The sequence below is a fragment of the Flavobacterium sp. NRK F10 genome (assembly GCF_024054235.1).
GTDB lineage: Bacteria > Bacteroidota > Bacteroidia > Flavobacteriales > Flavobacteriaceae > Flavobacterium > Flavobacterium sediminis.
In genome coordinates this window covers 779,683-948,340 of sequence record NZ_JAMXLC010000001.1, presented here as the reverse complement: position 1 = coordinate 948,340, position 168,658 = coordinate 779,683, and the positions used below count along the sequence as shown (strand labels likewise).

Below are 168,658 nucleotides of genomic sequence, written 5' to 3'. Positions count from 1 at the left end.
AAAAAAAAACAACTCTGAAAACAACAGTTTTAGGTAAAAAAATAGTTTTGAATGATAGAAAGAAATTAAATTTATCGTTAGATAAAGAAATCTCGGTTACTAAGTTGGATAAATCCATTATGTATTTTGGTATTTCACTAAATGAAATTGTTTATATGATAAATCACGAGCAAGACAGCTATTTTTTTATTGATAACCAAGATAATATAAAGCGCTATGATTTAGAACTCAATTTTGAAACTAAAGAAAGTCTTTTAAAAAGTCTGGAAGAAAATGGGTTTGATGTTAAGGATGAGGTTGTTAAGGTTGATTTTTTTAAATTTGAAAAAAGTAAAATATGAAAAATCTTCAATTGCATAAAGATGGGGAGCAGGATTATAAAGAGGCTCTACAAAAGGAATTTATTGCTAAACAAGTTGCTATAGAAAAGGATGAAAACCTTTCTTTAGAAGAAAAAGAAGAGCAAATACAATTGTTAAAAGAGGAATTTGATAAAAAAAGGAGCCAGATAAAAAGATCCCTTTTTTAGGTACAATAATTGGTAAACTCTCTGTCATTTGCTTTTCAAATAATTCAATATTATCAAGCATACTGAAAACAATCAAATGACTACAATCTTCAACCTTCTCTTTGTTGTGAAAAGAAGAAGGAACCAGCGCTACTTTTATTTTTTGATCAGAAACAATGGTAAATTTCCAAGGTTGACTGTTAAGGGAAGGAGGACTTAAATGTAAAATTTCTTCAATTTCATGTATTTTTTCAGTGTCAAGTTTTACCCCTGAATCATACTCTTTAGTCGTATAACGCAATTTCATACATTCTAGAAAATTCATAATCTTTACAATTTTTAAGGGAATAGAAATTTTAATAAAGGTGCAAAAGAAAAATATAGAAACTGTTTTATAACTAAACTCCTTTGTTAAAGAATTGGAGTAGTGTAAAATGCCTTTTATTATGATAAGTTTTTTATTTTTTTGATGTAATTCACTAATATGTTGCTAGGTTAAAACTGGTTTTTAAATTGTCGAATATGTGCTTTTTGCGTATATTCGGTGCGTTTATTTTTAGACTGGAGATAGTTGAGTGCTTATTTTTTTAAATTTTAGTTAAAATTAATAGAAAGACTAAGCCTATTTTTTCCGGTTTGGAGCGTTAAAGTTATGTTGAAAGAGTGAATTGCGTAAGATAAAATGATTGTCAATAAAAAGTGTGTTAAGGTCTTCTTTTGTTATATTGTACTATTCTTTTTTAGTGCAAGTCTTTTTTCGCAACAATCGGATGCAAGAAAAGAGTTAGAGCAAAAAGTCATTGCCAACGGAGCGCTTTTTAAACAAAACTTAGATGAAGCCAATAAGGAAATTGATGATCTGCTTCAGCAATCCATTAAACTTAAAGATTCAGTTTTAGAATTAAGAATATTGGATCGTAAGTGTCGGTACTTCTATGCTAAAAGAGATGTTGAAAAATTAGGAGTAACAGCTGAACAATTAAAAAAAAGATCAGAAGAATATAATAATATACAAATGCAAGGAATGGCTCATATTTATCTTGCAGAGACCTATTCAATTAACCAGCTTTACGATCAATCAATTACTGAATTAGAAACAGCATTAAAAGTTCTTGAAAAAGGAGATGATAAAGATATTCGGGTTTTCTTTACGAAAGTGAATGCTTTAAATGGCTTTGCCAATGTTTATAATTATACAGGACAACCGGAAAAAGCGGTAGAGAAATTACTTGAAGTTGTAGAAAGTTATGACAAGCTCCCAGATCCGGAAGACGTTAAAAGATACCAATACATAAATTATTCAAACTTAGCGAATACGTATATTTTGTTTGATCCGGAAAAGGCAAAATATTATGCTTTAAAATCAAATGCCTTAAAGCCCAAAGGCGCTCCTGATGATAACATTATGATGACCAATTATTTTGTTTTGGGATTAGTCTGTAAAGAAGAAAAAAAGACGGAAGAGGCACTGGATTTTTTTTTAAAGTCCTATGAATTGAGTAAGGTTAATGGGGAAGTTCTGAATTTGGAAGAACTGTATCTTAATTTAACTGAGGTTTATAAAAAAATGGGAGATTCTTCTCAAACTGCTTTTTTTGAGGGGAAATTAAAAGAAATTCGTTTGTCAACTTTAGAAAGTAAATACAATTCACTTCAAAAAATTTTAGATAAAGATAAAGAAACTGAAAATATAAAAGAGAAAAAAATCCCTTTATGGCTCTTTTACAGCGTAGGAGCTTTAATCCTTTTAGTTTTTGGAGCATGGATTTATTTGTTCAGAAAAAAGCAAAAAACAAAAGAGATCTTTGTGACAGATTATGAAGAACTCATTGAAATGATCCGAAAAGACGATCCGGGTTTCATGTTTGCTTTTGAGAAACTGTATCCTAACTTTTCAGAAAAACTTTTGCAGATAGATCCGAGCCTGACTAAATCAGAAATAGAGTTCTGTGCTTTACTTAAACTGAATCTTTCTACAAAGAAAATTGCAGAACTGAAATTTATTGAAATACGAACTGTTCAAAACAAAAAATACCGTATCCGGAAAAAACTAAACATTCCTCAGACAACAGATCTTTATAATTGGTTTTCTTTTGTTTAATTTTTGAAAAAACAAGCCTTTTCAGTTAAAAAAAACATCAAAAAGAGGTAAAGAGTAGCAAATGAGTAGCATTTTTTTGTTATAAAAGCACCTTTTGAGTATTGCAAAATAAAAAAATGTTAAATTTTTAACATTAGTTTGCGTTGAATATCTTATGGAATAACAACGCTAAACTGTAATACTTATGAGAAAACTTTACCAATTAATCAAAAAATTAACATTAGTCTGTCTTTTATTTGCCATAAATTCCAATGGAATGGTTTATAAAAAGACAGCGCTTTTTCACATCAGTAACAATTCAAAAGAAATTAACTTTACGGGTTTAAAAAGCAATAGACCGGTTAAACCTATTAAGAAAAAAGAAACAGCTAATCAGACCAGTACAGCTGTGTGTACTTTTACCGCTTTAACATTATCCGGATTTAATGCAGATGTCATTGCTGAAGGCACAGGGGGGGATACATTCGATAAAACAACTCATACAGTTGATGCATTCTACACTTTTTATTCACAAGATTTTGTACCCTTGAACCCTCATTCTTCAGGAGCAAGTGCAACGGCTTATGGCGGTGGTTTCCCTACAAACGGGATACTGTCCAATACTGCTATATCAGGGCTTTCTTTCCAATTAGCAGATTTTAGTTCAAATAATGCATTGGTTTTGAGAAACAATGTAACTAATCAGGGAAATCTAACATTAGCTTCGCCTAAAAAAGCGGAAAAGATTTATATAGCAGCAGTCAGAGGAGAGGGAAGCTCTTCATCTGCTGATAACCATAATGTAACAGCAACTGTGAATTTTTCTGACGGTTCAAGTCAGGTTTTCGTATTTCAGGCTACGGCTTGGTGGTATGATAGTAACCCGCCGGCTAATACTGTAATGTTGGGAACAGGAGAAGTATCCCGAAACACAGCTACTACAGGTTGGGCTCCGAAAAATGAATTCAGAGGACTTACTCAGGCTAACCTTTTTTACAATGAATTAACACTGGATCAAACGAATTACAATAAGAATATAGTTTCTATAGCTTTCGATAAAGAAGTAACGGCTAATGATGCTCATACAACAGCCATATTAGGTGTTAGTATCTGTGAAACAGCTTCACAAGTAACAGGCTTCAATTATGATATTATTGCTAATGGTATCGGGGATGCCTCCTCTTCTGCAGATATCGGATTGGATGAAGTAAATACCAGAGCTTTAGTGTCTATGGATTTTCAGGCTACAGCAGGTAGCAGCTTTCCTACTTACGGTTTACCTTCGGATGGGATAATAAGCAGCGCCAATACATCAGGAGTAAGCTTTCAATTAGCAGATTATTCAGGACCGAATGCTTTGTTTTTGACTCCTTCTTATGTTACGGGTTCTGCAAATAGTCAAAATTCAGGAACCTTATCATTTACAGCCTCAAATGTGGGAAATGTGTATATTTTATCAGCAGCAGCTGGTGGAGGATCATCTAATTTGCCATATACAGCAGTTGTTAGTTTTTCTGACGGAACTTCACAAACTGCAAATTTACAGGCAAAAGATTGGTACGACGGTACGGCTTATGCCATTCAGGGAATTGGGAGAGTGAATATGGCAAACAATGCATTGGAGGGAAGCAGTACAAATCCAAGATTGTATGAAGATGTAATTGCATTAGATGTAGTTAATCAAACTAAAACAATAACAGGAGTAACCTTTACTTTTGATGGGGATTCTACAGCGCCTTGGGCAAATGAGATACGATTATCCGTTTTAGCAGTGACAACTACAGAATCAACTTTAAGTACTTCTGATTTTGGTAGTTTGGATTCTACGATAAAAATATATCCGAATCCTTCATCGGGAATAATCACAATAGATGCAGTTTCGGAATTGGAATCTGTTGAGATATTTAATGCAATAGGACAAGCTGTTTTGAATTCAAAAAATAAAAATCAAATAAATATTTCTGATTTAGAGGAAGGAATTTATATGATTAGGCTTAAAACAAAAGAAGGAAAAACTTCAGTGCAGAAAATAATTAAAAAATAATTCAAAGGATTACGTCTGGATCTTTTTGCCCCAAAAACCATAAAACCTAAAAAATAGAATTAATGAAAATCAAATATAAATATATACTATTCATTGTATTAGTCAATATCTCTTTTAACAGTTTAAGGTCTCAAAATTTTTCGTATACTGTTTTTAATGAAATCTTATTTTATGACGGATATGCAACCGTTGTTAGTGATCCGGTTCCCCAAGGTGTGATAAGACATAGAAATGATCTGTATGCCAGAAAATTACCGGAAACAGTCTTGGCCTCTTTCGGAGACCAAATAACAATGAATATAACAATTAAAGCAGCGTGTGACAATTACGACAGGATCGGAAATGTAAATTTAGCTTTTGTGCCTAAGGGTCAATCCACGTATGACCCTGATAGTGTGCAACGAATAGAAGTAGGTCGCTATATTACTCCATTTATGGATAAGAATGTAAGCCCTACTGAAGTGCCATATACTTATACGGTCGATAACCTTGATAAGATATTTAAAGATAGCGCGATCAATGCAATGTATGATATTTGGGTTGAATTGGAGCTATTTGGTGTTCCTTATGCTGCAAATACTCAAATAACAGGTTGTGCCGGAAGAAATGATGTGTTTTTCGGGACTTTAGAGTTTGTTTCTACAGGAGTTTTTACTCAAAACCCTCCTCAATCTTTTCTTTTGCCGTTGTCAATGAAAGCAAACTTCAATAATTATCAGGCAGGTGCAACAGATCAGATAGGCACAACAACTAAAACAATCACTTTTAATTTGATTGACAATATAGAGAATGCAAAATTATATCTGATTACTTCAAATCACGGAGCAAATTCAGGTGGAGAAGAATATGTACGAAGATGGCATTACGTGTCTTTCGACGGAAATCAGGTTTTATCATATCAGCCTGGGGGTATTTCTTGTGAGCCTTACAGAGTATATAACACACAGGCTAACGGAATTTACGGTTCATCTCCCCAGTCTTTTTTCTGGTGGGTATCTTGGAATAACTGGTGTCCGGGGAATTCAATTCCGATCCGGGAAATAAATTTAGGAGATCTGACAGCCGGAACACATACTTTCGTAATATCTGTACCGGATGCTCAATTTGCATCCCAACAAGGAAATTTTCCGTTGTCTTTGTACCTACAAGGAAATTACCTGAATACAGCAGGATTGGAAGATGTTAACGGAACAGCATTTAAAATATACCCGAATCCGGTCAGTGACTTTGTTCTAATAGATTCCTCAGAGAACATTAAAAATGTAAGTGTATTTAATGTTTTAGGGGAAAGAGAAGATTGTAAGATAACTTCAAATAGAGTAGATATGTCCGGATTAGAATCAGGCGTTTACTTTCTTAAGTTAGAGTTTGTAAACGGAACAAAAGTCAATCGTAAGATAATAAAACAATAAGTTTAGTATAAGGTTAAAATATTCTTGATCTGATTAAGTTAATCCCCAAAATACTCTAAATCATAATGAGAAAAAAAATAATATTTCATTGTCTGTTTCTGCTTTTACTTTTGATTATTCAATCAAAAGTAGTTGCTCAACAATACCAACCATTGTCTGTTTCATCCGGGTTTAATGCAGATGTAGTGGCTAATGGTGTAGGGACACCACTAAGCTCAAGTACTGCGGGTATAGATGCTTCTAATTGGGCATTGCTTTCAAATGATTATCAACAAACGGCAGGAGGGACTACTTACCCTAATGCTATTTCTTCCAATGGATTGATTACAAGTATGAATGATGCAAATTTAACTTTTCAGTTAAATTCACTTTCAGCCAACAATTCATTGCGTTTAGGGACACAAAATCAAAGTGGTACATTAGTATTCTCTAATCCGGAGGCAGCTTTGAGTGTCGCTGTTCTGGTGACGTCAGGAGATGGCTCTTCGACTGTTTCAGGTGTAATTACATTTACAGATAATACCACTCAGATATTTACCGGGCTTTCTATCCCGGATTGGTATAATTCAACAGCTTTGCCTACTGTACTGTGGAACATGGGACGTATTAACAGAAATACTGCTGCAGTACAAAATCCGGCAAATAATCCCAGACTTTACCAACTTGATATTGCGATTGACGGAAGTAATTACGGAAAATCAATCCAGTCTCTCGAATTCACTAAGACTTCTTCAGGCGGAGTGGCTAACATTTTGGCTGTAACAGCAAGCCTTTTAGGAAACTGTCCTCCTCCCATATCATTAAGTGCTATAAACGGAACCCCTACATCAGCTGATTTTGTCTGGAGTTCTCTAGGAAGTGAAACGCAATGGGAAATCATAATTCAGGCAGAAGGTGCTCCGGCACCGGGAAGCGGAGTGTCTGGAGTAAGTGTAAATCAGATGAGTTATTACGCTAATTTCCTCCTTCCTAATACAGGATATGATGTTTATGTAAGAGCCGTATGCTCAGGAACAGAATATAGCATTTGGTCAGGTCCGTTTAATTATTATACTCCTGTAGCCAACGATACTTGTTCTTCGCCAACAACTATTCCGGTTAATTCCGGTTCTGATTGTGCACAAGTGGCACCGGGAGCTTTTTTAGGTGCAACGGTATCACCTGAACCTAATTATTGTGGTGCTATCAATACAGGAGATATTTGGTTTGATTTTACGGCAACTGCTAATACACATATAATTTCATTGTCAAATTTTGCTGGGGCTCCTTTACCGATTGTATTAACGGTTTATGAAGGGAACGATTGTAATTCTTTAACACAGGTTTTTTGTAGTTCAGTGAATTACATAACAGCTACAGGGCTTACTATAGGAGAAACTTATTATATAAGAGCTTCAATTAATGATACCAATACAACTCATACAACTACTTTTGATATTTGTGTCAGTACACCTGATATTTCAGGAAGTAATAATAGTTTAGAATGTTTAATTGATACGATCAATAGTGATTTTGAAACCCCTTCATTTCCCTCAGGAGGAACGGGCTGGTATAATCATAATCAAATACAAGGATGGCGAACCACAGCTTCTGATGAAGTAATCGAAATGTGGAATAATTTTCAAGGGGTAACAGCCTATTCGGGAGATCAATTCATAGAATTGAATGCAAATGAAGCTTCAGGAGTGTATCAGGATTTTGATACCCCTGTTTCTACAGTATTTAATTTCGGTTTTGCTCATAGAGGACGTTTGGGGACGGATAGTTGCGGCTTATATGCCGGACCTCCGGGTGGTCCTTATACTTTAATTTTTACAGCGACTACCGGAAATAGTGATTGGCAATATTATACAGGAACTTATACTGTTCCTAACGGACAAACCCAAACACGTTTTATCTTTGAGGCAATAAGTGCAGCAGGGGGAATTACTGTAGGGAATTTTTTAGATGCTGTTACTTTTACAGCTAATAATGGAATCTTGTCAGATAATCCGATGACATTAGATTGTGATCAGGATTCAGCTTCGTTGATTCTTGCTGCCGGAGTTGGTACTTGGGTGGCTCATTCTGATAATCCGTCTTCGACGACTATTGATGATGTAAATTCGAATACTCCGTTGATTACTGGTTTTGCTGCACCGGGAATTTATCGATACGATTGGACAACGTTGTATTGTTCCAGTACATTGGAAATAAATTTCTCAGGGAATACTGTTCCGGCTCCGGAAGCCGAAGATGTTACATATTGCCTTGGACAAACAGCAGTTCCGCTGCAAGCAACAGCTTTAGCAGGATATGTTTTAAATTGGTATGATGTTTCAGATGGTGGAACAGCTTTAAATAGCGCTCCGATACCGGATACTTCTTTACCGGGGGTGACAACTTATTATGTAAGCCAATCATCGGGAGCTTCTACTTGTGAAGGGCCAAGAACACCAATAGTTGTTACGGTAAATGAACCTGCAACCTATACGATTACAGGAGGGTGTGAAGGAGTTAGCTATTGGCTTCTTGTAGAGGGAGATTTTACAGATCAAGCTTTGTACTCATGGACGGATAGTGATAATATAACAGTATCTGAGCAAAATAGTTTTAATGTAACTGATTACTTAGCTCAAAATCCCGGATATTCAATACCTGAAGGAGGAATTACATTTTTTATCGATATAAATGATAACGGATGCCAGTACCAGGATCAGTTTTTGGTTAACTCTGTTTTTTGTAGTATTCCCAGAGGTGTTTCTCCGAATAATGACGGTTTAAACGATTCATTTGATTTAACAGGCTTGAACGTAGAAAAGCTTTCTATTTTTAACAGATACGGGAAGGTTGTATATGAATTTAACGGACAGTATACAGATCAATGGAAAGGACAATCTGATAAAGGAGAATATTTGCCCGATGCTACATATTATTATTACATAATGACAAGTGACGGAAATAAATTTACGGGTTGGGTTTATGTTAATAAAGCATACTAATCTTTTGACAAAAGGATCAATGAAGAAAATATTTTTATTTGTCTTTTTTATGGCGTCATATTGTATGACTGCACAGTATGCATCAGTGCATTACATCGCTCCGTCACCTTGGCAATATTGGAGCAATGCAAATGAAATTGTTGTATCGACAAAAGAGGCAGGGACAGTTAGTGTGGAATTAAGAAAAAGCGACGGAACTTTCATTACAACATTTAATGTAACAGCTAATAATCCTGTGTCTTATAGGTTTTTGGGTTCAGCCAATTCGCTTTCGAGGAATAACACAGGAACTAATTATTCTGATAGAGGTTTAATAGTTTCGGCTTCGGCTCCGGTTTTGGTAAATATGAGAAATATTGCATCCGACACGTCAGGAACCAGTAACCTGAATATAAAAGGAAATGCGTCTTTAGTGAGTTTCGGAGATGAGGGACGCGGATTAGAATTCAGGTTGGGATATTATAGAAGTAATTATACCGGATTAGCAACAGGAAATCCTATTTATTCTGTAATGGCAATAAATGATAATACAACAGTAACTTTAAACGGAGTAGTAATGACATCACTAAATGCCGGACAGAGTAGATTGTTTACTGCGGCAATGGGAGCTTTATTAACAGCAGATAAAGCAGTTGTGGTCAATGTGGGTAGTTACGGAGATACTCCTCAAACATGCGGAGGAAATGGTGAAGACGGAACAGTAGATCAAATCGCACCGGTTAATGTACTTGGTCAGCAGTATATAGTTGTGAGAGGTAGCGGAACATCAGGTGCAGGAGCAAATGATCCGGAACAGACAACTATTGTAGCCACTCAACCCGGAACCAGTGTTCAAATCACAAATTTTAATGCTTCCGGACAACAGATAAGTACACCGCTTACATACAATCTGGCCAATGCCGGAAGCTATCAGACAGTACATCATGGTGACAGTAATAATCAATATTCAAGTTCGTTCATAGTGTCAAATAATCCTATTATTGTCTATTCGGGAACGGCTGTGGATTGTGAAACAGATATTTCTACGGTAATGCCAATAGGTGGTTGTTCAGGAACAACTAATGTAATTACCAGAAAGTTTATAGATTATGCAAATGGTGATCTGCCTTATTTCGGATATATACTCATAGAAAGTTTGACAGAACCTGTTTATATGAACAGTCAGGATATAGAAACTTTGACAGGAGTCCCTAGAGTAGCTTTAGGAAGTACCGGATTTTATATGATACGTTTTAATAATAATAACATCGGAAACCCATTGAGTATTCATATTGAATCTCTGGCAAGACTTACCACAAGTATCGTACAGCAAGGAACCGGTTTTTCTATGTCAGGGTTCTTTTCAGCCTTTAGCGACAGTCCGAGTCCTCCGGCAGAACTATCCGTAGATCAATGTTCAACAACTTTGACCACAACTTCAGGGATGGATCCGTATCAATGGTTTTTAGACGGACAATTGATCGCAGGGGCAACGTCAGATACTTATGTGGCTACTGAAACAGGAAATTATTCAGTAAGAGGGGAGAGAGCCTGTGGAGTTACTCAGTTATCGGCTCCCGTGTATGTGGAGATCAATCCTTGTAGTGATTTAGAAGTAAATAAAACAGTTGCCTCAGCTCAAGGAGACCAGGCAGTATTCCAAATAGTAGCTTCAAATTTAGGGTTGAGTAACGATACTAATGTTGAGGTAACTGATCTGCTTCCCGATGGATATCAGTATGTGTCTTATACTGCCAGTGCGGGAAGTTATGACCCTGTTGCAGGAATATGGACCGTCGGAGATTTAGATTTCGGAGCAACAGAAACACTTTTAGTTACTGTTACAATCAACCCTACAGGAAACCATACAAATATTGCCCAGATTTCAGGGACAAATACAGATACAGACCAGTCAAATAATAGTTCTCAGGCAATAGCTGATTATCCGACACCGGATCTGCAATTTTCGAAAGAATCCCAGTTTTCAGTTTATTACAATATCGGAGATGTAATTGAATATGAACTGGTATTGGAAAATACAGGACAGATAGCAATTAATAACATTCAGGTTACGGATAATAATGCTGATCTTGGTAGTATAAGCCCTAGTGCAATTTCAGTTTTGAACCCGGGTGAAAGTGTAACGGTAACGGCGCAGCATACGGTTACTTTGGCTGATATTCAGGCAGGGGAAGTGGTAAATCAGGCTATAGCTACTGCAGATGCTCCGCAAGGAGGAACAATGGCTATTGTATCAGATGATCCAAGTACTGCAGCAGATGAAGATGCAACAGTGGTTGCTATTCAGTATCTTTCAGATTTAGAAGTTGTAAAAACAAATAATCAAACCATGTACTATTCAGGGACAACGACTACTTATACCATTACGGTTACTAATAACGGTCCGAGTGATGCAACTCAGGTTGTGGTTTCCGATCCGGTTCCGACAGGAATAACGGATATGAGTTGGCAAGGGAACGGACAGATCGGTATAGGTGATTTGAATGATAGTATAGTCGTTTTATCAGTAGGTGAATCTGTTAGTTATGAAGTTACCATTGATATCCCTGTTCAGTTTACCGGTAATTTAACAAATATTGTTGCCGTAAGTTCAGATGTACCCGATCCGAATCCGGATTGTCCCGGATGTACGGATGTGGATGTTGAGTGTACAACATTAGGACCTACTTCACTAACAGCAGATGTAATTGCAGGACAATTTTCAGACCAAGCCGTAGTATCTGCACAGGCTTCAGGATCAGGTAATTTTGTTTATTGGATGGATAATGGATTGTTACAATACGATGGTTACTTTACCAATGTGCCCGGTGGCGAACATACAATTTATGTAGAGAGTGTTGACGGATGTGGAGAGGTAATTAGTGTTAAGGTAATTGTTTTGAATTACCCGAGATTTTTCACGCCTAACGGTGACGGATATAATGATAATTGGCAACTTATTGGGTTAGAAGGTCAACCTGATGCAACTGCTTATATTTTTGATCGTTACGGGAAATTACTGAAACAAATCAGTACCATGTCATTGGGTTGGGACGGAATCTATAACGGCCATCAGTTACCCTCAACGGATTATTGGTTTAAATTGATTTACAGAGATCCGGCAAATAATGAGATGAAAGAGTTCAGAAGCCATTTTAGTTTAAAAAGGTAATTCTCCGGATTTAAAAATAATTTTTATAGTTCTTAAGTAGTAGTTCAATTCCGGTTGACACAATATCGCCCATGGTATTACATTGTTTAAAGTGTATATCATGGGTGTATTTTTGAAGTGCTTTTTTTAACATTTCAACATGTTCTTTCGGAGCAATTTCTTCTTTTCTCATGATTGCTAATAATTCTTCCAAGCGGTTTTCCAGTCCCAAAATACGTTTTACAGTAGCTGATCGAACTTCTTTCCGATACTGCTCAACCGAATTAGGCTTTAGTTTATCCATAACTAATTTGACCATCTGAAAGTTTTCTTTATAAAACTGAGGAAAATAAATTTTTAAATTACCCTCGTACGATTGTTGGTCAAAATCAATGGGACGTATTCTATAGACTACATGGTCAAAATCGTGAATGGGAATAACCACATAATTGTACGAACGCATATCTCCTAATAACCCTAAGAAACAACGCTCATTGAATTTCACGAATTCTTTGGCAATTTGAGCTTTTTCCAGTTCCGTGCAGTTGGGCAGCATTTTTTGTATGAAGACATCTCCGGGAACACCTATAATATGCTCTTCTATTAAAGTATCTTTATGGATCAAAAAATTGATTCGGTTAGGTGAAAGTATTTCTTCCAGTTCCAATCCGTAAATACGGGAAGCATCGGCTTTTTTGATGTAAAAATTGGTGAAATTGTCATTCAGGATATTACGAACTTTAATCCGAAATGGTTTAGAGTTTCCGAAAGTACAATAATCAATAGAATCGACAGTAAGAAATGGCAGTGTTTCCTCATCGCCATCGGAATGTAAAAGAGTATAAATTTTATTTAAGCTGGCTTCGATCTCGGCTCTTTCAAATTCCGGATAATAGACGCGTAACCACAAAGTATCATTGCCTTGCTCGTCTTCTAAACTGATATAGCCGGAAAAGCGTAATAGATCATCATACAACACGCGGGTTTGTGTAGTTCGTCCATACTTTTCCAAATAACGAAAAAGTTCATCTGAAACTTCATAATTCGGTTTGCGAAAATTTATTTTAACGTCGTCCGGTTTCATGTTCTTTATGATCGTTGGCGAATAGCTTCATATAAAAAGGCACCACAGGCAACAGATACATTTAAAGATGAGATAGTGCCAAACATAGGTAATTTAGCTTTTTCATCTACAACCTTAAGAACAGAAGGATTCACACCCTTGTCTTCACTTCCCATAATAATAGCAACGGGCTCTTTAAGATCAACCTCGTACAGATCAGTATGGGTTTTTTCAGTTGCAGCTACCGTTTTGATTCCGGAAGCTTGTAGGTGGAATACAGCATCTTTAATATGATCTACTTTACAGATAGGGACATTAAAAACGGCGCCGGCACTTGTTTTTACAGTGTCTCCGTTTACAGGGGCACTACCTTGTTTGGATATGATGATTCCGTGAACTCCGGTACATTCAGCCGTTCGGATAATTGCTCCGAAATTTCGGGCGTCGGAAACCCCATCTAAAACCAAAAAAAGAGGTGTTTTTCCAGCTTCTGAAAGGGACATGATCAATTCATCCAGGTCCTGAAAGGAAATAGGGGAAACAGTAGCAATGGCTCCTTGATGGTTTCGGTTGCCTAACCTGTTCAATTTTTCAACAGGAACCTGAGCATAATTGATATTGTGTTCTTTGAGTACCTTCAACAATTCACGCATTAATTCGCCGTGAGAATCTTTTTGAATAAAAACTTTATCAATTTCAGTTCCTGATTGAATGGCTTCAATTATAGCACGAATACCAAATATTTGTTGTCCTTTTTCCATGGGGACAAAGGTAGTTATTTTTAGTATTTCTTTCTATTTTTAATATCTGTAAGTAGAGGATTAATCGAGGAGTGGGATTGGTGCGGAAAAAAGAATAAGATGAAATAAAACTTTTGGTATTTTTTTAGACTAAAAATTAGTTTTAAAACTAATATGAACAATAGAGTTAGAGAGTTTTATAGTCTGTTCTTTTGTAGAACCGTTTGCATAGACTAAACTGAATAAGCCATTCGGGCTAGCCAGTCCGAAACCAAAGCCCAAGCCTAATAAATTTTCCTGAATATCAGCTGTTTTATCCTGCATATATCCATAATCTATAATAGAATTAACGAATAAATTGGAAGCTAAAATATATCGGTATTCTGTGAAGATTCCGGAAAACAAGCTGGCTTGTAATGTGTTTTCCCTAAAACCTCGGATGGAATTAATTCCTCCGAACCGGAATAATTCGTTGACAACATAGTTGTTACTATCTAAATAAAACGTTTGGTTCTTTACATTGATGCTGTTTTTTTCATTGATGTAGAGATTATGACTGATTTCCATTTGTCCCAATATCTGATGAGTTGTCTCAGCAGTTAAGGTTCTGTTACCGATTCCGGTTTTCAGAAAGAAATTGGTTTTTTCGGGAAATAAAACAGAATTTTTATCTCGTTTGATATATTCAAAACTTAAGGTGTAAAATTTACTGTTGAAATCTTGCAAAGATGCGGAATTACTATTTTGAATGTCAACGGAATTCGTACTCTGATAGCCCAAAAAAGCTTTTTTGTTATAGGAAAAATAATAACCTACATTTAAATCCAGATTGGTATTTTGAAAGGTGCTGTCTTGTTTAAAGATCTTTAAATTTCCTTTTAGTCCGAAAGCAGTTTTAAAGGCGTAAGGAAGTTCTGTACCTAAATTAAAAGAAGTCTGTTGATTCCCGTCATTTCGCCAATAGATGTTAAACTTTTCACCCGAATTGAAAATATTTTGCAAGGCAAGATCGAGATATCCGTTAAAAACGATTTTACTTTTTTCAGCATCATTAGCAAAGCCTATAAAACCGTCAAACTTATTTGGTCGGCTCTTTTCAACATAAGCATACACTTTGGTACTGTCTTGGGTCAATAAGATTTCCGGATATTTAATTTGGTTTACAAAAGGGAATTCAGAAAAATCATTATAAATTTCTTCAACCAGTTCTTGGTTGAAATCTCTTTTTTTTAGCTTTTTATTCCAATTGCGTTTAATGTTTTCAGGAAACTTATCATAGCCTATAATGACTAATTCATTAAAAGTCCTTTTGCTTCCGGCACTGAAAAATAAAGTAGCTTGTAAAATATTTTTTCGGGAAAGAACGTTTTGCAATTGCAGTTTGGCTAAAGCGTATCCGTTTTTTTCTAAGAGTGCCAGTTTGCCATTCATCCAGTTTTCAATTTCGGAAGTGGGAATTGTTATAGTATCGCTTGTTTCATGAATAAGTTCCTTTTCGTTATCCGAAAGTGTATTGAAATTAATATTGATCTCGGTAATTGCTTTACCAAGTTGGTAAACCAAAAGAAAAGAACTGTCATTTACTTTTTGTTGTTCGAGAAGCTCTTTTTGATAAAAGCCCAGAAGCGTTAGTTTGTTTTCAAAGGATTTTTTGTACTCAACAATTTCACTGACTTTTTCAAAGGTATTAACATAACCTATACTGTCAATAGTTTTTGTTTCTGTATTATTTTGTCCTTTGATCTTTAAATGAAAATTTTGGGCAAAAGTATTTTGCAGTAATAAAAAGGTAAAATACAGAAAAATTTTTTTCATACTGTAAAGAAACGAAATTGTTGTCTATTTCGTATAAAAAAAGAAGCACCCGAAGGTGCCTCAAACTTATAAAACTAACCCAAATTTAGTTTTTAATCAGTTTTTTAGTAATGGATTTATTTTCTTTGGTGATCTTAATCAGATAAACACCGGATTTTAAATTAGTGACAGCAATTGCTTGGTTTGCCTCTATATTAGACTGTTTCAGAATGCTTTGTCCGGTAATTGAAAAGATTTCAATTGAATCGGCTGATGAAGAAACTGAAAAACTCTCTTTTGCCGGATTTGGGTAAAGAGCGAACTCATTTTCTAGATCAAAAGTTTCAGCAGTTAAAGTCGCCGGTTGATTTCCATATATTTTAAACTGTCCGGATGGAATTAAAATTTGAGCAGATGTACTACTAACCGTTATTGGGGTATTATCCATTAAGTCATACCAGATTCCGGTATAAGGGAAGTCTGGAGTGACATTTTGGTCAGCAACTGAAAAGTTTGCTAAAACCACTACATTTTTCAAACTGCTAGCCGGTAAGCTATTATCATAGATGTAAATACGAGGTTTAATAGCATTAGCATCCGGACTGATGGCGTAATCGCCGTTAAAAACAGGCTCAGTGGTTTTTAATTGAATTAATTTAGAGTATTTTGTATAGATAGCGCCTCTTATCGCATCATTTAACCAATCTTCCACCCATTGTGGTTGTGGTTTAGTAGATAGTTTACAATCTCCGGTTGTAGTATCGGTCTCACTGTTTACAGTTCCGTTTGTGCAAGTGTAAATAGAATCGTCCATTCCTAACTCCTGAAAGTGCCAGATCATTTTAGGCCCCGGGATTAATAAACTGACCGCTCCCAAGGAAGCCATTCTGTTTAAAGCATTTGTCAGGTTGCCTTGAACAGGGTAAGATCCTGCACCATTTCCATAAGTAACCGCTTCATACATTAAACGATCTTTATCGTGACTTTCCGGGTATCCCATCAAACGTTTACCGGAGAATCCACGGCTTACATGTCCCATTCGGGTAATATCAGCATTAGTAGCGTATCCCTTAGCCAGTTGATTGTAGTTGTAGAACATTTCACCCCACATCATAATGCCTTTTCCTTCACTTAAACGGTAGTTAGCCCATTGTTGTTCTTCAGCATCCGTTCCTAAATGTTCAAAGATCACATAATGATCCGGATCAATACTCCATGAAAAGTCAGCATAATCTTTAAGGATATCTACACGATCTTGTTGGTAAGCATTGGTACAAGTTTCATCACTGGCTGTACAAGCTTGTGTAAAACCTTTCGTTAAGTCCCAACGAAAACCGTCAATTTTAAATTCTTCAATCCAATACTGAACCGTTCTTTTTACATATTCTTTAGTGTCTGCAGAAGTATGATTGAAATCTTCTCCTACACTATAGGAATGTTTGGCAACGGTATTAAAATAAGGATTGTCGGTATTCGGACCACCCCAACCGTCACCGTCAGGATCGTTCATCCACATGCGAACCATAGGATTTCTACCGAAAGCATGGTTAAAAGCGATATCTAGAATAACGGCAATTCCGTTTTGATGGCAGAGATCAACAAATTCTTTTAGTTTATCAGATGTGCCATAATATTTGTCTAAAGCCATGTGAAAGGAAGTATTATATCCCCAACTTTCATTGCCTTCAAATTCCATAACAGGCATTAATTCAATAGCATTGACTCCTAAATTTTTGAAATAGTTTACCTTGTCAATCAGATCCTGATAGTTTCTGTCTGCATCAAAATCACGTACCAAAACTTCATAAACCACTAAGTTGTCTTTAGAAGGTTTTGTGAAGTTTGTTACTTGCCAGTTATAAGGTGTTTGTCCGGTTTGAAGAACTGTAACTTCCCTTTCTTGTCCGGCAGGATAAGCATAAGTTGTTGCCAGATCAGGAAATGAACCGGATGGAATATAAGGATCATCATAAGGCGATAAAACTAAAGTAGAGCAAGGATCAGCCGTTTTGACTAATATTTGTGAATTAGTTGTAGGAGTTGTGTCGAATACCCAATATTGGTAAGTGTATACTTGTCCGGGAGTTAAACCGACTAATTCGATCCAGAATTTATCCGAAGATGGGTCTTTTTTCATGGCATAAGCCGAAGAAGGTTGCCAATTGTTAAAACTTCCGGCTACATAAATAAATTCTTTTCCGGGAGCATTCAGTACTAAAGTTGCTTTAGTAGTATCACTGTTGTCATAATTGATACCGATCACAGTATTTGCAGGAAGGTTCTCAGAGAGCACTCCGGGATTGATAACAACAGAAAAGTATTTTGATTGTGTAATACCACCTTGAGTAATTTGTAACTCATAGTTTTTATTGGTTGTGATATTAGTGTCAGTATAATTATAAGTACTTCCGGTAAAAGTATTAAGACTAACTCCGTTAGCCAATAGCGTGTAATCAGCATTTCCGTTAGTGTTCGAAGCACTGATGCTTAGATTATCACCAGAGTTTAAAATGGTTGTACTGTTTTCTGAAGGAGAGATTAATGTAGATTGAAAAGAGCCTACATTTATTTCTAAATCCGCAGTTTGCTGTGTTCCGTCTGCACTTCTCAGAACAATATTGATTTTAGATATGGTTCCTGAACTTACAGAATAAAAATTCTCAATGGTAGACGTTAAGTCCAATTTATAGATATTTCCTGAGACTAAAGTTAATGAGGGTTGTGCAGTATTATCTCCCCAGTTCCCGATTACATTTTGCCAGGCGCTTCCGTTTAATGTTACTCCTGTATGGGCATATATAGTTCCTGAATATGAAGATAAACCGGTTCCGGTTTTATCAAATAGTAGGGTTGCAGATTGATTCTGGTCAGGATTAGTCCCTCCCTGCCATGAGAGTTGCGCAAATGAAATGGCTGTGATACAAAAGAAAAAATAGGTAAAGATTTTTTTCATTTCTTATAGTTTAAAAAGGGCTAACTTTTGGTTAGCCCTTGAAAATTTTTATTGTGCGGTTAAAGTATAAGTATACTCTCTCGGATTGCTTAAATCTAATTCAATTAAATAAGATCCCGTTGTCGCAATAGCGATATTTGCTCCTCCTTCATTTAATGATCCGTCAGCACCATCATCACCATAATTCAATGTCCAAGCATTATTTGCTCTGAATTTTAATTCCTGACCTCCTGTAAGAGTTGTGATAACTTCCCATTTTTTTGTTACTGTATTATAAGTTAAATCTACATCCTGACCATCAGTACCATCAGGACCGGCAGGCCAGCCTAAAGTAGTAGCAGAACCGGTTACAGCCCATTGAGTCGCTGTAGTTGTGTATGTCATTGTTGTAGTGTTCGCATTTATTTTATAATAACTTCCCGCAGATAGTTGAACGTTAACTTCACCATCTTGAAGTAAAGTACCTGTAAAAGTTCCGTCATCACCGTAATCGCCATCAAAACTACTGTTAGTTGGTAATAATTTGAATTCAGGACTTGTTACATTCATATATACATATCCTTCAAAATCAGTTAAGCCATAACCAGAAGAAGCTAAAGCAGGTAAACTGGCATCCGGCGTCCAATCAGCACCATATCCGCTGCTACTTAGAAAATTACCGATTACATAAAGTTTAGGACTTTCGGTTGTGTAAGGAGTAATAACTATAGTTACAATATTAGAAACCATTGGCGAATAAGCAGTACTGTTACTTCCTACCGAAGAAACTACTCTTACATCAAAACTACTAGCTTCATAAGGATTTGCACCTAGAGCTGTGCAAGCATTGTTTAACGTTTCTACTGTAACCGGAGCCTGAAGATCACCTGAAGTTCCTCCCAATACTTGAGCATTTGAGAAATCCCCACCGGTAAGATCCATTTCAACGGAGTAGTTTATAGCTACATTACCATTATAATTAGCCGCTGTCCAAACGAAACGTTCTGCTAAGGCATCCATATTTTCAGGAAGTAATGTGTAAGTATTTCCGTCTTCAGGAGCAGTTAAAACAGGTGCGTCAACACCTTGTATAACAGGTCTGTCTTGTACATCGTCAGTACTACATGAGATAGCAAAGACACTTAATAAAACAAATAATGATTTAACTATATTTTTCATATATCTTTAATATTAAATTAATAACCAGGGTTTTGAATTAAATTCGGATTTACAATAATTGCATCTTGTGGTATTGGGAATAATTTTCTGTAAGAAGGGATTGGTGCGCCATTGGCCACATTTCCTTTCCAAGGCCATAAATAAGAACTACCGCTAAATTTTCCGAAACGGATCAAATCAGATCTTCTGTGGCCTTCCCAATGTAATTCTCTTGCACGTTCGTCTAAGATAAAATCTAAGTCCAAGTCAGAAGCTGTAATATCTCCGGAAGTGTTTCCGTAAGCTCGTTCTCTTAGCTCATTGATATAGCCCACAGCTGTTGTAGCATCACCGCCACCTCCTCTTAAGAAACATTCTGCATACATTAGGTAAGCATCAGCCAATCTGAACATAGGGTAGTCTGTGTCAACAAAATCTCCCGAAGCATCTGACCCTTGATTACCCATACTGTCTACATTTTTCCATTTGGCAATTGCATAGCCATCGGTAAAACTTCCCACATCGTTAATCTCTAATGTTTGACCTGAAGTGTAGAATTGTTTTCTGGTATCATTATCCATTCCGTCAAATTTTTCAACAAATGCAGAAGTAGTTCGCAATCCTGCCCAACCACCGTTAATACCGAATTCAGAAGCATCCATACTACCTCCAACCGGAGCATGTGTCAGGTAAGTTGTACCTCCGTATGTTTTAGTATGTAAACCATCAAATGCTACAGCAAAGATGAACTCATTTTGAGCACCGTTAGTATCATTATCAGCTAAAAATAGTTGAGAATAATTACTGTGTATAGAATAACTGGTTTCATTGATTACTTTATTTACATAAGTATAAGCGTCTTGAGTTCTGTCTGTTCCTACATAAACCTGAGCATTTAAGAACAGTTTCGCTTTTAACATCCAAGCAGCCGCTTTATCAACTCTGAATTGTTCATTGCTGTTAGGTTCTTTCAAATCCGCTTCCATTCCGGTTAATTCACTTTCAACAAAATCAAATAGTTGTTGTCTGTTAGCATAGTCCGGTAAATAATATTGAGTAGGAGAATCTTCAGTAGTTAAAGAAGCACCTCCGAATAGGTCGATGATGTGCCAGTAGCTCAAAGCTCTTAAAAAACGAGCTTCTGCTCTGAAAGTTTTGATGTCATCTCTTAAGCTACCTGTTACACCTCTACCATCTAATTTTTCATCTGTAGTCTGTCTTAAAAATTCATTACAGTTTGTAATTTGGTAGGATAATCTGTAAAAAGTTGCTTTTACAAAACCATCAGAAACGGTCCAAGTGTGCCAATGGAAGTCTTTTATAGTAGCATCGTTCCATGCTATGATTGCTTCGTCTGTTGTCAATTCTTGAAAATTCCAAAGGTTTCTGACATATGAGCTAAATCCTTCATCAATACCAGCAACATCTCCCTGTCCTGCAGGCCCTTGCTGACCAGTCGTTGCAAGACCGGCATAAAGTTTAGCTAAAAAGCTTTTATATGAGCTAGGATCTGCAAATAATTCATCTGCTGTTTGTTCAGTTCCTTCAGGTTTTGTGTCTAATTCATCAGTACAAGAAACAGTAAGGAATAAGAATAACAAAGAAGATAAGCTTAATAGTTTTAATTTTAAATTCTTCATAGTGATTTTTTTTAAAAGTTTACATTTAAACCGAATGTGTACATTCTAGGTCTTGGGTAAATTGTATTGTCAATTCCTCCGTTTACCTCAGGGTCAATTCCTTTATAATCTGTGATTAAGATCAGATTTTGTCCTGCTAATGATAATCTTGCATTCGCCTTTGAGCCTAAGAAATTTTTGAAATTATAAGCAATAGTCAGGTTATCCATTCTTATGAATGAAGCATCTCTTATGTAATAATCTGATAAGTAACGTTCTGATCCTGAGTAGCTAAAATTAGTATCCAGTACTTCTGTCGTAGCATTTCCTAAGTCGGTATCTCTAATAAGAATTTGATTGCTCCATCCTAAGTTTGAATCAACATTGTAATAGTTATAATTACCCCAACTTCCTCTCCAAGACATAGCTAAATCCCAGTTTTTGTAGCTTAAATTAGTATAGAAACCATAATATACATCAGCTTGTGGTTTTTTATAGAAATAACGGTCATCAGTAGTTATTTGTCCGTCTCCGTTTCGGTCTATAAATACGCCGTCAATTGGTTGACCATTTGAATCATAAGCTTGCTCATATACATAATAAGCATTTGGAGCATAGTCAACCTGTATTCTTTGTACTTGATTGTCAATACCTCCTGTAATACCTCCGGTTGAGATTCCAAAGTCAGGAGCTCCGTCAATTAAACCGGTTACTTTAGAGTTTTGTAGCGTCATGTTACCTCCTACAGTAAAGTTCCAATCATCTGTACTAACAACTACAGCTTCTAAAGCCATTTCAATACCTTGATTCTTTGTTTTACCAATATTATAATAATCATAGTTAGAAAAACCATAGAATGCAGGGTTAGGAACATATGCAATTAAGTCTTTCGTTCTTTTCTCATATAGGTCTATGCTACCCGTAATTCTGTTTTTTATTAGCCCGAAATCAAGACCTATATTTCTGGTTTCGGTTTGTTCCCATTTTAAATTAGAATTGTAGGCTTGTGGTCTTACTGTTGTATAAAAAGTGTCCCCTATTTGATACTGAGCTTGGTTATCAGAGCTAAGGTAGGTAGGTAATGAAGGGTACAGCTTTCCTATGTCTTGCTGTCCGGTAATACCCCAACCTATACGAAGTTTCAGTGAAGAGATAGAAGAAACATTTTCTAAGAACTTTTCTTTATCGATTTTCCAGGCTAAAGCTGCTGAAGGGAAATTACTCCATCTGTATTCAGGAGCAAATCTTGAAGTTCCGTCTCTGCGGATAGTTGCTGTTAATACATATTTATCATAAAAGTTGAAGATCCCTCTGGCAAAATAAGACTGTAGGTTATAACCGGTTTTTGTAGCCGGTGTTACAGATTCTACTCCGGCAATATTTACAGAATAGCCACCATTGTTGATATAATCAAAATTTTGATAGTTATATCCGGCAGTTAATTCTACCGAACCTTTAATGGCATCAATATCTTTATGATAGTTTAAGTACAAATCCATTAATCTGTTTTTACTATCATTTGTGTAGTCATATTCAGCAGAAGCATTTGTATAATAATAATTGCTGTCATATCCATACCCTCCATAGCTTCTCCCTGTTGTATAGTCATAGCCAAAGTTAGCAACAGCTTTTAAGTCTGGGAAGAAATGTAATTTATATTCTGCTTGAATATTTCCTAAGCTTCTGAAAGCAGTTCCGTAATTATGGGATTGATTAATTAAAGCTACTGGGTTTCTGCTGGCCAATTGTTGGTTCCATTCAAAATAAGAACCATCAGAATTATAGATGTTTTGTGTTGGATCGAAAGCTAATGAAGATCCGATTGCACTCCTTTCACTGTAGTTATTACGCATGGAGGAAGTCTTGTTATTAGCTTCAATTTTTAAATGTTCATTAAAAAAGTTGCCTACTACTGAAGCACTGGTTGTAGCTCTTGTGAAATTGTCTTCTTTTAAGATACCATCCATATCAGTAAAACCGGCTGAAGCTCTGTACGTGATATTGTCACTACCTCCTGATAAAGAGATGTTGTGATCAGTACCAATTGCATCGCGATAGATTTCTTCTTGCCAATTCGTATTGGCTGTACCTAAAAGTGCCTGTTGGTTGGTGTTTCCATAAGTATTAACATAACTTCTTAATTGGTCACCACTTAAAACATCTACTTTTTTTGCTATACTACTGTAAGAAACATTTCCACTGTAATTAATTTTCATTTCCCCGCTTTTCCCTTTTTTGGTGGTAATAATGATTACCCCGTTTGAGGCTCTGGAACCATAGATAGCAGTAGCAGATGCGTCTTTTAAAACGGTAACACTTTCAATATCGTTCTGGTTAATAGAAGCCAAAGGATTTCGTCCTCCTGTGTTGTCTGCTGCAACAGGAACACCATCAATTACAAATAAAGGGTCGTTATTTCCACTCAGAGAAGACCCCTGACGAATTCTGATTGTCGCTCCTTCACCGGGTGCTCCACCACCATTGGTGATCTGTACTCCGGCAACTTTTCCTTGAATCATCTGATCCGCAGCAACTACCGGTCCTTTAACAAAGTTTTTCTCAGTAACTGTGCTTACAGAACCCGTTGCGTCTTCTTTCTTAACAGTACCATAACCTATAACAACTATATCCTGAAGTTGTTGAAGGTCTTCTGTCATGGTAATTGTAACATTGTCTTGACCTGTGTAAGTATAAGTTACTTCTTTAAAGCCAATGTACTTCAAAATTAAAATGTCATTCTTTTTAAGATTGTTTAGGGTAAAGTTTCCGTCAAAATCAGTTGTAGTACCATTTGACGTGCCTTTTACTAAAATGTTTACACCCGGCAGCGGTTGTTGCGAACCACTATCTAAAACAACTCCTTTTAAGGTGTTTTGTGCAAACATACTTATGGGTAAGATAAGTAATAAAAGTAATAACTTTTTTTGCAGTGTTTTCATACAAAAATATTAGGTTAAACGATTGTTTTTATTCGCTTATATTCACTTCTAATGTTAAAATTATGTAAAAAAAACGTTTTCCAAAATGAAATTCGATTAACAACCTTGCGAAAACGTTTTCGTGTTGAAAACTTTAATGAAAAGCTCGATTTTTGCGTGTAAAATTGTGATAGTGAAAAATATAGATTACATTTATTCAAAAATTATTATTTGTTAAAAATACCATGAGACGAAAAGTTACCTTAAAACAAATAGCTAAAGAATTAGATGTTTCAGTATCAACAGTTTCAAAATCGTTAAGAAATAGCCCCGAAATAAGTGAAGATACTCGCCTGAAAGTTCAGGCTTTTGCAAAATTGTATAATTATAAGCCTAATAATATTGCGTTAAGCTTAAAAAATAAAAAAACGAAAACAATTGGGGTCGTGATCCCTGAAATAGTTCACCATTTTTTTGCAACTGTAATTACAGGGATTGAACAGGTTGCTAATGAACAAGGCTACAATGTTATCATCTGTATGTCAAATGAATCTTTTGATAAAGAAGTGATTAACTTAGAGATGTTGGCAAATGGCAGTACTGATGGTTTTATTATGTCTCTTTCTAAAGAAACCCAACAAAAGTCGGATTATCATCATATAATGGAAGTAATGAATCAGGGAATGCCGGTAGTGATGTTCGATAGGGTAACGAATGAAATTTTTACAGACAAAGTGATCATCGATGACTTTTCGGCTGCTTTTGATGCTGTTTCTTTTTTAATTGAAGGTGGTGCTAAAAAAATAGCATTAATTACAACTGTAGATTATGTAAGTGTCGGTAAATTGAGAACGGACGGTTATATTAAAGCCTTGGAGACTCACGGTATTGAAGTGGAAGATAAGTATATTATTAAGATTGAAGATATAGATAGTTGCAATACAAAAATACATTACTTGTTAAATAATGAGGAAGTAGATGCGATTTTTGCAGTGAATGAATTATTTGCCGTGGTAGCTATTAAGATAGCTAAAAGTTTAGATATTAATGTTCCGGAGGACTTAGAAGTTATCGCATTTACGGATGGTATTATTTCTAAGTATTCAACACCAACAATTACAACGGTCAGTCAGAATGGTATTAAGATGGGGAGAAAAGCAGCTCAGATGTTGATTGAAAGGTTGGAAAATGAAGAAGAATATGATTATGAAGAAGAAATTATAGAGCAATACAAAACGGAAGTTATTGAGACTAATTTGATTTTACGTGATTCTACGAAAACGAAATAGTTTTTGTAATTATCAGTTTTTCAATATATTATGTTGTTTTCTGTTTTGTGTAGCCGAAATTTTTCTCTTGAAAATAGTTTAGCAATAGGCTAAAAAAATAAATTTGTGATATCAAAGCTTATATTTCACTTCTACATTTTTAAGTTTTGATAAGCATTTAATGCGCTTATCGTATTGAACCGATAAATTATTTACGATAATGGAAAAGCGTAAGTTAAGTTTCTGGGAAATTTGGAACATGAGTTTCGGTTTCTTAGGAATTCAGATGGGGTTTGCTTTACAAAATGCAAATGCTAGCAGAATACTTCAGATTTTTGGTGCCGATGTCCATGAGTTATCATGGTTTTGGATCATTGCTCCTTTGATGGGGTTAATTGTTCAGCCTGTGATTGGTCACTATAGTGACAATACTTGGTCGAAGTTCGGACGAAGAAAACCTTATTTTTTGACAGGAGCGTTGTTAGCTTCAATAGGACTTGTGTTAATGCCGCAAGCTGAAATTTTTATTGCATTTATGCCAGCCTTATGGGTAGGAGCAGGAATGTTGATGATAATGGATGCTTCATTCAATATTGCCATGGAACCTTTTAGGGCATTAGTTGGCGATAATCTTAGATCGGACCAGCACACCTTAGGGTTTAGTGTACAAACAGCATTGATTGGAATAGGTGCCGTAATAGGTTCTTGGTTGCCTTATGTTTTGCACAATTGGTTTGATGTTAGCAATCAATCGACAGAATCATCAGCAGTGCCTTTAAACTTGATTTACTCTTTTATTATCGGTGCGGTGGTTTTAGTTGGAACGATTTTAATAACAATCCTTACAACTAAGGAGTATTCACCGGAAGAATTGATGCAATTTCAAGATGAAAAAGAACATCAAAATGCACTGGATGAAGATGTGAAAGAAGCTAAACTTTCTGATATTTTTTCTGATTTTGCTAAAATGCCGGAGACAATGCGCCAACTAAGTTGGGTGCAATTCTTTTCTTGGTTCGGGCTATTCGGAATGTGGGTCTTTTCCACACCGGCTATTGCCCAACACATTTATGGATTAGCACCTGAAGATACAAAAAGTGCTGATTTTCAAAATGCAGGAGACTGGGTAGGAATTATATTCGGTGTTTATAATGCAGTTTCAGCAGTTATTGCTTTTGCACTTCCGCTTATAGCTAAAGCAATAGGTAGAAAAAAGACTCATGCAGTATCACTTGCTTTAGGAGGTATAGGGTTGATATCTATGTATTTTATGCCTAATAAAGAATCACTTGTTTTTTCAATGATTTTAGTAGGAATAGCTTGGGCTAGTATCCTGGCTATGCCTTATGCAATTTTAGCAGGATCGATTAAACCTAAAAAAATGGGGGTTTACATGGGGATTTTTAATTTTTTCATTGTTATTCCCCAAATTATTAATGCTTTGATCGGAGGGCCGTTAGTTAAATATGTTTACCACGATCATGCAATTTTTGCTATTGTTATGAGTGGTGTGAGTTTTTTGATAGCAGCAGTTTTAGTGTTGAAAGTTAAAGATATTAAAGGCGTTTAAAATGAAACAGAAAACATTCATATTTGATCTGGACGGAGTTATAGTTGATACTGCTAAATACCATTTTATAGCTTGGCAAAACTTAGCCCAAAGTATTGGAATTCAGTTTACACATGAAGATAACGAGCAACTAAAAGGAGTTAGTAGAGTGCGTTCACTGGAATTGATACTGGAATGGGGAAATGTTCAGGCAAATCAGGAACAGAAAGAACTTTGGCTGGTACAAAAAAATGAAGAGTATTTAGCATTCATTGAAAAAATGAATGAAACAGAAGTACTGAAAGGAGTGGTTAACGTATTGGAATTTTTAAAACAAAATCATCAAAATATTGTATTAGGATCGGCAAGTAAAAATGCTAAACCCATTTTAGAAAAGACCAATTTGCTGCACTATTTTGATGCTATTGTAGACGGAAATGATGTAACCAATGCTAAGCCGGATCCGGAAGTGTTTTTACAAGGAGCTAAAAAAGTTAATGCGGTTGCAACAGATTGCATTGTGTTTGAAGATTCGGTTGCCGGAATTCAAGCCGCTAATGTTGCACAAATGACCAGCATAGGAATTGGAGAAGTAAACGTTTTGAACGAAGCACAATTTTGCTTTCAGAACTTTACACAAATAAGTGAAGATTTTTTAAAAGAACTAATTAAAAAATAATGCTTTTGTTCTAAAAGCATACTAATAATATGAATCAAGATTATATAGTACCGGATAATTGGTCGGTTATAGAAGAAGGATTTGAGCCGGCTCATGTACGTTCCTCAGAAAGTTTATTCAGTTTAGGAAACGGAGCCATGGGACAACGTGCTAATTTTGAAGAAGATTATTCAGGAAGTACTTTTCAAGGAAGTTATATTGCCGGAGTATATTATCCTGATAAAACTAAAGTGGGTTGGTGGAAGAACGGTTATCCCGAATATTTTGCCAAAGTCCTAAACGCACCCAATTGGATTGGAATTCAAATAGAAATTGACGGAGAAAATTTGGATTTGAAAACTTGTAAATCAGTTGCCAACTTCCGTCGCGAATTGAATATGAAAGAAGGTTGGTACAAACGTTCTTTTCAGGCAGTTTTACCAAACGACGTAGAAATTCAGGTTAATGTTTTGCGTTTCTTGTCTTTAGAAGTAAACGAAGTCGGAGCTATTCGTTACCAAATTACGCCATTGAACAAGTCGGTTAATGTAACTTGGAAACCGTATGTAGATTCAGGAATTGAAAATAAAGATACCAACTGGGAAGAAAAATTCTGGAAAGTTGATGCTATAAAGCAATATAAAAATGCAGGGTTTATCCAGTCACATACTTTAAAAACTAATTTTGAAGTAGTTACTTTTATGGATAATCAGGTTTTTCTTGATGGTGAAAATCTAAATTTGCAACCTGCTGCAGTTACTCAGGAAGAGTCAAAAGTACAGTTGAGTTACAGTGTTTCTGTAGGGCAAGACCAAACGGTAGTTTTGCAGAAGTTCGGAGGCTATGTAACCTCAATGAATCACGCAGTTGAAAATTTATTCGAAGCAGCTCAAAATGCTATTGATAGAGCGAATCAATTAGGTTTTGAAACACTTTTATCAAATCAAATTGAAGATTGGGATAGGATTTGGCAAATGAGCGATATCACCATAGAAGGAGATGTGAAAGCCCAGCAGGGAATTCGTTTCAATATTTTTCATTTGAACCAGACCTATTCAGGGAAAGATTCGCGTTTGAATATTGGTCCCAAAGGATTTACCGGTGAAAAATATGGCGGTTCAACTTATTGGGATACAGAAGCCTATTGTATTCCGTTTTACATGGCAACCAAAGATCAGAACGTAGCTAGAAATTTATTAGCCTATCGATACAATCAGTTGGAAAAAGCCATTGAAAATGCCGAAAAATTAGGATTTTCTAATGGAGCGGCTTTGTATCCTATGGTAACGATGAATGGTGAAGAATGTCATAACGAATGGGAAATTACATTCGAAGAAATTCATAGGAACGGAGCCATAGCTTTTGCCATCTTCAATTACACACGCTATACGGAAGATGAGTCGTATATTCCGGAGAAAGGTTTGGAAGTGTTAATCGGAATTGCGCGTTTTTGGCATCAAAGAGCCACATTTTCAACGCATAAAAATAAGTATGTAATTTTGGGTGTAACCGGTCCGAATGAATACGAAAATAACGTGAATAATAACTGGTATACTAATTATATTGCCAAATGGTGTATTGATTATACAGTACAGCAGATTGAAAATGTAGCTCAAAAATTCGGTTCTGATTATACCCGAATTATGAATAAAGCTAAACTGTCACAAGCGGAAATTTCTGAATGGAAAAAAGTTGCCGACAATATGTATTTCCCTTATTCGGAAGAACATGGTGTGTTTTTACAACAAGATGGTTTCTTAGATAAAGAATTGGTGTCTGTAGCTAATTTAGACAAAGCGCAACGACCAATTAATCAAAAATGGTCTTGGGACAGGATTTTGCGTTCGCCTTACATCAAACAAGCGGACACATTGCAAGGGTTCTATTTCTTTGAAGATCATTTTACCAAAGAGGAATTGAAAAAGCACTTTGATTTTTACGAGCCGTTTACAGTACATGAAAGTTCACTTTCGCCTTGTGTACACTCTATTCAGGCAGCGGTTTTGGATAGAATGGAACAAGCCTATACATTTTATCTGAGAACCTCTCGTTTAGATTTAGATGATTACAATAAAGAAGTTCATGAAGGATTGCATATTACGTCTATGGCAGGAACCTGGATGAGTATCGTTGAAGGTTTCGGTGGAATGCGTGTGAAGAATGGAACACTTTCTTTTGATCCTAAGATCCCAGCGGAATGGCAATCGTATTCTTTTAAAGTTAATTTTAGAAATCGTATCTTTAAAGTTCAGGTAAGCCAGTCTGGAACTGAAATTTTTGTGGACGGAGACCAAAATATCGCTATTCAACTGAATGGAGAATCCTTTGAAGCTAAATCCCTATTAAATATATAAAAAATGAAAAAAATAATTGTTCTATTATTCCTTTCTGTGGTTTCATTTGCTGTTAATGCACAAGAGTTAAAGTCGCCAAACGGAAAGCAAGTAATGACTTTTTCGCTTCTGAAAGACGGTACGCCGACGTATCAGCTAAGTTATAACGGAAAAGAAGTAGTAAAACCAAGTAAGCTGGGTTTTGAATTGAAAAATGATAAACAATCCTTGTTAGATGGTTTTGTAATAGAGAAGATAGAAACGAATACATTCAATGAAACGTGGAAACCGGTTTGGGGCGAAGTAAAAGAAATTGTAAATCATTACAATGAATTGGCAGTAACTTTACTTCAAAAAGTAACGAATCGTAAAATGGTTGTTCGCTTTCGTTTGTATAACGAAGGTTTAGGTTTTCGTTACGAATTTCCGGAACAAAAAGATTTAGTGTATTTCGTTATCAAAGAGGAAAGAACACAGTTTGCAATGACGGGAGACCATACCGCTTTTTGGATTCCGGGAGATTATGACACACAAGAATACGATTATACTGAATCAAAATTATCTGAGATACGATCGTTGTTTAAAAATGCAGTGACTTCCAATGCTTCGCAAGAGCAATTTTCAGAAACGGGAGTACAAACGGCGTTGATGATGAAAACCGCTGATGGTTTATACATCAATTTACACGAAGCAGCTTTAATCGATTATTCGTTGATGAGTTTGAACTTAGACGATAAAAAATTTGTATTCCAATCTTGGTTAACACCTGATTCAAAAGGAAACAAAGGAAACCTACAAGCACCTTGTCATTCGCCGTGGAGAACTGTTATTGTGAGTAATGATGCGCGCGAAATTTTAGCGTCAAAATTGACCTTGAACTTAAATGATCCTTGTAAAATTGAAGATACCTCATGGATTAAACCGGTAAAATATGTTGGTGTTTGGTGGGAAATGATTACCGGAAAAAGCTCATGGGCTTATACTGATGATTTACCTTCTGTACAATTAGGGGTGACGGATTACTCTAAAACAAAACCTAATGGGAAACACGGAGCGACAACTAAACACGTAAAAGAATTGATCGATTTTGCAGCTTTACATGGTTTTGATGCAGTTTTAGTAGAAGGTTGGAACGAAGGTTGGGAAGATTGGTTTGGTCACGAAAAAGATTATGTATTCGATTTTGTAACACCATATCCGGATTTTGATGTAAAAGGAATCCATCAATATGCGGCTTCAAAAGGTATAAAAATGATTATGCACCATGAAACCTCAGGTTCGGTTCGCAACTACGAGCGTCACATGGATACGGCGTACCGATTCATGAAAGACAACGGATATGATGCCGTGAAAAGTGGATATGTGGGGAATATTTTACCAATTGGCGAACATCATTATAGTCAATGGATCAACAATCATTATTTATATGCTGTTAAAAAGGCAGCTGATTATAAGATCATGGTAAATGCGCATGAAGCGGTTCGTCCGACAGGTATTTGTAGAACCTATCCGAATTTAATCGGAAACGAATCGGCTCGTGGAACCGAATTCCAAGCGTTTGGAGGTTCAAAACCAAATCACGTGACGATTTTGCCTTTTACACGATTGATTGGTGGACCAATGGATTACACACCGGGAATTTTTGAAATGGATATCGATAAGTTAAATCCGGATAATCATTCGCATGTAAATTCAACATTGGCAAACCAATTGGCTTTATATGTAACGATGTACAGCCCGTTGCAAATGGCAGCCGATTTACCGGAAAACTACAATCGTTTCTTAGATGCTTTCCAATTTATCAAAGATGTAGCAGTAGATTGGGATGATTCTAAATATTTAGAAGCTGAGCCGGGAAAATATATTACCGTGGCTCGTAAAGCAAAAGGAACTCAAAATTGGTTCATAGGAAATGTTAATGGTATAACCAAGAGAACTTCAAGAATCAAATTAGATTTCTTAGAAAAAGGTAAAAAGTACAAAGCAACTATTTACGCAGATGCTAAAGACGCACATTATAAAACCAATCCGCAGGCTTATATTATTTCTGAAAAAACAGTAAGTAACAAATCAGAGTTAACGTTAACTTCTGCCCCGGGTGGCGGATATGCGATCAGTATCATTGAAGTGAAATAATTAGAATTCCTCCTTATTGTCATTCCGACCTAAGGAGGAATCTCATAAAGAAGATTATTTATTGACTTATGAAAAAACTACTATACTTAATATTAGTGTTGTTCACTATTTCCATTTCAGCTCAGATCGAAAAAATGGAGCCACCGTTTTGGTACGAAGGAATGAATTACAATCAGGTTCAAATTCTTTTCTACGGGAAAAATATAGCGCAAAACCAAGTATCGGTTTCTGATAATGTGGTGATTACAAATGTAGTTAAAACAGAAAATCCGAACTATGTATTCGTAACTATCGATACTAAAGATGTTTCAAGTCGCATCTTACATTTTACATTCAGGAACGGAAGAAAATCGTTTGTTAAGGATTTCGAAATTAAAAAGAGAAGACCTAATTCTGCTTTGCGCAAAAGTTTTGATTCGTCTGATGTGATTTATTTGTTAATGCCGGATAGATTTGCAAATGGAAATCCGGATAACGATTCTGTAAAAAAGTTACAGGAAAAAGGAAACAGAAGGTTGCCGGGTGGAAGACATGGTGGCGATATTCAGGGAATTATCGATCATCTGGATTATGTGCAAGAATTAGGAGCAACAGCAATTTGGTCAACACCGCTTTGCGAAGACAACGATAAGGGCTATTCATATCATACTTACGGGCAATCGGATGTGTATCAGATTGATGCGCGTTACGGGACCAATGAAGATTACAAACGTTTAGCGGCTGAAATGCACAAGCGCGACATGAAATTAATCATGGATTATGTAACGAATCACTGGGGGGCGGAACACTGGATGTTTAAAGATATGCCAACATACGATTGGTTTCATCAGTTTCCGGGTTATGCCCAAAGTAATTATCGCATGACTACGCAATTTGATTCCAATGCTTCTCAGCGTGATGCTAAATATTGCATGGATGGATGGTTTGTGCCAAGTATGCCTGATTTGAACCAATCCAATCCTTTAGTGCTGAATTATTTGATTCAAAATGCTATTTGGTGGATAGAATATGCTGATTTAGACGGATTCCGTGTCGATACATATTCATACAATGATAAGGAAGGAATTGCTAAATGGACAAAAGCTATCACTGATGAATATCCGTATTTTAATATCGTGGGAGAAGTGTGGATGCACGACCAGGCACAAATGTCGTATTGGCAAAAAGACAGTCCCATTGCTAAGATCCAAAGCTATAATTCGTATTTGCCAAGTGTAATGGATTTTACATTGCACGATGCTTTTGGGAACGTTTTTAATGAAAATAACGCAGGTTGGAATGATGGAATGATTAAATTCTACGATAATTTTACCAATGACTTTTTATATGCCAATCCGAATAATTTATTGATCTTTTTGGAAAACCACGATACAGGTCGTTTCAATCAAAATTACCAAAAGGATTTTAAAAAGTATCAGTTAGGAATGACAGTATTAGCAACTATGCGTGGGATTCCGCAATTATACTATGGAACCGAAATAGCAATGGCTGGCGATAAAGGAAAAGGCGATGCTGATATTCGTCAGGATTTTCCGGGCGGCTGGGAAAGCGATTCCAATAATGCATTTACCAATTCGGGAAGAACGGCAGAGCAGAAGCAATTTTTTGATTTTACCAAAAAAGTGTTGAACTGGCGTAAAACATCAAAGGCTATTCACAACGGGAAGTTAATGCATTACATTCCGGAAAATAATGTGTATGTGTATTTCCGTTATACGGATGATGAAACCGTAATGGTGATCTTGAATAACAATTTAGAAAATCAAACGCTGTCATTGTCTCGATTTGAAGAGCGATTAAAGGATTTTACTTCGGCGGATGAAGTGATCTCAGGAAGTAAGATTTCGCTGGAAAAAGAACTTTCTATTTCAGGGAAAACAGCCATGATTTTAGAATTAAAATAAATGATACCTTGTCATTTCGAGCGTTAGCGAGAAACGTAAGTTCAGCGTAGCTAAATCTCATAAAGTATATTTTACAATAATCAAAGCACATGAAGAAAATAATTCTATCCGTTTTTGCAATTCTGATTTTAATGAGTTGTAAAAAAGAAAAATCAGCAGAAATCCAACCTGAAGAACCGAAATTAGAAGCTATAAACGAAACAACAGCAGATAATGCGGTGATTTATGAAGCTAATATTCGTCAATATTCACCGGAAGGAACGTTTAACGAGTTTACCAAAGATATTCCGAAAGTAAAAGAATTAGGCGTAAAAATTCTATGGCTGATGCCAATCCATGAGATCGGAGTAAAGAACCGCAAGGCAAAAGGTGAGTTGTCAGTTGAAGATATTACGGATACTGTTGAACGAAAAAAATATTTAGGGAGTTACTATTCTATTAAGGACTACAGAAGTATCAATAAAGAGTTTGGTTCGGCTGGCGATTTGCATCAATTGGTAGAAACAGCACATCAAAATGGAATATATGTTATCTTGGATTGGGTGGCCAATCATACCGCTTGGGATCATCCTTGGGTAACGGAGCACAACGATTTTTATACACATGATGAAAAAGGAAATATGATTGCCCCTTTTGATTGGACTGATGTTGCCGAATTAAACTATGATAATCCGGAATTGCGGAAAGCTATGATTGCAGATATGAAATATTGGATTACCAATTTTGATATCGATGGTTTTCGATGTGATGTAGCAGGAGAAGTACCAACTGATTTCTGGAATGAAGCTACAGCTCAACTTCGCAAAGAAAAACCAGTTTTTATGTTGGCCGAAGCCGAAAAACCGGAATTAATGAAACAGGCTTTCAATATGCAATACGGTTGGGATGTGCACCATATTTTTAATGATATTGCACAAGGTAAAAAGACAGTTAAAGATTTTGATGCTTACATGACAAAGATCGACACATTGTTAGATAAAGACGATATTTACATGAATTTTACGTCGAATCACGATGAGAATTCCTGGAATGGAACTGAATTTGAACGAATGGGTGATGCGGTTGAAGCTTTTGCTGCTTTGAGCTATGTTATGCCGGGCATGCCTTTAATCTATAACGGACAGGAATACGATTTAAAGAAACGTTTGAAATTTTTCGAAAAAGATACCATTCCTCATGTTGAAGGAAAAATGATGAAGGTTTATGAAAAGCTGGGGAAATTGAAAGCAGAAAATCCGGCTTTAAGCGGAGGAGAACATAAAGCCTCTTATAAAAGAATACCAACGTCAAACGATAATTCGATTCTGGTTTTTGAAAGAGAAAAAGAAGGAAAGAAAGTGGTTTTTATAGCGAATTTGTCAGCAGAAGAGCAAAATGTTACTTTTGAATTGGATCAGAAATATAAAGATTACAACGCAGGAAAACCTTTTGAATTCAAAAAAGAAGAAGGGTTGAAATTAGAACCTTGGCAATATTACATCTTAGTAAATTAAAGGTTAATTGTAATGAATAATAAAGGCGACCTGAGAAAGGTTGCCTTTATGTTTTTGTAAGCATATTGAAAATTAAAGATTTAAGATTTGGTTTATAAAAAATAATTTCTACCTTTGCATCCCCTAAAATAGGGTAGTTAAAACAAGTATTAATTTATTAGTAATTATGCCAACAATTCAACAATTAGTAAGAACTGGAAGAGCCAAAATAACTAAGAAGAGTAAATCGGCTGCTTTAGATTCTTGTCCTCAAAGAAGAGGGGTTTGTACGCGTGTTTACACTACAACGCCAAAAAAACCAAACTCGGCAATGCGTAAAGTTGCCCGTGTTCGTTTAACAAATGGTAATGAGGTAAATGCATACATCCCGGGAGAAGGACACAATCTACAAGAGCACTCGATAGTATTAGTTAGAGGTGGAAGGGTAAAAGATTTACCAGGAGTTAGATACCACATCGTACGTGGTGCTTTGGATACAGCCGGAGTTAACGGTCGTTTACAAAGAAGATCTAAATATGGTGCTAAACGCCCTAAAGACAAAAAGTAATTTTAAAAACTTTTAAAGAAAAGACATGAGAAAAAGACAGGCCAAAAAAAGACCTCTTTTACCGGATCCGAAGTTTAACGATCAATTGGTGACTCGTTTTGTAAATAACTTAATGTGGGATGGTAAGAAATCAGTTGCTTTTAAAGTATTTTATGATGCATTAGACATCGTTGAGTCTAAAAAGCAAGACGCAGAGAAAACGTCATTAGAGATTTGGAAAGACGCTTTAACAAATGTTATGCCTCACGTAGAAGTTCGTTCTCGTCGTGTAGGTGGTGCTTCATTCCAAATTCCGATGCAAATTCGTCCGGATAGAAAAATTTCTATGGCGATGAAATGGTTAATTCTTTATGCAAGAAAAAGAAATGAGAAATCTATGGCTGGTAAATTAGCTTCTGAAATTTTAGCTGCTGCTAAAGAAGAAGGTGCTGCAGTTAAGAAAAGAATGGACACTCACAAAATGGCTGAGGCAAACAAAGCATTCTCTCACTTTAGATTTTAATTCATAAAGAAATAACAATACAATGGCAAGAGATTTAAAATATACAAGAAATATCGGTATTGCGGCTCACATTGATGCTGGTAAAACAACAACGACTGAGCGTATTTTATTCTATACCGGTAAATCGCATAAGATTGGTGAAGTTCACGAAGGTGCTGCAACCATGGACTGGATGGAGCAAGAAGCGGAAAGAGGTATTACAATTACTTCTGCTGCTACAACTTGTGAGTGGAACTTCCCGACTGAGCAAGGTAAACCTGTTGCAGATACTCACGGATACCACTTTAATATTATCGATACTCCGGGTCACGTTGACTTTACAGTAGAGGTAAACCGTTCATTACGTGTATTAGACGGATTGGTGTTCTTGTTTTCTGCTGTTGACGGTGTTGAGCCTCAGTCAGAAACTAACTGGAGATTAGCTGATAACTATAAAGTTCCTCGTATGGGGTTTGTTAACAAGATGGACCGTCAAGGGTCTAATTTCTTAGCAGTTTGTCAGCAAGTAAAAGATATGTTGAAATCTAACGCTGTGCCTTTAGTTTTACCTATTGGTGATGAGGCTGATTTCAAAGGAGTGGTTGATTTGATCAAGAATCAGGCTATTGTATGGCATGATGAAACTCAAGGAGCTACTTTTGATATTATTCCGGTACCGGAAGATATGGTTGCTGATGTGAAAAAATACAGACAGCAATTGATTGAGGAAGTTGCAGCGTATGATGAAAACTTGTTAGAAAAATTCATGGAAGATGAAGATTCTATCACAGAAGAAGAGATCAATAATGCGTTAAGAAGAGCTACTATTGATATGGCTATTATTCCAATGTTGTGTGGATCTTCATTCAAGAATAAAGGAGTTCAGTTCATGTTGGATGCGGTTTGTAAATTCTTACCTTCTCCGTTAGATAAAGAAGCTATCGAAGGAACGGATCCTGATACTGAAGAGCCTATTTCAAGAAAACCGTCTGTATCTGAGCCTTTCTCAGCTTTGGCGTTTAAGATCGCTACTGACCCTTATGTAGGTCGTTTGGCTTTCTTCCGTGCTTATTCAGGAAGATTAGATGCAGGATCTTATGTTTTTAATTCTCGTTCAGGGAATAAAGAGCGTATCTCTCGTATCTATCAAATGCACGCTAACAAACAAAACCCGATCGAATATATCGAGGCTGGAGATATTGGAGCAGCTGTAGGATTTAAAGATATTAAGACCGGTGATACTTTATGTGATGAGAAACACCCTATCGTATTAGAATCTATGGTGTTCCCTGATCCGGTAATTGGTATCGCAGTTGAGCCTAAAACAAAAGCTGACGTTGATAAAATGGGTATGGCTTTAGCGAAATTAGCTGAAGAGGATCCTACTTTTACTGTACGTACAGACCATGCTTCAGGTCAAACTATTATTTCAGGTATGGGTGAGCTTCACTTAGATATTATTGTTGACCGTTTAAGACGTGAGTTTAAAGTTGAGGTTAATCAAGGTGAGCCACAAGTTGAGTACAAAGAAGCTTTCACTAGACAAGCAGAGCATAGAGAGGTTTATAAAAAACAATCTGGTGGTCGTGGTAAATTTGGTGATATTGTATTCAAAATCGGACCAGCTGACGAAGTTGATGGAAAAGTTCCTATGGGATTACAATTCATTAATGAAGTTAAAGGTGGTAACGTACCGAAAGAGTATATTCCTGCTGTAGAAAAAGGTTTCAAAGAAGCTATGAAAGAAGGTCCTTTAGCGGGATACGAAGTTGATAGCTTAAAAGTAACTTTATTAGACGGTTCATTTCACCCTGTTGACTCGGATGCACTTTCGTTCGAATTGGCTGCTAAATTAGGTTATAAAGAGTCTGCAAAAGCTGCGGGTGCTGTTATCCTTGAGCCGATCATGAAGTTAGAGGTGTTAACTCCGGAAGAAAACATGGGGGATATTGTAGGTGACTTAAATAGAAGAAGAGGTCAGGTAAATAACATGGATGATAGGGCAGGTTCAAAAGTAATTAAAGCTTCTGTTCCGTTGTCAGAAATGTTTGGTTATGTAACTACTTTGAGAACATTGTCTTCAGGTAGAGCTACATCAACAATGGAGTTCTCTCACTACGCTGAAACACCTTCTAATATTTCAGAAGAAGTTATTAAGAAAGCTAAAGGTAACGCTTAATTTTTAAGAAAATGAGTCAAAAAATCAGAATAAAATTAAAATCATACGATCATAGTTTAGTAGACAAGTCTGCTGAAAAAATCGTAAAAACTGTAAAAAGTACAGGTGCGGTAGTAACGGGTCCTATTCCGTTGCCTACTAATAAAAAGATTTTTACTGTATTGCGTTCACCGCACGTAAACAAAAAATCAAGAGAGCAGTTCGAATTAAGTTCTTATAAGAGATTGTTGGATATCTATTCATCATCATCTAAGACTATCGATGCTTTAATGAAATTGGAATTGCCAAGTGGTGTTGAAGTAGAAATCAAAGTTTGATAATTGCTTAAACTTACATAAAGAAACCGTCTGGGCTCTGCTCAGCGGTTTTTTTTATATTTTAATTCAAGGCTTGTTAGTAGGTTTTTTCGTTCTGAAAAACACTTAACTAATTAAATTTGCGTGAATTAAAATAAAATTATATATTTGCACCCTCAAAAAGGAGGAGTGTGCCTTTTTGTGAGTAATTTTTAAAGAATTATAAATTAATAAATTGTTAAATATGTCTGGGTTAATCGGAAGAAAAATTGGCATGACTAGCATTTTTGATGAAAATGGGAAAAATATCCCATGTACAGTAATCGAAGCTGGTCCATGCGTAGTTACCCAAGTCAGAACCAACGAGGTTGACGGGTATGAAGCTCTTCAACTTGGTTTCGATGACAAGACTGAGAAACATGCTGTAAAAGCTGAGGTAGGTCACTTCAAAAAAGCAGGTACTGCTGCTAAGAAGAAAGTTGTTGAATTCAAGTATTTTGAAGAAAAACACAATCTAGGAGATGTGTTGACTGTTGATTTATTCAACGAAGGAGAATTTGTAGATGTACAAGGTGTGTCTAAAGGTAAAGGTTTCCAAGGTGTTGTTAAACGTCATGGGTTCGGTGGTGTTGGTCAGTCAACTCACGGTCAGCATAACCGTTTAAGAGCGCCGGGTTCTGTGGGTGCATCGTCTTACCCTTCAAGAGTGTTCAAAGGAATGCGTATGGCGGGTAGAACAGGAGGAGAAAATGTAACAGTTCAAAACCTTAGAGTTTTAAAAGTTGTAGCTGAGAAAAATCTTTTAGTAATAAAAGGTTGTGTTCCTGGTCACAAAAACTCTTACGTAATCATTCAGAAGTAATGGAAGTAAAAGTATTAGATATCAACGGAAAAGATACAGGACGTAAAGTACAGCTTTCTGATTCTGTATTCGCAATTGAGCCTAATAATCATGCTGTTTACCTTGATGTTAAGCAATATTTAGCAAATCAAAGACAAGGTACTCATAAGTCTAAAGAGAGAGGTGAGATTGCTGGAAGTACTCGTAAAATTAAAAAACAAAAGGGTACAGGTACTGCGCGTGCAGGTAGTGTTAAATCTCCTGTATTTGTAGGTGGTGGTAGAATCTTTGGACCAAAACCAAGAAACTATTCATTCAAATTGAATAAAAACTTGAAAAAATTAGCTCGTAAATCAGCTTTGTCTTTAAAAGCTCAGGAGTCTAATTTGGTAGTAGTAGAAGATTTTGTATTTGAAGCGCCAAACACTAAAAATTTCATTAACGTATTGAAAGCTTTAGGGTTAGATAACAAAAAATCATTATTCGTGTTGGGTGATGCAAATAAAAATGTATATTTGTCGTCACGTAATTTACAATCAACTTCTGTTGTAACTACTTCAGAATTAAATACTTATGCTGTTTTAAATGCTAAGAGTTTAGTTCTTACTGAAGGTTCGGTTAGCGGAATTGAAGCTAATTTAAGTAAATAATTAAGGTTATGAGTATCATTATTAAACCAATTATAACTGAAAAAATAACCAAAGAAGGTGAAGTTTTTAACCGTTTTGGTTTTGTGGTTGATAAGGCTGCTAACAAAATTCAGATCAAAAATGCAGTTGAAGCTGCCTATGGTGTGAATGTGGTTGCTGTTAATACTATGAACTATAGAGCTGATAGAAGTGTTAAATATACCAAAAATGGTTTGATCAGTGGAAAAACAAATGCTTATAAAAAAGCGGTTGTTCAAGTTCAGGAAGGTGAAACAATAGATTTTTATAATAATATCTAATAGAAAATGTCAGTTAGAAAATTAAAACCTATTACCCCGGGTCAGCGTTTTAGAGTTGTAAATAGCTTTGACACTATTACAACTGATAAGCCGGAAAAGTCATTGTTGGCTCCGAAAAAAAACTCTGGAGGTAGAAATAGTCAAGGAAAAATGACCATGCGTTATACGGGTGGTGGTCATAAACAAAAGTATCGTTTGGTAGATTTTAAAAGAACAAAAGCCGGAATTCCTGCTACTGTTAAAACTATCGAATACGATCCGAACCGTTCAGCTTTTATTTCTTTAATCGCTTATGCAGATGGTGCTAAAACATATATCATTGCGCAAAACGGTTTAGAAGTTGGACAAACTGTAGTGTCTGGTGAAGATGCGGCTCCGGAAATCGGAAATGCAATGCCTTTAAGTAAAATTCCTCTAGGTACAGTTATTTCATGTATCGAGTTAAGACCAGGTCAAGGTGCTGTTATTGCACGTTCTGCAGGGACTTTTGCTCAATTGATGGCGAGAGATGGTAAATATGCAACAATTAAAATGCCTTCTGGTGAAACAAGATTGATCTTGTTGACTTGTATGGCTACAATTGGAGCTGTTTCTAACTCAGATCATCAATTAGTAGTATCAGGTAAAGCTGGTAGATCTAGATGGTTAGGTAGAAGACCTAGAACTAGACCGGTAGCGATGAACCCAGTTGATCACCCAATGGGTGGTGGTGAAGGACGTTCTTCAGGAGGTCACCCACGTTCAAGAAAAGGTTTACCTGCTAAAGGTTATAGAACTCGTTCTAAGGTTAACCCGAGTAATAAGTATATTGTAGAACGTAGAAAGAAATAATTAGATAGACATGGCACGTTCATTAAAAAAAGGACCTTACGTACACTATAAATTAGAGAAGAAAGTTTTAGAAAACGTTGAGAAAGGTAATAAAGCAGTGATCAAAACTTGGTCAAGAGCTTCTATGATTACGCCTGACTTCGTTGGACAAACTATCGCAGTGCATAACGGTCGTCAATTTGTTCCGGTTTATGTAACTGAGAACATGGTAGGTCATAAATTAGGAGAATTTTCGCCAACAAGATCATTCCGTGGTCATGCTGGTGCAAAAAATAAAGGTAAAAAATAATAAGAAGCTATGGGAGTTCGTAAAAAAGAAAGAGCAGAGCAGATTAAAGAAGCTAAAGCGCAAGTTGCTTTTGCTAAATTAAATAACTGCCCTACTTCGCCAAGAAAAATGCGTTTAGTAGCTGATTTGGTAAGAGGTAAGAAAGTAGAATTGGCTCTTAATATATTGAGATTTAGTCAAAAAGAAGCTTCTAGAAAATTAGAAAAACTATTGTTATCAGCTATTGCTAACTGGCAGGCTAAAAATGCTGAAGCAAGTTTAGAAGAAGCAGGCTTATTTGTTAAAGAGATCCGCGTAGATGGTGGTATGATGTTGAAAAGACTTCGTCCGGCTCCGCAAGGTCGCGCGCACAGAATCAGAAAACGTTCTAACCACGTAACAATCGTGTTAGGAGAAAATAATAACACACAAAGTAATTAATAAACAGTATGGGACAAAAGACAAATCCAATCGGAAATAGACTTGGTATCATCAGAGGATGGGACTCAAACTGGTACGGTGGAAATGATTACGGTGATAAAATCGCTGAAGATTACAAAATCCGTAAATACATCCATGCTCGTTTATCTAAAGCTAGTGTTTCTAAGATAATTATCGAGAGAACTTTAAAGCTTGTAACCGTTACTATCACTACGGCTCGTCCAGGTATCATTATTGGTAAAGGAGGTCAAGAGGTAGACAAGTTAAAAGAAGAACTTAAGAAAATTACTGACAAAGAAGTTCAAATTAACATCTTTGAAATCAAAAGACCCGAGTTAGATGCTTATTTAGTGGCTAACAGTATTGCTCGTCAAATTGAAAGCAGAATTTCTTACAGAAGAGCTATTAAAATGGCTATTGCGGCTGCAATGAGAATGAATGCTGAAGGGATCAAAGTTATGATTTCCGGTCGTTTGAATGGTGCTGAAATGGCACGTTCAGAGCATTTCAAAGAAGGAAGAATTCCATTGTCAACTTTCAGAGCTGATATTGACTATGCTTTAGCTGAAGCTCATACTACTTACGGTAGAATGGGAATTAAAGTATGGATCATGAAAGGTGAGGTTTACGGAAAAAGAGATCTTTCTCCGTTAGTAGGTATGGATAAAAAACAATCCAAATCTTCTGGAGGAAAAGGTAAACCAAACACACGCAAAAGAAAGTAATTATTTTAAATTAAAGAAAAATGTTACAGCCTAAAAGAACAAAATACCGTAAGGTACAGAAAGGTAAAATGAAAGGTGTTTCTCAAAGAGGACATGTACTTTCAAATGGTATGTTTGGGATAAAATCTTTAGATTCAGCTTTCATTACTTCTCGTCAAATTGAGGCGGCTCGTATCGCAGCAACACGTTTCATGAAAAGAGAAGGACAGTTGTGGATTAAAATTTTCCCGGATAAGCCAATCACAAAGAAACCTCTTGAAGTACGTATGGGTAAAGGTAAAGGTGCAGTTGAATATTGGGCTGCAGTTGTAAAACCGGGAAGAATCATGTTTGAAGTAGGAGGTGTGCCGCTTTCTGTAGCAAAAGAAGCATTACGTCTTGCTGCACAAAAACTTCCTGTAAAAACTAAGTTTGTTGTCGCTAGAGATTTCGAAGCATAATTAAAAGAGCATTATGAAACAATCAGAAATAAAAGATCTATCTGCAGCTGAGTTACAAGAGAAACTTAGTCAGTTAAAGAAAACTTATACCGACCTAAAAACAGCTCATACAATTTCTCCGATTGATAATCCATTACAATTAAGAAATGTAAGAAGAGCGGTTGCGAGAATTGAAACTGAGTTAACTAAAAGAGAGTTACAATAATTTGTATTCTGCTGAAAGATGGAAAAAAGAAATTTAAGAAAAGAGAGAGTAGGTGTTGTTACTAGCAACAAAATGGAGAAATCTATTGTTGTTTCTGAAACAAGAAAAGTAAAACACCCTTTATATGGTAAGTTCGTGTTGAAAACTAAAAAATACGTTGCACACGACGAAACAAACGATTGTAACATTGGAGATACTGTAAGAATTATGGAGACTCGTCCATTAAGTAAATCTAAATGTTGGAGACTAGTTGAAATCATTGAAAGAGCTAAGTAATTATGGTACAACAAGAATCAAGATTAAAAGTAGCAGATAACACGGGAGCTAAGGAAGTTTTAACTATCCGTGTTTTAGGAGGAACGAAACGTCGTTATGCCTCTGTAGGTGATAAAATTGTAGTTTCTATTAAAGATGCTACTCCTAACGGAAACGTGAAAAAAGGAGCTGTATCTACTGCAGTTGTTGTACGTACTAAAAAAGAAGTGAGAAGAGCTGATGGATCTTACATCCGTTTTGACGATAACGCATGTGTATTGTTAAACGCTGCAGGTGAAATGAGAGGTACTCGTGTTTTTGGTCCGGTAGCTAGAGAACTTCGTGAAAAACAATTCATGAAAATTGTATCATTGGCACCAGAGGTGCTTTAATTCTTAAAATGATGGCAAAGCTAAAAATTAAATCAGGAGACGTAGTAAAAGTAATCGCCGGAGATCATAAAGGGTCTGAAGGAACAGTTTTGCGCGTACTTCGTGAAGCAAATAAAGCGGTAGTTGAAGGGATTAACATGGTTTCAAAACATACAAAACCAAGTGCTAAAAACCCTCAAGGTGGTATCGTTAAGAAGGAAGCTCCTATTCATATTTCAAACCTGTCTTTAATTGACCCGAAATCAAAGTCAGTTACTAAAGTAGGTTTCAAAGTTGAAGGAGACAAGAAAGTGAGATTTTCAAAAAAATCTAATCAAGTATTATAGTTATGTCTTATATACCTAGATTAAAAGAAGAATATAAGAGTAGAGTTATTGCTGCTCTTAGAGAAGAATTCGGTTACAAAAACATTATGCAAGTTCCTAAACTTGAAAAGATTGTTGTAAGCCGTGGAGTTGGTGCAGCTGTATCTGATAAAAAATTAGTAGATTACGCTGTTGAAGAAATTACTAAAATTACCGGTCAAAAGGCTGTGTCTACTATTTCTAAGAAAGACGTTGCTTCTTTCAAATTGAGAAAAGGTATGCCGATCGGTGCTAAAGTAACATTACGTGGAGAAAGAATGTATGAGTTCTTAGACAGATTGATTACTTCGTCTTTACCGCGTGTTAGAGATTTCAACGGGATCAAATCAACTGGTTTTGACGGTAGAGGTAACTATAACTTAGGGGTTCTAGAGCAAATTATCTTCCCTGAGATTGATATCGATAAAGTAAACAAAATTGCTGGTTTTGATATTACTTTTGTAACTTCTGCAAAAACAGATAAAGAAGCAAAATCATTATTAGGAGAACTAGGATTACCTTTTAAAAAGAATTAAGACATGGCTAAAGAATCTATGAAAGCCCGTGAGGCGAAAAGAGAAGCATTAGTAGCTAAATATGCTGAAAAAAGAAAAGCTTTGAAAGAAGCCGGAGATTATGAGGCATTGCAAAAATTACCAAAAAATGCATCTCCTGTGCGTTTACACAATCGTTGTAAATTGACAGGTAGACCAAGAGGCTACATGCGTCAATTCGGAATTTCACGTGTAACATTCCGTGAAATGGCTAACCAAGGATTAATTCCGGGGGTAAAAAAATCCAGTTGGTAATATAAATTTGTTAAAAACAATAAAAAAGTGTACATTTGTGCGCTTTTTTATTGAAAATAAGATTTTTATAAGTCGCAATAGTGCTAAAAACTGGTGCTATCGCGGCTTATAGGAGTTAATTAGAATTTTGAATTTAATTGGTTTTAGGTTCAAGGAGTGGGTTGCCTCTTGAAAACCGGAACCGCAATTTTATATATATGTATACAGATCCAATTGCAGATTTTCTTACAAGAGTTAGAAATGCTGTGAGAGCTAACCACAAAGTGGTTGAGATTCCGGCTTCTAATTTGAAAAAAGAGATCACAAAAATTTTATTTGACCAAGGGTATATCTTGAGCTACAAATTTGAAAATAATACCGTTCAAGGTAGTATTAAAATCGCTCTTAAGTACGACAAAGAAACTAAAGAGCCTGTAATCAGAGATATCCAAAGAATTAGTAAACCAGGTTTACGTAAGTATGCTAGCTCTACTGATTTACCAAGAATCTTAAACGGACTAGGTGTGGCTATTGTTTCTACATCTAAAGGTGTTATGACTGGTAAACAAGCCAAACAGCTTAATGTTGGTGGAGAAGTAATTTGTTACGTATATTAATTAAAAGACGAAAGCATGTCAAGAATAGGTAAAAATCCAATTGCAATTCCAGCAGGAGTAACTGTAGAAGTGAAAGATGCTGTAGTTATAGTAAAAGGAAAATTAGGCGAGCTTTCTCAAGAGTTTTCTGATGTGACGGTAAAAGTTGAGGACAACAATGTTGTTGTTGAGCGTTCATCAGATAACAAAAGTGAGAGAGCGAAACATGGATTATATCGTGCTCTTATCAATAATATGGTTGTAGGAGTTTCAGAAGGTTTTACTAAGGAGTTAGAATTAGTGGGTGTTGGTTACCGTGCTTCAAATCAAGGGCAAAAACTTGATTTGGCATTAGGATACTCTCATAATATTGTTTTAGATATTGCTCCGGAAGTAAAAGTTGAAACAGTTTCTGAAAAAGGTAAAAATCCAATAGTGAAATTATCATCATTTGACAAACAATTATTAGGTCAGGTATCTGCTAAAATCAGATCTTTCCGTAAACCTGAGCCTTACAAAGGAAAAGGTGTTAAGTTTGTAGGTGAAGTATTAAGAAGAAAAGCAGGTAAATCAGCTTAAAAATTAAGGCTATGTCATTAACAAAAACTGAAAGAAGACAAAGAATTAAATTCAGAATTAGAAAGATTGTTAGCGGTACTGCTGCACAACCTAGACTTTCTGTATTTAGATCTAATAAAGAGATCTATGCGCAAGTCATAGATGACGTAAACGGTGTTACATTAGCTTATGCATCTTCTCGTGATAAAGAAGTTGCAAAAGGTACAAAAACTGAAATTGCTAACGCAGTAGGTAAATTAGTAGCTGAAAGAGCTCTTAAATCAGGTATTAGTGAAATCTCTTTTGATAGAGGTGGATATTTGTACCATGGACGTGTTAAATCATTAGCAGAAGGAGCTAGAGAAGCTGGACTAAAATTCTAAAGTTATGTATCAAAAATATAAAAATGTAGAGCTAGTAAAACCAAGTGGTCTTGAATTAAAAGATCGTTTGGTTAGTGTAAATCGTGTTACTAAAGTTACTAAAGGTGGTAGAGCATTCGGTTTCTCTGCTATCGTAGTAGTAGGTGATGAGAGTGGAGTTGTAGGACACGGATTAGGAAAATCTAAAGATGTTTCTGAAGCTATTGCTAAAGCAGTAGAAGACGCAAAGAAAAATTTAGTTAGAGTTCCTTTGAATGGTGTTACTGTACCTCATGAGCAAAAAGGTAAGTATGGTGGGGCTAGAGTTTATTTAATGCCAGCATCTCATGGTACCGGAGTTATTGCCGGTGGTGCAGTGCGTGCGGTATTAGAGTCAGTAGGTATTCACGATGTATTGTCTAAATCTCAAGGTTCATCTAATCCTCATAACGTTGTTAAAGCTACTTTTGATGCTTTGTTACAAATGAGAAGTGCTGCAACTGTTGCTAAACAAAGAGGCGTGTCTCTTGATAAAGTATTTAAAGGATAAAAAATTCAAGGAAAATGGCAAAAATTTTAGTAAAACAAGTAAAAAGTAGAATTAACTGTCCGGAGACTCAAAAAAGAACATTAGATTCTTTAGGGTTAAGAAAAATCGGGCAAGTTGTTGAGCATGACGCAAGTCCTGCTGTCCTTGGAATGGTAAATAAAGTTAAACACTTAGTTTCTGTTGAAGAAACTAAATAATAGTTTTCGTTATGAATTTAAGTAACTTACAGCCAGCTGAAGGTTCAGTTCACAACCAAAATAAAAGAGTAGGTAGAGGACAAGGTTCCGGTAAAGGTGGTACTTCGACAAGAGGTCACAAAGGAGCAAAGTCACGTTCTGGTTATTCTAAGAAAATTGGTTTCGAAGGTGGTCAAATGCCACTTCAAAGACGTGTACCTAAGTTTGGATTTAAAAATATTAACAGAGTTGAGTATCAAGGTGTGAACTTAGATACAATTCAATATTTAGTAGATAATGGTATTATTACTGATACTGTTGATTTCGACGTATTAGTAGAAAATCGTTTAGCTACAAAAAATAGCTTAGTAAAGATTTTAGGTAGAGGTGAGCTAAAAGCTAAACTTAAAGTTAGTGCTCACAAATTTACTGCCTCTGCAAAAGCTGCAATAGAAGCTGCTGGTGGAGAAGCTGTAACTTTATAATCCTTTTAGTAATATGAAGAAATTTATAGATTCTTTTATCAATGTCTGGAAAATTGAAGAGTTAAAAAACAGAATTTTGTTAACTCTAGGTTTGTTATTAGTGTATCGTTTCGGTGCTCAGGTAACACTTCCGGGTATTGATGCTACTAAATTGGGAAATCTTACTAACCAAACAAACGAAGGTATTGGTTGGTTAATCAATGTATTTACAGGAGGCGCGTTTTCGCAAGCCTCTGTATTTGCATTAGGTATCATGCCTTATATCTCTGCTTCTATCGTAGTTCAGTTGATGGGGATCGCTATTCCTTATCTGCAAAAATTACAGAGTGATGGAGAAAGCGGTAGAAAAAAGATTAACCAAATCACGAGATGGCTAACAATTATAATCACTTTGGTTCAAGGTCCGGGTTATATCTATAACTTATACAGAACCTTGCCTTCTGATGCGTTTTTGTTAGGTGTAAGCTCATTCTCATTCTTGTTCTCATCTGTTTTAATTATGGTGACAGGAACAATATTTGCTATGTGGTTAGGTGAAAAAATCACTGATAAAGGAATCGGAAACGGTATCTCTTTATTAATTATGGTGGGAATTATCGCCAGAATGCCGCAAGCATTTATTCAGGAATTCATGTCTCGTACGTCGCAAGAGTCTAGCGGAAGCATTATGATGATTGTGATGGAGGTGATTTTATGGTTCTTAGTGATCATTGCCAGTATCTTATTGGTTATGGCAGTGAGAAAAATTCCTGTGCAATATGCCAGAAGAACAGTAGCTGGTGAGTTCGAACAAGATATGATGGGTTCTAGACAGTTTATACCTTTGAAGCTAAATGCTTCAGGTGTAATGCCGATTATCTTTGCACAGGCTATTATGTTCATTCCAGCTGCAATTTCCGGATTAGCAAAAGAATCTGACACGGCACAATCGTTGGCCACCATGTTTAAAGATCCGTTCGGATTGGTTTATAATGTGGTATTTGCTTTGTTAATTATAATTTTTACGTATTTTTACACCGCAATTACCGTACCGACAAACAAAATGGCTGATGACTTGAAAAGAAGTGGTGGTTTCATACCAGGGGTAAGACCAGGGGTTGAGACTAGTGATTATCTGGACAAGATTATGTCGTTAATAACCTTTCCGGGTTCTATTTTCTTAGCATTGATTGCGATTTTACCTGCATTCGTGGTAAGTTTATTGAACGTTCAAGGTGCTTGGGGTTATTTTTATGGAGGTACATCTTTACTAATTATGGTGGGGGTTGCTATTGATACTATTCAACAAATTAATACCTATTTATTGAATAGACATTATGATGGTTTGATGAAAAGTGGTAAAAATAGAAAAGCAGTAGCTTAATATTTATGGCAAAACAATCAGCAATAGAACAAGACGGAACAATTGTAGAAGCATTGTCAAATGCAATGTTCCGAGTAGAGTTAGAAAACGGACATGTTGTAATTGCTCATATTTCCGGTAAAATGCGTATGCATTATATTAAATTACTACCGGGAGATAAGGTAAAACTTGAAATGAGCCCTTACGATTTAACAAAAGCAAGAATTACATATAGATACTAAAGGCTATTAAAATGAAAGTAAGAGCATCAGTAAAAAAGAGAAGTGCCGAGTGCATTATAGTGCGTAGAAAAGGAAGATTATACGTGATTAATAAAAAGAATCCTAGATTTAAACAAAGACAAGGATAATTATGGCAAGAATTGCAGGGGTAGATGTACCTAAACAAAAAAGAGGAATTATTGCTTTAACATACATTTTTGGTGTTGGTAAAAGCAGAGCTAAAGATATCTTAGCAAAAGCTCAAGTGAGCGAAGATAAAAAAGTTCAAGATTGGAATGATGATGAAATCAGTGCCATCCGTGAAGCTGTTTCATACTACAAGATTGAAGGTGAATTGCGTTCTGAGATTCAATTAAACATCAAACGTTTAATGGATATCGGATGTCAAAGAGGTATTCGTCACAGAGCTGGACTTCCGTTAAGAGGTCAAAGAACTAAGAATAATTCTAGAACTAGAAAAGGTAAGAGAAAAACTGTTGCTAACAAGAAAAAAGCAACTAAATAATAAGTAAGTAATATGGCTAAGACAACAGCAAAAAAACGTAAAGTTATAGTTGAATCTTCTGGAGAAGCACATATTAATGCTACTTTTAACAACATAATCATTTCATTAACTAACAAAAAAGGTGAAGTGATCTCTTGGTCTTCGGCTGGTAAAATGGGCTTCAGAGGTTCTAAAAAGAACACTCCGTATGCAGCTCAAATGGCAGCAGAAGATTGCGCAAAAGTAGCACTAGAGGCTGGATTGAAAAAAGTAAAAGTTTACGTTAAAGGTCCAGGTAACGGTAGAGAATCAGCTATTCGTTCTATCCACAATGGTGGTATAGAAGTAACTGAAATCATCGATGTTACTCCAATTCCTCATAACGGATGTCGTCCTCCGAAAAGAAGAAGAGTTTAATTATTTTTTAGTATAACCAAGGTAGGTTTACGATTATCGAAGGATAAAATTAGACCTGAATTCATAATCCCTACCTTAATTTATTTTTTAAAATGGCAAGATATACTGGTCCTAAAACAAAAATCGCTCGTAAGTTTGGCGAAGCTATCTTCGGAGATGATAAAGCCTTCGAAAAAAGAAATTACCCTCCGGGACAACATGGTTTGGCTCGTAAAAGAGGTAAAAAATCTGAATATGCTATCCAGTTAATGGAAAAACAAAAAGCTAAATATACTTATGGTATTTTAGAAAAACAATTCAGAAATTTATATGAAAAAGCATCTGCTGCTTCTGGAGTAACAGGTGAAATCTTATTACAATTATGTGAATCACGTTTAGATAACGTTGTATTCCGTATGGGTGTTGCTCCTTCAAGAAGAGCAGCTCGTCAAATTGTATCTCACCGTCATATTACTGTAAATGGAGAGGTTGTTAATATTCCTTCTTATCAATTAAAACCTGGTGATAAAGTAGCTATACGCGAAAAATCAAAATCTCTTGAGGCAATTGAGCGTTCTTTATCTAATTCTGCTCACGTTTACGAGTGGATCACTTGGAACAACGACACTAAAGAAGGTACTTTTGTTGCCGTTCCGCAAAGATTACAAATTCCAGAAAATATCAAAGAACAACTAATCGTTGAGTTGTATAACAAATAATAATTGACTTTAGTCGAGATATGGCATTATTTAATTTTCAAAAGCCCGATAAAGTTATCATGATCGATTCAACCGATTTTGAAGGTAAGTTTGAATTCAGACCTTTAGAACCGGGATACGGATTGACTGTTGGTAATGCATTAAGAAGAGTTTTACTTTCTTCATTAGAAGGTTACGCAATTACATCTGTTAGAATTGAAGGAGTTGAGCATGAATTCTCAACAATTTCTGGTGTAGTTGAAGATGTTACAGAAATTATCCTTAACTTAAAGCAAGCACGTTTCAAAAGACAAATTGAGGACGTTGATAATGAATCTGTTTCAATTTCACTTTCTGGTAAAGAACAAATTACAGCAGGAGATTTTCAAAAATTCATCTCTGGTTTCCAAGTGTTAAATCCGGATTTAGTAATTTGTACTTTAGATAGTAAAACAACTATCAACATGGAACTTACTATCGAAAAAGGTAGAGGTTATGTTCCTGCTGAAGAAAACAAAAAAGCAAACGCGCCTATTGGAACTATTTTTACAGATTCTATCTATACACCGGTAAAAAATGTAAAATATTCAATTGAAAACTACCGTGTAGAGCAAAAAACTGACTACGAAAAATTAGTTTTTGAAATCGTTACCGACGGATCAATTCATCCAAAAGACGCTTTAACTGAAGCAGCTAAAACGTTGATTCACCACTTTATGTTGTTTTCTGATGAGAGAATTACATTAGAGGCTGATGAAATTGCTCAAACGGAATCATACGACGAAGAATCTTTACACATGCGTCAGTTGTTAAAGACTAAATTGGTAGATATGGATTTGTCTGTAAGAGCATTAAATTGTTTGAAAGCGGCTGAAGTAGATACATTAGGAGACTTGGTTTCTTTCAATAAAAACGACTTAATGAAATTCCGTAATTTTGGTAAAAAATCTTTAACTGAGCTAGACGAATTAGTAGCTTCTAAAGGTTTGAACTTCGGAATGGATTTAAGCAAATATAAATTAGATAAAGAATAAATTACTTCATATTTTGCTCTCCAGAGAGGATCGTAGCAAGATGAAGGCTAAATAAGAACGTCATGAGACACGGAAAAAAAGTAAATCACTTAGGTAGAAAAGCAGGGCATAGAAAAGCTATGTTGGCTAATATGGCATGTTCGTTAATTGAACACAAAAGAATTAACACAACAGTTGCTAAAGCTAAAGCTTTAAAACAATTTATAGAGCCGCTAGTAACTAAGTCAAAAGAAGATACTACACATAACAGACGTATTGTTTTCTCTTATTTAAGAAGCAAATATGCAGTTACTGAATTATTCAGAGAAGTAGCTGCTAAAGTTGGTGATCGTCCGGGAGGATATACTCGTATCATAAAATTAGGAAACCGTTTAGGGGATAATGCAGATATGGCGATGATCGAACTTGTAGATTTTAACACAATCTATAACGGTGGTAAAAAAGAAGTTAAAAAGACTACTCGTCGTAGTAGAACTAAAAAGACCGATGCAGCTCCTGCAGCTGAAGCACCGGCAACTGAAACTTCTGAAAATACTGAAGCAACTGAATAATCATGAAGAAATGATTAATAAAAAAAGGATAAGCTATTTTAGTTTATCCTTTTTTTTATGTTTTAATTTTAAAATAGGTCGAATAGATTTAACTTTGCAAAAAACAACACAATAAGAATGAAATACACAAATCGCAAAAAAGCTGTATTGCTATTAAAGGACGGTACTATTTTTTATGGTAAATCAATCGGAATCGAAGGTAAAACTTTCGGAGAAGTAGCATTTAATACCGGAACGACAGGCTATCAGGAGATCTTTACAGATCCGTCTTATTATGGTCAAATCATGGTGACTACTAATGCGCACATCGGAAATTATGGTGTAAATGACCTGGAAGTGGAATCCAATGGTGTGAAAATTGCCGGTTTGGTATGTAAAAATTTTAGTTTTAACTACTCAAGAGAAAGAGCAACGGAAAGTTTGTTGGATTACTTCCAAAAACAAAATCTGATCGCTATTTCAGATGTGGATACCAGAGCTTTAGTAAGCTATATTCGTGATAATGGTGCAATGAACGCTGTAATTTGTACAGATGATACGTCAATTGATGAATTGAAGAAACTTTTAGCTGAAGTGCCGGATATGAACGGATTAGAATTAGCTTCAGTAGTTTCAGCAAAAGAACCGTATTTTTTCGGTAACGAAAACGCAACATATAAAGTTTCAGCGTTAGATTTGGGGATCAAGACCAATATTTTGCGAAATCTGGCAGCAAGAGACTGCTATATTAAAGTTTTTCCTTATGATGCAAGTTATGCTGACCTGAAATCATTTAATCCTGATGGTTATTTCTTGTCGAATGGTCCCGGTGATCCCGAGCCGTTAGAGTCAGCACAACAGGTAGCTCGCGATATTTTGAACGAAAATAAGCCTCTTTTTGGTATTTGTCTGGGACATCAGGTAATTGCTTTGGCAAATGGAATTTCTACCTATAAAATGTTCAACGGACATAGAGGAATCAACCATCCGGTCAAAAATTTGATTACGGGAAAAGGCGAGATCACCTCTCAAAACCATGGTTTTGCGGTATCGAAAGAGGATTTGGAAAAGAATACAGATTTTGAATTGACTCATGTGCATCTTAATGATGGTACGGTTGCCGGTATGCGTATGAAATCTAAGAACTGTTTTTCAGTACAATATCACCCGGAAGCAAGTCCCGGACCACACGATTCTTCCTATCTTTTCGATCAGTTTGTTGAGAATATCAAGGCTTCGAAGAACTAAATCGTTATCGTTTATAAGTTTTTTTAGAAATGTGTATTATTAATTTTAATAGTTATATTTTTGTTTAATACACAAAATAATTAACCAAAAATTACAAAAAAATGAGCATTATTATAAAAGTACATGCGAGACAAATTTTGGATTCCAGAGGAAATCCTACAGTTGAAGTGGATGTAGTAACAGAGAATGGAGTTTTAGGGAGAGCCGCTGTGCCAAGCGGAGCTTCAACCGGTGAACATGAAGCAGTTGAATTGCGTGATGGAGGAAAAGATTATATGGGAAAAGGCGTGTTGAAAGCTGTAGAGAATGTAAATACTAAAATTGCTGCTGAAGTAATAGGGATGTCTGTTTTTGAGCAAAATGCTATTGACAAAGCCATGATAGAACTTGACGGAACTGCAAATAAATCTAATCTGGGTGCAAATGCGATCTTAGGTGTTTCTTTAGCAGTAGCTAAAGCTGCGGCTAATGAACTTGGATTGCCATTGTATCGTTACGTTGGGGGTGTTTCTGCAAACACTTTGCCGGTGCCGATGATGAATATTATTAATGGAGGTTCGCATTCTGATGCGCCAATTGCATTTCAAGAGTTTATGATTATGCCGGTTAAGGCTAAAAACTTTACACATGCTATGCAAATGGGAACAGAGATCTTCCATAACCTTAAAAAAGTATTACACGACAGAAATCTTTCTACAGCAGTAGGAGATGAAGGAGGTTTTGCTCCTAATCTGGCAGGAGGAACTGAAGATGCTTTAGACTCAATTAAATTAGCAGTAGAAAAAGCAGGTTATACATTCGGTGACGACGTGAAAGTTGCTTTAGACTGTGCTTCTTCTGAATTTTATGTAGACGGAAAATACGATTATGCTAAATTTGAAGGCGAAACAGGTAAAGTAAGAACTTCAGCTGAGCAAGCAGAATATTTGGCGGAATTAGCAGCTAAATACCCGATTGTTTCTATCGAAGACGGTATGTACGAAGACGATTGGGAAGGATGGAAATTATTGACAGAAAAAATCGGTGATAAAGTGCAGTTAGTAGGTGATGATTTATTTGTTACGAATGTAGAACGTTTGTCAAGAGGTATTTCAGAAGGTATTGCTAATTCAATTTTGATCAAAGTAAACCAGATAGGTACATTGACAGAAACTATTGCAGCTGTGAATATGGCACACAATGCAGGATATACTTCCGTAATGAGTCACCGTTCAGGGGAAACAGAAGACAATACGATTGCAGATTTAGCAGTAGCGCTAAATTGTGGTCAGATCAAAACCGGATCTGCCTCACGTTCAGATCGTATGGCGAAGTATAACCAGTTATTACGCATTGAAGAAGAGTTAGGGGAAGTAGCTTATTTTCCGCAAGAAAATGCTTTTAAAGTGAAGTAATAAATATCAAATTTTTATCAAAATCCCGATTCTGTTAACAAAACTTTATCGGGATTTTTTGTATATAATAAATAAACATAAAATATTTTGAAATTTTTTAAAATTCGAATATAATTCGCTAAATTCGCATGATTCTTAAAATTTTACATTAAAAAAACTATATACACGATGTCAAAAACTGCAATATTAGAGATCGATGGCAATAAATATGAGTTTCCTGTAATTGTAGGGACTGAAAATGAAGCTGCTATCGATATAGAGAAGTTGCGTGCTGCAACCGGTGCTATAACTATCGATCCTGGCTATAAAAATACAGGTTCTTGTAAAAGTGAAATCACTTTCCTAAACGGAGAAGAAGGTGTTTTGCGTTACAGAGGATACACGATCGAAGATTTAGCAGAAAAAGCTACGTTCCTAGAGGTGTCATATCTATTGATTTTTGGTGAATTGCCAACAGCTTCACAGCTTGAGAAGTTTGAAAATGACATCAGAAAATATACAATGGTTAGTGAAGAAATGAAGAGCATCATTGATGGTTTTCCAAGAACAGCCCACCCAATGGGAGTTTTGTCTTCATTGACAAGTGCTTTAACAGCATTCAATCCTAAGTCTGTAAATGTTGAAAATGAAAAAGAATTATACGAAGCTGTTTGTAAAACAATTGGTAAATTCTTAGTAATTGCAACTTGGACTTTCAGAAAGAGAATGGGATATCCTTTAAATTATTACGATAATACAAAAGGGTATGTAGAAAATTTCATGCGTTTGATGTTTGAATTACCGACAGGTCCTTACAAAGTAGATCCTAAAGTAGTTGCGGCATTAGATAAGTTGTTTATTTTGCACGCTGATCACGAACAAAACTGTTCAACATCAACAGTTCGTATCGTAGGGTCATCTCATGCAGGTTTATTTGCTTCAATTTCTGCCGGAGTTTCTGCATTGTGGGGTCCGCTTCACGGAGGAGCTAATCAGGCAGTATTGGAAATGTTACAACAAATTCACGATAATGGAGGAGATGTTGCCAAATTCGTATTGAAAGCTAAAGATAAAAATGATCCGTTCCGTTTAATGGGATTCGGTCACCGTGTTTATAAAAACTTTGACCCGAGAGCTAAGATCATCAAAAAAGCTGCTGATGATGTATTAGGTACATTAGGAGTTGAAGATCCGTTATTAGACATTGCAAAACAATTGGAGAAAGTTGCTTTAGAAGACGAATATTTCAAAGCAAGAAATCTGTATCCTAATGTAGATTTCTATTCAGGAATTATTTACCGTGCAATGGGTATTCCTGTAGAAATGTTTACAGTATTGTTTGCAATCGGACGTTTACCGGGTTGGATTGCTCAATGGAAAGAAATGCGTCTGAACAAAGAGCCGATAGGACGACCTCGTCAAGTATACACCGGTTCACCGCTTAGAGCTTTTAAAGAGGTGAAAGACAGATAAAATAATAAATAAAAAATCCCGAGTAATCGGGATTTTTTATTTAAAGTTAGTTTTTTAGAGCAAAGCTCTTTTTTCTATCTTTGCGCAAACCAAACAAACTATGCTAAAACTGAATATTAAAAATGAAACTTCCCGTTTGAGGGCTGTCATTTTAGGTACAGCTCAGAGTAACGGACCAACACCTACCAAGTCAGAAGCTTACGATCCTAAATCTTTAGAACATATTCTGGCGGGAACTTATCCGCTGGAAGAAGATATGGTTAAAGAGATAGAAGCTTTTAATCAGGTTTTTGAAAAATATGATGTAGAGGTTTTTCGTCCTCAGATTATAGAGAACTACAATCAGATCTTTGCTCGTGATATCGGGTTCGTGATCGATGATGTGTTTATAAAAGCAAATATATTACCCGATAGAGAACGAGAGTTAGATGCGATTCAATATGTGATAGATCAAATGGATCCGACCAAAGTAGTAAGGCCGCCTGAAAAAGTACATATTGAGGGGGGAGATGTAATGCCTTGGAATGAGCATATTTTTATAGGGACTTATAAAGGAAGTGATTACAAAGACTATATCACAGCCAGAACCAATATGTATGGTGTAGATTTTATCAAAGAAATGTTTCCCAATAAAATAGTGAAAGAATTTGATCTGGTGAAGTCAAGGATTGAACCACGCGATAATGCATTGCATTTGGATTGTTGTTTTCAACCGGTTGGTATAGATAAAGGAATTATTTATAAAAGTGGTTTCCGCGAAGAAGCAGATTATCTGTATCTGGTCGATATTTTCGGAAAAGAAAATTTATTTCATATTGAAAGAGAAGAAATGTATCACATGAATTCGAATATTTTTTCAATAGCACCCGATGTTGTGGTTTCAGAAAGAAATTTTACAAGATTAAACAATTGGCTTAGAGCTAACGGCTTTACAGTTGAAGAGATACCTTATGCTGAAATTTCTAAACAAGAAGGACTATTGCGTTGTTCTACGTTACCGTTGATTAGAGATTAAACCAATGTTCGGTAGAAAGAACAATTAACACAAATAACAAATAAAATGAATCAAACAACAAATACAATATTGATGATTCGTCCGGTAGCATTCCGTATGAATGAACAAACGGCAGTGAATAATTATTACCAGAAAGTGTTGGATAACTTATTGCCTGCCACTGTAAATGTAAAAGCGCAGGAAGAATTTGATGTTTATGTTGAAAAATTGAGAACAGTTGGGGTAAATGTAGTTGTTGTAGATGATACGAAAGAGCCGGATACACCGGATAGTATTTTTCCGAATAACTGGATTTCTTTTCATGAGAACGGTGACGTGGCTCTGTATCCGATGTTTGCTGAAAACAGAAGACTGGAACGTAGAGAAGATATCTTAGATATCCTTGAAGAAAAAGGTTTTGTGATCAATGACATTATGGATTATACAGCTGCTGAAGAAGATAATGTTTTTTTAGAAGGAACCGGAAGTATTATTTTAGACCGGGAAAATGAAATCGCTTATTGCGCATTATCACCTAGAGCTGATGAAGAATTGTTTATCGAGTTTTGTGAAGATTTTGAATATACTCCTGTGATCTTTGAAGCTTATCAAACAGTTGATGGTGAGCGAAAACATATTTATCATACCAATGTGATGATGTGTGTTGCAGAAACATTTGCAGTTATCTGTGCTGATTGTATTGATGACAAAGCAGAGCGTAAAATGGTTTTGGAAGTCTTGAAAAAATCCGGGAAAGAAGTTATCTTTATCACTGAAGATCAAGTTAACAATTTTGCCGGAAATATGTTGCAGGTAAAAGGGCAAAATGAGGAACGTTTTCTGGTAATGAGTAATGCAGCCTATCAATCATTGACGCAAGAGCAAATAGCAAAGATTGAGAAACATTGTAAAATTATCTATGCAAGTTTAGATACTATTGAAGCTTGTGGCGGTGGAAGTGCACGTTGCATGATGGCAGAAGTTTTTTTACCGGAAACAGAAAATTAATATGTTATCAAGAAAAACAAAATATGGGTTAAAAGCGCTGATTTATATTGCTAAGCAAGATAAATCAGCACCCGTTTTGATTTCTGAAATAGCCGAAAAAGAACATATTTCCAAAAAGTTTTTAGAGACTATTCTGTTGGATTTGAAGAAATCCGGTATCTTAGGTTCAAAAATGGGTAAAGGAGGCGGCTATTATTTAATGAAAGATCCGAAAGAGATCAAAATAGCAAGTATCATCAGAGTTTTAGACGGTCCGATTGCGCTTCTGCCTTGTGTTAGTATTAATTTTTATGAGAAATGTGACGACTGTCCGAGTGAAGAAACATGTGCGTTGAATAAATTGATGATCCAGGTGAGAGATAACGCTTTGTCTATTTTAGAAAAACAATCTTTACATGATCTGGCAAGCTTTTAAAAAAATTTAAACAAATAATCTATTAATTCTATAGACTAATCGTATATTTGAAGTCTGAAAAAATAAAGCTTATGTTTTTAGATTTATTGAGAACCAAAAAAACAGGAGAGATTGTAAGTCGGGACACAAAGATTTCGGCTTGTAAAGCTGTAACCTGGCGGTTGCTCGGGACTATAGATACTATGATTATTTCTTTTATTATGACAGGTAATGTAAAAATAGCCTTCTCTATAGGGAGCTTTGAAGTATTCACAAAAATGATATTATATTTTATTCACGAAAAGGTCTGGGCAAAATGGACAAAATAAGACAGGAAACATTAAAAAATTGGAATGAACAAATAGACCAATTGTCATTAAAGGAAAGTATTGCATGGGTTTTACAACATGTTGAGGGAAAAGTGGTCTTTTCAACCTCGTTCGGGATAGAAGATCAGGTTATAACACATTACCTTGAGCCACATTATGATAGTGTCGAACTTTTCACGTTAGACACCGGACGTCAGTTTAATGAGACCTATGAAGTGTTTCAGAAAACACAAAGTAAATATCCGAAGCTGAATATTAAAACCTATTATCCGGAAGAAACAGATATTCAGGAATACTACAGCAAATCAGGAGTCAATGGCTTTTATAACAGTATAGAAGAACGAAAGCAATGCTGCTTTATCAGAAAAGTAAAACCTTTAAATAAAGCTTTACTCGGTGCTTCCGTGTGGATCACAGGACTTCGGGCAGAACAATCAGCAAATAGAGAGACTATGCAATTTTTAGAATGGGATGCTGATCATCAATTGATCAAGTTCAATCCGTTACTTCTTTTTACATTAGAAGAAGTGGAAGCAGAAGTAGATCAATACAATATTCCGATTAACAGTTTGTATAAAAAAGGCTATTTGAGCATCGGTTGTGCTCCGTGTACAAGAGCTATCGAACCCGGAGAAGATTTCAGAGCCGGACGTTGGTGGTGGGAAAATGGTAAAAAAGAATGTGGATTACACATACACACCGATCAGAATAATTAATGAAGTTGAAGAATAAGTAAACATTTAAAAGATTTAGAGAACGAGAGTATTTATATTTTGAGAGCTCAGTTTCAAAAGCTTGCTTTGTTGTTTTCGGTAGGTAAAGATTCTATCACAGTTGCCTGTTTAGCGTAAAAAACCTTTTATCCTGATCAATCTGCAAACAAACAATACTGTTGCGGTTGGTTTTGTAGAAAAATAATATTTAGGTTTGAAATGAAAAGCCTGAAAAAAGCAGTTTTAAAAATTGCATTTCAGGCTTTTTGCGTTATATACTTTTGTAAATATTGATAATTGCGCTAATGATATATTCAATACCTATTGCGATGACAATAAAACCGATAATTCTGGAAATAGCAACAATACCCGAGGCTCCTAAAATACGCGATAGATAGTTGGCACTTCTTAGAATTAAGAAGATAACCAATGCTACCAGTAGAACAGCAGCACAACAGATAAGTTTAGAAGCAATAGTGTCGTGTTCCTGGTATAGTGCAATGAGTAAAGAAATAGAGCCAGGTCCGGCGAGCATCGGAATAGCTAATGGACTTAGAGCTATATCATTTCTGTTTTTAGCATCGTTTGCTACTTTTTTATTGACCCCTCTCTTTTTACTGAAGTTACCGTTCAGTAAGGAAAAACCCGAAGTCACAATTAAAATACCGCCGGCAATACGAAGTGAGTCAATACTAATGCCGAAAAACTTTAAAACATATTCCCCTGCAAAATAGGAGATTAGTAAAATAATGGCTACATTAATAGCTGCCCAAAGTGAAATTCGGGAACGTTCTTGTTTTGAATCATCCTGGGTTAATCCTACGAAAATAGGGATAGCACCTAAAGGATTTAAAACTGAGAATAAAGCAGCAAAAATGTAAATGAATTGTTCCATGTTTTTTTGGCAAAAATAATGTGGGTTATTGAGTTGGGAAATTAAAATAATGTTATTTCAAAGTTATGATTAATATTTAATTTTACTAATTTTATAGAAAATAATCTACATGAAAACTTTAGTAATCGGAGCAACGACAAATAAAGAGCGATATGCCTACCGCGCTATAAACAGTTTAATAGATAAAAGCCATCAAGTGGTCGCGATCGGAGTAAAACCGGGAATGGCTCTGGATGTTGAAATTGAAACGGAAAAAATACCTTTTAAAAGTGTAGATACAGTTACTCTTTATGTAAATCCTACGATACAAAAAGAGTATTATGATTATGTGGTTTCACTTAAGCCTAGACGGGTTATATTCAATCCCGGAACCGAAAACCCGGAATTTGTACAACTTTTGGAACAAAACGGTATTGATTCAGAGATAGCTTGTACGTTAGTATTACTGGCGACGAACCAATATTAAACCTAAAAAGGTTAATAAACCATTTATAATTAAGATCTCAAAACCAAAATTAAAAGGCAGTAAGTATTGACTGGTGCTGTCCAGAAATAAAGAGATGAACACTGCTGAAAGAGCAATAATAGGGGTGTTATGATCTTTAATTTTCCATTTGGTAAATAAACCGAAGCTGAACAACCCTAGAAGAGGACCGTATGTAAATCCGGCAAACTTAAATACCTTATCAATCAGACTGGAATCGTGAAAAGCATATTTAAAGAAAAGAATGATAAAGATCGAAATAAAAACAAATACAAGATGAATCCTTTTTCGGAGTTTTATTTGTTGGGTTTCAGAATATTTATTTTCAATATCCAAAATATCGATACAGAATGTCGTGGTTAACGAGGTTAACGAGCTGTCGGCACTGGAAAATGCAGCGGCAATAAGTCCTAATAAAAAGCTGAAAGCAACAGTAACACCTAAGTAATGATTTGCTAAGATAGGGAATAGCTTATCTCCGTGAGCATCAATATTGTATTTTAAGGCATATTCTGTAAAGAGCAAACCTAATACTAAAAAGAAAAAATTAACCACGGTCAATACGATCGTGAACCAAAACATATTTTTTTGAGCATCCTTCAAGCTGCGGCAAGTCAGGTTCTTTTGCATCATGTCCTGATCGAGTCCTGTCATAACGATTGCGATAAAAGCTCCGGATAAGAATTGTTTCCAGAAATAATTCGGAAGTTTCGGATTCTCAAAAAAGAAAGTTTTAGAAAAGTCACTCTGAGCAATAAAATCTGCAAAATTTGAGATGTTCAGCCCTAGGTCGGCAGAAACAACATAGATACATATTCCGACAGAAAGTAACATGAAAAAAGTTTGCAGGGTATCTGTGAATATAATGGTTTTGATTCCGGATTTAAAAGTGTAAAGCCAGATCAGAATAATAGTGGTTGTAACAGTTATCCAGTATGGGATTTTTAGCGGTTCGAAGACTAACGTCTGCAAAACATCTGCAACAAGGAGTAAGCGGAGGTTAGCGCCTACAGTTCTTGAAATAATGAAGAACCACGAACCTGTTTTGTAAGTTTGATTTCCGAAGCGGTCTTTCAGATAAGTATATATAGTGGTAAGGTTCAGTTTATAATACAAAGGAAGCAGAACAATTCCTATGGTAAGGTATCCTAAAATATACCCTAAGACTATCTGAAAATAGGTGAATTGAGAAGCCTCAACTTTACCCGGTACAGAAATAAAAGTGACTCCGGAAAGCGATGCTCCGATCATACCGAATGCAACCAGATACCAAGGAGACTGTTTGTTAGCTTTGAAAAAAGTACTGTTACTTTCATTGTCGTTTCGGGTCGTAAGAAAAGAAATGAGGATTAAAACAGCAAAATAGGCTAATATTAAAAAAAGTATAGATACAGGTTGCATAATTTTTGATCTTTGAGCAAAGATAGAAGTTTTTAAGAGATTTAATTCCGGCAGACTTTTGTATTTTTGTAACCATGGAATTGCCTTCAAAATTATTAGAAAATGCGGTAAATGAGATTTCACAATTACCCGGAATAGGAAAGCGTACTGCTTTACGTTTGGTGTTGCACCTGTTGCGCCAACCGGTAGAACAATCAGAAGATCTGGCGAATGCATTACTCAAAGTAAGAGGAGAGATAAAGTATTGTTCCGGTTGTCATAATATTTCAGATAAAGAGATTTGTCAAATTTGCGAAAATCCTAGTCGAGACAAATCGTTGGTTTGTGTTGTGGAGGATGTGCGTGATGTTATGGCTATTGAAAATACCGGTACATATAAAGGGATTTATCATGTTTTGGGAGGTAAGATCAATCCTATTGAGGGAATAGGGCCAAGTCAGTTGAATATTGTGTCATTGGTTGAAAAAGTAAAGAGTAATGATGTGAAAGAAGTTATCTTTGCGCTAAGTTCCACGATGGAAGGTGATACGACTATTTTTTACATCTATAAACAAATAAAAGATTATAATGTAAAAACATCGACTATTGCACGAGGAATAGCAGTAGGAGATGAGTTAGAGTATGCAGATGAAGTTACTTTAGGAAGAAGCTTACAACATAGGATTCCTTATGAGCAATCTTTAAATCAGTTATAGTGCTTTTTTCAATAAAAAAGTGATTTATTTTTAGAAAATTTAATAGTAAAAACTATATTTGTTTCCACAAAAATAAGATGATGAAGTGTAAACGTTTTTTACAATTGGTGTTGGTTTTGACTTTCTTTACTTCTTGTATATCAAATAAGCAGTTGGTGTATTTGCAGGACGAAGGAAAATCAAACGAATCTATTGAGGTAAAATCGACCCAGACAAAACCTTACAGGGTGCAAACAAATGATATCTTAAGTATCAATATAAAAGCACTTGATCAGAAATTGGTTGAGATGTTTAATCCGTCGACAAATACCGGAAATGCCCAACAGCAAAATTCGCCTCAGAATTTATATTTCAATGGCTTTGTAGTAGACGATCACGGAAATATAAGGGTTCCGGTTTTAGGAGAAGTTAATGTAATGGGGTATACTTTGGAGGAAATCAGAACTACAATCGAAAAGAGACTTTTGAACGAATACTTCCGAACCCAGTCAAGACTTTTTGTGAATGTGAAACTGGCCGGGTTACGTTATACGGTTAATGGAGAGATCGGTTCTCCGGGAACGAATGTGCTTTATCAGGATAAGGCAAATATAATGGAAGCAATTGCTAATTCAGGTGATATTACAATGACCGGTGACCGTAAGAATGTTCAAGTGATCAGAAAATATCCTTATGGGTTTCAAACGTACTATATTGATCTGACCAGTTCTAAAGCAGTAGAATCTCCGGTTTTTTATCTACAGCCTAATGATTATATCTATATCAAACCTTTGAAACAAAAATCATGGGGTACCGGAACAACCGGTATGCAAACTGTCAGTACCATTATAACGGCACTTTCACTGGTAACTACCACAATTTTATTAACCAGAAACCTGTAGAAAAAAGATGTTAGATACCAAAGATTTTTCTTTTTTTGAGACGCAAAACAGCTTTGACTTTAAAGGTTTTTTGATTAGACTTTTGAGTTATTGGAAATGGTTCTTGCTGAGCTTGATCATTACGTTTCTGGTGGCTTATAATGTAAATATCCGAAAGCCTAAAGTTTACGGATTGGAATCCCTGATTGTAATTAAGGACGAGAATAATTCATTTTTTACCTCAAATACCAGTTTGGTTTTTAACTGGGGAGGCGTATCGGAGAAAGTACAAACCATCATTACAACGTTAAAATCAAGATCTCATAATGAGCTTGTTGTAGATAAACTTCAATATTATATCCAGTACCTGAAAAAAGGGAAATATTATTTTGAAGATGTCTACGGAACAGCACCTTTTAAAGTTACTATTGATAAAAATAAAGGACAATTGACAGGTGCTCCGATAAAGATCAAATTTTTATCACCAACAGAATTTCAACTATCAGTTGATTTTATGGAAAATCGTTCCAGATCCCTGATTCATTATGTTGATAATTCCAGAAGTAGATTTTCAATTGGAGAAGTTGAATTCTCTAAAAAATTTAAAGTAGGTGAAAATGTCAATTTACCATTCTTACACTTACGACTTTACATCTTGCCGGAGGCCGATCAATATGTAGGAAAAGAATACTTTCTGCGTTTTGACGATTTTAATGCTACAGTGGGGCGATACAAAAGTATTGATGTGAATGCCGATACAAAAGCTCAGTCTGTTGTGTCTTTGCAATTGCAGGGCGCAAACAAATATCGTTTGGTTGAATACCTGAATGAAACTATCAATGTGTTGCGTAAGAACCAGTTGGAGAGTAAAAATAAATTCGCAACTAATACGATCAATTTTATTGACAGCACATTAGTTGTCATGGAAGCACAAATAAAAGATGCTGAAAATGAACTGAAAGACTTCAGAAAAGGGAAGAACGTTTTTGAGTTAGAGTCAGGAGGAGAAAAGCTAACAGAACGATTGACGGAATTTGATAGCCAAAAAGATTTGATTCAACGTAAAATGGAATACCTGAATCATTTGAAATCTTACTTGGAAAAAAGTACAGATTTTTCAAGATTGCCGGCGCCTTCTGTTGCCGGTATAGACGATCCTAATATTTTGGTTAACGTTTCCAAACTGATACAGCTTTCTGCAGAAAGAGAAGAATTAGGTTATGCGGTTAAAAGTGATGATATCTTTACAGAGTTTGACGTGGAAATGGAAGCACTTAAAAAAGTATTGCTGGAAAATATTTCAAGTGCTAAAGGAGCGTTGCAACTCGATCTGCAACTCATTAACAGAAATATTGCCAATGCTGAAGGAGAGATCAGTCAGTTACCCGAGCTGAAACAGGAACACATCAAAATAACCCGTAAATATAATCTTAAAGACAATATTTATAACACATTTCTTCAGAAAAGAAGTGAAGCGGAAATCATTCGGGCAGCTAATAGTTCTGACGTAGAATTTATTGATACGGCTAAAGATGTCGGAGGTGGATTAAAAGGGCCGAAAACTAGTGTTAATTATATTCTGGCAGCCTTTCTGGGATTTATAATTCCTTTTGTAATAGTGCTATTAATTACATTGTTAGACAATAATATAAATTCGGTAGAAGATATTCAAAAAATGACAAAAATTCCGGTTATCGGAATTATTGGGAAGAAAAATACAGAAAACAATCTATCCGTTTTTGAAAAACCAAAGTCACCGCTTGCAGAGTCTTTCAGAGCTATTCGTTCGTCTCTTCAGTTCTTGTATAAAAAACAAAAAGGAGAAAGAACAAAGATATTAATGCTTACGTCATCCGTTAGTGGAGAAGGAAAAACATTCTGTTCGATCAATCTGGCAACGGTTTTTGCCTTAAGTGAAAAGAAAACGGTAATTGTCGGATTAGATCTAAGAAAGCCTAAGATATTTGGAGACTTTAATATCGATAATGTTACCGGTGTGGTTAATTATCTGATCGGACAAAAGACATTAGATGAGGTTACACAAAGTACACATATTCCGCATTTAGATCTGATCACATCTGGACCTATTCCTCCTAATCCGGCTGAGTTACTAATGGGAGATAGTATGAGAGATATGATCGAAGAGTTGAAAGAGAAATACGATTACGTTATTCTGGATACGCCTCCGGTCGGACTTGTATCTGATGCCCTAGAATTAGCGCATTATTGTGATGCAACACTTTATGTGACACGTCAGGGATACACGAAAAAAGGAATGTTAGGAGTGGTTAACGAAAAGCACAAAAGAGGCGAGCTACAGAATATTAGCATTTTATTTAACGGTTTCCAGAATAAAGCAAAATATGGATACGGTTATGGATACGGTTATGGTTACGGTTATGGTTACGGCTATGGAGCCTATGGAGAAGCTTATATGGAAAGGGATACATCAACATCTGGTTGGAAGAAGTGGTTAAACAAATGGTTGAAAAAAATAAAATTCTAATAACAGGTGGAGCCGGTTTTATCGGTTCAAATCTTTGCGAATATTTTCTGGCTAAAGACTATAAAGTCGTTTGTCTGGATAATTTCAGTACAGGAAAGAGAGAAAATTTGCATAACTTTTTTTCTAATCCGGATTTTGAATTGATAGAAGGTGATATTCGTGACTTACAAACCTGTCATGATGCCGTACAAGGAGTTTCTTATGTTTTACATCAGGCAGCTCTGGGAAGCGTTCCGCGTTCAATTAAGGATCCTATTACTACAAATGAGGTTAATATCTCCGGTTTCCTTAACATGTTAGTGGCATCCCGAGATGCTAAGGTCAAAAGATTTGTGTATGCTGCGAGTTCATCTACGTATGGGGATTCGGAATCTTTGCCTAAAACAGAAGATAAAATAGGGAAACCACTATCTCCTTATGCGGTTACTAAATACGTGAACGAGTTGTATGCAGATGTCTTTGCCAAAGCCTATGGAATGGAAGTAATTGGCTTGCGCTATTTTAATGTTTTTGGACGACGACAAGATCCGAATGGTGCCTATGCTGCGGTTATCCCGAAATTTGTGATGCAATTAATGCAGCATGAATCCCCTGTAATTAACGGAGACGGTACTTTTTCAAGGGATTTTACATATATAGACAATGTCATTCAGATGAACGAACTGGCAATGTTGACACAAAATGAAGAAGCTTTGAATACAGTATATAATACAGCCTTTGGAGAACGAACTACTCTTAATGATTTGGTTACGATGCTAAAGGATGAATTGATTACATTTGATCCCGAAATAGGAAAAGTTGAAATTAGTTACGGACCTAATAGATTAGGAGATATTCCGCATTCTTTAGCTAGTATTGATAAAGCAAAAAAATATCTGAATTATAACCCCCGATTTTCCATGAAATCAGGACTGAAAGAAGCAGTTACATGGTATTGGGAAAATCTAAAAAAATAAACGTATTACCATGAAAATATCTAAGATTTGTTGTATTGGCGCAGGATATGTAGGGGGACCTACTATGGCGGTAATAGCGCAAAAATGTCCTCATATTCAAGTTACAGTTGTTGATTTAAATGAAGCCAGAATAGCAGCCTGGAATGATAGTGATTTGTCTAAATTACCGGTTTACGAACCGGGGTTAGCAGATGTGGTAGCTGAGGCAAGAGGGAGAAATTTGTTCTTTTCAACAGAAGTAGATAAAGCCATCGATGAAGCTGAAATGATTTTTATATCGGTAAATACGCCAACAAAAACCTATGGAATCGGTAAAGGGATGGCGGCCGATTTGAAATATATCGAATTGTGTGCCCGTCAAATAGCACGTGTAGCAAGAGATAATAAAATTGTAGTTGAAAAATCTACGTTGCCGGTAAGAACGGCAAGTGCTATAAAAAGTATTTTAGACCATACCGGAAACGGAGTGCAATTTCAAATTTTGTCAAACCCTGAGTTCTTAGCGGAAGGAACAGCTATAGATGACCTGTTTGCTCCGGACAGAGTTTTGATCGGAGGGGAAGATTCGGCTGAAGGTCAAAAAGCAGTAAATGCTTTAGCAGATGTTTACGCAAATTGGGTTCCGAAAGATAAAATTCTGACAACCAATGTATGGTCTTCTGAGCTTTCAAAACTAACAGCTAATGCTTTCTTGGCACAGCGTGTGTCTTCGATCAATTCCATTAGTGAATTATGTGAAAAAACAGGAGCTAATGTAAATGAAGTAGGTAAGGCAATAGGATTAGATTCCAGAATTGGTCCTAAATTTTTAAAAGCATCTGTCGGTTTCGGAGGTTCATGTTTTCAGAAAGACATCCTGAATCTGGTTTATATCGCTAAAAGCTATGGTTTGAACGAAGTGGCTGATTATTGGGAACAAGTGATTATCATGAACGATCACCAGAAAAGAAGGTTCGCAAAAAATATTATTACTACTTTATACAATACGGTTTCAGGCAAAAAAATCACATTTTTAGGTTGGGCCTTCAAAAAGGACACAAATGACACACGTGAGTCAGCTGCAATCTATGTAGCAGATTACCTTTTGAACGAACAAGCAAATATTGCTGTTTTTGATCCGAAGGTAGAAGAACAACAAATTCTGACAGATCTGGATTATTTAGATACACGCAGTTCTGAAGAAAATAAAAGTGGAGTTGATGTAACAGCTGATCCATATCAGGCATGTAAAGATTCTCATGCTGTAGCAGTATTAACAGAATGGGATGAATTTAAAACATACGATTGGCAAAAGATATATGACAATATGCTAAAACCGGCATTTGTTTTTGATGGTAGAAATATTCTGAATAAAGAAGAATTACAAAAAATAGGTTTTATTTATAAAGCTATCGGTTCATAAAAAATAAAAAAAATGAGTACTAAAATAGCTATAATAGGCTTGGGATATGTTGGCTTACCTTTAGCAAGACTTTTTGCAACCAAATATCCGGTTGTTGGTTTTGATATCAATCAAAACAGGATCAAAGAATTGCGACAAGGGAAAGATACAACTTTAGAGGTTGAAGATGATGAACTGCAAGCCGTCTTGAAAGGGAAGAATGACAATGCTAACGGATTGTATTGTTCGGATCAGTTGGACGATATTAAAGATTGTAATTATTATATTATAACAGTACCTACTCCGGTAGATAAGCACAACAGACCTGATTTGACTCCGCTTTATAAAGCTAGTGAAACAGTAGGAAAAGTGTTGAAAGCCAATGATGTTGTGATTTATGAATCAACTGTTTATCCGGGAGTTACAGAGGAAGAATGTATTCCTGTATTGGAAAAAATATCAGGTTTAAAGTTCAATAAAGACTTTTTTGCAGGATATTCACCGGAAAGAATAAACCCGGGAGATAAAGAACATACCGTTGAAAAAATATTAAAAGTTACTTCCGGTTCAACGCCGGAAATCGGTCAGAAAGTAAACAATCTTTATAAGAGCGTCATTACAGCCGGAACGCATTTAGCACCGACAATAAAAGTTGCTGAAGCAGCAAAAGTTATCGAAAATTCGCAACGTGATATTAATATTGCTTTTGTGAATGAACTCGCTAAAATTTTTAATCTGTTAGATATCGATACACATGCAGTTTTAGAAGCAGCCGGAACTAAATGGAACTTCCTTCCGTTTAAACCCGGATTAGTAGGAGGGCATTGTATAGGTGTTGATCCTTACTATTTGGCACAAAAAGCGCAGGAGAAAGGATACCATCCCGAAATTATTCTGGCAGGAAGAAGGTTGAATGACAGTATGGGTGAGTATGTAGCATCACAGGTGGTAAAGCATATGATCAAGAAAGGAATTAATGTCAATAATGCTTCGGTATTGTTGTTGGGAATTACTTTTAAAGAAAACTGTCCCGATGTTCGCAATACTAAGATTGTAGATGTAATTCAGGCTTTGGAAGAATACGGAATGAAAGTAACTACTTTTGATCCTTGGGCAGATCCTAAAGAAGTGCAGCACGAATATAGCGTTGAAAGTGTAAAAGAGAAACCGGAAGAACAGTTTGATGCTGTTGTATTAGGAGTGGCTCATAAAGAATTCAGACAGATGGATTTACAGCAATTTTGTAAAACGCAATCGGTTATTTATGATGTAAAAGGAGTTTTAAGTGATAACGTTGACGGTAGATTATAATAAATGATGTTGAATAAAAATTTTGAAATAGCGATACAAGCTGCTGTAAAAGCCGGAGAAAAAGTAGATGAAATATATAATAATTTTGACGGAGAGGTTATTGTAAAAGAGGATGATTCACCTTTAACTATCGCTGATAAAGAATCAAATGAGATCATAAAAAACTTTTTGACAGCAACGGATATTCCCATTATAAGTGAGGAAATCAAAAATGCAGATTATTCTTTGCGAAAAACTTGGAATACCTGTTGGTTAGTTGATCCGTTAGACGGGACAAAAGAGTTTATAAAAAGGAACGGACAATTTACGGTAAACATTGCATTGATTGAACAAGGACGCCCTGTTTTCGGAGTGATTTATGTGCCCGTTTCAAAAGAACTGTATGTCGGGTTCGTTACTGAAAAAGAAAGCTATTATTACAAGAATGTAAACGCAGTTTTTTCATTGGAAGATTATATGAAAAATGCAGTTCTATTACAACCGGTTTCTCCATTATCTGAAATTAATGTAGTATGCAGCAATTCACATTTGAATGAAGAAACGGAACAATTTATTAAAGAATTAGAGAAAGATTTTACGAAGATAAATAAAGTGAATGCCGGAAGCTCATTAAAATTTTGTCTGGTAGCAAGCGGTAAAGCACATGTTTATCCGCGATTAGCGCCAACGATGGAGTGGGATACAGCGGCCGGACAGGCAATTTGTAATGCAGTAGGAGTTAAGGTCATAAACCAAGAAACAGGTAAAGAACTACAGTATAATAAAGAAAATTTACTCAACCCGAGCTTTGTAGTAGAAAATGAGTAAAGTTTCGCCAATACGACATATTACAAAAGCAATTACATGGCGTATCGTGGGCACATTAGATACTATGTTGCTTTCGTGGTTTATTACTGCTAACCCCTGGGTAGGTTTAAAAGTAGGAGTTGCAGAACTCATTACTAAAATGACCTTGTATTATCTGCACGAACGGATATGGTATAGAGTAGATCTTAGCCGATTAGGACTGAATGAAGATAGTAGAAAAAGACATTTACTGAAAGCAATGTCTTGGAGAATAGTAGGTTCGATAGATACTTTTATATTAGGATGGCTGATCTCAGGAGATCCGTTTATCGGGATAAAGATTAGTATTTTTGAAGTGGTAACAAAAATGATACTGTATTACTTACATGAAAGAGTTTGGTATCGTATAAAATTTGGAATAATAAAAACAGTTGACGATGAGTACTAATATTCATGAACATACTTTTGAAATTAATAAAGCTAAACGACAGGAGCTTTTAAAACAAAAAGCCGTTTTAGTTTGGTTTACCGGATTATCAGGATCCGGAAAGTCAACAGTTGCCGGAATGTTAGAACGAAAATTGTTTGACTTGAATTTTAAAACCTATCTTTTAGATGGGGATAATGTTAGAGGAGGCTTAAATTCTAATTTAAGTTTTTCTATTGAAGACAGAAAAGAGAATATTAGAAGAGTAGCAGAAGTAGCTCGTCTTTTTTTAGATTCAGGAACGGTTGTTTTAGCCAGTTTTGTATCTCCTTTGGAAGAATACAGAACGCTTGTTAAAGAGATTGTCGGTTCGGAGAACTATGTAGAGGTATTTGTAGATACACCACTTGAGGAATGTGAAAAAAGAGATGTGAAAGGACTGTATGAAAAAGCCAGAAAAGGACTGATAAAAGACTTTACGGGAATTTCGTCTCCTTATGAAAAACCCGTCAATCCTGATATTTGTATAGATACCTCTAAGCTAAGTCTTGAAAATTCTGTAAATTTGATTTTTGAAAAAATAAAAGATAAGATAACACATCATGAGTAAATATTATTTGAATTACTTAGATGAATTAGAAGCTGAAGCAATTTTTATCCTTAGGGAAGTTTGGGCTCAATTTCAAAATCCTGTCATCCTGTTTTCAGGAGGGAAAGATTCAATTGTTGTAACCCATTTGGCTAAGAAAGCTTTTTACCCGTCGAGTATCCCTTTTCCGTTAATGCATATCGATACCGGTCATAATTTTCCGGAAACAATGAAGTTCAGAGACGACTTGATAAAAGAGTTAGGGGTAGGATTGATCGTAGGTTCTGTTCAGGAATCGATCAATCAAGGAAGAGTAGCAGAAGAAAAAGGCAAAAATGCTTCAAGAAATGCGTTGCAAACAACAACACTTCTGGATGCTATAGAAACAAATAAGATAGATTGTGCTATAGGAGGAGGAAGAAGAGATGAAGAAAAAGCAAGAGCAAAAGAGCGCTTCTTTTCTCATCGGGATGATTTCGGACAATGGGATCCTAAGAATCAACGTCCGGAACTTTGGAATTTACTCAACGGAAAACATTTTCAAGGAGAGCATTTCAGAGCTTTTCCGATTAGTAATTGGACAGAGTTAGACGTTTGGAATTATATTAAAAGAGAAAATATAGCGATACCTTCTTTGTATTTTGCTCATGAAAGAGAAGTAGTCTGGAGAAATGATGCCTGGATTCCGAACTCTGAATTTTTGAAATTAGAAGAGAACGAAAAAATCGAATTCAAAAAAATCCGATTCAGAACACTGGGAGATATTACAATCACCGGTGGTATCGAATCTGATGCTGATACGCTACATAAGATTGTTGAAGAAGTAGCAGCAATGAGATTGACGGAGCGAGGGAACAGAGCAGATGATAAACGTTCTGAATCAGCTATGGAAGATAGAAAAAGACAAGGATACTTTTAAAAAAAGAATATGCAAATAGACAATAATCAGTTATTACGTTTAGCAACCGCAGGTAGTGTTGATGATGGTAAAAGTACACTTATAGGAAGACTATTATACGATTCAAAATCTATTTTTGAAGACCAGATAGCGGCTATAGAAAATACAAGCAAGAAGAAAGGATACGACGGAGTAGATTTAGCGTTGTTTACTGACGGACTTCGAGATGAAAGAGAACAAGGAATTACCATTGATGTTGCCTATCGGTATTTTACGACTCCTAAAAGAAAATTCATTATAGCCGATACTCCGGGACATATTCAATATACCCGAAATATGGTAACAGGAGCATCAACGGCTAACGTAGCAATCATCTTGATTGATGCCAGAAAAGGAGTTATAGAACAAACCAAAAGACATTCCTATATAGCATCACTTTTGCAAATACCGCATGTGATTGTTTGTGTGAATAAAATGGATTTAGTAGACTATTCAGAAGAAGTATTTAATAATATTGTTTCCGATTATGAAAGTTTCTCTTCAAAATTATTGATCAAAGATGTTCGGTTTATTCCGATAAGTGCTTTGGTTGGAGATAATGTCGTAAACGCTTCAGAACAAATGTCTTGGTTTAAAGGGTCGCCGCTTTTAAATACATTAGAAACCATGCATATCAGTAGTGATAATAATAAAATTGATGCCCGTTTTGCTGTGCAGACCGTTTTACGCCCGCAGAAAGACGAGTTTATTGATTACAGAGGATATGCCGGGAGAATATTAAGCGGAATTTACCGAAAAGGAGATAATGTAACAATTCTTCCTTCAGGTTTTACATCAAAGATAAAAACAATAGATTTTTATGACCAGTCACTGGAGGAAGCATTTGCACCAATGTCTGTTTCTATTACTCTTGAAGACGATATCGATATCAGTAGGGGTGATATGATAGTGAAAACCAACAATTCACCGGAACCTTCACAAGAGTTTGATGCTATGATCTGTTGGCTAAACAATAAACAAGCCCAGCCTCGTGCAAAATATTCAATTTTACATACTTCCAATGAGCAAAAAGCCATGATTAAAGATGTGGTTTATAAAGTGAATATCAATACATATGAAAGAAATGAAGAAGATAAAGACTTTCAGATGAATGATATCGGAAGAGTAAAACTCAGAACAACAAAACCGTTAATGATCGATTCGTATAGAGACAATAGATTAACAGGAAGCTTTATATTAATTGATGAGGGAACAAACGAAACGGTGGCTGCCGGAATGATCATATAAATCATTTCTCGCTTAACATATAATTAAAAAAATCACCGGAACAAAATTGAAGACTTCAGGTAGTTTACTAAGTACAACCATTATTTATACTATTGGGAATCTTGCGACTAAAGGGCTTAGTTTTGTTCTGGTTTTTTTTACGACATTCTATTTAACTCAGGCAGAAGTAGGAGAATTAGATCTGTTCCTAGTAACAGTCAGCTTACTGACTCCTTTTGTAACCTTTCAGTTAACAGATTCTATCTTACGTTGGCTGATAGAAGATAAATCAGAAGAGAATATCTCCGGAGTCTTAACGGTCTCTACTGCTTTGGTCCTTTTAGGCATTTTTCTCTTGGCATTGCTCAAAGTGGTAGTTAGTTTCTTTTACCCTGTTCCTTATGCCAATTATATTTTTGCTCTGCTGTTTTTTCAATCTTTTTATTTGTTATTTCAGCAATTTCAGAGAGCTGTTGGCGATAATAAAGGCTATGTGGTTTCCAGTATAGTATACACCTTAGTTTATGTTGTACTATCCGTCTTTTTTTTAGTTGTACTGGACTGGAAATTGGAAGGACTCTTGCTGGCTAATACCATTGCAGCTTTTATATCCTTGCTGTATGTTGTGCTTAAAAATAAAATATTTCAATACTTAAAGAAAGAAAGTTTCAGTTGGTCATTGGCAAAGCAACTATGGCAATTCTCATTGCCTTTAGTTCCTAATAATGTTAGCTGGTGGGCAATTTCTTCGGCAAACCGATACCTGATTTTACTTTTTTTGGGAGCATCTGCAAATGGAATATTCGCCATCGCTTATAAATTACCGACAATAGTTCTGTTGCTGATCAATGTGTTTTATCTTGCCTGGCAGGAAAAAGCGATTGCTATGTATGCCGATAAAGAACGCGATCTGTATTATACTCGCATTCTGGGAAAATATGTTGTGTTCTTGTTTTCCGTTTCCATTGTAATCGTCGGATGTAATAAAGTCTTTCTTACCCATTTTGTAAGCGCAGATTTTTATGATTCCTGGGAATACACAGCTTTATTGCTTGTAGGAATTGTATTCAATGCGCTGGCAGGGTTTTACGGAACAGGTTATTTGAGTGCAAAAAAAACATCAGGAGCCTTAAGCAGTAGTATTGCGGGAGGCTTAGTCGTAATTGCAATATCGTACATGACGATTCCGAAATACGGCTTATATGGAGCCTCTTTTGCAATCACAATAGGCTATTTGATCTTGTTTTTGATGCGTTTGTGGCAAACAAAATCCTATTTTAATATTCAGTTCCCGATAGTTTCCTTTGTTAAAATGCTGTTGGCATTTATATTGATTAGTTTAGCTAATTATTGGGAAATAGAAGGGATCCAATATCTGTTGCCTGTTGTGTCGTTGCTTTTTGTTTGGTGGATCAACCGACAAGATGTAAGTTTGCTATACCAAAAGATCAAAGCTAAACTACCATGAAAAAAATACTCTTTATTCATCCTGATCTAAAAGGAGGCGGAGCAGAAAAAGTCCTGGTAGATTTACTCAATAATCTTTCCAAAGAAAAATACGAAATTACTCTCTTTACCATTTTTGAAGAAGGGGTCAATCGAAAGAATCTTGATCCTGCGGTCAAACAATATAGTAGCTTCAAAAAGGTTTTTAGAGGTTATTCCGTTTTGCAAAAAATAATTTCTCCTCGCTTTTTGGCTCAATGGATAGCTAAAGATAAGTATGATATTGTTGTAGCCTATCTGGAGCATGTACCTACCCGTATAGCTTCTGCATTTCCTGAAGAGACCAAAAAAATAGCCTGGCTGCATACGAATGCAGATGTAAAACTTTTGTCGCAAACATTTAGGAGCTATGCAGAAACGGAAAAAGCATATCAGGCTTTTGATGCTATAGTTTGTGTGTCCGATTTGGCAAAAAAATCTTTGTTGAAGGCTATTCCGACTTTAGACGAAACGAAGGTTCAGGTAATCGAAAACGCTTTGGATGTAAATGCAATTTTGGAAAAAGCTGAGGAAAAACCGAAAATAGAGTTTACGAAAGAAGTTCTCAATTTGGTAACCATCGGCAGATTGGTTGAGGTAAAAGGTTACGATAGATTACTTCGTATTGCTTTGCAGTTAAAAAAGAAAGGTTTTTGCTTTAAACTTCACATTTTAGGCGAAGGCGAATTGGGAGGGAAGTTTCAAAAGTTTATAACAGAAAATGAACTAGAGGAAAATGTAGTTTTGCTCGGCTTTCAGGAAAATCCGTATGCAATCTTACAACAGGCAGATTTGTATATTTGTTCCTCATATAATGAAGGCTACAATACCGCAATTATAGAAGCTTTATTGTTAGAAGTTCCTGTGATTACTACAGATTGTTCCGGAATGACTGCTATTTTAGACGATAGCCGATTCGGAATTATAACTAAAAACAATGAAGAAGCTTTGTTGCAAGCTGTTGAAAAAGTATTACAGTCAAAAGAAGAACTTCAGTACTGGAAGAGCAAAGCGATAGAACGAAAAACGTATTTTATACAGCAAAATTCCGTTCAGAAAGTAGAAAATCTATTCGATTCGTTAGCATGAATAGTCAGCCAAAAATTTCAGTGATTATGCCGGTTTACAATGTAGAAAGATACATTGAAAAGGCTGTTACCTCTGTTTTAAAACAGACCTTTATTGATTTTGAACTATTACTGATTAATGATGGAACGAAAGATAATAGCGTAGTTCAAACAGAACGTTTTGTGGCGGATACGCGCGTGCAATGGCATCACAAAGAAAATGGCGGTTTATCGGATGCGCGGAATTTTGGCTTACAAAAAGCACAAGGAGAATACATCTATTTCATGGATAGTGACGATTGGATCGAACCTGACCTGCTGGAGGTAGCTTTGCAACATATTCGTCAATATGATGTTTTGGTATTTGGTTACCAATTGGATACTGAAAATGCCGACCGGGAAATGATCCAAACGGAAGAGGTAACAACAGAAGACACTATTTTAGAAAAAGGAAAACAACAAACGGCATTTACCGAAAAACAATTAGGCTTATTAGGTTATGCCTGGAATAAACTATACAAACATCAATTTTTAAAAGACAATCAACTTTTTTTTCCAAAAGGGATTTCATTAGTAGAAGACATATTGTTTAATGCTCAGGTTTTAGCTAAAACCGATGCGATTGTTTTTTGCAACCAAGCCTTGTACCACTATATCAATCGCCCGGTGACAACCTTGATAAAAACCTTTCATGCCAATTCATTTGCCCTTTATTTGCAAAAAGATGAAGCTCTGAATCAATTTTTATCAGTTTGGAATTTTTCTGTAAATGATAAAAAAACGGTTTTAGCGAATAGTTTAATGTTAGGATTGCGTTATTGTGCCAATAATTTATTTGCATTTAAAAATAATTTATCTGAACGAGAAAAATTTAATTACCTGAAAATGATGTTGCATAACAACAGAATGCAGGAATTGATAGTGTATTACCAACCCCAAACAGCCACGGATAAGCTTTATAAAAACATTGTTTTACACAAAAGAGTTGTATTTTTGTTTGCGTTGTGCAAAATGCTAAAATAAATGTCACTTACCCGATACATCCCCTTTTCATATAAAATCAGAACCTTATTGTTTTTACAACAATTTAAATCGTTACACTATTTTAAAGGCAGAAAAGAAAATAGTTCGGATAAAAAAATAGTTGTCTTTTTAGCGGCTAATTACAGCAATCTGGGAGATGTGGCTATTACGTATGCGCAAAAAAAATTCATTGCCGAAACATGTCCGGATTATAAAGTAATTCCGATTCCTATCAGCAAAACCTTAGAAGGAATTGTATGGGCAAAATCTATTTTGAATCCTAAGGATATGATTACTACTGTAGGAGGAGGGAATTTCGGAGATCTGTACGATCAGATCGAAACATTACGCCAGTTGGTTGTAGAGAATTTCCCGGATAATAAAATTATTTCTTTTCCGCAGACTTTTGATTTTTCGCCTTCCGAAAAAGGGAAAAAAGCACTGAAAACAGCTCAAAGATGTTATTCAAAACATCCCAATTTGGCATTTTTTCTCAGGGAGCAAAAGTCATTCGGATGGATGCAAAAAGCATTTCCCGAAGTGAGATCCTTTTTGACACCCGATATTGTTTTAAGTCTGGATCAGTCGGAACCGCAATTAGAACGAAAAGGAGTTACCCTAAGTTTGAGAAAAGATGATGAAAAATTATTGACTAAGGACGACGAAAAACAACTGCTGGATTTTATTTCAAACCGATTTCAACAAGTTGCTTTTTATGACACACATCTAAATAAAGGAGACCTTTCTGAAGCAGCATGTGACGCAGAACTGGAAAAAATATGGACCCAATACAAAACATCAGAATTGGTAATAACAGACAGGCTTCACGGAATGATCTTCAGTTATATTACCAATACGCCTTGTATTGTATTTCTGAATAACAACCATAAAATAGAAGAATCATACAATTGGATAAAAGAGTATGCCCCCATTATTTTGATGCGTGAATTTTCAGTTTCAGCATTTGAAGTAGCAATACAAGATATTTTTAATAAATTTAGTCAGCGAAAATACCATTCGTTAAAAGAACGATTCGAACCACTTAAAGAACAATTAACCTGCTAAATGTTTGACTTTGTTCCGATAGAGAGCTATACAACCATTTATTTTCAAATGCTGCTATTCTTTTTAATGGCAACGTTGCTGCACTCTTTTGTGTTGGCTATTGATGATTATAAAAATATTCGTTTTGTGAATTACTTTGGTCATTTTGCCTTATTATTTGTAGTGTTGTATATCGGATTGCGGCCTATTAGCGGGGTTTTTGTCGATATGACCATGTATGCTTATTCCTTTGAACGTTTTCAGGAAAATAATCCGCTTATTGTAACAGAAGATTATGCGTTCTACTGGTTTATGGATTTTTGTTCTCAGATCATGAATGTAGAAACATTCTTTTTAGTTTGTGCGCTCCTTTATATTGTTCCATTGTATATATTATCTGTAAAATGGTTCGGAAAATATTGGTACTATTCTTTTTTTATTCTGGTTGGATCATTGTCCTTTTGGGCATACGGAACTAATGGTATTCGTAACGGAATGGCAACTTCATTTTTCTTATTTTCTTTGATTTATATAGATAAAAGAGCCATAATGATTCCGTTACTCATACTGTCCTGTTTTTTTCATAAAACAATGATTTTACCCACAATGGGATTAGCACTGACATATTTTAATAACGATTCTCGAAACTATCTGAAAGGCTGGTTATTGTGTATCCCGATATCATTAATATTTGGGAATTATTTTGTAGAATTTTTTGCAAATATCGGTTTTGACGACCATCGAATTGACCAATATTTTACAGACCAAATTGATGAAGGAATTACACAAACCGGTTTTCGTTGGGATTTTTTACTATATAGTGCCACCGGAGTTTATGCGGGTTGGTATTATTTGTTCAAGAAGAATTTTCAGGATAAGCTCTATCAACGAATGTTTAATATTTATCTGTTTGCCAATGCTTTTTGGGTTTTGGTGATTAGAGCCAACTTTTCAAATCGCTTTGCATATTTGTCCTGGTTTATGTTAGGGATTATTATCATCTATCCATTGTTAAAAGGAGGTTTTCTGAAAGAAAAAAATAAATCCATCGGATTTGTCCTTTTAGGATATTACGCTTTTACTTACCTGTTAACCGTAATCTTAGTAAGGTCATGAAAAAGTTAAGTGTTATAATTCCTGTATATAACGTAGAAGCTTATGTAGAAAAGTGCATTCGGTCGGTTAAAGAAAGCGGTTTAGAAGAATCACAATATGAAATTATTGTAGTTGACGACGAAAGTCCGGATAAAAGTGTAGAACGGATACGGAATACTTTTCCGAACGATCCTGCTATTACCATTATTTCACAAAAGAATAAAGGATTGGGAGGAGCACGTAATACAGGCATTAAAGCGTCTCAAGGCAATTATCTATTATTTTTAGATTCTGATGATGTACTAACCCCGGGTGTTTTACAAGAATTACTTTTGATCGCCGAGAGTCAGGAAACTCAAATTCTGGAGTTCGGAGCAAAAGGAGTAGATATGCAGGGAAAAGAAATATATACAGTTCAAAATACTTCTGATGGAAATGTCTTAAGCGGAATTCAGTACTATAATACTATCCGTTATATGAATTCAGCTTGTAACAAGTTGTATAAGAGAACTTTTTTGCTGGAAAATGAATTATTTTTTTTGGAACGTATTTTTATTGAAGATTTTGAATTCAATACAAGAGCTTTTTACAAAGCAGCTAAAGTTTATGCAGTTCCGCAAATAGGAGCCTGTTTTTTACAGACTGAAAATTCCATAACCCGTAATTCAAACAAAGAAAAAAAACAAAAAATGGTTCAGGACATTAAGCAGGTTCTGGACATCACGCATACTTTATATCAAACCGGAAATGGGGAGTTATCAGAAGTGAAAAATTTTTTTGAAGAGCGCTTGAATTTTCTGGTTGCGACACTGTTTTACCATTTAATGAAAAACAAAGAACCGTTTGAAATAGTAAAAGGGATGAAAGAAGAGCTGCAAAATAAAGGAATGTATTATGTAGATCATCCGATTTACCAGAAAAATAAAAACCTGTTCCGGTTATTGATTTTAAAGAATATTTACTTCTATAAAATTTTTAGTTCTTTTTTATAAAATTTATATTCATACATTTGTTGTAACCTACTAATTAAAACATGAAGAAGATTTGTTTCGTTGTTTCAAGCCCCTTGACGGCTCAAGCCTTTATGCTTAAACATTTTGAGTATCTGTCTCAGGAGTTTGATATTACATTAGTAGCTAATTTTGAAACAGAGGAACAACATGCTATTTCCTTTGTGAAAGAAACTAAGAATATAAAGATTGTACGGAATATTAATCTTTTGTCAGACTTAGCGGCGTTGTACGAACTCTATAAATACCTAAAACAACAGCATTTTGATGCTATACATTCCATAACTCCCAAAGCAGGATTAATTGCTACTTCAGCAGCATGGCTGGCAGGAGTAAAACTTCGGATACACATTTTTACAGGACAGGTTTGGCATACACAAACCGGATTAAAAAAGAAATTGTTACAGTTCTTAGATAAGGTAATGGTCTTTTTTGCTACGGATATATTAGTGGACGGCCAATCACAACGAGATTTTCTAATACAGAATCACATCATCAAAGACCAAAACTCAAAAGTATTAGGAAAAGGTTCTATCAGTGGTGTTGATGTGTCCAAGTTTGTACCCGATCAGGGGATAAAGAAAGAGTTGAGAAGACAATTAGGGTATTCAGATGATGAGGTGGTGTTTACTTTTTTAGGAAGGATGAATCGCGATAAAGGAATTTTAGATTTAGTAACAGCATTTAAAAGATTACATCAGGAATTTCCTCAAGCAAAACTTTTATTGATAGGGGCAGACGAAGAAAATTTACGACCGGAAATTGAACAGATGCAAAAAGAAGGGATTTTCTTTTTCGGGTTAACCCGAAAGCCTCAGGAAACACTACAAGCGGGAGATGTTTTTTGTTTGCCGAGTTACAGAGAAGGTTTCGGAACCAGTGTCATTGAAGCTTCGCTTCTGCAAATGCCTGTGATTTGTAGCGATACGTACGGTTTGACAGAAACAATTGTGGATAATGAAACAGGGTTGCGACATAAAGTGGCGAATAGTGAAGATCTTTACAAACAAATGAAAATATTGTTTTTAGATGCCAATCTAAGAAAGGCGATGGGCGAAGAAGGAAGGCAATATGTTTTGAAATATTTTTCGGCAGATGAAATTTCACGCCATTGGTTAGCATTCTATAAGGAAAAACTAAATTAAAAATGTACGCAAAAGTATTCAAACCTTTATTCGATTTTGTTTTAGCATTTGTTGCTTTTGTGTTGCTTTTGCCATTATTTGTGATAATAACATTTTTGCTGGCCATTGCAAATGAAGGAAAACCATTCTTTTTTCAAAAACGCCCCGGAAAAAACGAAAAGATATTTAGCATCATCAAGTTTAAGACCATGAACGATAGAAAAGATGCACAAGGAAATTTATTGCCTGATGCAGATAGGTTAACTGTGGTCGGGAATTGGGTGCGAAGATTATCATTGGATGAAATTCCACAATTGTTGAATGTTCTCAAAGGAGATATGAGTTTAATAGGGCCGCGCCCGTTATTACCGCAATATCTTCCTTTATATGATGATTTTCAGAGGAGAAGACACGAGATCAAACCTGGAATTACGGGTTGGGCACAAGTGAATGGAAGAAATGCATTAGATTGGCAAACTAAATTCAGATATGATGTGTGGTATGTAGATCATGTTAGTTTTTTTACCGATTTAAAAATAGTATATTTGACAGTCAAAAAAGTCCTGAAAAAAGAAGGGATAAATCAACAAGGACAGGCAACAACAGAGGCCTTTAAAGGAAATTAAAAATGGGAGCAACAATACAAGCTATAGAATATGTTTTTCCAAAAAATAAAGTGACAAACAAAGATTTGGCACTACAATTCCCGGACTATGATTTTAAGAAGTTTGATGACAAAGTAGGCGTTAGTTGTCGTTATTATGCAGATGAGGATGAAACTGGTTTGGATTTAGCCGTGCAGGCTTGCGAAAAGCTGTTTCAAAGAATAGATAGTACTACAATTGATTATATTTTATATTGTACGCAAAATCCGGATTATATTTTGCCTACAACAGCTTGTCTTTTACAAGACAGGTTAGGGTTGCCTACAACAGTCGGAGCTTTGGATGTTAATTTGGGATGTTCAGGCTACACTTATGTTTTAAGCTTAGCCAAAGGATTGATTAATTCCGGTCAGGCTAAAAATATTTTAGTTGTAACAGCAGAAACATACTCTAAAATCCTCAATGAAAAGGATTGTTCAAACAGAGCCATTTTCGGAGATGCAGCTACCGCAACTTTAGTGTCATACACTGAAGAAGAGAATTTCGGCAACTTCTTGTTCGGAACGGATGGCTCAGGTGTAGAAAAACTATTTGTGAAGAATGGGGGTTCAAAATATAAATTAGAAAGTAACCCGGAATTAAAGATGTACGGAAGTAGTAATTTTTATACGGATAATGATTTGTACATGAACGGACCTGAGATTTTCCATTTTACAGGAGAAGTTGTGCCGGGATTTGTAGAAAAATTATTAGAAGCCAATCAAGTAGAAAAAGATTATATAGACCAATATATTTTTCATCAGGCAAATGCTTTTATGCTGAATTTTTTGAGAAAGCGATTAAAAATAGAAGAAGAGCGCTTTTTTATTGATTTACGAGACGGAGGAAACACTGTTTCATCAACTATTCCAATCGCATTAAAGAAATACAGTCAGGACATAACAGAGAAGGAAACTCTTTTACTGGTTGGTTTCGGAGTAGGGTTGTCTTGGTCAGGAGGATTAGTTACCATAAATAATAAATTATAACTGAAAATGAATAAAGCTGAATTTATCAAAGGTTTAGAAGAAGAATTAGAGTTAGAGATCACGTTAACAGCAGAAACGGATTTAAAAGGATTAGACGAATGGGATTCCATGGCTGCTATGCTTTTAATAGGATATGTCTCTAATGAGTTTGGTTTGACTTTAACAGCAGACGATATTAAGAATATCTCAACAGTACAATCTTTGATCGAGCGTATCGGAGTAGAAAAATTCAACTAAAATGCTACAACATTTTAAAGGTATCCATATTACAGCTTTAAAAACCTGTGTTCCGTCTCAGGTTGTGTCCAATGCTTTTTTTGAAGAACTGCTGAGTCCCAAAGAAATCAAGATCTTTGAAAAAACAGTCGGGATTAAAAACAGACGTTGGGCTACTGATAATATAACGGCTCTTGATTTAGGATTTGAAGCTGCTAATTCATTATTGAAAGAACATGATGTTGCTTCTTCTGAAGTTGAATGTCTGATCTTTTTAAGTCAGACTCCGGATTATAAGATACCTTTTTCATCTAACATTTTACAAGCTAAGCTGAATTTGCCGCAAAATGTCCTGTGTCTGGATATAAATGCAGGCTGTGCCGGATTTGTTCAAGGATTAGGAACCGCTTTCTCTATAGCGCAAACGATTAAAGGGAAAGTGCTTTTTATCGTCGCAGAGACCTTATCTAAAATATTGTCACACAAAGACAGAGGGACTTCTATGCTTTTTGGTGACGGAGCTGCGGCCATGTTGATTGAGAGAAGTACAGACGATGTTTCCGAAACGTATTTTCAGTATTTTTCAGACGGCAATAACGCAGATGCGATCATGATTCCCGACGGAGGTTGTCGCAATGTGGTTACTTCTCATAGTTTTGAAATAGAGAAGGACGATAAAAACAATCAAAAAAACCGCTTGCAATTGGCAATGGATGGAGCTCGTGTGCTTGATTTTACTTTACGGGAAGTGGCGCCGAGTATTTTACAGATTTTAAAGCAAGCCAATTTGGATAAAGAGCAAATAGGCGCTTTTTTACTGCATCAGTCCAATCAGTTTATTATCAAACAAATTGCAGCACAATTAGGTGTTGAAGCCCAAAAATTCCCGATCAATATTGATCAGTTCGGTAATACCAGTGGTGTTTCAATTCCTTTATTGATACAGTCTCAAGCAGAAAATAATAATGAATTAGATAAGCTTATCCTCAGTGGATATGGCTCAGGATTAAATTGGGCAAATGGAATTATAAGCCTTAAACAAACAAAAATTTACCCCCAAATCGAATTATAAAAACAAATAAAATGAAAAATGTCCTTGTAACGGGAGCAACTTCAGGTATAGGAAAAGCAACTTGCAATAGTTTGCTTAAGGAAGGATACCGGGTTTTTGCTTTGGGCAGAGATATAGAAAAAATAAAAGACCTGCTAGACCAATTTTCTGAACAGTTACATTTTTTAGCAATTGATTTGAATTCATATCAAGAATATACTAAAATTTTTGACGGATTTTTGTCAGGTCAAAAGTTGGACGGTTTGGTACATTGTGCCGGAATGGAAGAAACCTTGCCTATTAGTTTATATACGCCGGAAGCAGTTCAGCGTATTTTTAATATCAATGTTTTTTCCGGAATTGAATTAATGCGATTTTTTGCCAAGAAGAAGTATTCTAACGAAGGAGCCAGCGTGGTCTTTTTAGCATCTGTGATGGCCACTTTGGGACAAGCCGGAAAAACCGGTTATTGCGCTTCCAAGTCAGCCATTTTAGGAATGGTAAAGTCATTGGCATTAGAATTGGCTAAACGCAAAATACGGGTTAATGCAATTTCTCCGGGTGTGGTGAACACACCAATGACACAAAAATTGTTTTCTCAGATAGAGGAAGACAATATTGAACGTATCAAAAGTATGCATCCGTTAGGGATTGGTGAAGTAGAGGATGTTACGCCAACAATTTTATTCTTGCTTTCTGAAGGGAGTAAGTGGATCACCGGACAAAATTTTATCATAGATGGAGGATATTCAATTCAATAATAAAAAGGAGCAGTTTTATTTAATTGGTGCCGGAGGGCTTTCGCGAGAATTAGAGTGCTGGATGGATAGATCCCGATTTTCCCAATCCTATGAATTAATAGGGTACGTAGACGATAATCCGGATGTGTTGAAAGGAATTGTAAACGAATATAAGATCGTAGATGGTTTTTTCAAAGGGGAGATCTGGAAAGGGAAAAATATAGTAATGGGAATCGCAAACACAGATATAAAGCAGAAAGCTTTTGAACTATTTGCTTCAAACAACTGTAATGTGTTGTCTTTTATACACGATACGGTTCTGGTTGGAAAGAATACACAAATGGGCGCAGGAGCAGTTTTGTATCCCCGTTCCATAATATCCTGTAACGTTTCCGTTGGAGAAGGAGTGATGATCAATGCAGGAACACAAGTAGGTCACGATGTTACAATAGGCAATTATGCAAGTATTATGGCTAATGTGGATATCGGTGGCGGAGCACAGATCGGGAACAATGTTTTTATTGGTTCAAAAGCTGTTATTTTGCCTGGAGTAAAAATTCCGGACGGATGCAGGATCGGAGCCGGTAGCGTTGTGATAAAGTCAATACGACAAGTTGGTACTTATTTTGGCAATCCGGCAAAAAAGATTTTTTAGTTTAAATGATAAAGAGAATTTTTGATATCGTATTTTCACTGGTTTTGATGGTGTTGTTGGGAGTCCCGTTATCCATTTTCTGGATTTTTGCTTGCGTGGATACGAGATCAAAAGGAATCTTTATTCAGGATCGTGTCGGGCAGTACGGAAAGGTTTTTAAGATATTTAAGTTACGATCCATTCGGGATCCGGAAAAAAATAGAATTTCTTTCTACGGAAAGTTTATTCGAAAAACAAAAATAGACGAATTACCACAATTATTGAATGTACTTAAAGGAGATATGAGTGTGGTAGGACCACGCCCTGATATTCCGGGCTATTATGATCTTCTGGAAGGAGAAGCACGAAAAATTTTAGAACTAAAACCCGGTCTTACCTGTGAAGCCAGTTTAAAATATGCTAATGAAGAATATATTTTAGCCCAACAGGAAGATCCTTTGCATTATAATGATACCGTCTTATTCCCGGATAAGATAAAAATGAATTTAGCCTATTACTATGAGCATAATCTGTTTAAAGATATTATGATTATAGTGAAAACCATAAAAAAAGTAATATGAATCCGGATAAAATTTGGCTTTCTTCCCCGCACATGGGAGGAAATGAAAAAAAATATATTGAAAGTGCTTTTGCTGAGAATATTGTAGCGCCATTAGGACCTAATGTTACTGGCTTTGAGTACGATCTGGAGACTTTTTTACAAGACGGAGTTCATGTGGCGGCCTTGAGTTCAGGAACAGCAGCGATACATTTAGGATTGGTTCTATTAGGAGTTCAGGCAGGAGATGAGGTGCTTTGTCAAAGTATGACATTCTCAGCTTCGGCAAATCCTATTATGTATTTAAGTGCAATTCCGGTATTTATAGACAGCGAACCGGATACCTGGAATATTTGTCCGCAGGCATTGGAAGATGCTATAAAAGACAGGATCAGTAAAGGAAAGAAACCTAAAGCAATCATTGCAGTTCACTTATACGGAATGCCCTATAAAATTGATGAGATAAGGACAGTAGCACAAAAATATGAGATACCGATATTAGAAGATAGTGCCGAAGCCTTAGGAAGTACTTATAAAGGACAAAAATGTGGAACATTCGGAGATGTTGCAGCACTTTCTTTTAATGGGAATAAGATCATTACAACTTCCGGAGGAGGAGCATTAGTAACACATAATTTGTCGATTAAAGAAAAAGCAGTCTTTTTGGCCACTCAGGCGAGAGATACAGCGCCTTATTATCAGCACAGTCATATAGGGTACAATTATAGGCTGAGTAATATTTCGGCCGGTATTGGTAGGGGGCAAATGGAAGTTCTGGAGCAGCATATAGCTTTGAGACGTGATATGCATGAGTTCTACCGACAGGTATTTAAAGATTTTCCTGAAATAGAAGTTTTTAGTGAACCCGATAATGATTTTTATTCTAATCATTGGTTGACTGCTATTACAATAAATGCAAAAAAATCAGGAAAGACTGCTGAAGATTTAAGACAGACCTTAGTAAAAGATAATATAGAGTCGAGACCTTTGTGGAAACCGATGCACTTACAGCCTGTTTTTGGTCAATATCCTTATTATGGAGGAACTATTGCTTCTGATTTGTTTTCCAAAGGGTTATGTTTGCCTTCAGGGTCTAATTTAACTGATAATCAAAAAGATAGAATTAAAAATAGTATAAATGGATTTTTAAAGGATGAATAAATTAAAATGAAATAGTTTTATTACTTTTGTTCTATTAAGCACCAAATTAACCTAGCCCGAAATTGCAACCTGATAAAAACATATTTTCGAAAAAATCCCTCTTAAAAGATATGTCTAAAGATTTTTTTGAGAATCGATTTACAAATCTGGGGTACCTTCCCAGATGGATTATTTTTTGTATTGATATCGGAATACTTATAATAGCAAGTTTTCTAACCCATTATATTGTGCAAAATTTAACCCTACGCAACTATGATACCTATTCAATGGTTGTTCGTTACGGGATAATTATATTTGCTAATATTTTCTCATTTGTCGTTTATCGTACCTATGCCGGAATCATAAGGCACTCCAGTTTTGTAGATGCTTATAAATTACTGTTCTCTACTTTTACGGCTTTGATTATTCTGGTAACTTTAAACTACCTGCATTATTTTATTGACGGAGCCAAAATTTTTCTGATTCCTTCATTAGTCATCTATTTTGTGATTTCCTTCATTTTACTATTGGCCTTCAGGATATCAATTAAGTTTTTGTTTGAAAAATATTTAATCCCTATAAACGCAGGGCAGTTAACAAGGGTTGCTATTTACGGATCGGGAGCCAATTCTATTTCGCTGGCAAATGCAATCAATGTTGAGCAACCCAAACGTTTTATTCTGGTTGGTTTTATCGATACTAAAAAGTCTCGTTTAAATAAAGAAGTGCTGGGAGTTCCTATTGTATATAAGAAAAAAGGAATTGCTTCGATCTTACGTTTTTTAAATGCCGATGCTATCATTATTTCTGATAAAAATATTTCAAATGAAGAAAAATTAGAAATTGTAGAAGAGTGTTTGGAATACAATTACAAGATATTAACTGCGCCTACGATCGTAGACTGGAAAGATCAAAGAGAGATCTCGAAAAGTCTTAAGAAATTTGAAATTAAAGATCTGTTAGAGCGTCCGCCTATTGTTTTAGATAATCAGAAGATCGTTTCCCAGATACAGAATAAAGTCTTATTGATAACAGGCGCTGCCGGTTCCATTGGTAGTGAGATCGTAAATCAGGTTTTATTGTTTAAACCTAAAAAGATTGTTTTGTTAGATCAGGCTGAAACACCTTTACATCATTTGAGTATTGAGTTAGGGAAGTTGGACAGTCAGACGGAGATCATTCCTATGGTAGCTGATATTAAAGATAAACGGATTTTAGAGTTTTTATTTGATAAATACAGACCTTCCATTGTTTATCATGCAGCAGCATACAAACATGTTCCTCTTATGGAAGAGAACCCTTATCAGGCAATTGTGACCAATGTTTTAGGGACGAAAAATTTAGCAGATGTGTCAGTGAAATACGAAGTTGACCGATTTGTAATGGTATCAACGGATAAAGCCGTTAACCCTAGTAATATAATGGGGGCAAGTAAACGTATTGCGGAAATCTATGTGCAGACTTTATATTTTAACGCTCAGAGAGAGCATAAAGAGTGCACGACCAAATTTATTACGACGCGTTTTGGAAACGTATTGGGGTCAAATGGCTCTGTAGTGCCGTTGTTTACAAAACAAATACAAGAAGGAGGACCGGTTACGATCACTCACCCTGATATTATCCGTTATTTTATGACGATACCGGAAGCTTGCCAACTGGTTTTAGAGGCGGGTTCTATGGGGCAAGGAGGAGAAATATATATATTTGATATGGGTAAACCGGTTAAAATTATTGATCTTGCCCGAAAAATGATCCGCTTGGCAGGCTATGTACCGGATAAAGAAATTCCGATAAAAATAGTAGGCCTGAGACCCGGAGAAAAACTGTATGAAGAACTACTGAACGATAGTGCTAAAACTCTACCAACCCACCATGAGAAGATCATGATCGCGGTGGAAAAAAGTGAATTAGATTTTGAAGATGTAAAACAATATATTCAGAAGTTTAATAATTTGTCCGAAGATTTGAAAACGGAAGAGATGGTTCGCTTAATGAAAGAGATCGTGCCGGAATTCAAAAGTATGAATTCACAGTTTGAAAAGTTAGATGTGGTCAACTAAAGAATGTTATATTTGTAAAAATTCCGAAATGAAGATAAAAAATACCCCTATATACTCCTGTTGTTTGCTGTTGATCATTTTTTTGAGTCTTACCTCATGCGTTTCCAGAAAAAAAATGGTTTATATGTATAACGAAAACGGGCAAGCTGACAGTTCTGCTGTGAGTTATAATCCGGTTTTGCAACCTGATGATGTTTTATTCATTGTCGTGTCCTCACAAAATCCGGAAGTAGTGGCGCCTTATAACCTAAATTCGGTAGCTATTCAGGGAACATCAGAAGAGTCTTTTGAGCGCAGTCGTTTACAAACGTATATAATTGATAAAGAAGGGAATATTGAGTTCCCGTCTGTCGGGACAATTAAACTGGGAGGTTTAACGCGGGAAGAAGCAGTGACACTATTAAAAGATACTCTTAAAGATTATGTGAGTGATGCAACGATCAATCTCCGTATTCTCAATTATAAAGTCTCTGTTTTGGGGGAAGTAAATAAACCCGGGAGTTTTTCGATCAGTAGTGAACGGATTACAGTGTTAGAAGCAATCAGTAAAGCCGGAGATCTAACGATCTATGGTCGAAGGGATAATGTGTTGTTGATTAGGGAACAGGATGGTGTGAAAACGACTCAGAGAATTGATCTGACAAAGTCTGATTTTATCAATTCGCCCTATTATTATTTAGCACAAAACGATGTGATTTATGTGGAACCGAATAAGACCAAAGTAAATTCATCTGCGATCGGACCGAATCTGACTTTAGGAATTTCTTTAGTTTCCATTTTAGCCTCTTTTATAGTATTGGTAACACGATAATTGTATGATGACAACGCCGCAAAATAGTCCAGGTTCCGATAAAAATAGGTTCAATCTAAAGATTGAAATAGAACGCTATTTAGAACATTGGCGTTGGTTTGTTATCGGTTTATTGGTTACATTTTTCGGAGCTTTTCTATACCTTAGGTATTCCATTCCGCAATATAAAGCAAATGCTACTATTTTAGTTAAGGACGCCATTAAGGGAAATATGACAACAGAACTCGAGGCATTCAGAGAATTAGGACTTATCGGGAATGTCAAAGGGAATGTGGATAATGAGATTGAAGTTCTAAAATCGAGAACTCTTATAGAGTCAACCATTAGGGCATTGCAATTAAATGTTGCCTATTACGGTTTGGGAAGAGTAAAATCAGAAGAGATCTACAATGAATCTCCCATACAAGTGTTGTTTTTCAATACAACGAAAGTATACAACAAGTACAAACATTATTATGTGGTTCAATATAAGAATGAAAAGGAGTTTGTGCTTTATAATCAATTAGAGCAAAAAATAGGAGAATACAATTACGGAGCCACACTTGCAATAGATGAGGTTCAGATGATGATTACCAAAGTTAACCCGGATGCAAATGATTACAGTATAGGGATCGAAGTAACGCCTGTAGAACAACTGGTTAATTATTTTAAATCAAAACTAGCTGTTTCGGTTGTGGGGAAGAATACAAGTGTAATAGAACTGAGTTTAGTTGATCCGGTAAGAGCAAAAGCAGAAGATTTCCTGAATACGTTGGTTCAAAATTATAATAATGATGCCATTCAGGATAAAAAATTTGTAGCAGAAAATACGTCAAGGTTTATCGAGCAGCGATTGAAAATAATTGCAGATGAGTTAAAAGATGTAGAAAAAGATGTAGAGACATTCAAAAGAAAAAATCATGTTACTGATATTGTCTCAGAAGCGGGGTTATTTTTAGAAAACGCAAGTGCATTTGAGAAGAAGGAGATCGAAGTGGAAACACAAATAAAAGTTGTGGAAGCTTTGTTGGAAAGGGTAACTACAGATACGAATAAAGATCTTATCCCTGCGAATATTATTCCGATGGAGGAAGGAGCAGCCAGCTTAATTGCCGGTTACAATCAGTTGATCTTAGATCGAAATCGATTGTTAAAAACAGCAACACCGAAAAACGCTGTTATTCTTACAATAGATAGTAAAATAGAAGCTTTACGTGAAAATGTAATTGCCAGTTTAGAACAATTAAAGATATCATTAAAGATTCAGCATAAAGATCTGGCAAGTCAGAGAGCAAAAATGGCTGGGAAGATTTCCCAGATTCCTACTCAGGAAAAATTATTCAGAGATATAGATAGAAAACAACACATTAAGGAAACACTCTATTTGTATTTGTTGGAAAAAAGGGAAGAAGCCGAAATTTCTTTAGCCGTTACCGAACCTAATGCAAAAGTGATCGATACGGCATTGGCTGCCAAAAATCCTATTTTTCCAAATCGGAAAATGGTATATTTAGTAGCTTTAGCTTTGGGGTTAGCAATTCCGTTTATTGTACTTTATATCATAGCTTTATTTGATACAAAGATAAAAATGGCGGCTGATGTAACGGATAATATATCCATCCCGTTTTTAGGAGAAGTGCCTAAATTTGAAGAAGATCATTTTGTTTTTGAATCGACTAATCGTTCAGCAACAGCAGAAGCATTAAGGATCGTTCGGACAAATCTTGAGTTCTTATTGAGTGACGTCAGCAGTACCATGGCTAAGACAATCTTTGTAACGTCTACCTATCCGAAAGAAGGAAAAACCTTTGTTTCCGTAAATCTGGCCTCTATAATAGCACAGTCCGATAAGCGAGTACTTTTAGTAGGTCTTGATATCAGAAACCCGAAATTAAGTGATTATTTTGATATTCCTTCTGACGGGTTGACCAATTACTTGGTTGATAAAAAAGGAACTTCAATTCAAAATTACATTGTAACCAGTAAGACGAACGAAAATCTGGCCATTTTGCCTTCCGGTGTAGTGCCGCCTAATCCGGCTGAGTTGTTGATGAGCAATAAGATCGAAGAGATGTTTGAACAATTAAAAGTTCAATTTGACTATATAGTTGTAGATACAGCACCTATAAGTCTGGTTTCAGATACGCTTATTATTGCTAAATATGCCGATGCTTTTGTGTATGTAGTCAGAGCACATGTTTTAGACAAACAAATGTTGAACCTTCCGCAAAGACTTTATAACGAAAGAAAACTTAATAACATGAGTGTTTTATTGAACGATTCGGTAATTAAGCGAAACTACGGTTACACTTATGGTTATGAGGTGATCGAAAAGCCAAGAAGCAGTTGGGAACGACTTTGGGGAATATTGTTTAAAAAGAGCTAAAAATAAAAATTAAATTTAACCGAAAAAGGCATTGTTTTCAATAGCTTTTTGTAATTGTTCCTGACTTTTGATAAGAATCTTGTTTTCAAAAGCTAAAATGTGTCCTTTATTGTGAATGTCAGAGCCAACAAAGTCAAACATGTCTTTTTTTAGTAATTGATCGGCGGCTAAAGCAACATCTTTTCCATAATAACCTACACTTGATAAAAGATTCATTTGAAATAAGCAGCCTGCCTTTTTCAGCTTCTCATATTCTTTAGGTTTGTTGTGGTAAAAAGTATAACGTTCAGGATGAGCCAGAACAGGTTTGTATCCTTCCAGTTGCAATTCAAAAAGAAAATCATACAATTGCAGCGGTGCATTTAGGTATGACATTTCAACCAAAACATATTTGTCGTCTTTCAATGTAAGTAGCTTTTCAGATTTAAAAAGCTTAACAAATTCCTCGTCAATATAATATTCTGAAGCCGCATTGAGTGCTGTTTTTTGGCTCAATTCAGGAAGAGTTCGGTGAATTTCTTCTTTTTTACTTTCAATGATTACTCTGGTATTGTCCCAAACATTGCTTTTAGTATGTGGTGTAGTGGTTACTTTGGTGAAACCTAAATCGATCATTGATTCTATAAGAAATTTACTTTCTTCAATGTTCTGAGATCCGTCGTCTATTCCCGGTAGTACATGCGAATGAATATCAATGTAATCAGACGGGATTAAATCTTTTAATTTTGGCTTAGGTTTGAGGAATGAAAACATAAAGCAAAGATATAAAAATTGATATAAAGGTAAAGCTTTTTTAACGAGGTGGTAAAGTTGTTTTTTAATAGAAAGATTTCTAATAAGAAGAACATAAAATAAGTATTTGACGGGTAAACCGATTGTTTTTTGACAAGGCTTTAATACTTCATATTTAATCCATACAATGTAGGAACTATAAAAAAATATTGTGTAGTTTTGTGTGGTTAAAAAGAAAAATACCCGCTTTGAAAATAGTAACATACGATAGTCGTTCTAAAACTAATTTCTTTAAAGAGCTTTCAGCTATATTTACGGATGTAATAAACTCTAATTTTATTGCTAAACAATTAGCTAAAAGAGATTTAAAAGCGACATACAGACAGTCGCTGTTAGGTTTCTTCTGGGCGTTCATGCCTATTGTGATGCAATCAGTAGTCTGGATATTTATTAGTGATTCAGGAATTGCTCAGTTTCAGGAAACAGCCATACCCAGACCGGCTTTTATCATTATAGGAACAACACTTTGGACTGTTTTGTTGGAATCTATCAATGGACCGATTAATAGTATCAATTCTTCAAAAAGCATTATATCTAAAATTAATTTCCCGAAAGAAGCTTTGCTGTTATCAGGAATTTATAAGTTGTTGTTCAATGCGATGTTGAAAATGATCTTGATAGTTTTCATCTTGTTCTTCTTTAAACTGTCACCGGGAACTACTCTTGTTTATTTTCCTTTGTATTTGTTTATCTTTATTCTCTTGGGAACTGCAATAGGGGTTTTGCTGGCGCCAATCGGTTTGTTGTATACAGACATAGGGAGGGCAATACCTATTATCATGCAATTTCTTATGTATGCAACACCAGTGGTATTTGCAGCGCCGACTAATGGTACTTTTAGTAAAATTTTTGCGTATAATCCATTGTCGCCGTTAATCAATTCTGCAAGAAATTGTTTGGTCGGACTGCCATTAGATAATCCGCAGCTATTACTGTATATTATCCCTATTTCAACAATAGTATTGTTACTAGGGTTAGTAGTTTTGAGAAACTCTTTGCCTATAATTATTGAAAAGATATCAAGCTGATGCAGGAAGTTAAACACAAAGAGACATTAGTGACCGTTGAGAATGTGTCAAAGAAGTTTTCAAAAGATTTGAAAACCAGCCTTATGTATGGGTTTAAAGATATCCTGAAGATCATGTTTGGGATATTGCCGGAAAAGAGCAAGCTTCGAAAAAGTGAGTTCTGGGCGGTAAAAAATGTAAGCTTTAGTTTGAGAAGAGGAGAATGTATCGGACTGATAGGGCATAACGGAGCAGGAAAAAGTACTCTCTTAAAAGTTTTGAATGGCTTATACGCACCCGATGAAGGGAAAATAACGATAAAAGGAAAAATAGGGGCTCTGATTGAATTAGGAGCCGGTTTTAATCCAATCCTTACGGGTAGGGAAAATATCTATAATAATGCTTCTATTTTAGGGTTTGCCAAGGCAGAAGTCGATGCTAAAATGCAATCGATCATTGAATTTTCTGAAATGGAAGATTTTTTAGATATGCCCGTAAAAAACTATTCTTCAGGAATGAAGGTACGTCTGGGATTTGCTATTGCAGCACATTTAGAACCGGATGTATTGATCATTGATGAAGTTTTAGCCGTGGGAGATTTAGGATTTGTCCTTAAGTGCTTTAAGAAAGTCGACGAATTACTACCCAATACAGCTATAATTTTCGTTTCACATAATATGCCCATGGTATCCCGAATATGTAATGAAGTAGTATTAATGGATCATGGAAAAGTAGAATATCAGGGCTATAATGTGGCAAAAGGAATTGAACTGTATTACAATAAGTTTGCAGGAAGTTCTCAGAATATGGTTTTTAATGATGGTTCTCTGGAACTGGTTTCCTGCAAGACCAATTTGGTGGAAGGAAAAGTAGTTCGTCATCAGGATATAGAAGTGGAATTGTTGTTCGGAATCCGTAAAAACCTGAAATTTTATCCGAAGGTTTATTTGGAGTTTAAGGACAAGGATCTAAGACCGATTGCCGGAACCCAATCTGAGAGTAAACTGGAGATAAACGAAGAGAAAGAACAACTTAAATATACCTTTGTTATTAAGAATTCTTTATTCACTTTAGGAAAATATAATGTTGATCTCAGCATTAAAAGTAACGAGACCGATTCTCCCGTTTTAAGAATAAACAATCTTATCGATTTTGTTTGTGAAGGAGAAAAAAGTTTATGGGTGCCTATTGAATTAGAATCAGATGTAGAAATAACCCAGCTCTAAAAAAACATGTATGATTAACGTAACCCAAACATATCTGCCTCCTATAGAAGAATACCGATCTTTTTTACAAAGAGCATGGGATGCAAAGTGGTTGACCAACAGAGGGCAACTGGTAAAAGAGTTGGAAGAAAAACTGATAGCTTACTTAGGTGTTGACAACCTGACTTTAACAACTAACGGAACTTTGCCTTTACAAATTGCTATAAAAGCAATGGAATTAAAAGGAGAGATTATCACAACGCCCTTTAGCTATGTTGCTACAACCAGTTCTATAGTCTGGGAAAATTGCAAGCCGGTTTTTGTAGACATTCATCCGGACTATTTAACGATTGATGAAACTCTGATCGAGGCAGCCATAACAAATGACACGTCAGCTATTCTGGCAACACATGTATTCGGGAATCCGTGCAATGTGGAAGTTATTGAGCAAATAGCCCGCAAACATAATTTAAAAGTAATTTATGATGCGGCTCATTGTTTCGGGGTGAATTATAAGGGAAAAAGTATTTTTGACTATGGAGATGTAAGTACGTGCAGTTTTCACGCAACCAAAATATTTCACACAGGCGAAGGCGGTTGTTGGATTACCAATAATAAAGAATTACATCACAAAATATACTACCATCATAATTTCGGACATAAAAATCAAGAAGAATTTTTAGGATTAGGGACGAATGCAAAGATGAGTGAATTACAGGCAGCCATGGGTTTAGCAGTTTTCGGGCATTTGGATGAGATCTTTAAAGGACGAAAAGAAGTAGTGGGTTTTTACGATGAATACCTGAAAGATTCACCTGTTCGAAAGCTCAAAATAAGAGAAAATACAGAATGGAACTATCATTATTATCCGGTAATTTTTGATACGGAAGAAGAACTGCTGAAAGTAAAAGAAATATTGAACAGCCAACAGATCTTTCCAAGACGCTATTTTTATCCTAGTTTAAATACGTTGCCTTATCTAAAAGAACAAAAATGTGAGATAAGTGAGAGCATCAGTAAAAGGATATTGTGTTTGCCATTGTATGTCGGACTGGATAAGCGTATAGTAGAGAATATCTCAAAAACAATCAGTAATGGCTAATACGGATGCAATAGCGGTAATGCAACCTTATGTATTTCCCTATATCGGGTATTTTCAGCTTATTAACGCTGTTGATGTTTTTGTGCTGTATGATGATGTGAATTTTATAAAAGGAGGATGGATCAACAGAAACAGGATATTGTTAAAAGAAGAAGATCATACGTTTACGATATCCTGTAAAAAAATCAGTTCTTTTTCCCGAATAAATGAAATTGAGGCTAATTTTACTGAGAAAGACAAACAAAAGTTCCTGAAAAAGATTGAGCAATCCTATATAAAAGCACCCTATTTTGAAGAAGCTTTTGCAGTAGTAAAAGAAGGATTAAACGGAGAAAATCAATATATTGCCGAGATGTGCAAAAAGAGCATATCCAGTGTGTTGGGCTATTTAGATATCGATACAAAACTTACCGTCAGTTCTGTTGAATTTAGTGATACTTTAGGGATGGGAAGAGCAGACAGATTAATTGAGATGACTAAAAGATCAGGAAAGTCAATGTATATCAATGTCATCGGAGGAAAAGAACTGTATGACAAAGAATACTTTGAACAAAATGGAGTGGAACTAAGTTTTATAAAATCGGATAGTACAATTCAATACAAACAATTCGACAACGATTTTGTTCCGTGGCTTTCTATAATAGATGTAATGATGTTCAATAGCAAAGAAGAAATAAAACAAATTTTAACTCAATATACATTGATTTAATGAAGCGTATCGCCATACATAGCGTGCCTAGGTCAGGTTCTACATGGCTAGGGCAAATTTTCAATAGCAATCCTAATGTGAAATATGCCTATCAGCCCTTGTTTTCGTATGCACTGAAAGGATATCTTAAAGAAGACTCATCAAAAGAAGAAATTGCTGCTTTTTATCAGGAATTATTGCTTACAAATGATGATTTTATCAATCAGAAAGAAGCAAAAGAAAAAAAGTTAATTCCTGAGTTAAAAAAAAATGACATTATTACGCATGTGGTCTACAAAGAAGTCAGGTATCATAACATCGTAGCAAACCTTTTAGAGAAGGATAAAGAAGTGAAGGTAATAGGCTTGGTCAGAAACCCGTTGGCAGTAATTGCCTCTTGGTTGTTGGCACCTAAAGAATTCAGAAAAGATTTGGGTTGGGATGAATCGGAAGAATGGCAGTTTGCACCCAAAAAAAATCTGGACAAACCGGAAGAATTTAATGGCTTTGAAAAATGGAAAGAAGTAACAGCTCTCTTTTTAACCTTAGAGAAAAAATACCCTTCACGTTTTAAATTGGTCGACTATGATGATTTATTGACAGATACAGTAACGACAGTAAAAGATATTTTTCATTTTTGCGAAATACCATTTACAGAAGAAACAGAGCGTTTTATGTCTCAGGCAAAACAAGTCAACAATACAGACGCATACAGTGTTTTTAAAACCAAAAAACTCGATAATCAGTGGGAAGATAGTTTAGACCGACAAATCGTAAAAGCAATAACCACAGATTTAGAAAATACACCTTTAGAAAAATTTTTACATTTATGAAATTCGACTTTTTAATAAGTTCTGAGCGTTCCGGAAGCAATTTGATTACAAAGTTAATTGATAATCATTCCCTTTATTGCGGGCCAACACCACCGCATTTGCTTCGTGTTTTTGATCCGGTTATGGATAAATACGGGAATCTGGAAGAAGAAGCTAACTGGGATGCATTTATTAAAGATATACACGATTTTTTTTATTGTAAAATAGGAGTCTGGAAATCAGATTTTAGTAAAGAAGAATTAAAGAGCGTAGCTCCCAGAACCCTTGCAAATGTGGTTCGCTATATTTATGAGAAAGAAGCGAAAGCACATCATAAAACAAAAGTTTTTGTAAAAGAAGTCAGAACCTATGATTTTTTTAACGCTGTAGTGCAAGGTTTTGATGATGCAAAATTTATCTGGTTAGTCAGAGATCCGAGAGATATGGCATTGTCATGGAGTAAATCTCCGGTTCATAGAGGCGATATTGTTCGTTCTGCAAGAGTTTGGGCAAAAAACCAAGCAGAAACCTTAAAGCTTTTTAAACAATTTCCCGACAAAATTTTGTTGGTGAAATACGAAGACCTCATATTAAACCAAGATGCAGAATTGCAAAAAATCTGTAATTTTCTGGATATTGCGTATGAAACCACAATGGTAGATTACCACAAAAATAAAATTTCCAGAGAAAATGCAGTACAAACAGATAACTGGAAAAATTTAGATAAATCGATTATTAAAGACAATTCGAAAAAATATTTAAAGTCGCTGACCAAAGAACAAATTCAGTTCATAGAATATGTGTGCCAACACGAGATGGAGGCTTTAAATTATCCGTTTGAGTTTCCTGTCCTTTCAGCCGAAGAATTTGACGTAATAGAACCTTTATTACAAAGAGAAGAGCGACATGAAAAAGCGGAATATCAGTTGATCGATGACGAAGAAAAAAGAAAACGGGAAAAATGGTATAAAAAATTTACTGAAATTCAAGAACTGTAACTAAGATGGAAAAGGAGAATCCTCATGAAATACCGATGGTCAGTATATGCTGTTTAACGTATAATCACGAAAAATATGTTAAACAGGCTCTAGATGGTTTTTTGATGCAAAAAACAAACTTTCCGTTTGAGATTGTAATTCATGATGATGCTTCCACTGATAATACAGCCAATATCATAAGGGAATATGCAGATAAGCACCCTGATGTTTTCAAACCTTTATTACAAACAGAGAACCAGCGGTCTAAGTTTGGCGGAGGTATGAATCCACGTTTTAATTTTCCCAGAGCCAAAGGGAAGTATATAGCCATTTGTGAAGGAGATGATTATTGGACAGATCCGTATAAACTTCAAAAACAAGTCGATTTTTTAGAGAATAATCAGGAATATGTTCTTTGCTTCCATGAGGTAAAGATTTTAAAACCCGACGGGGAATTAGTAGCGGATTATATAACAAAGGTTCCTGAGAACTATCAAACGCAAGAAGATTTTGCAAGATATGGGAATTATATTCATGCACCTTCCGTACTATTTAAGAATGTAATTGAAACCTTTCCGGAAAGTTTCTGGAAAACACCTGTAGGCGATTTTTTTATTTATATGCTCGTAACAAATTACGGCAAAATGATAAAACTTAATGATGTCATGTCGGTTTACAGAGCCGGAAGCGGGGTTTGGAGTACACAATCTGCTTACCCTAAAAATTTCAGGACAGCTTATGCCCATGCTTTGATTATCGAAAGCATGGAAGAAAATAAAAAAGTCGTTCAGGCTTTGTTAGGGCGAATCCGACTTTTTCTACTTCGCTTTTATGAAAATATAACAGTCGATGATTTAAAGAAATTGACCACAACACCTGAGGTACAACAAGTAGTTTATGAATCTTTACAGGAAATAATTCAGGAAAAAGACCGCTTGTTAGAGAAAGAAAAAGAAAACCATATTGACAACGTAGCCACAAAACATCTGATTACAAAATTGTTCAAACAAGTGAAAAAGAAAATATGGAAAAGCCGCTAGTATCCGTTTGTTTGCCGATTTATAACGGAGAGAAATATTTAGAAGAAGCACTGCACAGTATAAAAGAACAAACCTATTCTAATATTGAGGTAGTGATCAGTGACGACAATTCCAAAGATAACTCTCGAAATATTGTTGAACGTTTTAAGACTTCAGTAAATTTTCCTGTTTTTATTTATCAGCATGAACCGCAAGGGATCGGGGCCAATTGGAACAACAGTGTCAAAAAAGCAAACGGAGAATTTATCAAATTCCTTTTTCAGGACGACCTTTTAGAACCAGCCTGCATTGAAGAAATGGTCCATTTAGCATTACAGGATAAGGCAATAGGATTAGTGTTTTGTAAGCGAAAATTTATTCATGACCAAACCAACCCTCAACATATTGAATGGTTGGAAAGAAGCGGAAGTTTACACCAAACCTGGAAAAGCGCGGATTTTGAAAAAAACAGGATAATGACTGGTAGAAAACTGTTGAATGATGAGAATCTGTTACAGTCGCCGGTAAACAAAATAGGCGAACCGACCGCAGTATTGATCCGTAAAGAGTGTTTTGAAAAAGTAGGATATTTTGATACCCGACTGAAACAAATACTGGACTATGAATATTGGTTTCGTATCTTTAAAAAGTATCATATCGCCTTTGTTGATAAAGAACTTGTAACGTTCCGGCTACATGACCAGCAGGCAACAGCCGTTAATCAGAGAAAAGCTGTTGACGAATCAGAACAGATCAGAAGAATTGTTTATAAGAACTACTTCTGGCAAATACATCCATATTATAGAAAGAACTTTTTCTTGCGATATAATTTTTTCGGGAAAGTACTAAAGAAAGTAACCCGAATGTTAAAAAGATTAAAGTAATGCCCAGCCCTAAAGTTTCCATATTAGTTCCGAATTATAATCACGCCTCTTTTTTGGAGAAAAGGTTAGATAGTATATTTAACCAGACCTTTCAGGATTTTGAAGTGATATTGTTAGACGATTGCAGTACAGATAATAGTGTTGAAGTATTGAACAAGTACAGTAGGAATGAAAAAGTAGCACACTTTACAGTTAATGAAGTCAATACAGGAAGTCCGTTTAAACAATGGCAAAAAGGATTTGAATTGGCAAAAGGCGAATGGATATGGATAGCAGAAAGCGATGATTATGCTGATTATACTTTCTTGGAAAAACTACTAAACTTTAGTAAAGAAAATAATGAAACTCCTGATTTGATTTACAGTCAGTCAAATGATGTGGATGAAGAAGGGAACTTTGTAGAAAACCGGATCGGTTACACCGAAAATTTTACGCCTAATGTATGGCATAATAGCTTTATAATCGAAGGGCATGAATTCGTTGAAAAATATTTGAAAGTAAAGTGCGTTATACCCAATGCAAGCGCAGTGCTGTTTAAAAAGACCTTGTTGAAAGAAGCAGTAATGAACAGCGGTTTTTTAAAGATGCGAATTTGTGGCGACTGGTATTTCTGGATTCGCCTGCTGCAGCAAGCTAAAGTTGGGTTTTATAATGAACCGCTTAACTCTTTCAGATTTCACAGAAACGTAACCCGCAATCAGCGAAACTATCAAAAGATATTTATTCGATGCTCTGAAGAAAAAACGATACGGGACTATCTGAACACAACGTATAAAGCCGATCAAAAAGAAGAGGCAGCAGTTTTGTACGAACGATGGTTTAAGAACAATAGTATCTCTAAATTGTTCAGTAAAGAATTTTATGCAGTAAAATTGAGATCAACATCTTATTATAGCTATATTAAAAAGTTTTTTGAGGTTCATAGAACAAGAGAGAAATTACTAAAGAAGTTCAGAAGATGAGAATTGCCATTGTCGTAAATAAGTTTCCCGTGTTAACAGAAACATTCATTGTCAATCAGATCACCTCATTAATTGATGGCGGACATGATGTTACGATTTTGTCCCTGACCAAAGGAGAAACGGAAAATTGCCATGAAGCAATCCGTCAATACCATTTATTGGACAAAGTACATTACCTGATAAAAGAACCGAAACGTAAAACAACCCGCTTTACATTTTTTATTAAATGCCTCTTAAAAAACAGCAAGCGATATAAGGTAAGTAAAGTCATAAAGGCATTAAATATTTTTCGTTACAAAACACAAGCTGTGTCATTGCATACTTTTTACAGAAACCAGTGGTTTTTAGGTGAAGATTTTGATGTTATTCATGCTCATTTTGCTTCTGTCGGAGTGTTTATTACCGGATTAAGGAAAGATGGTTTTTTCCCGAAATCAAAATTGGCTGTTTCATTTCACGGTTCGGATATCATTCCTCAGAATATCGAAAGATACAAGCAAAACTATAAATTGCTGTTCGAGAAAATGAATTTAATCACCTATAATTCAGAATATACCTTGGCTGTTTTAGAGAAAACAACAACAATCGATTCCAGATTCAAGTTGTTGCCTGTAGGATTAGATGTCAATAAATTCAAAACAGCTGAGACAATCGTTCGGAAAGAGCCTTTTGAAATACTCTTCTGCGGAAGACTGGTCAATTTCAAAGCACCGGATTTAGCGGTCGAAATAGTAAACGAATTAGTTAAAAAAGGACATAATATTCATTTGAGTATTGTGGGAGAAGGACCTCTACAGAAAAAACTTAAAGATCTGATCCATAATTACGGTTTAGAACAAAATATTTCTTTATTGGGAGCTATAAGTCAGGAACAAATAGTGGCTCATCTGCGAAAAACGGCTGTGTTTTTATTACCGGGAATCACTGAGGAAGAAACAAAAAGAGCAGAAAATCAAGGGCTGGTAATACAGGAAGCACAAGCAATGCAAGTTCCGGTGGTGGTCTCTGACGCAGGCGGAATGAAATACGGACTTGTTGATAATGTTACCGGTTTTGTTGTTAAAGAAAAGGATATTCATAGCTTTGTAAAAAAGTTAGAAACTTTAATCCAAAACGAACCTTTGAGAATGGAAATGGGAAAAAAAGGAAGAGCTTTCGTAGCAGAACATTTTGATTCTAAGGTTTTATATCACAAATTGTTGAGGTATTATAATTTGCTTTTAGATGAAAATTTTACACATTAATACATACGACAAAGGAGGAGCAGCTACAGCGTGTAGAAGAATTCATTTAGGTCTTTTGGAACAAGGAATTGATTCCAAGGTCTTGTATTTGAAAAAAACTAAAGAAGTAAAAGAAACCTATCAATTTCCACATCCGAAGAAGTCGTTTTCAGAAAAAATTATTGAAAAGCTAAAAAGAAAAATTTTCCCTAAACAAGATATCTTAAAGAAGTTCCGCGATCAGATAGAGATTTTTTCTTATCCCGATTCAAAGTACGATATAACACAGCACCCTTTGTATCAGGAAGCTGATATTATTCAGTTGAACTGGGTTTCAACATTTTTAGACGAAACAACCTTTTTTGCAAAGAATACGAAGCCAGTAGTTTGGAGAATGGCCGATCTGTATGCTTGCGGAGGCGGTAATCACTACGAAAAAGATTTTCCTTTTGAGGCGTTAAAGCCTTTAATAGAACACAACAAAAACATCAGAAAGAAAGCACTTTCCGGAGCAAATCTTACGATGGTCTGTATCTCCGATTGGGTAAAACAAAAAGCAGAAGCCAGTGATGTGATCGGTTCTTTTCCTAAAAAAGTCATTCATAACGGAGTAGATTTACAGGTTTTTAAACCGTATAATAAAGACTGGTCCAGATCGGTTTTTAATTTACCGATCGAAAAAAAATTACTACTGCTTGGGGCAGATTCGCTACAGAACAAAAGAAAAGGAGCCGATCTGGCACAGGAGGCATTGAATACAATTCAACAGAAGCGAAGCGATATACAAGTGGTTACATTCGGTAAAGGCGAATCTTGGAACACTGATATCATCAGTTTAGGAGAAATACAGGATGAAAGACTTTTAGCGCTTTTATATTCGGCTGCAGATCTTTTTATCATGTCGTCAATAGAAGAGGCATTCGGACAAGTGACCATAGAAGCCTTAGCCTGTGGATTACCCGTTGTTTCTTTCCCTACAGGGGGAAGTGTTAATATCATCAAGGAAGGAGAGAACGGTATTTTGGCAAAAGATTTTACAGCAAATGAATTGGCTAAAGCCATAGCTAAAGCTTTGTCTCAATCGTTTGACCTGCAAGTTATTACTGACGATGTTCAAAAAAGGTTTGACATAAAAGATAAAGTTTCAGAATACCGTAACCTTTATGAAACTATCTTACAATTAAAATAAGTATGAGTACCATAGCAATTTCTATCATAACGATCAATTTTAATCAATCTGAAGGCCTAGAAGAAACCATTCGTTCCGTTGTCTCTCAAAGTTTTAAAGATTACCAATATCTTGTTATAGATGGCGGTTCAACAGATGGAAGTGTTGATGTTGTTAAGAAATATAAAGAGCAAATTCACCATTGGGTGAGTGAAAAAGATAATGGGATCTATAATGCTATGAATAAAGGTATAGCTGCCGCAAAGGGTAATTATGTCTTATTTTTGAATAGCGGAGATGTGTTAACCTCTGAAAATGCTTTGCAGGACTTTGTGCAGCACCAGGATTTTAAAGGAGATATTATTTATGGAGATTACCAGTTTGTCAACGGACAAAAAATCTATCCGGATAAGATAACGCCTTATTATTTTATGAAATCCTCTTTGCCACATCAAAGTACTTTTTTTAAGCGAAGTGTTTTTGACGCTATGGGCGGTTTTGATGAATCGTATCGTATTTCGGCTGACAGGGCTTTCTATTTGAAATGTATGGTAAGTAATCAATTTCAATGGCAGCACATCCATTATCCGCTAACATTATTCGATTTAGAAGGGATTAGCAATAATCCGGGGCAATTGAAGAAAAAACAAGTGGAAGATGAAAGGCTATTACAAGAAAACCTCGGTGTATTTTATTCCGACTATTTAAAGATGTTAGCCTTGGAAAAAGAGTTGAGTGCAACTAAAAGAAAGACCTTAAAAGGGATTTTGAAGAAAGCGGTAAACAAAAGCAAGAGAGTATGGAAGGGCAACCGCTAGTTTCTGTTATTATACCAACGTATAACCGACCCGAGCTTTTGAAACTGACACTGTCCGGAATTATGGCTCAGACGTATTCTAATTATGAAATTCTGGTAGTTGATGACGGTTCACCAACAGACGAAGCAGAGAAAGTATGCCGTCCGTTTGAAAAAGTTAAGTATTACAAAATAGAAAATTCCGGCGGGCCGGCAAAACCTAGAAATACAGGTATTCAAAAGGCAAAAGGTAAATATTTGGCGTTTACAGACGATGATGACCTTTGGCTTCCCGAAAAATTAGAAAAACAGGTCAATATCCTGGAAAAAAATCCCGATTTCGGATTGGTTCACGGTTGTTGTGAAGTAATTGATGAAAAGGGAGAATTACAGAATAGAATAATAGGTCGCTTAAGAAATCCGGAGGAAAAACACGGCGATGTTTCACAGAAGATGTTGGGGAGATGGACAGTTATGATGCCAACATCTTTTATCAGAAAGGCAGTTGTTGATAAAGTCGGTTTTTTTAATGAAACAATGCCACCGGCAGGAGAAGATATGGAGTTTTGGACACGTTGCTCATTTGAAACAAAATTTTATTATCAGGATGAACCTTTGGTGTATTATCGTGTTCATGGCAATAATATTTCGGATAACAAAAAAGGATATCAGGAACTTCCGTTGCATTTAAAAAAAGTATTGGATGAAGTTTTTGAACAAAAGAAAATAACACTGATAACGTATAAATTACTGAATCAGCGACTGGGCATATTGTTTGTAAGCCGATTGAAACAAAATCCACTTTGGATTCTGCGAAACATGAAAGTTTTTGATTCTTTTTGGTTTATAAAACGCAATTATGTCAAACATTTGATCGCAAGCATTCTGAAAAGGCATTAAATTTGATTTTTCAGGATCATTAGAATAATAACTACTATATTTGGAGAACAAAAAAAAGCTTTGATAATGGCAACAATACTCATTACAGGAGGTGCAGGAAATGTAGCAAGTGCTCTTGCCGGAGCATTAGCAAAAGATAAAAATAACTTTATTGTAATCGTAGATAATCTTTCCACAGGGAACTTGTCAAAGGTGCCGGAAGGAGAGAATGTAAAATTTATAAAAGCTAACGTAAATCAGTACAATGATGTAGTTCCGATTTTCGGACGCTATAATTTTGATTTTGTATTCCACTACGCTGCCGTTGTAGGAGTTAAACGTACTTTAGAAAACCCTATTATGGTTTTAGAGGATATCGAAGGAATTAAAAATATCTTATCCTTGTCAAAAAACTCAGGTGTAAAAAGAGTGTTTTATTCGAGCTCGTCTGAGGTTTATGGCGAACCATTCGAAATTCCGCAAAATGAAAAGACAACACCGCTAAATTCCAGATTGCCTTATGCCATTGTAAAAAATGTAGGGGAAGCCTTTTTCAGATCCTACTATCAGGAATATGGTTTAGAATATACAATTTTCCGCTTTTTTAATACATACGGACCTAATCAAAGTGAAGACTTTGTAGTGCCGAGATTTATAAAGGCAGCTATGAATAATGAACCCATAACAATCTATGGCGATGGAAAACAAACCCGCTCTTTTTGTTATGTAGAGGACAATATTGAGACTTGTATAAAAGCAATGCAGGATACTAAGTGTATAAATGATGTCCTGAACATTGGTAGTGATAGAGAAATGTCGGTTTTAGAATTAGCACAGATCGTTATCAAATTAACAAATTCCCAGTCTGAAATCATTCATTTACCGGCTTTAGAAGAAGGAGATATGACGCGCAGATGTCCGGATATTACAAAAATGAAACAGATCTTAGGGCGTGACTTATTGCCGCTTGAAGAAGGAATTAAAAAACTGGTTGAGCATTATGAGGGTAGGGTTTAATCCGGAAAAGGAAAATAAAGAAATAGTTTTAGAAAATTACCATAGGGTTATTGTACCGGTGTATATCCCTAATTTTGAAGGTTATTTTGCAGATCTGTTTGAAGTATTCCGCTTGTGCCTGGATTCATTGTTGTTAACAGCTCACAATAAAACACGGATTACAATTTATAATAATAACTCACATCCGGAAGTAAAAGCATATATTGACGAAAAATACCAGGAATCTGAATTGATAGATCAGGTTTTTCATTCCAAAGAAAATCTGGGTAAAATAAATGCCATTTTAGCAGCTGCAAAAGGGAATTTAGAACCCTTGATTACCATTACAGATGCCGATGTGTTGTTTAAAAAAGGTTGGCAGGAAGCTGTAGAGAAAACTTTTTTAGCCTTTCCTGAAGCAGGTATGATTAGTCCGGTGCCGTCAAGTAAAGTATACAAGATGTTTACCGGAAACAATTGGTTTTATGGACTTTTTAAAGGAAAACTGGCTTTTGAAAAAGTAGAAGACCCGGAGGCTATGCATCGCTTTGATCTGAGCTTAGGAAATAAAGAACTAATGTACAAACCGGTTCATTTGGAAAAGTATTTGGTTTTAAGTAATAAAAGCACGGGCGGAAAAGCGGTTATGGGATGCGGACATTTTGTAGCGACTTTAAAGAGAGAGGTATTTGATAAAGGGACAAACCAACCGGCGTTTATAAAGATTGTGGGTGGAGTTGAAAACAGATTTATTGATTTTCCGAATGAAAAGTTGGGATTGTTGCGTTTAGCGACAAAAGAGAACTATGCTTACCACATGGGAAATCATACAGAAGAGTGGATGTATGAGGAATTTAAAGAACTGGATCCAAAGGAAAAAACGATCACTGCTTTTTCCGGAAAAGAATTTGTTTTTCAGTCTGTTTCCGGATGGGGACAATCCGTCGGAGGAAAGATCAAACAGTTATTAGATAGAAAAAAAATAAACCTTTTAGTGTTAGGTAAATTAGGCTTGACAAAAGACGAGGCACAGCAATATTAAAATGCACAAACTGATTAAAAAAATAGTATTTTATTTTTTGAACTATCCTGAAAAAAAGGATAATGTAACGATTTCAGGATTCTCAAGAGGATTGCGAAACGTGAAGTTTGAAGGTAAAAATGCAGTTCCGGATCGTTGTAATTTTGCAGGTAAGATCGAGATCGGTTATGCTACGACTTTAGGCTATAATAATTTTATTCACGGAAATATAAAAATAGGAAAATATTGCCAGTTAGGGGCAGATGTTGCTTTGCATGCAACCAATCATCCTACGGCTTACATGACAACATACATTAATCAGAATTTGTTCAAAGGAGAACTTAAAAAGCTCAAAGAAGAAAAAAGAATTGAGATAGGGAATGATGTGTGGATTGGGCATAATGTGATTATTGTAGGTAATGTTAAGGTCGGTAACGGAGCAGTTTTAGCAGCAGGTAGTGTAGTAACCAAAGACGTTCCTGCTTATACCATTGTAGGAGGTGTTCCGGCAAAAATTATAAAAAAGAGGTTTTCCGACACAGTTATCGAAGAATTGGAAAACTTAAAATGGTGGGATAAGAACGAACAGGAATTAGAAAAGATCAAACCGATGTTTTTTAAAGATTTTTCGAAAGGCAACAGTATTTATGAATAACAACAATCCTCAGTAATATGAGTAAGTTTATTTATTAATTGAAAAATAAAAAGTACTGCCTTTTCCAACTGTTGATTTGACCCAGATTTTACCGTTTATTTTAGTCAGAACTTTTTTAACGGCAGCCAATCCTAGACCGGTTCCTTCATATTCAGAACGAGTGTGTAAACGTTGGAACATCATAAATATTTTTTCTAAATATTGCTCTTCAATACCAATTCCGTTGTCAGCAACCGAGAATTCGTGATATTCAGGTTTTTCTTCATAGTTTATAGTAATGACGGGAGCTACATCCTTTTTAGAATATTTTAAGGCATTATCAATTAAATTCTGAAAAATCTGAGTTAAAGCTAATAAGTACGATTCAATGACAGGTAAGTTATGACAATTGATCGAGGCATTCTTAGAAGCTATTTTTTGATGTAATATTTCCGTAATATCCTGAACTAATTCATTACAATCAACCGTTTCTTTCTTAGGTTGGTAATTCCCTAATCTTGAGAATTCCAGAATTGCTTTTACCAAGTTCCGCATTCTGAAGGCGCTCAGTTGGGCAAACTCAATATACTTTTTACCTTGTTTATCTAAGTTATCTCCGAAATCACTTTCTAATAAATTCAGAATGTTTGTTATATTTCGTAAAGGTTCTTGTAGATCATGAGAGGCATGATAAGCAAATTGCTCCAGTTCCTTATTGATGACAACCAGATTCTGAAGCTGCATCTTTAAATTTTTATTAGTGTCTTTAATTCGTTCCTTTTCTTTTGTTATCCTGTTTAAGCTACTCATGATCCCTATAACGATCATAGGAGAATTATCATCAGATTTATTAAGAATAATAGCTTTGTCCATAATGGGGATATACGAATCGTTATTCTTCCTGATTCTGTATTCTGTTTTCCAGCCTGTTGAAGAGCTGCTTTTGAAATGACTCTTTAGGGAGTGAAATAAACTATTGAAATCGTCGGGATGAATTATTTTTTTGAGATCATAAAGGTTATGAATACTTTTTATACCGAGAGCTTTGTGTAACCCTTTGCTTAGAAAGGCAGAAGAGCCATCAAAATACCAGATGTATTCATTTGAAGCAAGAATTTTCTTTTTACAAAAAGCAGAGAACATGCTATGGTTAATGTAAACATAATTATCTAAGATATCGTTTAGAAGAGAAGAAAAGTCCGGACTTGAATCTGAAGGCAGTGCACTTTCTGCATTTAGTTCGATCTTTTTTGACGAGCTTGGAGGGCCCAGTAGGTGTTTGATCTTTTCTTTTGCATAATTGGCATTGGCGATATGGTCTACAATTTCAATGATGCCGGATATTTTATTTGAATTATTTTTTTTGTTTTTTATGGATTCATCTGCTTCTCCGGTGATTCTTAGCCATTTAAGCTTCGGGTTCTTTAGTTTGATAAGGATGTCAAAAGGAATAGCATCATAATGCAGTTTTTTTAGATTGCTAAGCAACCATTTCTTACTGTCAGGCTCAATTTCATTGTAAAAAAGTGAGAGCGGGTTATGGAAAGCAGTAAGCTCATCATGTCCGAAAAAAAGACTTAGATCCTTTGAAGTATGAAGAGAATCAGTCCTCCTTTTCAGAAAGTCAAATTCCCAATAGCAGATTTTTAAATTTCCCATAACTTAAAGATATATAGGTGATAAGGGGTCAAAAATATAAAAAAAAACTGAAAAAATGATTAAGACTTTATCAGATAGGGTTGAGTAACAGAACACTTATGGTACAAAAACGTACCACATATTAATAAATAACAGCCACCTGTTAAAAACGGATTTCAAATTACAAATGTTAATGCAAAATTTGTGTAACAAAAAGTAAAAGAATCACAAGTATGTATTTACACTATAGATATTTGATTATGGTAATCTTAATGATAAGCACTGCTTCAACAGGACAGTGTTTAGACAATTTTATCAGACCAAGTGATGATTTTGTTTTGAGTTCATGGTCCGTTCGTTGTCAAAACGGGAACGACGGGATAATAGATATTTCAAATATAAGTAGTACAGCAGGTAATTTTACGAACCAAGGGTTTATTATCAGAATTTTGAGCAGCCCTACAGGAACTTCAAATTATGCTGTTCCGATAAATGAATCAACTTTTTCAATAACAGGATTAGTTGCCGGAACCTACACATTAGACATCATGGATCAATGTGGAGGAAATAGTTCGGACAAAACAATAGTCGTAGGGAGTCCTAGTAACTATTTAACGGCAACTTTTTTGATGCGTAATACTTTCAATAATACTTCACTGTCGGGGTGTGGCAATTCTGTCAAATATCGTTTTCTTTTTGTTGCCCCAGGTTCATCAGGAGATATTGAATTGGTTTTAACTAATTCAGCAAACAACACTTTGATTTTCAATCTTCCGATTGCCAGAACTAAATCGGCTATGAATAACTCATATAGTTTAGATGTAGAGGTGCCGGTAGCATTTTTTAACGGACAAGATATTACTTACAACGCATCAAATTTATGTAGTTCATTCTCAGGAGCTATTTCTTGTCCGTTAAATTATGATATTGTTTTCGGAGTGCCTTCCATTAATGAAAGCAGTGACCCTGATAATTCCTGTAATTTAGGGTTTAATATAAAGATATTCAGAGACTATATGGTCAACCCGATTACGGTTAGTGTTGAAGAAAGTTGCAATCCGGGACAAGCTGCGACTAATGCTTTCGGAGAAGTTTTACAACCACAAAGCGTTAATGTAGCACACTTGAACTCCCAACCTATGGGAATGGCAACAGTAGTAGATCTAGGATTAAAATACAATACACATTATGATATAACTTTTACAGATGCTTGTGGGAAAGAAGTCGTTAAGCATGTGATACAGAACGGAACACCTTTTGATCCGGCTTTAAGCTGTGAGAATGGTTTAGTGACTGATTCAGGAGGCTTCTTTGATGATGTGGCTTTTATAAATTTTAACGGATTGCCATACAGTTCACAATCAGTAGGACCGTTAACAATAACGGTAAATTCAGGGCCTTCAACGTATACAACAAGTAACGGAACCGGCGGAAGTGTAATCACTTCTCCTATTCAGTATCCTTATGTAGTTAATTTCAGTTCGCCTTATGCTTATATGCTGATAGAAAAAGACAATGTAAAAGCATTTCCGTCAGGAAATTATAATTTTACCATAGAAGATGCTTGCGGAAAAACCGCTAATTACTCAATGAATACGTCATGTGTAAAAGATTATACGCTTTCTCATCATATAAATTATTGTGAAGAGGTTTCTGATAGCCTGGAGGTACGGATCAATATACCAAAAGCTTTATTCGGGACTTATGCCGCTATTTATAAATCGGACGGAACATTAGTGTATTCAGATAAGATACAAGTGGGACCACCATTTAATTTTCAACCGGTAGCTCAAACCGGAAGAATTTATCTGACATTGCAGAATAATGAAACCTATTTCTTCAGATATGGAGGTGTTGACGGTTTCGGTACAGCAGTTTATCCGACTCAATTAGGAGGAAGTAATTTGAATACCAGATTACAAGGCGGCTTTTTATACGAGTATCAATTCTCTATTAACCTGGAGCCATTTCACTTTGATTCAATAATAGCCTGTGAAACAACGGTAGAATTAGAAGCTACAGGAGGAACAGCTCCGTATAAGTATTCATTATATGACAGTACAGGTAATACACTATTAGAAAATTATCAGGATTCAAATATTTTTTCCGGATTGACCGTAGGAATGACCTATTTAGCTAAAACAAGAGATAATTGTGGTAGAGAATTTGCACAACCATTTACCGTTTATGCCGCTCCGGATCCGACTTTTCAAATTGTGAACCAACCATCATGTAATACAAGTAATGGAGTCGTTCTTTTTGAAAATCTTCCGACAGATTGGACGATTACCAATGTAGATACAAATGAGGAATATAATGGCGCTACTGCAACATTTAATTTAGAGAATTTACCGGGACAGATCTACAATTTTGAAGTTAAAGATAATGATACAAATTGTACATCTACATCATTTTTAACTATATATCTGTTTTCGGAAAATTGTCCTGAATCGCATGATGATGTATTTTATTGTTCTGATTCAGATAGTGATTATGTTATTGATGTACTCCAAAATGATAATACAAGCATAGGTTTAGATATGCAATCTATTAACCTTATTGCTCCCAATAATGCTACATCCTTCGTATATCAATGGGGGTTGGTGAAGGGGTTTACAGTACCTAGTGAAGGGGTATGGTCTGTAGACGATGTAGTAGGCAAGGTTCATTTCACTAAATTTCCTTCTGCTTTGAGTATAACAAGCGTAGCTTATACTGTAAAAGATATTGAGGGAAATTTAGCGAACCAGGCCAGTATTTATTTTGATTGTTTACCGATTGCCATAGATGATGTCGGCTTTTATACTGTCGGTCAGTCAGTGACTTTACCGATCTTAGATAATGATACTTCGGGTTCTGTTGTAGATCCGTCAACAGTTGTATTGCTGTCAAATCAAGGAAATGCAACAAGTACTACAGCTGAATTAACCTTGCAAATTCCCGCTGAAGGAACATGGAGCGTTGATCTGACGAACGGACAAACGACTTTTTTACCGGAAACCGGCTTTTCGGGTTTGCCATCTTCAATTCAATATACTGTAGAAGATTTTGATGGAAATGTGTCTAATGTTGCTACTATAAGTCTGATCGAAAATGATTGTGATATTCAGGTTACAATTCCCGGTTTTTCATTGGAACATGTCCAGTGCTACGGTGAGATTCCTACTCAGGAAAGTTTATCTGTAGAAGACTTTATGGCATTGGGTGATCAAACCGGTCAGGTTAGTTCAAGCTGTGGCGTTATTGTAATAACGGCTGAAAATGAAGGTGTAAATGGCTGTAATCAAGTTATAACAAGAACATACCATATTGTAATCTATGATAACCAAAGCAATGTAACCAATAATACAGCAGAAATACTTTATGAAACCGAGTTTACACAGCAATTTTTAATTCAGGATACAATTCCTCCCCAATTTACATCAACAGTACCGGCAACAATAGTATTAGGTCCTACAGATGAAATTCCTTCATCAGATACTGTCAGTGTTACAGATAATTGTAGTGAGGTGCAGATAGATTTTAATGAAGAAACAATAGAAGGAACTTGTCAAACAGAAATGAATATAATAAGAACTTGGATTGCAACAGATTGGTGTGGTAATGTAAGCTCATATACTCAGGAAATTATTATTCAGGATAACACCTATCCGGAGTTTTATCCTGATAGGTTAGAAACACTTTATTTAAGTTGTGAAACAACGCTTCCGGAAGTAGATGTTACAGCTTTGGATAATGGACAGCCTATAGCTGTTACTTATGAAGAGGAAAAGATAGAAGGAGACTGTTCCAGCTTTTATAGAATAAACAGAAAATGGAAAGCAGTAGATGGTTGTGGGAATATTAATATTTTGGAACAAACAGTAGAAGTGACCTGTGATATAAATGTCTACAATGCTTTGTCACCTGATGGTGATGGAATAAATGATTATCTGATTCTCGAAGGGATAGAGTGTTTTCCGGACAATCAGGTTACTATTTTCGATCGTTGGGGAAGTATCGTTTTTGAAACGCATGGCTATGATAATAGTTTAAATGTTTTTAAAGGGAGAGCTCAAAGCGGAATGCGTGTCGATACTAAAGCTTTACCGACAGGAACATACTATTACATTATAACGTACAATGCCCCGATTGAAAATAATTTTGAAGATAAGAAAAAGACAGGTTATTTGTATATTAATCAGTAACTTAAATGTAGATGAAAAAGAAATTACAATTACTTATTTTATTGTTTTCCACTACTATACTATTTGCACAACAAGACCCACAATATACCAATTACATGTTTAACCCGATGTTGTTCAACCCTGCTTATGCCGGTTCGAGAGGTGTTTTCAGTGTTTTTGGATTACATCGGTCACAATGGGCCGGGCTCGACGGTGCGCCGATAACAAATTGTGTATCCGTGAATAGCCCGGTAGGATTAAAAGGAGTAGGTATGGGATTAATAATAAATAATGACAAACTGGGACCATCCGTTGAAAACAACATTTCGGCTAATTTTTCCTATAGCATTTATTTTTCTAACCTTTCCGCTTTGTCTTTTGGTCTGAAAGCCTCTTTGGATGTTTTAAATGTAGATTATTCAAAATTATCCTTTTATGATCCGTCTGATCCGCGATATCAATATAATATAAACAATCAGGTGTCGCCTAATTTCGGTGCCGGGTTGTATTGGTACTCGTACAATTACTATCTGGGATTCTCCATACCGAATTTTTTAGAGACCAAACATTACAATGATGAAATAGTAAGTACCAAGACAGATCATCTGCATTATTATTTTGTCGGAGGATATATTTTTACAGTAACTTCTACTATTGAATACAAACCTGCTTTTTTAACAAAAGTAATTCAAGGAGGTAAAGTACAGGTCGATCTGACCTCTAATTTCAGATTTTATGAAAAATTCGAAATCGGAGCGTCTTACAGGATAAGCGGAGCCGTTAGCGGAGTTGCTTCTTTTCAGTTAACACCGGGTTTGCTAATAGGGTATTCCTATGATGCGGAAACTTCGCGGCTTGCAAACTATAATTCAGGAACACATGAATTCTTCTTACGCTTAGAATTACCTGAGAAAGGAAAAATTATAGAATCCCCGAGATTTTTTTAGAATTGAAAAGGCATGAAAAGAGTATTGTTCCATATATTGTTATTTGAATCTTTTTTGTCAATGGCTCAGACTAATTTTCAAACTGAGCTTGAAAAACAGTATGCCAAAAAAAACTATATGGAAGTGATTCAGCTTTATAAGAAGACAATCGCCAGAGGATACCGTTCGGCTAAAATGATTCAGTTGTTAGCAGATTCCTATTACTACAATTCATTTTATGAACAAGCAGCCGAATGGTATGAGAAACTATTGACTAATGAACCGGAAGGCTCACTGAATGAAATGGTTTATTTCAGATATTATCAAGTATTGAAAACACTTAAACAATACGATAAAGCTAAAGAATATTTCAGTCTTTACCTTAAGACCAGTAAAAAATATAATTTAAAAATAGTGGAACAAGATACCGTAAAGTTGTTGCCTTTTTCTGTTACTTTAATTGAGAATTTACCTTTAAATACAGCTACTTCTGAGTATGGTTTGATAGAAGACAAAAATACAATGATCTTTACCAGTAACAGGGAAAATAAACAGCACCGTAACAAACATCAGTGGACAAAATTACCGTATTTGAGTTTGTATTCGGGAAGCACGGAAAAGCAGTATAAGAGTGCTATGGTCAAAGGAATTGAAAAGTTAGACTATAATGTATCCAGTCCTGTGTTTTCTAAAGACGGGAGAACCGTTTATTTTACGGTTAATGATCTTACCGGAAAAGATCACAAAAATGAAAAGTATGGCTTAAAGATCGTAAAAGCAACTATTGACGAAAAAGGAAACTGGGAAGATATTGTTTTTTTACCATTTAACAGTAACCAATACAATTGTGCTCATCCGGCTTTGAGTACAGATGAAAAGATACTGTATTTTTCTTCTGATATGCCCGGAGGTTACGGACAATCAGATATTTATGCAGTAGAAATTAACAAAGGGCAGTTCGGAACGCCGATAAATTTGGGGAACATAATAAATACATCCGGAAGAGAGACCTTTCCTGCCATAGAAGATAATTCAGGTTTGTATTTTGCTTCTGACGGAAGGATGACATTCGGAGGATTGGATATTTTTAAGGCAAAATTGTGGAACGGAATTGAGGTTTTGGATGTACTGTGTTTACCCGAACCTATAAATTCGTCATGGGATGATTTTGCCTATTACCGCAATCCGAATGCTGATTACGGATATGTGTCTTCAAACAGAGAAGGAGGTAAAGGCCTAGATGATATTTACAAATTTAACCTGAAAGCTCAAACAGGTATTGCAGCCACTTTACTAAATAAGATCAGCTCCGATCCGTTGATTAATGCTACGGTAGCCTTGTATAATGAAAATTTTGAATTGATAGAAAAAACCTTAAGTGATGAAAAAGGTATTTTCAGATTTAAGAAATTAAACCTTACCGATATCTATATCCTCAGAGTCGAAAAGGATAAATATTTCACGGAAGAGCTGGTATATAACTTCGAGCAAGGTCTGCCTAGTGAGATATTTTTAGAACCAAAAGATCTGATTATTGAGCAAGGAGAAGATGTAGGAAAGAAACTTCAGATCAATGATATTTACTTTGACCTGGATCAATACAACATAACAAAAGAAGCCGAAGAAAAATTAGGCTTATTACTGGTTGTAATGGAACAATTTCCGGATATTTATATTGATATTCAATCTCATACCGATAGTCGGGCAGGGGACGAATACAATATGCAACTGTCAGAAAGAAGAGCGCAAGCGACAAAGAGTTGGTTAGTCGTAAACGGGGTGAGTAGTGATAGATTAAGGGCAAAAGGTTTTGGAGAAACCCGTTTGTTAAACCGTTGTTCAAACGGTGTAAATTGTAGTGAATCTGAGCATAAAGTAAATAGGAGAAGTGAATTTATTGTAAGATAACAAGCATAAAGAAAGTGCATTTTGTCGGTATTTATAGGTTATTTAACAAGTAAAGTTGTTTTTTTTATTTTTTTTAGATAAATTTATTAATGCTATAGTAAAAGAAACAACTTAATGAGAAAAAAGAATATTGTAATTGCAGTATTTTCTGTTTTACTCGTCATTGTAAATCAGTTTCTTATTGAATATTTTCTATACAATAAAAAGGAGGATGCTAATTTGATCAATCTGGTAGGAAAGCAAAGAATGATCGGTCAAAAAATAGCTTTAGAATTCTACAGTCTACAGCAAAAAAATAAGGAAAAGAATATTTCAGATATAGAAGAATCAGTTCAAGATTGGGAACATAGACAAAACCAACTGAAAAGATTCAATACAGATATGTCGAAATTACTTTTGTCAAAAGATGAAGTGCAATTTTTGTTAGATGATTTTCCGAAATTAGATCGTGAAATAGCGTTTGTCAAAAAGCAACTTATCGAATATAAAGACGGGCGAAAAATTGATTTAGAAGATATTGTAGCAAACCAAGATATTTATCTTGGTGAGATGGAAAAAGCAATAAGAATTTACACAGACCATGTAGATCGAAAATTATGGGTCGTTATTTTTTTAGTGATCTTTTCAAATATGATTATACTTCTGGTAGGGGGGTATGTGCTTTTATCGTTAAAAGCTGCCTTAGAAGAACATAAGAGCAAAGAAATAGAACTGGAGAAAGCAAACCTTACTTTAAAAGAAAAAAATAAAGAACTGGAACAGTTCAATCATATTGCGTCTCATGACCTGAAAGAACCTTTGAGAGGAATATCAAACTTCATCCAGATTATAGATGAAGATCATAAAGACAGTTTAAACGACGAAGTAAAAAGCTATCTGCAAAATATTGAGAAAGCTTCTAAAAGAATGGAAGGGTTGATAACCAGCTTGCTGGTTTATTCCAGAATAGGAAGGAATAGAGAATTGGTACTTTGTGATCTGGATATAGTGGTAAAGAGAATATTAGGCGATTTAGAAGACCTGAAGATACAGGAAAATATGAGCATAGAGTTTGATAGATTGCCCCTAATTGCCGGATATTCGTTAGAATTGAAGAGGCTCTTTCAAAGTTTGATCAGTAATGCTATTAAGTTCAGAAGAAATGACGAAAAACTTAAAATAGAGATCAGATGTAAAGAAATAGAAGGATATTATGAGTTTTCAGTAATAGACAATGGAATAGGAATTGAAAAACGAAATTTTGATAAAGTATTTTATATTTTTCAAAAACTGCACAACAATAAAGAGTATGAAGGCTATGGTATAGGGCTTACAAACTGTAAAAAGATTGTTGAGCTACATGGAGGGAAAATATGGATTGAATCCGTTTTAGGGCAGGGAAGCATTTTTAAGTTTACATTGAAAAGGTAAAATAAAAAAAGAAAAATGGATAAAAGTGTAAAATGTATTATGTTAATTGATGACAATGAGATGGATAATTTTGTTCACGAAAGAGTGATAAAAAAGCACAACGCCGCTGAACATATTGTTGCCAAACAATCAGCACTGGAAGCCCTCCATTATCTCGAGGCCGGAAATTCGGAAGATGGGAATTTCCCTAATATCATTTTTCTGGATATAAACATGCCCGGAATGGATGGATGGGAGTTCTTAGAAGAATACGGAAAATTAGAAGATGGACTGAAAGACCGGAAAGTCGTAGTGATCTTGACAACATCTGAAAACCCGGAAGATTTTTTAAAGGCAAAGAAAGCAAAGGAGCTTTTCTCTTTTAAGACCAAACCTTTAACCAAAGAAATTTTAGATGATATAATAGAAGGTTATTTGAAAAAGTTTAATTAATTCCCCCTGTAGAATCTAGGGCACCCCCATTATGAATTATTTGAAAGCAGTTTTAATTGAAAATGATAAGAAAACTATACAGTTTTTCAATGAAATCATTGAAAACTATAGTGCTATTGTAACTGTGGTGTCTGTAAATAGTACTTTGAAAGAGGCTTTGAATCTGATAGTACAAGAACGCCCGGATTGTATCATTATGAATTGCAATAAACAAAACTATGAGGCAATAGAACAATTAAAAAAGATGCAGATCGTGATTCCGAAATTTATTTTTATGTCTGGGGAACCTTCTGATGCCTGTGTAGCGTTTAAATATAATGCCATAGATTTTTTATTAAAACCTTTAGAGTTAAATTTACTCATTATAGCATTTTATAAGGTTATGAGATATCGAGAAATGGAATTAGCTTATCAAAACAGTAAAGTGATTCAGGTGAATACTACTGAAGAAGAAAATAAAATGGAGGATGTTATCGCTATTTCCTCGTCAGATAAAATAAATCTTGTTAAGATAATTGATATAATCTTTCTCAAAGCAGAAGGCGCTTATACAATAATACAGCTAAAAGACGGAACCAAGATATTTTCCAGTAAAAATCTTGGCGAATACAAACAAACGTTGCCCCAGAAGTCTTTTTTCAGAATACACCATTCTTATGTGATTAATGTAAAAGAATTATATAAGATCATTAAAAAAGACGGTACGTATTGTGAATTTATAAATGGGATCGTTTTACCTGTTGCCAAGAGGAGACAGGATGAGTTTTTTAAATTTATGAGATTGTGATTATAGTTATTAATCTACTTTGTTTAACATGAAGAAAACAATAAAAAAAGTCATGATTATTGATGATAACGAGTTCGATTGTTACATCACATCTGCGTTAATCGAAAGCATTAATCCGGATATAGAGATAATGGAATTCAATTCTTCAAAATTAGCTTTAGAATATCTGATGGAAAATTTAGAGAAAGTAGATAAACTCCCTGATATTCTGTTTATAGATATCTATATGCCGGTAATGGATGGTTTCGAGTTTATTCAAAAATACAATCAGATACCGATTGTCTTGCGTCAGAAAGTAAAACTTTGCGTGACTTCAACTACAATAGATGATTTTCATGTTAAGAAGATGAAAAGTGATGTCAAGGTATTATTTGCCAGTAAGCCGATCAGTAGAGAATTCTTAGAACCATTATTAGCAAAATAAAAAAGCAAAATCCGTTTAATCTTTTTGCAATAAGTTTTCAGCTATTTCAAAAAATGTTACATTTGTCGAGATAGGATGAAGATAAAGAAATCAGGTGCAAACAAGTGACATATTTGTTGTTGAATACAGCAAAGAACTTGATCACTACGGTTTCTTAAACGTAAAAAGTATATATGGATAATTCCCTAATTTATACAATAGCCGAAATTGGCCAGGCACATGAAGGCAGTTTAGGCATGTTGTTTTCTTTCATTGAAGCCTTAGCAGAAACAGGAGTCAGTGCTGTAAAGTTTCAGATGCATATTCCTGAAGCCGAAAGCAGTGAACACGAACCTTTCCGGGTAAAGTTCTCATTAGAAGATAATACGCGTTATGACTATTGGAAAAGAATGAGCTTTACGCTGGACCAGTGGAAAATGATCAAACAGAAATGTGATGAATCAGGCGTAGTTTTTTTATGTTCTCCTTTTAGTAATCAGGCTGTTGACTGGTTGGAAGAAATCGGAGTAACACAATACAAAATAGGCTCGGGAGAAGTAAATAACTTACTTATGCTGGAAAAAATTGCTCAGACGGGTAAGCCTGTCATCTTATCATCCGGAATGAGCAGTTTTGCAGAACTGGACGAGACAGTTGCTTTCTTAAGAGGCAAAAAATCACCTTTCTCCATTTTACAATGCACAACTTCATATCCTACTGCACCGGAACAATACGGATTCAATGTTATTCAGGAACTAAAAGAACGTTATGGCGTAAAAGTGGGCTATTCAGACCATTCAGCTAATATCGCGACAAATATAGCAGCAGTAGCTGTAGGTGCTGAAATTATAGAATTTCATGCTGTATTCGACAGAAGACAATTCGGACCCGATTCAAAATCATCTCTGACTATTGACGAGATCAAAGAATTAGTTCACTATGTGAACAATATAAAAATAGCATTGGATCATCCTGTCGATAAAAACCGAAACGAAACATTTAAGGAATTAAAACATATCTTTGAAAAATCTTTGGCAGTGAATAAAGACCTGCCGCAAGGACATCAACTTTCATTTGCAGACCTGGAAGCTAAAAAGCCCAAAGGATATGGTATTGATGCCGCACTTTTCTCAACTGTAATCGGTAAGAAGTTGAGAAAGCCTTTAAAGAAATGGAGTTTCTTAAATGAAGAAGATTTAGGACATGAATAGAAAAAGAAAAATAGCGGTAGTGGTTACCGCAAGACCATCTTATAGTAGAGTTAAAACAGCTATTCAGGCTATAAAAAACCATCCCGAACTGGAATTGCAACTTATTGTAGCGGCCTCTGCATTATTAGATCGCTACGGTTCAGCCGTGAACTATATTAAAAAAGACGGCTTTGAGATTCATGCAAAAGTTTTCAATGTGCTGGAGGGCGAAAACCTGACCGCTGCTGCAAAAACAACCGGAATAGGAATCTTAGAATTGTCAACGGTTTTTGATAATCTGAAACCGGATATCGTGGTTACTGTTGCAGATCGTTTTGAGACTATGGCAACGGCTATAGCTGCTTCTTACATGAATATTCCGTTAGCTCATATTCAGGGAGGAGAAGTAACAGGGAACATCGATGAAAAAGTGAGACACGCTATCACTAAATTGGCAGATTACCATTTTGTAGCTTCAGAAAGTGCAAAAGAGAGAGTGATAAAGTTGGGAGAAGAACCGGACTTTGTATACAATACGGGTTGCCCGTCAATTGACTTGGCTAAAGATATTCAGACTTCAAATTTAGATTTCGATCCATACCAAAAATATGGGGGAGTAGGAGCCAAACCGGATTTAGAAAAATATCTGGTAGTCATGCAGCATCCGGTAACAAATGAATATCAGGATTCCAGAAGACATATAGAAGAAACCTTAAAAGCAATCGACGATTTAAAAATCCCTACTTTGTGGTTCTGGCCGAATGTTGATGCAGGTGCCGACGGAACTTCGACAGGAATAAGAGCTTACAGAGAATTTAATAAATTAGAGCACGTCCATTTCTTTAAGAACATGACAGGAGATGATTTCTTGAAATTATTAAATAAATCAATGTGCCTGATCGGGAATTCCAGTGTCGGAATCCGGGAGTGTGCTTACTTGGGAGTGCCGGTGGTTAATATCGGTTCAAGACAAAATAAAAGAGACAGAGGATTTAACGTAAAAGATGTCGATTATAACAAAGAAGAGATCAAACAGGCTATTTTAAAACAAATTGAAAATGCAAGACCACAAAGTTCAGATGTATACGGTGGCGGGAATGCAGGAGAAAAAATAGCAGATTTGTTGTCGACAGTTCCGTTAAAATTCCATAAAACCATAACTTACTGATTGAAGAATGAAAATATTGGCAGTAATTCCGGCAAGAGGCGGATCTAAAGGAGTGCCTAAGAAAAATATTAAACCATTAGGCAATAAACCCTTGTTAGGGTATACCATAGACAGTGCTAATCAGAGTGAAAAACTGACCACAACGATTGTCTCGACTGATTCTGAAGAAATAGCCGAGATAGCCAAAGCAAATGGAGCTTCTATCCCTTTTATCAGACCAAAAGAACTGGCGGAAGACAAAACGCCCACTATAGAAGTCTTAAAGCATGCTATTAGATTTTTTGAGGATCAAGGCAAATTCTTTGATGCAATTTGTATCCTCCAGCCTACAACACCGTTTAGAAGAGAAGGTTTTATTGATGAAGCTATAGATAAATTTATCAGAACAAATGCAGATACTTTGATCAGTGTTTTACCGGTGCCGCATCAATTTAATCCTCATTGGGTATTTGAAGTTTCAGATGCCAAAGAGGGTAAATTAAAAATAGCTACCGGAGAAAAAACAATAATTCCGAGACGACAGGAATTGCCGCAAAGTTATTACAGAGACGGTTCAGTCTATCTGATAAAAACAGAATGGATAACAAAGCACAATACCTTGTTTGGTGAAACAATAGGTTATATAGAATCTGCCTCAGATGACTTTGTGAACATAGATACAATGGAAGATTGGTTAAAAGCAGAAGAAATTGCCAGACAATATAAATAAAATTGAGAATAGAAAAATAAAGTTCAAAAGATAATATTAGGGTAGAAAAAAATGGATAAAACAACTAAAATTTTATTTGTTGTACCGGATGGTGTAGGAATTCGTAATTATTTGTATTCTAACTTACTTGATGAACTCAAAGGAAATAAAATAGCCTTATTAAGTCCCTTGCCCGAAAAGGCATTTTATCAGATCGAAAATGAATTTGAATATTTTCCGCTCAATTTACCGAAGGAAGGAATAGTAACCAGAATAGCGCGTGAATCAGCTACCTATGCACGTTTGTGTAATAATGCTGATAAAGTTAGTAACCCGACTATTTTAAAAAACTGGAATTATTCGCCTAAGGGGAAAGCACTGAAAGCACTGACAAAAGTAGCTCAGTTTTTAGGAAAAAGAACTTTTAAGAATTACGAAAATATTCTCTTTCTGGAAAAAACAGCTCGTAACAACTGGCCGGTCAAAACGATCGCCTTTTACAAAAAGCAATTACAAGAGATCCAACCCACTTCAATCTTTATAACCCATCAAAGAGTAGCTGCATTAATGCCAATCTGTATTGCCGCAAAGCAATTGAATATTCCGGTTACAGCCGCTATTTATTCGTGGGATAATTTGCCCAAAGGGCGCTTGGCTGTTCTGGCAGATACCTATGTAGTTTGGTCAGATTATATGAAAGAGGAGATGCACACCTATTATCCTGAAATAGAAGCCAAAAATGTAATTGTAGCAGGAACACCGCAGTTTGAATTTTATCTGCAAAAGAATAAGATCATTTCAAGGGAAACATTTGCTTCACAGCACGGGTTAGATGCTCAGAAAAAATGGATTTGTTACAGCGGAGACGATGTGAAAACATCACCGTACGATCCGCAATATTTAGAAGATTTGGCACAAGCCGTTTCTCAAATAGAAGAATCCTTGCGACCGCAAATTATTTTCAGACGCTGTCCGGTTGACTTCTCTGCAAGATACGATAGCATTTCAGAAAAATATAAAGATACAATCATTCCGATCGACCCGCTGTGGAATGTACCGAATAAAGATGAAAATTGGGGCGCATTTTATGCTAAACGCGAAGATGTGGATATGCAGGTCAATTTAGCTTTTCATTGTGAATTCGTTGTAAATTTAGGGTCTACTATGGCACACGATTTTGCCATGTTCAATAAGCCTTGTTTTTATATCAATTATGATAAAGTATCGGATGGGAAATGGTCTGTACAGACGGTTTATAATTACCAGCATTTCAGAAGCATGAACGGTTTAGAACCGGTTGAATGGTTCAATACCAAAGAAGAAATAAAGAACAAAGTGGCACATGCTTTGCAACATCCGGAAGCAATAGCAAAAGATAGAAAGAAGTGGTTGCAAAAGATCGTTAAACATCCGTTAGATAAAGCTTCCGTTCACATAGCCGAATTATTGACAAAATAAATGGAAAAGATCAAACTTTATACTGATGTTCTGAAAGTAAAGGAAGCGCCTAAATGGGGGTATGTATTTCCATTGGTCGAATATTTGGTCAAAGAGAATAAAAAGCTCTTAGAGTATTATGAAATTGTAACTAAGGTTCAGGATGCTGATTTTTTGGCTTTGCCGCTTTCCGTTGAATATTTATTACAAAACGGACAGCAAAAGTACTATGAGGATTTTCTAGCATTAGCGAAAAAGGAACATAAAAAATTACTTGTTTTTACTGCCGGAGATATCGGTAAAACCATTCATGATGAGGATGTCATTACCATAAGGTTAGGAGGATTTAAAAGTAAACTGCCTGAAAATACATTTATCATGCCTCCTTTTATTGAAGATCCGTTGGAAAAATTCCAATTAGAGTTCAGACTTTTGCCTTATGAAGAAAAACCGTCGATCGGATTTGTAGGACATTCGGCAAAAGGAATTCGAAAATGGATAAAAGAAGGTATAGTGTTTTTAAAAGGAAATATAAAAAGACTATTAGGCAAAGAAGCTACAGATTTTCAATTGTTTTATCCGTCCAGTATTAAAAGGTTCCATTATCTAATGGAATTAAAATCAAAAAGTAAGCTTAAAACAGATTTTATTTTCAGGGAAAAATACAGAGCCGGAATTCAAACTGAGGAAGACCGTAAAAGAACGTCTTTAGAGTTCTTCCGCAATATACAGCAGAACCCTTATATCTTCTGTTTACGGGGAGCGGGGAATTTCTCTGTTCGTTTTTATGAAACACTGGCTATGGGAAGAATACCTGTTTTTGTAGATACAGATTGTCAGTTGCCTTATAGTGAGTCAATCGATTGGAATAAACAGGCTGTTATAGTTGATGCGGGAGCATTTGAAAGTATTGAAGAAAAAATCGCAAATTTCCATAAACAATTAGAAGGCGACAGATTTCAGCAAATTCAGTCAGAGAATAGAGCAATCTGGAAACAGTATTTCACTAAGGAAGGATATTTTAGTAACTTTCAGCAAGAGCTGAAAAAACAGGTATAAAATGCACATTTGTTTTATCACGAATGAATACCCTAAAGAAGGCTTTCCTCACGGAGGAGTAGGTAGCTTTGTAAAAACCATGGCAGAAGCTTTGGTCAAAGAAAAGTACAACGTCTCTGTAGTCGGGATGAATTATAGCGATAAAGATGAAGAAGAGATACAACAAGGGGTAGCAATATACAGGATAAAGAAGAGTAAAATAAAAGGTATTTCCTGGTTCTTTAATGCAATGGCAATTAATAAAACCATAAAAAAGATCCATAAAGAAAACCCTATAGATATAGTGGAAACAGCCGAACTGGGCTTAGCTTTCATGCAAAAAATAAAAGGCATCAAATATGTGATACGATTGCATGGCGGTCATCATTTTTTTGCGGAAGCAGAAAAAAGAAAAATTAACAAATGGAAAGGCTTTCAGGAAAAAAGATCTTTTAAGAAAGCAGATGCCTTTATCGCCGTTTCGGAATATGTAAAACAGCATACGGCTCAGTATCTAAGTTATAATGATAAACCCGTAGTCACTATTTTTAATCCGATAAATACGGATGTTTTTAATCCGGTTCCCGGTAAAGTTGAAGAAAATACAATTACATTCGCAGGAACGGTTTGTGAAAAAAAAGGAGTCAGACAACTGATACAAGCTTTTCCTCTGGTTAAAAAAGAAGTGCCACAGGCCGTATTGAATATTTACGGGCGGGATTGGTTCTTCCCGGATGGGAGTTCTTATGTTGAAATGCTCCGAAGAGAGGAATTACCTCAGATAGCGCCTTACGACCAAGATGTTATTTTTCATGGAAGTATAGCTTATCAGCAAATACCTGAAGTGTATGCAAAAGCTGAAGTTTGTGTATTTCCGTCGCACATGGAGACACTGGGGTTAGTTGCTCCTGAAGCAATGGCTATGGAAAAATCAGTTGTATTTACTGAAATGGGTCCGGGTCCGGAAGTAATTGTGCCTTATGAGACCGGTTTGCTTTGTAATCCTTATGAACCGAAAGATATAGCAGAAAAGATAATCTGGTTATTTAAGAATAAAGAAAAAGCAAAGAACATAGCAAAACAGGCAAGAACCGTTGCTGTTGAGAAATTTTCATTGCCAAATAGTATAACCGAGAATATAGCATTCTATTCAAAAATAAAAGCATGATGAGTTGGGCAGGGCTAATTGCAACCGATTATAAGAAATATAGAAAATACGGAGGGAATTTTTTCTCCATTGTGTTTTTGACACAGGGTTTTTGGGCTATTATGCAATATAGGATTGCCCATGCGGTTTATCGGATGAGAGTTCCTTTGCTTAAGCAAATTCTGCAACTCTTTATGCTGTTATGGCAAAAAGGAATTGAAATAACCACAGGGATTAGTATACCTGCTTCGGTTGTAATAGGGCATTCGTTCTATATAGGTCATTTCGGAGGTATTATTTTGAATGCTAATGTTTTGATGGGAGATAATTGCAATATTTCACAAGGCGTTACGATTGGAGTTTCAGGTCAGGGAAGCAAAAGAGGAGTGCCTATCATTGGAGATGAGGTTTATATCGGAGCCAATGCAGTTCTGGCAGGAAAGATCGCAATCGGAAATAAAGCTGTAATTGGGGCCTGTTCTTTAGTCACAACTGATGTGCCTGAAAATGCAGTGATGTTAGGTGTTCCGGCTGTTAAAATTTCTGATAAAGGATCAACAGGCTATATTTAAAAAGAGATCTCTATAAACTCAAATGTTAATTTTGAACAAAATTAGTAACTTGCACTAAAAATTAAATTCTTGGAACTTCTCGTTATTTCTTCAGCACCATTAATTCATAAGGAAGAAAAATGGTTTATGTATGGCCCCTATCAGAAAGAAATGAAGATCTGGGCTTCGCATGTAGATCAAATCCGGTTTTGTTGTCCGATCTGGAAAGAAGACAGAAAATTATTGATAGACGAAATAACGTTTCCGATAGAACCAACTATTGAGCTTAAAGAATTTGACATTCAATCGCTTTATAAATTACCAAAGGCGATTTGGCTTTCAATCCTTAATTTCTTTATCATTCTTAAGGCAATGAAAAATGCCGATCACATTCACTTGCGTTGCCCGGGAAATATAGGGTTATTAGCAGCTTTAGCCCAAATTTGTTACCCTAAAAAGAAGAAAACGGTCAAATATGCCGGAAATTGGGATCCGAAAAGTAAACAGCCATGGAGTTATCGTTTACAGAAAAAGATCGTAGGAAATACTTTTTTAACCCGAAATATGCAGGTGTTGGTTTATGGAGAATGGCCGGATCAGACTATGAATATTAAACCTTTTTTCACGGCAACTTATTCTGAACAAGAAAAACTTCCTGTGATAGTAAGAGATTATTCTTCTGAAATGCAATTCTTGTTCATAGGAACATTATCCAAAGGAAAGCAACCTTTGTGGACAATACAATTTGTAGAAGGACTTTATGAGAAAGGATTTAAGGTTCGCTTAGACATGTTCGGAGAAGGTACAGAACGGGAACAGTTGACACATTATATAAAGGAAAAAGGATTAGAAACGATCATTACTTTACATGGAAACCAACCTAAAGCTGTAGTGAAAGAAAAACTGCAAGTATCTCACTTTTTAATTTTGCCGTCCAAATCGGAAGGCTGGCCTAAAGTTGTTGCAGAAGCTATGTTTTGGGGATGTATCCCGGTTGTGACTCCGATATCTTGTGTTTCCTGGATGTTAGGCGGTGGCGAAAGAGGCGTTTTAGTTTCTGATTCTCCGGAAAAAGAAGTTGAAAAGTTTACAAAGATGTTTTCAGAATCCGGATTCAAGAACATGTCAAAAGCCGGAGAGAACTGGTCCAGAACCTATACCCTTGAGTATTTTGAAACAGAAATATCGGATTTATTAAAAGCATAGATATGATTTTCCCCGAGTTTGTCAGAAATGAAGTAAATAGTATGAAGCCTTCAGGAGAGTTCTTCGCAGGCCTTTTTAGAAGAATATTCAATAAAAGGAAGGAGAAAGTCTTCGTTATTGGCTATCATAAAACGGGAACCTCTTCATTAGGAAAAGCAATGCTTACATTGGGATTCAGAGTATGCGGAAGTTTAAAAGAAGGATACGGATATAAAGACTCTGATAAAGCTTTTCCGGAATATTTAATGGAACAGGCGCAGCCTTTATTTGATAAATATGATGCTTTTCAGGATACGCCTTGGTTCTTATTGTATAAAGAACTATACTATCGTTTTCCGGAGGCTAAATTTATCCTGACGATTAGAGACGAAGAGAAATGGATAAAGAGTATGCAAGGTCATTTCGGTAAGAATAGCTATCCTTATCACGATTATATTTATGAGGGTTCGGATATGTTCAGTGATAGCGAAAAATACATACAGGTGTACAAGCAACATAACTCATCGGTAAGAGAATTTTTTAAAGACAAACCGGAGCAATTATTGGAAATTAATTTGAAAGAAGATGATAAATGGGAAAAGATCTGTACTTTTCTAAATGTAAAAGTGCCACAAAGAGATTTTCCTCATGTTAATAAAGCTAGTAGTCGAACGGCTCTCGGAACCAAGATTAAAAAGTTCATTAAGAAAGTGCTGTATAAATAATTCCGAGATATGGAATACAATATTTCAATTCTGAGCTCCATCAATATTCCTTATATTTACAAACTAATTTTTTGAAAGTGCAAAAGCAAAACATACGGATTATCCAACTTATTGATAGTTTAGAACCCGGCGGTGCTGAACGAATGGCTGTCAATTATGCAAATGCACTCGTAGATAAGCTGAGTTTTTCCGGATTAGGAGCTACCCGAAAGGAAGGCGAATTAAAACAACAGTTAAAGCAATCAGTTCATTATACTTTTTTGCATAAGCGGAATAATTTAGATCTTAAAGCTTTTTTAAAACTGAGAAGTTATTGTGTTCAAAATAAGATAGATTTTATTCATGCACATAGTTCCTCTTTTTTTTGGGCAGTATTGGTGAAATTAACCCATCCCAAGGTAAAAGTGATTTGGCACGACCATTTCGGGAATAGAGTTAGGCAAGCCAAGCCGGATTTTATGTTAAAACTATTTTCAAGATTCTTTTATCTGGTCATAGCGGTAAACGAAGAATTGCAAGAGTGGAGTGTAGAGAAATTAAATGCAAAAACCGTTTTATATCTTCCGAATTTTTCACTTCAGGATCAAGAACATGAAAAGAAAGAAACTTCTCTAAAAGGTGAAAAAGGAAAACGAATTGTTTTTTTAGCGAATTTAAAGAATCCTAAGAATCATCTTCTGTTTTTAAAAGCATTCTACCGATCTTCAGTTTATGAAGAAGGCTGGACAGTTCATTTAATCGGTAAGAATTTTGAAGATACTTACGCTCAGCATATTTTAGACTTTATAAAAGAGAAAAATTTACAATCATCCATATATTTGTACGGAAGTTGTAACGATATCCCACATATTTTAAAGCAGGGGACACTAGGAGTTTTAAGTTCTACTTACGAAGGTTTTCCCGTTACGCTTCTGGAATACGGTACTTATGGATTGCCGGTTCTGTCAACCAATGTGGGCTATTGTTCCAAATTGATAGAAAATGAAAAGACCGGATTGCTTTTCGATCCTTTAGATGAAGAAGGTATAGCCGGACTTTTAACCCGACTGACGGATGCTGAAGCTTTGGAGCAAATGAAGAAATTCGGAGCAAATTTAAAACAGAAAATAGAGCAACGTTACGGTGTTGAAAAAGTAATAACAGATTATATTGAGGTATTAAAATAGAGAATGAAGCTAGATGTTCGACATAATTATCTGACACTGATTGTGATTCATATTGCGATAGGCGGAATTTGTTTTTTAATTCCCTTTTTGTCAAAAGTTGTTTCTCTGATCCTTTTTTTTGGCGGACTTTGGTATGTTATCAAAAATCAGAACAGGAATCAGGAAGTTTTATACGTAGCTTCTTACATAACAGCTATAGAGGTTTTTTTCAGGATGACCAACGGAATGCACTTCAGTGAATATGGAAAATATTCCATTATTATCCTAATGGTGCTGGGAATGTTCTACAGCGGAATTAAGAAAGGATCCATGATCTATGTCTTCTTTTTGATACTATTAATTCCGGGAATACTGGTAGGGGTTCAAACCCTAAGATTTGATACCAATATCCGAAAAGCCATAGCGTTTAATATTTCCGGCCCTGCCTGTTTGGGAATCAGTGCTATCTATTGTGTCGGAAGAAACATAACATTCGAAAAGATAAAAGATATTTTAACAACAATGACTTTGCCTTTGGCAACAGTAACTACATATATCTTTTTATTTACGCCAAGTGTAAAAAATGTAGTGACTAATACGCAATCTAATTTTGAAGCTTCAGGAGGATATGGACCTAATCAGGTTTCTACAATTCTGGGATTAGGGATGTTCTTGTTTTTTGTTCAGATCTTATTTAATTCTAAAAACAGAAAACTGGTGTTGATTAATACGGCTTTGTTAGCCTTAGTAGCGTTCAGGGCTATTGTAACTTTTTCGAGAGGAGGAGTTATTACCGGTTTGGCAATGATAGGCGGTTTAGCCTTTTTTACCTTTATCGTTTTGAATTTGAAAGCAAAAGGGAGGTTCTTAGTGTATTTGATTGTCGGTTTTATTTTGAGTATGGGCATCTGGGCTTACAGTTCCTTGCAAACAGGAGGAATGATCGATAAACGATATGCAAACCAAGATATAAAAGGAAGAGAAAAAGAAAGTAAATTGTCAGGTAGGGAAACATTGATGAATACGGAAATTCAGATGTTTCTGGATAATCCGATCTTAGGAGTAGGAGTAGGAAAAAATAAAGAATACAGAGAAGAATTAACAGGTATCGAGGCTGCTTCACATAATGAAATTACCAGAATGTTGGCCGAGCATGGCTTATTCGGAATTATAGCCTTTGTGATCTTACTTACAGTGCCAATGTTTATGTATTTAAACAACCGGCAGAATATATTTCTTTTTTCCTTTGCCGTGTTTTGGGCACTAACGATCAATCATGCCGCTATGAGGTTGGCAGCACCGGCATTTATTTACGCATTATCATTACTTAATATTCAGTTCACAGATGCCAATGAAACTACTGTACATAGGGAACAAATTAACTAGGCACGGTATCAATGCAACTACTGTTGAAACGTTAGGCAAAGCATTACAGGAAGAAGGGTATGAAGTAGTTTCTGTTTCCGATAAAAAGAATTTTTTTCATAGAATTCTGGAAATGGCAGTTGCCTGCGCTTTTCAAAAGAATGTCGATTACGTTCTGATAGATACCTATAGCACTAAAGCATTTTGGTATGCTTTTTTATGCAGTCAGATCTGTAGAATAAGGAACATACATTATATACCTGTTTTGCACGGTGGTAATTTGCCGGAAAGGCTGAAAAGAAATCCTCGTCTGACGCGAATGATCTTTGCTCATGCCTATAAAAATTCTGCACCCTCCGGTTATTTGAAAAGTGTTTTTGAATCTCATGGTTATACCAATGTTGTTTTTATACCGAACTCGATAGCGATTGAGCAGTATCCTTTTAAAAGAAGAGAGCAATTTAAACCTGATTTACTTTGGGTAAGAGCGTTTGCTGAAATTTACAATCCTGAAATGGCGGTATATGTGTTGCAAAAAATAGCAGAAACGTATCCGGAGGCTAGTCTTACAATGGTTGGTCCCGATAAAGAGAACTTTCTCGAGGAGGTTAAGCAATTGGCTGACAAATTAAAACTGAACGTTACTTTTACCGGAAAATTAGCCAAAGAAGAATGGTGGAAACTTTCAGAATCATTTGACTTTTTTATTAATACAACCCACTTTGATAACACTCCGGTAAGTGTTATGGAAGCCATGGCACTTGGTATTCCGGTTATTTCAACTAATGTAGGAGGATTACCTTTTTTACTGGAAGATAAAAAAGATGCTATTTTGGTTTCAGACGGATCAGTTGAAGAAATGGCTTCAGCAATTTTAGAATTAATACAGAATCCTTTAAAAGCAAAACAATTAGTTTACGAAGCAAGAGATAAAGCCGGGCAGTGGGATTGGGAGGAGGTAAAAACGCTGTGGAAAGAATTATTTTTAGGTTAATTTCTGTTTTTGAAATGTTAAAAAGTCTAAATAAATTCATTATTTTGCATAACTAATTTTTAAAAAATGTCCCCAAAGAAAAAAATGCATTTCGAGATATCCGAACGAAAAGTGCTATTGCGTATTTTCGACATCTTTTTTGTGTTTTTATTTTTACAGGTTATCGGGAATTTTTTTGAATTTGATTACTTTTCAATTACCGTAGATAATTATTATTGGGCTATAGTATTAGCTATATACCTGACCACGATCGGGACAATTTTTGAAATGTACAATCTGCAAATAGCGAGTAATCGTTACCAGATCATTAAAAGTATTGTGTTAACAACAGCAGTGACTACATTGATCTATTTGTTAACACCTTTTTATACACCGGTACTTCCTTCAAATCGTTTGCAGATTATTTTGTTTTTTGTATCTATTTTTACAGCGCTTTTGGTTTGGAGGTATCTTTATATTCAGTTCTTAGCGTCTAATCGTTTTTATAAGAATGTCATTTTTGTAGGGAATAGCAAAAAAATTGAAGAACGAATCAAAGATCTTGTGAAGGGGAATCCGCATTATATTGTAAGAGGATTTGTTGCTACAGATGACAAACAACGAGCGGTTAATTTAAAAGAGATTCGTATAGATGAATTAGAAAGGTTTGTATACGAAAAAGGTATTTCGGAAGTAGTCGTTACAAACGATTCCGGTAAATCAATTTCAGTGGAATTGTATGATAAATTATTAAATTTATTAGAACAGGGAATCGTAATTAAGCAATATGCTGATGTATATGAATCAGCGACTTATCGTTTACCTATTCATTTTGATAATAAAGAACTGTATCGTTTTTTCCCTTTTAGCCGAAGCAATCAGAACAAACTGTACCTTTTTTACACTCGCTTTTTTGATATTGTAATGTCGGTGTTAGGTTTATTAGGCTTACTTTTTTTACTGCCGTTCATCTCCATGTTTAACCTTATCGGAAACAGAGGGCCGCTCTTCTATAAACAGGAAAGAATCGGTAGAAACGGCGAACCGTTTAAAATCGTAAAACTAAGAACAATGGTAGTCGATGCTGAAAAGCATGGGGCTGTTTTTGCAAGAGTGAATGATGCTCGTATTACCCCTATAGGAAAGCTTCTAAGGAAATCACGATTGGATGAGGTTCCTCAGTTTATTAATGTGTTGAAAGGCGAAATGGCTATTATAGGACCAAGACCTGAACGTCCGGTTTTTGTAGAGCAAATTGCCGAAAATATTCCTTTATATAAAACACGACATGTGATCAAACCCGGGCTAACCGGTTGGGCACAAGTAAATTATCCCTACGGGGAAAATCTGGAAGATAGCTTGATGAAATTACGCTATGATCTGTATTACATTAAACACCGCAGTTTATTTCTTGATATAAACATTGTTGTTAAAACGCTAAGTACGGTGTTGTTCTTCAGAGGACAATAAGTGAGGTGTATTGTAACTTTTTTATTTAATGAAAAACAAAATTGTGATTACCCATTGTTTTTCCGAATCGTAAAAAGGAACAGATTACCTGATCTTTTTTGACTTAAAGCTATTTTTGCTAACAAAATAAAATGAGCAATAATAAACGGCAGTACAATACCTAAATGAATTTTGTTTAGCATGTAAACCAAATAGCCTAAAAGCATTGCAATCAATACTTTGGAGGTTAAGATGCGTTGTTTCGTTTTATGTGTAACGGAAAAAAAGAATAGAAGCAAATAAAGCGGATTGAAAAGCAATGCATTGTAATTCCATAAAACTTCCTGATGATCAGAATAAAACCCTATCAAACAAAAGAATATGCCTAACAATCCTAAAATAAAGAAATAAGAGAGCGTTAGCCATTTTTTCGGAATCAGAACAATTAAAAGCAATAAAAATATGACGGTATAAATACTGTTAAAAACAGATCCCGTAAAGTTGTTGTTTGGCGCTTCATAAACTGTTGCCATGGGTTTGGTCAGTGGTTTTCCGTTGTATTGCGCCTGATCTAAAGATTTTATAAAATCTAACGGAAGAAACAGCTTTTCTGCCGGTTGGTCTACTTTAGTACCGAAAATGATATTGATCCCTAATTTTTCAAAGAAATGATTTTCTAAATAAGGATATAAAACCTCTCTGTAAGTTTGAGTAATGGGTTTTACACTTGTGATAATTTTGCTTCCTAAAACATCATTGACTTTGTCAATTACCATTGTCGTACAGTTGCGGTCAATAAATTTATATGTATAAAAGCGTTCATCCGAATGGAGTGACTGCCATAATTTATCAAATAAAGCTTGTTTTTGTGCTATAGTCAAACTATTTAATTCCTGTTCGTAAATAGAACGTTGCTCTGCTCTGTAGCTGTATTCAAATTCATTATATGAGTCAGTAGTGACAAAATACTGGAGATCCCCTTTGATAAACTTTAAGGCAAAATTAGGAGTAGAAAAATCAAATGCCCCATAGTTAAAAACAAGGTCTAAAAAGTTGACTCTATCATAGATCCGGATGGCAGTATGACCGTAAAGAGAATACGATTCATTTCCGGTACCGCAATTGAGAATACTGACTTTCGCATCTTTGGATAAGATGATATTTTGTGAAAATAGCGTAGTGAAAGTTAATAATGTAACCAGTAGGACTAATTTTCTTATCATAGCGAAATTTTTTCCGGGATTATCTGAAATATCCGAAATCGATCTTTACAGAGAAAATATTAGAATACAAGGCATCACTTTGATTTCCTAAGTCAGTTAATGCATAATCAATTTCAATTCCTTTGTATTTAAAACCAACTCCGAAATTCGGTTGAAAACTTAGTTTTGTTGAATTGTCTATTTGTGTGATCTTTTGAAAATTACCGACTCCGCCTCTTAAAAAGATCAGATCCAGATATCCGGCTTCAAAGCCGACTGCCGGAGCAATACTGGCAACATTGGTCGAAATGATGTCATTTGTTCTGGCAAACTCCATGTTCAGGTTGGCTGCACCGGTAATACTATAGTCATACCGTATAATATATTTCTTCGCAATTCCCAGTTGAGCTTTTGGTAGTGTAACCTCACTGGTTTCCGGTAATTCCTGATTTTCACCCGGAACAGCATCTTTAATGTCATTATATTTTTCCTCATTTATGGTCCAGGTATTATACGTTGTGGTAATATCCCGAAGCATTAAGCCGAATTTCCAGTCTTCATCATCAGATATATATTGCAATCCAAGGTCAAAACCGAATCCCCAAGAGGAAGCGAAGTCACCTATGACCCTGTGAATCACTTTAGCATTGATACCATAATTCAAATAGTCGATAGGAGAACTTCTGGCATAGGAAACTGTTAAAGCATAATCAGCAGTAGAAAAAAGAGAAATTCTATTGTAGTCAATATTTCCCTGACTATCGATTAACTGCGTAGTGTCCATAATATCGTCAACTCCGAAACGGATCAATGAAATACCCACAGCACTGTACGGGTCAATCGGCATCGCAAAGGCAGCATAGTCGTATTTGGCAATGTTCGCAAAATAATTTGCATGCATTAATGCTAACTGTTTATCTTCTATGTTCATCAATCCCGCCGGATTCCAATACCCCGAGTTTACATCAGCACTTTGAGCTGTTACGGCATTGCTCATACCTAAAGCAGCAGCATCAACACCGATGCTTAGAAATTCGTTGGAATATTTTCGAACGGATTGACCTACACCGGTTAATGTATATAAGGCAAGTATACAGAAGAGTAAAATCCTTTTCAAATTCTTTTTTTTACAAATATCAAATAAAAATCTTAAATACTAAACTTTAAAAGTAGTAAGTTATTGTGTTATCTTTGTCTTAAAATAAAGAAATCAACCTATTTTTATGTCTATTAAAAAACATATTCCCAATACTTTTACGCTGTTAAATTTATTAAGCGGCCTTTTAGCCATTGTTGAAATCTTCAACGGATATTACGATCATGCTTTCTATTTTGTGTGTCTGGGAATCTTTTTTGACTATTGGGACGGTTTTGCCGCGAGAAAACTGGATGTTTCCAGTGAATTGGGATTGCAACTCGATTCTTTAGCAGATATGGTAACCAGTGGTGTTGTTCCCGGACTTATGATGTTTAAGTTGTTTGAATTTATACAGGCTGAAGCACCGGATTATATGTTGACTGATGATACTTACTATATGGGATTTGTTCCTTATTTAGGTTTTTTGATAACATTAGCTTCCGCTTACCGATTGGCTAATTTTAATATTGACGAACGTCAGACGGAGAACTTTATCGGGTTGCCTACACCGGCCAATGCACTTTTGATCATGAGTATTCCGATGATTCAGTATGCTGATTATTATCAGTGGTTAACCGATTTATTATACAATCCTTATGTCCTGTTAGGAATTACTTTAGTTAGTACTTATTTATTGAATGCTGAAATTGTATTATTCTCTTTAAAAATAAAAGAATTCAGTTGGGAAAAAAGTAAATTGCAGATCGGTTTTGTGTTATTTTCCATCGTTTTATTAGTGTTTTTCCAAGTAGTAGCACTACCGCTTATCATTCTTTCTTATATCTTAATTTCGATTGTTGTTAATGTGGCTAAAGCAAAGTAATGACGAAAAGAAATTATACGTCTTCACGAAATTACAAGCCAAAGACACAAAAAAAGGCTAAAGGATTAGGCTTCTATTTATTTGTAGTCGTTGTTTTTTTAACGGTTTCTGCTTTCGGGTTCTATTTTCGTGACGGATTTTTATATTATTTAGGATTCAGGGCTAAAAAAAGTGAACTTTCACATGAAGACAGAAAGATCGCCGACATCAGAATTTATGAAGTATTGAGTTCTCATACGAATCATGAATTCGGGTTTGATGTTTCAGAATACCAAGAAGACATTGATTGGCAGAATATTCAGGTACTGGAAGATACTTTTCAGCTTTCCTTTGCTTTTATTAGGGCTACAGCCGGACAGGATAAAGTGGATCTGAAATTTCGACGGAATTGGAAAAAGTCAAAAGAAAACGGTTTTTTACGAGGTGCCTATCATTATTACCGACCTAATGAGAACTCTATAAAACAGGCTGAGAATTTTATCAAAACCGTCAAATTAGAGAAAGGCGATCTGCCACCGGTTCTAGATATTGAAAAATTACCTAAAACACAGTCTTTAGAAAGGTTAAAACTGGGGTTGAAACGTTGGTTGACCAAAGTAGAGCAACATTACAAAGTTAAACCGATCATTTATACCGGTGAGAGTTACTACAACGACTTTTTGAAAAAAGAATTCTCAGATTACCCTTTCTGGATCGCTAATTACAATTTTTGGCGGAAGAATCCGGATGAGCATTGGCTGATCTGGCAATTTACAGAAAAAGCAAAGATCGAAGGTATTGAAGGAACAGTAGATGTGAATGTTTTTAACGGGGATGTGGTTAAATTAATGAGCTACACACAACCTTAATATTTAAAATGTTTTATATTTGTTTAATGATTTGAAATAAAATGCTAAACAATATTAAGACAATTTTTAGTGTGAAAGATTTAGAAAATCTTTCCGGAATAAAAGCGCACACCATTAGAATTTGGGAAAAACGCTATGAGATCTTTACGCCGGATAGAAACGAGAACAATGTTCGTTCTTATACTTCCGAAGAGCTTCAGAAATTACTCAATATTGCTTTTTTAAATCGTTTCGGATATAAGATATCCAAGATCGCACAATTGAACGAATCACAATTGGTTCAGTTAGTGCAGCAAACGTATTCGCAAAAAACCAGTGCTACTTTAGCCTTATCAGAGTTCAAACTGGCTATGTTCAATTTTGATACGGAATTATTCCACAAAGCGTATAATCAGTTGAAAGAGGTTAAAACTTTTGATGCTATTTTCTTTGATGTTTTTATCCCCTTGTTAGACGAAATAGGCTTGTTATGGCAAACAGCGACCTTAAAACCGGTCCATGAACACTTTATCAGTTCGTTAGTAAAGCAAAAATTGTTTTTTGAAATGGAAAACCTTTACCTTAAAGTGAAGGATGTAAAAGAGGATCGATTGTTTGTCTTATTTTTACCTTTGAATGAGATCCATGAACTAGGATTATTATTTCTGCAATATCAATTGCTGAAAAGAGACTATAGAGTTGTCTTCTTAGGCGAAAGTGTTCCTGTTGAAGATTTGCAGTTCATGGTTGATATTCATCCGAATCTTGTCTTTGTATCTTATTTTACGGTACAACCTTCTGCTTCAGAAATAGACAATTACCTGTCGCAATTCTCCGATTTAGTATTAAAAGAAACATCCCATGAGCTTTGGGTGTTAGGGCAACAAACACAGTATATTTCTAAACTAAATGCTGGAATCCAACAATTTATGAGTATTCAGGAATTGTTGCACCAAGTGTAATTTTTTTTGCCTTATTTCATTTTGTTTAATAAAATTACTATTTTTGTTAAACAAAATAATTGAAGATTGAAAACTAAAGTAAGTATAATTGGTTCCGGATTTTCCTCTCTGGCGGCTAGTTGTTATTTGGCTAAAGCCGGATTTGAAGTGGTGGTTTTTGAGAAAAACAAAAGCTTAGGAGGTCGTGCACGCCGATTATCCCGAGATGGTTTTCATTTTGATATGGGGCCAACTTGGTACTGGATGCCTGATGTTTTTGAAAAATTCTTTAATGATTTTGGAATGTCAACTCATGATTACTATGAGCTCAACCGTTTGTCTCCGGCTTATAAAGTTTACTTTAAGAATAAAGAAAGTATTACCATAGCAGATCATTTAGAGACTATTATTGCCGCTTTTGAACAAGAAGAAAGAGGAAGCGGTGAAAAATTAAGACATTTTATAGCGCAAGCCCAAAAGAACTATCACATTGCTATAAATGAAATGGTCTATAAACCGGGAGATTCTGTTTTAGAATTAGTAAGTTGGGAAACCATGATCAGAGTTCATCAGTTCTTTAAAACGATCAGTCAGAAAGTACGAAGTGAATTCAAAAGCGAAAAATTACAGCAGATACTCGAATTTCCGGTTTTATTTCTGGGAGCCAAACCATCTGATACGCCTTTGTTTTATAATTTTATGAACTATGCTGATTTTGGTTTGGGAACCTGGCATCCTTCAAAAGGGATGTATACCGTTGTAGAAGCAATGGTCACATTGGCACAATCTTTAGGCGTTCATTTTGTTTGTGAAGCTGAAGTAAATAGGATTGTACTGGAAGGAAAAAAGGCAAAAGGACTGGAAGTAAACGGAGAATTCATTGCATCCGATGTGGTATTAAGCGGCGCAGATTACCATCATACCGAACAGTTATTGCCGCAACAATTTAGAATGTATGACGAAAAATATTGGCAATCGAGAGTTTTCGCCCCTTCATCATTGTTATTTTATGTAGGCTTCAGTCAAAAGATCAGTAATGTAGAACATCATACGCTATTCTTTGATGAGCCTTTTGAACCACATGCTGTAGAAATTTACGATACACCGGCTTGGCCTAAAAAGCCTTTGTATTATGCTAGCTTTCCCTCAAAAACAGATCCCTTTTTTGCTCCCGAAGGAAAAGAAGCAGCTACATTTTTGATCCCTGTTGCACCGGGCTTAGAAGATTCTCCGGAGATCAGAGCACATTATTTTGAAATGCTAATGAACCGTTTAGAGCAAACCACCGGACAGGAACTTAAAGATTCTGTTTTGTTTTATGAATCATTCGGAATACAGGATTTTGTTCAAGATTATCATTCTTATAAAGGGAATGCCTACGGTTTAGCCAATATTTTGTTTCAAACCGCATTTTTAAGACCTAAAATAAAGAGTAAAAAAGTTCAGAATTTATTTTTTACGGGACAATTAACTGTTCCCGGACCGGGTGTTCCCCCCTCATTGATATCGGGAAAAATTGCAAGTGAAAAAATCAGAAAAGAAATTGGGTTATGAAAGCATTGTTTGACGTAGCATCTTTGGAATGCAGTAAAAAAATAACGAATACTTACAGTACTTCGTTTTCTTTAGCTATTAAAATGTTAGCGCCCGAGATACGGGATGATATTTATGCTATTTATGGTTTTGTGCGTTGTGCAGATGAAATTGTTGATTCGTTTGAAGGCTATGAACAGGAATTACTTTTAAACGAATTTGAAGCCGAATATGAAAAAGCTTTAGAGCGAAAGATCAGTCTGAATCCGGTATTGAATGCTTTTCAGAGCGTGGTTCATCAGTACGATTTGAAAGATTTGGTAGTACCGTTCTTAGAGAGTATGCGAATGGACTTGACGAAGAAAGAATATACTTCAATAGCCGAGTATGAAGACTACATTTACGGTTCAGCAGATGTGGTGGGCTTAATGTGTTTGAAAGTTTTTGTAAAAGGAGACGAGCAAAGATATGAGGCTTTAAAGACAAGTGCTATGAAATTAGGTTCGGCTTTTCAAAAAGTTAATTTTCTTCGCGATTTGAAATACGATTATGAAAATTTAGGAAGAGTTTACTTTCCGGGAGTTGATTTTAATGCGTTGACAGAAGCAAATAAAAAGAAAATCGTCGCGGAGATCAATGCCGACTTTGAGGTGGCGTACAAAGGTATTTTGCAATTGCCGGTTGAAGCTAAGTTCGGAGTCTATACCGCTTTTCGTTATTATAAAAGTTTGTTGAAAAAGATAGGAGAAACCCAACCGAATGAGTTTTTGAGAAAACGAATCCGAGTATCAGACCCTTTGAAATTATTGATTTTAGGAAAATCATATTTGCGTTACCAATTGAATTTAATTGTATGATGGTTTTAGTATATATATTGGCAACTATAGTAACTTTTCTGCTTATGGAAATCGTTACTTGGTGTACACATAAATATGTAATGCACGGGTTTTTATGGTACTTGCATGAAGATCATCATCAGCCTAAATATCAGGGAGTATTTGAAAAGAATGATGCTTTTTTTGTCATTTTTGCGATCCCAAGTATCGCTCTTTTTTATTTTGGTATACATCCGGGGCTCAACCTATTATTTTTTGTTGCATTAGGAATTCTTTTTTATGGAATTGCTTATTTTTTAGTTCATGATGTCTTGATCCATCAACGTTTTAAATGGTTTAAGTATACTAAAAATAAATATTTGATAGGTTTGCGGAAAGCACATAAAGTACATCACAAGCACTTAGGGAAAGAGCAGGGGGAATGTTTCGGAATGTTGTATGTACCCAAAAAATATTTTTCAATGTAATGGAGCATTATTTGTATCTCATAATCGATTTGGCAACACTGTCTATTCCGTTTATGGCAAGTTTCTATCCGAAACACGCCTACTATAAGCGTTGGAAGTATCTTTTTCCGTCTCTGATGATCGTGGGAATCCTTTTTTTGATTTGGGATGCTTATTTTACAAAAATAGGAGTTTGGGGGTTTAACGAACGTTATTTGACCGGTATAAAAGTTTTTACGCTTCCGTTAGAAGAAGTTTTGTTTTTTTTGTGTATTCCTTATTCGAGTGTCTTTATCTTTTTTTCGCTGGATTATCTCCTGAAAAAAGATCCCTTGTATAAAATACATAAATACATTACGTATTTGCTTATTATTCTGTCAATTGTTCTGTTAGGGCAATATTATGATCGCTGGTATACGCTATCAACGTTCGGGTTGTTGCTATTGTATCTGGTTTATCATGTTTACAGGAAAACCTATTTGGGGAGATATTATGTTTCTTATGCAGTAACCTTGGTTTTCTTTTTTGTGGTAAACGGAATTTTAACAGGTAGTTGGATAGATGCTCCCGTAGTTTGGTATAATAATGAAGAGAATATGGCTCTTCGTTTGGGAACTATACCTTTTGAGGATATGTTTTACGGGTTCTTGTTAATTGCTTTAGTTCTCGACGGATTCCAATACCTTAGAAAAAATCGGCATTAGTTAGTTTTCTTAATTATAGAAAAACCCCAATTCAGAATTGATTGGGGTTTTCTTTTTATTTATTTTCTTGTTCTTCTGATTCGTTCTTCAGGTTAAGATCTCCTTTTCCGTGAACTACAGTAGTTTTTGGAGCGTCAAAATCAATTTTTTTACGGCGAAGTTCAAAGTTCTGACCTAAATAAACCCGACGCACTACTTCGTCTTCTGCTAATTCTTCCGGTTTTCCGGCTTTTAAGATACCGCCTTCAAACATCAAATACGTTTTATCAGTAATGGCTAATGTTTCTTGAACATTGTGATCGGTAATCAAAATACCGATGTTTTTATTTTTCAGTTGGGCTACAATTCGCTGAATATCTTCTACAGCAACAGGATCGACCCCCGCAAAAGGCTCATCTAATAAGATAAATTTAGGGTCAGTAGCCAGAGCACGTGCAATTTCTGTACGACGACGTTCTCCTCCCGAAAGCAGGTCACCACGATTAGTACGGATGTGTTGTAATGAAAATTCATCAATTAAAGCTTCCATTTTAGCCTCTTGTTCTGCTTTCGAAAGATCGGTTAATTGCAGAACGCTCATAATATTGTCCTCAATACTTAGCTTTCTGAAAACCGAAGCTTCCTGAGCCAGATAACCGATCCCGTTTTGAGCCCTTTTGTACATCGGGAAATGCGTAATATCCATGTTGTCGAGATAGATGTTCCCGCTGTTAGGCTTTACCAATCCGACGATCATATAAAAAGAGGTGGTTTTTCCGGCACCATTAGGACCTAACAATCCCACAATTTCTCCTTGATTAACTTCAACGGAAATCCCTTTTACAACAGTTCTTTTTTTATAAGTTTTGACTAAGTGATCAGCTCTTAATTTCATATTTTTTTAGTTGCTCAGTAACAAAGAAAAGGTTACATGTGGCTATTAGTTAGCAAATTAACAAATAAACGCTTAAACAAATAAGCGAATTAACAATTATTTAGACTCTTCCAGAGCTTCCCAGAATTCGTAAGCCCTTCTTAAATGCGGAACTACAATTGTGCCTCCTACTAAGGTGGCTATTCCCATAGCTTCCATCATTTCCTCTTTCGTAATGCCGTTTTTGTAACTGGTCTCTAAATGGTATTTAATACAATCATCACAACGCAGAACAGCTGAAGCTACCAAACCTAATAGTTCTTTGGTCTTTACGTCCAAAGCACCTTCCATATATGCATTGGTATCCAGATTAAAAATTCGCTTTACGATTTTATTGTTGTCTGCCAGTAACTTTTCGTTCATTTTGGAACGATACTCGTTAAATTCTTTTACCGGATCTGCCATTTTTTAATATTTTTTTAGTTCTTGGTTTTTACTTTCTATTCCTTTGACTACAACGGAACTGATCAAAATACTGATTTCGTATAAAATCATGATCGGAACAGCAACGATAACTTGGCTCAATACATCCGGAGGCGTTATAATTGCAGAAAGAATCAGAACAATAATAAGGGTGTATTTTCGATACTCTCTTAAGAATTTCGGAGTAACCAAACCAATTTTAGTCAGGAAGTAAATAATAATAGGTAATTCAAAAAGCAATCCGCTGGCTACTGTGGAGGAACGCAACAAACTGATGTATGAAGAAAGGTCAATGTCATTAAAGATCTCTTTACTGACATTATAATTCGCTAAAAAGTTTACAGATAACGGTGCTATTAAAAAATAACCGAAAAGGACGCCGGAAAAGAATAATAGCGAAGCTACAATAACAAAAGCTCTTGCATATTTCTTCTCATTCTCATATAAGGCAGGACTAATGAATTTCCAAAATTCCCATAAAATAAAAGGGAACCCGATGATAAACCCTGCTGTTATAGATGTCCACATGTGAGCGGAGAATTGACCGCCCATTTCGCGACTCTGTATACGGATAGGAATTTCAGTAACACAGAAATCACCGCTTAAACCGAATTTTTGAGACAGATCGCAAAAAATATGATACGTTATAAAATCCGGATTTTTAGGTCCGAAAATGATCTGATCAAAGATAAAATCACTGAAGAAAAAGGCTATAGCAGCACATATTATTACAGCAAGTGTACTTCTGATCAGTAACCATCTTAATTCTTCCAGATGGTCTAAAAACGACATTTCGCTAAGATTTTTATTTGCCATTATACGATGCCTTCTTTTAGGATGTCATGTAAGTGTAAAACGCCTTTGTACTCGCCGTTATCAATAACGATTAATTGAGTAATGGCATTGTTCTCTAAAATATTTAATGCGTCTGCTACCAAAATATCAGAGGCAATATGTTTTGGATTTTTAGTCATAATGTCTGAGGCTTTTAAATGGTTGAATGTATCATTTGTGTTTAGCATTCGTCTGATATCACCATCTGTAATGATTCCCACAACTTTATTCTGATCAACGACCGCTGTTACTCCTAAGCGTTTTTCTGAAATTTCTACAATAACCTGTTTGATAGGAGCATCAGAAGAAACCTGTGGTCTGTGAGTTGCATCCAGCATATCCTGAACCCGTAGCAATAATTTTTTACCCAATGCTCCACCCGGATGGTATAAAGCAAAATCTTCACTTTTAAAGTTGCGAAGCTCCATTAAGGCAACAGCCAAAGCATCTCCTAAAACCAACTGGGCTGTTGTACTGTTTGTAGGAGCTAAATTATTTGGACAGGCTTCTTTAGCAACGTGAGCATGCAAAATGAAGTGTGATTCTTTACCTAAAAAAGAGTTTTTATCAGACGTCATTCCGATCAAGATATTACCATGTCGTTTTAAAAGCGGAACTAAAACTTTGATTTCAGGACTATTTCCACTTTTAGAGATACAAATAGTGATATCGCCAGGTTGAACCATCCCTAAATCGCCATGAACGGCTTCAGCAGCATGCAAAAATAAGGAAGGCGTTCCGGTTGAGTTTAAAGTTGCCACTATTTTCTGAGCAATAATGGCACTTTTACCAATTCCCGTTACGACTAGCCGACCTTTAGTTTCGTAGATTTTCTGAACTGAAATAGCAAAGTCTTCCGTTAAGTAATTCGCTAATTCAGAAATGGCTTCACTCTCTTCTAATATGGTTTTTTTAGCAGATTCTAGTATTGTGGTAGTTGTGTTCAAAATGTGTTAATTATTGTTTTGTTCTTTTAAAGAAAATTGTATCTTTATAATTGCAAATTTATGTAAAAACATATTAATAGAGAATGAAACCGAACGAAATTGATTTACACAAAGAATTAAAAAAATATTTCGGGTTTAACCAATTTAAAGGACTACAAGAACAAGTTGTTAACAGTATCATAAACGGACATAATACTTTTGTAATCATGCCGACAGGTGGTGGTAAGTCGTTGTGTTACCAATTACCGGCACTTGTGCTTGATGGAACAGCGATTGTTGTTTCTCCATTAATTGCCTTGATGAAAAATCAGGTTGATGCTATTAGAAGTTTAAGTTCTGAGCCCGGTGTGGCACATGTGCTTAATTCTTCGTTAACCAAAACAGAAGTAAATCAGGTAAAAAGTGATATTACCTCAGGAGTAACCAAACTGCTATATGTTGCTCCCGAATCTTTAACTAAAGAAGAGTATATCCAATTTTTTAATGAAGTAAACATTTCCTTTGTTGCCATAGATGAAGCGCATTGTATTTCAGAATGGGGACACGATTTTAGACCGGAATACCGAAATCTTAAAAACATTATCCGTCAATTGGGAGATAATGTGCCGATTATCGGATTAACAGCTACTGCTACACCGAAAGTTCAGGAAGACATTCTGAAAAATTTGGACATGCCGGATGCGAATGTATTTAAGGCTTCTTTTAATCGTCCGAATTTGTTTTACGAAGTGCGACCTAAAACGAAGAATGTAGAAGCTGATATCATTCGTTTTATTAAACAACACAAAGGGAAATCGGGTGTTATTTATTGTTTAAGCCGAAAAAAAGTTGAAGATATAGCACAATTGCTCCAGGTAAACGGGATCAGTGCCGTTCCTTATCATGCAGGACTGGATGCTAAAACACGCGCTAAGCATCAGGATATGTTTCTAATGGAAGATGTAGATGTGGTTGTAGCAACGATTGCATTTGGAATGGGAATAGATAAACCGGATGTACGCTATGTTATTCATCATGATATTCCGAAATCACTAGAAAGTTATTATCAGGAAACCGGTCGTGCAGGGCGCGACGGAGGCGAGGGATATTGTTTAGCCTATTATTCGTATAAAGATATTGAAAAACTGGAAAAATTCATGGCCGGAAAACCGGTTGCCGAACAGGAAATTGGTTATGCATTGCTACAAGAGGTAGTTGCTTATGCAGAAACCTCCATGTCCAGAAGAAAATATTTATTACACTATTTCGGAGAAGAATTTGATGAAGTGAACGGAGAGGGAGCGGATATGGACGACAATGTTCGCAATCCAAAGAAAAAAGTAGAGGCTAAGGATCAGGTGAAACTTCTGTTAGAAGTAATACGTGAGACAAAGGAATTGTTTAAATCCAAAGAAATTATCCTGACATTACTCGGAAAGATCAATGCGGTTATTAAATCGCATAAGATTGATGCCAATCCGCTTTTCGGAAAAGGATCTGATTTTGATGAGAGGTTCTGGATGGCATTGATTCGTCAGGTTCTGGTTGCCGGTTATATTAAAAAAGATATTGAATCATACGGTGTAATTAAACTTACAGATAAGGGGAAAGAATTTATTGAAAATCCGATTTCTTTTATGATGTCGGAAGATCACGAATACAGTGAAAATGAAGAAGAAAATGTAGTGTCGACCTCAAAATCTTCAGGAACAACTGATGAAGCACTGATGAATATGTTGAAAGAGTTACGTAAAAAAGTAGCTAAAAAACTGGGGGTACCTCCGTTTGTGGTTTTTCAGGATCCTTCCTTAGAAGATATGTCGCTTAAATATCCGGTGTCTATTGATGAATTGAGTAATATTCATGGCGTAGGAGAAGGAAAAGCTAAGAAATACGGAAAAGAATTTGTAGCTTTAATTGCGCGTTATGTAGATGAGAATGATATTATAAGACCAGATGACTTGGTCGTAAAATCGACAGGGACAAATTCTGCATTGAAATTGTATATTATTCAGAGCGTGGATAAAAAATTAGGCTTGGATGATATTGCTAAGGCAAAAGGACTGGAAATGGAGGAGTTATTAAAGGCAATGGAGCAAATTGTTTATTCCGGAACTAAGCTGAACATTAGCTATTGGGTTGATGAGATTTTAGATGAAGATCAACAAGAAGAGATACACGATTACTTTATGGAATCAGAGTCGGATAATATTAAAGATGCTTTAAAAGAATTTGACGGGGATTATGATACAGAAGAACTTCGATTAATGCGTATCAAATTTATTAGTGAAGTAGCTAATTAGATTCATGCGATTTTAAAAGATAACTTTAATGAAACGCAAAGTCAGAGACTTTGCGTTTTTTGTTGTACAAAGTTTTGTCTGTAAAAACTTTGTAACTTTACGGGAATACATTTTAAGTCATAATAAATGGAAGTAGAAAACTGGATTCCTCAAACTTTAATTGAGTTTGTTCTCGTTGTGTTATTTTCTTTGAGTATCGGTTTAGAGCAAAGAAAAAGATTTCCGAAAGAGAAACAAACCTTCGGTACAGACAGAACATTTGCGTTCATCGGAGTATTAGGGTTTTTACTTTTGTTAGCCGATAAAGAAACACTGATTCCTTTTTTGGTCGGTTTTGTCATGGTCGGGGTTTTTCTTGCGATTTACTATTTCCAAAAGATTAAGATAGAAGGACGTTACGGGCTGACAACAGTGATATTGGGATTAATTACGTATTCTTTTTCACTGATCTTGTTGAAAAATCCGCATTGGTTTTCATTATTGTTTTTTGTAGCAGTTATTATTTTAGCCCAGATAAAAAAGCCGTTACAGGATTTTAGCGATGAGATTGATTCGGAGGAGTTCATTACGCTGGCAAAATTCATTATTATAACAGGAGTCGTGTTACCGCTGTTACCCAAAGAAACAGGATTGGACTGGCTTCCTGTATCTCCTTATAATATCTGGTTAGCAGTAGTAGTAGTATCAGCAATTTCATATCTAAGTTATTTGTTGCGCAAATATGCTTTTCCTAAAGCGGGACTTCTGCTTACCGGTATTTTAGGTGGTTTGTATAGTAGTACGGCCAGTACGATCATTTTAGCGAAGAAAAGCAAAGAAACAGGAAGACAACCTAAAACATACGCAGCTACAATTGTAATGGCAACAGCTATGATGTTTTTACGCATTTATATCCTGATCGTTATTTTTAATGTTGCTTTGGCGCTAAAAGCATTGCCTTATTTTATTGTCTTGTTTGGGGTAACACTAACTGTCGGTTTTTGGATGTATAGATCAGGGAAAGATGAAGTTTCAGCCTCTCAGCCCATATTAGATGATCGCAATCCGTTAGAATTTAAAGTAGCTGTAGTTTTTTCACTGTTGTATGTGTTGTTTTCGGCTATTACTCAGTTTTCTATTACTCATTTCGGGCAGCAAGGACTAAACGGACTGTCCATTATAGTTGGGTTTACAGATATTGATCCTTTTCTGTTGAATTTATTTCAGGGACATTATGATGTGACTAGCCATGCTTTGTTGGCAGCAACCCTTCAGGCTATTGTCGGAAATAATATTATAAAGTTGGGCTATGCCTGGTTTTTAAGTGGTGAAGGAACAAAGAAATGGGTTTTGAAAGGCTTTGGCGTTGTATTACTTTTTAATATTGCAGCAATACTATTATTGTATACGTATTGATTATGCCTCTGGTTCAATATAAACCTCACCCCTGTGTGGTTTTAAACTATCGCGGAATGCGATCATATCTTTTTCTTCAACTACCAGAAAAGCGGTCGCATACATTTCATTTATAATCTCAAAACCGGTAATTTGTAAGCTGTAGTTCTCTTGTTCCAGAAACTCTTTTAGGTGAATATCGTGATGTTCGGCAGTTTTGGCGGCAGCCGGACCTCTGAAATCCCAGATTAATTTTATTTTTCTGTTCATAATTAAAGTTTAAAAACCTAAAATGATTTTAGCAATGGAAAAGTAGATCAAGATCCCGAAAATATCGTTGCTTGTGGTAATAAACGGTCCGGTAGCTAAAGCCGGATCAATGCCGAAGCGGTTTAACGTTATCGGAATAAAAGTCCCGATTAATGCTGCTAAAATAATGACGGAAACTAATGAAATAGCTACTGTAAAACCAACTAGATAATCGACCCCGATAATAAAATGACTACCTATTAGTAATAAAACAGCTAAAAAAAGACCATTCAATAAACTCAGAAGCAACTCTTTAATTAAACGTTTCCAAAGGGAACCACTCAAAGAATTGTTGGCCAAACCTTGAACAATGATGGCAGAAGATTGAACGCCTACATTTCCGGCCATGGCAGCAATAAGCGGCGTAAAGAAGAATACTACCGGAAAATCATTCATTGCTCCTTGAAAAGTACTGGCAATCTTAACGGCTATAAAACTTCCGGATAAAGCCAGAACCAACCATGGTAAGCGTGCTTTGGTTAACTCTGAAATGCTATCATCAGCTTCTACGTCTTGTGAGATACCCGCAGCTAATTGGTAATCTTTATCAGCTTCTTCCTTGATAACGTCTACAATGTCATCAATGGTAATGCGTCCTACTAATCGTCCCAATTCATCAACTACAGGGATAGCTTCCAAGTCATATTTTTGCATAATACGGGCAACTTCCACACCTTCAGTATCCACTTTAACATAGTCTACTTTGGGAATGTATACCTCGCTGATAGGTGTTTTAGTAGAAGTGGTTAGTAAATCTTTTAAGGAAAGGCGGCCTTTTAAGCGACCTTCATCATCTACGACATAGATCGAATGTACTCGGGTAACATTTTCTGCCTGAGCACGCATTTCTTTTACACAAGTTAGAACATTCCAGTTCTCATTGACTTTTACGAGTTCTTTTGCCATCAATCCACCGGCAGAATCTTCGTCATAGCGTAATAAGTCAACAATATCTTTAGCATGTTCAACATCTTCCAGCTCTGATATTACCTGTTCTTTTTTCTCCTGAGGTAATTCAGCAATGATATCGGCGGCATCGTCAGTGTCTAATTCGTCCAGCTCATCAGCAATCTCTTTAGCCGAAAGGCTTTTCAGAATTTTAATCCTTACTTCTTCGTCAAGTTCCAGTAAGATCTCGGCTGTTTTTTCAGAATCTAAAGTGTTGAAAACATAAATAGCGCCATAATCATCCAGTTCTTCCATGATTTCGGCGACATCAGCATAGTGCATATCTTTAAGCAAGTGAAAAACTTCTTGCTCTTTATTTTCTTGAATTAAAACTTCAAGTTCGTGAATAAGCTCTCTGCTGATTTTAAACTCCATAGGCAGCTATTTTTTGAGTGAGTTCAATGAATTGTTCCACCGGAAGTTGCTCCGGGCGCAGGTCAAAGATACTATCTTCTTTTAAATTATCAGAATTAATAAAGCTTTTTAAGCTGTTTCGAAGTGTTTTTCTTCTTTGGTTAAAGGCTTGTTTAACTACAGAGAAAAATAATTTTTCATCACAAGGTAAATGATAATTTTCTTTACGGATCAAACGTAAAACACCTGATTTTACTTTCGGAGGCGGATTAAAAACATGTTCCGGTACGGTGAATAAATAGTCTGCCTCGTAAAAAGCCTGAGTCAATACTGAAAGAATGCCGTAAGTCTTACTGCCTGCTTTTTCGCAAATGCGTTCGGCAACCTCTTTTTGGAACATTCCTGAAAATTCAGGGATCTGATCGCGCATTTCCAATGTTCTGAAAACAATTTGGGAAGAAATGTTATATGGATAATTCCCTATGATAGCAAAAGGTTCGTTCTGGAAAACTTCATTAATATTATACTTCAGGAAATCCTTAGAAATGATATGCCCTTGCAATTTAGGGTAGTGTGTTTCTAAGTACGTTACAGATTCCGTATCGATCTCAATAACAAAAGTTTCTATAGGCTTTTCTAACAAATATTTTGTTAATACACCCATACCAGGACCTATCTCCAATACTTTTTGATACCCGTTTAATGTAAGTGTGTCGGCTATGTTTTTGGCTATATTTTCATCTGTCAAAAAATGTTGCCCAAGGTGCTTTTTGGCTCTGACTTTGTCCATTTATTTTGTTTAATGGTGAATAAAGGAAGTTTTTTTAGTTGCTTTCAGAGAAAAATTCGTTCATGACTTCCAACTCTGTTCTGAAAGACAACATTTTGTCACCGAAAAGTTCAAAACCTTCCTGACGCAATCTCGGAGCGTGTTCTTTGTAATAAAGATCCAGATTCTCTCTGGTTGGACAAAAATATTGAATAGAGTAGGTAGTTCCGCCCATTTCTTCTTCCACTAAGACTTTAACCATTCTGGCATTGGTGAATAAACCGGTTGCCAAAACATCTTGAATATGCTTGTTTTTCATCCAGTCTAACCATTGGTGGTGTACGGTTTCGTCTATATTGATAGTAACGTTGTATATAATCATATTGTTTTGCTAAATATTAGTATCACCTCTTAAAATTCTATACTGTCGTCTGGCATCAGTATAATAAATACTGTCCTGATGCTCAAAAATTATTTTTTCGTAAAATGCTTTTGCCTGTTCGGGATCGCTTAGGAATTTATTATAAAGTTCTGCAGAGAAAAATAAAGCTTCGTCTATATAAACCCCGTCTTTGTGCTCTGTTAAGATAGTATTGTAATAAACTAAAGCTTTGTCGTAATTTTTAAAGTCCTGATAAATCTGTCCGATTTTCATCAAGGTTGCTCCTTCGATTTCTTCTCCTTTGTGCCGTTCTAAAATTTGTAGAAAACCTTGTAGGGCGTCGGCTTTTTTGTTTTGATATAATTTGAGGTCAGCTTCTGAAAAAGCTTGTAATGCAATGTGAGTGCTGTCTTCTGTGGAAGAGTTGTCCTGAATGAGCAGGAATAGTTCCAATGCATCATTAGCAATTAATAAGCTTGGCGATTGTTTTAACATTTTTACATTTTGCAATGCCCAGTCAAAATCTTTCTTATAATAATTGGCTTTTGCCATTTTCATACTGGCCTGATGCGCCATTTCGTCATTCTTTAAATTGTCTTCAATCTGTGCGTAATACAAAATAGCCTGATTGAATTTCTCGTCATATAAGAAAATATCGGCTAACTCCATTTTAATTTTAGAAGACTGTCTGGTGTTCAGAGGTAATTCCAACGACTTTTGCAGAAGAGCAATTCCGGACGAAGCATCATTTCTGTAAAAAGTTTCAAAATGAGCAGTCAGAATTTGCAGGTCTAAAGTGTAAGGTGTAAAACCGTATTTTTTAAGTAGTAAGTCCATCTCTTCGGCAAGAGCAGGATATTCCTTTTTATCGGCAGAATCAATTTTAGATTGCATTAAAAAATGCTCGGCTTCAACCTGTAAAGAGGTATTTTGGGTATTTGCCAAGATAAACTCGAACATTGAAGTAGCTTCTGTTGTTTGTTGATCTTCAACAGCCATTTTAGCCAATGAAATGATATTGTATAAGGATTCCGGATCTCTTTTAAAAACGGCTTTTTCCTGAATAAATGCTTTTCCGTAATCTTTTTGCTGAACATAATACCAGCTTAAAAATTCATTCCAGAAAATATCCGGATTTTTTTGTGTACGGATAATAAGTGCCTTTTTTAAGCTATTGCTGAAAGATTCGTTTGCTTCATCGATCAAAAAACGAGTCAGATAGCTTTGTACCTGAACAGCACTTTCTTTTTTATGATAAGCATAGTCCAGTAATTTATTTGTCATCTCATCCAGTTGTCCCATTTGTCCGTAAAGTAATGCGATCTGATAGTCAAAATTTAAGTTCGGATTTAATTCCTGACCTTTTTGATAGGCTTTTAAAGCCCATTCCGGTAGAACTTTTTTATCAAATGCACTTCCTATCTGGTAGGCATAATTAGGATTGTCTTCGATGGACTTTAAGGCTTCTTCGTATTTTTTATGTGCTTTGTTTTCCTGTTTCTGAAGTTGCCAGTTGTATCCTTCTTCAATAAATAAATACGGTTGAAAGTATCTTTTACTTCTTTTAGCAATTAATTCGCCGGCTTTGTCATATTGTTGCAATTGCTGATAGCAAAAAAGAACTTTGTCAAAATAAAAGCTGTTTGAAGGTTGTTTTTCGGCTAAAGGTTCCAGTAACGTAAGCGCTTTGTCGAATTCGCCTTTCTCAAAATAATCTAAAGCCAATTGATCGTTTTGGGAAAAGGCAACCAACTGAAACAAAAGGAAGAAAGTGAAAATGGCTTTTTGCATACTAAAATAAATAATGCACTAAGTTAACATATTTGTGTTAAAATAGTGCATTGTTTGTATAAGATTAACGCTTAGTCAATAATGTCAAATCCGGTGTAAGGTCTTAATACCTCTGGAATTACAATTCCTTCAGGTGTTTGATAATTTTCTAAGATTCCTGCAAGTACGCGCGGTAAAGCTAATGAGCTTCCGTTTAAGGTGTGAGCCAGTAGATTCTTACCTTCTTTGTCTTTGAATCGCAATTTCAAACGATTGGCTTGAAACGTTTCAAAGTTAGAAACAGATGAAATCTCTAACCAACGATCCTGCGCTGTTGAAAACACTTCAAAGTCATACGTTAAAGCAGAAGTGAATCCCATATCGCCACCGCAAAGTCTTAAAATACGGAACGGTAATTTTAATTCTTGAAGAATATCTTTAACGTGTTCCACCATTCCGTCAAGAGCTTCGTATGATTTGTCAGGATGTTCAATGCGAACAATTTCCACTTTATCAAATTGGTGCAAACGATTTAAACCTCTTACGTGTGCACCGTAAGAACCTGCTTCTCTACGGAAACAAGGAGTGTAACCGGTACAAAGAACCGGTAGGTCATTTTCGTTTAACAAAACATCACGGTATAAATTAGTTACCGGGACTTCTGCTGTAGGGATCAAAAACAAAGGTTGTTCTTCATTTACTACATACATTTGTCCTTCTTTATCCGGTAATTGTCCGGTTCCGTAACCTGAAGCTTCATTTACTAAATGCGGAACCTGAGTTTCCTGATAACCGGCTGCTGTGTTTTTATCTAAAAAATAATTGATTAAAGCACGTTGTAAACGAGCTCCTTTACCTTTGTACACCGGAAAACCGGCACCGGTAATTTTAGCACCGAGGTCAAAATCGATGATGTCGTATTTTTTTGCCAATTCCCAGTGTGGTAAAGCGCCTTCAAACAGATTCGGAATTTCTCCGTCCTGGTATACGTTCAAATTGTCATCAGCTGTTTTGCCTTCCGGAACAATTTCATTCGGAACGTTCGGTAACTTGTATAGTTCTTCTTGTAAAGATGCAGCTACTTCGTTTAAAATATCGCTGAGTTCTTTACTTTTTTCTTTTAACTGAGCTGTTTTTTCTTTTAATGTTTCTGCTTGGGCTTTTTCGCCACTTCGCATCAATTCGCCAATTTCTTTGGATAACTTATTGGATTCGGCAAGAGTGTTGTCTAATTCAACCTGAGTAGTTCTTCTTTTTTCATCTAAATCTACTACTAAATTTACCAAATCGTTAGCATCCATGTTTCTCTTGGCTAAACGTTTGATAACTTCTTCCTTGTTCTCTCTAATGTAAGCTATCTGTAACATGATTAAAAAATTTAAGTGGCAAATTTAAAGAAATTTAGCGGGAGTTTGTTAACGAAATACTTTATTTTTAAACAAGTTGATTATTAAAATTTTAATAAATGATTGCTTTTGGCTACATTAGCTTAAAATTTCCCAAAAATGAAAAAACTTTACTTAATAATGCTTCTTGTTTTAGGCTTTGTTGCTTTTGCTCAAACGGAACAGGAAGAATTTAACCGAATGGTAGAAGCAGAAATGAAATCTGCTGCTGCGATTCAGAATTTTCAAGTTAATCCGAATACTCAAAATTATGATATAACCTATCATGAATTACGATTTTCCGTAGATCCGGCTGTTTATTTTATTAGCGGGCAGGTAACGACTACGTTTACTGCTTTAGAGGATATGAACAGTATTACTTTTGACTTGACTGATGTTTTAACAGTCAGTAGCGTTACTTTGGGAGGAGTGCCTTTAACCTTTACTCAGAATGTAAGTGAAGAGCTGGTAATTAATTTACCAACAACTATAATAAACGGAACATCGGCGACAATTACGATTAATTATTCGGGAGCGCCTGACACTGACGAAGCGGCTTTTACTGCAACAACTCATAGTGGTACACCTGTTATTTATACACTCTCAGAGCCTTTCGGTGCTCGAGATTGGTGGCCGTGTAAGCAAGATTTAAACGACAAAGTGGATTCAATTGATGTGTATATTACGGCACCGGATACGTATGTGAGTGTGACCAATGGTTTAGAACAATCGGTTGTGGATAACGGTAACGGAACAAAAACGACACATTTTCATCATGGTCATCCTATTCCGGCTTATCTGGTAGCAATTGCAGTAACTAATTATCAGATCTATACACAAACGGCAGGGATCGGAACGACATTTCCGATTGTGAACTATATTTATCCTGAAAACTACACTACGGCGCAGACACAATTAGCAGAAACCTTGCCTATAATGAATGTGTTTGAAACGTTGTTTGAACCTTATCCTTTTTTGAATGAAAAATACGGACATGCTCAGTTTGGTTGGGGCGGAGGAATGGAACACACTACGGTTTCTTTTATGGGGAGTTTCGGAAGGAATTTGATTGCGCATGAATTAGCCCATCAATGGTTCGGAGATAAGATTACTTGCGGAACATGGAAAGATATCTGGTTGAATGAAGGCTTTGCCGAATATTTATCAGGTCTGATTGTTGAAAACCTGGACGGGGTAACTAATTTTGTCTCTTGGAAAGCGTCAAAAATTAGTAATATTACGTCTCAGGTCGATGGGGCAGTATATTTAACAGATACTGAAGCAACAAATGTGAGTAGGATTTTTAGTGGTAGATTAAGCTATAATAAAGGAGCAATGGTTTTGCACATGTTGCGTTGGAAAATGGGAGATGCCCTGTTCTTTCAAGCCTTGCAAAATTATTTGGCAGATGCTAACTTGGCTTATGCGTATGCGATCACGCCTCAGTTGCAATCTCATTTAGAAGCTGTTTACGGAAGTAGTTTGACAGAATTTTTTAATGACTGGATCTACAATCAGGGGTATCCGAGTTATACAATTACAGCTCAGAACTGGGGTGCCGGTCAGGCAAAGATCACAGTAAATCAAAGCCAGTCTACTGCTTCTGTGACGTATTTTGAAATGCCTTTAGAGATCCGGTTGTTAGGCGCCGGAGGAGAGATTCAGGATGTAGTTGTCGATAATACATACAACGGACAAGAATTTGTGGTTGCTGTCCCGTTTGTGGTTTCAGATGTTGAGTTTGACCCTAATTACCACATTATTTCCAGAAATAATACAGCAACTTTAGGAACAGATTCTTTTACAATTGATGAATCAATTACATTGTACCCGAATCCTGTACAGGATGTTTTGACGATAAAGATGCCGAATTCAATGCTTTTACAGAATGTGACTATTTATAATGATTTGGGACAAAAAGTTTTGGAAAGCGAACAGTCTGAGATAGATCTAACAGTATTGGCAGACGGAATGTATGCCGTGAAGCTGCAGACAAGCGAAGGGGAAATTCATAAAAAATTGATAAAAAAATAGACTAACCCTAAAATAATGATAAAAAGTAAGGTGAAAACCTTACTTTTGTCGTTCTAAGTAAAAATGAAATTATAAAATGATTCAATTAGCACAAATCGTATTTATCTTATCGGTTTTAGTTATTCTTCACGAGTTTGGTCATTACATCACAGCAAAATGGTTTAAAGTAAGAGTAGAAAAATTTTATCTCTTTATGGATGCCGGTTTTTCTTTATTTAAAAAGAAAATAGGAGAAACAGAATGGGGGATCGGTTGGTTGCCTATAGGAGGATATGTAAAACTAGCCGGAATGATCGATGAAAGTATGGATACTGAACAAATGAAACAAGAACCGCAACCATGGGAGTTTCGTTCAAAACCGGCTTGGCAACGATTGATCATTATGTTAGGAGGTATTATTGTAAATATTCTTTTAGCTTGGTTTATTTATACCGTAATGTATACGACGGTTGGTAAAAAGTACGTTTCTACGGAAGTTATTCAGAAAAACGGATTGGCTTTTGGAGAAGTAGGTCAAAAAGCAGGGTTTAAGAACGGTGATAAAATTGTTTCGGTAGACGGAAAATTTCAGGACAACTTTAGCCGCATGGTAATGGATATTTTATTCAGTAGCGAAGTTAAAGTAGATAGAAACGGCGAAGTGGTTACCCTAAACTTGACAGACGAGCAAATCGGTGATATTTTAGCGAAAGAAGGGAGAAATTTTATAGCGCCTCGTATGCAGGGAGCAACTGTTGATTCTGTTTGGGCTGATACACAAGCAGAAAAAGCTGGGCTGAAAAAAGGCGATTCTATTATTGCCTTAAACGGGAATAAGTTTAAATTTACAGATGAGTTTTCATCAACATTGGGACATTATAAAAATGATTCGGTATCGATAACTCTTATTAGAAATAACAAAGAAGAAATACTAAAAGCAAAAACCGATTCTATTGGAAAACTTGGTTTTATGTTTAGAACGTATTTAAAAGATGATTATGTGATTGAACAAAAAATGAGTCTTTTTGAGGCGATACCTGCTGCTATAAAAGAATCATGGTCTTTATTAGTATATAATGTCAAAAGTTTCAAATTGATTTTAAGACCGGCTACAGGAGCTTATAAACAAGTGAAAAGCCCGGTGGGGATTGCACGCCAATTACCGGATACATGGAACTGGGAGTTTATATGGAATTTCACAGCATTATTTTCAATCGGTTTAGCGTTTATGAACTTGTTACCTATTCCGGGATTAGACGGAGGTCATGCCTTGTTCACTATTGCTGAAATGATTACTGGAAAAACATTAAGTGATAAAGCAGCTGGCTATGTTCAGACAGCAGGAATGATTATCTTGCTAACATTGATGGCATTAACATTTGGTAAAGATATTGTACAGTTAATAATCGATAAATTTTTCTGATTTTTTTAGAAAAATAATTTGTGAGTATAAAAAAACGGTTTATATTTGCACTCGCAAAAAAGGTAATACACCTTCCTCCTTAGCTCAGTTGGTTAGAGCATCTGACTGTTAATCAGAGGGTCCTTGGTTCGAGCCCAAGAGGGGGAGCAAACTTTTTTGTAAACGGAATTTAACCTATACGGTTATTCCTCCTTAGCTCAGTTGGTTAGAGCATCTGACTGTTAATCAGAGGGTCCTTGGTTCGAGCCCAAGAGGGGGAGCAAAAAATAGAAAGCCTAGCGAAAGTTGGGCTTTTTTTGTATCAATACGTTAAATACTACTGTTGTCATGCCACGTGAATTTCAATTTCAAGTTTCTCCGGAAGTAGCAGCTCAGGAAGTGCTGTTAAAACAACATGTGGCTAAGCTGTTCCAAGTTTCTCCTCAGGATATTCAGAAGGTAAATGTTGTGAAACGCTCTGTTGATGCGCGTCAAAAGAGCATCAAAATCAACATTAAGGCTATCGTTTATTTAGTAGGAGAAGAATACCATGAAACGACTATTGGAATTCCGGAATATCCGAATGTAGAAAATGCACAGGAAGTCATTGTAGTTGGAGCAGGTCCGGCTGGCCTGTTTGCGGCTTTGCAATTGATTGAAAAAGGATTAAAGCCAATTGTTTTAGAACGTGGAAAAGATGTCCGTGGGCGTCGTCGCGATTTAAAAGCGATCAATAGAGATCATGTGGTTAATCCGGAATCGAATTATTGTTTCGGAGAAGGAGGTGCCGGAACGTATTCTGACGGAAAATTATACACCCGTTCTAAAAAACGCGGCGATGTAGATCGAATTCTTCAGTTATTAGTAGCTTATGGTGCGTCATCGGAAATTTTGGTTGAGGCGCATCCTCATATTGGGACTAATAAACTACCACAGATTATTCAGGATATTCGTGAAAAAATTATTGAACATGGCGGAAAGGTTTTGTTTGAAACTAAAGTAACGGATATTCTCATTAAGAATAATGAGGTAAAAGGAATTGTTACGCAATATGGCGATACTATTTTAGCGCCTAATATTATTTTGGCAACCGGACATTCGGCACGGGATATTTTTGAATTGTTATACCAAAAAGGGATTGAGATTGAAGCAAAGCCTTTTGCATTAGGAGTTCGGGCTGAACACCCGCAAAGTCTGATCGATAGTATTCAGTATTCTTGTGATTTCAGAGGGCAATATTTGCCACCGGCACCTTATTCGGTTGTGAAGCAGGTGAACGGAAGGGGAATGTACTCTTTTTGTATGTGTCCCGGCGGAGTTATTGCGCCTTGTGCTACTGCTGAGGGAGAAGTGGTAACTAACGGTTGGTCTCCTTCAAAACGAGATCAGGCTACTGCAAATTCCGGAATTGTGGTAGAATTACGATTGGAAGATTTTAAACCGTTTGCTAAATTCGGACCGTTAGCCGGAATGGAATTTCAGAAAGATATTGAGCAACGTGCCTGGCGTTTGGCAGGACAAACTCAAAAAGTTCCCGCACAGCGAATGGTAGATTTTTCGCAACGAAAAACATCTGCTGAAATACCCAAAACGTCGTATGTGCCCGGAACAACTTCAATCGAATTAGGAGAGGTTTTTCCTGGATTCTTGACACAAACGATGCGTCAGGGATTTCAGGAGTTCGGAAAAAGTATGAAAGGTTATTTTACCAATGAAGCGATTTTGCATGCACCTGAAAGCAGAACATCTTCTCCTGTACGAATTCCGAGAGATCCGCAAACTTTAGAACACATACAGATTAAGGGACTTTACCCTTGCGGTGAAGGAGCGGGTTATGCCGGAGGAATTATCTCAGCCGCTATAGACGGAGAAAAATGTGCTCTGAAGATCGCTGAAAACCTTAAAAAGTAGGTTGAAATTGAAGGAAGCCTTTTCCTAGAAAATCAATAATGTCAGAGGCGATTAAACTTTCCTGACTTTTTTCTGTAGAAGCCAGATCACCTGCTAAACCATGAAGGTAAACACCCAGAATGCAGCTTTCTTTTGCAGTATATCCTTGAGCTAATAAACCGGTTATTATTCCGGTCAAAACATCACCGCTTCCGGCCGTTCCCATTCCCGGATTTCCGGTACTATTGAAATGGAGTGTTCCGTCCGGACAAAAGATACAGGTATAAGCACCTTTCAGCACAACATAAATTTTTAGTTGGTCTACTAATTTGAGTGTTTTGTCTATTTTTTCAGTGTCGTTTTTCCATGAACCGATCCAGCGAGATAATTCTTTCGGATGCGGTGTGATAATACTGTTTACGGGAATTGTTTTTTGAAGTTCTGTATGTTCGGCCAATAAATTTAAGGCATCTGCATCTATAACCAATGGTTTGTTACAATTCATAAGTACTTCTTTCAGGAGTGCTAAGGTATTTTGCTCTTTTCCGATACCCGGGCCAATGCCTACGGCATCGTAGTGGTAAGCAAAATTTCCTGAAACAATGTTTTCTTCTTCACTTAAAAGTGTCATGATTTCCGGATTTGCTGTCTGAATAACAGTGTTTCCGCTTCGTGGAATTAGTGCAGTTACTAATCCGCTTCCGCTTTTTAAACATGCTTTCGACGATAAAACAGCAGCTCCCATTTTTCCTAGACTTCCTGTAATCAGGAGTGCATGTCCGTTTGTTCCTTTATGCGCAAATTTTGTTTTGGGTTGATAGATCCGGTGGCAATCTTCAAAGGTAGTGAAATACACATCAGTACTTTGTTGGGCAATGCCTTCCGGTAGCAAGCCAATGGGTAAAATGATTATTGTGCCGCTTTTATGTTCGTTGTCCGGAAGTAATAAGGATAGTTTCGGAAATTCGAAAGTAAGCGTGTAATCGGCATTTATAATCGTATCGTAAGTGTTTTTATGATTGTCATTCGTAAAAAGACCGCTAGGAAGATCAATACTGATCGTTTTTTTATTTAGCGAATTAAGGTATTGAATAATTGAAGATTCCAGTCCGGTCACAGGGCGGTTTAATCCATAGCCAAAAATAGCGTCAATAATAATGGTATTTTCGTCCGGTTGAAGAGTGAGATCGACCATACTTTCAATGGTAATGGTTTGTCCTTTATTGGCATGCCAAAGCTCAAAATTAGATTCGAAATCTTCAGAATAATGATCGCTTTTTTTGACGTATACCGTTACATTGTAGAGTTTTTGTTTCAATATTCTGGCAATTGCCAAACCGTCACCGCCATTGTTGCCTATGCCACAAAATACATGAAAGTTATGTTGGTTGTCAAAATGTTTCATGATCCATTTACTGCATGCTTCTGCCGCTTTTTCCATAAGGTCAATGGAAGAAATAGGTTGGTTTTGTATGGTAAATACATCAACTTTTTTGATCTGTTCCGCTGTTAAGATTTTCATTCTTCAATAAAGGATTTAATTTTGTTTTTGTCGCCAACGATCCAAACGACATCGCTATCGTGAAGGATATAGCTTGATTTAGGATTTAGCATGCGATGACCATTGTGTTCTACTCCAACGATAATTCCGTTCGTTTCTTCTCGTATGAGAGAGTCTTTAATACTTTTGTTAACGAAAGAAGTGTTTTTAATATCCAGTTTCCAAAGTACAATTTCCATATCAGAATTGTCTGTGGATATGAGGTGGTTCTCTAAATATTTTTTGAACTCATTGACTTGTAAATCCGTTCCGATCACGTGCAATTCATCTTGAGGATAAATGAGTTCCGTTTTTGAAGGAATGTATACGGTTTTGTTCTCTCGTTTAATGAAAGCAATGTTAATTCCGAATCGCTCCCTGATTTTTAAGTCTTCTATAGTATGACCGCTGAAAACAGAATCGCACGGAACAACAAAAGACGCTATGTGACCGTCCCAGGGTGTAAGGTTCTGACGTTCGATTTTAGGTTTGCTTTCTTTTCCGTTCTCTTTGAAATTTTTCAGAAAATGATCTTCCAGACGATAATAGAACTGATTGATCTGTTTTGTATAGGTAATGTAAACGAATATAGCCAGAAAGAACATTATAATGCCAAAGAAAGGCGAGATGATCTTATTAAGCATAAAACCGATCAAAAATACAGAAAGCAGCATTCTCGCGATGAACATTATAATTATAGCACCTCTGTATTTTCGTTCCTGAATTAAATTCTGAACAGCTTCTTTATTGATACGCTTTAAAGAGATTGCCCATAAAAACGGCAATAAAAACATCAGAGTAACCAAAGCTGTAATGATGGAACTGAAAGGTAATTTAAGTTCTTCGGTAAAGGGAAGCAAATAAAAACGGGATAATAAAATAATAGCAACAGCTAGAACGGTATTGATGGTTACCTGTCTTGTGTAATCAAAGATATAAGATTTCCAAAGGCTTGTCGGTTTTATTGCTTGGGTATAGGCACTGTATCGTTCAATTTGTTTTACCCATCTTTTAGGAAGTTTGTCTTCAACAAAAGCGGCAAACGGGGTAGAGAACTTAATCATGTAAGGCGTTGTAAAAGTAGTGATTGCTGAAACGGCAACTACTACCGGATATAAAAAGTCCTGAGTTACTTTTAGTGATAAGCCTAAAGTAGCAATGATAAATGAAAATTCTCCTATTTGGGATAAACTCATACCAGCCTGTATGGATTGTTTTAAAGGTTGTCCGGAAAGAAGAGAACCAATCGTAGAACTTATGGATTGCCCGAAAATGGTAACTAAAGTCAAAATAATTACCGGAACATAGTAGGTAACTAAGGTTTGCGGATTGATAAGCATTCCGACTGAAACAAAGAAAATTGCACCGAAAAGGTCTTTTACAGGTTTGATCAATTTTTCAATATGTTCTGATTCGGTTGTTTCAGCGATAATAGATCCCATGATGAAAGCACCTAATCCGGGTGAGAACCCGGCACTGGCAGCAAAAATGACCATTAATAAACAAAGTGCGATAGATATGATCAGGAGCATTTCGTCTGTTAAAAGATGTTTGGCCTTATTGAGGAAACTAGGGATAAAAAAGATTCCTAAAATAAACCATAAGATTAAAAAGAAGATCAGCTTCAAGATAGCAAAGATTAATTCGCTTCCTGAAAACTGACTACTTACAGCAACAGTGGAAAGTAAGACCATCATTAAAATGGCTAAAATATCCTGAACGATCAGGGAACCGATAACATTTCCGGCAAATTTCTGGCTCTTCACACCTAATTCTTCAAATGCTTTTAAAATGATGGTGGTAGACGAAATAGATAGAATGACACCTAAAAACAAACTGTCCATATTAGTCCAGCCCATTAGTTGTCCAACTGTATAACCTAAAAGGACCATACAGACAATTTGTGTTAATGCCGTAATAGAAGCTGTTCCGCCTACTTTTGTTAGTTTCTTAAAACTGAATTCTAGCCCTAAACTGAATAAAAGGAAGATAACACCTATTTCTGCCCAGATGGAAACATCGTGTGTTTTTTCTACTGTCGGAAAAAAATGAAAATTATTACCGGCTAAAAAACCTGCAACCAGATATCCCAAGACTAATGGTTGTTTTAGCTTCTTGAAAATAATTACAGCAATACTTGCGGTAATCAGGATCAGGCCCAAGTCAGTGATTAGTCCGGGTAAATGAATTGCATTTTGTGATAAACTATAAAACGGCATATAATTCTATTAGATTTTTCCCCTCCAAATTAAGCAAAGAAATGTAATCGGGCAAGAGTAGTTAAAACGAAAAATGATTTTTATGAAAAGATTATGATAAAGGTTAGAGCTATAGAGGTAAATGAAAAGTTTTTTTATCGGTTTATATTATTAAATTTGTATTTCGTGAAAACTAAGGATTAAGTATTCAATTTATGAAAGAAGAAAAAGTAATATTGGTTGACCAAAACGACAAACCGGTCGGACTTATGGAAAAAATAGAAGCTCATGAAAGAGCTTTGTTACATAGGGCTTTTTCCGTTTTTGTATTGAATGATAAGAATCAGGTTTTACTTCAGCAACGAGCAAAGTCAAAATACCATTCTCCCTTATTATGGACCAATACTTGTTGTAGTCACCAGCGACCGGAAGAAACCAATGTAGAAGCCGGAAAGAGAAGGCTGAAAGAAGAAATGGGATTTGAGGTAGAGTTGAAGGAGTTATTCCATTTTATTTATAAAGCACCATTTGATAACGGTTTAACAGAACACGAACTGGATCATGTTATGATCGGTAGATTTGACGGAGAGCCGAAGATAAATCCCGAAGAAGTGGAAAGTTGGAAATGGATGGCAATAGATGATATTAAGGAAGATCTGCAGCTAAATCCTGAAATGTATACCGTTTGGTTCAAGATAATTTTTGATGAATTTTACCATCACTTAGAAAGTCATAAAGTTTAAAAACTAGTATTATGAGAGCTACTGTTTCCAGAAAAGCCCATTTTAATGCTGCGCACCGCTTGTACCGCAAAGATTGGTCTATGGAAAAAAACGAATCCGTTTTTGGAAAATGCAACAATCCGAACTTCCATGGGCACAATTACGAACTGGTTGTAAGTGTAGCCGGACAAATAGATGTAGAAACCGGCTTTGTAATGGATATAAAAATTCTGGCCGATCTGATTAAGGAACACATAGAAGAAGCTTTTGACCATAAGAATCTGAATATGGATGTAGAGGAGTTTAAAGACTTAAACCCTACAGCCGAAAATATAGCCGTCGTTATCTGGAATAAACTGAGACCTTTGATCGGTACAGATAAAGAACTGGAAGTAACTTTATATGAAACCCCAAGAAATTTTGTAACTTATAAAGGCGAATAATGTAACATGAAAGCTTATCCTATTCAATTTGAAGCAATTTTAAAAGAACGAATTTGGGGAGGAACCAAATTAAAAGATTACTTGAATAAACCCATTATTTCTGAGATTACCGGCGAAAGTTGGGAGATATCGACTGTTCCCGATGATATAAGTGTTGTGGCAAATGGCGATTTGAAAGGTCGGAATCTCAATGAGATCATAGCCGATTTCCCGAAAGAGATCTTAGGAGAAAGAGTTTTAGAGAACTTCGGACAGCAGTTTCCGTTGCTGTTCAAATTCATTGATGCTCGTGAAGATCTGTCTATTCAATTGCATCCCAATGATGAGTTGGCTAAAAAGCGTCATAATTCTTTTGGTAAGACCGAAATGTGGTATGTAATGCAGGCTGAAGAACAATCACGTTTAGTGGTTGGGTTTAAAAAAGCAAGTAATCAGGAAGAATATGTACAACATTTGGAAAATAATTCATTGTTAGAGTTATTGGAAGAAATTCCGGTAAAGGCAGGTGATGTATTCTTTTTAGAAACCGGAACCATTCATGCTATCGGGTCAGGTGTTTTAATCGCTGAAATTCAGCAAACCAGTGATGTGACGTATCGTTTATATGATTGGGGCAGAGTAGATGCCGAAGGAAAATCCAGAGAATTGCATACAGAATTAGCGTTAGAAGCAATTAATTATGAACTGACGCCTTCAAAGATCACGTATACAGCAAATGAGAATCAAGCTACAGAATTAGTACACTGTCCTTATTTCAATACCGATGCTTTACCGGTGGATGGAACAGTAAACTGGAAATCGCATGAAGGTTCTTTTACTGTTTTTATGTGTGCAGAAGGAAAAGTTACATTCACTGTCGAGGGGGTAACGTATACATATCAAAAAGGAGATACAGTACTGATACCGGCTGAAATATCTTCAATAGTTATAGAAGGTAAGGCAACTTTGTTAGAAATTTTTCTATAAAAAGGCTTTGTAAAAGATATTTCTTTAATTTTGCATAAATTTTTAAACCAAAGAAAAAATGGCAAGCGTTAAAAACTTGAAAAAAGAAATCAACTACGTTTTAGGAGATTTAGTAAACATCGTTTATGTATGGGAGATGACTCACGGAGGGAAACCGACTGAGGCTACGGATGAAATTGTTGATAGTATTTATGACAAATACGATGAATTGATTACTAAGATCAACAATAATTCAGTTGAAAATAAAAA

Annotated in this window: 161 protein-coding genes, 2 tRNA genes and 1 pseudogene; 138 read left to right on the top strand and 26 right to left on the bottom strand. The window is 35.8% G+C overall.

Translation table 11 applies throughout. The features are described from left to right. On the top strand, positions 1-341 hold a 341-nt coding region (locus NHF50_RS04465; protein ID WP_252775186.1), incomplete at its 5' end, for a hypothetical protein. 78 nt (positions 342-419) lie between these two features. Here the strand turns inward: NHF50_RS04465 and NHF50_RS04460 are convergent. After that, on the bottom strand, positions 420-833 hold the full coding sequence (locus NHF50_RS04460) for a nitroreductase family protein (RefSeq protein ID WP_252775185.1): 414 nt from the start codon (positions 831-833) through the stop codon (positions 420-422). Between the two features lie 357 nt (positions 834-1,190). Here NHF50_RS04460 and NHF50_RS04455 point away from each other — a divergent pair, with 357 nt between their 5' ends. The 5 genes from NHF50_RS04455 to NHF50_RS04435 all read left to right on the top strand — a co-directional run bounded on the left by NHF50_RS04455 (position 1,191) and on the right by NHF50_RS04435 (position 12,176). Then, the gene (locus NHF50_RS04455; RefSeq protein ID WP_252775184.1) at positions 1,191-2,609 is read left to right on the top strand and encodes a LuxR C-terminal-related transcriptional regulator; all 1,419 of its coding nucleotides are present in this window, start codon (positions 1,191-1,193) and stop codon (positions 2,607-2,609) included. A gap of 184 nt (positions 2,610-2,793) precedes the next feature. Next, positions 2,794-4,632: a T9SS type A sorting domain-containing protein gene (locus NHF50_RS04450; RefSeq protein WP_252775183.1), complete on the top strand. Its 1,839-nt coding sequence runs from the start codon at positions 2,794-2,796 to the stop codon at positions 4,630-4,632. A gap of 62 nt (positions 4,633-4,694) precedes the next feature. Continuing rightward, positions 4,695-6,044, top strand: coding sequence for a peptide-N-glycosidase F-related protein (locus NHF50_RS04445; protein WP_252775182.1), 1,350 nt, complete (start codon positions 4,695-4,697; stop codon positions 6,042-6,044). Between the two features lie 65 nt (positions 6,045-6,109). Next, positions 6,110-9,025 (top strand): gliding motility-associated C-terminal domain-containing protein, encoded by a 2,916-nt coding sequence (locus NHF50_RS04440; RefSeq protein WP_252775181.1) that lies wholly within the window; start codon positions 6,110-6,112, stop codon positions 9,023-9,025. Positions 9,026-9,044: 19 nt separating this feature from the next. Further along, the gene (locus NHF50_RS04435; protein WP_252775180.1) at positions 9,045-12,176 is read left to right on the top strand and encodes a T9SS type B sorting domain-containing protein; all 3,132 of its coding nucleotides are present in this window, start codon (positions 9,045-9,047) and stop codon (positions 12,174-12,176) included. Positions 12,177-12,186: 10 nt separating this feature from the next. Here NHF50_RS04435 and NHF50_RS04430 read toward each other — a convergent pair whose 3' ends face one another. The 7 genes from NHF50_RS04430 to NHF50_RS04400 form a co-directional block, all read right to left on the bottom strand. Continuing rightward, entirely contained in the window at positions 12,187-13,239 is a 1,053-nt protein-coding gene (locus tag NHF50_RS04430) for a hypothetical protein (RefSeq protein ID WP_252775179.1), read from the bottom strand. Between the two features lie 5 nt (positions 13,240-13,244). Continuing rightward, positions 13,245-13,979, bottom strand: coding sequence for a 23S rRNA (guanosine(2251)-2'-O)-methyltransferase RlmB (gene rlmB / locus NHF50_RS04425; RefSeq protein ID WP_252775178.1), 735 nt, complete (start codon positions 13,977-13,979; stop codon positions 13,245-13,247). A 129-nt stretch (positions 13,980-14,108) separates the two neighbouring features. After that, on the bottom strand, positions 14,109-15,773 hold the full coding sequence (locus NHF50_RS04420; protein WP_252775177.1) for a hypothetical protein: 1,665 nt from the start codon (positions 15,771-15,773) through the stop codon (positions 14,109-14,111). A gap of 85 nt (positions 15,774-15,858) precedes the next feature. Further along, the gene (locus NHF50_RS04415; protein ID WP_252775176.1) at positions 15,859-18,705 is read right to left on the bottom strand and encodes an alpha-amylase family glycosyl hydrolase; all 2,847 of its coding nucleotides are present in this window, start codon (positions 18,703-18,705) and stop codon (positions 15,859-15,861) included. Between the two features lie 48 nt (positions 18,706-18,753). Further along, positions 18,754-19,863 (bottom strand): SusE domain-containing protein, encoded by a 1,110-nt coding sequence (locus tag NHF50_RS04410; protein ID WP_252775175.1) that lies wholly within the window; start codon positions 19,861-19,863, stop codon positions 18,754-18,756. A 17-nt stretch (positions 19,864-19,880) separates the two neighbouring features. Continuing rightward, complete coding sequence (locus NHF50_RS04405; RefSeq protein ID WP_109568524.1) at positions 19,881-21,482, bottom strand: RagB/SusD family nutrient uptake outer membrane protein; 1,602 nt, start codon at positions 21,480-21,482, stop codon at positions 19,881-19,883. 11 nt (positions 21,483-21,493) lie between these two features. Beyond that, positions 21,494-24,400 (bottom strand): TonB-dependent receptor, encoded by a 2,907-nt coding sequence (locus NHF50_RS04400; protein WP_252775174.1) that lies wholly within the window; start codon positions 24,398-24,400, stop codon positions 21,494-21,496. Positions 24,401-24,624: 224 nt separating this feature from the next. On the opposite strand from NHF50_RS04400, the gene NHF50_RS04395 reads away from it, so the two are divergent. The 48 genes and pseudogenes from NHF50_RS04395 to NHF50_RS04160 form a co-directional block, all read left to right on the top strand. Continuing rightward, positions 24,625-25,668, top strand: coding sequence for a LacI family DNA-binding transcriptional regulator (locus NHF50_RS04395; protein WP_109568522.1), 1,044 nt, complete (start codon positions 24,625-24,627; stop codon positions 25,666-25,668). Between the two features lie 199 nt (positions 25,669-25,867). Next, positions 25,868-27,217 (top strand): MFS transporter, encoded by a 1,350-nt coding sequence (locus NHF50_RS04390; protein ID WP_109568521.1) that lies wholly within the window; start codon positions 25,868-25,870, stop codon positions 27,215-27,217. A 1-nt stretch (position 27,218) separates the two neighbouring features. Beyond that, the gene (pgmB, locus tag NHF50_RS04385; protein ID WP_109568520.1) at positions 27,219-27,875 is read left to right on the top strand and encodes a beta-phosphoglucomutase; all 657 of its coding nucleotides are present in this window, start codon (positions 27,219-27,221) and stop codon (positions 27,873-27,875) included. A gap of 29 nt (positions 27,876-27,904) precedes the next feature. Continuing rightward, entirely contained in the window at positions 27,905-30,208 is a 2,304-nt protein-coding gene (locus tag NHF50_RS04380) for a glycoside hydrolase family 65 protein (protein ID WP_252775173.1), read from the top strand. A 3-nt stretch (positions 30,209-30,211) separates the two neighbouring features. Further along, positions 30,212-32,323, top strand: coding sequence for a glycoside hydrolase family 97 protein (locus NHF50_RS04375; RefSeq protein WP_252775172.1), 2,112 nt, complete (start codon positions 30,212-30,214; stop codon positions 32,321-32,323). A 68-nt stretch (positions 32,324-32,391) separates the two neighbouring features. Then, a complete protein-coding gene (locus NHF50_RS04370; RefSeq protein ID WP_252775171.1) occupies positions 32,392-34,227 on the top strand; it encodes a glycoside hydrolase family 13 protein in 1,836 nt (611 codons plus the stop codon). Between the two features lie 89 nt (positions 34,228-34,316). Continuing rightward, complete coding sequence (locus NHF50_RS04365; RefSeq protein ID WP_252775170.1) at positions 34,317-35,720, top strand: alpha-amylase family glycosyl hydrolase; 1,404 nt, start codon at positions 34,317-34,319, stop codon at positions 35,718-35,720. Between the two features lie 166 nt (positions 35,721-35,886). Next, on the top strand, positions 35,887-36,267 hold the full coding sequence (rpsL, locus tag NHF50_RS04360) for a 30S ribosomal protein S12 (RefSeq protein ID WP_072781281.1): 381 nt from the start codon (positions 35,887-35,889) through the stop codon (positions 36,265-36,267). A 25-nt stretch (positions 36,268-36,292) separates the two neighbouring features. Continuing rightward, positions 36,293-36,769 (top strand): 30S ribosomal protein S7, encoded by a 477-nt coding sequence (gene rpsG, locus NHF50_RS04355; protein WP_109568515.1) that lies wholly within the window; start codon positions 36,293-36,295, stop codon positions 36,767-36,769. Positions 36,770-36,791: 22 nt separating this feature from the next. Beyond that, on the top strand, positions 36,792-38,927 hold the full coding sequence (gene fusA, locus NHF50_RS04350) for an elongation factor G (protein ID WP_252775169.1): 2,136 nt from the start codon (positions 36,792-36,794) through the stop codon (positions 38,925-38,927). 11 nt (positions 38,928-38,938) lie between these two features. Next, the gene (gene rpsJ, locus NHF50_RS04345; RefSeq protein WP_109568513.1) at positions 38,939-39,244 is read left to right on the top strand and encodes a 30S ribosomal protein S10; all 306 of its coding nucleotides are present in this window, start codon (positions 38,939-38,941) and stop codon (positions 39,242-39,244) included. A 223-nt stretch (positions 39,245-39,467) separates the two neighbouring features. Beyond that, positions 39,468-40,085 carry a 50S ribosomal protein L3 gene (rplC, locus tag NHF50_RS04340; protein WP_109568512.1) on the top strand — a complete coding sequence of 206 codons (618 nt, stop codon included), beginning with the start codon at positions 39,468-39,470 and terminating at the stop codon, positions 40,083-40,085. Further along, complete coding sequence (gene rplD, locus NHF50_RS04335) at positions 40,085-40,714, top strand: 50S ribosomal protein L4 (RefSeq protein WP_109568511.1); 630 nt, start codon at positions 40,085-40,087, stop codon at positions 40,712-40,714. The genes rplC and rplD overlap by 1 nt, the downstream gene beginning before the upstream one ends. Positions 40,715-40,722: 8 nt before the next feature. Continuing rightward, positions 40,723-41,013, top strand: a complete 291-nt coding sequence (gene rplW, locus NHF50_RS04330) for a 50S ribosomal protein L23 (RefSeq protein WP_109568510.1) — start codon at positions 40,723-40,725, stop codon at positions 41,011-41,013. A gap of 6 nt (positions 41,014-41,019) precedes the next feature. Further along, entirely contained in the window at positions 41,020-41,844 is an 825-nt protein-coding gene (gene rplB / locus NHF50_RS04325) for a 50S ribosomal protein L2 (protein ID WP_252775168.1), read from the top strand. 10 nt (positions 41,845-41,854) lie between these two features. After that, positions 41,855-42,133, top strand: a complete 279-nt coding sequence (gene rpsS / locus NHF50_RS04320) for a 30S ribosomal protein S19 (protein ID WP_109568508.1) — start codon at positions 41,855-41,857, stop codon at positions 42,131-42,133. 9 nt (positions 42,134-42,142) lie between these two features. Further along, the gene (gene rplV, locus NHF50_RS04315) at positions 42,143-42,553 is read left to right on the top strand and encodes a 50S ribosomal protein L22 (RefSeq protein WP_109568507.1); all 411 of its coding nucleotides are present in this window, start codon (positions 42,143-42,145) and stop codon (positions 42,551-42,553) included. 8 nt (positions 42,554-42,561) lie between these two features. Then, a complete protein-coding gene (gene rpsC, locus NHF50_RS04310) occupies positions 42,562-43,278 on the top strand; it encodes a 30S ribosomal protein S3 (RefSeq protein WP_109568506.1) in 717 nt (238 codons plus the stop codon). Positions 43,279-43,298: 20 nt separating this feature from the next. Continuing rightward, positions 43,299-43,718: a 50S ribosomal protein L16 gene (gene rplP / locus NHF50_RS04305; RefSeq protein WP_109568505.1), complete on the top strand. Its 420-nt coding sequence runs from the start codon at positions 43,299-43,301 to the stop codon at positions 43,716-43,718. A 13-nt stretch (positions 43,719-43,731) separates the two neighbouring features. Next, positions 43,732-43,923, top strand: a complete 192-nt coding sequence (rpmC, locus tag NHF50_RS04300; protein WP_109568504.1) for a 50S ribosomal protein L29 — start codon at positions 43,732-43,734, stop codon at positions 43,921-43,923. A gap of 18 nt (positions 43,924-43,941) precedes the next feature. Next, complete coding sequence (rpsQ, locus tag NHF50_RS04295) at positions 43,942-44,199, top strand: 30S ribosomal protein S17 (RefSeq protein ID WP_109568503.1); 258 nt, start codon at positions 43,942-43,944, stop codon at positions 44,197-44,199. A 2-nt stretch (positions 44,200-44,201) separates the two neighbouring features. Further along, a complete protein-coding gene (rplN, locus tag NHF50_RS04290; protein ID WP_007803649.1) occupies positions 44,202-44,570 on the top strand; it encodes a 50S ribosomal protein L14 in 369 nt (122 codons plus the stop codon). An 11-nt stretch (positions 44,571-44,581) separates the two neighbouring features. Continuing rightward, positions 44,582-44,896, top strand: a complete 315-nt coding sequence (rplX, locus tag NHF50_RS04285) for a 50S ribosomal protein L24 (protein ID WP_109570598.1) — start codon at positions 44,582-44,584, stop codon at positions 44,894-44,896. A gap of 2 nt (positions 44,897-44,898) precedes the next feature. Continuing rightward, a complete protein-coding gene (gene rplE, locus NHF50_RS04280; RefSeq protein ID WP_109568502.1) occupies positions 44,899-45,450 on the top strand; it encodes a 50S ribosomal protein L5 in 552 nt (183 codons plus the stop codon). Between the two features lie 3 nt (positions 45,451-45,453). Next, positions 45,454-45,723 carry a 30S ribosomal protein S14 gene (gene rpsN, locus NHF50_RS04275; protein WP_109568501.1) on the top strand — a complete coding sequence of 90 codons (270 nt, stop codon included), beginning with the start codon at positions 45,454-45,456 and terminating at the stop codon, positions 45,721-45,723. A 197-nt stretch (positions 45,724-45,920) separates the two neighbouring features. Next, complete coding sequence (gene rpsH, locus NHF50_RS04270; RefSeq protein ID WP_109568500.1) at positions 45,921-46,319, top strand: 30S ribosomal protein S8; 399 nt, start codon at positions 45,921-45,923, stop codon at positions 46,317-46,319. A gap of 15 nt (positions 46,320-46,334) precedes the next feature. Beyond that, positions 46,335-46,877, top strand: a complete 543-nt coding sequence (gene rplF / locus NHF50_RS04265; RefSeq protein ID WP_109568499.1) for a 50S ribosomal protein L6 — start codon at positions 46,335-46,337, stop codon at positions 46,875-46,877. 11 nt (positions 46,878-46,888) lie between these two features. Then, entirely contained in the window at positions 46,889-47,239 is a 351-nt protein-coding gene (rplR, locus tag NHF50_RS04260) for a 50S ribosomal protein L18 (protein WP_109568498.1), read from the top strand. Between the two features lie 4 nt (positions 47,240-47,243). Further along, a complete protein-coding gene (gene rpsE / locus NHF50_RS04255; protein ID WP_109568497.1) occupies positions 47,244-47,768 on the top strand; it encodes a 30S ribosomal protein S5 in 525 nt (174 codons plus the stop codon). Between the two features lie 14 nt (positions 47,769-47,782). Then, positions 47,783-47,965 (top strand): 50S ribosomal protein L30, encoded by a 183-nt coding sequence (rpmD, locus tag NHF50_RS04250; protein ID WP_109568496.1) that lies wholly within the window; start codon positions 47,783-47,785, stop codon positions 47,963-47,965. An 11-nt stretch (positions 47,966-47,976) separates the two neighbouring features. Continuing rightward, entirely contained in the window at positions 47,977-48,429 is a 453-nt protein-coding gene (gene rplO, locus NHF50_RS04245; RefSeq protein ID WP_109568495.1) for a 50S ribosomal protein L15, read from the top strand. A 13-nt stretch (positions 48,430-48,442) separates the two neighbouring features. After that, complete coding sequence (gene secY, locus NHF50_RS04240; protein ID WP_109568494.1) at positions 48,443-49,792, top strand: preprotein translocase subunit SecY; 1,350 nt, start codon at positions 48,443-48,445, stop codon at positions 49,790-49,792. 5 nt (positions 49,793-49,797) lie between these two features. Beyond that, a complete protein-coding gene (gene infA, locus NHF50_RS04235) occupies positions 49,798-50,013 on the top strand; it encodes a translation initiation factor IF-1 (protein ID WP_045968400.1) in 216 nt (71 codons plus the stop codon). An 11-nt stretch (positions 50,014-50,024) separates the two neighbouring features. After that, positions 50,025-50,141 carry a type B 50S ribosomal protein L36 gene (ykgO, locus tag NHF50_RS04230; RefSeq protein WP_002987490.1) on the top strand — a complete coding sequence of 39 codons (117 nt, stop codon included), beginning with the start codon at positions 50,025-50,027 and terminating at the stop codon, positions 50,139-50,141. Between the two features lie 2 nt (positions 50,142-50,143). Further along, positions 50,144-50,518 carry a 30S ribosomal protein S13 gene (gene rpsM / locus NHF50_RS04225; protein WP_109568493.1) on the top strand — a complete coding sequence of 125 codons (375 nt, stop codon included), beginning with the start codon at positions 50,144-50,146 and terminating at the stop codon, positions 50,516-50,518. Positions 50,519-50,530: 12 nt separating this feature from the next. Beyond that, positions 50,531-50,914, top strand: a complete 384-nt coding sequence (gene rpsK / locus NHF50_RS04220) for a 30S ribosomal protein S11 (protein WP_072781218.1) — start codon at positions 50,531-50,533, stop codon at positions 50,912-50,914. A 92-nt stretch (positions 50,915-51,006) separates the two neighbouring features. Continuing rightward, positions 51,007-51,612 carry a 30S ribosomal protein S4 gene (gene rpsD, locus NHF50_RS04215; RefSeq protein WP_109568492.1) on the top strand — a complete coding sequence of 202 codons (606 nt, stop codon included), beginning with the start codon at positions 51,007-51,009 and terminating at the stop codon, positions 51,610-51,612. 20 nt (positions 51,613-51,632) lie between these two features. Next, positions 51,633-52,625, top strand: coding sequence for a DNA-directed RNA polymerase subunit alpha (locus tag NHF50_RS04210; RefSeq protein ID WP_109568491.1), 993 nt, complete (start codon positions 51,633-51,635; stop codon positions 52,623-52,625). Positions 52,626-52,687: 62 nt separating this feature from the next. Continuing rightward, positions 52,688-53,176 carry a 50S ribosomal protein L17 gene (rplQ, locus tag NHF50_RS04205; protein WP_109568490.1) on the top strand — a complete coding sequence of 163 codons (489 nt, stop codon included), beginning with the start codon at positions 52,688-52,690 and terminating at the stop codon, positions 53,174-53,176. Positions 53,177-53,293: 117 nt separating this feature from the next. Continuing rightward, positions 53,294-54,403, top strand: a complete 1,110-nt coding sequence (carA, locus tag NHF50_RS04200) for a glutamine-hydrolyzing carbamoyl-phosphate synthase small subunit (protein WP_109568489.1) — start codon at positions 53,294-53,296, stop codon at positions 54,401-54,403. A gap of 101 nt (positions 54,404-54,504) precedes the next feature. Next, positions 54,505-55,797 carry a phosphopyruvate hydratase gene (eno, locus tag NHF50_RS04195; RefSeq protein ID WP_252775167.1) on the top strand — a complete coding sequence of 431 codons (1,293 nt, stop codon included), beginning with the start codon at positions 54,505-54,507 and terminating at the stop codon, positions 55,795-55,797. A 168-nt stretch (positions 55,798-55,965) separates the two neighbouring features. After that, complete coding sequence (locus tag NHF50_RS04190; RefSeq protein ID WP_109568487.1) at positions 55,966-57,249, top strand: citrate synthase; 1,284 nt, start codon at positions 55,966-55,968, stop codon at positions 57,247-57,249. Positions 57,250-57,349: 100 nt separating this feature from the next. Further along, entirely contained in the window at positions 57,350-58,264 is a 915-nt protein-coding gene (locus NHF50_RS04185) for a dimethylarginine dimethylaminohydrolase family protein (protein ID WP_252775166.1), read from the top strand. Between the two features lie 45 nt (positions 58,265-58,309). Further along, entirely contained in the window at positions 58,310-59,251 is a 942-nt protein-coding gene (gene ctlX / locus NHF50_RS04180) for a citrulline utilization hydrolase CtlX (protein WP_252775165.1), read from the top strand. 1 nt (position 59,252) lies between these two features. Next, a complete protein-coding gene (locus NHF50_RS04175; RefSeq protein ID WP_109568484.1) occupies positions 59,253-59,666 on the top strand; it encodes an Rrf2 family transcriptional regulator in 414 nt (137 codons plus the stop codon). Between the two features lie 71 nt (positions 59,667-59,737). Beyond that, positions 59,738-59,974 (top strand): DUF2061 domain-containing protein, encoded by a 237-nt coding sequence (locus NHF50_RS04170; RefSeq protein WP_109568483.1) that lies wholly within the window; start codon positions 59,738-59,740, stop codon positions 59,972-59,974. Continuing rightward, on the top strand, positions 59,962-60,690 hold the full coding sequence (locus NHF50_RS04165; RefSeq protein ID WP_252775164.1) for a phosphoadenylyl-sulfate reductase: 729 nt from the start codon (positions 59,962-59,964) through the stop codon (positions 60,688-60,690). Before NHF50_RS04170 ends, NHF50_RS04165 begins: the two co-directional genes overlap by 13 nt. 12 nt (positions 60,691-60,702) lie before the next feature. Further along, positions 60,703-60,822: pseudogene (locus tag NHF50_RS04160) on the top strand (sulfate adenylyltransferase small subunit); the annotation flags it as partial. A 136-nt stretch (positions 60,823-60,958) separates the two neighbouring features. On the opposite strand, the gene NHF50_RS04155 reads toward NHF50_RS04160, so the two are convergent. Beyond that, positions 60,959-61,582, bottom strand: coding sequence for a MarC family NAAT transporter (locus NHF50_RS04155; RefSeq protein WP_109568481.1), 624 nt, complete (start codon positions 61,580-61,582; stop codon positions 60,959-60,961). Positions 61,583-61,691: 109 nt separating this feature from the next. Here NHF50_RS04155 and NHF50_RS04150 point away from each other — a divergent pair, with 109 nt between their 5' ends. Further along, positions 61,692-62,048, top strand: a complete 357-nt coding sequence (locus NHF50_RS04150; RefSeq protein ID WP_109568480.1) for a CoA-binding protein — start codon at positions 61,692-61,694, stop codon at positions 62,046-62,048. On the opposite strand, the gene NHF50_RS04145 is transcribed toward NHF50_RS04150, so the two are convergent. Continuing rightward, positions 62,025-63,467, bottom strand: a complete 1,443-nt coding sequence (locus tag NHF50_RS04145) for a sodium:solute symporter (protein WP_109568479.1) — start codon at positions 63,465-63,467, stop codon at positions 62,025-62,027. The two genes, NHF50_RS04150 and NHF50_RS04145, sit on opposite strands and share 24 nt — an antisense overlap. A gap of 74 nt (positions 63,468-63,541) precedes the next feature. Here NHF50_RS04145 and recR point away from each other — a divergent pair, with 74 nt between their 5' ends. The 29 genes from recR (at position 63,542) to NHF50_RS04000 (ending at position 94,199) form a co-directional block, all read left to right on the top strand. Next, the gene (gene recR, locus NHF50_RS04140) at positions 63,542-64,162 is read left to right on the top strand and encodes a recombination mediator RecR (RefSeq protein ID WP_252775163.1); all 621 of its coding nucleotides are present in this window, start codon (positions 63,542-63,544) and stop codon (positions 64,160-64,162) included. A gap of 80 nt (positions 64,163-64,242) precedes the next feature. Next, positions 64,243-65,043, top strand: a complete 801-nt coding sequence (locus NHF50_RS04135) for a polysaccharide biosynthesis/export family protein (protein ID WP_109568477.1) — start codon at positions 64,243-64,245, stop codon at positions 65,041-65,043. 7 nt (positions 65,044-65,050) lie between these two features. Further along, entirely contained in the window at positions 65,051-67,528 is a 2,478-nt protein-coding gene (locus NHF50_RS04130) for a polysaccharide biosynthesis tyrosine autokinase (protein ID WP_252775162.1), read from the top strand. Continuing rightward, positions 67,504-68,484 carry an SDR family oxidoreductase gene (locus tag NHF50_RS04125; RefSeq protein ID WP_252775161.1) on the top strand — a complete coding sequence of 327 codons (981 nt, stop codon included), beginning with the start codon at positions 67,504-67,506 and terminating at the stop codon, positions 68,482-68,484. Before NHF50_RS04130 ends, NHF50_RS04125 begins: the two co-directional genes overlap by 25 nt. Positions 68,485-68,494: 10 nt before the next feature. Next, positions 68,495-69,886, top strand: coding sequence for a UDP-glucose 6-dehydrogenase (locus NHF50_RS04120; RefSeq protein ID WP_109568475.1), 1,392 nt, complete (start codon positions 68,495-68,497; stop codon positions 69,884-69,886). Between the two features lie 12 nt (positions 69,887-69,898). Beyond that, entirely contained in the window at positions 69,899-71,176 is a 1,278-nt protein-coding gene (locus NHF50_RS04115; RefSeq protein WP_109568474.1) for a nucleotide sugar dehydrogenase, read from the top strand. 3 nt (positions 71,177-71,179) lie between these two features. Next, positions 71,180-71,983, top strand: a complete 804-nt coding sequence (gene cysQ, locus NHF50_RS04110; protein WP_308219301.1) for a 3'(2'),5'-bisphosphate nucleotidase CysQ — start codon at positions 71,180-71,182, stop codon at positions 71,981-71,983. After that, a complete protein-coding gene (locus tag NHF50_RS04105) occupies positions 71,976-72,410 on the top strand; it encodes a DUF2061 domain-containing protein (protein ID WP_109568472.1) in 435 nt (144 codons plus the stop codon). Before cysQ ends, NHF50_RS04105 begins: the two co-directional genes overlap by 8 nt. Next, positions 72,400-72,999, top strand: coding sequence for an adenylyl-sulfate kinase (gene cysC, locus NHF50_RS04100; RefSeq protein WP_109568471.1), 600 nt, complete (start codon positions 72,400-72,402; stop codon positions 72,997-72,999). Before NHF50_RS04105 ends, cysC begins: the two co-directional genes overlap by 11 nt. After that, a complete protein-coding gene (gene cysD, locus NHF50_RS04095; RefSeq protein ID WP_109568470.1) occupies positions 72,992-73,897 on the top strand; it encodes a sulfate adenylyltransferase subunit CysD in 906 nt (301 codons plus the stop codon). The genes cysC and cysD overlap by 8 nt, the downstream gene beginning before the upstream one ends. 9 nt (positions 73,898-73,906) lie before the next feature. Continuing rightward, complete coding sequence (locus NHF50_RS04090; RefSeq protein ID WP_252775160.1) at positions 73,907-75,163, top strand: sulfate adenylyltransferase subunit 1; 1,257 nt, start codon at positions 73,907-73,909, stop codon at positions 75,161-75,163. Between the two features lie 46 nt (positions 75,164-75,209). After that, entirely contained in the window at positions 75,210-76,610 is a 1,401-nt protein-coding gene (locus NHF50_RS04085; RefSeq protein WP_252775159.1) for a lipopolysaccharide biosynthesis protein, read from the top strand. Continuing rightward, entirely contained in the window at positions 76,607-77,716 is a 1,110-nt protein-coding gene (locus tag NHF50_RS04080; RefSeq protein ID WP_252775158.1) for a glycosyltransferase, read from the top strand. Before NHF50_RS04085 ends, NHF50_RS04080 begins: the two co-directional genes overlap by 4 nt. Continuing rightward, complete coding sequence (locus NHF50_RS04075; protein ID WP_256475983.1) at positions 77,713-78,717, top strand: glycosyltransferase family 2 protein; 1,005 nt, start codon at positions 77,713-77,715, stop codon at positions 78,715-78,717. The genes NHF50_RS04080 and NHF50_RS04075 overlap by 4 nt, the downstream gene beginning before the upstream one ends. Next, on the top strand, positions 78,718-79,782 hold the full coding sequence (locus NHF50_RS04070) for a polysaccharide pyruvyl transferase family protein (RefSeq protein ID WP_252775156.1): 1,065 nt from the start codon (positions 78,718-78,720) through the stop codon (positions 79,780-79,782). Next, on the top strand, positions 79,783-80,877 hold the full coding sequence (locus tag NHF50_RS04065) for an EpsG family protein (RefSeq protein ID WP_252775155.1): 1,095 nt from the start codon (positions 79,783-79,785) through the stop codon (positions 80,875-80,877). Next, positions 80,874-81,848 carry a glycosyltransferase family 2 protein gene (locus NHF50_RS04060; RefSeq protein ID WP_252775154.1) on the top strand — a complete coding sequence of 325 codons (975 nt, stop codon included), beginning with the start codon at positions 80,874-80,876 and terminating at the stop codon, positions 81,846-81,848. The genes NHF50_RS04065 and NHF50_RS04060 overlap by 4 nt, the downstream gene beginning before the upstream one ends. 41 nt (positions 81,849-81,889) lie before the next feature. Next, positions 81,890-83,011, top strand: a complete 1,122-nt coding sequence (locus NHF50_RS04055; RefSeq protein WP_252775153.1) for a glycosyltransferase family 4 protein — start codon at positions 81,890-81,892, stop codon at positions 83,009-83,011. A 2-nt stretch (positions 83,012-83,013) separates the two neighbouring features. Beyond that, entirely contained in the window at positions 83,014-83,616 is a 603-nt protein-coding gene (locus NHF50_RS04050) for a sugar transferase (RefSeq protein WP_252775152.1), read from the top strand. A gap of 2 nt (positions 83,617-83,618) precedes the next feature. Then, a complete protein-coding gene (locus tag NHF50_RS04045; protein ID WP_109568460.1) occupies positions 83,619-84,623 on the top strand; it encodes a ketoacyl-ACP synthase III in 1,005 nt (334 codons plus the stop codon). 6 nt (positions 84,624-84,629) lie between these two features. After that, on the top strand, positions 84,630-84,860 hold the full coding sequence (locus NHF50_RS04040; protein ID WP_109568459.1) for an acyl carrier protein: 231 nt from the start codon (positions 84,630-84,632) through the stop codon (positions 84,858-84,860). 1 nt (position 84,861) lies between these two features. Continuing rightward, positions 84,862-85,911, top strand: coding sequence for a ketoacyl-ACP synthase III (locus tag NHF50_RS04035; protein WP_252775151.1), 1,050 nt, complete (start codon positions 84,862-84,864; stop codon positions 85,909-85,911). An 11-nt stretch (positions 85,912-85,922) separates the two neighbouring features. Then, positions 85,923-86,651, top strand: coding sequence for an SDR family NAD(P)-dependent oxidoreductase (locus NHF50_RS04030; RefSeq protein ID WP_252775150.1), 729 nt, complete (start codon positions 85,923-85,925; stop codon positions 86,649-86,651). After that, complete coding sequence (locus tag NHF50_RS04025; RefSeq protein ID WP_109568456.1) at positions 86,629-87,285, top strand: acetyltransferase; 657 nt, start codon at positions 86,629-86,631, stop codon at positions 87,283-87,285. The genes NHF50_RS04030 and NHF50_RS04025 overlap by 23 nt, the downstream gene beginning before the upstream one ends. Positions 87,286-87,290: 5 nt before the next feature. Beyond that, positions 87,291-87,845, top strand: a complete 555-nt coding sequence (locus NHF50_RS04020) for a sugar transferase (protein ID WP_109568455.1) — start codon at positions 87,291-87,293, stop codon at positions 87,843-87,845. Next, positions 87,842-88,984: a DegT/DnrJ/EryC1/StrS aminotransferase family protein gene (locus tag NHF50_RS04015; protein ID WP_252775149.1), complete on the top strand. Its 1,143-nt coding sequence runs from the start codon at positions 87,842-87,844 to the stop codon at positions 88,982-88,984. The genes NHF50_RS04020 and NHF50_RS04015 overlap by 4 nt, the downstream gene beginning before the upstream one ends. Before the next feature lie 110 nt (positions 88,985-89,094). After that, positions 89,095-91,023 (top strand): nucleoside-diphosphate sugar epimerase/dehydratase, encoded by a 1,929-nt coding sequence (locus tag NHF50_RS04010; protein ID WP_252775148.1) that lies wholly within the window; start codon positions 89,095-89,097, stop codon positions 91,021-91,023. A gap of 124 nt (positions 91,024-91,147) precedes the next feature. Continuing rightward, complete coding sequence (locus tag NHF50_RS04005; RefSeq protein WP_245896528.1) at positions 91,148-91,834, top strand: polysaccharide biosynthesis/export family protein; 687 nt, start codon at positions 91,148-91,150, stop codon at positions 91,832-91,834. A 4-nt stretch (positions 91,835-91,838) separates the two neighbouring features. Continuing rightward, complete coding sequence (locus NHF50_RS04000; protein ID WP_109568451.1) at positions 91,839-94,199, top strand: tyrosine-protein kinase; 2,361 nt, start codon at positions 91,839-91,841, stop codon at positions 94,197-94,199. A 15-nt stretch (positions 94,200-94,214) separates the two neighbouring features. Here the strand turns inward: NHF50_RS04000 and NHF50_RS03995 are convergent, their stop codons facing one another. After that, positions 94,215-94,952: a tyrosine-protein phosphatase gene (locus NHF50_RS03995; RefSeq protein ID WP_252775147.1), complete on the bottom strand. Its 738-nt coding sequence runs from the start codon at positions 94,950-94,952 to the stop codon at positions 94,215-94,217. Between the two features lie 227 nt (positions 94,953-95,179). On the opposite strand from NHF50_RS03995, the gene NHF50_RS03990 reads away from it, so the two are divergent. From NHF50_RS03990 to NHF50_RS03915, 16 genes are all read left to right on the top strand, one after another. After that, the gene (locus tag NHF50_RS03990; RefSeq protein ID WP_252775146.1) at positions 95,180-96,019 is read left to right on the top strand and encodes an ABC transporter permease; all 840 of its coding nucleotides are present in this window, start codon (positions 95,180-95,182) and stop codon (positions 96,017-96,019) included. Beyond that, the gene (locus NHF50_RS03985) at positions 96,019-97,224 is read left to right on the top strand and encodes an ABC transporter ATP-binding protein (RefSeq protein WP_109568448.1); all 1,206 of its coding nucleotides are present in this window, start codon (positions 96,019-96,021) and stop codon (positions 97,222-97,224) included. Before NHF50_RS03990 ends, NHF50_RS03985 begins: the two co-directional genes overlap by 1 nt. A gap of 10 nt (positions 97,225-97,234) precedes the next feature. Beyond that, entirely contained in the window at positions 97,235-98,305 is a 1,071-nt protein-coding gene (locus tag NHF50_RS03980) for a DegT/DnrJ/EryC1/StrS aminotransferase family protein (RefSeq protein WP_252775145.1), read from the top strand. After that, positions 98,298-99,014 (top strand): WbqC family protein, encoded by a 717-nt coding sequence (locus tag NHF50_RS03975; RefSeq protein WP_252775144.1) that lies wholly within the window; start codon positions 98,298-98,300, stop codon positions 99,012-99,014. Before NHF50_RS03980 ends, NHF50_RS03975 begins: the two co-directional genes overlap by 8 nt. Further along, positions 99,014-99,826: a sulfotransferase domain-containing protein gene (locus tag NHF50_RS03970; RefSeq protein ID WP_252775143.1), complete on the top strand. Its 813-nt coding sequence runs from the start codon at positions 99,014-99,016 to the stop codon at positions 99,824-99,826. Before NHF50_RS03975 ends, NHF50_RS03970 begins: the two co-directional genes overlap by 1 nt. Further along, complete coding sequence (locus NHF50_RS03965; protein ID WP_252775142.1) at positions 99,823-100,803, top strand: sulfotransferase; 981 nt, start codon at positions 99,823-99,825, stop codon at positions 100,801-100,803. Before NHF50_RS03970 ends, NHF50_RS03965 begins: the two co-directional genes overlap by 4 nt. A gap of 5 nt (positions 100,804-100,808) precedes the next feature. After that, entirely contained in the window at positions 100,809-101,822 is a 1,014-nt protein-coding gene (locus NHF50_RS03960; protein WP_252775141.1) for a glycosyltransferase, read from the top strand. Next, positions 101,807-102,685, top strand: coding sequence for a glycosyltransferase (locus NHF50_RS03955; protein ID WP_252775140.1), 879 nt, complete (start codon positions 101,807-101,809; stop codon positions 102,683-102,685). The genes NHF50_RS03960 and NHF50_RS03955 overlap by 16 nt, the downstream gene beginning before the upstream one ends. Further along, positions 102,685-103,647: a glycosyltransferase gene (locus NHF50_RS03950; RefSeq protein ID WP_252775139.1), complete on the top strand. Its 963-nt coding sequence runs from the start codon at positions 102,685-102,687 to the stop codon at positions 103,645-103,647. The genes NHF50_RS03955 and NHF50_RS03950 overlap by 1 nt, the downstream gene beginning before the upstream one ends. Then, positions 103,644-104,891, top strand: a complete 1,248-nt coding sequence (locus NHF50_RS03945) for a glycosyltransferase (protein ID WP_252775138.1) — start codon at positions 103,644-103,646, stop codon at positions 104,889-104,891. Before NHF50_RS03950 ends, NHF50_RS03945 begins: the two co-directional genes overlap by 4 nt. Then, positions 104,872-106,059 (top strand): glycosyltransferase, encoded by a 1,188-nt coding sequence (locus NHF50_RS03940; RefSeq protein ID WP_252775137.1) that lies wholly within the window; start codon positions 104,872-104,874, stop codon positions 106,057-106,059. Before NHF50_RS03945 ends, NHF50_RS03940 begins: the two co-directional genes overlap by 20 nt. Positions 106,060-106,061: 2 nt before the next feature. Beyond that, positions 106,062-106,856 carry a glycosyltransferase family 2 protein gene (locus NHF50_RS03935; RefSeq protein ID WP_252775136.1) on the top strand — a complete coding sequence of 265 codons (795 nt, stop codon included), beginning with the start codon at positions 106,062-106,064 and terminating at the stop codon, positions 106,854-106,856. Then, positions 106,838-107,734, top strand: coding sequence for a glycosyltransferase family A protein (locus NHF50_RS03930; protein ID WP_252775135.1), 897 nt, complete (start codon positions 106,838-106,840; stop codon positions 107,732-107,734). The genes NHF50_RS03935 and NHF50_RS03930 overlap by 19 nt, the downstream gene beginning before the upstream one ends. 66 nt (positions 107,735-107,800) lie before the next feature. Further along, complete coding sequence (locus NHF50_RS03925) at positions 107,801-108,730, top strand: NAD-dependent epimerase/dehydratase family protein (protein WP_252775134.1); 930 nt, start codon at positions 107,801-107,803, stop codon at positions 108,728-108,730. Next, positions 108,714-109,751 (top strand): glycosyltransferase family A protein, encoded by a 1,038-nt coding sequence (locus tag NHF50_RS03920; protein ID WP_252775133.1) that lies wholly within the window; start codon positions 108,714-108,716, stop codon positions 109,749-109,751. Before NHF50_RS03925 ends, NHF50_RS03920 begins: the two co-directional genes overlap by 17 nt. A gap of 1 nt (position 109,752) precedes the next feature. Further along, the gene (locus tag NHF50_RS03915; protein ID WP_252775132.1) at positions 109,753-110,385 is read left to right on the top strand and encodes a CatB-related O-acetyltransferase; all 633 of its coding nucleotides are present in this window, start codon (positions 109,753-109,755) and stop codon (positions 110,383-110,385) included. Between the two features lie 27 nt (positions 110,386-110,412). On the opposite strand, the gene NHF50_RS03910 is transcribed toward NHF50_RS03915, so the two are convergent. Continuing rightward, positions 110,413-112,023 (bottom strand): PAS domain-containing sensor histidine kinase, encoded by a 1,611-nt coding sequence (locus NHF50_RS03910; RefSeq protein ID WP_252775131.1) that lies wholly within the window; start codon positions 112,021-112,023, stop codon positions 110,413-110,415. A gap of 212 nt (positions 112,024-112,235) precedes the next feature. On the opposite strand from NHF50_RS03910, the gene NHF50_RS03905 reads away from it, so the two are divergent. The 20 genes from NHF50_RS03905 (at position 112,236) to NHF50_RS03810 (ending at position 136,116) form a co-directional block, all read left to right on the top strand. Then, positions 112,236-116,189, top strand: a complete 3,954-nt coding sequence (locus tag NHF50_RS03905) for a gliding motility-associated C-terminal domain-containing protein (RefSeq protein WP_252775130.1) — start codon at positions 112,236-112,238, stop codon at positions 116,187-116,189. 11 nt (positions 116,190-116,200) lie between these two features. Beyond that, entirely contained in the window at positions 116,201-117,115 is a 915-nt protein-coding gene (locus tag NHF50_RS03900; protein ID WP_252775129.1) for a type IX secretion system membrane protein PorP/SprF, read from the top strand. 12 nt (positions 117,116-117,127) lie between these two features. Further along, complete coding sequence (locus NHF50_RS03895; RefSeq protein ID WP_252775128.1) at positions 117,128-119,002, top strand: OmpA family protein; 1,875 nt, start codon at positions 117,128-117,130, stop codon at positions 119,000-119,002. Between the two features lie 114 nt (positions 119,003-119,116). Next, the gene (locus NHF50_RS03890; RefSeq protein ID WP_109568429.1) at positions 119,117-120,412 is read left to right on the top strand and encodes an ATP-binding protein; all 1,296 of its coding nucleotides are present in this window, start codon (positions 119,117-119,119) and stop codon (positions 120,410-120,412) included. A gap of 15 nt (positions 120,413-120,427) precedes the next feature. Next, entirely contained in the window at positions 120,428-120,844 is a 417-nt protein-coding gene (locus tag NHF50_RS03885; protein WP_109568428.1) for a response regulator, read from the top strand. A gap of 31 nt (positions 120,845-120,875) precedes the next feature. Next, positions 120,876-121,631 carry a LytTR family DNA-binding domain-containing protein gene (locus NHF50_RS03880; RefSeq protein ID WP_252775127.1) on the top strand — a complete coding sequence of 252 codons (756 nt, stop codon included), beginning with the start codon at positions 120,876-120,878 and terminating at the stop codon, positions 121,629-121,631. Positions 121,632-121,659: 28 nt separating this feature from the next. Further along, entirely contained in the window at positions 121,660-122,055 is a 396-nt protein-coding gene (locus tag NHF50_RS03875) for a response regulator (protein ID WP_109568426.1), read from the top strand. A 173-nt stretch (positions 122,056-122,228) separates the two neighbouring features. Further along, positions 122,229-123,245: an N-acetylneuraminate synthase family protein gene (locus NHF50_RS03870; RefSeq protein WP_252775126.1), complete on the top strand. Its 1,017-nt coding sequence runs from the start codon at positions 122,229-122,231 to the stop codon at positions 123,243-123,245. Next, complete coding sequence (gene neuC, locus NHF50_RS03865) at positions 123,238-124,392, top strand: UDP-N-acetylglucosamine 2-epimerase (protein ID WP_252775125.1); 1,155 nt, start codon at positions 123,238-123,240, stop codon at positions 124,390-124,392. The genes NHF50_RS03870 and neuC overlap by 8 nt, the downstream gene beginning before the upstream one ends. A 7-nt stretch (positions 124,393-124,399) precedes the next feature. Beyond that, positions 124,400-125,101 (top strand): cytidylyltransferase domain-containing protein, encoded by a 702-nt coding sequence (locus NHF50_RS03860; protein WP_252775124.1) that lies wholly within the window; start codon positions 124,400-124,402, stop codon positions 125,099-125,101. 51 nt (positions 125,102-125,152) lie between these two features. Then, the gene (locus NHF50_RS03855) at positions 125,153-126,538 is read left to right on the top strand and encodes a hypothetical protein (protein WP_252775123.1); all 1,386 of its coding nucleotides are present in this window, start codon (positions 125,153-125,155) and stop codon (positions 126,536-126,538) included. After that, positions 126,539-127,576, top strand: a complete 1,038-nt coding sequence (locus tag NHF50_RS03850) for an exostosin family protein (protein WP_252775122.1) — start codon at positions 126,539-126,541, stop codon at positions 127,574-127,576. It abuts the gene before it with no gap. Between the two features lies 1 nt (position 127,577). After that, a complete protein-coding gene (locus NHF50_RS03845) occupies positions 127,578-128,723 on the top strand; it encodes a glycosyltransferase family 4 protein (protein WP_252775121.1) in 1,146 nt (381 codons plus the stop codon). Further along, positions 128,720-129,274 carry a serine O-acetyltransferase gene (locus NHF50_RS03840; protein WP_252775120.1) on the top strand — a complete coding sequence of 185 codons (555 nt, stop codon included), beginning with the start codon at positions 128,720-128,722 and terminating at the stop codon, positions 129,272-129,274. The genes NHF50_RS03845 and NHF50_RS03840 overlap by 4 nt, the downstream gene beginning before the upstream one ends. A gap of 69 nt (positions 129,275-129,343) precedes the next feature. Next, a complete protein-coding gene (locus NHF50_RS03835) occupies positions 129,344-130,459 on the top strand; it encodes a glycosyltransferase (protein ID WP_252775119.1) in 1,116 nt (371 codons plus the stop codon). Between the two features lie 2 nt (positions 130,460-130,461). Further along, entirely contained in the window at positions 130,462-131,163 is a 702-nt protein-coding gene (locus NHF50_RS03830) for a sulfotransferase family protein (RefSeq protein ID WP_252775118.1), read from the top strand. Positions 131,164-131,240: 77 nt separating this feature from the next. Next, positions 131,241-132,329: a glycosyltransferase gene (locus NHF50_RS03825; protein ID WP_252777304.1), complete on the top strand. Its 1,089-nt coding sequence runs from the start codon at positions 131,241-131,243 to the stop codon at positions 132,327-132,329. Between the two features lie 3 nt (positions 132,330-132,332). Further along, on the top strand, positions 132,333-133,694 hold the full coding sequence (locus NHF50_RS03820) for an O-antigen ligase (RefSeq protein ID WP_252775117.1): 1,362 nt from the start codon (positions 132,333-132,335) through the stop codon (positions 133,692-133,694). Then, entirely contained in the window at positions 133,660-134,667 is a 1,008-nt protein-coding gene (locus NHF50_RS03815; protein ID WP_252775116.1) for a glycosyltransferase family 4 protein, read from the top strand. Before NHF50_RS03820 ends, NHF50_RS03815 begins: the two co-directional genes overlap by 35 nt. Before the next feature lie 84 nt (positions 134,668-134,751). Next, entirely contained in the window at positions 134,752-136,116 is a 1,365-nt protein-coding gene (locus NHF50_RS03810) for an exopolysaccharide biosynthesis polyprenyl glycosylphosphotransferase (RefSeq protein ID WP_252775115.1), read from the top strand. Positions 136,117-136,163: 47 nt separating this feature from the next. Here NHF50_RS03810 and NHF50_RS03805 read toward each other — a convergent pair whose 3' ends face one another. Beyond that, entirely contained in the window at positions 136,164-137,318 is a 1,155-nt protein-coding gene (locus NHF50_RS03805; protein WP_252775114.1) for a DUF4105 domain-containing protein, read from the bottom strand. Between the two features lie 19 nt (positions 137,319-137,337). Next, a complete protein-coding gene (locus NHF50_RS03800; protein ID WP_146193357.1) occupies positions 137,338-138,414 on the bottom strand; it encodes a PorV/PorQ family protein in 1,077 nt (358 codons plus the stop codon). A gap of 106 nt (positions 138,415-138,520) precedes the next feature. On the opposite strand from NHF50_RS03800, the gene NHF50_RS03795 reads away from it, so the two are divergent. The 7 genes from NHF50_RS03795 (at position 138,521) to NHF50_RS03765 (ending at position 144,545) form a co-directional block, all read left to right on the top strand. After that, complete coding sequence (locus NHF50_RS03795; RefSeq protein ID WP_252775113.1) at positions 138,521-139,258, top strand: phosphatidylcholine/phosphatidylserine synthase; 738 nt, start codon at positions 138,521-138,523, stop codon at positions 139,256-139,258. Beyond that, the gene (locus NHF50_RS03790) at positions 139,258-140,106 is read left to right on the top strand and encodes a glycoside hydrolase family 25 protein (protein WP_252775112.1); all 849 of its coding nucleotides are present in this window, start codon (positions 139,258-139,260) and stop codon (positions 140,104-140,106) included. The genes NHF50_RS03795 and NHF50_RS03790 overlap by 1 nt, the downstream gene beginning before the upstream one ends. A 71-nt stretch (positions 140,107-140,177) precedes the next feature. Then, entirely contained in the window at positions 140,178-141,047 is an 870-nt protein-coding gene (locus NHF50_RS03785) for a MerR family transcriptional regulator (protein WP_252775111.1), read from the top strand. A gap of 66 nt (positions 141,048-141,113) precedes the next feature. Then, the gene (locus NHF50_RS03780) at positions 141,114-142,580 is read left to right on the top strand and encodes an NAD(P)/FAD-dependent oxidoreductase (protein WP_252775110.1); all 1,467 of its coding nucleotides are present in this window, start codon (positions 141,114-141,116) and stop codon (positions 142,578-142,580) included. Continuing rightward, on the top strand, positions 142,577-143,416 hold the full coding sequence (locus tag NHF50_RS03775) for a phytoene/squalene synthase family protein (RefSeq protein ID WP_252775109.1): 840 nt from the start codon (positions 142,577-142,579) through the stop codon (positions 143,414-143,416). Before NHF50_RS03780 ends, NHF50_RS03775 begins: the two co-directional genes overlap by 4 nt. Further along, positions 143,413-143,862 carry a sterol desaturase family protein gene (locus tag NHF50_RS03770; RefSeq protein WP_252775108.1) on the top strand — a complete coding sequence of 150 codons (450 nt, stop codon included), beginning with the start codon at positions 143,413-143,415 and terminating at the stop codon, positions 143,860-143,862. Before NHF50_RS03775 ends, NHF50_RS03770 begins: the two co-directional genes overlap by 4 nt. Further along, a complete protein-coding gene (locus tag NHF50_RS03765; RefSeq protein ID WP_252775107.1) occupies positions 143,862-144,545 on the top strand; it encodes a lycopene cyclase domain-containing protein in 684 nt (227 codons plus the stop codon). Before NHF50_RS03770 ends, NHF50_RS03765 begins: the two co-directional genes overlap by 1 nt. Before the next feature lie 55 nt (positions 144,546-144,600). Here the strand turns inward: NHF50_RS03765 and lptB are convergent, their stop codons facing one another. The 4 genes from lptB to NHF50_RS03745 form a co-directional block, all read right to left on the bottom strand. Continuing rightward, complete coding sequence (lptB, locus tag NHF50_RS03760; RefSeq protein ID WP_109568409.1) at positions 144,601-145,419, bottom strand: LPS export ABC transporter ATP-binding protein; 819 nt, start codon at positions 145,417-145,419, stop codon at positions 144,601-144,603. A gap of 96 nt (positions 145,420-145,515) precedes the next feature. Then, positions 145,516-145,863, bottom strand: coding sequence for a carboxymuconolactone decarboxylase family protein (locus NHF50_RS03755; protein WP_109568408.1), 348 nt, complete (start codon positions 145,861-145,863; stop codon positions 145,516-145,518). A 3-nt stretch (positions 145,864-145,866) separates the two neighbouring features. Beyond that, positions 145,867-146,697 carry a twin-arginine translocase subunit TatC gene (gene tatC, locus NHF50_RS03750; protein ID WP_109568407.1) on the bottom strand — a complete coding sequence of 277 codons (831 nt, stop codon included), beginning with the start codon at positions 146,695-146,697 and terminating at the stop codon, positions 145,867-145,869. Next, positions 146,697-147,662, bottom strand: coding sequence for an SIS domain-containing protein (locus NHF50_RS03745; RefSeq protein ID WP_170108162.1), 966 nt, complete (start codon positions 147,660-147,662; stop codon positions 146,697-146,699). Before NHF50_RS03745 ends, tatC begins: the two co-directional genes overlap by 1 nt. 83 nt (positions 147,663-147,745) lie before the next feature. Between NHF50_RS03745 and recQ the strand changes: the two genes are divergently transcribed. Together recQ and NHF50_RS03735 are read left to right on the top strand one after the other, a co-directional pair. Continuing rightward, a complete protein-coding gene (recQ, locus tag NHF50_RS03740; protein ID WP_109568406.1) occupies positions 147,746-149,944 on the top strand; it encodes a DNA helicase RecQ in 2,199 nt (732 codons plus the stop codon). 126 nt (positions 149,945-150,070) lie between these two features. Next, a complete protein-coding gene (locus NHF50_RS03735) occupies positions 150,071-151,339 on the top strand; it encodes a DUF4010 domain-containing protein (RefSeq protein WP_109568405.1) in 1,269 nt (422 codons plus the stop codon). Here NHF50_RS03735 and NHF50_RS03730 read toward each other — a convergent pair whose 3' ends face one another. The 6 genes from NHF50_RS03730 to serS all read right to left on the bottom strand — a co-directional run bounded on the left by NHF50_RS03730 (position 151,340) and on the right by serS (position 157,217). Then, the gene (locus tag NHF50_RS03730) at positions 151,340-151,588 is read right to left on the bottom strand and encodes a hypothetical protein (RefSeq protein ID WP_252775106.1); all 249 of its coding nucleotides are present in this window, start codon (positions 151,586-151,588) and stop codon (positions 151,340-151,342) included. It lies immediately after the preceding gene. Between the two features lie 9 nt (positions 151,589-151,597). After that, positions 151,598-152,950: a magnesium transporter gene (mgtE, locus tag NHF50_RS03725; RefSeq protein WP_252775105.1), complete on the bottom strand. Its 1,353-nt coding sequence runs from the start codon at positions 152,948-152,950 to the stop codon at positions 151,598-151,600. Continuing rightward, entirely contained in the window at positions 152,940-153,719 is a 780-nt protein-coding gene (gene rsmA, locus NHF50_RS03720; protein WP_109568402.1) for a 16S rRNA (adenine(1518)-N(6)/adenine(1519)-N(6))-dimethyltransferase RsmA, read from the bottom strand. Before rsmA ends, mgtE begins: the two co-directional genes overlap by 11 nt. Positions 153,720-153,753: 34 nt before the next feature. Further along, a complete protein-coding gene (locus NHF50_RS03715; protein WP_109568401.1) occupies positions 153,754-154,080 on the bottom strand; it encodes a DUF4286 family protein in 327 nt (108 codons plus the stop codon). 9 nt (positions 154,081-154,089) lie between these two features. Continuing rightward, a complete protein-coding gene (locus NHF50_RS03710; RefSeq protein ID WP_252775104.1) occupies positions 154,090-155,871 on the bottom strand; it encodes a tetratricopeptide repeat protein in 1,782 nt (593 codons plus the stop codon). 71 nt (positions 155,872-155,942) lie between these two features. Next, positions 155,943-157,217: a serine--tRNA ligase gene (serS, locus tag NHF50_RS03705; protein ID WP_109568399.1), complete on the bottom strand. Its 1,275-nt coding sequence runs from the start codon at positions 157,215-157,217 to the stop codon at positions 155,943-155,945. Positions 157,218-157,355: 138 nt separating this feature from the next. Between serS and NHF50_RS03700 the strand changes: the two genes are divergently transcribed. From NHF50_RS03700 to NHF50_RS03680, 5 genes are all read left to right on the top strand, one after another. Beyond that, a complete protein-coding gene (locus tag NHF50_RS03700; protein WP_252775103.1) occupies positions 157,356-159,269 on the top strand; it encodes a M1 family aminopeptidase in 1,914 nt (637 codons plus the stop codon). A 76-nt stretch (positions 159,270-159,345) separates the two neighbouring features. Then, positions 159,346-160,671, top strand: a complete 1,326-nt coding sequence (rseP, locus tag NHF50_RS03695) for an RIP metalloprotease RseP (protein ID WP_109568397.1) — start codon at positions 159,346-159,348, stop codon at positions 160,669-160,671. 73 nt (positions 160,672-160,744) lie between these two features. Beyond that, a tRNA-Asn gene (locus tag NHF50_RS03690) sits at positions 160,745-160,818 on the top strand. Between the two features lie 39 nt (positions 160,819-160,857). Beyond that, positions 160,858-160,931: transfer RNA gene (locus NHF50_RS03685), tRNA-Asn, on the top strand. 67 nt (positions 160,932-160,998) lie between these two features. Continuing rightward, the gene (locus NHF50_RS03680) at positions 160,999-162,561 is read left to right on the top strand and encodes an NAD(P)/FAD-dependent oxidoreductase (RefSeq protein WP_252775102.1); all 1,563 of its coding nucleotides are present in this window, start codon (positions 160,999-161,001) and stop codon (positions 162,559-162,561) included. On the opposite strand, the gene NHF50_RS03675 is transcribed toward NHF50_RS03680, so the two are convergent. Further along, positions 162,551-164,062 carry an NAD(P)H-hydrate dehydratase gene (locus NHF50_RS03675; protein WP_109568395.1) on the bottom strand — a complete coding sequence of 504 codons (1,512 nt, stop codon included), beginning with the start codon at positions 164,060-164,062 and terminating at the stop codon, positions 162,551-162,553. The two genes, NHF50_RS03680 and NHF50_RS03675, sit on opposite strands and share 11 nt — an antisense overlap. Continuing rightward, positions 164,059-166,299 (bottom strand): cation:proton antiporter, encoded by a 2,241-nt coding sequence (locus tag NHF50_RS03670; RefSeq protein ID WP_252775101.1) that lies wholly within the window; start codon positions 166,297-166,299, stop codon positions 164,059-164,061. Before NHF50_RS03670 ends, NHF50_RS03675 begins: the two co-directional genes overlap by 4 nt. Before the next feature lie 194 nt (positions 166,300-166,493). Here NHF50_RS03670 and idi point away from each other — a divergent pair, with 194 nt between their 5' ends. From idi to NHF50_RS03650, 4 genes are all read left to right on the top strand, one after another. Beyond that, positions 166,494-167,021 (top strand): isopentenyl-diphosphate Delta-isomerase, encoded by a 528-nt coding sequence (gene idi / locus NHF50_RS03665; RefSeq protein WP_109568393.1) that lies wholly within the window; start codon positions 166,494-166,496, stop codon positions 167,019-167,021. A gap of 11 nt (positions 167,022-167,032) precedes the next feature. Further along, positions 167,033-167,443 carry a 6-carboxytetrahydropterin synthase gene (locus NHF50_RS03660; protein WP_252775100.1) on the top strand — a complete coding sequence of 137 codons (411 nt, stop codon included), beginning with the start codon at positions 167,033-167,035 and terminating at the stop codon, positions 167,441-167,443. A 6-nt stretch (positions 167,444-167,449) separates the two neighbouring features. Then, entirely contained in the window at positions 167,450-168,409 is a 960-nt protein-coding gene (locus tag NHF50_RS03655) for a type I phosphomannose isomerase catalytic subunit (RefSeq protein ID WP_252775099.1), read from the top strand. Positions 168,410-168,467: 58 nt separating this feature from the next. Next, the coding region (locus NHF50_RS03650; RefSeq protein WP_252775098.1) for a hypothetical protein at positions 168,468-168,658 on the top strand (191 nt) is incomplete at its 3' end.

Excerpts from the sequence above, each read along its gene's own strand:
- NHF50_RS03670 (WP_252775101.1), bottom strand. The coding sequence starts at position 166,299 with ATGCCGTTTTATAGTTTATCACAAAATGCAATTCATTTACCCGGACTA.
- rpsL (WP_072781281.1), top strand. The coding sequence starts at position 35,887 with ATGCCAACAATTCAACAATTAGTAAGAACTGGAAGAGCCAAAATAACT.
- NHF50_RS03895 (WP_252775128.1), top strand. The coding sequence starts at position 117,128 with ATGAAAAGAGTATTGTTCCATATATTGTTATTTGAATCTTTTTTGTCA.
- NHF50_RS03905 (WP_252775130.1), top strand. The coding sequence starts at position 112,236 with ATGTATTTACACTATAGATATTTGATTATGGTAATCTTAATGATAAGC.
- NHF50_RS04400 (WP_252775174.1), bottom strand. The coding sequence starts at position 24,400 with ATGAAAACACTGCAAAAAAAGTTATTACTTTTATTACTTATCTTACCC.
- rplO (WP_109568495.1), top strand. The coding sequence starts at position 47,977 with ATGAATTTAAGTAACTTACAGCCAGCTGAAGGTTCAGTTCACAACCAA.
- NHF50_RS03860 (WP_252775124.1), top strand. The coding sequence starts at position 124,400 with ATGAAAATATTGGCAGTAATTCCGGCAAGAGGCGGATCTAAAGGAGTG.
- recR (WP_252775163.1), top strand. The coding sequence starts at position 63,542 with ATGGAATTGCCTTCAAAATTATTAGAAAATGCGGTAAATGAGATTTCA.
- NHF50_RS04135 (WP_109568477.1), top strand. The coding sequence starts at position 64,243 with ATGAAGTGTAAACGTTTTTTACAATTGGTGTTGGTTTTGACTTTCTTT.
- rlmB (WP_252775178.1), bottom strand. The coding sequence starts at position 13,979 with ATGGAAAAAGGACAACAAATATTTGGTATTCGTGCTATAATTGAAGCC.
- infA (WP_045968400.1), top strand. The coding sequence starts at position 49,798 with ATGGCAAAACAATCAGCAATAGAACAAGACGGAACAATTGTAGAAGCA.
- NHF50_RS03815 (WP_252775116.1), top strand. The coding sequence starts at position 133,660 with ATGAAACTACTGTACATAGGGAACAAATTAACTAGGCACGGTATCAAT.
- NHF50_RS03845 (WP_252775121.1), top strand. The coding sequence starts at position 127,578 with ATGCACATTTGTTTTATCACGAATGAATACCCTAAAGAAGGCTTTCCT.
- NHF50_RS03900 (WP_252775129.1), top strand. The coding sequence starts at position 116,201 with ATGAAAAAGAAATTACAATTACTTATTTTATTGTTTTCCACTACTATA.
- NHF50_RS03930 (WP_252775135.1), top strand. The coding sequence starts at position 106,838 with ATGGAAGGGCAACCGCTAGTTTCTGTTATTATACCAACGTATAACCGA.
- NHF50_RS03910 (WP_252775131.1), bottom strand. The coding sequence starts at position 112,023 with ATGGGAAATTTAAAAATCTGCTATTGGGAATTTGACTTTCTGAAAAGG.
- NHF50_RS04070 (WP_252775156.1), top strand. The coding sequence starts at position 78,718 with ATGTCACTTACCCGATACATCCCCTTTTCATATAAAATCAGAACCTTA.
- NHF50_RS04005 (WP_245896528.1), top strand. The coding sequence starts at position 91,148 with ATGTATAACGAAAACGGGCAAGCTGACAGTTCTGCTGTGAGTTATAAT.
- NHF50_RS04445 (WP_252775182.1), top strand. The coding sequence starts at position 4,695 with ATGAAAATCAAATATAAATATATACTATTCATTGTATTAGTCAATATC.
- NHF50_RS03775 (WP_252775109.1), top strand. The coding sequence starts at position 142,577 with ATGAAAGCATTGTTTGACGTAGCATCTTTGGAATGCAGTAAAAAAATA.
- NHF50_RS04450 (WP_252775183.1), top strand. The coding sequence starts at position 2,794 with ATGAGAAAACTTTACCAATTAATCAAAAAATTAACATTAGTCTGTCTT.
- NHF50_RS04080 (WP_252775158.1), top strand. The coding sequence starts at position 76,607 with ATGAAAAAAATACTCTTTATTCATCCTGATCTAAAAGGAGGCGGAGCA.
- NHF50_RS04190 (WP_109568487.1), top strand. The coding sequence starts at position 55,966 with ATGTCAAAAACTGCAATATTAGAGATCGATGGCAATAAATATGAGTTT.
- NHF50_RS04030 (WP_252775150.1), top strand. The coding sequence starts at position 85,923 with ATGAAAAATGTCCTTGTAACGGGAGCAACTTCAGGTATAGGAAAAGCA.
- rplE (WP_109568502.1), top strand. The coding sequence starts at position 44,899 with ATGTCTTATATACCTAGATTAAAAGAAGAATATAAGAGTAGAGTTATT.
- NHF50_RS03850 (WP_252775122.1), top strand. The coding sequence starts at position 126,539 with ATGGAAAAGATCAAACTTTATACTGATGTTCTGAAAGTAAAGGAAGCG.
- NHF50_RS04115 (WP_109568474.1), top strand. The coding sequence starts at position 69,899 with ATGAGTACTAAAATAGCTATAATAGGCTTGGGATATGTTGGCTTACCT.
- NHF50_RS03655 (WP_252775099.1), top strand. The coding sequence starts at position 167,450 with ATGAAAGCTTATCCTATTCAATTTGAAGCAATTTTAAAAGAACGAATT.
- NHF50_RS03925 (WP_252775134.1), top strand. The coding sequence starts at position 107,801 with ATGGCAACAATACTCATTACAGGAGGTGCAGGAAATGTAGCAAGTGCT.
- ctlX (WP_252775165.1), top strand. The coding sequence starts at position 58,310 with ATGAATCAAACAACAAATACAATATTGATGATTCGTCCGGTAGCATTC.
- rplD (WP_109568511.1), top strand. The coding sequence starts at position 40,085 with ATGGAAGTAAAAGTATTAGATATCAACGGAAAAGATACAGGACGTAAA.
- NHF50_RS03920 (WP_252775133.1), top strand. The coding sequence starts at position 108,714 with ATGAGGGTAGGGTTTAATCCGGAAAAGGAAAATAAAGAAATAGTTTTA.
- NHF50_RS04145 (WP_109568479.1), bottom strand. The coding sequence starts at position 63,467 with ATGCAACCTGTATCTATACTTTTTTTAATATTAGCCTATTTTGCTGTT.
- NHF50_RS04020 (WP_109568455.1), top strand. The coding sequence starts at position 87,291 with ATGATAAAGAGAATTTTTGATATCGTATTTTCACTGGTTTTGATGGTG.
- NHF50_RS04025 (WP_109568456.1), top strand. The coding sequence starts at position 86,629 with ATGGAGGATATTCAATTCAATAATAAAAAGGAGCAGTTTTATTTAATT.
- NHF50_RS03965 (WP_252775142.1), top strand. The coding sequence starts at position 99,823 with ATGAAATTCGACTTTTTAATAAGTTCTGAGCGTTCCGGAAGCAATTTG.
- serS (WP_109568399.1), bottom strand. The coding sequence starts at position 157,217 with ATGTTACAGATAGCTTACATTAGAGAGAACAAGGAAGAAGTTATCAAA.
- NHF50_RS03855 (WP_252775123.1), top strand. The coding sequence starts at position 125,153 with ATGGATAAAACAACTAAAATTTTATTTGTTGTACCGGATGGTGTAGGA.
- NHF50_RS04060 (WP_252775154.1), top strand. The coding sequence starts at position 80,874 with ATGAAAAAGTTAAGTGTTATAATTCCTGTATATAACGTAGAAGCTTAT.
- NHF50_RS03840 (WP_252775120.1), top strand. The coding sequence starts at position 128,720 with ATGATGAGTTGGGCAGGGCTAATTGCAACCGATTATAAGAAATATAGA.
- NHF50_RS03735 (WP_109568405.1), top strand. The coding sequence starts at position 150,071 with ATGGAAGTAGAAAACTGGATTCCTCAAACTTTAATTGAGTTTGTTCTC.
- NHF50_RS03945 (WP_252775138.1), top strand. The coding sequence starts at position 103,644 with ATGAGAATTGCCATTGTCGTAAATAAGTTTCCCGTGTTAACAGAAACA.
- mgtE (WP_252775105.1), bottom strand. The coding sequence starts at position 152,950 with ATGGAGTTTAAAATCAGCAGAGAGCTTATTCACGAACTTGAAGTTTTA.
- NHF50_RS04375 (WP_252775172.1), top strand. The coding sequence starts at position 30,212 with ATGAAAAAAATAATTGTTCTATTATTCCTTTCTGTGGTTTCATTTGCT.
- rplW (WP_109568510.1), top strand. The coding sequence starts at position 40,723 with ATGAGTATCATTATTAAACCAATTATAACTGAAAAAATAACCAAAGAA.
- NHF50_RS04065 (WP_252775155.1), top strand. The coding sequence starts at position 79,783 with ATGTTTGACTTTGTTCCGATAGAGAGCTATACAACCATTTATTTTCAA.
- rplR (WP_109568498.1), top strand. The coding sequence starts at position 46,889 with ATGTCATTAACAAAAACTGAAAGAAGACAAAGAATTAAATTCAGAATT.
- NHF50_RS03755 (WP_109568408.1), bottom strand. The coding sequence starts at position 145,863 with ATGGCAGATCCGGTAAAAGAATTTAACGAGTATCGTTCCAAAATGAAC.
- rpmC (WP_109568504.1), top strand. The coding sequence starts at position 43,732 with ATGAAACAATCAGAAATAAAAGATCTATCTGCAGCTGAGTTACAAGAG.
- NHF50_RS03880 (WP_252775127.1), top strand. The coding sequence starts at position 120,876 with ATGAATTATTTGAAAGCAGTTTTAATTGAAAATGATAAGAAAACTATA.
- NHF50_RS04010 (WP_252775148.1), top strand. The coding sequence starts at position 89,095 with ATGTCTAAAGATTTTTTTGAGAATCGATTTACAAATCTGGGGTACCTT.
- NHF50_RS03810 (WP_252775115.1), top strand. The coding sequence starts at position 134,752 with ATGCATTTCGAGATATCCGAACGAAAAGTGCTATTGCGTATTTTCGAC.
- rplV (WP_109568507.1), top strand. The coding sequence starts at position 42,143 with ATGGGAGTTCGTAAAAAAGAAAGAGCAGAGCAGATTAAAGAAGCTAAA.
- NHF50_RS03875 (WP_109568426.1), top strand. The coding sequence starts at position 121,660 with ATGAAGAAAACAATAAAAAAAGTCATGATTATTGATGATAACGAGTTC.
- rplX (WP_109570598.1), top strand. The coding sequence starts at position 44,582 with ATGGCAAAGCTAAAAATTAAATCAGGAGACGTAGTAAAAGTAATCGCC.
- NHF50_RS04150 (WP_109568480.1), top strand. The coding sequence starts at position 61,692 with ATGAAAACTTTAGTAATCGGAGCAACGACAAATAAAGAGCGATATGCC.
- fusA (WP_252775169.1), top strand. The coding sequence starts at position 36,792 with ATGGCAAGAGATTTAAAATATACAAGAAATATCGGTATTGCGGCTCAC.
- NHF50_RS04410 (WP_252775175.1), bottom strand. The coding sequence starts at position 19,863 with ATGAAAAATATAGTTAAATCATTATTTGTTTTATTAAGTGTCTTTGCT.
- NHF50_RS04415 (WP_252775176.1), bottom strand. The coding sequence starts at position 18,705 with ATGAAAAAAATCTTTACCTATTTTTTCTTTTGTATCACAGCCATTTCA.
- NHF50_RS04395 (WP_109568522.1), top strand. The coding sequence starts at position 24,625 with ATGAGACGAAAAGTTACCTTAAAACAAATAGCTAAAGAATTAGATGTT.
- recQ (WP_109568406.1), top strand. The coding sequence starts at position 147,746 with ATGAAACCGAACGAAATTGATTTACACAAAGAATTAAAAAAATATTTC.
- idi (WP_109568393.1), top strand. The coding sequence starts at position 166,494 with ATGAAAGAAGAAAAAGTAATATTGGTTGACCAAAACGACAAACCGGTC.
- rpsH (WP_109568500.1), top strand. The coding sequence starts at position 45,921 with ATGTATACAGATCCAATTGCAGATTTTCTTACAAGAGTTAGAAATGCT.
- NHF50_RS03820 (WP_252775117.1), top strand. The coding sequence starts at position 132,333 with ATGAAGCTAGATGTTCGACATAATTATCTGACACTGATTGTGATTCAT.
- rplN (WP_007803649.1), top strand. The coding sequence starts at position 44,202 with ATGGTACAACAAGAATCAAGATTAAAAGTAGCAGATAACACGGGAGCT.
- NHF50_RS03870 (WP_252775126.1), top strand. The coding sequence starts at position 122,229 with ATGGATAATTCCCTAATTTATACAATAGCCGAAATTGGCCAGGCACAT.
- rpsM (WP_109568493.1), top strand. The coding sequence starts at position 50,144 with ATGGCAAGAATTGCAGGGGTAGATGTACCTAAACAAAAAAGAGGAATT.
- NHF50_RS04175 (WP_109568484.1), top strand. The coding sequence starts at position 59,253 with ATGTTATCAAGAAAAACAAAATATGGGTTAAAAGCGCTGATTTATATT.
- lptB (WP_109568409.1), bottom strand. The coding sequence starts at position 145,419 with ATGAAATTAAGAGCTGATCACTTAGTCAAAACTTATAAAAAAAGAACT.
- secY (WP_109568494.1), top strand. The coding sequence starts at position 48,443 with ATGAAGAAATTTATAGATTCTTTTATCAATGTCTGGAAAATTGAAGAG.
- NHF50_RS03885 (WP_109568428.1), top strand. The coding sequence starts at position 120,428 with ATGGATAAAAGTGTAAAATGTATTATGTTAATTGATGACAATGAGATG.
- NHF50_RS04130 (WP_252775162.1), top strand. The coding sequence starts at position 65,051 with ATGTTAGATACCAAAGATTTTTCTTTTTTTGAGACGCAAAACAGCTTT.
- NHF50_RS04165 (WP_252775164.1), top strand. The coding sequence starts at position 59,962 with ATGGACAAAATAAGACAGGAAACATTAAAAAATTGGAATGAACAAATA.
- NHF50_RS03660 (WP_252775100.1), top strand. The coding sequence starts at position 167,033 with ATGAGAGCTACTGTTTCCAGAAAAGCCCATTTTAATGCTGCGCACCGC.
- rplB (WP_252775168.1), top strand. The coding sequence starts at position 41,020 with ATGTCAGTTAGAAAATTAAAACCTATTACCCCGGGTCAGCGTTTTAGA.
- NHF50_RS04420 (WP_252775177.1), bottom strand. The coding sequence starts at position 15,773 with ATGAAAAAAATTTTTCTGTATTTTACCTTTTTATTACTGCAAAATACT.
- rpsC (WP_109568506.1), top strand. The coding sequence starts at position 42,562 with ATGGGACAAAAGACAAATCCAATCGGAAATAGACTTGGTATCATCAGA.
- rplQ (WP_109568490.1), top strand. The coding sequence starts at position 52,688 with ATGAGACACGGAAAAAAAGTAAATCACTTAGGTAGAAAAGCAGGGCAT.
- pgmB (WP_109568520.1), top strand. The coding sequence starts at position 27,219 with ATGAAACAGAAAACATTCATATTTGATCTGGACGGAGTTATAGTTGAT.
- NHF50_RS03795 (WP_252775113.1), top strand. The coding sequence starts at position 138,521 with ATGTCTATTAAAAAACATATTCCCAATACTTTTACGCTGTTAAATTTA.
- cysD (WP_109568470.1), top strand. The coding sequence starts at position 72,992 with ATGAGTAAATATTATTTGAATTACTTAGATGAATTAGAAGCTGAAGCA.
- NHF50_RS03770 (WP_252775108.1), top strand. The coding sequence starts at position 143,413 with ATGATGGTTTTAGTATATATATTGGCAACTATAGTAACTTTTCTGCTT.
- rpsK (WP_072781218.1), top strand. The coding sequence starts at position 50,531 with ATGGCTAAGACAACAGCAAAAAAACGTAAAGTTATAGTTGAATCTTCT.
- rpsG (WP_109568515.1), top strand. The coding sequence starts at position 36,293 with ATGAGAAAAAGACAGGCCAAAAAAAGACCTCTTTTACCGGATCCGAAG.
- rpsE (WP_109568497.1), top strand. The coding sequence starts at position 47,244 with ATGTATCAAAAATATAAAAATGTAGAGCTAGTAAAACCAAGTGGTCTT.
- NHF50_RS04460 (WP_252775185.1), bottom strand. The coding sequence starts at position 833 with ATGAATTTTCTAGAATGTATGAAATTGCGTTATACGACTAAAGAGTAT.
- NHF50_RS03980 (WP_252775145.1), top strand. The coding sequence starts at position 97,235 with ATGATTAACGTAACCCAAACATATCTGCCTCCTATAGAAGAATACCGA.
- NHF50_RS03915 (WP_252775132.1), top strand. The coding sequence starts at position 109,753 with ATGCACAAACTGATTAAAAAAATAGTATTTTATTTTTTGAACTATCCT.
- rpsJ (WP_109568513.1), top strand. The coding sequence starts at position 38,939 with ATGAGTCAAAAAATCAGAATAAAATTAAAATCATACGATCATAGTTTA.
- NHF50_RS04380 (WP_252775173.1), top strand. The coding sequence starts at position 27,905 with ATGAATCAAGATTATATAGTACCGGATAATTGGTCGGTTATAGAAGAA.
- NHF50_RS04075 (WP_256475983.1), top strand. The coding sequence starts at position 77,713 with ATGAATAGTCAGCCAAAAATTTCAGTGATTATGCCGGTTTACAATGTA.
- NHF50_RS04440 (WP_252775181.1), top strand. The coding sequence starts at position 6,110 with ATGAGAAAAAAAATAATATTTCATTGTCTGTTTCTGCTTTTACTTTTG.
- NHF50_RS04055 (WP_252775153.1), top strand. The coding sequence starts at position 81,890 with ATGAAGAAGATTTGTTTCGTTGTTTCAAGCCCCTTGACGGCTCAAGCC.
- tatC (WP_109568407.1), bottom strand. The coding sequence starts at position 146,697 with ATGGCAAATAAAAATCTTAGCGAAATGTCGTTTTTAGACCATCTGGAA.
- NHF50_RS03805 (WP_252775114.1), bottom strand. The coding sequence starts at position 137,318 with ATGATAAGAAAATTAGTCCTACTGGTTACATTATTAACTTTCACTACG.
- NHF50_RS03955 (WP_252775140.1), top strand. The coding sequence starts at position 101,807 with ATGGAAAAGCCGCTAGTATCCGTTTGTTTGCCGATTTATAACGGAGAG.
- NHF50_RS04000 (WP_109568451.1), top strand. The coding sequence starts at position 91,839 with ATGATGACAACGCCGCAAAATAGTCCAGGTTCCGATAAAAATAGGTTC.
- NHF50_RS04170 (WP_109568483.1), top strand. The coding sequence starts at position 59,738 with ATGTTTTTAGATTTATTGAGAACCAAAAAAACAGGAGAGATTGTAAGT.
- NHF50_RS04435 (WP_252775180.1), top strand. The coding sequence starts at position 9,045 with ATGAAGAAAATATTTTTATTTGTCTTTTTTATGGCGTCATATTGTATG.
- NHF50_RS03830 (WP_252775118.1), top strand. The coding sequence starts at position 130,462 with ATGATTTTCCCCGAGTTTGTCAGAAATGAAGTAAATAGTATGAAGCCT.
- NHF50_RS03970 (WP_252775143.1), top strand. The coding sequence starts at position 99,014 with ATGAAGCGTATCGCCATACATAGCGTGCCTAGGTCAGGTTCTACATGG.
- rplC (WP_109568512.1), top strand. The coding sequence starts at position 39,468 with ATGTCTGGGTTAATCGGAAGAAAAATTGGCATGACTAGCATTTTTGAT.
- neuC (WP_252775125.1), top strand. The coding sequence starts at position 123,238 with ATGAATAGAAAAAGAAAAATAGCGGTAGTGGTTACCGCAAGACCATCT.
- NHF50_RS03960 (WP_252775141.1), top strand. The coding sequence starts at position 100,809 with ATGGAAAAGGAGAATCCTCATGAAATACCGATGGTCAGTATATGCTGT.
- NHF50_RS03710 (WP_252775104.1), bottom strand. The coding sequence starts at position 155,871 with ATGCAAAAAGCCATTTTCACTTTCTTCCTTTTGTTTCAGTTGGTTGCC.
- NHF50_RS04405 (WP_109568524.1), bottom strand. The coding sequence starts at position 21,482 with ATGAAGAATTTAAAATTAAAACTATTAAGCTTATCTTCTTTGTTATTC.
- NHF50_RS04045 (WP_109568460.1), top strand. The coding sequence starts at position 83,619 with ATGGGAGCAACAATACAAGCTATAGAATATGTTTTTCCAAAAAATAAA.
- NHF50_RS04210 (WP_109568491.1), top strand. The coding sequence starts at position 51,633 with ATGGCATTATTTAATTTTCAAAAGCCCGATAAAGTTATCATGATCGAT.
- NHF50_RS03890 (WP_109568429.1), top strand. The coding sequence starts at position 119,117 with ATGAGAAAAAAGAATATTGTAATTGCAGTATTTTCTGTTTTACTCGTC.
- NHF50_RS03985 (WP_109568448.1), top strand. The coding sequence starts at position 96,019 with ATGCAGGAAGTTAAACACAAAGAGACATTAGTGACCGTTGAGAATGTG.
- NHF50_RS04125 (WP_252775161.1), top strand. The coding sequence starts at position 67,504 with ATGGTTGAAAAAAATAAAATTCTAATAACAGGTGGAGCCGGTTTTATC.
- NHF50_RS03790 (WP_252775112.1), top strand. The coding sequence starts at position 139,258 with ATGACGAAAAGAAATTATACGTCTTCACGAAATTACAAGCCAAAGACA.
- NHF50_RS03675 (WP_109568395.1), bottom strand. The coding sequence starts at position 164,062 with ATGAAAATCTTAACAGCGGAACAGATCAAAAAAGTTGATGTATTTACC.
- NHF50_RS03940 (WP_252775137.1), top strand. The coding sequence starts at position 104,872 with ATGAAAATTTTACACATTAATACATACGACAAAGGAGGAGCAGCTACA.
- rsmA (WP_109568402.1), bottom strand. The coding sequence starts at position 153,719 with ATGGACAAAGTCAGAGCCAAAAAGCACCTTGGGCAACATTTTTTGACA.
- NHF50_RS04430 (WP_252775179.1), bottom strand. The coding sequence starts at position 13,239 with ATGAAACCGGACGACGTTAAAATAAATTTTCGCAAACCGAATTATGAA.
- rpsS (WP_109568508.1), top strand. The coding sequence starts at position 41,855 with ATGGCACGTTCATTAAAAAAAGGACCTTACGTACACTATAAATTAGAG.
- NHF50_RS03950 (WP_252775139.1), top strand. The coding sequence starts at position 102,685 with ATGCCCAGCCCTAAAGTTTCCATATTAGTTCCGAATTATAATCACGCC.
- ykgO (WP_002987490.1), top strand. The coding sequence starts at position 50,025 with ATGAAAGTAAGAGCATCAGTAAAAAAGAGAAGTGCCGAGTGCATTATA.
- NHF50_RS04365 (WP_252775170.1), top strand. The coding sequence starts at position 34,317 with ATGAAGAAAATAATTCTATCCGTTTTTGCAATTCTGATTTTAATGAGT.
- rpsN (WP_109568501.1), top strand. The coding sequence starts at position 45,454 with ATGGCTAAAGAATCTATGAAAGCCCGTGAGGCGAAAAGAGAAGCATTA.
- NHF50_RS04185 (WP_252775166.1), top strand. The coding sequence starts at position 57,350 with ATGCTAAAACTGAATATTAAAAATGAAACTTCCCGTTTGAGGGCTGTC.
- NHF50_RS04090 (WP_252775160.1), top strand. The coding sequence starts at position 73,907 with ATGCAAATAGACAATAATCAGTTATTACGTTTAGCAACCGCAGGTAGT.
- rpsD (WP_109568492.1), top strand. The coding sequence starts at position 51,007 with ATGGCAAGATATACTGGTCCTAAAACAAAAATCGCTCGTAAGTTTGGC.
- NHF50_RS03715 (WP_109568401.1), bottom strand. The coding sequence starts at position 154,080 with ATGATTATATACAACGTTACTATCAATATAGACGAAACCGTACACCAC.
- NHF50_RS04370 (WP_252775171.1), top strand. The coding sequence starts at position 32,392 with ATGAAAAAACTACTATACTTAATATTAGTGTTGTTCACTATTTCCATT.
- NHF50_RS03680 (WP_252775102.1), top strand. The coding sequence starts at position 160,999 with ATGCCACGTGAATTTCAATTTCAAGTTTCTCCGGAAGTAGCAGCTCAG.
- NHF50_RS03975 (WP_252775144.1), top strand. The coding sequence starts at position 98,298 with ATGGCTAATACGGATGCAATAGCGGTAATGCAACCTTATGTATTTCCC.
- rplP (WP_109568505.1), top strand. The coding sequence starts at position 43,299 with ATGTTACAGCCTAAAAGAACAAAATACCGTAAGGTACAGAAAGGTAAA.
- carA (WP_109568489.1), top strand. The coding sequence starts at position 53,294 with ATGAAATACACAAATCGCAAAAAAGCTGTATTGCTATTAAAGGACGGT.
- NHF50_RS03935 (WP_252775136.1), top strand. The coding sequence starts at position 106,062 with ATGAGTACCATAGCAATTTCTATCATAACGATCAATTTTAATCAATCT.
- eno (WP_252775167.1), top strand. The coding sequence starts at position 54,505 with ATGAGCATTATTATAAAAGTACATGCGAGACAAATTTTGGATTCCAGA.
- NHF50_RS04105 (WP_109568472.1), top strand. The coding sequence starts at position 71,976 with ATGAGTAAAGTTTCGCCAATACGACATATTACAAAAGCAATTACATGG.
- cysC (WP_109568471.1), top strand. The coding sequence starts at position 72,400 with ATGAGTACTAATATTCATGAACATACTTTTGAAATTAATAAAGCTAAA.
- NHF50_RS04390 (WP_109568521.1), top strand. The coding sequence starts at position 25,868 with ATGGAAAAGCGTAAGTTAAGTTTCTGGGAAATTTGGAACATGAGTTTC.
- NHF50_RS04155 (WP_109568481.1), bottom strand. The coding sequence starts at position 61,582 with ATGGAACAATTCATTTACATTTTTGCTGCTTTATTCTCAGTTTTAAAT.
- NHF50_RS03765 (WP_252775107.1), top strand. The coding sequence starts at position 143,862 with ATGGAGCATTATTTGTATCTCATAATCGATTTGGCAACACTGTCTATT.
- NHF50_RS04050 (WP_252775152.1), top strand. The coding sequence starts at position 83,014 with ATGTACGCAAAAGTATTCAAACCTTTATTCGATTTTGTTTTAGCATTT.
- rpsQ (WP_109568503.1), top strand. The coding sequence starts at position 43,942 with ATGGAAAAAAGAAATTTAAGAAAAGAGAGAGTAGGTGTTGTTACTAGC.
- NHF50_RS03730 (WP_252775106.1), bottom strand. The coding sequence starts at position 151,588 with ATGAACAGAAAAATAAAATTAATCTGGGATTTCAGAGGTCCGGCTGCC.
- NHF50_RS04120 (WP_109568475.1), top strand. The coding sequence starts at position 68,495 with ATGAAAATATCTAAGATTTGTTGTATTGGCGCAGGATATGTAGGGGGA.
- NHF50_RS04015 (WP_252775149.1), top strand. The coding sequence starts at position 87,842 with ATGAATCCGGATAAAATTTGGCTTTCTTCCCCGCACATGGGAGGAAAT.
- NHF50_RS04040 (WP_109568459.1), top strand. The coding sequence starts at position 84,630 with ATGAATAAAGCTGAATTTATCAAAGGTTTAGAAGAAGAATTAGAGTTA.
- cysQ (WP_308219301.1), top strand. The coding sequence starts at position 71,180 with ATGATGTTGAATAAAAATTTTGAAATAGCGATACAAGCTGCTGTAAAA.
- rpmD (WP_109568496.1), top strand. The coding sequence starts at position 47,783 with ATGGCAAAAATTTTAGTAAAACAAGTAAAAAGTAGAATTAACTGTCCG.
- NHF50_RS03700 (WP_252775103.1), top strand. The coding sequence starts at position 157,356 with ATGAAAAAACTTTACTTAATAATGCTTCTTGTTTTAGGCTTTGTTGCT.
- NHF50_RS04455 (WP_252775184.1), top strand. The coding sequence starts at position 1,191 with ATGATTGTCAATAAAAAGTGTGTTAAGGTCTTCTTTTGTTATATTGTA.
- NHF50_RS03995 (WP_252775147.1), bottom strand. The coding sequence starts at position 94,952 with ATGTTTTCATTCCTCAAACCTAAGCCAAAATTAAAAGATTTAATCCCG.
- NHF50_RS04035 (WP_252775151.1), top strand. The coding sequence starts at position 84,862 with ATGCTACAACATTTTAAAGGTATCCATATTACAGCTTTAAAAACCTGT.
- rseP (WP_109568397.1), top strand. The coding sequence starts at position 159,346 with ATGATTCAATTAGCACAAATCGTATTTATCTTATCGGTTTTAGTTATT.
- rplF (WP_109568499.1), top strand. The coding sequence starts at position 46,335 with ATGTCAAGAATAGGTAAAAATCCAATTGCAATTCCAGCAGGAGTAACT.